Source organism: Roseateles sp. GW821-FHT02E12, from assembly GCF_059421665.1.
The window spans coordinates 509,275-732,492 of sequence record NZ_JBWKVK010000003.1 but is presented as its reverse complement, the minus strand read 5'-3'; the positions used below and the strand labels follow the sequence as shown (position 1 = coordinate 732,492).

The window sequence follows — 223,218 nt, the reverse complement described above, 5'->3', positions numbered from 1 at the left end:
TATCGGCGCGGCAAGTTGTGCGACCGGATACCCCAGCTCGCGAGCCTTCAAGAGTTCAATCAACGCCTCAGCCGGGCGCCCCATCTCAAGCAGACTCTTGCCGAGCAGGAAGCGCGCTTCTACGTTGTCCGAGTCCTGCTGCAACACATTCTTCAACTCGAGCGAAGCGGCGTTGTAGTCCTTCTTCTGCATCGAGACTTTGCCGGACTCCAGCAACTGAGCCGGAGTCTTGCTCCAGCATCCTGCCAACACAAAGGATGCCGCGAAGGCGCAGGCTAACAGGCCCTGCTTGGAAAGGTTGCTCATGATTTGATCTGCAAGCGACTCATCAAGTCGTAAAGAGTTGGCCGGCTGACGCCGAGCAATTCCGCCGCGCGAACGATATTGCCATCGGTACGAGCCAGGGCAGTAATGACGGCGCGGCGCTCAGCAGCCTCGCGCACCGTGCGCAAGTCGAGGGCGACGTCGTCACCTGGGCTATCGCCATGCAAGCCCAGGTCGGCCGCCATGATGCGGTCGTCCTCCGCCATGATCACGGCGCGCTTGAGCATGTTCTGCAGTTCCCGTACGTTGCCGGGCCAGCGGTGGGCCTCCAGCGCTCTGACGGCATCCTCCGCCAGCGTCGGCACTGCTCGGCGCATGTCGGTTGCGAAGCGCCGCACGAAGGAGTGCGCCAGCAGTACCGGGTCACCCAGGCGGTCACGCAACGGCGGGATCTCGACAACGATCTCGGCGAGGCGGTAGTAAAGATCCTCACGGAAGCGCCCATCGACGATGCGCGCCTTGAGATCCTGGTGGGTGGCACCGACCACTCGCACGTCGATCGGTATCTCCTGGCGTCCACCCACGCGCTCGATGACTCGCTCTTGCAGAAAGCGCAGCAGCTTGGCCTGCAACGGCATGGGCAAGTCGCCGATCTCATCGAGCATCAGCGTGCCACCGTTGGCCGTCTCGATCTTGCCGAGGGTGGACTTGGTGGCGCCGGTGAAGGCACCCTTCTCGTAACCGAAGAGTTCGCTTTCCAGCAACGTTTCTGGAATGGCCGCGCAGTTGATGGCCACGAAGCGGCCCTTGCGCTTGGATGCATCGTGCAGGCCCTGGGCCAGCACTTCCTTGCCGGTACCGCTCTCGCCCAGCAGCAACACGGTGGCATCGCTGGGGGCTACCTTCTCGATCATGCGGCAGACGCGCTGCATGCCGGGGTCGCGCGTAATGAGCCCGGAGAAGATGTCGCTGCTCTGCTGCATCTGCAGGCGACGATTCTCCTGTTGAAGCTCATAGAGCCGGTAAGCCCGCTCGACGGTCAGGCTGAGTACATCAGGATCGACCGGCTTGGCGAGGAAGTCGTAGGCGCCCATGCGGATGGCCCGCAGGGCGTTGTCCTGGTCGTTCTGGCCCGTCAGCACGATGACCTTGACGGTCGGGTCGAGTTCCAGCAGCTTCTCAAGGCATTTGAAGCCCTCAGAGACGGAGTCCCGGTCCGGCGGCAGGCCAAGATCCATCGTGACAACGGCGGGGCTGCTGCGACGGAACTGCAGTACAGCGCTTGCAACATCGTCGGCCGTCACGGATTCGAAGCGGTCAAGCGACCACTTCAGCTGCTTCTGCAAAGCGAGGTCGTCTTCGACGATCAAGAGCGGCGCGTGGCGTGGCGTGGCGTGCTCATTGGAGATCGAGCGCAACGCGCGGCAGGTCAGCCTGCGCATGGAACAGGGGGAGCAGCAGGGTGACGGTGGTCCCCCGGTTTAGTTCACTCTGCACGCTGATCTTGCCTCCCAGTTCCTGCACGTATTGATAGCTCTCGTGGGCACCTATGCCCATGCCGCTGGCCTTGGTAGTCTGGAACGGCTTGAAGAGGCGATTCTGTATGAAATCCTCACTCATGCCGCAGCCGCTATCCTCAACGCGAACGCGGGCCTGACTGCCTTGGGCATCCAGCGTCAGGCAGACCCGACCGCTGGCCGGCGTCGCATCGAAGGCGTTCTGCACGACGTGGCCCAGCACGCGCTCCACACGCTCGGCATGCCCCCGCGTGCTGACACCTGGCTGCAGCTCCAACTCCAGCACCCTGCCCTTGCTGGAGGCTGCAGCGGCAAGGCGCTTCGCGATCTGCTCCAGGTCAACGCCGCTGGTCACGCCATGGGGCTTGTCACCCTCGCGCAACTGCAACATCAGTTGGCGCATCTTCTCGAGCGAGTTCTCGACCGTGTCCAGCATGTCCTGCTGGAACTCGGGGTTATCGCGCAGGCGCTTGGCGTTCTTCATCATCAGCGAGAGCTGGGTGACGATGTTCTTCAGGTCATGCACGACGAAGGCTGACATGCGGTTGAATGCATCGAACTTGCGCGCCTCCAGCAGGGCTTCGGTGGCCTGGGCTTGGTCCAGATACCCCGAGGCTTGGCTGGCCGCCGTGCGCAGCAGGTCCCGCACCTCCCAGTTCAGCTCGACGACGGCGCGTGGGCGGCCGAGCACCACGAAGCCGATGAGCGCCTCGCGCACCAGCAGCGGCACCACCAGCCAGCATCGCGGCTCGTCGGTCAGCCAAGTTGGCAGTTCGAGCCCGGGGTAGGCATCGCGCCGCTCACGCCATTCATCTACGTCGATGATCCAGGCGCGCTCCTGCCAGAACTTGGCCATCGCGCCGTCACGCGCTTCGCTGCCGGCTTGCATAGGCAGGTTCCAGCGCGCAATCTGCAGAAAATCACTTCCCACAGCGCGCTGCATCCACAGCATGCCGCTCGGGCTTTCAACCAGATTGGCCAAGGCGCGCACGACCGTCTCGGCGGTGTGCTGGGGTTCGGCACTGCTCGACAGCAGCTGCGTGAAGCGCAGCCATTCCTCGCGGTAGTCGTATCGGTAGCTGAAGAAGTTCTTGCTGATGTAGACGCGCAGCCGGGAGCGCATTGAGCCGGACGCCATCAGCAGCGCCAGCGCCACGAGTGCCACGAAGACCAACGCCACGGACAGGGCTCGCCCCCACTGTCCGCCCGTGTAGCGCACGTAGTAACCAACGCCGGCCACCATCAGCAGATAGACGCCAACGAGAAGCAGCGTTGCCGAATGGAAAACCGCCGCGCGCGAGACGTGCAGCTTGCCCAGCCAATCCGCATGCCGTCGAGATGCCACGTAGAGCAGAGGAACCGCCGCCGCATGCACGAGGGACCGCACGCTGATGGCGTCGCCATCAAAGCGCTGAAACAACGCGGCCTGAGAGCCAATGAACAAATCGAAGACAAAGATGGCGCCAAGGCCCAGACAGACCGGCTTGGCGTTCCATCGCGCATCGCCCGTCGCGTTGCGCAGCATCTGCTCGACGAGGACCAACCCCAGCACCGCAATGCCCAACGCTGCAAAGGCCTGGGGCCGAGCCAGGGACTCAGTCGGCAGGCTCTCGGCGGACAGGATCAGCCACAACTGGGCCAGTACCGCGAAGGCAGCCAGGGGGCGCATCCAGCCCAAACCACCGCCGCGCCGCGGCGGTGGCAGCAGCATCAGCATGAAGGCAAACCAGAAGCCGAATCGCAACAAGTCCAGGGAGGGCGCGATCCAGGTCGGCAGGCGGTCGGACCAGTGCCTCAGTCCATCCAACAACGCAACGCCGGCCCAGATCGAGCTGCTGGCCAGGGCGGCCAGAAAAACGAGAGCCAGTACGGTGACAGGCAGCCCCCCACGCAACAGTCGCCAAGCGAAGTACAGCGCGAACAGCCCATAGGCCAGCGCGCAAATCAGATCGCCGAGACTGCTCAAGGAGAGAAAGGGGGCGAGCACTTCAATCATGGTGCTCGGGGCGGAGTTCAACTCATCGGCGAGAGCCATGCGTTATTCAAGCATGCCTCAGCGACCATGAGCATCGGCGCTTACGCCGACGCATCCAGTGCTCAGCGCGCACCCTTGCCGGTCAGCACAACGGCCACAGTCTCCAGCATGATCAGCAGATCAAGGAAGAGCGAGTGGTTCTTCACGTAGTAGAGGTCGTACTGCAGCTTCTCGACCGAATCCTCGATCGTCGAACCGTATTCGTAGCGCACCTGGGCCCAACCGGTCACGCCCGGCTTCACGCTGTGGCGCACGGCGTAATACGGAATCTTGCTGATCAGCTCGTCGACGAAGAACTGGCGCTCCGGGCGGGGGCCAACCATGCTCATCTCGCCCCACAGCACGTTGAAAAGCTGCGGCAGCTCGTCGATACGGACCTTGCGGATGAAGCGCCCAATGCGGGTCACACGGTCATCGTTCTTGGTCGCCCAACGCGGCTTGCCGTCTTTCTCGGCATCCGTGCGCATGCTGCGGAACTTGATGACGTTGAAGGGCACGCCGTTCAGGCCAACACGCTCCTGGCGGTAAAGCACCGGACCGCGCGATTCGAAGCGGATGGCCAGAGCCGTGACCAGCATGATGGGCCAGCTCACCGCCAGGATCAGCGATGCGAACACGATGTCGCAGACGCGCTTGATCGCGGCGCGAAGCATGCCCTGACTGAATCCATCGCCGAACACAAGCCAACCGGCGTTGACGTGCTTGATGTTGATCTGGGCCAGCGTCTTCTCGAAGTGGGTGGCGATGTCCACCACGCGCACACCGGACAACTTGCAATCCAGCAACTGGCGCAGCGGCATGCTGCCGCCCCGGCGCTCGCTCAAAGCGACGACGATCTCGTCGACGTTGTGCTTAAGCGCAGCCTCGGTCAGGTTGGCACCGTCGTTGATGATCTCCGCTCCTGGCACCTCAGGCTGATCTTCATTGGGGCCAGCGTAGAACCCGACGATTTGCGCATGCGGATCGGAAGCACGCAACGTGTTACCGACGGTGCGCGCAGCGACGCCAGTGCCGAAGATCAGGATGCGGCTGCGCAAGCGCGCCTGGGTGCCCGAGTGAGCCGCATAGACACGATGCACCATCACCGCAGCGACGGCGACCATGGCCACCAGCGTCAGCAGGTCACGATGGCTCGTGTTGGAGGGCACCAGGCTGAAAATGGCGTAAGCCAACGGCAGGCCGAACAGCAGACCGAACAGCGCACGCGCGCAGGACTCGGTAACGGAGCGGTTGTGCACGTGCTGGTAGAAGCCCGTGGCCGAATTGATCACGAACATGCAACCAGCCAGGGACAGGCCGTGCGAGGCGGCGAAGGGCAGCACCGTCTGCGCAGACTCGCCTTGGCTGAGAACAACGGCAATGACCGCGAACACGATCAAGCCGAGATCGAAGAAGACCTGAAGCAAGGTCTGCTTATGCAGGTAATGGTTGAATATTCGAATCATTTGCATCCCCGATCACTACTGCCTGGCGTTTTCCGCATTTGCAATCCGATTAACGAAATTCGAATCAATATCGATATTCCATTCACCCTCGCACGGAGGTCACCTGCCAGAACACCACCTCGCGGCGGACCCGACAGTCACGGACACCTCGGAGACCGCCTGGCTGGCCTGTGGAAGTCCCGGGCTTGACGCCGCAACAGGCACATCCGACCAACCCTTGATCGCGCCGGCATCATGCCTCCGGCTCCCAGGCTTGAAAGCCCCCCGTTTAGAGGGTGCGTGACCCTTGAATCCGCGTCGTGCTGCAGTGCCTCCTGACCCGCCGGGAGCATCCTTTTCCTCAACGGGCGGCAGTAGAACCGAAAGCAAGCGACAGCACCATGACAGCCCTGCGCCGAGCAGCGCAAAGCGTGCGGAACGCACAGCCGTCCCTTTGAATTTCCACAAAACAGGGTTTATGGGGCATTAGCGCCATGCCGCGAACGAAGCTCTCCTATGTAGTAAATATCGAGTCGCCCCGATTTATTGGGGAGTATTCACGATTCATTCATCCGCGCTGTCGCAACTCACATTAATTTGTCGTCACGCGACGGCAACCTTCACCGGCGCAAAAGACAAGGCCCGCACGCAGCGGGCTTCAGCAAGAAAAACGCCCGCCAAGGCGGGCGTTTTGGACAGTCAAGCCAGCGTCAGCGGACGACGGCGAGTTGCTCGCGGGCACCGCCCTTGTACGTGTACAGCGTCAGGGCGCCATTCTTGATGTCGCCCTTCTCGTCGAAGGCGATGGTGCCAGTCACGCCCTTGTAGCCGGCCGTCTTGGCCAGCACAGGCAGGTACTTGGCGGGATCAGCGGAGCCGGCCTTGGCCATAGCGGCGGCCATCACGTTGACGGCGTCATACACGTAAGGTGCATAGATCTGCACGTCGACGTTGAACTTGGCCTTGAACTTGGTCTTGAAGTCGTCCATCGACTTCTTGGCTTCGCCTTCGACGCCACCGGCTTCGGCGCAAACGACCTGGCCGTCACCCATGGTGCCAGCGGCCAGCTTGGGGAGTTCGCCCGTGCAGATGCCGTCGCCGCCCATGAACTTGGCTTCGATGCCGAGTTGCTTCATCTGGCGCAGCATCGGGCCGGCAACGGCGTCCATGCCACCGAAGAAGACGACGTCGGGCTTCTTGCCCTTCAAGGAGGTCAGGATGGCGGTGAAGTCCGTGGCCTTGTCGTTGGTGAACTCGCGACCGACGACCTTGCCGCCCGCGCCCTTGACGCCCTTTTCGAACTCGTCGGCAACGCCCTGGCCATAGGCCGTACGGTCATCGATGACGGCGATGGACTTGCCCTTCAGGTCCTTGGCGGCATAGCGGCCCAGCGTGCCACCCAGGTGCACGTCGTCAGCCACCACGCGGAACGTGGTCTTGTAGCCGTTGCGGGTGAACTTGGGGTTGGTGGCCGACGGCGAGATCTGCGGAATGCCAGCATCGCTGTAGACCTTGGAGGCCGGAATCGAGGTGCCCGAATTCAAGTGACCCACCACGCCGTTGACCTTGGAGTCAACCAGCTTCTGCGCAGCAGCGGTGCCTTGCTTCGGATCGCCGGCATCGTCTTCTGCCAGCAGTTCGAACTTGGCCTTCTTGCCGCCGATCATGACGCCCTTGGCGTTCAGTTCCTCGATAGCCAGGCGAGCGCCCAGTTCGTTGTCCTTGCCCAGGTGGGCGATGGCGCCGCTGGTCGGGGCGACGTGGCCGATCTTGACGACCAGGTCCTGCGACATGGCGGCACCGCTGAGCAGTGCTGCAACGGCACCCACCACCACATTCAATTTGACTTGCATGGATCAACTCCAGTTTGAAAGAGAGAGGAACAAACAGAGAACTGTTGATTTTTCAACCAATTGAACATACCCCAAATCCGGGGGGCTCTCATTCGGGAAAGCATGGACGCAACGTTGTCAACCTGCCGCTGAAAAGTGGTCCAGCTTGGCACCGGCTTGCTGATAGACGCGATAGCGCGCACGCCCAGCTTGAACGCGCTCGGGCCCGTTTCCGATGACCTCCAGGACACGCTCGAAATCGAGCGCATCGCCTGGCATGTCATCGCCCAGATTCAGCAGCAGCCCGCGATGCGGCAAACGAGCCGCGTCGTCCACCAGCAGCACCTCGCCCGGCGCGGGCGGCGTAGCGCCGTCCCAACGCCGATGAGCAATGAACTCGGTCGCATCAAAGCTCCACAGCAACTCGTCCAGGCGAGCCGCCAGCGCGGGCGGCGCGCAGACGCCGACCGGCTTGCCCGACGCGAGAGCGCGGCGGATCAACCGGCAGGCGTACTGCAGCGGGTCCGCCGCGTCGCTGTAGAAGCTGACCTGGACGGCCACTTCTTACTTCGCGTGGCTCAGCACGAAGTGCGTCAGCAGGCCCACGGGCCGGCCGGTCGAGCCCTTGGCAGCGCCGCCCTTCCAGGCCGTGCCGGCGATGTCGAGGTGGCCCCAACGGTATTTGCTGGTGAAGCGCTGCAGGAACTTGGCTGCCGTGATGGAACCGCCCGCACGGCCGGCGATGTTGGGCACGTCGGCGAAGTTGCTCTTCAGGCCTTCGGCGTACTCATCGTCCAGCGGCATGCGCCAGCAGGGGTCGAGCACCGCGTCGCCAGCCGCCGTCAGCGAGGCGGCGAGTTCATCGTCGCTCGCATACATGCCGCTGCGCACGCCGCCCAGCGCGATGACGCAAGCGCCGGTCAGCGTCGCCACGTCGACAACCACTGCCGGCTTGAAGCGCTCGGCATAGGTCAGCGCGTCGCACAGAATGAGGCGGCCTTCAGCGTCGGTGTTCAGGATCTCGATGGTCTGACCCGACATCGACGTGACCACGTCGCCCGGCTTGACCGCACGGCCGCTGGGCATGTTCTCGCAGGCGGCGACGATCATGACGAGGTTCAGCTTGGGCTTGAGCTCGGCCACTGCGCGCAGCGTGCCGATGACGCTGGCCGCGCCGCCCATGTCGAACTTCATCTCGTCCATCTCGGCACCCGGCTTCAGCGAGATGCCACCGGTGTCGAAGGTGATGCCCTTGCCCACCAGCACCACCGGCGCCACCGTCTTGGCCGCGCCTTCGTAGCGGGCGACGATGAAGCGCAGCGGCTCGTCCGAGCCCTGGGCGACCGACAGGAAGCTGCCCATGCCGAGCTTCTCGACGGCCTTCTTGTCCAGCACCTCGACCTTGAAGCCATGGGTTTTGCCCAGGCCCTGCACGACTTCGCCGAGATAGGTCGGCGTCGCGTAGTTGGCAGGGCGATTGGCGCATTCGCGTGCCAGCTCGACGCCGGCGGCAATCGCCTCGCCGCGCGCAAGGCCGACCTTGGCGGCCTTCGCGTCGGCCTTGCCCACCAGCAAGGCCAGCTTGGCCAGCTTGGACGCGGCAGGCGCGCTGGGCTTGGTGTGGCGGTAGATATAGACCGCATCGGTGGCCGCGAGCGCAGTCTGCTCGGCCAGCGATTCGACGAGGCCGGCGTCAAAGCCCGCGAACGCCACGGCTGCGCTGACCGCGCCACGTGACTTGATCTGGGCCAGGCCGGCTGCCAGCGCAGCACGCGCCGCGGCCAGCGTCGTCTTGCTACTGGCGACCAGCACCAGGCGAGGCGACTTGATGCCCTCCGCTTGCGTCAGCGTCAACGCCTGGCCGGCCTTGAGCGCGAAATCGCCGAGCTTGATCGCCGCCTGCGCATGCTTGGCGACGATGGCATCCAGACCTTTGGGCAAAGCCTCGCCGCCGAGCACGACGATCAGGGCATCCGTACCCACACCCGCGAGCCCATCGAGCTCAATGGTTTGAATCTTGAAGTCCATAATGACTAAAAACTAATAAAGACCTGATGCTATTCGATTCATCGACGCGGTCCGAGCTGGCCAAAAGCTTCGGCGTCACGCTCGTGGTCATCCTGACCATCATGCTCACGTCGACGCTGATCCGTACGCTGGGCCAGGCCGCCGGCGGCAATGTCGCGCCCCAGGACGTCGTGCTGCTGATGGGCTACGCGACCATCGCCCACCTTGCGACGATGCTCATCCTCTCCCTCTTCATCGCCGTCGTCATCACGCTGGGCCGCATCTATCGCGAGTCCGAGATGACGATCTGGTTCGCCAGCGGCATTCCGCTGTCGCGCTTCGTGCAGCCGGTGCTGCGCATGGCCTGGCCGGTCCTGCTGGCCGTCATCGTGCTGGAGCTGATCGTCTGGCCCTGGGGCAACCAGAACAGCGCCGAGCTGCGCGAGCGTTATCAAAAGCGCAGCGACCTGTCGCGCGTGGCGCCAGGCCAGTTCCAGAGCTCGCGCGACGGCAGCCGCGTCTTCTTCATCGAACGCGATGGCGACAACGCGGCAACCGGCCGCAATGTCTTCATCCTCTCCAACCAGCACGAGCGCGAATCGGTGACGACCTCGGCACGCGGCCGGCTGGAGATGGAGGGCGACGATCGCCTGCTGGTGCTGGACCACGGCCAACGCAACGAAACCCAGCTCAAGACCGGCGAGAAGAGCCTGGCCCGCTTCGAGCAGTACAAGGTGATGACCGACACGCAGGTGCTGGCGAACGCCAACCAGCTGCCGCCTAAGGCCATGGCGACGCTGGACCTGCTGCGCGCGCCGACACCGAAGAACCAGGGTGAACTGGCCTGGCGCCTGGGCATGATCCTCGGCGGCATCAACATGGCCCTGCTCGGCGTCGGCCTGGCGGCGTCCAACCCGCGCCGCGCCAGCAACTGGAACCTGCTGTTCGCGCTGCTGGCCTTCATCGTCTACTTCAACCTCATCAACCTGTCGCAGTCCTGGGTCGGCAACGGCCGCGTGGCACTGCCGCGCGCTCTCGTCACCGTGCATGGCAGCGCCCTCTTCCTGGCGCTGATCGTCATCTGGCTGCGCGACAACGCCAACCGCTTCTGCCTGCGCCGCCGCCTGAAGGGAGCGGCCACATGAGAACCGTCCGCGCCCTGCTCTACAAGGACATCGCCGGCTCGGTCGTGCTCGTCGCGCTGGCCTTCCTGTCGCTCTTCTTCTTCATCGACTTCGTTGACGAGCTCGACCGCATGGCCCGCATCGGCGTTGGCGGCGGCAAGGCCGCGCTGCTGGCCGCGATGGAGCTGCCCGGCCGCTTCTACGAAATCTTCCCCATCGCCGTGCTGATCGGCGCCATCGTCGCGCTCGCCCGGCTCGCGCAGAGCAGCGAGTTCACCATCCTGCGCACCGGCGGCCTCGGCCCGGCACGGGCGCTGAGCCTGCTGGCCGGCCTGGCGGCTGCGTTCGCGGTGCTCACTTTCGTCATCGGCGACTACGTTGCACCACAGTTCGAACGCCAGGGCGACGACCTGCGTGCCGGCTTCAGCCGCGACGCCAGCCCGGCCAAACGCGGCGCCTGGCTGAAGGATCACCAGAAGATCGACGGCCAGGAGCGCAGCTACTCGGTCAAGGTCGGCCGCGTGGGCACCAATGGCGAGCTGGAAGACGTGCGCATCTTCGAATTCGACGCCGAAGGCCGGCTGATGTCGCGCACCGAGGCAGAGAAGGTCGACGTCGATGGTCAAGGCCTCTGGCATCTTCAGGACGTCAAGCGCACGGTCTGGAACCCGGGCGCCCCCGCCGGAGCCAGCCCCGTTGGCGACGTCGTCGTCAGCGAGCAGAAGATGGACAAGCTCGACTGGCAGAGCTCCCTGCACGCGGGCGTCATTGCAGCAGCGGTCCTGCCGGCCATGTCCATGTCGACGCTGGAGCTCTACCGCTACACCGCGCATCTGTCGGCCCAGGAGCAGTCGGCCCAGGCCCACAACATCCAGTTCTGGCGCAAGGCCCTCTATCCCTTCGCCTGCTTCGTCATGGTAGCGCTGGCCCTGCCCTTCGCCTATCTGCACGGCCGCTCGGGCGGCATCAGCATCAAGGTGTTCGGCGGCATCATGCTGGGCATCAGCTTCGTGCTGCTGAACAACGTGGCCGGGCACCTGGGCCTGTTGAAGAACTGGACGCCATGGGTGGTCGCGGCTACGCCAAGCCTGCTCTACCTCGGGCTGTCGATGGCGGCCTTCACGTGGCTGGTGCGATACCGCTGATGGACGGGTTGCTGCTCTTCGCCCACGGCGCGCGCGATCCGGCCTGGGCCAAACCCTTCGAGACCGTCGCCGAACGCCTGCGCACGGCACGGCCGGGCACACCGCTGGCCATGGCCTATCTCGAATTCATGTCGCCCGGCATCGAAGAGGCGGCCGAGCAGCTCGTCGCCGCGGGCAGCACGCGCGTGCACGTGCTGCCTCTCTTCCTTGGCACCGGCGGCCATGTGCGCCGTGACATCCCGCCTCTGCTCGAGCGCCTGCGCGAACGCCACGGCGACGCCATCCAATGGGTGCTTCACGCGCCGCTGGGTGAGCAGGAAGCCGTGCTCAACGCCATCGGCCTGGCCTGCCTGGCCGTCCTGGAATGAACAACCCCCACGCTCGCCCTGCTCACTGCCCCCCGAGGGGGTGCGTCAGTGGCTCCGGAGCGGCCGAGCGCCACTGACATGAACCTCCACCAATTCCGCTTCGTCCAGGAAGCCGCCCGCCGCAACCTCAACCTGACCGAGACGGCCAAGGCGCTGTTCACGTCGCAGCCGGGCGTCTCCAAGGCCATCCTCGAGCTGGAGGAAGAGCTGGGCGTCGACATCTTCTCGCGCCACGGCAAGCGGCTGCGGCGCATCACCGAGCCGGGGCAGCAGGTGCTGGCCTGCATCGAGATCATCCTGCGCGAGGTCGGCAACCTGAAGCGTATCGGCGAGGAGTATTCGCGCCAGGACAGCGGCACCTTCTCCATCGCCACGACCCACACCCAGGCCCGTTACGTGCTGCCCACGCCCGTGGCCCAGTTGCGCAAGAACCTGCCGCAGCTGCGCATCAGCCTGCACCAGGGCAGCCCGGACCAGGTCGCCAAGATGCTGCTCGACGAGACCGCGGATCTCGGCCTAGCCACCGAGTCGCTAGCCCAGTACCCCGAGCTCGTCACCCTGCCCTGCTACGAGTGGCAGCACGTCATGGTCGTGCCGCGAGACCACCCCCTCGCAAGCGTCGAACGCATCAACCTGGAACAGATCGCCGGCGAACCGCTGGTGTCCTACCACCCCAGCTTTACCGGCCGCACCCGCATCGACAAGGCCTTCGCGGCTCGCCACCTCACGCCCAACATCGTGCTGGAAGCCATCGACTCCGATGTCCTGAAGACCTATGTGCGCTTAGGGATGGGCGTGGGCATCGTCGCCGAGATGGCCATGCGTGAGGAGCCCGCCAACAGCGACCTCGTCGCGCGGCCGCTGGGCGCCCTGCTGGGCAGCAACGTCACGCGCATCGCCTTCAAGCGAGGCGCCTATTTGCGCAACTACGTCTACGCCTTTGCGGAGCTGCTGTCGGAGCGGCTGAGCCGCAAGCTGATCGAGAAGGCCATGAACGGCGACTCGACCGACTTCGGGATCTAGGACGCTCTCAGCTGCCGAAGCTGGAATCCATCGGCAGCATCAGGTCCACACCCTCGCCACGCAGCCCGGCCTCGAAGAGATCGCGCGCAACGCTGTAGAGCGTCAGCAGGTCGCGGTAGGCCGGCAGGTCGAAGTGGGGCACGCCCGGGCCACCGCCCTGGGCCAGCAGCTCCTGCAGCATCTTCATCGCGGCGTCGGGGTCGGCCCAGACCACCTGCAGGTGCGCGATGACGCTCGGGCAGCCGTCCAGGCTGCGGCCGCGCGACAGGCTTTGCGACCACTGCGGCGCCAGCGTGCCGAAGCGCTGCTCGAACTGCTTCACCAGCTCGGCAAACACCTCGGGCTCCCCGCGTTGCTGGCAGAGCTCCATCAGCAGCAGATAAGGCATGGCGCCCGCGTGGCCGCGCGTCAGCCGCGTGGCCAGCAGGTCGGCCGCGGCCTCGTGCTGGCCGAGCAGCTGCAGGAAGTCGACCTGCTGCTGCAGGTCCAGCAGCTCGTCGGCAACCGGCAACTGGTTGAGCTGCGCCGGGGCCGTCACGGCCTGGATCGGCATCGGCTGGGTGGCCTGCATGGAGGGCACGAATGCCGGCGGCTGCGCTGGCGCGGCCGGCTGTGCGGGCGGCGTCGGCGGCCAGGGCATGGGCCGGGGCTGGGGCCGTGTGACCTGGTGCTGGCCCTCATCCGGCAGCGCGGCGGCATTGCCAAGAACGGGCGGCGCCATGCCGGGCGCGGGCGCTGCCACCGGCGGCAGGCCAGCGCCCTCGGCCGCGTGCAGGGCGCGCCAGTAGGCCAGCTCACGCCGCGCGCGCTGGTCGCGCCAGCGGCTGAAGTAGAAGGCGGCCGAACCGGCGAGCAGGCTCAGGGCCAGCGTCATCACCCAGGTCATGGGGTCTCGGTAGGGCGACGCACGGGCACTTCGCGCAACGGCGGGCGCAGGAGCCGGCGCGGGCTCCACCGCGGACGCAACCGGCGGTGGCACGGCAGCGACGGCAGAAGCGGCCTCGGCCTGCTGGCGGGCCAGCAGTTCGGCGCGCAACTGGGCCACCGTCGCTTCGAGCTGGCTGATCTGAGCCTCGAGCTCCGGCGTCAGCTCCATCTCCGCCGCGCTGGCCGCCGGCTGCACGGGCCGCGGCGCCTCGGCAACGAGCACTTCCGGTCGCTCCAGCGTCAGCCGGGGGCCTGCCGCACGGGGCTTGGGCTTGGGGCGCTGCCGGGCCACGGGGGCAGGTGCAGGGGCGGCTTCAGCCTGCTGTCGCTGTGCTGCCTCCAAAACGGGCGGCACGAACACGGACGCAGGCGGCGGGGGTGGCGGTGCGACGGCCGTGCTGGCCGGCGGGTCGACGAAGGCGTTGAACTCGCGCGTCAGCCGCAGCGGGCAACCCAGGGCCAGCGTGATGCGCAGCGCCGGCTCCTCGATGCGCGCCTGGCTCTGCAGGCGGATGCGCTGCTGACCGGGCTCACCCTCGATGCGCAGCTGCAACAGCCCGGCCGGCACACGCGCATCGCCGGCCGTCACTTCGGCGCGCAGGCAGGAATCGCTCAGCGATTCGCCATCGGCCAACGTCAACGGGAAGCTGACGTCCAGTGGCCTGCCGAGGGTCGAAAGGACCTGCGGCCGACCCAGCCCCAGCGCCTCGACGCCCTGGGGAACCAGGCCGAGCAGCAGTGCCAAGGCGGGTGTGAGGGCACCCAGCAACGTCGGGCGCAGGGCCGTGATGGGCATTGACTGCGGGCGGCTACGGTAGGTTGAAAAGGGGGTGTGGAGACAGCTAAGTTCACTCTAGCATGGGGGCAACTGCCAACGCCCCAATTCCGGGGTGGTCACCGGGCGGCACAATGCCTCCCAACCCATGAACGCACTCAGCCTCACCCCCGCCGAACGCCAGCAGATCGACCAGGGCGCCTGGTTCTCCAAGCTCCCCGAGAGCCTGCGCAGCGACATCCTGCAGCGCGCCTTCGTGCGCCGCCTGCCCGACGAGACCATGCTGTCCCACCGCGGCGAGCCCGCCGAGGAGTGGTCAGCCGTTGCCAAGGGCGCCGTGCGCGTCAGTTCGGTGTCGCTGGCTGGCAAGCAGATCTCGCTGACCTATGTCGAACCCGGCACCTGGTTCGGCGACATCGCCCTCTTCGACGGCCTGCCCCGCACCCACGACGCCTACGCCCATGGCGAAACGACGCTGCTGTGCGTGCGCAAGTCCGACTTCCGCGCGCTGCTGCAGGCCCATTCCGAGCTCTACGACGCGCTGCTGCGGTTGAACTGCCGCCGGCTGCGGCTGATGTTCGACATGATCGAGGACCTCAACACCCGGCCGCTGGCTGCCCGCTTGGCCAAGCAGGTGCTGCTGCTGGCGCGCTCCTACGGCGTGCAGGAGGGCGACGAGATCCGCATCGGCCTGCAATTGGCCCAGGAAGACCTGGCCCAGCTGCTCGGCGCCTCGCGCCAGCGCGTCAACCAGGAATTGAAGGCCTTCGAGCGCGAGGGCGCCGTGCGCGTGGAGCCCACCCGCCTCGTCGTGCTGAGCCGCGAGAAGCTGCTGGCGGCGGCCTCACGTTGACATAGAGGCTGACGCTGGCGCGACACGGCAGCCGGGCCTCGAATCGCAGAATGGAAAGTTCGCACGCTACAAAACGACATCCATGGAAGCATTCACCGGCACCCGTCCCCTCGCCCAGGCCCTGGACACCGCGGCTCTGGAAGCCTGGCTGTCCGCCCATGTCGACGGCTTTGCCGGGCCGCTCGCCATCGAGCAGTTCAAGGGCGGCCAGTCCAACCCGACCTATCTGCTGAAGACACCGGGCGCGCAGTACGTGATGCGCAGCAAGCCGGCACCGGTGGCCAAGCTGCTGCCGTCGGCCCATGCCATCGAGCGCGAGTTTCAGGTCATGGGGGCGCTGGCCGGCACCGACGTACCCGTGCCGGCGATGTACGCGCTGTGCGAGGACGAGGCCGTCATCGGCCGCGCGTTCTACGTGATGAGCTTCATGCCCGGCCGCGTGCTGTGGGACCAGAGCCTGCCCGGCATGAGCCAGGCTGAGCGCGCCGCCCACTACGACGAGATGAACCGCGTCATCGCGGCCCTGCACCAGGTCGATTTCAAGGCCGTGGGCCTCTCGGCCTACGGCAAGCCCGGCAACTACTTCGAGCGCCAGATCGGCCGCTGGAGCAAGCAGTACCTGGCCTCCATCACCGAGCCCAATCCCGCGATGGATTCGCTGCTCGAATGGCTGCCGACGCACATCCCGGCATCGGCGCGCGACGAGAGCGAAGTCGGTATCGTGCATGGCGACTACCGCATGGACAACGTCGTCTTCCACCCCACCGAGCCGCGCATCATCGCCGTGCTGGACTGGGAGCTGTCCACGCTGGGCCACCCGCTGGCGGACTTCAGCTACCACTGCATGAGCTGGCACATCCAGACCTCGGGCGCCGCGCGCGGCCTGGGCGGCAAGAACCTCGTCGAGCTGGGCATTCCGAGTGAGCGCGAGTACGTGCAGCGCTACTGCGAGCGCACCGGCCGCGCAGATGTCGAGGCGGTCATGGCCGACTGGAACTTCTACATGGCCTACAACATGTTCCGCATCGCGGCCATCGTGCAGGGCATTGCCAAGCGCGTGGTGGACGGCACGGCCTCCAGCGCCCAGGCCAAGGAGACGGCCAAGAGCGCCAAACCGTTGGCGGAACTGGCCTGGAGCTTCGCGCAAAAGGCCTGAGAACTCAGGCCCGCCTCAGGTCACATCGCCGGGGCGGGTCGAAGGCGTGAAGGCGACGGACGTCGTCGTCGGCCAGGCGCCTGTGTCTGACAGCCGGGCGTTCACGCGCAGCGCCTCGCGCGCAGCGCATTCCAGCAGGCGCACCAGGGCCTGCAGCCTGGGCAGGTCCGCCTCGGCCATCTCGGTGCGCAGGTAGAGGTTGCCGCGCATGCTCATCAGCACGATGGGATGCCCCTCGGGCAGCAGGTCTTGGCTGGCCTGCACCAGGGCCTCGCCCAGCTCGCCTTCGATCCAGGCGCTGGTCAGGTCCTTGGTCACGCCGACGACGCCGTAGCGCTGGCGCAGGATCTGCGAGGACGCGTTGTTGAACTTCGGGAACATCACCAGCCAGCGCATTTCCTCGGGCGTGTCGGTGTCGACCCGGGTCTTGAGCGTGTCGGTGTAGGCCTCGAAGACGGCGCGCTCCAGGTTCTCCATCAGCGCGCGGCACAGCACCATCAGCTGAAGGTCCGGGTGCAGGCGCATTTCGCAACGCATGCGCAATTCGAAGCCCGGCAGATAGCTGCGTTGGGACACACCCCATTCGATGCGCATCGGCCCGGGCTGGGCTTTAGGCTGCTCGATGAGGAAGCCCTGGCCATCGCGGGTCTGCGTGAACTGCGCGCCGCGCGTCTCGGCCCAATCCTCGATCGGACGCCACCTTGCTGCGTTGGCCCGGGTCACGAGCCAATGCTTGACTTGCTTTACCACCATGAGTCGTGAGGAAGTCTGAGAATGGGGGGCCGATTGAGCGCACCGCACGGAGGCGACGATGATTGAAGTGTATTCATGGCCCACACCCAACGGCCACAAGGTGCACATCATGCTGGAGGAGTGCCACCTCGCGTACCGGGTCCATCCCGTGGACATCGGTGCCGGTGAGCAATTCACCCCACACTTCCTCGCCATCAGCCCCAACAACAAGATCCCCGCGATCACCGACCCCGACGGCCCCGACGGCAAACCGATGTCGTTGTTCGAGAGCGGCGCCATCCTCCTCTACCTCGCCGGCAAGACGGGCAAGCTGCTGCCCACCGACGTGCGCGGCAAGTACGAGGTGCTGCAGTGGCTGATGTTCCAGATGGGTGGCGTGGGGCCGATGCTGGGCCAGGCCCACCACTTCCGCATCTACGCGCCCGAGAAGCTGCCCTACGCCATCGACCGCTACACCAACGAGGCCAAGCGGCTCTACAGCGTCGTCAACAAGCGGCTGGCGCACACCACCTACCTCGGCGGGCCCGAGTACTCCATCGCCGACATCGCCGTCTTCCCCTGGCTGCGCTCCTGGAAGAACCAGGGCGTGGAGATGAGCGACTACCCGCACCTCAAGGGCTGGTTCGACGAGATCGCCAAGCGCCCCGCCGTGCAGCGCGGGCTGGAGGTGCTGGCCGGCGCACGCAGGCCGCTCACCGACGACAAGGCGCGCGAGGCGCTGTTCGGCAATCGCCAGCTCACGCAGCGCTGACGACGCGCTGCAGCATCAGGGCCCGCCCAGATGCTGACCCCAGCTGGCATGGGCCTGGCTGGTCAGCTCGGCCTTCCAGCTCTTGTCGGGGTCGTCTTTCAGCGCGTTGCTGACGCCGGCCAGGCCCGTGGCCAGCAGGCCGTTCCACTGCGCCTTGAACAGGCCCATGGCCTTGGCGTTCAAGGCCTCGCACTTGGGCTTGGTCTTGGTCTTGGCCTCCGCGGCGATCTTGCGGCTGGCCGCGGCGCGCTGGTTCTTCGTCGCCTTGCTGGAACCGAAAGACTGCCCAGCCAGCTCGTCGCCCACCGCCGCGAACAGGCTGCTGCGCCGCACATGGGCATTGGCCTCGGTGACCGTCTTGCCCGAGTCCGGCGTGCGGCCGACGATGGAGAAGTTCGACGCCAGCGGTGCGGCTGACGCCGGCAGGTTGAGCCCGCCCGCGGCCATCGCCACGCTGCCGCCGACCTCGGCGCCCCCTGCCGTCGTATCCAGCGACTCACCGCTGTCAGCGAGTTGCTGCGCCTCCTTCAGCACGGCGGCCAGTGATGCCGGCTGGTGTGCCGCGTCATGCACTGCGGACTTCAACCAGATGGCCGCCAGCCCCGGCCCGTCGGCCTTCAATGCCGCGAGCCGAGCCTTGCCGAAGGCCGTCATGCGCCCGCCCAGTTCGGGGTGCACCTTCTTGATCGGCGTGGCCGCCGCCACGAAGAACTCGCCCATCGACCCCAGCAGGATCTTCTGCGGCGCATGGTGGGACTCGCCCGCCGCCTTCTTCACCGCCTTGGGCTTGGGCACCTTGTGCGTGCCCACCGCCCATTGCGCCGACTCCTTGCTGACCTTGCCCTTGACCTTGGGGCTGGCCGTGTAGAACCAGAAGTACTCCTTGCCCTGCTTCTCGGCGCCCACCGACGTGAACACCGGGTGCGCGCGCTTCACGGCCGCCAGTTCTTCGTTGAGCGCCGACGGCTCGGCCACGCCATCGGCGTACTTGGCCACCACCGCGTCGATGGCCACCTTGCCGGCGTCGATCTTCTTCTGCTTCTCTGGGTCGGTGCCGTCCTTGGCGCCCTTGCCGAACAGCTTCTTGACGACGCCGACGATCTTGGCGATGACCTTGTCGATGGCGCTATCGACCTTGCTCTGCACCTTCTTGATGAAGCCCTGGATCTTCTCGCTGATGCCCGACAGCCCCAGCAGCCGCGCCAGGAAGCCGATGACCACGGGGATCGCCGCCGCCAGCGATTTCTCGATCCATGAGATCGCCCCGCCGATCGCACCCGTCGCAATCGCGTGGACGGAATTGATGACCGCCTCCACCAGCGCCATGATCTGCTGCGCCTTCTCGATGACGAACATGACCACGTTGTAGATGGCGATGATGGCCTGGATGATGGCGCCGGCCGGGTTGAACATCGACACCACCTTGGTCACGGCCTGCTTCACCACGGTCTCGATCAGCCAGTCCTGGATGGCGCCGATGACCATGTCCTTCAGGCTTGAGAGATCCGCCTTCACCTGCTCCCACAGCTTGGCCACGCCGCCGGTGAACAGCGCCTGCACGTACTCCGCCACTTTCTCGATGACGGTGACGGCCTTCTCGCCGATGAGCTTGACGGCCTTCGCGCGCAGCTTGGCGTAGGTGATGCCCAGCACGTCCAGCACGAGCTTGAATACCGACATCAGGCTCAGGTCCGCCGGCAGCGCGACGCCCGCCGCGGCCAGCGGCCCCAGCAGCCATTTGAAGAAGCCCGCTTTCAGGTGGGCCCAGATGTTGCCCACGAAGGCATTGAAGCCGCCCTTCACCGCCGCGATCAGATTGCCGAGGAAGGCGATGGGGTCGTCCAGGATCAGCTGGATGGTCTCCATGCCCTTCTTCAGCAGGCCCAGCAACTTGGCCTTGAACTCCATCAGCGCCTTGACGATCTCGCCCAGCTTCTCGATGAAACCGGCCACCAGGCCCTTGTTTTCGTCCTGCATCTGCTTCAAAGCCTCGTCGGCCTTGTCGAAGGCCTCCTTGTACTTCTGCGCCAGGCCCGCGGCGATCTCGTTCTTCTTGTTCTCGATGCCCTCTTCCAACTCCTTGAAGCGATCGTTCACCGCCGTCTCGGCCGCCTTGCCCGCGGCCTGCAGATTCGCCGGCAGGCCGCCCACATAGGCCTTGATCTCGGCCTGGCCCGCGGCCACCTCGGCCTTGGCTTCGGCCAGGCGCTTCTCCACCAGCGCCGCGACACGGTCGATCAGCGCGTCCATGGACTTGGTGAACAGCGCCCTGCCCTGCGTGTAGAACACGTTGACTTCGTCGGGCAGGCCCAGCGCCGCATCCTTCAGCCAGCGCGCTAGGCCCACCAGCGGGATGGTCAGGTAGCGGCGCAGCTTGTAGTCAAAGATCTTGTCGTCGACGAAGGCCTTCATCTGCGCGATGGCGGCGTCCACGCCGGGGTCGAAGATGGCCGACACCTCGCCGTCCAACCCGCCCAGCTTGGCCTCGACCTTGGCCTTGGTCTTCGCGTAGATGCCTTCCACGGTGGCCGCCACCTTGGCGCGCTCGGCCTCTTCCTTGGCCGCCTGCTGCTGCTGCCGGCTCAGCACCTTGGCATTGCCCGCGCCCTTGCGACCGGCCATCAACAACGAGCCCGTGCGCGCCGTGCCTGCGGCCTGCGCGCCGGCCTTGGCCAGCACGGCGGACTCCTTCGCGCGGAAGGCGCCCGGCGCCCTGTCGGCCTGCGCCGCGACCTTGCCCTTGGCGTCGGCCACCGCAGAGAAGCGCGCGTCGTTGGCCTTGGGCAGGCTCTCAGGCTTGACCTTCTCGTCCTTGAGCGCCTGGTCGGTGTCCTTCTTGGTTTCCTGCAGCGACGCCTCCTGCGGCGTGGCCGCCGGTGGCATCGCCTGGCCGCCCGCGATGGGGGGCGCGCCCGCGGTCGGCTCGGCAGGCAGCGGCGTGCTGGGCTGCTCGGGCACGGCACCGGCATCGGGTGGCTTCTTGACGGCCTTGTCGGCCGGGCCGGTAGCCGCGTCCTTCTGCTGCGCCACACCACCGCTGCCCGCGGCCTTCATCTGACCTTGCGCGCCGCCTTCCATGAACTTCTCGGTGTCGCCGAGTGTCTTGGGCATGGCCTTGTCGATTTCGGCGCGCAGCAGGGCCTTGAAGGAGGTGGGCTGCGGCTTGGGCGCGGGCGCTTCCTTGACGGCGTCGACGACCTTGGCTTTGGCGCCGGCGAGGCGTTCGTTAGCGGGGGGTTTGGCGGATTTGCTGGCTTCGCTTGCCTTCTTCGCCGCCGTCGGGTGCTGCTTCAGTTTTGCGGCGCCAGCTTTGGCTTGTTCGGTGACGGCGATGAAGCGCGGATCGCTCTTGGGTTTGGCGACGCGGGGGGCGAAGGAGCGGGGGGCGAGCATGTCAGTGGCCTGCGGGCGTTGATGGCTCGACTAGCGGAGCTCTGCTTGGGCTGCTTCTGCGGAGAGCGTGCCTGCTCGGTGCATTGCCGGGAGTCCCGCCCGGCGGCGGGGTAACTTTCTTCTGCGGCGCCAGAAGAAAGTCACCAAAGAAGAAGCGCTGAACCGCACGCGGTCGCGACGACGCCAGGAGCGTCGCGCGAAAACAGCCAGCGGCATTGCGCGCAGACGCGAACCGCTTCGCTCTCGCTGCTGTCCTTATGACGAGCACCATCCATTGCCCCTTCACGCCGATTAACGCCGGCTGCACGCCGGGTTCATCAGGGAATACCGCGTCGCTGAGGCGACGGCACGGGATGTGCGCAGTGGCCGCGTCGCCCGAGCGACGCCGCATTTGCATTTCTCGTGAGCCCGGCGTGCAGCCGCGCGTTAGGCGGGCTGAAGGGGCGATGAGTGATGCAGGTGACAAGGACAGCAGCGAGAGCGCAGCGGGTCGCGTCTTCCCACTCACCAACTGACTGTCGCAATGCGCAGCGAGCGCGATTGGTGCTGGTGTGCGGTTCAGGGCCTCTTCTTTGGTGACTTTCTTCTGGCGCCGCAGAAGAAAGTTACCCCGCCGCCGGGCGGGACTCCCGGCAATGCATCGAGCAGGCACGCTCTCTGCAAAAGCATCCAAGCCAAACACGGAGGCCACGTCACAGCCCCTTCAGGGGACACAACCCCCCACTGCGCCGGTACTCCCGCTGCAACGCATCGAACAGCACCTCGGCATCGACAGCCCGCCCTCGCGCCAGCGCCGCCGAGACCGCATCCAGCACCACGTTCCTCACCTGCCCACCCGCCAACGTACACGCCTCCGCCACCGCCCCCAACTGCCCATCGCTCAACGCATGGTCCACCGGCAAGTGCGCCGCCCACAACCGCAACCGCTCCGCCACCTCCGGCGGCCGGAACGGAATGACGAAATCAAACCGCCGCATGAACGCCGAATCGATGCGCGCCTGCGCATTCGTCGTCACCAGCACCAAGCCCTGGTGGCTCTCCAGCCGCTGCAGCAGGAAGTTGGTTTCCAGGTTGGCGTACCGGTCGTTGCTGGAGCCCACCTCGGTGCGCGGCGCCAGCAGCGCGTCGCCTTCGTCCAGCAGCAGCATCACGTCCAGCGCCTGCGCGGCGGACAGCAGTTTGTGCAGGTTGCGCTCGGTCTCGCCGATGTATTTGCTGACGACGGCCGACAAGTCCAGCCGGTACAGCGGCAGGCCCAACTCGCGCGCCAGCACCTGGGCGGCCAGCGTCTTGCCCGTGCCCGACGGCCCGGCCAGCAACGCACGCACGCCAGCATTGAGCCGCACTGCGAAGGCCGCCGGCAACGCGCTATGCAGCCGATCACGCTGCTGGCAACGCGCGGCCAGCGCGGCGAGGTCGCGCCGCAGCGTGTCGTCCAGCACCAGCGCGTCGGGCGGTGCGTGGGCGGGGTCCAGCCGCTGCGCCAGTCGCGCCAGGCCTGCAGCCCCGCCGGCCAGGGCCGCGTCACGCAGCGTGGCCTCGTCGCTCGAATCGGTATGAGTCAGCGCGCGGTGCAGGTGACCACAAGCCAGATGCAGCCGCGCGGCCAAGCCCGCCGCGTCAGCCAGGCTGGGGCGAGCCTGCTCGATCAGCGCGAGACGCTGCGCGTAGGCCGGCAACGGCAGCGAGACGACGAGCACGTCGGCGGCCAAGCCTTCAAGACCGTCCTCATCGCCCGCCACGACGGCGTAACAGCCTCTCAGCGCCGGCAGGCGCAATGCCTCGCCGGGCACCGCATCCACGCGCAGCAGCGGCATCGCGCCGCACAGAGCCGCCAACGCCGCGAACATGGCCGGCGGCGGGCTGCTGCCGTCGAGCCGGCACTCCAGCACCGGCCGGCCCTGCGCGCGCGCCAAGGCCGCGACCAGGCTGCCACGCCCGTTGTGCTCGGGGCCGCGCACCAGCAACGGCTGGCCGGGCTGCCAGCGCGCCAGGCGCTCGCGGGTTGCCTCGGTCAGCACCAGGTCCTGCAACGCAGGTGCAGCCTCGGCTGCGCGCAGGCGCAGGCCTGGCGTCGGGTCGGCAAACGGCTCGCCACGCAGCGCCGCCCAGCAAGCCTCGTCCACCTCGAAGCGCTGCGCCGCGCGCGACTGGCCGGCGCTCTCGGGCTTGAGCACGCCGGCCTGCAGCAGTGCCCGCAGTGCCGGCCTCAGGCCCTGGCCCGGCAGATTGCCGAAAGCCTGTTGCAGCCAGGCCGGGCCGGGCTGGCCGCCGTCGTCGCCCAGCGCGTGGTTCATGGCCTCGAACAGCGGGCCGAAGCGCCGGTCCTCCTCGGCCAGGCCGTGCACCAGCCACAACTCTCCCGCCTGCTCGGGCCATTCGCGTGTCAACGCGCCGAGGCCAGGATGCACGTGCGCCTCGTCCGGCAGCGCCTCGAAGGCCGCTGCGTACTCCAACGCAAAGCCGAAGCGGCCGGCCACCTCGTCCTCGCCCAGCAGTTCCAGTGCGCTCTGCACGACTCGCCAGGCCGCGGCAAGCAGCAGCGCGCGCAAGGCCGTCGCGGCCTCGGGCCAGAGTTCAGATGGCGTCTCGGATCTCATCGGAACTCGAATCGCAGGCTGCAGCCTGTGGAAGGCAGCCAGCCGGGGTCGCGGTCCAGGCCGGCCAGGCGCCAGGCGACGTCATGGCCGGCGAGGTCGAACTCGGCGACCCATTCGGACTCGCTGAGCCAGAGCCGCGCGGGGTGGGTCAACATCAGCGCGCGCGGCCATTGCGCGGCGCGCAGGCCGAGACGGCGGCACAGGCGGCCGCGCAGCGACCTGGCATAGGCGAGCAACCAAGCTGGCCAAGGGCCAGCCGGCGCGCCGGGTGCCTCGGGTATCCACTCAGATGCGACCCAGTCGCCGGCATGCTCGGCAAGTGCCGCGTGCAGCGGGTCGTCCGGCAACCGCCAGGCCCTGGCCAGCGCAGCCAGCAAGGCCCACATGGGCACCGAAAGGCCGGGGTCGCGTGGGCGCGTGAAATCGGGATAGAGCCCGTCTTCGAGCAGCGCGTTGACGATGAAGAGCAAGGGGCCCTGGTGCGACAGCAACGCGTGAGGCCAGGGCCACGCGGTGTCCGACTCGATGCCTTCGGATTCCGCGCGTGGCACCGGAGCCGGTGAGCTGGGAGGTCTCTCGTGGGGTGCCTCGCGGCTGATGGCGCTGGCGGCGATTTCGCCGGCCGACGTCTCCAAGGATGGCGGGCGCTCGAGCGTGTGCAATGCTTCGGCGGGCGCCAAGACCGGCTGCTGCGTGATCTCCTGCAAAGCCTTGGTCGCGACGAGCCGCTGCTCGGCGTTGGGTGTGACGAGAGGGGCGCCCCTCAGCGTGGCTTGCGGCGCTGGACCAGCCTCAGTCGACCGCAACTGGTAATCGACCTGGACGGCGCCCCGTGCGGCCTGCGGTGTCTGATTCGTCACCGCAGGCTTGCTCGTCGCAGGCAGGGGCTGAACGGCAGCAGGCGGCCGCGCTGGCGCAACCGCTTCGCCACTCGTCATCTGCCGCGACCGCGTTGACTCGACGGGCACCGATGGCGCGACCTGCAACGTGGTCGGCGCGCTCACCGCTGCCGGCTTCATCACAACGACATCGTCGCCAGCCACTGCCACGAAGGTCGTCCGGGTCAGTGCTCGCCCATCAACGACAACACGCGGCAACGCTGGCAGCAGTCCCTCTGCCGCCGTCTCATCCACCGCGCCGGAAGCTCGCTCGGGTAGCAGCGGTACCGTCGGCAATGCCACCGCCACGGCATCCGGCCCAACGGCGCCATGTGCAGGCTCGGCGTCAAACGCCATCACCCTGCCCTGCCCTGCACGCTGCAACAGCCGCTGCGCCGCTGCCTGCGCTTGCGGACGCGCCACCCAGGCCACCTGCCAGTGCGGCCAGCTGCGACCCAGCAGGCCGCGCCACCACCAGCGGTCGAGCTGCCCGGCGCGCGCGGCCAGGGCCAGGCAGGCCAGCATCTCGGCGGCATCGGCAAACAGCACGGCTTCGGCGTCCTCGGGCACCGGGCCGAGGGCCGGGCGGGCCGCCTGGGCCAGCGCGGCATCCAGGCGCTCGCGCCCGGCTGCGATCCAGTCCTGCCGCCAGGCCATCGGCGCGGGGCGCAACAGCGCAGCCTCCGGCGCCTGCAGCCGCATCCGGCGCAGCCACAGCAAGGCCTGCGGCGGCAGGCCACGCGGCAATGCGTCTTCCAGATCCGCGCCCAGCGCCTGCAAAGCCAGCCGCGCAGCCACCGGCTGGGCGCGCGCCGGGGTGCGGGCGCTCAAGCGGTGGATGGCAAGGCTGGCGACCATGGCTAGCGCCGCTTGCGGTCCGGGGCCTGGGTCAGTGCGGACGCTGCAACCGCTAGCTCCTCCTTGCTGGGCCCGCCCTCGCGCCGCCGGCCGGCGGCGAGGATGCGCGCAGCCTGGGAGGCCACCTTGGCCGACGTGCGCTCGCCGCCGCCCGATGTGACCGGGCCGCTGCCGTTGCCGATGTCGCCGGTGGCGCGCAGCAGCAGGCGCTCGGGGTGGCCTTCGAGCTGGGCCAGATGCAGCTGTGCGCCGGCGCGGCGAATGGGGATGTCCTGCCAGCCATCCAGCAGCGCGCGGGCGAACAGCGCGCGGTGCAGCACCTCAGGCGAGGCGGGCACGCCCCCGGGCAGCAGCTTGCGGAACTGCGCGAGCTGCGCCGCCGTCAGCGGCAGCGTGGGCGGCAGCCACACGAAGGCGGCAGCCGTGGCCTTGGCCTCCATCAGCTCGGTGAGGAACTGGGCAGCGAAGGCCTGCATCTCGATGGCCCAGGACTGCGGCCACATGGCGTCACCGGCTTCACCGGGTGGGGCGCTGAGGCGACGGCGCGCGCTGTCGCTGTCCACCCACAGCGGCACCGCCTTGGCGTCGATCTGCAGCAGCGCCAACGGCAGCTCGTCGGCCGTCAGCCCCGGTGCCGCGGCGCCGCCGCCGATGCGCTGGCGCATCCACCAACCAACTCGACCCGTCTCAGGCACCGCCGTCAGGCCCTGGCCTGGCGACAGCAGTGCAAAGGCTAGCTCGTTGCGCAGCGAGGCCGAGTTGATGCCCGGCGAGGTCTGCACCTCGACGAGACGCGCACGCACGGCCGGCTGCTCGGTGCGGCGGTTGCAGGCGCCGACCTCGCCCAGCAGCGTCGCCGCGCGGCCCTGGGGGCTCCAGGCGGGCGTCAACGTCAGCAGGTACAAGCCCGCCAGCGGCTGCCCCTCGGCCAGGCCCGCCGCGCAGTTGCCGAAGCCGCTGAACGAGCTGCCGCGGCCGGCGCTGCTGAGGTCGAGGTCGAGGTTGCCGATGTCGATGACAGCACCCGACGGGGCGACCCCCAGCCCGGCCGCGATATGCAGCACGCTGCCGGCGCCGGCCGCAACCGTCAGCCCTTCGGCCACGCCGCAGCCAATGAGCCGCGCCAGCCGGCGCTCGGCGCCATCGCGGGCCTGCTGCTCGCGGCTCAGGTCTTCGGCGCTGAGCAGGCGGCCGTTGAAGAAGAAGCTGCGCGGCTCGCCGTCGACCGGGATGACCTGGTTGAGCCGGGCGTTCAGGACGGTGTCCATGATCAGGACCTCGCGATGACGAGCCACTGGGGCGAGTCGAGCTTGGTGGCCGCGATGACGGTCAGCGAGTTGGGCGGCTTCAGGCTCAGGCTGCCATCGCCTTCGATGCCGCCCACGGTGAACTCCGTGGCGCCCATCGTCAGCTTGAGGACGATGACCCGGCCCTCGCTGATGGTGCTGAGGCGCTGCTTCAGGTCGGGCAGGGTCAGCTTGCCATTGGTCGTCAGCACGATGACGTGATCCTTGTCGGTGACGACCATGTCGCTGGGCTTGACTGCGTAGCGGATGCCCCATTGCCCGACGTCGGTCGCGCCGCCGCCGGTCGGCGCGGCCGTCTGCACCAGCTCGCCGCTGCTGGCATCCCAGCCCACCAGCGTCGATGTGTTGCGCTGCGGCAGCTTGTCCAGGCTCAGTGCCAGGAAGCGCGGCGCAGCGCCCTGGTGCAGGGGCTGCACGGTGTTGATGGTCACGACGTTGGCGTTGGCCACCGCCGTCAGGCTGGGCGGGCTGGCGGCGTTGCCGGCCGCGACAACCTGAGTCGCCGTGCCGCCACCGCTGGCATCGATGCTGAGCTCCAGCCCACCAGCCACCGTGCGCAGGTTGACCGTGGTGTTCTTGCCGTCCACCAGCGTGGCCAGCACATAGCTGCCACCCGCCGCCTTGCTGCCCAGCAGCAGCTGCATCGCCTGCGGCCGTGTGGCCAGGCCGGTGCCGCCGTCGATGATGCGCACCGGCGCCTTCTGGTTGGGCGCGTAGACGTAGGGCGGCGGCTTGCCCGCGGCCAGGCCGGCCTCGTCACCATCCCAACCCCTGGCTGAGACGACGACGCCCTTGTTGTCCGTCGCGAGCACGCTGTTCAGCGGCGCGCCCAGCACCAGCTCGCCGTCGACGGACACGCTGCCTGTCACATGGGCGTTGCCCCCCACGGCCAGGTCGCCCGTCAAATCCAGCCCGGCGAAATCGGGGCTGGCGCCGGGGCCGATGTCCTGCACGGTGTCCAGCCGGATGCTGGGCGCGGCGCCCGTCGCATCGACCAGGATGTTGGGCGACGCGCCCGAAGGCTTGGGCAACGTGGCGCCCACCAGAGAACCCAGCTCGAAGCGCGCAGCCTGCCCGCCCGAGGCGGCGCGGCCGACGAGGATGGCTCCCGTCGCCGGTGCCGCCGCCTGGCCCGTGCCGCCGTCGGCCACGGGGATGGGCTGGCTCATGTTGGGCCCGTAGTAATCGGGCTTGCCCAAAGCGCCGCCACCGGGCCACTTGATGGCCGGGACGATCTTGGCCTTGGTGTCGCCCGGGGCGGCGCCATCGGTCGTGTCGGGCACGATGTCGATGCGCGTCACCGCGTGGTCGTGCGTCTTGAAGTCGGCCAGCAGGTCCTGCGCGTGGTCCAGCTCGTCGTCGCCCTTGCCGAGCACGTAGTGCGCTTCGCGCGGCGCGTCCTGGCTGCCGTCGCGCAGCAGCCATTCCTGCAGCAGGCGCAGGTGCAGCAGCTGCGGCCGGCCCAGCATGCGCACGGCGCGCGTGCCGCCGGCGCCGGCCTTGGCGTCCACGGCGGCCAGCAGCAGCGCGCGCTCGGCCACCGGCTCGGCGACAGGCGCCGGGCCGTGGTGGGCCATGAAGCCGCTGCGCAGCAGCCGCGTCCACACCTCGAAGGCGGCGGCGTAGTAGGCCGCCACGTCGGCGCGCGGGATCTGCAGCTCCTTGGGCGGCGCGGGCAGGCTGACCTTGCTGGGCTCGGGCAGCGGTGGCGTCGCGCCGGCGGGCATGGCTGGCGTGGGGGCGTGCACGTCGCCCCAGGCGGCGGTGATGGCTTCCTTCAGCCCGGCCTCGACCTGGGTCTGGAAGGTCAGCAGCGTCTGCCCCGCAGGCGCCGTGGTGCGCACCTTGATGCCGCGTATCCACGCGACGACGGCGCGCAGCGCGAGGTCCTCGCTAGCGTCGGGTGGCGTCCAGGAGAAGTCCAACGCAAAGCTGTCGGCGATGCGTGCATCGGCGCTCAACTCGCTCTCGTCGCGGCAGGGCTCGCCGGGAATGGGCACGGGAGAGCCGCTGGCCTCGGCGAAGCGCAGCAGAACGTAGACGGTGGTCTTCGCAGCAGTCGTCGGGTCGCGTGCCAGTTCAGCGTCCAGCCAGGTCTGCAGGTTGGCGCACTGCTCAGCCGCCACGCCAACGAGGCGCCCGTCGGGCATCAACGCCAGGCCCGGCGCCACGCGCACCTGCTGGCCTTCGCTGGCGGAGGCCGGCTTGGGCGCCGACACGCCCAGGCCCGTGATGACGCCGTAGCCGATGGTCTCGCGCAGCGCGCGCTCGTCGCGGGCGGCCAGGTAGGCGTGCTCCTGGCGGAAGTCGTCCACGCCCAGCACCATGCCGAAGGTGTAGTTCACGCGCTGCAGCGGGTCGAGCGCGGCGTCGGGCGCGGGGGTGAAGGTGGAGCCTGTGCAGCAGCCCATGGTCGTCTCCAAAAGGTTCTATCGGTCTAGCCCCACCCGGTCGGGCGGCGGCAAGGGTCTCGGATGCGTCAACTGCCCGCCGCCCAGGTCGCGCTCACCGAGCACGAGGGGGGGCCAGATGGATTCGGATGTCAGCGCCGCCAATTCGGGGCGGCGCAGCAGGCCGTGTTCAAGCCGCGTGTCGTGGCCCAGGCGCGCCTCGCCCACGCGGAACAGCTCGAAGCCAAAGCGGATCTCGGCCACGGTGTGGGCCGGCTTGTCGCGCTCCACGGCGCGCTCCACAGCCGCGCGGCGGCGCGCGAGTTCGTCGAAGTCGAGCTGGGCAGCATCGGGCAGCGGCAGCACGACACGGAAGCGATGCGCGGGGCCGAGGGCGCGCACGATCTGCGCCTCGAAGCGCCACCAGTCGGCCAGCGCCACGGAACCGGCGGGCAGCGACAGCGGGCTGGGGATACGGTCGAAGCCGCGCCAGGCCGTGCCCCAGGCGGCGTTCAGCAGCGAGATGCGGCGCCAGCGGCGGGCGAGATAGTCCTGCCAGCGCTGGCGCAGCGGGGCGCAGGGCTGGGTCGCGGCGAGATAGGTGTCGAAGGCTTCGTCGCGTGGTCGTGGGTCGTCTTCGGGCAGGTCCGCAAGGCGCCAGGACGCCATCAGCGCAGCCTCTTCCTGCGCCGCCCGCGGCACAAAGCCCAGGGCCTGTTGCAGCTTGATCAGGTCCCCCAGCAGCGACTCGTCACCCGCCAACCGCGCGAGCAACGCCGCCCTGCCCTGCGCTGGCCGCCAGGCAACTGATGCCAGCGGCGGCGCGAGGCCGAACAGCTCCTGCAGCCGCACGCCGTGTACGCGCTCGGGCAGGCTCTCCGGCGCGGCCAGCCAGGGTTCGGCGTCGACGGTGTCGGGCTCCCAGGCCAGCGTGGCCACGAGCAGCATGCCGGGCACGGTGCCGCGACGCGCGTGCACACCCGCGGCATGGCGCAGCAACGCGCGGCGGCGCACGGGGCCGGTGGAGCCGTCGAACGTGATGGCCAGCCAGTTGGCCAGCCAGTCCAGCGTGGCGCGGGGCGCGGTGCGGGCGTCGAGCAGCAGCTGGGCCGCGGCGATGCGGTCTTCCCAGCGTGTCAGCTCGCCTTCGAACAGCGCCAGGAAGCGGCCGGTGAACTCGGCGCTGGTCGGGTCCGCGCGGTAGACGGCCGGCAGGTAGTGCTGCAGATAGCTGAAGCGCGGATACCAGGCGCGCAGGCTCGCGAGGCCTGGGCTTTGCTGGCCATCGCCGCTGGCCTGGATGCGCAGTTGCAGGTAGCGGCCGGTGGCGGCCTGCAGCAGGCAGGTCAGCGTCTGGAACTCCTTGCAGGCGCCCAGGGGCGGCTCGCGCCAGGGCAGCTCGGGGCCGGCCGGGTGGGGCAGCAGGCCGGGTTCGTCGCGCCAGGGCTGCAGGCTCAGCGCCTGGGGCGTGTCGGCAGCGCGGCTTTGCAGCTTGAGGGTGCTACCAGGCGGGCGGCGGGCGTCCAGCGCCACGCGGTGCCAGATGCAGGCGGGCGTGGCGCTGTCCCACACAGGGCCGAGCAGCACGCCCTCGCGTTCGCAACGCGGGCGAGGCAGCGTCAGCAGCGGCAGCCAGCGGTCGGCTCCGGCGTAGAAGGCCCGCGCCGACGGGAAGCGGTGCAGCACCTGGCCCGCGCCGAGGCTGGCCAGGCCGCCGGCCTGGTAGTGGCGCAGCGGGATGAAGTCACGCTGCAGTTCGAAGGACCAGACACCGGCGTCGTCCTCGGTCGCCGCAAAGCGGAAGGCCTGGTCGCCGCTGGCGGCCAGCAGCAGCACGTTGAAACGCTGGTCGGCCAGCCATTCGACGGCCAGCGTGCGGGTGGACAGCAGCGTGGGTTGGCCGTCCGCCGTGGCCTGCTCGATCTGTTCTTCGAGCGGGCCTACCGAGCCGCTCTCGTCGCCCTGCCAGTCGACGACGGACAGGTAGAGGCCGTCCATCTGCAGCTTCAACATGAGGAAGCGGCCAGCGGGCAATGCCGCAACGGCCGTCGCATCGGCGCCCAGCGCGAGTTGGCAAGGCGGCTGGGCTGGCGCGGGCTCGGGCGCCGACTCTGCAGAGAACGCCGAGGGGCTGGACACCCGCGGCACGCAGGGGCGCAGGTCGGGGCCCAGCCGGTGCAGCATGCCGGCTGCAAACAGCGCCACGCCGCCATCGTCCAGCGCCAGCAGCGCCTCGGGTGCGGGCATGGCCGGCCAAGGCTGCGGCAGCGGCGGGCCGCCACCGTGCAGGTCGAAGATCAGCAGGCCGCCGGCCGCCGTGCTGGCCACGACGAGGTAGTGACCCGTCGTCACCGTCAGCGCGTCCATCACCAAGGGCGCCGCCGATGTGACCGGCTTGCAGGGGCCGAAGGCACCGGGCTCAGGGTCAGCGGCCGCAGCTTCGGGCAGCGGCCAGAAGTCGGTGATGTTGCCGCTGCCGCTGGACCAGACGCGGATGGCCGTGCCGGCGGCGTTCAGCGCGTACAGATTGCCGTAGGCATCGAAGACGCCACCGGCCCGCGAGCCGGGTTCAGGCAGGGCCGCGGCGCTGCTGGCCTTGAACTCGAACAGCAGCGGCTTGAGCACCAGTTGGCCAAGCGCGGCCTCGTGTGCGGCGTCGTCGGGCAGCCAGGCCCAGTGCGCGTCCGGCTGGGCGCGCTGGGTCCAATCGCTCTTGGTGACAAGGGCGTGGAAGCGGCTGCCGTTGGCATCCATCAGCAGTTCTCCGGCACACGTGGCACGGGCAGGCGGACAACGGGCGTGCGGCCGCCATCGTCTGTGCCACCCGTGCCTTGGCCGATGAGGTCGGACAGCGGCACCGGGTCGCCCAGCGACACCGACAGCCCCGCGATCAGCGGCAGCTGCAGCCCGGCCAGCGGCACGCTGTCGCGCTGGGCGCCGCTGGAGTCGCCCAGCAACAGGCCCGTCACGCCCAGCACGCCGTCGACGCGCGCGGCAACGGTGGCCAGCTCCAGCGCAGCGACGGACTTGAAGAGTGGCCAGCCGGTGGCGCTTGCGGCGTTGGGCAGCGGTGCGAGGAAAGCCTTCAGCGCCGCCTTCACGCGCTCACGCACCTCGGCCACGCCCTGGCCTGCATGCAGCTCGATGCCGACGCTGATCCACAGCCCCGTGTAGGCCGGGCCGCGCAGCAGCACCTCGCAGGTGACGAGGCGGCGCGGCGCGAGGTGGTCGCAAACGGCGTTGATGAAGTCGGCGTTGGGCAGCGGGTAGTCGGGCCGGCGCGGGTCCTGGCGCGGGATCAGCATGCAGGTGACGACGCCCGGCTGATCGCCCGGCAGCCCCGGCGACAGCTCGGGGTGCCAGGCCGGCAGCACCTCGACGCGGCCGACGTCGGCCTGCGGTGTCTCGCGAATGATGGCGTCGAAGTCTTCGGCACTGACGGCGCGCTCGCGGTGGCGCAGCACGAGCGAGATGCGCTTCTCGCCGTCGGCGGCGCTCTCGGCGTCCAGCCCGCCATCGGCCGGGCGCGGGTTGCTGACCTTCACGCCGGGCGGCAGCGTCGGCCCGAGCTTGATCGCGCCGGCGGCGACGTTGCCGGCCGAGCCCGAGGCCCAGTCGAAGCGCACGGCGATTTCGTTGCCAGCGGGCGGGCGGGCGCCGCGCGCGCCGTCGCCGAAGCGGATCTCGCCGCTCTCGGCATCCAGCGCAAAGACGTTCGCGCCGGGCTGGCCCTCGGCGGGCGCGGCCTCCAGTTCGTCGGTCAGCGCCCAAGGCTGGTTGGCGACGAGCAACTGCATGGACTCGGCCAGCACCTGGCCGTGGCTCAGCCGCCGGCGCTGCTCGGGCGAGCCGTCGCCCGGCGGCAGCAGCTCGCGGCTGACGCGGCTGCGCTGGCGCACGGCCGCGCAGTGCGTGCCGGCCCAGGCGAGCTGCACGCCTGCGTTGCTGAGACCGTCGATGCGCAGCCAGGTGATGAGGCGGGCAGCCAGCGCTTCGTCGGTGAGCTGGGGTGGCAGTTCACCCACCCCGGCTTCGAGCGGCTCCGTCTCGGCCCAGGTACCGATGTCGTTGGCTTGGGCTGGCAGCGTGACCTGCAGGATGCCGGCCTGCTCCGGGAAGCCGCTGGGCGCGACGGCGTCCAGGCGCCGGTACTCGCCCGGTGTACCCGTGCCGTCAGCGCGTGCCTTGGGCGCCCAGGCGCTGAGCGCCGGTGGCGGCAGCGCGGGGCGGCCGGGCTGGATGCGTGCGCTCGTCTCGGGCGGCTGCGGCACGAGGCCGATGGACAGCGTGCGGCCGGCGAGTTCGGCCCGGGCGTTGGTCAGGTCGGCCGCGCTGGGCTTGGGGGCAGCCAGCAGTGCAATCCACAGCGCGCCGTCCACGGTCTCGGCGCCGACGTCGATGGCATCGGGCAGGTCGGCGAGCTGCACGCTGTCGTACAGCACGGGCTCCACGCTCGCATCGCCACTGGACGAGAAGTCGCGGCCGGTGGCCTCGTAGAGCTGGCGGTAGTAGTCCAGCAGCGCGGGGTCGGGCGTGCCGACGACGCGCTTGAAGACGACGAGGCCGGTCACGGGCGGCAGATCCAGGCCCGTGTCGCTCAGGAAAGGCACGGCGCCGGCCAGCAACGGCAGGCCCGACGGCAGCGTGATCGTCTTGCGCTCGCCGGCTTCGTTGCTGAACTGCACGAGGGCGCGTGCCGGCTGCGCGGCGCGCAGGCCGATGCCGAGCAGCTGCAGGAACTTGAGGCGGTTTCGCTCGGGGATGAGGTTGGCGCGGTAGAGCAGGCTCTCGGCCATGAAGGCGAAGAGCTCGACAAGGGTGACACCGGGGTCGCTGGGGCCGGTGTGCGTCCACTCGGGCGCATGCACGGCGGCCAGCGCCAGCGTGTCGCGCACCAGTGCGGCGTGGTTGCGGTCGTCGATGGCGGGGAGTTGGATGGGCATTTGCGTTTACCTTCCCTGGACCGGGATGGAGAGGCTCATGCGGCCTGCTTGTGCGGTGGCGACGAGGGTGAAGCTGAGCTCAGCAATCGCCGCTTCGAGGTCGTTCGGGTCGGCGGCGACCTTGATGGTTTCGACCTGCACGCGCGGCTCCCACTTGGCGAGTTGGCGGCGGATGACTTCCTCGATGGCGCGCCAGGTGGTCGGCACGTTGGGTTCGAACAGGAAGCGCTCCAGGCCGGCGCCGTAGTCGGGGCGGCGCAGGCGCTCGCCTTGGGCGGTGAGCAGCAGGATGCGGATGGACTCGCGGACGTTGGCTTCGCCTTCGCTCCAGGCGAGGCGGCCTTCGGGGGTGAGGCGAAGGGGGAAGGCGACGCCTCTTCCGTACAGGGCGGCTTCGTCCGTCATTGAAGGTGCTCCTGGGTGTTTTTGCGAGGAGCCTCTCGACTCGGTGCCGTGTTGCCGGGAGTCCGCCCCGGCGGGCGGGTAACTTTCTTCTGCGGCGCCAGAAGAAAGTCACCAAAGAAGAGGCGCTGAACCGCACACGACCGCGACGCCGCCATCGGCGGCGCGCGAAAACAGCCAGCGGCATTGCGCGCAGACGCGAACCGCTTCGCTCTCGCTGCTGTCCCTGTGACGAGCTCCATCCATTGCCCCTTCACGCCGCTTAACGCCGGCTGCACGCCGGGCTCATCAGGGAATACCGCGTCGCTCGAGCGACGCTGCATTTGGTCTTCTCGTGAGCACGGCGTGCAGCCGCGCGTTAAGCGGGCAGGTGGTGCGATGAGTGGCGCTGGTGACAAGGACAGCAGCGAGAGCGCAGCGGGTCGCTCCGTCCCCGACAACGATCGGTTGTTGTCATGCGTGGCAAGTGCCCGTGGTGTTGGTGTGCGGTTCAGGGCCTCTTCTTTGGTGACTTTCTTCTGGCCCCGCAGAAGAAAGTTACCCCGCTGCCGGGCGGGACTCCCGGCAATGCACCGAGCAGACACAACCCCAGCAAAAGCGACCCGCGACCTCACGACTTCTTCCCCTTCAACCCCGGAATCGGGAAGCACACCATCAAGAACGGCAGCCACCTAAAGATCAGATCCAGCAACGTCGCAATGACGATCAACAAAATGAACGCCACGATCGTGATGATCGGAATCGACAACGAGCAGATCGTCCCGAAGGTCTGCCCCCCAGCTCCTTGAGCACAAGGCGCCATCTCCCCCACGTCCAGGTCCTTGTGGAAAGGCCACGGCAGCACCGACAGCACCATGTCGCCGAACCCCAGCCGCCGCACACGCTTCATCTGCCCGCACAGCAGGTCACTCATGATGAAAGCGCTGTTCTTGCCAAACTTGCGCAGCCCGCCCGGCGAGGTATCAAACGGCAGCGCGATGCGTATGGGCCGTAGCGGCGCATCGGGGTCGAAGAAGCCGGCAAGCTCGAACACCTCGCTGGGCGCGCTCATCACCGCCGGATGCAGCGGCCCGCAGTCGCAGCGCTGGTGCACGAAGCGCAACACGTAGCGCGGCGGGCCGGTGTCGGCCGCGAGCGTGGCCTGCAGCTCGGCAGCCATGCGGGCGGCGTCCGGGGCCTGGGGCGTGGCGGTGCCGAGCGTGGCCGCCGCCAGCGCCTCGTCGATGGCGGCGGCCACGTCGTTGTAGAGCGACTCCAGCCGGCGGTTGGCCACGTCCTGAACGTCGGCGTTGTCACCCGCGCCGACCGTCGGCCAGGGGTTGAACGGGCCGGCGATGGCGCCCGGGCCAGGCGTTGCCACCGCCAACGGGAAGCTGAACGGCGCCCAACCGGCGCCTTTCGGGAAGGGCTGTTCGGTGGCGTCCAGCGCCGTGCCAACACCGGGCTTGCCGATCTCGGCCAGGGCCAGGCGAAGGTTGGGTGCGGGCGTGGTGGCGATGACCTTCACATCGGTCGACAGCACGGCCGCGACGATGGCGCGCTCGGTCGGCCCCCAGGCCGCGGCAGTAAGGCGGTCCAGCAAGGCTTGCGCCTTGAGCGTGCCCGCGGTGCCGCTGGCCAGGCCCGCGTGCACCAGGGGCAGCGTGGCGGCCAGCCATTCCTGCATCTCCTGCAATTGGCGCCAGCTCGATTCCTGCAACTGGTCGTTCAGCTGCGGCAGCGACTTGGCACTGGCCGCGTTGCGGGCCGAGGGCTTGTCGTCCCAGGGCTTGTCGGTCTGCACATCGCCCGTCGAGTCGCGCGATGCACGGGCGCGCTCGATCAGCCCTTGCCAGGGCGCGATGAGCTTCATGCGCGCGCCGGCCTTCAGCTCGTTGGCCCGGTTTGCGGCGGGCGCCGGCGCCGTGCCGACGGACGCGAAGCGGTAATCGTCATGCCGGGCGGCGGGGATCAGCCCGGCCAGCAACTTGCGCGAGCCGCTGGCCGGCGGCTGGTAGCTGAGCGGGAAGACCGCCAGCCACTCCTCGCCCGGCAACGGCTGCGAGGCATCGGCCAGCGGCACCCAGCGCGAGGGCTGGCCGGGCGTCTTGAAGAAGGCGCATTCGCGACCATCGGCCAATAGGCGGCGCAGCAGCATGCCGCTCTTGTCGCCCGAGGCGGTCGTGCGCGTGGGCAGGCCGGGCAGCTCGCAGACGAGATGCGCCGCGGCCAGGTAGAAGCGCTGGTGCACGGGCTGGAAGAGCTTCAGCGGCTTGGGCGCCGGCGGCGTGGCGGCCACCTCGTGGCGCTTGAAACCGATGAGGGCGCGGCTGCGGGCCAGCGCGCGGGCCGGGGCGGACCTGGGTGCTTCCAGCGCTGGCGCGGGGGTGGGCTCGGCGAGCACCTGCCAGGACTCGGGCTTGGCGACGAAGCTGGGCAGCGCCTGCGGCGTGTCGGCCAGCATGGCCAGCAGGCGGTCCATGAAGTCGTCGCTGTCGAAGCGCAGGATGGCGGGCGAGTTGCCAACCGGTGAGGCGACGAAGCTCTCCGCGCCAACCCAACGCAAGACGTGCGAGGCACTCATAGGATGTTCCCCGCGCCTGGCGTGTAGGTCGCCGCGATGATGGTGTTGGTGATGACGGTGTCCGCCTGCACGACCCCCGAGAAGCGCGACATGCCGGCGTCCACGGTGACCATGCCGGCCGACACAGCCACCTGGCTGGCGTTGACCGTCACCTTGGCCGACGCCGTGACGGTGATGCCCGCGGTTTCCAGCTTCACGCTGTTGCCGTTGCTGTCCTCGATGGTCACGCTGCCGGGGCCGTCCTTCAGCGTGAGCTTGCAGCCACCCGGGGTTTCGAGCTGCAGGCGCTCCTGGCCGTCTTGATCGTCGAGCGTGATGACGACGCCGTTGCGGCTCTTGATGACCTTGTGGTTGTTCTGCGAGCTGGCGCTCTCGGGCGGCGAGTCCTGGCCGTTCCACAGGCCGCCGACGATGAAGGGCCAGCGCGGGTCGCCGCCCTGGAAGACGATCAGAACCTCGTCGTCGACCTCGGGCATGAACCAGCTGCCACGGTCCTTGCCGGCGAACAGCGTGGCCATGCGCGCCCAGGCCTCGTAGCGCGCGCCGCCGCCATCGGGGCTCCAGGGCAAGGTGATCTTCACGCGGCCGGTGTTGTCGGGGTCCATCAAGTCCACGACCTGGGCGACGTGGCAGCCGTACCAGCGACCACCCCAGCCTTGCGGGTGGCGGTCTGCATAGAGCGCCTCGGCGGGTGTCATGTCGAACAGACTCATGGCGCCCGTCCGATCCAGGGCCGTTCGGCAACGAACTCCGTGCGCAGGCCCTCGGCCATGTCGAAGCGGTGCGTCACCTCGGCCAGGCTGTACTTGCCGCTGAACAGCGGGCCCAGCCCCGTCAGGTCGACCGTTGCGCCGCAGCGCAGCCGCGCGTCCGGCTGGGCGGTGCCGTGGCCCACGACGAAGCGGCGGTTGATCTGGCGCAGCCAGGCCTCGGCAAGCTGGCGAGCCTCATCGGCCGAGCCAGGGTGCAGGTGGGAAACCATGTCGGGCCGCGCGCCGATCTTCTGCTGCAGCAATGCCGCGCCGGCCTCGCCGTCACCCGTCTCGCTGCCCAGCACGCTGTCGGCGTTGGCCGTCTCCTTGACGGCCTGCTTGTCGGCCACGCTCCAGCCGGCCACGCTCAACTCGGTGCGCTGCAGCGCGAGGTCGGCGCGCACGTCGAAGGCCAGCAGCTTGCCGCCCAGGTCCAGCGGCAGCGCGGTACCGCCGCGGCGCTTGCGGGCAGCCAGGTGCAGGGTGGTGCCGTCCAGCCAGACCTCGGCCTCGCAGCGCCGCGCCTGCTCGCGCAGGAAAGCCAGGTCGCTCTGGTTGACCTGGGCGAGCAACGGCAGCGTGGGCGAGTCCATATCGGCGGCCGCGGTCAGGCCGTGGTCGCTGGCGATGCGTTGGGCGGCGTCGGAAAGGCTGGCCTGGTCGAAGCTGCGCGTGCGGCGCTTCATGCGCAGGTCCTGCAGCTTGTCTTCGAGCTGCACGACGAGCTGGGCCTCACCCATGCCGGCCTTGGGGAAGCGGCCCTGCAGCGCCATCACGCGGCCGGCGAAGAGCACGTCGTTGCCGAGCTTGATGGTGATCTGCTTGCCGAACTCCAGCCGGTCGCGGTCGAACAGCGTGTAGCCGGGGCTGCCGTCGCACGTACCCCAGTTGCCGAAGGCGAGCTGGGCCTGGGCGAGGCCGTCGATGCGCTCACGGATCTCCAGCGCCGCAAGCGCTGCGGCCAGGTCGGACGCGACCTGGCCTTCGACCTCCACCGTGGGCCGGCCGCTACCGAGAGGGATCGAAACGTCGGGCATGTTCAGTGGCTGAAGACGCGAAGTTGCAGCTCGCGCGCGGCGGCGGCGATGCGGCGGGCCTGGGCCAGCGCCTGCAGATCGGGCTCTGCCGGTGCGGGTGCGCCTGCCGCAGCGGGCGCTCCGGGCGCGGCAGGCGGCGCCGGCGCCGGGCTGACTTCGAACTCGTGGATTTCGACGGGCATGGCGGCTTCCTCGGATCAACCGCTGACGATGCGGGGCTTGGTGGCGGAGAGATCGATGAGCTGGCCCGCCGGCATCGCGCGCGGGTTCTCGATGCCGTTGGCCAGGGCCACGGCCTGCCAGCTGGCGCCGCCCTGGAAGGCCGCGCCGGTGCTCAGGCCCAGGCCAGCGCCGACGCTGACCGATGCACCGACCGAAACGCCAGCGGACAGCCCCGCAGAGAAGCCCGCGCCGGCACCGCTGCCGGGAGAAGCCGCCGAACTGCCGCCCCCGGGCGTGGCCCCCGCCGCCTTGGCCGCGTCCTGCAAGGCCTGCAGCGACTGCCCACCAGCGGCGGGCCACAGCGGCCGCGCGCCCGGCACGGTGCCGTCGCCAGTGAAGGCCGGCACGAGGATCTCCTGCTGGATCATGTTCAGCGTCAGGCTGGCGCGCAGCGCCTCGCCCTTGGGCGAGAAGAACTCGACGCTCTCCTCGACGCTTTCGACAATGCCGTCGAACAGGAAATTGCCCCACGAAAACCGCAGCCCTGGCGGTGTGCGCTGCGAGGTGTCGCGTGCGCCCGCCGCGGCCGGCTTGGGCTTGATGAAGTACAGCACCTGGGCCGTGATGCGGCGCACGTCGTCGACGATGAAGGGCGCGCTCGTTGCCGCGGCCACGTCGAACCACAGCTGCACGGCGAGCTTGGTGGTGCCGGTGCCAACGAACTGGCGTGCAGCGCTGCCCTGGCTCTGGTTGCCGCCGCCCCCTCCCCCGCCACCGCTCGCGTTGGGCTGCTCCTTGATCTGGTTGGCGTAGGAGAGCTTCAGCGACTCGGGGTTGAACTGCACGGTCAGCGACTTGCCACCGGGCATCACGTCGCTGAGGTCGTCCTTCAACTCGATGAGCTTGGCGTGCTGGATTTCAAGTTCAGGCATCTGACTTGTCCTCCCACTTGAAGGCCTCGTAGGCGACCTGGATCTCCTCCACCGCCACGTTGCCGTCCTTGGCATTCAGCACCGGCGCCTTCAACTTGATGGGCAGGCAGCGCGACAACACGAAGCGGCCCCACTCGCTCTTGTCATGGCGCAGCACGCTGATCGTGATGCCGGCGCGCAGCGCGGGGTTGGCCAGCGATCGGTCGAACCATTTCCACAGGTCGGTGCCACGTGTGACGCCGCGCTTGAGCGTCAGTTGGCCAAAGCTGACCGGGCCGGCCAGGCGATGCACCCGGTTCGGGTTGCCGCCTTCACGCAGCGTCTTGACCTCCTGGCTGACCTCCAGGCCGTCACAGTCCGAGAAGGCCGCACCGGCCAGCGGCTTGCTGTCGCCGTCCGGCAGGATCTCGACGACGAAGTTCAGCGTCGAGAAGGGCTGCCATTGCTCGCGGGCTGCATCAGCCATCACCGTTCCTCGATCAGGAGTTGCTCACCTGAACGCCGCAAATGCAGCGTCAGGAATCGCAGCGGCCGGCTCGGTGCCACCTGGATCAGCAGGCTGCATTCGCCACGCTCGATCTCGCGATCCGCGGCGGCGCCCGAGGCCGTCTTCAACAGGTAGGACGAGGCGGCATCCACGCCGCGGAAGGCGCCGCGTTGCATCAGCCGGTGCAGCAGTGCGTCGAAGGAGCGCTCCAGGCCGCGGCGCAGCGTCAGGTCGTTGGGCTCGAAGACAAAGCGCTGGCCTTCGCGGCGGCACAGGCGGCGCAGCAGGATGAACAGGCGGCGCACGCCGATGGCGTTCCAGTCGGCATCCGTCGACAAGGTCTGGCTGCGCACAGCGGCAATGCCATCGGCGCGCAAGGCCAGCGGGTTCAGGCCCAGGGCCTCCAGCGCGTCGGCGCCCTGCACTTCACCGGTCAACGCGAGTGCCGCGGGCAGCGGGTCGGCGCCCGGCGCGCCCCAGGCGCCGTGCAAGCGACTGCGGCGGGCGAGCAGGCCCATCAGCGCACCGGTGGGTGGGTGGCTGCGCAGGCGGTCGTCGGCGTCGCGTTGCAGCAGCCAGGGGTGGTGGATGGCGGCAAAGCTGGCGGCGCTCGCGGCCTCGGAGGTGTCGACGAGCTGGGCTTCGGCCCGCAGCGAGGCGACATGGCTGGCGATGGCGGGCACATCCCAGCCCTGCGGCAGGGCGAGCAGCGCAAAGTGCTCGCGGGACCCCGCGCCCAAAGCCAGCAACGCGCGGTTGATGGCGCCGATGACGCCGGCATCCGTTGCCGGCTTGGCCCGCCAACCCGTCGCACGCACATCGAGTTCGGCGACCTCGCTCCACGCGCCGGTCAGGCCGGCGCGGCGGGCACGGGCACGCAGCCACCAGGCGCCGGCGGTGAGCTTGAGGGGCAAGTCGGCAGCCGGCGCGGCGTCGGCAATGACCCGTGCGTCGGAGAAATCGGGCTGGCCGGCGAGCTGCACTTCGAGGCGCTGCGCCACGCCGGTGTCTGCCGGGTCGGCTCGCAGGCGCAGCGTGAACTCGCGATCGGCCGGCAGCACGGCGGGTGGCGCAGGCACGGCAGCGAGGAAGGCGATGCGTGGCGGCTGCGGCGGCACGGGCGGCGGCGGCGCGCAGTCGTCGAAGGTCGCAGGCGGGCAGGCGCAGACCGGGTCGGGCGTCGTCGTCACCACCACGTCGCGGCGCGGCAGCGGGTCGGTGAGCAACCAGCCGGGGTGGACGGCATCGGGCACCAGCACCCAACTGGCCTCGGCCGCGCAGGCATCGTCGCGCCCCAGCGCACCGTGCAGGCCCTTGAGCCGGCGCGGCTTGTCGCCGAAGAAACGCACTTCGTCGGCCCAGCTGAGCAGCAGGCGGCCGCGCAGACCGGGGTTCCAGTCGGGATCCAGGAACAAGCCGGCCTGAAAGTCCGCCAGGCCGTTGCGCTCCAGCGCCCCTCCCTCGGCGGGCTTGGGTGCGGACCAGGCCTCGAAGTCTGAGCCCAGCCCGACCGGCAGCAGCATCCACTCGCCGGCCGGCATGGGCGCGCCGCCGCACAGCGGCCAGTCAGCCGGCGCCAGGCCGAGGTCGTAGGCGGTGTCGGCGTCTGGCGCGAACCAGGGCAGCGCGGTGGCACCGGGCGCCAGGCCGCAGGCATCCAGGTGCTGAAGCGCTGCCTGGGGTGAGCGCAGGGCCAGGTCGACCTGCACGCGTTCGATCAGCCAGTCGACCGGATCGAAGTGCGCGACGCTGCCGTCCGAGCGGCGCCAGTCCAGCGGCAAAGCGTCAACGGCGCCGAAGACATCGGCGCGCTCGACGCGGGCCCAGGCCGGGCTGACCCCGACCTTGGCGCCGGGCCGGCGCGCGCGCAGCAGCTCGCCGCGCGAGATGCCGGCACCGGCCTGCAACGCCTGGCTGCGCACCCGCGCGGCCAGCTCCAGCCGGTCGGCCCACGCGCCGGGGCTGCTGGCCATCAGCTCCAAGTCGGTGGTGGCAACTTTCCAGCCGTCGTCGCCACGCGTGGCCAGCCTCAGGCCGGGCACCACGAAGCGTGCCGACCTGGCCCCCTCGCCCGCCACGCGGATCACATGGCAGCGGCGCCCGCCACCGGCGAAGAAGGCGGCCACCGCCGGCGGGAGATGGGCCTGGAGCCGCTCCGACGGATCACCGCCCGCCTGCACGAGATCGAGCGCACCGCCGAAGACGGCTTCATAGGCCGAGGCGCTGTCCAGCGCGACCGGCCGATGCAGCGGCCCCTTGGCCGCGAAGCCGATGAAAACCGGCACGTCCATGACGGGCATGCCGTCGCCGCTGGGCGTCGGGTCGTCAACGATGCGAACTCCGACTGCCACGTTTGACCTCATTCCATTTCGAGGCGTTCGTAGCTCAGCGTCAGCTCTTCCATCGCCACGTCCGTACCCTTCGCGTTGAAGGGCCCCGACGTGTGTTTCATGATCCGCGCGTTGATGAGGCGCCAGGTCTGCACGGTCTGCGTGCGGTCCTCGCTCTTGAGCTCGACGGTGACGGTGCGCAGGCCGTTGCTGGCGCCGTTGCGCACGTCGTCCAGCCATTTGTAGAGGTCCAGCGAGCCGATGACGCCACGCTTCATCGTCACGTCGGTGGCCTTGTTCAGGCCGGCCGTCTTGATGACGTTGTTGAAGGCGTAGTTGCCGGGGCGGTACTCGGTGATGGAGACTTCCATGCCGATGCCGCTGACCTCCTGGAAGCCGGCCTGGGGCGTGTTGGTCACCCCGTCGCCGAGGTTGACGTGGAAGTTGAACTGGACATAGGGTCGATCACGAACGACGGCCATGGTGGGCTCCTATCTCAGGACTTTTGGTCGGCCGTCCACTGGCCAATCCGGAAGATGACGAATTCCGCCGGGCGCAGCGGCGCGACGCCGATCAGGCAGACGAGGCGGCCGTTGTCGAGGTCGTTCTGCGTCATCGTCGAGCGGTCGCAGCGCACGAAGAAGGCCTTGTCGGGCTTGTCGCCCAGCAGCGCGCCGTTGGCCCACTCGTTCATCAGGAAGTCCCGCACGGTGGCGCGCACGTTGGCCCACAGCGCCTCGCCGTTGGGCTCGAACACGGCCCACTGCGTGCCCTTGTCGATGGACCGCTCCAGGTAGGCGAAGTAGCGCCGCAGGTTGACGTATTTCCACTCGGGGTCCGAACTGATCGTGCGTGCGCCCCAGAGGCGGTTGCCGCGGCCCTCGAAGAAGCGGAAGCAGTTGATGCCCTCGGGGTTGAGCACCTCCTGCTGGGCCGTGTTGATGAGCGTCTCGAAGCCGATGGCGCCTCGCACCACCTCGTTGGCCGGCGCCTTGTACACGGCGCGCTCGGTGTCGTTGCGGGCGTAGATGCCGGCGACGAAGCCCGAGGGCGGCAGGTTGAGCGGCTTGCGGGTGATGCCGTCGAAGACGGTGACCCAGGGGTAGTAGAGGGCCGCGTACTTGCTGTCCAGCTTGGCCTTGAACTTGCGCACGTCGGCGATCTTCATGCCCTCGTGCGAGTCGATGACGGCGATGCGGTAGCGCATCTTCTCGGCATGGGCGATGAGCAGGTTGGTGATGGCGGCCACGTCGTCGGGGCGGCTGGCGGCCTTCCAGGTGGAGCCGGGCGCGGCGACGATGGAGATGTCCTCGATGGCCTCGAACTGCTTGAGGCCGGTGGCGTAGTCCTGCGTGGGGTCGGCGCGGCCTTCGTACTCGGTGCGGCCGGGCAGCAGGCCGTCGTTGCCGCCTGCCAGCCAGGCGGTGGCCTGCAGGCCGCGCTCGAACTTCTTGCGCAGCGACACGAGCTCGTTCTGGCCGGCGTCGTCCCACTCGATCTGCGTGATCTTCAGGTCCAGGCCGGTGCTCAGCGCATCCAGTGCCTTCAGCAGGTCGCTGCCGTTGTCGATGAGGTTGGAGGTCGCGTCGCTGCCGTTGAGCAGCACGATGGGCAGGCCGGCGCTGCTCGGGCCGGCGAGGCTGAACAGGTCGAAGATGCCATCCGGCACGCCGGCCGTCTTGTGCGCGGGCTCCAGCGGCAGGCCGCTCCAGGCGCCCTGCGAGCGGCCGTCGGCGGTCAGTACCTCGAGGCTCAGCGACACGGGGCGAATGGCGTCGCCGCTGCCGGGGGTGAGCGTCAGCGCGAAGTCGGCCAGCGAGAAGCTCGTCGCCCCGCCCGGCGCGCCAGCAGGTGCCACGCCGGCCGTGAAGCTCCAGACGCCGGCCACGCTGCGGCGGGCAACGTACAGCGGCAGGTCGGCCATCGTGCGCAGCGCGGCAGGCGGGTTGGCACCCGTGGCCGGCGTGACCAGCGCGGCGCTGGCCGTGGAGATCCAGACGACATCGCCGTCAGCCAGGTTGGCCAGCGTCGGGATGAGGCCGCCACCGCCGCCCGGGTCGGGCAGTGCGCCCAGCACGTTGGGGCCGAGCTTGACGCCGGTGCGCACCTGCAAATTGCCCATCGCGCCGGGGTACCGCGCGACGATACGGAACTGGTCAGGCGCGCTGCCGACGAGCAGGCGGCCATGGCCGTCGGCGTAGGGCGCGGCGGCGAAGCTGTCGCCGAGCGCTGTCGGGTAGTTGCCGCTGCGCGGGCGGAAGACGCGGCTCACGTAGACGCGCTTGCCGCCCTCCTCGAAGAAGCTGCGCACGGCCTGCCAGAGGTAGTTGGCGCCGGTGGTGCTGCCGTCGGCGCCAAAACCGAGCTGGTTGCCGTCGCCATAGCTGCGCTCGAACTCGGTCAGGCTGGTGAGGATGTCGGGCGCCTCGGTGACGGGGCCATAGCGGCTGGGGCCGATGAAGCCGGTCGTCGTCGTGCTGACGCCTTCGATGGACTTCGATCGGAAGGAGACCTCCTCGACGAATACACCGGGCGCAAGATATTCGGGCATGACGGTCTCCTTCGTGGAACGTGAATCACATCGGCGACAGGCGCAGTTCGCGCTGCGCCGGCGGCAGGCCGAGGGTGGCGAGGATCAAAGGCTCGCCGGGGATGAAAGCGGGGACGGGGTAGTGGTTGTTGCCGTTGAGGTGGTCCATCGCCTGCACCTCGGGCTGGGTGGCGAAGGCCAGCACGTCCGGCGCGCCCAGGCCCAAGGACGCGGCGGCCAGCGCAGGATCGGCAAAGACTCTGAGCTGCGATGCCGGGCCGGGCGGCGAGCCGGGGCGGTTGGGGCGCGGCTGGGGCAGGTGCAGGCTGAGGCGGCCTTCGGCGTCGCTCGCGCCCTCATGCACGCGGCCATCGCCGTCGGTGAGGCTGACGCGGGCCCAGGCCGCCGCCGCCGCACCGTCATTCCAGACGAGCAGGCCGTAGATGCTGGCCATGCCCGGCGGCACGCGCCGCGCCGGCGCGGACAGCAGGCTCACACGCAGCAGCCGCGAGCTGCCAAAGACGGTGCCGCCAATGATTTGACCCACGGGCGTGGTGGGCAGCGGCCAGGGCAGGCTGAGCGGCAGGAAGCGCTCCTGCTCGTCGCGCACGACGACATCGGCGAACACTGGCGCAGCGGGGTCGGGGTCGCGCCAGCGTTCGGCCAGATCGGGCCAGTGGTGCACGCCCGAGGGCGAGGCCACGCCGCGGCCCAGCAGCTTGCCGCCGCGCCGGAGCACGAGGCTGCAGCGCAGGCCCGACTGCACGGGCATGCCGGTGGCGCCGTCGACAAAGGCGAGCGCATCGCCGGCCGGCAGCAGCAGTTCATCCAGCGGTGGCCTGAGCAGCGTGGCGACCATCAGGCGATACCTCCAGGCGAGCCCAGGCCGAAGCGGCGCTCGGTGACCGGCGCGCCGGTGGGCTGGGGCTGGTCGATGTCCAGCAGCACCATGCGAGCGACATAGGTCATGCCGGCCTGGAAGCCGCTCTTCACGCGGTCCCACAGCGCCAGGTAGTCGACGGTGTTCAGCGGGTCGGCAATCAGCTCGACCGTCTCCTCGGGCTGGAAGACGGTCGGGTTGCCCTTGGTGTAGCGGTTGATGACCTCGCCGCTGAGCGCGGGCATCTGGTGCAGGAAGGCCAGCGCCCAGCCGAGCATCTGCGTCTGCTTGTCCGCCGTGGCGGCGATGGGCAGCATCAGGAAGTACAGGTCTACCGGCATCGAGGGCTTGAACAGTTTCCCGTCGCGCGCCCGCCGCGGCGGCAGGTTGCGCGGCGAGCTGCCGATGCCGACGCGCCACAGGATGAGATAGAAGCCCTCGGCAGGCACGGTCTGGCCTTCGGTGAGGCTGCCGAGAGACGCCAGTTCGAACTTGGCCGATGCGCCGAGCTGCAGGTCGGCCACGGGGCAGGCTTCGCGCATCAGTTCGAGCACGCTCTCACCCACCGCGCGGATGGCCGCGTATTGCGCCATCAGCGTGCCCGCCTCTGCTGATTCACCCTTGTCTCCCATCCCGCTCTGAACGGGGTGCGCCGATCCTAGGAAGGGGGTTCCGGGGCGGTCATCCTGTTTGTTAGGGACAGCTCGCGGGACGTCATCAACCGAGAGAAGCCGAAGCAGGTGACAGGTCTGAAGTCCGGTTGTCCTTGAATTGCGCGAATCACGGCCTCACGCCGGGCGCCTGCGTTGCCATGCCGGCCGAGCGGCGGGCGAGATAGGTCTCCAACGCCAGCAGCTCGGCGCTGTCCCAGGCCCACACGTCGGCGCGCACGCCGCTCAGGCAGCCGCGCAGGCGGCGCTGCAGGCTGCCCAGAGACTGCCACTCAAGGCGGTAGACGGGGTAGTCGTCCACGTGGGCCTGGGGGATGAGGCTGCCGCCCAGGCGCAGGCCCGCGCGCTCGTCGTGGCATTGGGCGCAGGACAGGTTGAGCGCGCCGATGCGCGTTGTGTAAAGACGCTGGCCCTGCTTGGCTGCTGCGTCCAGCTCGGGGCCGCGCGGGGGCTGCAGCGGCAGGCCACGCGACTGCTGGGCGACGAGGGCCGTCAGCGCCAGCAGCGGCTCGGCCTCGGGCGCCCAGGCGGGCTGCTGCTGGTGGCGCACGCGGCAGCGTTGAACGCGGCCAGGCAGGTCGATGAGCCCCTGATCCCAGGCCGGGTAGCGGGTGGCGACGCCGCGCAGCTTGTCGGGCTCGCCGTGGCAGCTGGCGCAGGACTTGGTGCCCTGGCTCCACAGCTCCCGGCCGAACGCCAACGCCAACTGCGCAGGATGCTGGGCGTCGTCGGTCTGGAGTGTGCGCAGGGCCGGGCTCATGGTGTCGCGGCCGGAGCGGCGCTCGTCCGCCTGCACGGCAAGCGCGATGAAGATCAGCAGCCAGGCTCTCATGCGAGGGTCAGCGGGCGTGTCTCGCGGTGCTCGAAACCGTTGTCGCCACGCCAGAAAAAGCTCAGCTCCCCGGGCTTGCTGGCGCGCAGCCAGAAGGCCAGGTAGGGGTTGGCCGAGATGGCCGCGTACAGGTCGGCCGCGAAGACGAGTTCGCCGTCGAGCCGGCACTCGAAGCGCCTCACGAGGTCGCGCGGCAGGCGGGCGCCTTCGTCGCTGCTGCGGTAGCCGGTCTCCATCGCGTGGGCCACGGCGGCGCGCACTTCGAAGGCAACGCCCGCCATGACGGCCGCAGGCAAGGTGATAACGGCGCGGGATGCCATCAGGGCTCCACGCAAGCGGCCAGGGTCACGATGACATCCACGCTCGCCTGCCAGCAACGGCCATCCGCCGCCTTCGCGACGGCGAAGATGCGCTGGCTGCGCGCGAGGCGCATGCGGGTGCTGAACTCGGGCTTGGCGCTGACCGCGCTGAAGGCGACATGCACGACCTCGGGCTCGGGGTTGAGCGGCGTGAACAAGGCGAGGCCCGCAACCGGTTCACTCGCCACGACGCGCACCGGCACCGCGTTGCCGTTTTCCACCAACTCGGCGATCTCGACCTTCAACGCGCCCGCGTCGGGCTCGCGGCCAGCCCAGGCGCGGATGGCAGCGCGCATCGCCTCGTCGCTCGCCTGTGCCTCAGGCAGCGCCGCGAATGCCACGCCGGCAACGATGAACTCCCGGCGCTTCATTTCGCCAGCGTGCCGAGATAGGCCACGAGGTCGTCGAGCTGCTGCTCGGTCAGCGCCGGCCTGCCTGCCCAAGCCGGCGCCACATCGCGCAGGCCCTCGGTGGAGCGGAACGGCGGCATGACGGTGGCCGGGTTGAAGCGGCGCATGTCGGCGATGCGGTCGCGCAGGCCCTTGGGCGACAGCCGCGTCGCCACCGCGTCCAGCGGCGGCGCGAGGTTGCCCTGGTTCGCATCGCCGGCGGCCGTCAGCGCATGGCACAGCAGGCACAGGCTCTGCGTGCGGTCGGCCACGAGCGCCCGGCCGCGCTCGACGTCGCCGGCGTGCGCGCTGCTGGCCATCACGGCGAGAGCCAGCAAGGCGCGCATCACACCAGCTTGTGCTTGGCTAGCGGCAGGTCGCGGATGCGCTTGCCCGTCGCCGCAAATATCGCGTTCAGCACGGCGGGCGCGGCGACAGCAATCGTCGGCTCGCCCACACCGCCCCAGAAGCCGCCCGAGGGCATGCAGATCGTCTCGACGGCTGGCATGTGCTCCATCTTGACAACGGGGTAGGTGTCGAAGTTCTGTTGCTCGACGCGGCCGTCCTTGATCGTGATCTCGCCGAACAGCGCCGCCGACAGGCCGTAGACAAAACTGCCCTCCACCTGAGCCGCGATCTGCTGCGGGTTGACGGCGTGGCCGGGGTCGGTGGCGGCAACGATGCGGTGGATCTTGAGCTCGCCCTTCTTGCTCACCGACACCTCGGCGCAGGCGGCCACATAGCTGCCGAAGCCCATGATCTGCGCCAGGCCCAGATGCCGCCCCTTGGCGCGCGGCTTGCCCCAGCCGGCCTTTGCCGCCACGGCGTTCAGCACGGCCAGATGCTTGGGCGAGTTGGCCAGCAGTTCGCGGCGCAGCTCCAGCGGGTCGCGTTTGGCGGCATGGGCCACTTCGTCGATGAAGCACTCCATGTAGATGGCGTTCTGGTTCAGGTTCACGCCGCGCCAGAAGCCCGGCGGCACCGGCGGGTTGCGCATCGCGTGGTCGATGAGCAGGTGGGGCACCGCGTAGCCGAGCGCACCTTCCGCGCCACCGGCGCTCAGGCCCTGGAAGACGACCGGGTCTTTCCCGTCCTTGATGTTCTGCGGAAAGATGCCCGCGATGATGCTCTGGCCCGAGATGCGCATGTGCAGGGCCGTGAGCTTGCCGGCCGCGTCCAGGCCGGCGGTCAGCTTGCACTGCGTGACCGGGTGGTAGCGGCCGTGCGTCATGTCCTCCTCGCGGCTCCAGATCAGCTTGACTGGTGTGCCGGGCAGCTCCTTGGCGATGGCCACCGCCTGGCGCACCCAGTCGTGCACCGCACCGCGCCGGCCGAAGCCGCCGCCCAGGTGCAGCTTGTAGACCTCACAGGCCGAGGGCGGCAGGCCGGATGACTCGGCCGCGGCGGCCAGCGCGGCTTCGCCGTTCTGCGTGGGCGTCCAGACCTCGCAGCGCTCCGGCGTCCACTTGGCCGTCGCGTTCATCACTTCCATCGTTGCGTGGTTCTGGTGCGGCGCGCTGTAGATGGCCTCGACCTTCTTCGCCGCACCGGCGAGCGCCGCGGCCACGTCACCCTGCGTGCTGCCGACGGCGGCTTCCGGCGCATCCAGGCCGGCCTTCAGCGTGGCGGCCACGTCGGCGCTGCTGAGCTTGGCGTGGGGGCCCTCGTCCCAGACGATGGGCAGCGCGTCCAGCGCCGTCTTGGCGCGCCACCAGGTGTCGGCCACCACGGCGACGGCCGTGTCGCCGACCTTCACGACCTTCTTCACGCCGGGCCGCTTCTCGATCTCGGTCGCGTCGAAGCTCTTGAGCTTGCCGCCGAAGACCGGGCAGTCCTTGATGGCGGCGTTCAGCATGCCGGGCAGTTGCAGGTCCATGCCGTAGACCAGCGAGCCATCGAGCTTCGGCTTCGTGTCCAGCCGCTTCATGGGCCGGCCGGCGAGCTTCCAGTCCTTGGCGGGCTTGAGCTGGATGTCGGCCGGCGCGGCGAGCTTGGCGGCCTCGGCAGCGAGCTGGCCGTAGCTCAAGCGCTTGCCGGCGTGCTGCACCCAGCCCGACACGGTCGCGCACTCCACCACCGGCACCTTCCATTGGTTGGCCGCCGCCTGGATCAGCAGCGCCCGCGCCAGCGCCCCGCCCTTGCGCACGTACTCGTGCGACTCGCGCACGCCGCGGCTGCCGCCGGTGCTCATGCTGCCCCAGGCGCGGTTGCGCGCGAGGTTCTGGCCGGGCGTGGGGTACTCGGTCTTCACCTTGGCCCAGTCGCACTCCAGTTCCTCGGCCACGAGCTGGGCCAGGCCGGTCAGCGTGCCCTGCCCCATCTCCGAGCGCGCGATGCGGATAACGGTGGTTTCGTCAGGCAGCACCTGCACCCAGGCGTTGAGCTCGGGCGTGGAGGCACCCTGCGCGAGAGCGGGCACATGGAAGCCCACCATCAAGCCGCCCGCGGCGGCGCTGGTGGTGTGCAGGAAGTTTCGACGCGAAAGAACGGCGCTCATGCCTGGCCCCCTTCGATGACGATGGGGATCTGCTTGCGCTGCACCTGGCCGGCCGCCAGGTGGATGGCGGCGCGCACGCGGTTGTAGGTGCCGCAGCGGCAGATATTGGTCATGGCCGCGTCGATGTCGGCATCGGTCGGCTTGGGCTTGGCTTTCAGCAGCGCCGCGGCGGCCATCAGCATGCCGCTCTGGCAGAAGCCGCACTGCGGCACGTCCAGCGCGTCCCAGGCCTTCTGCAGCGGATGCGAGGCGTTGGGGGCCAGGCCCTCGATGGTGGTGATCTTCTGCGCCGTCGTGAGTGCCGAGGCCGGCATCACGCAGCTGCGTACCGGCGCGCCGTCGATGTGCACCGTGCAAGCGCCGCACTGGGCGACGCCGCAGCCGTACTTGGTGCCCGTGAGGCTGAGCTGCTCGCGCAGCACCCAGAGCAGCGGCGTCTCGGCTTCCGCCTCGAACTGCATCCGCTTGCCGTTGACCGTCAATTCCGCCATGCCTGCCGCTCCCGCTCCGCCACCCTTGGCGGGCGCGGGCAGCCTAGCAGGATCGGCGCCAGCCTGCATAAGCAGTGACGCGCAGGCCTGCATGCCTAAGATGGCCGCAATGGCCCGCATCCTGATCCCGCTGCCCGCCGAGGACTACGACCCCACCGAGGCGGCCATCCCTTGGCGGCTGCTCAGCGCCCGCGGTCACGCGATCAGCTTCGCCACACCGGAGGGGCGGCCTGCCCGGGCTGACTCACGCATGCTGGACGGCCACGGCCTGGGCATGTGGGCGCCGCTGCTGCGTGCCAACGCTGCGGCGCGTGAAGCGCACGCAGCCATGGTGCAGAGCGAGGCGTTCCGGCTGCCCATCCCCTACGTCAACATCGAAGAGAACGCCGTCGATGCCCTGCTCCTCCCCGGCGGCCATGCGCCGGGCATGAAGGTCTATCTCGAATCACCCCGGCTGCAGGCGCTGATCGCCGCGCAATTCGCGGCCGACAAGCCGGTCGCTGCCATCTGCCACGGCGTGCTGCTGGCGGCTCGTTCGAAGCGCGCTGACGGCCTGTCGGTGCTGCACGGCCGGCGCACCACCGGGCTGACGAAGCAGCAGGAGATGACGGCCTGGCTGATGACCGCCGCATGGCTGGGCAGCTATTACCGCACCTACCCCACGCCGTTGCAGACCGAAGTGCAGTCCCTGCTGGCTCGCCCACAGGACTTTGACGTGGGTCCGCCGGCGCTGCTGCGCGATGACCCCGACCACCTCGGGCGCGGCTTCGCCCTGCGCGACGGCCGCTACCTCAGCGCACGATGGCCAGGCGACGTGCATGGCTTCGCGCTGAAGTTTGCCGAGATGCTCGGTTAGAACAGCCCGCTTCTCGCAACACTCTGTTGAACACCTCAGGCGCCTCCAGCGATGGAAGGTGGGGCAGAGCTTGATTCCCAATCAGGAAACAAAAAGGCGCCGGGCCGAAGCCGGGCGCCTTGCGGGGCGAAAGCCTGAGGCGGCGTCAGAGGCGCCGGCGGCGAACGGCGCCCAGGGCCACCAAGGCCAAGCCGGCCAACGCCAGGCTGGCGGGCTCGGGCAGGCGGGCGGCGGTGCGCAGGTTGAACGTATAGAACGCCGCGTTCGTGCCGTTGTAGACGTTGGTCGTGTCGAAGCGGAAGCTGGCCGTGCTGTTCGTGAAGCTGTAGTTGCCCAGGATGCCGGCCGCCAGGTTCTTTGACGAGCCCAGCGTGAGCGACAGGATGTCCTCATCGAAGCCCGACAGATCCAGGAAGAAGGAACCCGCGGCGGAGTTCGTGGAACCCGCGAAGCTGATGGTGATCGCCGCATCCGACACGTCGATGCCCACGAACAGGCCGGACGACGAGCAGTTGTTGCCCGAGGGGCCCACGCAGGCGAAAAACTCGTTGCCCGCACCGACCGTGGCGGAGGGCGGCCCGAAGACCTTCATCTGCGTCGTGCCGGTGGCCGATGCGGCGTAGTCCAACGTGGTGCCCACCAGGCCGGCCTGAGCCGAGGAGGCGGCAAGCGCCGCAAGGGCCACAGCGGCCAGCGTTTTCTTCAGAAGCATGAGTGAATTCTCCGGGGGTAGAACTTGTCAAGCCGCCGATAGCGAGTCTGTGATTGCCAGGCGGCGGCGGCCCAGCAAACGTAAAGCTTTGTAAGCAAAAAACGAGCCAGCGCCATAACTCATTGATTTGGCTGAGTTCATTTGCAAAAGGCTCGAGCGCTGTCAAATCCACCGACAGCTTTCCCCGTGCGCCGGGTCAGGTTTTGCGGCGTTCGTGCACGCCGCGCCCAATCCTCGAATAATCCTCCGGCCCCGAGGCTCGGAGCAGGTCCAAACCAACACGGAGACTTCGATGACGACATTGCAGATCAATGGCACTTCGATGACGGTGGAGGCCGGCGAGGACACCCCGCTGCTGTGGGTGCTGCGTGACCACCTCGGCATGACGGGTACCAAGTTCGGTTGCGGCCTCGCCTTGTGCGGCGCCTGCACGGTGCACCTCGATGGCCAGCCCGTGCGCGCCTGCCAGACGCCGCTGTCCGCCGCGACGGGCAAGCGCATCGTGACCATCGAAGGCGTTGGCGCGACGAAGACCGGCCAGGCCGTGCAGCACGCCTGGGTCAAGCTCGGCGTGCCGCAGTGCGGCTACTGCCAGGCGGGTCAGATCATGAGCGCGACGGCCCTGCTGCAGCAAAAGCCCAAGCCCACCGATGCCGACATCGACGCGGCCATGAGCGGCAACCTGTGCCGCTGTGGCACCTACACGCGCATTCGCAGTGCCATCAAGACGGCCGCCGGCCTGGAAGGCGGTGCCGCATGAATGCCTTCATCCCCCAGCAACTGCTGCGTGAAACAGGCTTGACCCGCCGCTCGCTGTTGAGCGCACTGCCGCTGACCGGCCTGGTCCTCGCCGTCGGCCTGCCTGGCATCGCGGGCGCCGACGAGCCCAAGAAGTACGGCGGCGACGCCATGCCCCATGGCATCCAGGACAGCCCGCGCACTTTCGTGGCCATTGCGCCCGACGGCACGGTCAGCATCGTGGTCAACCGCTCCGAGATGGGCCAGGGCGTGCGCACCAGCCTGCCCAAGGTGCTGGCCGACGAGCTGGAGGCCGACTGGGCCAAGGTCAAGGTTGTGCAGGCGCCTGGCGACGAAGAAAAGTACGGCAATCAGGACACCGACGGCTCACGCAGCATGCGCCACTGGTTCATGCCCATGCGCCGCTGCGGCGCCGCGGCCCGCCAGATGCTGGAGCAGGCCGCCGCGCTGCAATGGGGCGTGCCGGTGGCCGAGGTGCGGGCCAGCAACCACGCGGTGACGCACACGGCCAGTGGCCGTTCCCTGGGCTATGGCGCGCTGGCCGAAGCCGCCGCCAAGCTGGACGTGCCCAAGCGCGAGGCGCTGAAGCTGAAGGACGCCAAGGACTTCCGCTACATCGGCAAGCAGGACAGCCATCTCGTCGACGCCGAAGTCATCGTCACGGGCCGCTCGCAATACGGCATCGACACGCGGCTGCCCGGCATGCTGTATGCGGTCATCGCGCGGCCTCCCGTGTTCGGCGGCAAGCTCAAGTCCGTCGACAGCAGTGCGGCGCTGAAGGTCCCGGGCGTCGTCAAGGTCTTCGAGCTGGCGGGCACGCCGGCGCCGGCGGAATTCCAGCCGCTGGGCGGGGTTGTCGTCGTCGCCAAGGACACCTGGGCCGCAATGAAGGGCCGCGAGGCGCTGAAGATCGTCTGGGACGACGGCGTTCACGCCAGCTACGACTCTGCGGCCTTCCGCCGCGAACTGGAGGCCGCCGTCGCCAAGCCGGGCGGCAAGGTCGTGCGCGACGACGGCGACGCACCCGCCGCGCTGGGCAAGGCCGCCAAGCGCGTGGCGGCCGACTACTACGCGCCCCATCTGGCCCACGCCACGATGGAGCCACCGGCCGCGACGGCGCGCATCGTCGACGGGCGCTGCGAGGTCTGGGCCTGCGTGCAGTCGCCCCAGGCCGCGCGCGAGCGCGTCGCCGCGCGACTCGGGCTGGGCGTGGACAAGGTGACGGTCAACGTGACCCTGCTAGGCGGCGGCTTCGGCCGCAAGTCCAAGCCCGACTTCGTCGTCGAGGCGGCGCTGGCCTCGCAGCAGATGCAGGGCGTGCCGGTCAAGCTGACCTGGACGCGCGAGGACGACCTGCACCACGACTATCTGCACACGGTCACCGCCCAACATCTGGAGGCCGGGCTGGACGCCAAGGGCCGCGTCACCGCCTGGCTGCAGCGTGCGGCCGAGCCGACCATCCTGTCGATCTTCATGCCCGACCCCAAGCAGCTCGCCCCCTTCGAGCTGGGCCTGGGCCTGATCAACCTGCCCTACGCGATCCCGAACATCCGCATCGAGAACCCGGCCGCAACGGCCCATGCCCGCATCGGCTGGCTGCGCTCCGTCAACAACATCCAGCACCAGTTCGCGGCCCAGTCCTTCGTGGCCGAGCTGGCCCACGCGGCCAAGCGCGACCACCGCGACTTCCTGTTCGATCTGCTCGGCCCGGCAGCCCAGATCCCGCCGCCGCAGATGGGCGACGACTGGAACCACGGCGAGTCACCCCAGCTCTACCCGGTCGACACGGGCCGGCTGCGCGGCGTCATCGAACGCGCGACCAAGGAGGCGCGCTGGGGCCGGAAGCTGCCGCGCGGCCAGGGGCTGGGGCTGGCGGCCAACTACAGCTTCGTGACCTACATGGCCGTGGTCGTCGAGGTGCGGGTCAGCGCCAAGGGCGAGCTCAGCATCCCGCGCATTGATGTGGCCGTGGACTGCGGCCCGGCCATCAACCCGGACCGCATCCGCTCCCAGATCGAGGGCGCCTGCATCATGGGCCTGAGCCATGCGCTGTACAGCGAGATCACGTTCAAGGACGGTCGCGTCGAGCAGAGCAACTTCCACGACTACGAAATCGCGCGGCTCAACGTCGCGCCCAAGACGATCGCCGTCCACATCATGCCGGCCAAGGGCTACGACCAGCCGCTGGGCGGCGTTGGCGAGCCGGCCATGGGGCCGATCGCGCCGGCACTGATGAACGCCATCTTCGCTGCCACGGGCAAGCGCATCCGGCAGTTGCCGTTGAAGGATCAGCTGACGGCGAAGAAGGCCTGAGGCGGCGCTTCAGGGGTGGCTTCGGGGGCGTCCTCAGGCCGCTGCCGCAAACAGCAGCGTGACGCGCAGCCCCTGGCCGTCGGCACCCGCCGACAGGCGCACCGCGACACCGTGCCGGTCGGCCACCGCCTTGACGATGGCCAGGCCCAGGCCGCTGCCCGCCTGGGCCTGATCAGGCACGCGGAAGAAGCGGTCGAAGACCCGCTCGTGCAGGGCCTCAGGGATGCCAGGGCCGGCATCCTCGATCCACAGCCGCACGCCCGCGGCCTCCTCGATCAGGCCGAGCTCGACGGTGGAGCCGGCGGGCGAGTACTTGATCGCGTTCTCGATCAGGTTGTCGAGCATCGACGTCAGGCCTTCCCGCTCGCCGTCCACCATGCCTTCGCCGTGGGCACGAAGGTCCAGCTCGATGCGGCGAGCCCGGGCCAGGCCGCTGAGGGCTGCCAGCCGCTCCTGTGCCAGCTCCGCGAGGCCGAGCGGTGCGCGGGCACTCTGCGGCCGGGCGGCGTCGCTGCGCATCAGCTCCAGCAGCTGCGCCACCAGGCGGCTGGTGCGCACATTGCTGCGCACCAGGCCATCCAGCAGCTCCAGGTCGCGCGGGTCGTCGCGGTGGCCCCGCAGCGCCTCGACGTTGATGCGCATGGCCGCGAGCGGCGTGCGCAGTTCATGCGCCGCGTCGGCAATGAAGCTGCGCTCGCGCTCCATGCTCGCGGCCACGCGCGCCAGCAGCTGGTTCACCGCGCCGGAAAGCGGGCGCAGCTCGCGGTAGCCGCTGCCGAACTGCAGGGGCGCGAGATCGTCCGGGCCGCGTGCCGCGATCTCCGCCGAGAAGCGCTGCCACGGCCGCAGCGCGAGGCGCACCGACAGCCAGGCCGGCAAGACGAGGAAAGGCAGGCTGATCAGCAGCGGCAGGATCAGGATGCCGCGCGAGCCCAGCGCGAAGATGATCTTCATCGTGTGCCCGGAGCGGATCAGCGTCACGCGCGCGTCCGACACCGCGGAAGCCTGGCTGTAGGTGCGCCACGGCGTGCCATCGACCTCCAGTCGCTCCAGCTGGCGGTCTTTCAGCGTGCGCAGCGCACCGGGCTCTCCGGGCGAGGCGTAGATGAGCCTGTCGCCTTTCCAGACAACCATGGTCTGGCGCAGCGCGGGGTCGTCTTCCTCGTTGTTCTCGCGGCGCTGGAAGACATCGATGCGCAGCAGCGCAGCGGCGAGCTTGTCGGGCTGGTCGGCCAGCGCATCGACGACAGCGAGGATCATGTCCGCGCGCGGGCTGGCCAGCGCGGGCTCGAGGATCTCGTCGTAGCGCGCCGTGTCGTGGATCAAATAGGCGCAGGCAGCGCCCCACAGCAGCAGCACCAGCGCCATCTGCGCCAGCACCAGCCGGCCGACGAGAGACGAGAACAGCAGCGCGCGCAGGCGGGCCAGCATCAGCCCGGCTCCCCGGCGGCGTCGATGCGGTCGATGACATAGCCCACGCCGCGCACCGTGCGGATGTAGCCGGGCCCGATCTTGCGGCGCAGGTTGGAGATGTGCACGTCCAGCACATTGCTTTCGTTGTTCAGGCCGCCAGGCAGCACCTGCTCTTCGAGCATGCGGCGCGTCAGCACACGGTCGACGCGCTTGATCAAGAGACTCAACAGCTCGAACTCCGCGCGCGACAGCTCGACGGCCTTGCCATCGACGGTGACCCGCATCGTCGCGGTGTGCAGCACCAGCTTGCGCACCTCCAGCGTTTCGCCCGCCATGCCGTAGCTGCGGCGCGCCAGGGCCCGCACCCGCGACACCAGCTCGGCCAGTGCGAAGGGCTTGACGAGGTAGTCGTCCGCCCCGCGGTCCAGGCCCGCGAGCCGGTCGGCCAGTGCGTCGCGGGCGGTCAGGATCAGCACCGGCGTCGTTTCCGCATCGCGGCGCAGGCGCGCCAGCAGCGTCAGGCCATCGCCATCGGGCAGGCCCAGGTCCAGCAGCACCAGGTCAAAAGGCCGGCTGTCGAGCGCCTGCACGGCGTCGCCCAGGCGCCGCACCCACAGCACCGCCAGGCCCTGGTCTTCGAGCGCGATGCGCACGCCGTTGCCGAGCTCGAGATCGTCTTCAACCAACAGGATGTTCATGCCAGGGATTGGAGCGGCGCTACATGAAGGAAGCCTGAAGCGGCGGGCGAATGGTGCCCGTTCATCAAGCCTTCAGAAAGGCTTTGGCTTCGCTTCATCTGCGATTTCGACACTGCATCAGCGCCGAAACACAGCTCGGCCGCCGGCACCGAGATGCGAAGCACGGAACGCCCGGCCCACCTCTTTCATCCGCTTCGACAACTCCAAGGAAACACCATGAACCGCCTCCAATTCGCCGCACCCCTGCTCAGCATGCTTGCCATGTCCTCTGCCATGCCCTCCGCCTGGGCCGCCGACGCGGACACCACGCAGGCCACCGGCCCTTATGTGGGCGCCGCCATCGGCCGCACCTCGTTCTCCACCAAGAACCTGGGCCTGCCCAAGACCGGCAGCGATGAATCTGCCCAGGCCAGCAAGGTCTACGGCGGCTACCGGTTCAGCGACAGGGTGGGCGTCGAAGCGGGCTATGTCCGCCTCGGCTCGGCCGTCGAGACGCTGACCGTGGGCAACAGTGCGGTGTCACAGGGCGTGACGGCCCGCAGCCTCTACGTGGCCGCCACCAGCCGCCTGCCGCTGTCGACCGACTTCGCGCTGACAGGCAAGGCCGGCGTCTCCTTCGGCAAGGCCAGCGGCGCCAACCTGCTGCCGGCCTCAAGCGACATGACGGGCTCCAAGCGCTCCTTCATGTGGGGCATCGGCGCCGAGTACCAGTTGACGAATGCGATCGCGCTGACGGCGGACTTCGACCACTTCGGCCAGGTGTCGAGCAAGGTGCGCGCCAACCTCTTCAGCGCCGGCGTCCGCTATCGCTTCTGAGCGTTCAGGGCTCCAGCGACGGCAGGTGAGCCAGGATGGCATTCATGTCCAGCAACAGCGTCCGGGCGGCCGTCAGTCACACCGGCATGCAAGAACACCAACGGCGGCCGCCCATCATCGCGATGGGCGGTAGTCGACGGCCAACTCGGCGCTGTCGACGGGGATCCAGTGGGTGATCTGCGTCGCGATCAGCCCTGTTGACGCCAACCGCGAGCAGCCATGCAACGTTTCTGGGCGTTGGCGGCTTCGGCGATGGTCTGGATGCGCTGGTTCTCGGCCAGGCTCAGGCACATCGGGCCGTCGATGCAATTGCGGCTCGCTACCTGACTACCCAACTGATTGAGCCGGCCCACCCGCTCGGCATCCTTGTCGCACGCAGCGGTGTCGCCCTCCAGGTCCGCCCCGGGGTTTTGCGAATTCAACCAACGCGGTGAGGCACAGGCACTCAGCGCAATGCAGACAAGCAACAGGACTCTCATGGGCAGGCGAACAGGTCGTGGGCGGGCAGCGCATGCTAGCGCCACGCCTACGCAGCCTTCTCGACGACGCTCGAATCCAGCCAGAACCGAGGCAAAAAAAAAGAAACCCCAGCCATCGGCTGGGGTTGAAACCGTCGTCCGCTGTCACGGAGACGCCTGCTCAGGGAGGAACAGCAGGGGGCCTAAGCCCGAAGCCAATGTAGCGCGCCGAAAAGCGGTGGCTTGTAGGACGGCATGCCGAGCTGCAAGGCCGATGAATACTGGGTTCTCGGGCATACGAAGCCTTACAACTCAGCACACAAGGCGCAGCGCCGCGTGCGAAACCGCATGGACCTCCTGTGTCGGATGTATCGGTCTGTGAGACTCGATCAAAGCACCGTCCTGCCTCCCTAGACTGCGGCCCGCGCACTGGGCGCTGGCAAGGATGCAGTCCATGGTCCCCAATATCGAAGCGCGGCGTAGCTCGCTCCCCAACACCTTTGCAAATGTCCCGCTGGCCCTGGACAGCGGCTTCGGCGGCCTCGAGGGTGAGGCCCTTGGCCTGGTCGAGCGCCGCTATGGCGATCGTGGCCTGAACATCGGCCGCGAGCGCTACAGCAGCCGTAACCAGGACGGCGACATCGTCTGCGTGGCGCGCGATGAGAACCGAATCGTCGGCACGCTGTCCGTGCGCTTTGACGGCACGGACGGGCTGCATGCCGACCTGCTTTTCGCAGCGGAGCTGAATGACTGGCGGGCCCAGGGCATCAAGCTCTGCGAATTCGGCGGCCTGGCCGTGGACAAGCATTCCCACGAGCCCAAGCGGGTGCTGGCGCAGATCTTTCACCTCGGCTATCTGCACGCCCACCGACGCGCCGGCTGCCAGCGCCTCGTCATCGAGGTCAACCCGCGCCACGTCGGCTTCTACCGCCGCTGCCTGGGGTTGGCGCCCTTCACCGCTGCCCGCCACAACCCACGCGTCGACGCGCCGGCCGTGTTGATGAGCATCGACCTGGCTGAAGTGCGTGAGCAGATCTCGCTGTGGGGCGGCCGCCCGGAGTCATTGGCCTCGGCGCGCAGCCTCTACCCGCTGGCCTGGGGTGAAGCGGCCGAAGCCACGATGCTGGGCAGGTTGTCCTAAGCCGCCCGGGTCACCTCACCCGATCAAAACGGGAAGGCAGGCGGCGGCCGGGTGCCGGCGCTACGCCATTCGGTTGGCCGCTGAACCACAACGTTCGAGTCGAACGCCGCCGCCAGCCGCACACCGAAGAACGGATCGGTCGCGATGGCCATGAGGACCCGCCCCTCGCCATCGCAGCCGCTGATCTGCCCCGGGACTGAGTCGAACACCCAGTGGCTGATGCGTGGCGCCTGCTCCCACGCGCGGCGGTCGGCTTCAAACATGGAACTGGCGAACATCGAAGTTCGTCTCTTCCCAATCGGACCAGCTCACGTCGCTGGCCTCGACACCGGCCAGGAATTCGTCTTCGAGAAGCTCCTCGGCGGTGCCCGCATGCAGGGAAGTCACGCGCCGGATGGCGTCGCGCAACTGCAGCACGGAGGCTTGGGCTAGGGTGGCAAGTTGAAGGGTCATGGTGGCTCCGATGTCGATGAACTCAGTCTCGGCGTCGGGCCACGGCGGGGGTATCGCCCTTTGGGGGTGTCGAAGGGGGAGAAGGTGGATGGCATCCCCCCTCGTATCCCCCCAAAGGGGGATAGCGTTTTTGCAGGCACGCCATGAAAAAGCGCCCAGGTCCTTGGGGAACCTGGGCGCCTGAGTGGCAGTGAGATGCCTTGATCTGTTGATTTGGCCTGCCCACCAAGAATCGAACTTGGAACCCCCAGCTTAGAAGGCTGGTGCTCTATCCAGTTGAGCTATGGGCAGTGAAACCGAATTAGATCAGCACGTTGATGATGGCGTTGCCGATGCCCATCAGTGCGGCACCGGAGATCAGGCCGGCGCAGATGGGCTCCATGCCTTCCACCCAGACGCGGTGGCCCTGGGTGCCGGCCGTCTTGTGCTTCTTGGCCATGAGCCAGAAGACCAGCGCACCGATGAACATGGCCAGCACGGACTCGGGCGGCAGCACGACGCCGAGGCCCGTGGCGACGGCCGAGATCGGGAAGCGGCCCTTGGTCTTGATGCGCGCGATTTCCATCGCGACGGCGGCCACCGCAGCAAAGCCCATGGAGATGAGCGCCGACGTCGGCAGGCCCTTCAGGCCCTTGGCGATGATGTCGGCCACGCCCTTCCACTGCAGCGCAGCGGGCATGGCGAACTGGTCGGTCACGATGGTGGCGACGCTGCGCACGCCGTTCGCGTCCGGCTGCAGGAAGAGCAGGAAGAACAGCGGCACGCAGGTCAGCACGCCGGCCAGGTTGCCGATGATGTGACCGACGGCCTGGTGGCGCGGCTTGCCACCCAGCATGTAGCCGGGCTTGATGTCGGACAGCAGGTTGGCGGCGTTGGACGCGATCTCGCTGGTCATGGCCGCCGGCAGCAGGTTGGAGCCGGGGTTGGTGCGGTCGATGGCGCCCATCGTGAATTGCGTGATCTTGGACAGCGAGCCGGTGGGCGTCCACGACGTCAGCGCCATCGAGTTGGTGCAGATGATGGTCAGCACGAAGATCAGCGGCAGCGAGATCAGCGCCAGCCACATCGGCACGCCGAAGAACAGGTGGGTGATGTAGCTCCCCAGCACGCTGAACACCGGCACGCCGATGTAGCTGATCCACAGCGGCACTTCGATGTCCTTGAGCAGGTCCTTGCCGGCGGCAGCGGTCGGCGCGGCCTTGCGCTTGAAGGCGCTGGTGAAGATCTCGGGCTTGGCCAGCAGGCCCACCATGGCGCCCACCACCATCATCGTGACGCCCCACCAGAGCGACCACTGGTTGACGATTTCTGCGCGGTTCAGCGGGATCAGCACGCCATTGGCGCCTATGCGCGGCGCGATGTCACCGGCCTGGATCATCAGCGGCGCCAGCACGACGAAGTTGATGAAGGCGCCCAGGAAGCAGCTCGTGGCCACCGCGATGCCCATCAGGCCGCCGACGCCCAGCATGGCCGCGTCCAGCGTGACACGCAGGCCCAGCTGGCGGATGTCGGTGCCCAGGATGCTCGGGATGAAGGCCTGCGCCTTGGTGGCCCAGGTGTAGTAGTAGCTGTCCAGGCGCTCGTGCAGATACCAGGGCTCCGTCATGCCGGCCCACTTGTCCAACATGAGGATCTTGAACTGCACCAGCTTCATCCAGCCATCGCTGACGATGGCCTGGTAGAGCGCCGTGAAGCCGCCGACCACGCCCAGCAGCTTGGCCTTGAAGACGCCTTCGTCACCGGCGCCGTGATACAGCGAATCCAGCACCACGCCGCAGGCGCGGCCTTCGGGGAACGGGGCTTGGTCTTCGTTGATGAAGCGGCGCTTCAGCGGGAAGGCCAGCAGCACGCCGATCAAGGCGACCACGAAGATCCAGATGACGAGCTGCCACCACGGCGGAATGATGCCCGTGACCAGCATGTAAGCCGCCAGGCTGGAGAACAGCGGCGTGGCCACGTAGCCTGCCGCCGTCGCGATGGACTGCGTGCAGTTGTTTTCAAGGATGGTGTAGTCCTGCGCGAAACCGGCGGCATGCAGCGCGCGGAACAGCGCGAAGGCCAGGATCACCGAGGTCAGGCCCACGCCGATGGCGATGCCGGTCTTGGCGCCGATGTACAGACCCGTGGCCGACAGGATGCCGCCGAGCAGGAAGCCGGTGAAGCCCGAGCGCAGCGTCAGCTGGGCCATGTCGCCGCGGAAGATGTTCTTGAACCACCACTCGTCCTTTTGGGCGCGGGTCCAGGTGGCGATCTGCTCGTCGGTCAGGTGTTGGAGTGCCATGGGTCTCTCGGGCGCGGCTTGTGGCCCCGCCAGGGTTGCAGCAAAAGCGCGGATTGTCCCGGCCGACCGCGCGGTCGGACTTTGGGGGATGCCCTCGGGTGGAGGCCCTGGATGCGGGGGCTTCACAAAAGAAAACCCGCCGTGGCCGGGGCCAGGGCGGGTTGTCGAAAAGGTTTGGTCGGGGCGGCGGGATTCGAACTCGCGACCCTCTGCTCCCAAAGCAGATGCGCTACCAGGCTGCGCTACGCCCCGATCAAGCCGATCATTCTAGCTGACAACGATGAGGCGCCCGATTCCGCTGATCAAAGCGGCTTTGACAGGCTCGCCGGGCTGCAGCATTTGAACGGCGGCGACATAGCTTCGCATCTGCGCCAGGTAGGCCGGTTCGTGCTCGGGCGTGGCGCCCAGCTTGTAGTCCAGCACCCACCAGCAGCCGTCATTCAGCAGCACCAGGCGGTCGATGCGCTGATCCTCGCCGGCCTGCCCCACCGCCACCTCGTTGCCGGCCCAGCGCAACCGCGCCGGGTCGAAGAAGGGCTGGCAGTCTGCGCTGGCGAGGATGGCCTGGGCCGCTTGCGCAAGCTGATCGCGGGCCTTGGCGTCCAGGCCGAAGGCTTGGCCAGCCGACGCCATCAGCACCGCCAGCGGCTGGGTCTGGCCCGTTGCCGAAGCCCATTCCAACACGCGGTGCAAGGCCTCGCCGACTCGTGCCAGCCGCTCGTCACGGGCCGTACCGTCGCGCTGAACCATGGCAGGTGGCGGCTGCCAGCGTGGCAGCGGCGCGAGGCGGGGCGGCGCGGTGTCCGCACGGCCGCCCGGCGCCATGCCCAAGCCCCAAGCCCGTGCCAGCGGCTGCAGCCGGTCCCACCAGCTGGTCGCCTGGCTGCGGCTGGGTGTGTGGCTGAGCACCAGTGCGCGCCGCGCCCGCGTCAGCGCGACGTACAGGCCGTTCAGCTCCTCGCGTTCGCGCTCGCCGCGCTCCTCGTCCACCAGCGCTTGCAGCGACGGCGGCGGCTTGGCCTCGGAGGCCAGGAAGGCCGCGCGGCGCGGTGCCGGCTGGCCCACCGGCCAGTCCAGCAGCAGGCCTAGCGTCTCGGCCTTGGGGGGCGCGGCATCGGTGTCGAGCAGGAAGACAACCTCGGCCTCCAGGCCCTTGGCGCCGTGGATGGTCAGCAGTTGCACGGCGTCCGGCGCGGCGGCCGGCACGAACTTGATGGGCCGGCTCTTCAGCGCCCGCACAAAGCCGTAGAGCTGGGCGTAGCGGCCACCGTCCAGGTCCAGCGCGGCGCGCAGCAGGGCCTGCACGCTTTGCAAGCGCACGGCTGCGTCCGCCGCGGGCACGGCCGCCGCGATGCGCGCGAGCAGATCGCCCTCATGGACGATGCGGTCCAGCAGCTCGTGCGGCGTGCGCTGGCGCGCCTGCTCGGCCCAGACGCGCAGCAGCGCCTGCGCGCGCGCCAGCGCCGGGCCGGGTTCCGCCAGACTGTGCAGCGCGGCCCACCAGGGGCGGCGCTCGGCGGGCGTTTGGCCCAGCCACTGGGCCGTGCCGGCAGCTTCGGCCAGCGTCAGCAGGTCGGTCTCATCGACGCCGAACAGCGGGCTGCGCAGGGCCTGGGCCAACGACAGGTCGTGGCCCGGCGAGGCCAGCACATCCAGCAACGCCAGCAGGTCGGCCACGTCGGGCAGTTCGGCCAGTGGCTGCTCCTCCGGCGCCGCGTGCGGCACGCCGGCAGCCGTCAATGCCTCGCTGAGCTGGCGCAGCGGGTCGCGCTTGCGGGCCAGCACGAAGAGGTCGCCAGGACTGAGCTCGGGCCGTGCCTGCAGCAGGCCAACGATGGCTGCGCAGACGCGTTCGCACTCGGGCGCGCGCCGGCTGATCTCGGCCTCGTGGCGGGCCTCGGTCAGGCTGGGGCGCCAGCGCAGCGGATCGACATCCGCCTGGGCCGGTGGCACGGTGACTTCAGCGTCCAGCGCCCACAAGCCCGCCAGTTCGTCCACCTCGTCCACCTCGGTCGTGTGCACGCGAAAGCCCTGGTAGGCGCCGGCGCGCTGCGCGCTGTCGAAGGTGGCGTTCACGGCCGCCAGCACCTCGGGCGCGTTGCGCCGCGTGTGGTCGCAGGCCAGGCGCACGCCGGCAAGGCCTTCGCAGACGAAGTCCTGCGCCGCCGCGAACACGCGCGGGTCGGCGCGACGGAAGCGGTAGATGCTCTGCTTGGGGTCGCCCACGATGAAGACCGACAGCGCCGAGCCTGCGCCCGCGCCGGCATAGGCCGACAGCCAGCCATGCAGCGCCTGCCATTGCAGCGGGCTGGTGTCCTGGAACTCGTCGATGAGCAGGTGGCGCACCTGGGCGTCCAAGCGTTGCTGCACCCAGCCGGCCGTCTGGGCGTCGGCCAACAGCGCCAGCGCACCGCGTTCCAGGTCGTTCATGTCGACGAGGCCGCGTTCGCGCTTCAGCGCCTCGAAGGCGTCCACCAGCACCAGGGCCAGGCGGCGCATCGCAGCGTGTTCATCGGCGGCGCGTTGCTGGGCTATCGCCGCGCGCAAACGCAGCAACTCCTCGCCCAGCTCGTCCAGGTCCGGGTGGTCGACACCCAGCTTGCGCGGTTCGGCCTTCAGCGTGAACAGCGCGGCGAAGGCGGCGTCGAAGTCCTCGGCCTGCGCAAGCAGCACGGCCGCGTCCTGGGCCTTCTTTCCTTTGGCTGCACCGAGCAGCCGGGCCAGTGCCTGCAGCGGCTCGCGCAGATGCTCGAAGAACTGCTCCGGCGTTGTGCCCAGCACATCCACCGCGCCGGGCAGGCTGGACTCGAGCACGCCCGCGGCCTCGGCCAGCCGCAGCTCCACGCGTTTGGCAAAGGCACCCAGCAGCCACTCGCGCAGGTTGAAGCGGCCGCGCGACTGCGTCAGCGCCTGGAAGTCCGCCCGCAGCGCGTCGTCGGCCAGCACGGCGACGTGGAAACGCCGCCACAGCGTGGGCATCAGCTCCTCTTCGTCCTCGATGAGCTGCAGTTCGGGCGCAATGCCCTGGGCCTGCAGGAAGGCCAGTGGCGCCGCGCGCAGCAGTTGCGAGAACCAGCCGTGGAAGGTGCGCACCTCGACAGCCCGGCCGCCACGCAGCAGTTCAGTCTGCAGGGCCGCGAGCCGGGGCCGCAGCGCCACCGCGTCGGCCTCCGTCACGCCACGGTGGCGCAGTGCAGCCAGTTGCTCGGCCTCGGGCGCCTGCGCAAACTCGGCCAGCCATTCGGCCAGGCGCTGGCGCATCTCGCCAGCGGCCTTGCGGGTGAAGGTAATGGCGACGATCTGCTGCGGCTCGGCGCCAGCCAGCAGCGCACGCAGGATGCGCGACACCAGCATCCAGGTCTTGCCTGCACCGGCGCAGGCCTCCACGACGATGCTGCGCGCCGGATCGCAGGCCAGCGCGTAGAACTGCTCGCGCGGGATGCGCAGGCCGTCGGCCCAGTAGGCGAGTTCACTCACAGGGAAGTCCAATCGTCTCGACGGCAGAGGCCGCGCGCTTCGCAGTAGTCGCAGACCTTGCCTTCGCCCAAGGCGGGCAGCGGCGCACCGTCTCGCACGGCAGCGAGGTCGGCCTGAAGGCCATCACGCAGCGCCAACGCGGTGTCGCTGACGTCGGCATGCGGCAGCAGCGCGATGCCCTTGCCGTCGTCGAGCACAAGGTAGGCCGCCTGCAGGCCTGGCTCGGCGCCCATCAGCAGTGCGTAGGTGGCGAGCTGCGTGTCCTCCAGCGGCGCGGCCAGCTTGTCCTTCAGCCCCTTGGCATCGCCGGTCTTGTAGTCCAGCAGCCAAGTCTGGCTACCCGCCTTGTCGATGCGGTCGATGCGGCCGCGCAGCGTCAGCGCGTCCAGCGGCGCGTCGAACGGTTGGCAATCGCTGTCCACCTCGCCCGCCATGAAGCGCTGGCCGCCGGCCTCGATCTCGGCCAGCCAGGCGAGGTAGAGCGGGCGCAAGCGTTCAAAAGCCGCCGAGAACGGCAGGAAGTCCGCCGCGTCCAGCCAGGCCAGCTCGGCCTCGGCCGCCGCGCGGAGGGCTGCGTCGTCATCGCCCCCTTCGCGCGATTCGTGGAAGCGCTTCAACACCGCGTGCAGCCAGGTGCCGTAGTCGCGCTTGTCGGGCTCCAGCTCCAGTTCGTCGGCTTCGCGCAGGCCCAGCAGCACGCGGCTGAAGAACTGGTAGGGGCAGTTGCGCAGCGCGTCGATGGCGCTGGCGCTCAGCGCGGCCGGCAACCGGCCGCCAGCCTCGGCGGCGGCGCGGTGCTGGGGCAGGCTCGCTGGCGCCAGCAACTCGCGGCCGTCGATCCAGTGATCGAGGGCCTGGCCGCCGCGCCCTGCCGCGCCGGCCAACCGCTCCAGCAGCGGGCTGGCCGGCAGCGGCTCGGCGCCCGCAAAGGCGCAGCGCAGCAGCGTCAGCACCGGCGCGCGCAGCAGTTGCGCAAAGCCCAGCGCTTCGGCCTCGCGGCGCTCGGCCAGGCTGGGCAGGCCCAGCGCCGCCGCATCGGCGTCGGCCAGCAGGCCGGCCTGGGGGTTCACCGGCCCCAGCGTCGCGGCATCGGCGCCGGGCAACACGACGGCGCCGAAGGGCCGCAGCATGGCCCGCGCCAGCGGCGTGATGACGACCTCGGGCGCACCCGCTTCCTCGGCCGGCTCGAACTGCGCGGCCTCCAGCGTGTCGTTCACCCAGGCCAGGAATTCGTCGGGCCGCAGCCGCGTCTGCGCCAGCGCCGCCTCGTGTGCGCTGCCGGCCCAGGGGTTGCGCGAGATCCAGAGCGTCTCCAGCAGCGCCTCACCGCCCTCCACATCGGCCAGCGGCGCCAGTCCGTTCAGCGCCTGGCCCAGCGCGACCAGCCAGCCGCCCAGCGTGCGAGCGCCGCCGGCCAGCGGCTCCAGCTGGCGCCGTGCCCGCAGCCAGACCGCGCCGACGGCCGGCGGCAGCGTGGCCGCATCGAGCTGGGCCGCCTGGCGCCAGCCAAAGCGGCGGCAACGGGCTTCCAGACCGCTCAGGCCTTCGGCGTCCCAGCCCAGGGCGAGCGCAGATTTCAGCCAGGCCAGCCAGTCGTCCACCGCGCCACCGGCCAGCGCCGCGCGCAGCAAGGCCATCAGCGCGGCAGCGGCGGGCGTGGTGGCCAGCGTCCAGCCGGTTTCGTCGTGCACGGGCACGCCCTGGCGACCGAGCAGCGCCCGCACGCGGCGGATGACGACGCGGTCCTGCGCGAGCAAGGCCACCGGCCGCCGGCCGGCGTTGAGGTGCTGGACGATGGCCGTGGTGGTCTGCTGGGCCAGTGTCTCGAAGTCCGGCGCGACGGCCTCCTCCACCCGCGCAGCGGGCGTGAAGCCGCTCCAGGCCTGGTCGAGGTCCAGGTCGGCAGCCAGGCACAGCGCCGGCACGTCGCCCGCCAGCAGCACCTCGGCCAGCGGGTCGGGCCCGCCGGCGCGCAGCCAGATCCAGGCGCTGGGGCGCAACGTGAACAGCGTGTCGGTGGCGGGCCGGCGCTCGTCGGACGCGACCCAGGCCAGCGCGACCTGGGCCAGCGCCCGCTCCAGCAGACCCGGGCCGGCTTCGAGGGCTGCGAGCCGCTGCCGGGCGGTGTCGAGAAAAGCGGGGCGCTCGGCCGGCGGCACTTGGGCAGCGGCGCGTGCCAGCGCCTGGGCGGTGTCGACGAGCCGGGTCAGCGCCACGCGGTAGTCGCGCGGGCTGCTGCGCTTGAGCGGCTGCACCCAGCTCTGGTCGGCCAGCAGCCGGTCGGCGGTGAAGGCGTCGATGGCGGCGTCGCCCGATAGTTGGTCTGGCGCGGCCAACGCCGTGGGCCCCAGGGCCGAAGCCAGGCTGCGGCTGGTCGTGATGCGCGGCTGCCAGCCGCCCTGGGCCAGCCAGGCGCGGCGTGCAGGCGCGATCTGCTGGGCAAACGGCAGCAGCAGCACGGCGTCGCGCACGGCTACGCCGCGGGCCTCCAGCCAGTCGGCGCTGACGGCCGCAACGCGGCGCCAGAAGGCTTCGATGTCTTCCCCAGGCACCAGGCCCAGATTCATGGCTTGCAATCCAGGCCTCCCGCCCTCACGTCTGCCATTGCTTCGGTCACCCTCGTGACCGTCCGGGCAAAGTGGCTATGTCACAATCATTTTGCCTATTCGGACGGCGCCTGCGCGGCGACCGCCAACCCTTTGAGGCCAAGGAATCCTCCCATGAGCAGCGAACTGATCAAACACGTTTCCGACGCGTCCTTCGACGCCGACGTCATCCAGGCGGGCAAGCCCGTGCTGGTGGACTACTGGGCCGAATGGTGCGGCCCCTGCAAGATGATCGCGCCCATCCTGGACGAGGTGGCCACCGGTTACGGTGACAAGCTTCAGATCGCCAAGATGAACGTCGACGAGAACCGCGAGGTGCCCGCCAAGTTCGGCATCCGCGGCATCCCGACGCTGATGCTGTTCAAGGACGGCCAGCTCGCCGCCACCAAGGTTGGCGCCCTCTCCAAGGCCCAGTTGACCGCCTTCCTCGACGCGAACCTATAATCGCGCCCAACTGCTGCGGCGATCCCAGCGCCTCCCGGCGCCTCGCTGCAGCAGCCAAAGCCAACACGCCCCGGGTTCCAAGGAACCCAGCCAGCGTGGACTCGGCTCCCCCTCCCCAATTTCTCTCTGTCTGAATCTGCGCCGTTCGCTGTTGGAACGGTAGCCATTCGGTCCTTTCCCGGGGCGGCCGTGGAATCGCTGTAGCGCCTTGGCTGGCGCTGCGGCCCCTGACGGGTATTCACCCATGCATCTTTCCGAACTCAAAGCGCTCCACGTCTCCGCTCTCATCCAGATGGGCGAGGAGCTGGAGATCGACAACGTCACCCGCCTGCGCAAGCAGGAGCTGATGTTCGCCATCATGAAGAAGCGCGCCAAGGCTGGCGAGCAGGTCTTCGGTGATGGCGTGCTCGAAGTGCTCCCCGACGGCTTCGGCTTCCTGCGCTCGATCGAAGCCAGCTACATGGCGTCGACCGACGACATCTACCTGAGCCCGAGCCAGATCCGCCGCTTCAACCTGCACACCGGTGACCTGGTGGAAGGCGAAGTGCGCGTGCCCAAGGATGGCGAGCGCTACTTCGCCCTGGTCAAGGTTGACCGCGTCAACAACCAGACGCCGGAGGAGAGCAAGAACAAGATCATGTTCGAGAACCTGACGCCCTTGTTCCCCAAGGAGCAGTTCAAGCTCGAACGCGAAGGCTACAAGGGCGAAGAGAACATCACCGGTCGCATCATCGACTTGGTGGCGCCCATCGGCAAAGGTCAGCGCGCGCTGATCGTGTCGCAGCCCAAGACGGGCAAGACCGAGATGATGAAGAGCCTGGCGCATGCGCTGGTGGCCAACCATCCGGACTGCCACCTCATCGTGCTGCTCGTCGACGAGCGCCCCGAGGAAGTGACGGAAATGATTCGCACCGTGCGCGGTGAGGTCATCAGCTCCACCTTCGACGAGCCCGCCGCCCGCCATGTGCAGGTCGCGGAAATGGTCATCGAGCGCGCCAAGCGCCTGGTGGAGCTGAAGAAGGACGTGATCATCCTGCTGGACTCGATCACCCGCCTGGCCCGTGCCTACAACAACGTGCTGCCCAGCTCCGGCAAGGTGCTGACCGGTGGTGTGGACGCCAACGCGCTGCAGCGCCCCAAGCGCTTCTTCGGCGCCGCGCGCAACATCGAGGAAGGCGGCTCGCTGACCATCATCGGTACCGCGCTGATCGACACCGGCTCCAAGATGGACGAGGTGATATACGAAGAGTTCAAGGGCACCGGCAACTGCGAAATCCACCTGGATCGCCGCATGGCCGAGAAGCGCGTCTACCCGTCGCTGCTGATCAACAAGTCCGGCACGCGCCGTGAAGAGCTGCTGCTCAAGCCCGAGATCCTGCAAAAGAGCTGGATCCTGCGGAAGCTGCTCTACAACATGGACGAGATCGAGGCGATGGAGTTCATCCTCGAGAAGATGAAGGCGTCGAAGAACAACCATGACTTCTTCGACATGATGCGGCGCGGCGGGTAAGCCTTACACCCAAATTAGCCAAACTGCAGGAAAGCTCGCTACAATCGCGGGTTTTCCGCCCCAGACACCTTCGGAAAGTGCACCAGCCGTTCGCTGATGTGGCTCCCGACCCAAGCCAAGAGGTTCCCATGAAAGACGGCATTCACCCCAACTACCGCGACGTCGCGTTCATCGACCAGTCCAATGGTTTCCAGTTTGTGACGCGTTCGACCGTCCAAAGCAAGGAATCCATCGAGATCGACGGCAAGAAAATGCCGCTGGTGAAGCTGGAAACGACGAGCGAGTCGCACCCCTTCTACACGGGTACGCAAAAGAGCATCGACAACCTCGGCGGTCGCGTCGAGAAGTTCCGCAACAAGTTTGCTCACCTCAAGAAGTAATCGGCTTGCGGCCTTTCGCCGCGCCAACCCACAAGGGCAGCTCAGGCTGCCCTTTTGTTTTTCTTGTGGCAAGAAAGACGCCAGGCATTCGCCGCGCTGTTTTTCAGGCCGTCTTTTGACGGCATCATGCCGACCGGCTCCACCGAACTTTCGCGCGTGAATCTCCCCACCCCCGCCATCGTCGCCGAGCGCGGCGTCGAGCGCCTGCCGCGCCTGGCGCTGATCCTGCTGTGCGCGGCCTATGTGCTGCCCGGCATCTTCGGCCGCGATCCCTGGCGCAACGCCGACCTGAGCTCCTTCGGCTTCATGGTCAGCATCGCCGAGGGCCGCGCGCCGTGGTGGCAGCCGGCCATCGCCGGCATCCCTGCCGACGGCGGCCCCCTGCCCTACTGGCTGGGCGCGCTGGCCATCAAGGCCCTGCCCTTCCTGGACGCCCCCGTCGCCGCCCGCCTGCCCTATGCGCTGGTGCTGGTCGGCGTGCTTGTGGCCGTCTGGTACACCTGCTTCCACCTGGCCCGCACCGAGGCCGCACAGCCGGTGGCCTTTGCCTTCGGAGGCGAGGCCCAAGCCATCGACTACGCGCGTGCGCTGGCCGATGGCGCCCTGCTGGCGTTGATGGCGTCGCTTGGCCTGCTGCAGCTGGGCCACGAGACGACGCCGGAGCTGATGCAGTTGCTGGCCGTGTCCGTCTACCTCTACGGGCTGGCGGCTGCGCCGTACAGGCAAGGCCGTTCGCGAGCCGCGGTCCTCATCGCCCTGCCGGTGCTGGCCGCCAGCGGCGCGCCGGCCGTGGCATGCGCCCTTGGCCTGCTGGGAGTGCTCCTTAACCATCGCTCCAGCTATGACGAGGCCAAGGCCCAACGCGTCTGGCTGCTGGGCGCGCTGACGCTGACCGTGCTGGCCGCCTGGGCCTTCGACGGCTGGGCCTGGCGTGTGCGGCCGGGTGTTCACTTCGGCTCGCTGCTGAGCCTGCTGGCCTGGTTCTGCTGGCCTTCGGGGCCACTGGCGCTATGGACGCTGTGGCGCTGGCGCCGCCACGGCCTGCGCCGCCACATCACCGTGCCGGCCATCGCGCTGCTGGTACCGCTGGCCGCCTGCATCGGCATGGACGGCTCCGAGCGCGCGCTGCTGCTGGCGCTACCGTCGCTGGCCATCCTGGCCGCCTTTGCGCTGCCAACGCTGAGCCGCGGCTTCTCGGCCGCTGTGGACTGGTTCTCGGTGTTCTTCTTCAGTGCCGCGGCGCTGTTTTTCTGGCTCTACTACCTCTCGATGCACGCCGGCTGGCCACCGCGGCCGCTGGCCAATCTGCGCCGCCTGGCCGAAGGCTTCGAGCCACGCTTCAGCCTCTTGGCCCTGGTGTTCGCCATCGCGGCGACGCTGTCCTGGCTGGCGCTGGTGCGCTGGCGCACGGCCCGCCACCGCCATGCGCTGTGGAAGAGCCTGGCCCTGCCCGCCGGCGGCGTGGCCCTGGGCTGGCTGCTGATCACGAGCCTGCTGCTGCCGCCGCTGGACTACGCACGCAGCCTGTCGCCGCTGGTGGCGCGGCTCAAGGCGCGCATGCCGAGCACCGCGAGCTGCCTGGCCGCACCGGGCCAGAACCTGGCCACCCTGGCGGCGCTGGAATGGCATGGCGGCTGGCAGGTTCTTGGGCGCGGGGCGTTGAATGCCTCGGCCTGCAGCTACGCCGTCATCAGCGCCGGCCAGCCGACGCCCCAGGGCTGGCGCGTCATCGCCCAGGTCAAGCGGCCGACGGACCGCAGCGGCAGTGCCAGCTTGGTCCTGCTGCAGCGTCAGTGATCGGTTAATGCGGCGCCGCTGAAGGCGGCTTCGTCACCAAGCGCCGAATCGCTGGCCTGGCGCACGCGTGCGGCCGGGAAGACAAGGCGAAAGCGCGAGCCTTTGCCAACCTCGCTTTGCACCATCAGCTCGCCGCCGTGGCGCTGCATGACGTGCTTGACGATCGACAGGCCCAGGCCCGTGCCACCGGTCTCCCGCGAACGGCTGCCGTCGACGCGGTAGAAGCGTTCGGTCAGCCGCGGGATGTGCTCGCGCGCAATGCCCAGGCCGGTGTCGACGACGGTGAGCTCGCCGCTGCCACCGTCCAGCATGCGCCAGGTCACTTCGATCTCGCGGCCGTCGGGCGTGTAGCGCACGGCGTTCGTGACGAGGTTGGCGATGGCACTGAGCAGCTCGCTTTCGATGCCGGCCAGTTCAACGTTGGTCTCGGGCTTGAGACGCAGTTGGTGGCGGCCGGCCGACAGCGCATCGGCGTCGACCGCGATCCGCGCCAGCAGGCCATCCAGGCCCACCCAGCGGTCGGGTGCCGGGCGCGGGCTGCCTTCAAGCTGGGCCAGCGTCAGCAGGTCGGCCACCAGCGTTTGCATGCGCTGGGCCTGCTGGTTCATCAGAACGAGGACACGATCGCGCTCCACTGCCGTCAGCGGCAGCGAGTGCAGGGTCTCGATGAAGCCCGACAGCACCGTCAGCGGCGTGCGGATCTCGTGCGAGACATTGGCGACGAAATCGCGCCGCATGGCCTCGGAGCGCAGCCGCTCGGTGATGTCCAGCGACAGCACGAGGCGCTGGCCCTCGCCGTACTCGCGCACGATGATGGACAGCGTGCCGGGGCCGCGGCCATTGCCCAGCACCAGCGGCTCGGCAAACGTGCCGGCCTGCAGATAGGCGACGAAGGCCGGCGCGCGCACGAGGTTGGTGATGCGCTGGCGCAGGTCGCGCTGCGGGTCGAGCGCGAAATGGTCGGCCGCGACGCGGTTGCACCAGACGATCTGCTCATGCGAGTCCAGCATCAGCACGCCGTTGGGCGAAGCCTCGATGGCTGACAGGAACTGATCCAGCTCCAGCCGGCCGCGGGCCACGGCGCGGTCGCGGTCGCGCATGGCGCGCTCGACACGGTAGCCCAGCTCGCCCCACAGGCCGGTGTCGCGCGGCGCGTTGTCGAGCTGGTTGCCGCGCAGCCAGCTCAACAGCCGGTTGCCACGCACCGCATCAACGAGCAGCATCAGCAGTACGCCGGTGACCACACCGATACCCAGCCCGAGGCCTTCGACACCCGTGGCCGCGCGAACCGCCGCCCCAATAACAAACCCGAACAGTGCGGCCCCGAGGGCCATCAGCAGTCGAGGCAACAACCAGGTCATGTAGTCGGGCGGATCTCAGGCGGAGAGCGCGCTGCTCTGTTGGGTCAGGCGGTAGCCGGCACCGCGGACGGTCTCGATCATGCGCGCGCACTGCACGCGCTCCAGCGCCTCGCGCAGCCGCTTGACGTGGACGTCGATGGTGCGTTCCTCGATGAAGACATGGTCGCCCCAGACGCGGTCCAGCAGCTGCGAGCGGCTGTGCACGCGCTCCGGGTGGGTCATCAAGAAGTGCAGCAGGCGGAACTCCGTGGGGCCGAGCTTGACCTCAGCGCCGTCGCGGCTGACGCGGCGCGTGCCCGGGTCCAGCAGCAGCGGGCCGACCTCGACCGCGCTGTCCAGCGCCTCGGGCGCCTTGCGGCGCAGCACGGCGCGGATGCGGGCCAGCAGCTCATTGGTCGAGAAGGGCTTGGTGATGTAGTCGTCGGCACCCGCGTCCAGGCCGGCGATCTTGTCGCCTTCCTCGGCACGTGCCGTCAACATGATGACGGGCAGCTCTTTCGTGCGGGCTGCGCTGCGCCATTGGCGGGCCAGGGCCACACCGCTCTGGCCGGGCAGCATCCAGTCCAGCACGACGAGGTCGGGCAGCACGCGGTCCACCTCGTACTGGGCGGCCGTTGCGCTGCCGGCCAGCGTGACCTCGAAGCCGGCGTGGCGCAGATTGATGGAGATCAGTTCGGCAATCGCCGATTCGTCTTCAACGACAAGGACGCGGCTCATGATCAGCGCACCATCGTTTCGACGGCCTCGGGCGAGTTGTGTCGCACGTCCTGGCCCTTCACCACGTAGATGACCACTTCGGCCAGGTTCTTGGCGTGGTCGCCGACGCGCTCGATGGCCTTGGCGACAAAAACCAGGTCAATGGACGAGGAGATCGTGCGCGGGTCTTCCATCATGTAGGTGATGAGCTTGCGCAGCAGGCCGTCGAATTCCTTGTCGATCTCGTCGTCGTGCTTCAGCACGTCCAGCGCACGTTCGACGTCCAGGCGCGCAAAGGCATCCAGCGCCTTGCGCAACTGGCTGGTGGCGAGCTCGGCCTCGTAGGCGAGGTCGGACATCGGCAGGCGCATGCGGCTGGAAACACCGCTGGCCACCAGGCGCTGCACGGTGCGAGCGATGCGCGCGGCCTCGTCGCCAACGCGCTCGAGGTTGGCGATGCTCTTGGAAATCGCGATCAGCAGGCGCAGATCGCGGGCCGTCGGTTGGCGGCGCGCGATGATGGTCGAGAGATCACGGTCGATCTCGATCTCCATCGTGTTGACGCGGCCTTCCTTGGCCAGCACTTCATCGGCCGATTCGGGGCTGAAGTCCACCAGCGACTGCACGGCCTGGGCCACTTGGGCTTCCACGAGACCGCCCATTTCGAGCACGCGGGTCGAGATGCCGCTGAGCTCGGCATCGAACTGGGTCGAGAGATGTTTGTCCACCATACCGTCCTCCTTGATCAGCCGAAGCGGCCGGTGATGTAGTCTTCCGTGTCCTTGCGCTTGGGCTTCATGAACAGCTCGGCCGTGGGGCCGAATTCGATGAGGTCGCCAAGGTACATGTACGCCGTGTAGTCAGAGCAGCGAGCTGCCTGCTGCATGTTGTGGGTCACGATGGCCACCGTGTAGTCGGCCTTCAGTTCGTGGATCAGCTCTTCGATCTTGCCAGTGGAGATCGGGTCCAGCGCCGAGCAGGGCTCGTCGAGCAGCAGCACCTCGGGCTTGATGGCAATGCCGCGTGCGATGCACAGGCGTTGCTGCTGGCCGCCGGAGAGGCCGGAGCCGCTCTGGTTGAGCTTGTCCTTCACCTCACCCCAGAGGGCCGCCTTCTTCAGCGCCCACTCCACGCGTTCGTCCATCTCGACGCGCGGCAGCGTCTCGAACAGCTTCACGCCGAAGGCGATGTTGTCGTAGATGGACATCGGGAACGGTGTGGGCTTCTGGAAGACCATGCCGATCTTGGCGCGGATCAGCGAGACGTCGTCCTTGCTGGACAGCACGTCCTCGCCGTCGAGCAGGATCTGCCCTTCCGCGCGCTGCTCGGGGTAGAGCTCGTACATGCGGTTCAGCGTGCGCAGCAGCGTGCTCTTGCCGCAGCCCGACGGGCCGATGAAGGCGGTGACCTTCTTCTCGGGGATGTCGAGGTTGATGTTCTTCAGCGCGTGGAAGCTGCCGTAGAAGAAGTTCAGGTTGCGCACCGAGAGTTTGGCGCGCTCGCCCACGGGCGTTTCGATCTTGGCGTCCATGGTGATTCCTTAGTGTTTGTTCTTGAAGAGCACGCGGGCCAGGATGTTCAGCAGCAGCACACCCACGGTGATCAGGAAGACGCCGGCCCAGGCCAGCTTCTGCCAGTTCTCGTAGGGGCTCATCGCGAACTTGAAGATGGTGACCGGCAGGCTGGCCATCGGCGCACTGATGTCGCTGGTCCAGAACTGGTTGGACAGCGCCGTGAACAGCAGCGGCGCGGTCTCGCCGGACACGCGGGCCAGCGCCAGCAAGATGCCGGTGAGGACGCCGGCGCGAGCCGCCTTCAGCGTGATGGTCAGGATGACCTTCCACTTCGGCGTGCCGAGCGCGTAGGCCGCCTCACGCAGCGCGTTGGGCACGAGGCTGAGCATGTTCTCCGTCGTGCGGATGACGACGGGGATGACCAGCAGCGCCAGGGCCAGCGCCCCGGCCATGCCGGAGAAGCTCTTCAGCTTGGCCACGACCATCGCGTAGACGAACAGGCCGACGACGATGGACGGCGCCGACAGCAGGATGTCGTTGATGAAACGCACCGCGCTGCCCAGCCAGGTCTTCTGGCCGTACTCGGCCAGATAGACACCCGCCAGGATGCCAACCGGCGTGCCGATGACGGTAGCCAGGCCCACCATGACGAAGCTGCCGAAGATGGCGTTGGCCAAGCCACCGCCCTCGCCTTGCGGCGGCGGCGTCATCTGCGTGAAGGTCGCCAGGTTGAGGCCGCCGATGCCGAGGTAGATGGTCTCGAACAGGATCCAGATCAGCCAGAACACGCCGAAGCCCATGGCGCCCAGGGACAGCGCCAGCGCGACGGCATTGGTGCGCTTGCGCTTGTGGTGCATCGCCAGGCGGCGAGCGTCAATGGTTGAGCTCATGAACGGGCTCCTTCGCTCTTCTTCAGGCGCAGCAGCAACAGCTTGGAGATGGTCAGCACGACGAAGGTGATGAGGAAGAGGACGAGGCCGAGATACATCAGCGAGGCCTGGTGCAGGCCCTCGCCGGCCTCCGCGAACTCGTTGGCCAGCGTGGACGTGATGCTGTTGGCCGCCTCGAAGACGGACAACGAGTTCAGCTGGTTCATGTTGCCGATGACGAAGGTGACCGCCATCGTCTCGCCCAAAGCGCGGCCCAGGCCCAGCATGATGCCGCCGACCACACCGGTCTTGGTGTACGGCAGCACGACGCGGGAGACGACCTCCCAGGTCGTGGCACCCAAGCCGTAGGCGCTTTCCTTCAGCATCGGCGGCGTGACTTCGAAGACGTCACGCATCACCGAAGCGATGAACGGGATGATCATGATCGCCAGGATGATGCCGGCCGACAGGATGCCGATGCCCACCGGCGGGCCGGTGAACAGCGAGCCGATGAAAGGCACGCCCGTGAACATCGCCTGCAGCGGCTGCTGCACGAAGGTGGCCAGGATGGGGCCGAACACCAACAAGCCCCACATGCCGTAGACGATGGAGGGCACGGCGGCCAGCAGCTCGATGGCGATGCCCAGGGGCCGCTTGAGCCAGCTGGGCGACAGCTCGGTCAGGAAGATGGCGATGCCGAAGCTGACCGGCACGGCGATGGCCAGCGCGATGAAGGAGCTGGCCAGCGTGCCGTAGATCATCACCAGGCCGCCGAACTTCTCCTGCACCGGGTCCCATTCCGCGCTGGTCAGAAAGCCCAGGCCGAAGGTCTTGAGCGCAGGCGTCGCGCCGACGATGAGGGAGCCGATGATGCCAACCATCAACAGCAGCGTCAGCCAGGCTGCGCCCTGCGACAGTGCTGCGAACAGCGCATCCGCCCAGGGGGCGACGCGGCGGCGCGGAGGTGGCGGTTTCATCGAGTGCGGCTGAGGTTCGCTGCGATCAGCACTGGCGCTGTCGGCGGGAAGGATGGCTGCCAAGGAACCTCCGGAGGGTCTGGTCAGAAGATGGGCACCGAGAGCATGGCGAAGCCCGGCGGTTGCCGGGCCTCACCTCGCGTCTTCAGCGCCGCGAATTCACTTGAACGCGACGGGCTTGCCGGCCGTGTCCTTGATCTGGTCGGTCCACTGCTTGCGCACCAGGTCCTTCACGGCGGCGGGCAGGGGCACGTAGTCGAGGTCGTCGGCCATCTTGTCGCCGTTGCCGTACGCCCATTCGAAGAACTTCAGCGCGGCGCTGGCGTTGGCGGCCTTGTCCTGCGACTTGAACATCAGGATGTAAGTCGGGTTGGTCAGCGGCCACGAGGCCTTGCCGGGCTGGTCGGTCGTGATTTGATAGAAGGTCTTGTTCCAGTCGGCACCGGCGGCGGCGGCCTTGAAGGCGTCGTCGCTGGGGTTGACCCACTGGCCGTCCTTGTTCTTCAGCTGAACGTAGGTCATCTTGTTCTGCTTCACATAGGCGTACTCGACGTAGCCGATGGAGTTGGGCAGGCGCTGCACGAAGGCGGCGACGCCCTCGTTGCCCTTGCCAGCCGTGCCGGCCAGCCACTTGACCGTCGTGCCTTCGCCGACCTTGCTCTTCCACTCTTCGCTGACCTTGGACAGGTAGTTCGTGAAGATGAAGGTCGTGCCAGAACCGTCGGCGCGTGCGACCGGGGCGATGGCTGCGTCAGGCAGCGGGACGCCCGGGTTCAGCGCGGTCAGGGCTGCGTCGTTCCACTTGGTGATCTTGCCGAGGTAGATGTCGGCCAGCACGGCGCCGGTCAGCTTGATCTGGCCCGGGGCGACGCCCTTGATGTTGACCACGGGCACGACGCCACCGATGACGGTCGGGAACTGCACGAGGCCGTCCTTGGCCAGCTCGTCGTCCTTCAGCGGCATGTCGGACGCGCCGAAATCGACCGTCTTGGCCTTGATTTGGCGGATGCCGGCGCCGGAGCCGACAGATTGGTAGTTGATGCGGGCGCCGCTGGCCTTGTTGTAGGCATCGGCCCACTTGGCGTAGATGGGAGCCGGGAAGGTGGCGCCAGCGCCGGTCACGTCCTGGGCAAGGGCCGCCTGGATACCGAACAGACCCGCGACGACTGCGAACGACTTGCTGACCTGAACAAAGTTCATCTGAGACACCTTCCGCTGAGCGGGTTTGACGATGACCGGCATCCTAGGGATCGAATGTGACGATTCAGTGAACATCGATTCATCCAGCAGGGCATTGGAGCGTTTCGACGGGCCGCTGGGAAGCCGTCCGAGCAGCTTTGTGACATTGTCATTTTCAATTCACGTGACCGTCACATTGCACTTCTAGAGTCGCGGCCAATCGCTTTCCATCCAACCGGAGCCCCGAATGATCCGTCGCACGTCCCTGATCGCCCTGGCCGCCAGTGCCCTGCTGACCGCCTGCGCCACCACCCCTGCCCCGGCGCCGCTGACCGACACGCTGGCACGCGACCCCCAGCTCAGCACCTTCAACCGCCTGGTCGCCCAGGCCGGCCTGGGCGATGAATTGCGCGCCAGCGGGCCGCTGACCGTCTTTGCGCCGAGCGACGAGGCCTTCAAGGCCGTGCCGGCCAAGACGATGGAAGCGCTGGCCGCCGATCCAGCCCAGCTCAAGGCAGTGTTGAGCTATCACGTCATCGACGGCCGGGTTGCCGCTGCCGACGTGAAGCCGGGCACGGCCAAGACCCGTCAGGGTGCCACCTTGGCCCTGGCCAAGGCCGGCAGCTTCGTCACCGTCGATGACGCGGTTGTGCAGCAGGCCGACATCGTCGCGACGAATGGCGTGGCCCACGTCGTCGACCGCGTGCTGATGCCGCCGAAGAAGTAAACACCGGGCGCCAACAAAAAGGCCGCCCGAGGGCGGCCTTTTCTTGTTCGCGAAGGATCAGGGTGCCACGGCCTCGGCCAGCCGCTGGGCGCAGCGCTGGGCCAGGCCGGCGTCCGACGCTTCGACCATGACGCGCAGCAGCGGTTCTGTGCCCGAGGCACGGATCAGCACGCGGCCCCGGTCGCCGAGTTCGGCCGTCACGGCGGTCTGCTCGTCGGCCAGGCGGGTGTTGGTCTTCCAGTCCTGGCCCGCTTGCAGCCGCACATTGATCAGCGTCTGCGGGAACAGATCCACGCCCTGCAACTGCTCGGAGAGGCTGCGGCCACTGCGGCAAACCGACTGCAGCACCAGCAGCGCACTGACGATGCCGTCGCCCGTGGTGTGCTTGTCCAGCGCCAGCAGATGGCCGGAGCCCTCGCCACCGAGTTGCCAGCCGCGCGCGGCCAGCTCTTCCAGCACGTAGCGGTCGCCGACCTTGGCGCGCACGAACTCGACGTCGCGCGAACGCAGCGCCAGCTCGACGGCCATGTTCGTCATCAGCGTGCCAACGGCGCCAGCCACGCGCAGGCCCTGGCTGAGGCGGTCGGCCACCATCACGTAGAGCAGCTCGTCGCCGTTGTAGAGGCGCCCGTTGGCATCGACCAGTTGCAGGCGGTCGGCGTCGCCGTCCAGCGCAACGCCGTAATCCGCGCCGTTGGCCTTGACGGCCTCGACCAGCGCGCCGGGCGAGGTTGCGCCGAAGCCGGCGTTGATGTTGAAGCCATCGGGCTTACAGCCGATGGAGATGACCTCGGCGCCGAGTTCGTGGAAGACGTCGGGCGCCACGTGATAGGCCGCGCCGTGGGCCGCGTCGACGACGATCTTCAGGCCCTTGAGCGTGAGGTCGGAGCCGAAGCTGTTCTTGCAGAACTCGATGTAGCGGCCGCGGGCGTCTTCCAGGCGCTTGGCGCGGCCGAGGCTGGCCGAGTCCACCCATTGCGGCGCTTCTTCCAACGCGGCTTCGACAGCCAGCTCCCAGGCGTCGGGCAGCTTCTCGCCCTTGGCGGAGAAGAACTTGATGCCGTTGTCCTGGAAGGCGTTGTGCGACGCACTGATGACGACACCCAGGTCCAGCCGCAGCGCACGGGTCAGGTAGGCGACGCCCGGTGTCGGCAGCGGGCCGGTCAGCAGCACGTTGACACCGGCGGAGGCGAAACCGGCCTCCAGCGCCGACTCGATCATGTAGCCGGAGATGCGGGTGTCCTTGCCGATCAGCACCGTCGGGCGTTTGCTGGACTTGCGCAGCACCCGGCCAACGGCGTGGCCCAGGCGCAGCATGAAGTCAGGCGTGATCGGATCCTGGCCGACCGTGCCCCGAATGCCGTCGGTTCCGAAATACTTGCGGCTCATCGAGCTCTTCCTTTATGCAGTGGTCGGAATTGTCGCCGCATCGACGGCGGCCCAGACCTTGAGGGCGTCCACCGTGGCGGGGACATCGTGCACACGAAGCACGTTTGCGCCCGCGCTGACGGCGCGCAACGCCGCGGCGAGGCTGGCGGGCAGGCGCTGATCCACCGGGCGACCCGTGATGTCCCCGAGCGTACGCTTGCGCGACCAGCCCACCAGCAGCGGGTAGCCCAGCTCGGTCAGGCGCTGCTGGCCAGCCAACAGGCGCAGGTTGTGCTCGGCGCTCTTCGCAAAGCCATAGCCGGGGTCAAGGGCGATGCAGTCGGCCGGGATACCCGAATCCCGTGCGGCCCGGGCGCGTTGCGCCAGGAAGGCGGCAACTTCCTCGACGACATCGCCGTAGACAGCCAGATCCATCATTGACGCCGGCTCGCCGCGCATGTGCATCAGGCAGACGCCCGCACCGCTACCGGCCACTGCCGCCAGCGCACCGGGCATTTGCAGGGCCTGCACGTCGTTGATGATGTCCACGCCGGCGTCGAGCGCACGGCGCATGACCTCAGGCTTGTAGGTGTCCACCGAGACCGGCACGCCCAGCGTCACGGCCGCCGCCAAGACGTCGGCGATGCGCGCCCATTCACTGTCGGTGTCGACACGCGGCGCGCCGGGTCGCGTGGACTCGCCGCCGATGTCGAGGATGTCGGCGCCGTCAGCGACGAGGCGCTCGCAATGCGCGATGGCCGAGCGGGTGTCGTCGTGCCGCCCGCCGTCCGAGAAGGAGTCGGGCGTCACGTTGACGATGCCCATCACCTGCGGCCGGCTCAGGTCCAGCAAGAAGCGGCGGGTCTGCCAGTGCATGGTCTTGAATGGAAAACGGGCCCGACTGAGTAGCCGGGCCCGTTTTGGTTGGGTGTGTCGATCAGGCCGCGGCGGGGGCACCGTCGGTGCTGACCGGGGGCGTACCGCCAGTCGGGCCGCTGGGCGTCGTCGGCTTGTCGTCAGGCGCACGCGGCGGGCGGCCGGCCATGATGTCCAGGATCTGGTCCCGGTCGATGGTTTCCCACTTCATCAGCGACTCGGTCATCGTCTCAACCTTGTCGCGGTTGTCCTCGAGGATCTTCTGCGCCACGGCGTACTGCTGGTCGAGGATGCGGCGGATCTCGCTGTCGACCTTCTGCTGCGTGCTCTCGCTGATGTTGGCCGTCTTGGTCATGCTGCGGCCCAGGAAGACTTCGCCTTCGTTCTCGGCGTACACCATCGGGCCGAGGGCTTCGCTCATGCCGTAGCGCGTGACCATGTCGCGGGCCATGCGGGTGGCGCGCTCGTAGTCGTTGGACGCGCCGGTCGAAATGTCGTGGACGAACAGGTCCTCGGCAATGCGGCCACCGAACATGATGCTGATGCTGTTGAGCATCTGCTTGAAGTACAGGCTGTGCTGGTCACGCTCGGGCAGCTGCCAGGTCACGCCCAGGGCGCGGCCACGCGGCATGATGGTGACCTTGTGGACCGGGTCGGTACCAGGCAGCAACTCGGCGACGACGGCATGGCCGGACTCGTGATACGCGGTCGCGCGCTTCTCGTCCTCGGTCATGACCATGCTCTTGCGCTCGGGACCCATGTAGAGCTTGTCCTTGGCGCGCTCGAAGTCGTTCATCTCGACCAGCCGGCCACCACGGCGCGCGGCGAACAGCGCGGCTTCGTTGACGAGGTTGGCCAGGTCAGCGCCGCTCATGCCGGGCGTGCCACGGGCCAGGATGGACGCGTTGACGTCCTGGCCAATCGGCACCTTGCGCATATGCACGTTCAGGATCTGCTCGCGGCCACGGATATCGGGCAGCGTGACATAGACCTGGCGGTCGAAGCGGCCCGGGCGCAGCAGGGCCGGGTCCAGGATGTCGGGACGGTTGGTGGCCGCGATGACGATGACGCCGAGATTGGTCTCGAAGCCGTCCATCTCGACCAGCATCTGGTTCAGCGTCTGCTCGCGCTCGTCGTTGCCGCCGCCCAGGCCAGCGCCACGATGGCGGCCGACGGCGTCGATTTCGTCGATGAAGATGATGCAGGGCGCGCTCTTCTTGGCCTGCTCGAACATGTCGCGCACACGGGCCGCGCCGACACCGACGAACATTTCAACGAAGTCGGAACCCGAGATCGTGAAGAACGGCACCTTGGCTTCGCCGGCGATGGACTTGGCCAGCAGCGTCTTGCCGGTGCCCGGAGGGCCGACCATCAGCACGCCACGCGGAATGCGGCCGCCCAGCTTCTGGAACTTTTGCGGGTCCTTCAGGAAGTCGACCAGCTCCTTGACCTCTTCCTTGGCCTCGTCGCAACCGGCGACGTCGGCGAAGGTGATGGTGTTGCTGGCTTCATCCAGCATGCGGGCTTTGGACTTGCCGAAGCTGAACGCCCCGCCCTTGCCGCCGCCCTGCATCTGGCGCATGAAGTACACCCAGACGCCGATCAGCAGCAGCATCGGCGTCCAGTTGATCAGCATGCTGACCAGGAAGCTCTGCTCTTCGCGGGGCTTGATGTCGAACTTGACGCCGTTGCTGCGCAGATCACCCACCAGACCACGGTCTTGGTACGTGGCCAGCGTGCGCAGCTTGGTGCCGTCGGTGTCCTCGGCGTAGATATCGCCGGTGATGCCGTCAGGCAAGGTGGCGGACTTGATCCGGCGCGCCTGGACCAGGTCCAGGAACTCGGAATACGTCACCTGCTTGCCCGGCGCGGTGGTGCCGCCGAACTGTTTGACGACCGTGAACAGCACAAGGGCGATCACGATCCAGACAGCGAACTTCGAAAACCATTGATTGTTCACTCAGACTCCTTGGCCCTGATGGCCCAGCGCGGGTTTCAGGACAGTGGGGGCGATTTTAGGGGCGGCAAGGGGGCTTGCCCTGTAATCAGCGGTTTTTCAGCCCCACGCCCACCAAGAAAGTCTCGGAAGACCGGATGCGCGAGGCCTTGGGCTTCACTACCTTGAAGACCTTGAAATGTGTTTTGAAGAGGTTCACCAGCTCGTCGTAGCCGCTGCCATGGAAGACCTTGGCCACCAGCGCGCCCTCGGGCTTGAGGTGGCTGCTGGCGAAATCCACGGCCAACTCGACAAGGCCGGAGATGCGGGCGGCGTCGGTGGACGCAATACCCGACATATTGGGCGCCATGTCCGATACGACGACGTCCACCGGCCGGCCGGCCAGGGCGGCTTCGAGTTCGGCCAGGACGGAATCCTCCTGGAAATCGCCCTGGATGAACTGCACGCCCTCGATGGGCTCGAACTCCAGCACGTCCAGCGCGATGATGGTGCCGTTCAGCTGGCCCACCGCCGCCCCACCCCGCCCCGCCTCTGTGGGCGCAAAACGCCGGCGCAGATACTGGCTCCAGGCGCCGGGCGTGGCGCCCAGGTCGACGACGATCTGGCCCGGGCGGATCAGCTTGAGCTCCTCGTCGATCTCCTTGAGCTTGTAGGCCGCGCGCGAGCGATAACCGTCCTTCTGTGCCTGCTGCACATAGGGGTCCGACACGTGGTTGTTCAGCCACGCCTTGTTGAGTTTTTTGCTTTTGGTTTGAGTTTTCATGCCTACGGGATAATACGGGGATGTCTCAAATCATCCTGACCCCTGCCCAGCGCAAGGACAAACGCTCCGACGCCCACCATCTCGACCCCGTCGTGATGATTGGCGGAGACGGCCTCACCCCTGCCGTCGTCAAGGAAGTAGACCTGGCGCTGAATGCTCATGGCCTGATCAAGGTGCGGGTGCTGGGTGACGACCGCACCGCGCGCGAGGCGATGTTCGCCCAGCTCTGCGACGAGCTGAGCGCTGCGCCCATCCAGCACATCGGCAAGCTGCTGGTGCTGTGGCGGCCGATTCCGGAGAAGGCAGCCGCCGAGCGCGCGGACGCCAGGCCCGGTCCGCGCGTGGTCAAGATCGTCAAGTTCTCCAAGAGCGGCAATGGTCGGCCCCAGGTGACCAAGCTCAAGGTGCTGGGCAACCAGCGCGTCGCCCAGGGCGGTGAGCTCAAGCGCGCCAAGCGGCGCATGACGAGCGTCAAGAAGAACGTGGCCGACTGACACGCCAGGCCAAGCCCAGCACGGCGAGGCCCTTGACTGCGAAGAAGCCCAGCGAGGCGCCATGCAGCGCCCCGAAAGACGCGATACCGGCACCGGCCTTCGCGTCCGCCATCAGTGGCTGCAGGCCGTAGTAGCCGGCGATAGTGCAGAACAGCGCGATGGCGGGCAGCAGCAGTTCCATCGAGAAGATGTTGCTTGCCGCACCCGCTTCCACGGCATCACGCGCAACGCGACGCTCCAGCAGCATCAGGATCAGCGCCGCCCCCAGGCTGACCTGGGCCTCGATGCTGAACACCCGCCCGACCAGCAAGCCGGCTTGAGCCCGCTCCAACACCGCGAAGGCGCTGGGCGCCGCAGCGAAGGCCACACAAAGCAAAAAGCCGCCCCAGAGGGCGGCCAGCAAGGCTTGGAGCCGGGCAAACATCACTCGTAGCGGACTTCGACGATCTCGTAGCGCTTCACGCCACCGGGCGCCTGCACTTCGGCAACGTCGCCGGCTTCCTTGCCGATGAGGGCGCGTGCGATCGGCGAGCCCACCGAGATGCGGCCCTGCTTGATGTCGGCCTCGTCGTCACCCGTGATCTGGTACGTCACTTCCGTGCCGCTGGCCTCTTCCTCGAGGTCGACGGTCGCACCGAACACCACGCGGCCACCGGCGTCCAGCGTCGACGGATCAATGATCTGGGCGGCGGCCAGCTTGCCTTCGATCTCGAGGATGCGGCCTTCGATGAAGCCCTGCTTGTCCTTGGCCGCGTCGTACTCGGCGTTCTCGCTCAGGTCGCCCTGCGCGCGCGCCTCGGAGATCGCCTGAACGACGGCGTGACGCTCGACGGTCTTGAGTCGGTGCAGCTCGGCTTTGAGCGACTCGGCGCCGCGCTTGGTCAGGGGAATGGTCGTCATGTCAAAACTCAAAAGGCAAAAGAGTTCCGCCGCTGCGGCCCGGTCGGGCTGCTGCGGCGGAATCGATAGGCTGTAGTTTAAATCAGCTCGGCGTGCAGTTCCTGCAGGGATTGCACGGTCAGACCGTCACGGTGTTTCATGCCCTCGACCGCGGCCTCGCAACCCGCCATCGTCGTGTAGTACGTCACACGGCTGGCCAGCGCGGCCTGGCGGATGTAGCGGCTGTCGGCAATCGCGGTGCGTGTCTCGTCCACCGTCGTGAAGACGAGCTGGATGTCGCCACCCTTGAGCGCATCGACGATGTGCGGGCGGCCATCCTTGATCTTGTTGATCAGCTTGACCGGCACGCCGGCTTCCGTGATGGCAGCCGCCGTGCCGCGGGTCGCGACGACGCTGAAGCCCAGCGCGTGCAGTTCCTTGGCCACCGCAATGGCGCGGGCCTTGTCGCTGTTCTTCACGGTGATCAGCACATTGCCCTGGCGCGGCAGGCGTGAGCCGGCGCCGATCTGGCTCTTCAGCATGGCCTCGCCGAAGGTCTTGGCCGAGCCCATGACCTCACCGGTCGAACGCATCTCGGGGCTGAGGATGGGATCCACGCCCGGGAACTTGTTGAACGGGAAGACGGCTTCCTTGACGCTGAAGTAAGGCGGAATCACCTCAGCAGGCACGCGGCCCTTGCGGTCACGCTGGTCGACGAGCTTCTGGCCGGCCATGCAGCGTGCGGCGATCTTGGCGAGCTGCTGGCCGGTGGCCTTGCTCACATAAGGCACCGTGCGCGAGGCGCGCGGGTTCACTTCCAGCACGTAGACCGTGCAGGCAGCCAGGCCAGCAGTCACATCGCCCTGGATGGCGAACTGCACGTTCATCAGGCCGATGACCTTCAGCGCCTTGGCCATCGCGGCGGTCTGGCGGCGCAACTCGTCCTGCAGGTCGGCCGCCAGCGTGTACGGCGGCAGCGAGCAGGCCGAATCGCCGCTGTGGATGCCGGCCGCCTCGATGTGTTCCATGATGCCGCCGATCATCACGTCGCCAACAGAGTCGGCGATGCAATCCACGTCGACCTCGACGGCGTCTTCCAGGAACCGGTCCAGCAGCACCGGCGACTTCTCGGACACGCGCACGGCCTCGCGCATGTAGCGCTCCAGGTCCTTGTCGCCGTGCACGATTTCCATCGCGCGGCCGCCCAGCACGTAGCTCGGGCGCACGACCAGCGGGTAGCCGATCTCGTTGGCCAGCGCGACGGCCTGTTCTTCGGTGCGCGCGGTGCGGTTGGGCGGCTGGCGCAGGCCCAGCTCGTGCAGCAGCTTCTGGAAGCGCTCACGGTCCTCGGCAATGTCGATGGAATCGGGCGTGGTGCCGATGATGGGCACGCCGGCGCGCTCCAGGTCGAGCGCCAGCTTCAGCGGCGTCTGGCCGCCGTATTGCACGATGACGCCGACCGGCTTTTCCTTGTCGACGATCTCGAGCACGTCTTCCAGAGTGACCGACTCGAAATAGAGACGGTCCGAGGTGTCGTAGTCGGTCGACACGGTCTCGGGGTTGCAGTTGACCATGATGGTCTCGTAGCCGTCCTCGCGCATCGCCAGCGCCGCGTGCACGCAGCAGTAGTCGAACTCGATGCCCTGGCCGATGCGGTTCGGGCCACCGCCCAGCACCATGATCTTCTTCTTGTCCGTCGGGTTGGCCTCGCACTCCGCGTCGGCGCCCTCGTACGTCGAATACATGTAGGCCGTCTGCGTGGCGAACTCGGCCGCGCAGGTGTCCACGCGCTTGTAGACGGGGCGCACGTTCAGCGCATGGCGGCGTTCGCGCACGGCGTGCTGGTGCGTGCCCAGCAGCTTGGCCAGGCGCTTGTCGGAGAAGCCCTTGCTCTTCAGCAGGCGCAGCTCCGCCTCGGTGATGGACTCGATGCCTCGGCCCTTGATCGCTTGCTCGATCTGCACGAGCTGCTCGATCTGCGCGAGGAACCACGGGTCCACCGCGGTCTCTTCGTAGATCTCGTCCAGCGTCATGCCGATGCGGAAGGCGTCGGCCAGGTAGAGGATGCGCTCGGGGCCGGCTTCACCGATCTCCTGCACGATGTCTTCGCGGTCGGTCGAGCGTTCGGTCAGGCCGTCGATGCCCGTCTCCAGGCCGCGCAGCGCCTTCTGGAACGATTCCTGGAAGGTGCGGCCCATGGCCATCACCTCACCGACCGACTTCATCTGCGTCGTCAGGCGCGAGTCGGCCATCGGGAACTTCTCGAAGGCGAAGCGCGGGATCTTGGTGACGACGTAGTCGATGCTGGGCTCGAAGGACGCCGGCGTGATGCCACCGGTGATGTCGTTCTTCAGCTCATCCAGCGTGTAGCCCACGGCCAGCTTGGCGGCGATCTTGGCGATGGGGAAGCCGGTCGCCTTGGAAGCCAGCGCCGAGGAGCGCGACACGCGCGGGTTCATCTCGATGACGACCATGCGGCCGTCCTTCGGGTTGATAGAGAACTGCACGTTGGAGCCACCGGTGTCCACGCCGATCTCGCGCAGGATGGCGATGCTGGCGTTGCGCAGCAGTTGGTATTCCTTGTCCGACAGCGTCTGGCTCGGCGCCACGGTGATGGAGTCACCGGTGTGGATGCCCATCGGGTCCAGGTTCTCGATGGAGCAGACGATGATGCAGTTGTCCGCCTTGTCGCGGACGACTTCCATCTCGTATTCCTTCCAACCGATCAGGCTCTCTTCGATGAGCAGCTCGTTGGTCGGCGACAGGTCCAGGCCGCGCTTGCAGATGGTCTCGAACTCTTCCGGGTTGTAGGCGATGCCGCCGCCCGAACCGCCAAGCGTGAAGCTGGGACGGATGACCATGGGGAAGCCCGCGCCGCCGATCTCGGCGTGAATGCGCTTCTGCACTCCCCAGGCCTCTTCCAGCGAGTGGGCGATGCCCGACCGGGCCGAGCCCAGGCCGATCTTGGTCATCGCGTCCTTGAACTTGAGGCGGTCCTCGGCCTTCTCGATGGCGTGCTCGTTGGCGCCGATCATCTCGACGTTGTACTTGGCCAGCACGCCGTGCTTGTGCAGGTCCAGCGCGCAGTTCAGCGCGGTCTGGCCACCCATGGTCGGCAGCACGGCATCGGGCCGCTCCTTGGCGATGATCTTCTCGACCACCTGCCAGGTGATGGGCTCGATGTAGGTGACGTCCGCCGTGTCCGGGTCCGTCATGATGGTCGCCGGGTTGCTGTTGACGAGGACGACCTTGTAGCCCTCCTCGCGCAGCGCCTTGCAAGCCTGGGCGCCCGAGTAGTCGAACTCGCAGGCCTGGCCAATGATGATCGGGCCGGCGCCGATGATGAGGATGGTCTTGAGGTCTGTACGTTTTGGCATGGCTTGCGAGTCTGCTTAGAGCGTGGCCGTGGCCAGCTTGGCCCCGAACCCAACGAAAAGTGCGCCGACGCTGGCGTTGGCAGTGCTGGAAAGGCGCCGGCGGGCGCGGAAGGCCGCGGCCAGGCGGGAGCCGGCAAAGATCAGCGTCGAGAGATAGATGAAGCTGAGCACCTGAATGATGGAACCCAGGATCAAGAAGGTCAGCGCCGGATGTGGGTAGGCCGCGTCGACGAACTGGATGAAGAAGGACAGCAGGAAGGCGATGGCCTTGGGGTTCAGCAGGCTGACCACCAGCGCCTTCTTGAAAGGCTGGCTCGCGTCGACAACGCGCGGTGCCTCCGCCGCCTTGGCGTCACCACGCCAGGTGCCGATCGCACCGCGCAGCAGTTGGATGCCGATCCAGCCCAGGTAGACCGCGCCCACCATCTTCACGATGAAGAAGATCTGCGGGCTGGCCATCAGCAGCGATGCGCCGCCAGCGGCAGCGGCAGTCATCAACACCGTGTCGCCGACAAACACGCCGCAGGCGGCGGTGTAACCGGCGCGAACGCCGCGCTGTGCCGCGACGGACAGCACGTAGATCGAATTGGGACCGGGCAGCAGGATGATGAAGATCGCTGCCGCGAGGAAGGTGCCGAGGTCGGTGATGCCGAACATGAAAAGGCCTCCTTCAGGACTTGTTCATCAAGGACAAGAAACGGTCGAACAGGTAGGCGATGTCGTGCGGGCCGGGGCTGGCTTCCGGGTGGCCCTGGAAGCTGAAGGCCGGCTTGTCGGTGCGGGCGATACCTTGCAGCGTGCCGTCGAACAGGCTGATGTGGGTGGCGCGCAGGTTGGCTGGCAGCGTCTCGGGGTCGACCGCGAAGCCGTGGTTCTGGCTGGTGATGCCGACGCGGCCGCTGTCCAGATCCTTCACCGGGTGGTTGGCACCGTGGTGGCCGAACTTCATCTTGAAGGTCTTGGCGCCCGAGGCCAGCGCCAGGATCTGGTGACCCAGGCAGATGCCGAAGACCGGGATGCCGGATTCGATCAGCTGGGCCGTGGCCTTGATGGCGTAGTCGCAGGGTTCCGGGTCACCAGGGCCGTTGGACAGGAAGACGCCGTCCGGCTCCAGGTCGAACACGGCGCTGGCAGGTGTCTCGGCCGGCACGACGGTGACCTTGCAGCCGCGCTCGGCCAGCATGCGCAGGATGTTGAGCTTGACGCCGAAGTCGTAGGCGACGACGTGGAACTTCGGCGCGGTCTGCGTGCCGTAGCCGCTGCCGAGCTTCCACTCGGTCTGCGTCCAGACTTCGCTGTCGGTGCGGCTGACGACCTTGGCGAGGTCCAGGCCGGCCATGGACGGCGCGGCCTTGGCGGCGGCAACGGCGGCGTCGATGTGGGCCTGCGTCACGGCCTCGCCGGCAGCCAGCGCCAGGATGCAACCGTTCTGTGCACCCTTGGTACGCAGAACGCGGGTCAGCCGGCGGGTGTCGAGGCCGGCGATGGCGACCGTGCCTTCGTCGCGCAGGTATTGGTCAAGCGTGCGGCCGGAGCGGAAGTTGGACGCTCGCAGCGGCAGGTCCTTGATGACGAGGCCGGCCGCAAAGACCTTGGACGCCTCGACGTCTTCGTCGCTGACGCCATAGCTGCCGATGTGCGGATACGTCAGCGTGACGATCTGCTTGCAGTAGCTGGGGTCGGTCAGGATTTCCTGGTAGCCGGACAGCGCGGTGTTGAACACCACCTCACCAACGGTTTGGCCCGTCGCGCCAATGGACTGCCCTCGGAACACCGTCCCATCCGCCAGAGCCAGGATTGCTTGAGGGGGATGGAGCAGGTCAGTCAGCACGAGGGTCTCCGCAAGTGGGGCGCGTGCCCAGCATCAACCCGCCTTGGGACGGGTCAACTTGAAGAAACCGAGGGGGTTTGGCGCCGGGCAGCGTGGGGTTCAGGTAAACCCATCGAGTATAGCCGACTGGGGTTAGTACGGAGGCTTCGTGACCGCCCCGCGACGGCTTCGTGACGCCTCAAAGCGCCACTTCAGAGCGCCGAGATACCGGCCTTGGCGATCTCCGCGTCCTCGCTGGACTTGACACCGCTGACACCCACGGCGCCGACGCACTGGCCGTCGACGAGGATGGGCACGCCGCCCTCCAGCAGGCCGTGCATGCCGGGCACGCTGAGGAAAGACTGGCGACCGCCGTTGATCATGTCTTCGTAGACCTTGGATTCACGCCGGCCCAGCGCCGAGGTGTGCGCCTTGGCCGGCGCAAACATGGCGGAACTGGGCGAGGCGCCGTCCAGGCGCTGCAGCCACAGCAGGTGGCCGCCGCCGTCGACGATGGCGATGGAAACCGCCCAGCCTTTGCTGATCGCATGGGCTTCGGCCGCGGCAGCGATGCGTTTGACGTCTGCGAGTTCGAGTTGAGATTGCTGTTTCATGGTCTTGCTTTCCGAGGGACAGTCCCCAATGTAGCCGTCCAGTCCCGACCCATGCCGGCGACCTAGAATCAACGCAGTTTCCATTCGTCCTTCGGAGGATCGTCATGAACGAAAGCCTGCAAACCCAATACGGCTATGCCGGCGTCGGCCTTGCCGCCGACCGCCAGCGCGTGCTGCGCAACACCTACTGGCTGCTGGCCTTGTCCCTCGTGCCGACGGTGCTGGGCGCCTGGATCGGCGTCGCGACCGGCGTTTTCGCCACGATGGGCGCGGGCACGAGCGCCATCGTCTTCTTCGTCGGCGCGTTCGGCCTGATGTTCGTCATCGAGAAGACCAAGGACAGCGCCGCCGGCGTCGCCGCCCTGCTCGCCTTCACCTTCTTCATGGGCCTGATGCTGTCGCGTCTGGTGGGCCATGTGCTGGGCTTCAAGAACGGCACGTCGCTGGTCATGACGGCCTTCGGCGGGACGGCTGCGGTCTTCTTCACGATGGCCACGCTCGCCACCGTCATCAAGCGTGACCTGTCTTCGATGGGCAAGTTCCTGACCGTCGGCGCCGTCGTGCTGATGGTGGCCTGCATCGCCAACATCTTCCTGCAATCGTCGGCCCTGATGCTGACCATCCTGGTGCTGATGCTGGGCGTGTTCTCGGCCTTCATGCTGTACGACATCAAGCGCGTCATCGACGGCGGCGAAACCAACTACATCAGCGCCACGCTGAACATCTACCTGGACATCTACAACGTGTTCCAGAGCCTGCTGTCGCTGCTGGGCATCTTCGGCGGCGACCGCGACTGAGTCTCGCGGCTCATCGACAAAGGCGGCTTCGGCCGCCTTTTTTATTGCGCCGCCGGCTTGTAGTTCTTCAGCACGAAGGGCGCGCTCAGCAAGATGGGCTGGCCGATCTGGCCCAGTTGCATGGCAAGGTTGACCGCACCGGCCGCAAAGCTCTCCGCCGCCACGCCGCCAATGGCAATGGCCTCCAGCTTGCTGGTCAGCGTCACCGAGCCCGAGATCACGGCCGTGTAGGGCGGTGCGCCGAGCTGCAGCAGCATGGGCACGACAACCTTGGCCTTGGCATCCTCGGTGTCCAGCCGGGCCCAGGCGATGACCTGCAGCTTGTCGCCCTTGGCGATGCTGCCTTGCAAGGGCACGACGGCGCCGATGTCCCAGGGGTTGGGCCTGGACGACTGCAAGGCCACGCGCAGGCAGACCTTGCCGGTCGCCGCGCAGGGCACCTGCTCGGTGGACTGGCCGTCGCCGTAAACCGACCAGGCCGTGACGCGCGGCGTGTTGATCAGGTAGTCCAACGCGGGGTCGGTGGCCCTCGCCGCGGGCGCGGCGGCCGTCGCCTTCTCGGGCACCAACGCGCCGTGGATGGGCTTGACCCAGCTGTCGGCCTTCATGTCCCAGAGCACGAAGTCGGAGTCGAACTGCCAGTACGACCACGCAAAGCCGCGTGCCTCGGCGGCGCGGGCCACGGCGGACGTCCAGGCCACGCGCTGGGCCATGCCGGCACTCTCCAGCGCACCGAACTCGCCCATCAGGATGGGCCGGCCGGTCTTGTCCGCCCAGGTCTTGACGAAGTCCAGGTCCTTGCCCAACTTCTCGCGCTCACCCGCGGTGCCCCAGGTCACGCCGGACAGCTTCTGGAACTGCGGCGTCCAGCTCGCGCCCTGGTGGGTGAACTCCATCGGCGTGTAGTAGTGGAAGGTAACGATGAGGCGCCGGTCGGCCTCGGGCAGGCGCAGGCTGTCCAGGTGCTCCATCGAGTTCCAGCCCTTGGGCCCGACGATGACGCGCCGGGTCGGGTTCGTCTCGCGGATGATGGCCAGGTTCTCGGCCAGCATGTCGTTCCAGACGGCGTCGGCCGCGCCGTTGGGCTCGTTCAGGATCTCGAAGATCACTGCGTCCGGCGAGCCCTTGTAGCGCGTGGCGACCTGGCGCCAGAAGGCCTTGAGCCGGGCGCGGCACGGGTCGATGTCGGCCGCCTTGGCGCACTCGTTGAAGTTGTGCTCGTCCAGGATGACTTGCAGGCCCGCCTTCAGCCCTGCGTCCACCAGCTCGTCCAGCTGCTTGAACCACGCCGCAGACAAGCGGTTCTCCGCGTCCATGTGGGCGAAGGCGTGCAGGTTGAAGCGCACGTGGTCGAAACCGCCGTCGCGGATGGCCTGCATGTGGCGCGGCTGGAAGCGCGCCTTGGCCGGCTCGGTCCAGATCGGGTCGTAGCCGACGATGTTGATGCCACGCTTCAGCGTGGTGGACGCCGCGGCGTCGGCCTGGGCCAGCGCGGTGCCGGACAGGCCCAGCGTCAGGCAGGCCAGGCCCAGCACGCGTGCGAATTGGAATCGAATGCCCATGGTTGTCCTCTGTCTCCGGTGAGGGTGGGTTCAGCTCTCTTTTGAACTAAACATCGTTGTTTATCCATTTTGTCTACAGCCTGCGGACTGGGACACCGGACTTACACGGACAGGGCAACGCCGCACCCGCCGGCTTCCCGGCAGGCGCAACGTGGTTGGGCTTGAAAAGACCGCCTTAGCGGCCAAAAACGGCGATGGCTGAGTTACGGCATCACATCGCTGACGCGATATGAGCCTCCTCTGAAGCATTGCGCTCAAAGACCGCAATGCTTTCCACGTGCGCCGTGTGCGGGAACATGTTCACCGCGCTCGCGGCCGTGCAGCGGTAGCCGGCCACGTTGACCAGCAGGCCGGCGTCGCGCGCCAGCGTTGCCGGGTTGCAGCTGACGTAGACGATGCGCTTCGGGGCCGTCCAACCGGGCGCCAGAGAGGGGTCCTGCGCAATGTCGGCCACCGCCTTGGCGAGCGCGAAGGCGCCCTCACGCGGGGGGTCGATCAGCCAGCGGTCGGCCGTGCCGTCCAGCGCCAGCAGCTCGGGCGTCATCTCGAACAAGTTGCGCGCCACGAAGCTGGTCTTGTGCGCCAGGCCATTGGCCGCCGCGTTCTCGCGCGATCGCTGCACCAGCGTCTCGCTGCCCTCGATGCCCAGCACCTCGCGTGCCTTGGTGGCCAGCGGCAAGGTGAAGTTGCCCAGGCCGCAGAACCAGTCGATGACGCGGTCGTCGGGCTCGACAGCCAGCAGTCGCAGCGCACGACCAACCAGCGTCGCGTTGATGTGCGGGTTCACCTGCGTGAAGTCGGTCGGCTTGAACGGCATCGTCACGCCGAACTCCGGCAGGCTGTAAGCCAGCTGCGGGCCGCCTTCGTCGAGCAGCTTGACGGTGTCCGGTCCCTTGGCCTGCAGCCACCACTGCACGCCGTGCTTCGCACCGAACTCGCGCAGCAACGCGATGTCACCGTCCGGCAGCGGATTCAGGTGGCGCAGCACCAGCGCGATCACCTCGTCGCCCATCGCCAGCTCGATCTGCGGCAGGCGGTCGCGCTCGGCCATCGCCATGATGAGTTCGCGCATCGGCATCAGCAGGTCGCTGACCACCTTGGGCACGACCTTGCAGACCTGCATGTCGGCCACGTAGCGGCTCTTGCGCTCGTGGAAACCGATCAGCACGACGCCCTTCTTCTGCACATAGCGCACCGAGAAACGCGCGCGGTAGCGATAGCCCCAGGTCGGGCCTTCGATAGGCCGCAGCAGCACCTCGGGCTTGACCTTGCCGAGATGCCAGAGCTGGTCTTCCACCACGCGCTGCTTGACCGCCACCTGGGCGCCAGCATGCAGATGCTGCATCTTGCAGCCACCGCAGGCGCCGGCATGCAGGCCGAAATGCGGGCAGCCCGGCGTCACGCGCAGCGGGCTTTCCTTCTTGATCTCGGTGAGCTGGCCTTGCTCCCAGTTGTTCTTGCGGCGTGAGATCTGCGCCTTCACGATCTCGCCCGGCAAGGCGCCGTCGATGAAGACCACCTTGCCCTCGGCGTTGTGCGCCACGCCTTGCGCCTCAAGTTCGATGCTTTCGACCTTGAGCCATTCCGTCGTCTGATTCATGGGCCGGGATTATCCCGGGTGGGCACTGGGGCCTCTAGAAGATGCTGTCCCGATCGACGCCATGACGCATCATGTTGCGCTTCAGCTTGGCCAGCGCCTCGATCTGGATCTGGCGGATTCGCTCACGCGTGAGCTTCAGGCGGATGGCCAGCACGTCCAGCGTCTCAGGCTCGCGGTCCGACAGGCCGTAGCGGCCCGACAGCACCTCGCGCTCGCGGTCGTTCAGGCTGGCGAGGCCATGCTGCAGCAGCTCCTCCACCTCGTGCGACAGGCGCAAGCCCATCGGGTCGATGGCCTGGTCATCGGCCACGAGATCCAGCATGGATTCGCCGCCCTCGCCGTTGCGATCCACCGGCGAATCGAGCGAGCTCGGCAGCTCCGCATAGGCCAGCAGCTCGGCCACTTCGTCAACGGGCCGGCCCAGCGCCTGGGCAACGTCTTCAGCGCGCACACGGCCTTCTGAACCGTTGGCGCTTTGCAGCGCCTCCAGCGCGCGGCGCGCCTTCAACACCTGGTTGAGTTCGCGCACGATGTGCACCGGCAACCGCACCAGGCGAGCCTGGTGCATCAGCGCGCGTTCGATGCTCTGGCGTATCCACCAGCTCGAGTAAGTCGAAAAGCGGAAGCCCCGCTCCGGCTCGAATTTGCCGATGGCGTGCATCAGGCCAAGGTTGCCCTCCTCGATGAGGTCGCTCATCGGCAGGCCGCGGCCGAGGTAGTTCTTGGCGATGCTGACGACCAGGCGCAGGTTGTGCTCGATCATGGCCTGGCGGGCATCGAAATCACCCCCGCGGGCAGCCTGGGCAGTGTCGAACTCCTGCTGGGGCGTCAGCAGCGGTGTGCGGCGGATATCGCGCAGATAGGCCTGCAGCGCGTTGCCGAGTTCGACATCGTCGCCCGCGCTGCGCAGCACCTGGCTGTCGTCATCGGGGGACGCCTCGGGGCCGGATTCGGAATCGCCACGGTTGCCGTTCAAGGCCGACAACAGCACACCGGGCTCGCGGGTGGAGCCGTCGTGGCCGTTGAGCTTGGGCACAGCGCGTTTCATGGCGTGGTCGCTGGCCGGGTTGTGTGATTGGCTCGCCGAGCTTCAGCGCGGCGGCAGCAGCTTGGAAGGGTCGACAGGCTTGCCGAGCTTGCGCACTTCGAAGTGCAGCTTGACGGTGTCACTCTCGGTGGAACCCATCTCGGCAATCCTCTGACCTTTGCGTACGACTTGGTCCTGCTCGACCAGCATCGCCCGGTTATGGGCATACGCTGTCAGGTAGGTGCTGTTGTGCTTGATGATGACCAAGTTGCCGTAGCCGCGCAAGCCCGAACCGGCGTAAACAACGCGTCCATCGGCGACAGCAAGAACCGGGTCACCCGGCTTGCCAGCGAAGTCCAGCCCCTTGTTGCGCTGCTCGTCGAAACCGGCGCTGATGGACTGCGTGACCGGCCAGCCCCAGGCCAGGCCATCCTCTTCCGAGGTCGCAGCAGCGGCGCTGCCGGTGGCCGACGAGGATGCAGTGGCCGGTGCGCTCGCGGCGCCGACCGGCGGCTTCGCGTCCAGTGGGCGGGACTCGACCTTGGTGGCGCTCGCGATCGGCTTGGACGTCACGGAGCCCGGGTCCACGCCCGGCGGCACGACGCGCAGCACCTGGCCAACCTCGATGCGGTTGGGGTTCTCGAGGTTGTTCCACTTGGCCACATCGCGCCAGCCCTGGCCGTTGTCCAGCGCGATGCGGATCAGCGCGTCGCCCGGCTTGACGGTGTAATAGCCGGGCTTGCCGGCGTTCTCGGCACCCGGCAGCGGCGGCTTGACGTCGGGCGCCGAAGCCGCCGAGGCCGCGGGCGCCGGCACGGCCGCGGCTACCGCAGGCTGCGGATTGCGGTCCTCGACCGGTGCCGGGCGGTGCAGCGACGTGCCGCAGGCGCTGAGCAGCAGCGAGGTGGTGACAACGAATAGGAATCGCAAGCTAGAGGGCATCGTGTGGCTAAAGCACGTTGGAGGGCCGACCCGATTGTGTGGCGCGGTGCGCCGGCGGCCCCGTCAGACGACGCCGGATTTTAGGGGGACGAAAAGCACGGCTTCATGCTCGCTGCGCAGCCAGCGGCTGACGCCGCCTTCAACAACATGGTCCAGCACGACGAGCACCTGGCCGCGACCGGCCGAAGCCGTCGGCGCGATGAGCCGGCCACCGGGCGCGAGTTGCTCGGTCCAGGCGGGCGGAATGTCCTCGCCGCCGGCGGCCGCGATGATGCTGTCAAAGGGGCCGCTGGCCGAATGGCCGGCGCGGCCATCGCCCCAGACCAGGCGCGGCGCGCGCGGCAGAGCAACGCGCTGCAGATTGAGCTTGGCCTTGTCGTGCAGGCCCTGCAGCCGCTCGATGGACGTGACCTGGCGCGCCAGCATTGCAATGACGGCGGCCTGGTAGCCGCAGCCGGTGCCGATCTCCAGCACGCGGCCCAGCGTGCCACGCTGGCGGGCGCCGCTACCGGCCATCAGCAGGCCCAGCATGTGGGCAACGACCGAGGGCTTTGAAATCGTCTGGCCATGGCCGATGGGCAGGGCCGTGTCCTCGTAGGCCTGGGCCGCAAGGGCGCTGTCGACGAACTCGTGCCGCGGCACGCTGGCCATGGCGGCGAGCACGTGCTCGTCGAACTTTCCTTCGGCACGCAGCCGGCCCACCATGCGTTCACGCACAGCGCCGCTATCCAGGCCGGTGCCGCTGGGGCGAGCCAGCCGGGCCGCGTCCCTCGTCGCCTGGTGCAGATGGCGCTGCGGCATCAGCAGCTCGCGCTGCGGCGCGGCGGCCGATTTCAGCGATGCGGGGAAGCGCTTGGGAGACGACATCAGATTCCGAGGCGCTGCGCCCAGGCGCCAAGCGAGGAATGCTCGGTCAGGTCCACCTGCAACGGCGTGATGGACACCTGGCCGTTGGCGGTGGCGTGGAAGTCCGTGCCCTCGCCGGCGTCGCGGGCGTCACCCGCCGGGCCGATCCAGTAGATGGTTTCGCCGCGCGGATTGATCTGCTCGATGATGCCCTCGCTGGCATGGCGCCGGCCCAGGCGCGTGATCTTGCGCGGCAGCTTGTCCGCGTCGGCCCGGTTGGGAATGTTGACGTTCAGCAGGAAGCCCTTGTCCAGCCCCCCGGCGATGACCTGCTCGACGACGCTGCGCGCCGTGCGGGCCGCCGCTTCCAGTTCGACCCAGCCCTTTTCCGCCTGCGAGAAGGCGATGGACGGGATGCCGAACAGATAACCCTCGGTGGCCGCGGCAACCGTGCCCGAGTAGAGCGTGTCGTCACCCATGTTGGCGCCGTTGTTGATACCCGACAGCACCAGGTCGGGCCGGTAGCCCAGCAGGCCGGTCAGCGCGAGGTGGACGCCGTCCGACGGCGTGCCGCTGACGTAGCGGAAACCATTGGCGGCGCGGTGGACGTTGAGCGGGCGGTTCAGCGTCAGCGAATTGGACGTGCCGCTGGCGTTTTGCTCGGGCGCGATGACCTCGATGTCACCGAGACCCTCACAGGCTTTCACAAGAGCCGCAAGGCCGGGAGCGAGGTAACCGTCGTCGTTGGAAATCAGAATGCGCATGGTTGCCAATTGTAGGGAGAGCGTCACCTGCGAGACCGGGTGTAAGCCCTTCTGATTCCTATCATGGCCCCTTCCATAACGAGGAGATGACGATGAAGGCATGGCTGTGCGAGAACCCGGTGGGCGTCGAGGCACTGCAATGGCGCGAACTGCCGCCGCCGCCGCTGGGCCCGGGCCAGATCCGCGTGGCTATCCGCGCCGCCAGCCTGAACTTTCCTGACCTGCTCATCGTGCAGAACAAGTACCAGATGAAGCCGCCCCTGCCCTTCGTGCCCGGCACCGAGTTCTCGGGTGTCGTCACCGAGGTGGGCGAAGGCGTCAAGGGCTTCGCGGTGGGCCAGCGCGTTGCGGCCTTCGGCGGCCTGGGCGGCTTCGCCACAGAGGTCTGCATCCCGGCCGTGCTGGCCATGCCGCTGCCGGATGGCTTCAGCTTCGAGGACGCCGCGGCCTTCATCTGCACCTATGCCACCAGCCACCACGCGTTGATGGACCGGGCGGCGCTGCAAGCCGGTGAGACCGTGCTCATCCTCGGCGCGGCGGGCGGCGTTGGCACCGCGGCTATCCAGATCGCCAAGGCGGCCGGTGCGCGCGTCATCGCCGCCGCCAGCAGCGACGCCAAATGCGAGGCCTGCAAAGCGCTTGGCGCCGACGCAGCCATCAACTACACAACGCAGAACCTGCGCGACGAGTTGAAGGCGCTGACCGAAGGCAAGGGGCCGGACGTCATCTACGACCCCGTCGGCGGCGACCTGGCCGAAGCCGCCTTCCGTTCCATTGCCTGGCGCGGCCGCTATCTCGTCATCGGCTTTGCGCAGGGGGCCATCCCCGCACTGCCGCTGAATCTGGCGCTGCTGAAGGGCGCGTCGCTGGTGGGCGTGTTCTGGGGCGAGTTCGCCAAGCGCGAGCCGGGCCGCAACGCCAGGATGCTGGGCGAACTGGCCGCCTGGTACGCCGCCGGCAAGATCAAGCCGGTGCTGGACCGCGTGCTGCCGATGGAAGAACTGCCCGCCGCCTTCGCGCGGATGGCGGCCCGCGAGGTGGTCGGCAAGTTGGTTCTTACCAATTCGTGAAGCCTGAAACGGGGGCTTGGGCTATAGCGAGTCGCCTGAGTTTCTAGGGGGCGGTGCGCTACATTCGACGGTCGAAACGACAGCTGCTGCCCGCCACGTGCCATGACCGTCAAAGTCCTCATCATCGAAGACAACCCTGTTGCCCGCAGCTTCCTGTGCCGGGTGGTGCGAGAGAGCTTCAGCGACGCCATGGAGATCACCGAGGTCGGTGATCTCGAGAACGCACGCCGGCAGGTTGCCAAGCTGTCCGGTGGCAACCCGGAAATCAGCTTCAAGCTCATCCTCGTCGACCTGGAACTGCCCGACGGCAACGGCATGGAGTTCCTGACCGAACTCGCCGGCTCGCCGGCGATCAAGATCGTCACGACGCTGTACTCCGACGACGACCACCTCTTCCCCGCCCTGCAATGCGGCGCCGACGGCTACCTGCTCAAGGAAGACCGCTTCGAGGTGCTGGTGGAAGAACTGCAGCGCATCGTGCGCGGCCAGCCGCCGCTGTCTCCAGCGATCGCACGCCGCCTGCTGTCCCACTTCCGCCCCAGCACCAGCGACAGCGGCACGATGCCGCTGAACTCCGGCTTCGGCACGCTGTCGACGTCGCACGCGCCCTTCGCCAACAGCCGCGGCGTGGCGCTGGACCCGCCACCCGAGTGGGAACGCCTGACGCCCCGCGAGAGCGAGGTGCTGACCTACCTGAGCAAGGGCTTCACGATCAAGGAGATCGCGAACCTGATGGGCATCAAGTGGTTCACCGTCAACGACCACATCAAGAGCATCTACAAGAAGCTCAACGTGTCCAGCCGCGCTGAAGCGGCGGTGCTGGCGTCAAAGCAGGGCCTGGTCTAGCCAGCGCTGCATCAACCGGCTCAAGGCCTCGGCAAGTCCGGGGCCTTGTTGTTTGGCGGCATCGCGCAGCGCCTGCGGCGGGATGCCGGCGGCAACGAGTTCATCGCCATGGCCGATCAACCATTGCTCGATACGGGCCGGGTCGACCTCAGGGTGGAACTGCAGCGCCAGCGCCCGAGCGTGCGGCGCGAACGCCTGATTCGGGCAGACAGCCGTCGCCGCGAGCGATTCCAGCCCTGCCGGCAGCACGAACTGGTCGCCATGCCAATGCAACACCGGCTGACTGCCCAACTCAGCGAGCACCGTGCCCTGCCCCGCGGTGGTCAGCGTCAGCGGCACAAAGCCGATCTCCTTGACGCCCATGGGCTTTACGCGTGCTCCCAGGGCGCGCGCCATCAACTGCGCGCCAAGGCAGATGCCAAGCAGCGGCCGGCCTGAATCCAGCCGCTGCCGCACCAGGGCTACCTCGTCCACCAGCCAGGGGTAGTTGGCTTCGTCCTCGACGCTGATCGGCCCGCCGAGCACCACCAGCAGATCGACAGCGCCCAGGTCGACAGCGTCGAAATCATCAACACCGGCCTCGTGATAGCGAACCTCAAAGCCGCGCTCGCGCAGCAAGGGCTCGATGAGACCCAGGTCTTCGAAGGCCAGATGGCGCAGCGCGAGTGCAGTCTTTTTCATGGTCAACATCATCGCTGCGCCACCCTCAGCCTCAAGCCGCCGAACGCAGCTTCACGCCGGGGAAATCCACCGGCACTGCGAAAGCGACGTTCACGTAGTTGGTGAACAGATTCAGCGCGACATGGGCCAGGATCTCGACGATCTGGCCATCGCCAAAGCCGGCGGCACGCAAGGCCGCCACATCGGCATCGCCGACCTGGCCGCGCTGCTCGACGAGCTTGAGCGCAAAGCGCAGGGCTGCGGCCGTCGCCGGGTCATCCGACTCGCCGGCTTGGGCGGCACTCATCTCGGCGCCAGAAGCGCCCGCTTTGCGGCCCAGCGCCGTGTGCGCGGCCAGGCAGTACTCGCAGGCGTTGCGGTCGGCCACCGCAACGGCGATCTGCTCGCCCAGCTTGGCCGGAATGCTGCCCCCACCGAGGGCGCCAAAGAAGCCCCACATGGCCTGCAACGCGGCTGGCGAGTTGGCGACGGCGCGGAACATGTTGGGCGTCGCGCCAAAGGCGCCGTGTACGGCGTCCAGCAACGCGCGGCTGCCGGCGGGGGTGTCGTTGGCGGAGACGAGGGGAAGGCGGGAGGTCATGGTTTCACCTTTCGGGTGCAGTGGAGGAAGGCCTTCACTGTCGCGCCGTCGACGGAACGATAGGTATCATCCAATTCAGCAATTCAACCTATTCGTCCCGTGACCGATGCCCCACCGCTGGATCGACTGAGCCCGCTGTTCGAACGTTTTCGCGTGCGCGCCAGCTTGTTTCACGCGGGGCCGCTGTGCGGCGTGACCCACTTCGACGCGCGCCCCGGCCGCGGCTTCCTGCACGTGATGCGCAACGGCGAAATGGAGGTCAGGCACGCCGCCGCGGCCGGTCTCGTCGAACGCCTGTGGGTGCGCGAACCCAGCCTCGTTTTCTACCCACGGCCGCTGGCGCACGACTTCCACAACGCGCCCACCGAAGGCTCGGACTTCGTCTGCGCCACGCTGGACTTCGAGGCCGGCCACCCGCTGGTGCAGGCCCTGCCGCCGCTGGTCGTGCTGCCGCTGGCCAGCGTGGACGGCATTGCCGCAACGCTGACGCTGTTGTTCGGCGAGGCCGAGCGCGTGCGCTGCGGCCAGCGCCTGCTGGCGGACCGGCTGTTCGAGGTGCTGCTGCTGCAACTGCTGCGCTGGATGCTGGACCAGCGCGACGCCCCGCTGCCGCTGGGCCTGATGCGCGGGTTGAGCCACCCCAACCTGGCCCGCGCGCTGACGGCCCTGCATGCGCGACCCGGCGAAACCTGGAGCCTGGCTGCCATGGCCGCCGAAGCCGGCATGTCGCGTACCCGCTTTGCCGAGGCGTTTCGCGATGCTGTGGGGCAGCCGCCCGCGGATTACCTGGCCGGCTGGCGTCTGGCCATCGCCCGCAGCGAGCTGCGCGCCGGCAAGCCGCTGAAGGCGCTGGCCGCGGAGCTGGGCTATGCCAACGCCTCAGCGCTGAGCCGGTTGTTCGCGCAGCGGCACGGCGGCTTGTCGCCACGGGCCTGGCTGAATGCCGAGCCTTGAGCCGCTGGGTACCGTCAGCGCACGCCCGACTGCCCGCAGACGACGCGCAGGTCTTGCGGTTCGTTGGACGCCCAGGTGCACCCGGGATCGGGCGCCAGGCGCCCTTGCCCGTCGAAGTGGGTATTCGGGGGCGCTTCCGGCAATGCAGGAGCCGTGGCCGCAGCGGCAGCGGCATCAGCCGCGGCGGCCGCCGCTGCCGAGGGGGAAGCATCCTGAGCGGCAGCAGGTGGGGCGTCAGCCGGCGCGTCGGTCTGGATCGGGCCGGCGGCAGGCGCATCGGCGCTGGACGACAACAGTGGCGTCTGAAGCGCGGAGGCCTCCAGCAGATCTGAACCCACGCCGGGAGACTTCAGGATGAAACCGACGAGAGCCGCCAGGGAGGCGAAAGTGGCGGTTGCCACGGCCCAGCCGTGCGGGCGCCCCACGCCGCCTTTGCCGTTCTTGGCGGGCAAGGGCTGCCGCGTGCCGCCCAGTTCGCCCAGGTCCACGGGCAGGCCGGGGTTCTCTGCGTCGAAACGCGCGAACTGCTCAGGGAAATGCGCCTTCGCGAACACCATCACGTCGACATAGCGCGAGGTCATGTGCGGGAACGGCGTGGCCATGCGTGAGACGAAGCCGAAGAAGGTGCCACGGATCAGGCGCTGCTGCTCGATGATGCCTTCCGGGTTGATGGAATAACCCAGCTCCCGCCCCACGAAGAGTTTCTGCATGGCCGAGACGGCGCACGAGACATTGCCCTTGATGGCCGTCGTGGCCAGCCTGTCGCCGGTATAGACCATCGCGCGCTCATAAGGCAGCAGGAAGAAATTGAAAACAACCAGGTAACTCGCCGCGCGAATCAGCATGCCCAGCACACCGTCTTGCCGGCGCGCACGCAGATAGCCGATGAACCGGCCGATCAACCAGCCAATCTCTTCATCGCTCATGCCCTGCTGCAGCATCTCCGAATTCAAGAAGATTGCGCGGCGGAAAAACATGAACGAGAGAAAGGCGTTGAAGCTCGAACTCTCATTGACGAAGACGTACACGCGCTTGTCGTATCCGATGGCCTGCTTGAGCTGCTCGGTCATCTCGGCCACGCGCGGGTAGTTCACGCTGGAAACCAGCACGGAATTCCCGACCAGATAAGCGAAGAAACTGCGTGCGCCCAGCCAGATGAGCAGCGCGATGAAGGGCACGATGAGGAAGACGGTGCCCGCCACCATCGCAACCGCGATCAGCGGGAATAGCAGCACCGAGAACACCAGCGCGAGATAGAAGCGCCGTTTCTGGTGGGGATACGCGACGGCGAAGAACAACTCGTCATCAATATGCTGAGTGTTGAGAGCCATGACTCGCCTCCTCTGTGGCGAAGGGGAGTATGTTCCGCTGCCCAATCCATGCGAGGGGAATTTTGGCCATGGCCGACGTTTTCATCAGCTACAAGAAGGAAGACTTTCGCGACGCGCAGCGCGTGGCCGAGGCCTTGCAGCGCGATGGCCTGACTGTCTGGTGGGACGACCACCTCACGCCGCGCGATGCCTGGGACGCCGAGTTGGAGCGGGAGATCACCGCTGCAGGCGCAGTGGTGGTGCTGTGGACGGATCTCTCGGTGAAATCCGACTGGGTGCGCACCGAAGCGCATTTCGCCGTCGAGCGCGGCAAGCTGGTACCGGTGCTGCTGCGCAGCTGCGCCATCCCGCTCGCCTTCTCGCTGCGCCAGACGGTGAACCTGACGGCCTGGCAAGGCGACGTGCAGGCGCGCGACTGGCGCAAGTTCCTCAGCTGGATCTCGGATCTGTCCAGCGCTCCGCCGGGCGATGGCCGGCTGACCCGCGCATCGCCCGTCACGAAGAGCAACCCCTATCGGGAGGTCGTCGCCGAGTTGCCGTCCGGTGAGCCTGTCGTGGACGGCGCGTTCGTGAATGCGTCGACGCCCACGGGCACGGCGTTTCGCGATGCCGAAGGCCTGCCCGTGCTGCGGGTCATCGCGCCGGGCGCGTTTTTGCGAGGCGCGCCTTTCGGGGACCCGGACGCGTCGTCGTTCGAGCGGCCGCAGCAGCGGGTGGAGATTCCGCGGCCTTTGGGCATCGGCGTCTTTCCTGTGCTCGCCAGCGAATATGCGCGCGTCGTCGGCGCGCCCCCGGCGGGCATGGACCGCCAGGCCCATCCGCGCAAGCCGGCCACCCATGTGTCGTTCAAAGATGCCGAGGACTTCCTGCAGCGGCTGTCGAAGCTGACGGGAGAGGCCTACCGCCTGCCGTCCGAATCCGAGTGGGAATACGCCTGCCGCGCCGGCTCCAGCGCGCGCTACGACCTGGGCGACGAGATCACGCGCGAGCAGGCCTGCTTCGGCGCCGATGCCGGGCCCGTCGAGGCGGGCCAGTTTCCAGCCAACCCCTTCGGGCTGTTCGACATGCGCGGCAATGTGCGCGAATGGACAGCCGACCTCTGGCACGACAACCACGACTTCTCGCCGCTGGACGGGTCACCGGCGCTGGAGGGCCACGGCTCGCTGCGTGTGGTGCGCGGTGGCGGCTGGAGCGACGGCGCCTTGCTGCTGCGCTCCAGCGCCCGCATGCGCGCGACCGAGACCGCCCGCGCCGCAATGATCGGCTTGCGCGTTGTCCGCGTCATTGCCGCCTGACCTTCTGCACTGCTCAGCCTGGCTGAAGCAGCCCGGGCAACGTGCCGGCCATGCATCGCTTCGTCCTGTGCCTGCTGCTCGTGCTGCTGCCGCTGCGCAGCCTGCTTGCGGCCGGCCAACTGGGCAGCGAGGTAGCTGGAACGCGGCTGGCCTGTCGACCTGGCCCGCTTGCTGCTGCTGCGCCAGGCAGAGCAGCGCCAGGCCGCTGGCGATGTGCTGGCCTTGACCGCGGACACGCGCCGCGCCTGGATGCGCGCCGTGGCGACCACCGAAGCCCTGGCCTACCGCCGTCAGGTCGTCGAGGCCGCGGATGCCGGTGCCGAGCTAGCGCGGCGCACGCAGGCTGCCGGCACCCACGTCAATGAAACCGCGCTGGGCGTGGTGAGCGCTGATGCCTTCGACATGGCTGTGATGGCCGACGAGTCGGGCAAGCCGACGCGCTACTTGTTCAGCACCCCGCCACTCGGCGTGCCCTATGTGCGTCGCGATCGCTGGCGGCGCCTGGTCGTGCACGTAGCCGACGTGGGCGCGCCGGGCACGGCCGAGCGCCTACTGGACACGCTCAGTGTGGTTCTGCTGGACGTACCGTTCTGAATGCAGCTGATTTGACGCGTCCTCTTGTTGAGGGATATGAGCCTGTGTTGCCGCACCACTCAATGGCAAATTCCGCCGAAAGTGCTGCAACTTGCCAGGAGGAAGCGCACGCCCCATGAATCCAAAACACGAGAGCCTGTTGAAACAGCACCTCACCAAACTGCGTGATGGAACGTTCGATGAACACGACGTGCGGGTACTGCTACTGGGCATCCGCGAAAAGCTGAGCGAAGAGGCCAAGCGACCGCCCCGCCCGAGCACGCCTGTTCAACGGGAATATCAGACCGGCGTCGTCAACCTGCTCGACATCGCGCACTCGATAGCGCACCCTGAAATGAAGGAGCGGGGAGCAATCCGAAGCTACGTGCGGCGCTATGACGCCGAGTATGTCAAGTCTCTCGAAGCCATGAAGCGGGGGCAGAAGATCATCAAGGTCGACCCCTCGACCAAAACCGTGCATCTAGACTCGCCACCCGCGCTCAAGACGATGTCGGCACAGGCCCTTACTCACGCATTCGTCAGCAACCTGCCCGAGCAGAAGGGCGAGGCTGACCCGTGGAAGCTGACCGAACACGGGCCAGACATTGAACTCTGTCTGCTGTCCCTTCTTCACCTGGTGCAATTGCCTGCATTGGATGAGATAGACAAGCCGAAACCAGGCATTCGCCGGCGAGGATACCTAGCGATCAATTCCTTCGGCGGCTTTCATAGCCTGTACGCCGGCGTCTATCACTCGCGCACGGAAGGGTTCCTGTCAAGCGAGACCTATGAACGCTCACCAGCAGATAGCACCGCACCGCACGTCCAACCGTTCCCTGTTTTTATGGGGACGAAGATCGCCAAATCAAGCCTGATGCTGGATGCTCGCCAGCCCGTGGTGGTCTTCGCTGAAAGGCTTTCCAGCGGTGAACTCAACCTCGTGCAGCGCGATTGATGATCACAAAAGACCCAGCAGCGGTGCAGCTTGCGAACCGCATTCGGAACACCTCCTATACGTTCTTCCTCGCCTACCAACGGTGCTGGACGCCGCCAATACCCGGGCAGCCCAATCAGCCGATCCTGGCGGGGCCGATGATCGTCAACCTAGCCTTTGCGGTCGAGACAGGGATAAAGGCGTTGTTGACTCTGCACTCAGCGCAACCCAAGAAGCGAATGCACGAGCTTCACCTGCTCTATGCCGAGCTGCCAGCCGACGTACAGCAACGCGTCCGCCCAGTCATGTTTCCGGGAGATGAGTTTTCGCGGCGTCTCGAAGCTGCGACCCTGACTTTTGTTGAGTGGCGCTACTGGTACGAACCGCCGAAGGACGGCAGGCAACTGCTTGGCGATGGGACGTTCTTAGCTGAACTGGCACGTGCGCTGCTGACTGAACTAGACACAGTCCTAACGCCCGAAGGGCAGCTTCGGCAGCCTTGAGACGGCCGAAGTCTGGTTTCCAGTCAGTGGGCGAGAACATTGGCGTGATTAACACAACCGGCACGAAGGGGTAGGCAGCCTTGCCACCAAGGGAGGCACCGGAGCCTCCCTCACGGGAGGGCTAGACCAAGCCAGCCAAAAACCCTGCGCGACATCAAGAAGCCCACCCCCTGAACAGAGGGGTTAGCACACAAAGAACCAGTGCCACCATCGCACCCCAACAAACTAGGGGGATCGATGAAAGTTCATATCTTGGCCGCGCTGCTGGCCATCGTCGGCGCTGCATCGAGCGGCGCAACAGCTGCACCAACAATGATTGGCTTCGACGAGATTCCGCAGCTAGGCACACCCGGCACTTACTTCACGGACAACTTTTCAATCGGCGGCTTTCGGTTCTCTCCGAGCTGCCATGTGGATCACATCAACGGCACTTCGCCCAGCATTCCGTTAGACGATGGTGCCGGCATTGGTTGGGATCGATCCGGGTGCGGCACGAGCTTCAACAGCAACTACCTCGGACAGCTTGCAACTCCGAACCGACCAGGGCTCCTCTATATCGACTCGGCCGGAGCGCTCTTCGACCTTTTGAACCTGGTCGCGCTAACCAACGGCGATCAGATCACTTTTGGGTTCAGTGTTTACTCGTCCAAGGGTGGCGTCGCCACCTTCCCTACCTATGTTCCGCGAGGCGACTACGACTTCACCAGCGATGAGTGGAAGGGCATCGAATGGCTGGTGCTTACGAACGGCGGAGGATCTCCGGCCGTGTGGATGGACAGCATCACCTTGTCCACGGTGCCCGAGCCCGGCGCGCTCGCCTTGGTGGCAGTGGCAGGCGTGGCTGCGATTCGACGACGCAAGACTGCGCGCTAACGCGCTACACCAGCGCCGCATGTCGCGTGAAGGAAAACGAGCTCCCGCGGGAAGCGCCTTGGAGCACACAGCCAGAGCCTTTGCGGCAGTTCCTGCCCTGAGCTTCTGACCCTGCGCGCGAACGGCGCGGCAAGGCTGCCACCAGCTCGACACGCGACTCAAACCGGGTTCCGAACAACAGAGGAGGAGCGATGAACAAGCTTGACAAGATTTGGGATGCACTAACGCAGCGCTTCAGCAACCCGACGTTGATTGCCTTTGGACTTTCTTGGCTGGTGATCAACTACAAGCTGCTGCTCGTGCTGACAAGCAGCGATCCGTACACCAAAAAGTTCGAGTTCATCGAGAACGTGCTGTACGCCCCCGCTACAAACCCGAACGCTAGGCTGTATTGGTTTCCCGCGCTTTGTGCAATCGCCTACATCGTCATCGTTCCCGGGCTGACGTGGTGCTCGACGGCAGTTTCGGCGTGGTGGGACAACTGCACCCACTGGCTCGATCTCTGGATCAGAAGAAAGGCGATTCTTAGTGCAGAACAAGCCACAGCTCTGAAACAAGAAACGGCTGCTCTTGTCGCAGCGGGAAGCACGGAGCTTGCGTCAATACAAAAGCTTGGAGACGCGTCCGCGGCGAATTTCAAATGGGCCTTCGCTGGAGCGCTCTTAGCCATTCGCACCTCGCTGCTGGATAGCATGGAGAAAGAGCTTGCGCACTCGGACGGCTGGGGCGCGCCCGTTATCAGATCGAGGCACCCAGCCCAGCCGGGCCCAATCGAATGGGCCGACGTCATCGAGGGGCGGCGTCTAACGCTGCTGATCAAGTACGGCGTACCCGAAGAATGGATGGAGCCTTGCAAGACGCTCGCTTACCACTTGCCATTTACGGTTCGCGACTGGGCGGGCAAGGGCGTGGAAGACCTTGAACCGGCTTGGTTGACTCTCCTCCGCCTTCATACGCTCAACCTGGTGGACATCGAGTGGGCGGGAAGTGTCCTGCTCTTCAAATCGCGCCCGATGGACGGCAACGAGATCTGGCAACAAGTTACCGAGAGGGCACGGAAAGAAGTCACCGCGTAGGTCTTTCGTCGACCAAATGGTTTTCGCAGCTGTCAGCGCCCGTGACGCCCACCCCGACTAAGGCTTGCTAGGCGGCACGGGACTACCGGTCTTGAGCGCGTGCACGAGTGCATAGAGCGCGAGCAGTCCGCCGGCGATACCACCGACCCATCGAGCGGCCGCGCCGATCCAGCCCAGCACACGCAAGCCACCCTTGCCGATATCGAGCAGCTCGCGCACCTCCACCGTGGTGTCGGTGTTGACCTTCAGCTCGGTGCGCAGCGCGCTCACGTCGTCGGACAGGTCGCTCATCTTTTGGGCCCCTCGGTCCAAGCGCTCATTGATCGGGACGAGGGCGGCCTGGAGCATGTCGTCTACGGCGCGGCGCTGATCCGGCGTCAGGGAGTCGGTCATGGGTAGTCCTTGTTTGTCCAGACGGCTGGACGGTCAGAGAGACGGCCGCGAGCTTTGAGGGCTAGGGCCAGGCGATGGCGGCGATGGCCTCGGCGTCGGCTGCGGCGTCGATGTCAGCGCGCAGCTGCACGCTGATAGCCCACAGGGCGGAGACGTAGGCCTTGCAGGCGCGGGCCACGGCGATCTGCTGGGCAGCGTCCAGCACGATCACGCTGTTGTCGGCCAGCACCCAGGGCTGGCTGTAGGCCTCGCCGGCCTGCAAGGCCATGAAGGCGTCCAGCGCGGCGCCGGGCAGGTTCTGCAGATCAACCTCGAAGCTGTGGCCCAGCGCATCGAACGAGCCGCCCAGCAGTTGCGCGCGCACGGCCTTGACCTGCTCCCACTTGGCGGCGCGCAGCTCGGCGAGGGTGCGCGGGTCGATCCAGCAGAGCGCGCCGTCCACCAGGTGCAGCTGGTGCTCATCGCTCGGCCGCGGCGGCCACTGCGAGCGGTCGGGAATCTCGGCGTTGGGCTCAGGGATGGCCCACGAGATCGTCTGCGGCCACCGCCGCGTCCGCGCCGCGCGCCTGGCCGGCCTGGAGATGATTCCCGCCATCGTCCGCACCATGACCGACGACGAGGCAGCGACCGCGCAGATTCACGAGAACCTCGCCCGCCGCGACGTGACGCCGCTGGAGGAGGCCGAGGCCGGCTCAGCCTGCTCATGGTGCTGTTGGCAATCGACTGCGGCCCAACCGGCAGGGACCTGTACAGCGGCCGCGTGGCCATGGCCGAGAGCTACGGCGTGGACCCGCTCAACTTGCAGGCCAGCGAACCCCGGCCCAAGGCCGCTGAGCAAGCCACGGAGCCGGCCGCCGTGGTCGAGGAGCAGTTACAGCTCGCCGGCCTGCCGCCCGCTGCCGATGACGCCGAACCAACCGCGGCGCAAGCACCCAAGGGCGGCAAGAAGCCCACCGCCCGCTACCGTAACGCCACCACCGGCGAAACCTGGAGCGGACGCGGCCTGCAGCCCAAGTGGCTCAAGGCCGCCATCGCACGCGGCGGCAAGCTCACTGACTACGCATTAAGAGGGACCTCGGTATGACGAGGAGGGTCCTACCGCTCAAGATGCGTTGCCGCAAGGCCAAAGATCTTGTCACCGAACTCATCAAGATCATCTGCCCACTTGCAAAGATGAGCGTGCAAATCGTTCGTCATGCTGATGTCCTGAGGGTTAGGGAGGTTGCCCTGGACGGCGCGCGCATTGAACTTCGCCTGTTGAATCAACAGCATTTCATCGGCAAGGATGGCCTCATCAAGACGCCATCCTTGGATGCAGTCATGGCACTCTTGAAGTTGACTCAAGAGCAGTTCGTTGGGACCCTGTCGAACACGGGTGTCGCCATCGGTCGGTGGATAGCAATCGCAAAATTCCTTCAACCGAGTTGCCATCAGTCGGACCGTTTGAGCGCGCAATCCGATTGCGTCAGCCGCAGCCTCAATGCGCTCTCTGCGCATAGCTCTGACTTGGAGGTAGGCGGCCACCACAGCACCTCCGATCGCAATGAAGGTGAAGAGTGCAGAGGCCCAGGCAGCCCATTCCGCCTTCGTCATGCACGTCGCCCACCATTGAATCTTTGCGAAGCAGAACTCGGGCGTTGGGTCTACGGCGCTGGTCGCAAGGATGTCATACATGCAGCGGATTCTGCCGGCAGTGAGGCCGCCTGATGCGCTGCGTTAGCGTCCGCCAGCCCTGGGCTTGGCTCATCGTCAACGGCTACATCAGCCTGGCCAACTTGGACTGGTCCACCAACTACAGGGGCGAGTTCCTGATTCGCTCAGGCCTGAAGCTGCTCCAGCGCGACTATCGCGAGCTGGCCACGCAGATCCTCGATCAGCTGCACATCGAGGTGCCGCCCTTCAGCGCGGAGGACCGCGTGCCCCGTGGCGGCATCGTCGGCATGGCCGTGCTCACCGGCGTGGTCACCGACCACCCGTCGCCCCTCTTCCGCGGCCCTTTCGCTTGGACGCTGGCAGGCGCCCAGCCCCTGCCCTTCGCACCATTCACGCCGCCCCACAGCGGCCCCGCCCCTCGCTGGTTCGACGTGCCACGCGCGGCCGCCGGCCTGCCTACCCCAAGCCTTAAAGGGAGCCTCGCATGAAAGTCGGCGCGTCAGTTTTCATGACATTGAAGGTCGAGGTCTACGTCGGCGACTGGGAAGCGGCGCAGTCCTTCGAGCAGTTGCACAAGCGGGCCGAGCGCGAGGCGCGCCAGGCGCTGGAGAAGGCGCTGAACGACCCCACACCCAGCGGCGTGCGCATGCTCGGCGACGCCGCGGTCATGCACGTCATCACGAAGCAGCGGGAATGACCACCCTACTCGCGCTCCCTCACGTCGACGAGCTGCAGCTCACCGACACCGAGCTGGAGGGCCTCACCGACGCCAAGCTGCACAAGCTGCAGATTGACTGGCTGAAGCTCAACGGATGGGCCTACACGCTCACCCGCGGCGGCCGGCCCGTCGTCGGGAGGCTCTATGCCAACCTCAAGCTTTCAGGCGTCGACGTGGCTACCATCGTCAACCCGCAAGGCTTCCAGCTGAATTTCGGCGCCATCCAGTGAACCGCCCGCGCACCACCGGAAAAGACCTGCCCCCGCGCATGCTGGAACGCCGCCGCATGCTCAAGAGCGGCAAGGTGTGGGTCGGCTACTACTACGACGGCCGCGACGAACACGGCAAGCGCCGCGAAATCCCGCTCGGCACCGACCTGGCCAACGCAAAAGCCAAGTGGGCCGAGCTGGAGCGCAAGCCCACGCCGGCCGGTGGCAGCACCCGCATGGCGCAGGCCTGGGCGAAGTACAAGCGCGACATCATGCCAACGAAGGCGGTCAAGACCCGCAGCGAGCAGACCAAGGAAATCGAACGCCTGCAAGCCGCCTTCCGCGGGGCCGAGTTCGAGCAGATCACCTCGGCCCACATCGCCATGTACCGCGACGGCCGGCGCACCAAGGCCCGCAAGCTGGCCAGCGGCGACATCGTCCCGAGCAGGCCCGCGCCCGTCGCTGCAAACCGCGAGCTGGCGTTGCTGAGCCACTACTGGAACAAGGCGCGGGAATGGGGCTACACCAACGCGCCCAACCCCGTGCAGGGCGTCTCAAAGAACAAGGAGACACCGCGCGACTTCTATGCCGATGACGTGGTCTGGCACGCCGTGCGCGACCTCGGTGTGGACGAGCTCCAGATCGCCATGGACCTCGCCTACCTGACGGGCCAGCGCCCGAGCGACATGCTCAAGTTCGGGCCGCGCGACATCGTCGACGACGCCCTGCAGGTCCAGCAGGGCAAGACGAAGAAGCGGCTGCGCATCATGCTGACCGACGCGGCCACCGGCACGCGCTCCGAGCTGGGCCAGCTCATCGACCGCCTGCTCAAGCGCAAGGTCGTCGCCACCCGCTTCGTCGTCAACGAGCACCACAAGGCCATCCGCATCGGCGCGCTGCGCGACCGATTCAATGACGCCCGCTCAGCTGCAGCTATGGCGGCGCGCGCTCATGGCGACCCCGACCTGGCCGGCCGAATCGAGGCCTTCCAGTTCCGCGACGCGCGCGCCAAAGCGGCCAGTGAAATCGAGAGCATTGGCGATGCATCCAAGCTGCTGGCACATAGCAGCGAGGCTCTTACCAAGCGCGTCTACCGCCGCCGCGGCGAGCGTGTTTCCCCAACGAGATGACTCTTAGGGCCGCTTGTCGATGGCGTCGTGCTCGTCCACTTTGCGGAGGTACGCCATACCGTCCTCCAGCGTAAAACTGGCTTTGTAGGCGTCATTCGAAGTGACGTGACAAGTCCACGGAGCCACTTGATGGCCTTCGCGCAATACCGACGGAACCGTCTTGGACTTCAGCTGATGAAGATGCAACTTGGCAGGAGGCGAGTCCAAGCTGCACATTAGCAGCGACCGAATACTGCTTTTGACCTCTTCAAGCAACCTAGGATCCTTGATCCGCCCTAGCGTCTTGGCAAATGTGTGCGAATCACAGCACACACCGCGAATCACGCGCCCCTCGAGCATTACCGCTTGCAGGCGGCATCAAGCTGATCAGACAACTCAGCGTCGGAGGCGGCCAAAATGCATTGCGCCCCAGACCGCGCGCGCCGAATGGCTTCAACGTTTGCGTCGTGCGAATCCAAGGCTGCGCGCAGATCGACCGCTGCGGCAGCAGCAGCAAACGCGCTTTGGTGAACGCGTTCGACCGACTTCCGGACCTTCCAACGCCGACCTTGCAGACTCGCGCCGTCGACATTGATACCTTCGGGCCGGATCTTCTCAGCCAAATCGCGCAGGCGCCCAATCGTCGCTGTCAGTTGGTCGCCTAGCTCACCGTCCTCGTCGATAAGTTCGGCAGTCGGCTCCGCGTCAAGCTTCTCAACCATCCTCTCCATCGACAGCGTCCGGTCGGACAGCATCAATGCAAAATCGTTGAACGACTTCTCAAAGTGCCGAACCGCAAGGTCAGCTAGAAAATTGGGAATGGCCTGATACGCGAAAAACACCCGCGCAAAGCGCTGCAACGGCTTCGCTTCGGCCTGGTTCTTCACCAAGTCAAAGATACGGAAGGGGAGCGCAGCTGCGGTCATGTGTTGGTTTCGGCTGGTGGCCGTACGGCTACTCAGTGCGAGTTAGTGTGCCACAGCAATCACACGTGTGATTGTCAGACTTAACCCAATGCGGAAATGAACTTGCGGAAATTGCGGAAACGATCTCGCACAGACGCAAAAAAGCCCGCACTGGGCGGGCTTCTAAGACCTTGATTTACAAGGATTTTTCTTGGAGGAGAGGGGGGGATTCGAACCCCCGAGACGTTACCGTCCGCCTGATTTCGAGTCAGGTACATTCAACCACTCTGCCACCTCTCCGAATCTGGTGCGAGCTGAGCCCAGCATTATAGCCAGGATTTTTGGGCTTAGCCGCGCAGTGTGTCGACACCACCCAGATAGGGCCTCAGCGCCTCCGGCACCGTGATGCTGCCGTCGGCGTTCTGGTAGTTCTCGAGCACCGCAACCAAGGTCCGGCCAACGGCCAGGCCCGAGCCGTTCAGCGTGTGCACGAACTCGTTCTTGCCCTGCGCGTTCTTGAAACGGGCCTGCATGCGACGGGCCTGGAAAGCGCCCATGTTCGAGCAGGAGCTGATCTCGCGGAAGGTGTTCTGCGCCGGCAGCCACACCTCGAGGTCGTAGGTCTTGGTCGAGCCGAAACCCATGTCGCCGCTGCACAGCAGCACGGTGCGGTAAGGCAGGCCGAGCTTTTGCAGCACGGCTTCGGCGTGGCCGGTCATCTCTTCCAGCGCGGCCATGCTGTTCTCGGGCAGCTCGATGCGCACCATCTCGACCTTGTCGAACTGGTGCTGGCGGATCAGGCCGCGCGTGTCGCGGCCCGCAGAACCGGCTTCCGAGCGGAAGCAGGGGCTGTGGGCCGTCAGCTTGACGGGCAGGTCCTCGGGCTTCATCACGCTCTCGCGCACGGTGTTGGTCAGCGAGATTTCCGAGGTGGAGATCAGGTACTGCTCGACCTGCTCCTCGTCGCCGCCGCGCAGCACCCAGAACATATCTTCCTTGAACTTGGGCAGTTGGCCGGTGCCTTCAAGAATCTCGCGGTTGACGATGTAGGGCGTGTAGCACTCGGTGTAGCCGTGCTCGGTCGTCTGCACGTCGAGCATGAACTGGGCGAGCGCGCGGTGCAGGCGGGCGGCCGGGCCTTTCAGGAAGGCGAAGCGCGAGCCCGAGAGCTTGGCGCCCATCTCGAAGTCCAGGCCCAGCGGGGCGCCGAGGTCGACATGGTCCTTGACCGGGAAGTCGAAGGACTTCGGCGTGCCCCAGCGGCGCACTTCGACGTTGGCGGTTTCATCCGCGCCTGCAGGCACGCTGGCGTCCGGCAGGTTGGGCACGCTCATCAGCAGCGTGTTCAGCTCGACCTGGATGGCGTCCAGGCGCTCGGCGCCGGCCTTCAGTTCGTCGGCAATGCCGCCGACCTCGGCCATCAGCGCCGAGGCGTCTTCGCCCTTGCCCTTGGCCATGCCGATCTGCTTGGACAGCGCGTTGCGGCGGGCCTGCAGCTCTTCGGTGCGAACCTGCACCGAGCGGCGCTCGCCTTCGAACGCCTTGAAGCGCTCCACGTCGAGGAAGGTTTGCGGGGTCTTGCGCGCGTTCAGGCGTTCGATGACGGCATCGAGGTCCTTGCGCAGCTGGGTGATGTCGAGCATGGGTATCAACCTTCAGAAATCGGATACGAAAACGGCGCCGATGTCAGCGCCGCCGGATGTACAGGACACCGGCATCAAGATCGTGAGGAACTCACCTCGGCCATGGACTTGTCGCCCAGGCCCATGGGCAGCGGGAAGCGCACGTGCTCCTCGACCCCGGGCAGGCTGCGCACCGTCGTGGCACCCAGCGCGCGCAACCGGTCGATGACGGCCTGCACCAGCACGTCGGGGGCCGAAGCGCCGGCCGTCAGGCCCACGCGGGTGCGGCCTTCCAGCCACTCGGCCTTCAGGTCTTCGGCCGCGTCGACCATGTAGCCCGGCGTGCCCAGGCGTTCGGCCAGCTCGCGCAGGCGGTTGCTGTTGGAGCTGGTGGGGCTGCCGACGACGATGACCACGTCGACCTGCGGCGCCAGCAGCTTGACTGCGTCCTGGCGGTTCTGCGTGGCGTAGCAGATGTCCTGCTGCTTGGGCTCGCGCACCTGCGGGAAGACGCGCTTCACCTCGGCCAGGATCTCGGCCGCGTCGTCCACGCTCAGCGTCGTCTGCGTGACGACGGCGAGCTTGCTCTGATTGCTCACCCGGACCTTGGCGACGTCCTCGACATCCTCGACGAGGAAGATGCCCTCGGACAGCTGGCCCATCGTGCCCTCGACCTCGGGGTGGCCCTTGTGGCCGATCATGATGAACTCATAGCCCTCGCGGTGCAGCTTGGCCACCTCGACGTGCACCTTGGTCACCAGCGGGCAGGTCGCGTCGAAGACGTTGAAGCCACGCGCTGCGGCCTCGCGGCGCACCTCCTGGCTGACACCGTGCGCGCTGAACACCAGCGTCGCGCCGGGCGGCACGTCGGCCAGGTCCTCGATGAAGATCGCACCGCGAGCCTTCAGGTCGTTGACCACGTAGGTGTTGTGCACGATCTCGTGGCGCACATAGATGGGAGCGCCGAACTTGACCAACGCGCGCTCGACGATCTCGATGGCGCGGTCCACGCCGGCGCAGAAGCCTCGCGGCTCGGCCAGCACCACTTCCTGGGGATGCACGACAGCATTCATCACAGCACCCCGATCACTTGGACTTCAAAACTCACCGGCTGGCCGGCCAGCGGGTGGTTGAAATCGAACAACAACGCCTCGCCGCCCAGCTCGCGCACAACGCCGGCATAGCCGCCCTGTCCGTCCGGGCCGGGGAACTGAACGACGTCGCCGACGTTGTAGACCTCGTCCGGATCGCCCAGCTGGCGCAGCAGCGTGAGCTTCACGCGCTGCAGCAGCTCGGGGTTGCGCTCGCCGAAGGCCTCCCCGGGTGCGAGCTGGAAACGCTCATGGGCGCCCTCGGGCAGGCCGATCAGGCGGGCCTCGATGGCGGGTGACAACTGGCCCGCGCCCAGCGACAGGGTTGCGGGCTTGTCGTCGAAGGTGTTGACGATGTCGGCGCCGTCCGGGCCCGAGAGCCGGTAATGCAGCGTGAGGAAAGAGCCGGCCTGGATGGGGTTCATTCGAGAGAAGTGGGGAAGCGCTTGGCTAGACTGCCGATTTTATGCCGCTGACCCATCTCCCCCCAGACGCCCGCCCGCGCGAGAAGCTGCTTGCCCGCGGCCCGCAGGCGCTGGCGGACGCGGAGTTGCTGGCGCTGCTGCTGCGCACGGGCATCCAAGGCGCGCCGGTGCTGCAGCTGGCGCAGAGCCTGCTCGACCGCTTCGGCGGCTGGGCGGGGCTGCTGGCAGCCAGCGTGCAGGACCTCGGCAAGGTCAAGGGGCTGGGCCCGGCCAAGCGCGCCGAGATTGCCGCCGTGCTGGAGATTGCGCGCCGCTCGTTGAGCCAGCAACTCACCGAGAAGTCGACGATGAACGACGCCGACACGGTCAAAACCTATCTGCGCCTGCACCTGGGCGGCCTGGGCCACGAGGTGTTCGCCGTGCTGTTCCTCGACGCGCAGCTCAGGCTGATCGCCATGGAGACGCTGTTCCAGGGCTCGCTGACGTCCACGACCGTGCACCCCCGGGAAGTCGTGAAGCGCGCGCTGGCCCTGGGCGCCGGCGCGGCCATCCTGGCGCACAACCACCCGAGCGGCGTGGCGGAGCCGTCGCGCGCCGACGAACTGCTGACCAAGCACCTCAGCCAAGCGCTGGCGCTGGTGGACGTGCGCGTGGTCGACCATTTCATCGTCGGTGCGGGTGAGGTTGTCTCGTTTGCCGAGCGGGGGCTGCTGTGAGCGCCGCGCCGGGCCGCCCCAAGCAAGCTCGCTCCCGCTTGGCGGGACAGGCCGAAGGCCGAAGGGTGCACCCATGAGCAAGCTGATTCGCAGCTTCGCCGACCTCAAGCCTCTGGCACGCGAGCTGGCCATCGCGCGGCTCGCGGCTGAGCAGGAGCGCGAGCGGCTCGCGGCAGCGCTGCGACTGGCGGAGCAGGAGCGGCGCGTCTTCGAGCTCACAGTAGGCCCGATCACCCCGCTGCGCCACGTCGAGCGCGTGCTGCACGACATCGAACCGCCGCCTCCCGAGCCGCGCCAGCGTGAGGCCGACGAGCGCGCCGTGCTGCTGCAGGCGCTGTCCGACGACATCGACGTCGACACGCTGCTCGACACGGATGAGAGCTTGAGCTTCCGCCGTGAGGGCATCTCCGTCGAGGTCGTGCGCAAGCTGCGCCGCGGCCACTGGTCACTGCAGGCCCAGCTCGACCTGCACGGCCTGCGCCGCGACGGCGCGCGCGAGGCGCTGGGCCAGTTCATCCACGACAGCGCCCGGCGCGGCCTGCGCTGCGTGCGCGTGGTGCACGGCAAGGGCCACGGCTCGCCGGGCCGCGAGCCAGTACTCAAGGGCCGCGTGCGGCGCTGGCTAGTGCAGAAGAACGAGGTGCTGGCCTTTGTGCAGGCGCGCGCCAGCGATGGCGGCGCCGGTGCGCTGATGGTGCTGCTGACGGGAACGGCCTGACGGGCCGCTGACGGGGACTGACGCGCGGCTGGCACGTCGCGCGGCAGCGACGGGGCATAACGCCATTGACCGGTGGCGTTGGCCCGGAGTAGTCTGGACTCAAGCCGCCATCAGCGCGACATCCGGTTTCCGCAGCCCAACGAGGAGAGCCCATGTCCCATACCTTTTCCGATCGTGCGCCCCAGCCCAAGAGCTATGTAGGCATCGGTCTGGTCGTTGCCATCCACCTGGCCGCGATCTACGCGCTGAGCACTGGGCTGATGAAGACGCCCCCAAGGCAGCACGAAGCTACCATCCTGCTGCCGCCCATCAAGGAAAAGCCGCCGGAGCAGCAACCCGTGGAGACCAAGAAGGCGGAACAGCCCACGCTGATCAGCGTCAAGCCGGAGGTGCCGCCGCTGCCCACCTGGAAGGAAGAGACCCCGACGCTGGTCGTCACCGAGCAGCGACCCGGCGAAACCGTGGTTTCTGCTGGCAGCTCGACAGGCACGGGCACGACCGTGCAGCCGCCCACACTGGCCAAGTCCGAGCCGGCGATCAAGGCACCCGGCGCTGTCTGTTCCGTGATGCCCAAGCCGGACGTTCCCGCCGTCAACTGGGCTGGCGAAGCGGTGCTGCAAGTGATTGCCACGGTGCGCGGCGGCCGCGTTGTCGGCACCGACTTCCGCGTGGCCCAGGGCGCCCTGGACGGCAAGACCAAGCGTTCGCTGCAACGCTCGGTGGAATCCGCTCTCGCCGGCTACCAGTGCCAGGGCGATGCGGTTTTCCAGCAGGACTTCGCGTTCCGACTCGACTGAGGGCCGACAGGCCCTAGACGTTTCTCATCCAGTCGGCCGTTCCTGCAAAGGACTCGGCCAACCGGGCCTGCAGGGCCGGGTCCACCCCGGTCTCCTGCATGGCCTGGCCCATGCAGGCCAGCCACTCGTCGCGCTCGGCGATGCCGATGCGAAACGGCATGTGCCGCGCCTTCAAGCGCGGGTGGCCGAAGCGGTCGATGTAGAAGTCCGGCCCACCGAGCCAGCCGCACAGGAACCAGAACAGCTTGTCGCGTGCCGAATCGAGCGAGTCGCCATGGGCGGCGCGCAGCCGGGCATAGCCGGGCTCCAGGTCCATCAGGTCGTAGAAGCGGTCGACGAGTTCGCGCACGCGCGCCTCGCCGCCTATCCACTCGAACGCAGTCTCGGGGGTCGGGTCAGGCAAGGAGCTTGGAGGCGAGTGCCTTGATGGCCTGGGCGGCGTCGCAGCCCGGGTAGTGCTCAAGCATCAGCTGGCGCTTGAGCACCGCCTGACGCACGGCCTGGTCGGCCTTGATCTCGCCATAGAGCTCGAGCCTGAAGGGCTGCCCCGGCGTCGGGCCGACGAAGCGCTGCAGCACCTGCTGCAACTGGCCGCAGATCAACTTACCCTCGCCGACGCGATTGGCTTGGTTGACGAGCAGGCCCACCTGGCGGCGGTCCTGCTGCGTGGCCAGCACCTTGATGGTGGCGTAGGCATCGGTCAGCGAGGTGGGTTCGGGCGTGGCGACGACGAGAACGTCCTGCGCGAGCGAGATGGCAAACAGCACGACGTCGGAGATGCCGGCACCGGTGTCCAGCAGCACCCAATCGAAGCGCGGCTTGACGAGGTCGACGATGTGCAGCAGCTTGTCGCGCACCTCGGGTGTGAGGCGCGAGTACTCCACCATGCCCGAGCCGGCCAGCAGCACGGAGAAGCCGCCCGGCGCGGGCAGGATGGCCTGCTCCAGCGTGGCCTTCTCGGTGAAGACGTCGTGCAGCGTCAGCTTGGGGTGCAGGTTGAGCACCACGTCGAGGTTGGCGAGGCCGAGATCGGCGTCCAGCACCAACACCTTCTGGCCGCGTGCAGCCAGGGCCGCAGCGAGGTTGGCGGTAACGAAGGTCTTGCCGACGCCACCCTTGCCGCTGGTGACAGCGAGGGTGCGGGCGCCGGAGCGCGTCGGACGCGGAGCAGCAGGATCGATGGTCGTGCTCATGGGCTGTCCTGTTGCGTTTCGAGATTCAGGGTGGCAAACAACATGCCCTTTTCTTCGGCGCTGACCAGGGATTCGATCTGGGGTTCAAGGCAGGCGCGGTTGCGGCCTTCGGCCTTGGCGCGGTAGAGCTGGCGGTCGGATCGCTCCGTCCACAGCAGCGGCGACGATCGCACCCACTGCGGCGCGAAGGCGCCGCCGAGGCTGACCGTGACGTTGAGCATCTGGCCGGGTCCGACCTCGATGTTGAGTTCGGACACGCGCTCACGCACGCGCTCGGCAACGGCCAGACCGACATGCGAGGCGCAGTTAGGCAGGATGATGGCGAACTCCTCGCCACCCACGCGGGCCACGAGATCCATCGGCCGCACCGTCTGCTCGACGGCGCGGGCCACTGCGCGGATCACTTGGTCGCCAGCGCCGTGGCCGTGGGTGTCGTTGACCGCCTTGAAGTGGTCGATGTCCAGCATCAGCAGCAGGGCCGCCTCACCGGAGCGGGCGACGCGGTCGACCTCGCGGGCCAGGGCCATCTCGAAGCTGCGGCGGTTGACGAGGCCGGTCAAGGCGTCCTTGCTGGAAAGATCGCACAGTGCATCCAGCACGGCCTGCAGCCAAGGGGCGCTGAAGGGCGCCTCGTCCGGGAGCAAAGCCCCGGCCTGCTGCAGCAATTGCAGGGCCTGATCCAGATCGAGCGTTGCGGCATCAATCAGATTGGGGTCGGGCAAGCGATGTTCCAAAGGTTGAGGCAGGCGCTGCGGGTGACTGGGATTGTGGTTTCGGGGCAGTCTAGCAGCGGCGCCTGCGTGTCCAGGTCGTGAAACAGGCACGTTCCTGAGGCCTGTTTGCACTATGCTGGACCGCACCCAGGCCGTACAAACCGCCTGCGGTGCAGAATCGGCGCGCCAACGCCAGAACTGCTGCGAGCACCAACAAATCTGATTTTCGACATGCCCGCACCCGACCTCGCCTCCGGCACGGAATCCCTCGATCACGAATTCAGCTTCAGCAAGGCCGACTTCGATCGTGTGCGAGAGCTGATCTACAAGCATGCGGGCATCAGCCTGCATGACGGCAAGCATGCGATGGTCTACAGCCGGCTCTCACGCCGCCTGCGTGAAACGGGCCACAAGAGCTTCGGGAGTTATCTGCAGTGGCTGGAGGCCTCGACTGGTCCGTCGGGCGCCGCCGAGTGGCAGGAATTCGTCAACTGCCTGACGACCAACCTGACCTCCTTCTTTCGCGAGGACCACCACTTCCACGCGCTCAAGGACGACCTCAAGCCCTTCGTCGGCAAGGGCGTGCGCATCTGGTGCTGCGCCGCCTCCACGGGCGAGGAGCCCTACTCCATCCTGATGACCTGCAGCGAAGCGCTGGGGGCGAGCGCCTCGGTGCAGCTGGTGTCCAGCGACATCGACACCAACGTGCTGGCCACGGCCAAGCGCGGCGTCTACAACGCCGACGCGCGCGGCCTGGATGCGACGCGGCTGAAGAACTTCTTCATGCGCGGCACGGGCGCCAACTCCGGCAAGATCCGCGTCAAGCCCGAGCTGCAGCGCTGGGTGGAGTTCCGCGCGCTGAACCTGATGGATCAGCAGTGGCAACTCGGCGACCCGTTCAACATGGTGTTCTGCCGCAACGTGATGATCTACTTCGATGCACCCACCCAACGCAAGGTGCTGGAGCGCATCCACCGCCACATGCGGCCGGGCGGCCTGCTCTTCGTGGGCCATTCCGAAAACTTCACCGAATCGCGCGACCTGTTCAAGCTGCGCGGCAAGACGATTTACGAACGGGTCTGAGCATGAGCACTCCTCTCACCTCCTCGCCCGTCATCGGTCTCGGCAACCCGGTCGCCGTGGCGAAGGTGGCCCATCTCAAGGCCCAGCCCCGCAAGCAGGGCGAAGCCTCCTTCTTCTTCTACGACGCCCACTTCAAGAACGCGGCCGTCAAGATCCTGCCGGGCGAGTACTTCGTCGACCAGGAAGACCTGCTCGTCATGACGACGCTGGGCTCCTGCATCGCCGCCTGCCTGTGGGACCGCGTCGCCAAGGTGGGCGGCATGAACCACTTCATGCTGCCCGAGGGCAACGGCGACTCGGGCCGCTACGGCTCCTTCGCGATGGAATTGCTCATCAACGAGATGATGAAGCGCGGTGCCAGCAAGGCGCGCATGGAGGCCAAGATCTTCGGCGGCGGCGCCGTCATCTCCGGCATGAACTCCATCAACGTCGGCGAGCGCAACACCAACTTCGTCATCGATTTCCTGAAGCTGGAGCGCATCCCCATCGTGTCCAAGGACGTGATGGACGTGTATCCCCGCAAGGTGTGCTTCCTGCCAGCGAGCGGCAAAGCCATGGTCAAGCGCCTGGCGCCGACGAATACTGACGCCCTGGTCCAACAGGACAGGGCGGCGATCCAGAAGGTGCAGCCGGTCGCCAGCAGCGGCGGCTCCATCGATCTGTTCTAAGGAGATATCCATGGCCAAGACCAAGGTCGTGGTGGTGGACGATTCGGCGCTCGTGCGCTCCATCCTCACCGAGATCATCAACCGCCAGGCCGACATGGAGTGCATCGGCGCGGCCGCCGATCCGCTGGTGGCCCGCGAGATGATCCGCAACCTGAACCCCGACGTCATCACGCTGGATGTCGAGATGCCCCGCATGGACGGGCTGGACTTCCTGTCCCGCCTGATGCGGCTGCGGCCCATGCCCGTCGTGATGGTGTCCACGCTGACCGAGCGCGGTGCCGAGGTCACGCTGAAGGCGCTGGAGCTGGGCGCCATCGACTTCGTCGCCAAGCCCAAGATTGGCGTCGCCGACGGCATCCGCCAGCTGGCACAGGACATCACGGACAAGATCCGCATCGCGTCCAAGGCCCACATCCGCCGCGCGCCGCCGCCGCCCGCTCCAGGCAGCGCGGCCCCGGCGCCGGTCAAGGCCGTCACGATGGCCAGCCTGGGCAGGGCGTCGACCGAAAAGATCATCTTCATCGGCGCCTCCACCGGCGGCACCGAGGCGACCAAGGACGTGCTCGTCAACCTGCCGGCCGACAGCCCGGCCGTCGTCATCACCCAGCACATGCCGCCCGGCTTCACCAAGAGCTATGCGACGCGGCTGGACGGCCTGTGCAAGATCCGCGTGAAGGAAGCGCAGGACGGCGAGCGCATCCTGCCCGGCCACGGCTACATCGCGCCGGGTGGCATGCACCTGAGCATCGAACGCAGCGGCGCGAACTACATCGCCCGCGTGCAGGACGGTGAGCCGATCAACCGGCACAAGCCGTCGGTCGAGGCGCTGTTCCTGTCGGCAGCCAAGGTGGTCGGCCCGAACGCCATCGGCATCATGCTGACTGGCATGGGCGCCGACGGGGCCAAGGCCATGAAGGTCATGAAGGATGCCGGCGCCTACAACTACTGCCAGGACGAAGCGAGCTGCGTCGTCTTCGGCATGCCGCGCGAGGCCATCGCGGCCGGCGCGGCGGACGAGGTGCTGCCGCTGAACCAGATCGCCACCAAGGTGCTGGAGCGCCTGCGCGCAACATCGGGCATCTCGCTGAACCGCGTCTAGCGGCGTCGGTTCAACGTCGGGTCAAACTCGGGTCAGCGCTTCCCGGCGCCGGCCGGCACCTCGGCCTTGGCCAGCAACGGCGCGCGGTTGCGCGCGGCCGCCACGCGGTCCTCGGGGAAGACGGGCTTGAAGCCTTCCAGCGACTTGGCCGACTGCGGCACCCAGGCCGTCTGTACCGGCCTTTCTGCCTTGCCGACGATGACGACACGGGCCGAGCGATCAGCAGCCGCCTCCTTCAGCTCGGCGTTCGAATCCGTGAACGCGCGGGCGGCCGTGGTGGCCAGCACGAGCACGGCGGCGAACGATGCAAAGGCAATCCAGCGAGGCAGGGTGTTCATGGTGTTCTCCTTCAAGTGCTGGTTATGCTATGCATCCAGCGCCTTGCCGAAAAGCGCTTATTTCTGCACTGATTGGTTTGATTGGCTAACCAGATGGCATCGCTCGACCGCTTTCCCCTGCACTACCTGGCCGCCTTCCGTGCCGCAGCTCAAACCGAGAACCTGCGCGCCGCGGCCGAGAGCCTGCACCTGACGCACAGCGCCGTCAGCCAGCAGATCCGCGCACTGGAGGCTCAGCTCGGCTTCGAGCTGTTCACACGCCAGGGCCGGCGGCTGACGCTGAACCCGGCGGGCCAGGCGTTCCAGCGCGGGGTGACACAGGTATTCGCCGCATTGCAGGCGGGGCTGCTGGCCGCAGCGCAGGCACATGGCAGCGCCGCGCAGACGCTGCGCGTGACTGCCCTGCCCTCGTTCGCCCAGCGCTGGCTGCTGCCCCGCCTGCCGCGCTGGCAGGCCCTGCAGCCCTGCATCACGCTGGACCTGCATTCGTCCCAACAGGTGGTGGACCTGGAGCGCGAGGGCTTCCATATCGGCCTGCGCATCGGGCGCGGCGGCTGGCCGGGGCTGGTCTGCGAGCCGCTCTTCCACTCGCCGCACATCGTCGTCGCTGCACCGCTGCTGGCGCAACGCTTGATGGCCGCGACGCCGGAGCTGCTGACGCAGCAGCCGCTGATGGGCGACGCAGACCTGTGGCGGCAGTGGTTTGACGAGGTTGGCCACACGGGCACTGTGCCGACACCGGTGGCGGTGTTCAACGACGCCGCGATGCTGGGCCAGGCCGCCGAGCAAGGCATGGGCGTCGCCCTGACTCGCGAACTGTTTGCCGCCGACGCGCTGCTGGAAGGGCGACTCGTCCGGTTGTCCGCCCACGCCACCGACGATGACGCCACCCGCGACTACCAGGTCGTCTATCCCGAAGCATTGCGTGACGACCCGGCTGTGCGCACCTTCTGCGACTGGCTGCACGCCGAGGTCGCGGCCCTTCAGCAACGACTCACAGAAACAGCTGCTGCAGATCGCTGAGGAAGTCGAACCCGCGCTCGGTCGGCTCGATACGCGCCGGGTCGCTGGTCAGCAGGCCGCGGCCGCGCGCTGTCTCCAGGCCCTTGGCGATGCTGGACAAGGGCAAACCGGTGCGCTCCAGGAACTGCGTCAGCGTGACGCCCTCCTTGAGCCGCAGCGCGTTCAGCATGAACTCGAACGGCAGCTCCTTGCGCGCCACCTCATGCTCGTTGCTGACCTTGTTTTCCTGCGCCATGAAGGCGGCCGGCTCGCGCCAACGCACCTGGCGCAGCACGCGGTTGGGGAAGGAGAGCTTGCTGTGCGCGCCGGCACCGATGCCGAGGTAGTCGCCAAACTGCCAGTAGTTCAGGTTGTGCGTGCAACGGTGGCCGTCACGAGCGTAGGCCGACACTTCATAACGTTCCAAGCCACTGGCGCCAGTGCGCGCAGTGATCAGGTCCAGCATGTCGCTCGCGAGATCTGCGTCGGGCAGGCCGGCAGGCGTGCGCGTCGCGAACACGGTGTTGGGCTCGATGGTCAGGTGGTAGATGGACAGGTGCGGCGGCTTGAAGCTCAGCGCCGTGTCCAGCTCGCGCGACAGGTCGTCCAGCGTCTGGCCGGGCAGCGCGTACATGAGGTCGAGGTTGAAGGTCTCGAAGGCGCTCGCTGCCTCCGTCAACGCCTCGCGCGCCTGCGTGGCGCTGTGCACGCGACCAAGCGACTTCAGCTGCGCATCGTCGAAGCTCTGCACACCCACCGACAGCCGCGTGACGCCCGCCTGGCGAAAGCCCTTGAAGCGCTCGCGCTCGAAGGTGCCAGGGTTCGCCTCCAGCGTGATCTCGCAGCCCGGCTCCAGCGGCAGGCGCGCACGGATGTCTGAGATGAGCTGCTCGATCTGCTCCGGGTTGAACAGGCTGGGCGTGCCACCGCCGATGAAGATGCTGACGACCGGCCGGCCCCAGATCAGCGGTAGCGCGGCTTCGAGGTCGGCCCGCAATGCGGCGAGATAGGCCTGCGCCGTGTCGACCGCCAGTGCGCCGTCCTTGACCTCATGCGAGTTGAAGTCGCAGTAAGGGCATTTGCGCAGGCACCAGGGCAGGTGCACATAGAGGGCGAGCGGGGGCAGCGCGGGCAGTTGTAGCGTGCCCGGGCGCATCAGGTGAATGACGTCAGCCATGACTTCAGCCGAGGCGCCAGACCTCGCGGAATTGCGCGATCAGATGCGCGGCGGCGAGGGCGCGGTGGCTGAGGGCGTTCTTCTCAGTGGCGGTCAACTGCGCCACCGCGCGGCCGAGCGAGGGAATGTGCAGCAGCGGGTCGTAGCCAAAGCCGCCCTCACCGCTCGGCGCGGCCAGGATCTCGCCGCTCCAGCGGCCCATCGCGATCAGCGGCTCGGGGTCGTCGGCACTGCGAACGGCCACCAGCGCGCAGACAAAGCGCCCACGGCGATCGGCCATACCGGTCATCTCGCGCAGCAGCCGCTCGTTGTTGGCTGCATCGCTCTTCTCGCCACCAGCATCCAGCGCATAGCGCGCCGAGCGCACGCCAGGCGCGCCGCCCAGGGCTTCGACGCTCAGGCCGGAGTCGTCGGCCAGCGCGGGCAGGCCACTCAACTTCGCAGCATGGCGCGCCTTGGTCAGCGCGTTCTCGACAAAGCTGTCGAACGGCTCCTCGGCCTCCGGGATGCCAAGGCTGCCCTGGTTGACGAGCTCGATGCCCAGCGGCGTGAACAGCGCCTGCAGCTCGGCCAGCTTCTTGTCGTTGTTGGAGGCGAGGACGAGCTTCACGACTTCAGAACGGCTTGCTGGGCTTCGATCAGCTCGCGGATGCCCTTGTCGGCCAGGTCCAGCAATGCGTTCATCTCGTCGCGCGTGAAGACGACACCCTCGGCCGTGCCCTGCAGTTCGACGAAGCCGCCGCTGCCGGTCATGACGACGTTCATGTCGGTGTCGCAGGCCGAATCCTCGGTGTATTCGAGGTCCAGCAACGGCACGCCGTCGACGATGCCGACCGAGATGGCGGCGATCGAGTCCTTGATGGGCGAGCGCGCCAGCTTGCCGTCGACGATCAGCTTGTTGACGGCGTCCTGGGCCGCGACGAAGGCGCCCGTGATGGCCGCTGTGCGGGTGCCGCCGTCGGCCTGCAGCACGTCGCAGTCCAGCGTGATGGTGCGTTCGCCCAGGGCAGCGAGGTCGAACACGGCGCGCAGCGAGCGGCCGATGAGACGCTGGATCTCCTGCGTGCGGCCGCTCTGCTTGCCACGGGCGGCCTCGCGGTCGCCACGGGTGTGGGTGGCGCGCGGCAGCATGCCGTACTCGGCCGTCACCCAGCCCTCACCAGAGCCGCGTTTGTGCGGCGGCACGCGCTCCTCGACGGACGCTGTGCACAGCACGCGGGTGTCACCGAACTCGATCAGCACGGAGCCCTCGGCATGCACGGTGAACCCGCGGGTGATGCGCACCGGGCGCAATTGATTGGCGGCGCGGCCTGCGCTGCGCGTGAAGGTCTTGGTCATAAGGAAAGGAGGGTTAGCGGCAATCAGCGGCGATTGACGCCGCGGCCGGACTGGCGGATGACTTCGTTGATCTCGCGTATCGACCGCTCGATCTCCTCGTCGTCCATACCGGCGACGAGGTCGGCATCAAGCGCGCCCTGGATGGTGGACGCGAAGCCGGAGTTGCCCAGGTTCTGGGTCGTTTCGCCAGCGGGGTCGCCCTCGCCTTCCCATTCGACGGCAAGGACGGTGACGTTGTCGCTGCGCGCACCGCCGCGGCGCAAGGCCTGCTCGACGAGTTCGGGCACGGCCTCGGCAATGGCTTGATCGGCCACATGCTGGACGATCTCGCCATCCTCGACGCTGCCCCACAGGCCGTCGGAGCACAGCAGGATGCGGTCGGACGGCTCCATGATGAGCGGCCCCTGGCAGTCCACCATCGGCTTGCCGGGGCTGCCCAGGCAAGTGAAGAGGACGTTGCGGTTGAAGGGCTCGCCACCGCGCGAGACGCGGCCCAGGGCTTCCTGCAACTCGGAGTAGGAATGGTCGCGCGTGCGGGCGATCAGCTTGCCGCCACGCACGAGGTACAGGCGCGAATCGCCGCAGTGCGCCCACCAAGCCTGGTTGCCCTGCAGGATGCAGGCGACCACCGTCGTGCGCGGCGTGTCAGACAACCCTTTGCTGGCCGCATAGCGCAGCAGTTGCTGGTGCGCGATGACGATGGTTTCCTGCAGAAAGCGCTGCGGGTCTTCGATGACGGGCCGGGCGTCCTGCTGGAACAGGGCGGCCAGGGTCTGCAGCGCGATCTGGGCCGCAACCTCGCCCTCCGGATGGCCTCCCATGCCATCCGCCAGCGCAAACAGGCCCGCCTCCCGCGTGAAGCAATAGCCCATGCGGTCTTCGTTGGTCTCGCGGCCGCCACGGCGGCTGACCTGGAAGACACTGAATCTCAAGCCTTTGCTCCAGATTTGAGGTTTTCGAGTTGAAGTTTGAGACGTTCGCTGAAGCTGAGCTTGGTGTAGCGCCTTTCAGTCTCGCGAGCGAGTTCCTTCTGCAGCGCGAACACGCTCTGGGGGCGCGACAACGCGTCCAGCGACATGCACCACTCGGTCACCTCGAGCAGGTTGTCGGAGTAGACATTGCGCAGGCGAGACAGGCTCAGCGAGAGGCGATCCTTTTCCAGGCGCTGCGGCGCATCGTTGGGCGGGTAGCCCTGCATGCAGGCATAGATACAGGCGCCGATGGCGTAGATGTCGGTCCAGGGGCCGAGCGAACCATCGCGGCGGTACATCTCCGGCGCGGCAAAGCCCGGCGTGTACATCGGGCGGATGAAGTTGCCTTCCTTGCTCAGCACTTCGCGCGCGGCGCCGAAGTCCAGCAGCACGGCCTTGTTGTCGTTGGTGATGAAGATGTTGGCTGGCTTGATGTCCAGGTGCAGCATCTTGTGCTGGTGCACGATGCGCAAGCCGCGCAGGATCTCGTCGAAGAGGCTGCGGATGGTGGACTCGCGGAAGACCTTGTCGCGCTTCATGTCGCGCGCGGTCACGATGAAATCCTGCAAGGTGTCGCCCTGCAGGTAGTTCATGACCATGTAGACGGTTTCGTTCTCGCGCAGGAAGTTCAGCACCGAAACGACGCTGGGGTGCGAAATCTGCGCCAGCGAGCGGCCTTCCTCGAAGAAGCTCTTCAGGCCCAACCGGTACAGCGGCTGCTTCTCAGGCTTGACGCGAGGCGTCAGTTCGCCGGGCGAACGTTCGGCCAGCGATGAGGGCAGATATTCCTTCAGAGCGACCAGGTGGTGATCCGGGTCTTCTGCAAGATAGACGACACCAAAACCGCCCGCCGCGAGCCGCTTGATGATCTGGTAACCCCCAACCACCGTGCCTGCGGGCAAGGGCGCCGGCTTCGGCTTGGACATAATCGCGTTTTAGTCTGTTTTGCGAGTGCGAAATGCCAGTCTACAGCATGACCGGGTACGCCAATTCCCTGGCGCAACCCCCTAAAGCCGAGGACGGCAGCACGATATCTACGGCTTCCGTCAGCGTTGAGATTCGTTCCGTCAACGGCCGGTTCCTCGACCTGTCCATGCGCATGCCCGAGGAGATGCGCGGGCTTGAACCGCAATTGCGCGATCTGGTGGCCGCGCGAGTCAAGCGCGGCAAGGTAGAAGTCCGCATCAATGCCCAGCGCGAGGGCGATGGCGGCTGGCCGCAACCCCAGCCGGAGCAGCTCAACCGCCTGGCCAACCTCGAATCCAAGGTGCGCTCCTGGCTGCCCCAGGCCACGCCGCTGTCGGTCCACGAAGCGCTGAACTGGTGCAAGAGCGGCGGCCAGGCGCCGGCGCAGTTGGACGCCGCCACGCTGGAGGCAGCCCAGGCCTGCGTGCACGGCCTGATGGAGGCCCGCGAGCGCGAGGGCGAGAAGCTGGTCGCCATCCTGAACGAACGCATCCAGCGCCTGCGCGAGCTGGCCGCCGAGGCCGAGCCCCTGCTGCCGGCGGTCGTCGCGCGCCAGCAGCAGCGCTTTCTGGAACGCTGGCAGGAGGCGCTGGCCACCACGGGGGCCGCCTCCAGCGTGCCCAGGGAGGCGCTGCAGGAGCGTGCGCTGAACGAGGCAGCGGCGTTCGCGATCCGCATCGACGTCGCCGAGGAACTGGGCCGGCTGCGCGCCCACCTCGAAGAACTGACGCGCCTGCTCAAAAAGGGCGGCGAACTGGGCAAACGGCTGGATTTCCTGATCCAGGAGTTACATCGTGAAGCCAATACCCTGGGCTCCAAGTCCGCAGCCCTGGAGCTGACGAATATCTCCGTGGAAATGAAGGTCGCCATCGAGCAGATGCGCGAACAGGTCCAGAACATCGAATAAGCCAACATCGCAATGGAATACCCGGGCAATCTCTTCGTCGTCGCCGCGCCCAGTGGCGCCGGCAAATCCAGCCTCGTCAAGGCACTGCTGGAGCTGGACGCCAAACTGGCCGTCTCCATCTCCCACACCTCACGCGCGCCGCGTGGCCAGGAGCAGCATGGCCGTGAATACTGGTTCGTCTCGCCGGATGAATTCCGCGAAATGGCGCAGCGCGGCGATTTCTTCGAGTGGGCCGAGGTGCATGGCAATCTCTACGGCACCTCACGCGCCGCCATCGAGGCACGCATGCAGCACGGCGAGGACGTCGTACTGGAGATCGACTTCCAGGGCGCGCTGCAGATCAAGCAGCTTTTCCCCTACGCGGTGCTGATCTTCATCCTGCCACCGAGCTGGGAGGAACTTCGCCAGCGCCTGAACCGCCGTGGCGACACGGCGCCCGAGGTCATCGCCCAGCGCATGGCCAACGCGCGCGTCGAGGTGGCGCAGGCCCAGAACTTCGATTTCGTCGTCGTGAACGCGGTGTTTGACACAGCCGTTTTCGACCTGAAGAGCATCGTCCACGCGCAGCGGCTAAAATACGCGGCTCAGCGCCGGAACCGCTCGGCGGTCTTTCAAGCGCTCGATCTGCCCTGATCGCCGCAAACACAAGGAACACCATGGCCCGCATCACCGTTGAAGACTGCCTGACCAAGATCCCGAACCGCTTCCAGCTGGTGCTGGCCGCCACCTACCGTGCGCGCATGCTGAGCCAGGGCCACAGCCCCCGCATCGAGAGCAAGAACAAGCCCGGCGTGACCGCGCTGCGCGAAATCGCCGCTGGCGAAGTCGGCATCGAGATGCTGCGCAAGGTGCCGGTCTAAGCACCGTCAGCCTCCGCTGAACATGAAACGGGCGTCCTAGGACGCCCGTTTGCATTTCGGGCCGAGCGCCGGGCCGCTCCCAAGCCGGCCCCTTGGGCGATGTGCTTGCGGCTCAATGCCGCATGCATCGCCGTCCCCTAGGGGGACCGGCCAAGGTACTCCTTGGACGAGGGGCCTCTCGCCTTCGGCTAAATTCGGGACCATATGGCCCAACGATCCCTCACCGCCTGGTTCACGCTGCCTGGATTGCGCCAGCCAGCGCCTCCCACGCCGGCCGAGGCGGCCTCCTTCGACGCACTGTTGCCGAAGCTCGGCTACCTCAGCAAGGCGGAGGTCAAGCGCGTGCGCGAGGCCTACAAGTTCGCCGACGAGGCCCATCTAGGCCAGAAGCGCGCCACCGGCGAGCCCTACATCACCCACCCCATCGCCGTCGCCGGCATCTGTGCCGAGTGGCGGCTCGATGCTCAGGCGCTGATGGCGGCGCTGATGCACGACGTCGTCGAAGACTGCGGTGTCTCCAAGACCGAACTGATCGAAAAGTTCGACGCGACGACGGCCGATCTTGTGGACGGCCTCACCAAGCTGGACAAGCTGCAGTTCTCCACCAAGGAGGAATCGCAGGCCGAATCCTTCCGCAAGATGCTGCTGGCGATGGCCCGCGACCTGCGCGTCATCCTCATCAAGCTGGCAGACCGCCTGCACAACATGCGCACGATGGGCGCGATGGCGCCGCACAAGTCGCGCCGCATCGCGCGCGAGACCTTCGACATCTACGCGCCCATCGCCCACCGCCTGGGCCTGAACCAGACCTTCCGCGAGCTGCAGGACCTGTCCTTCCAGTATTTCCACCCCTGGCGCTACGCAGCGCTCAGCAAAGCCGTGGGCAAGGCGCGCGGCAACCGGCGCGACCTGGTGTCGCGCATCGAGGGTGAGATCCGCGCGGCCTTCGCCAAGGCCAGCCTGCGCGTCGAGGTGCAGGGCCGCGAGAAGACCGTCCACTCCATCTACAAGAAGATGCGCGAGAAGGGTGGCCTCTCCTTCGCCCAGGTCAGCGACATCTTCGGCTTTCGCATCCTGACCGAGGAGCCGCTGCAGTGCTACACGGCCCTGGGCGTGCTGCACCAGCTCTACAAGCCTCAGGCTGGGCGCTTCAAGGACTACATCGCCACGCCCAAGGACAACGGCTATCAGTCCCTGCACACGACGCTGATGGGGCCGCTGGCCACGCCGCTGGAGTTCCAGCTGCGCACGGAGGGCATGCACCAGATCGCCGAGCAGGGCGTAGCGGCGCACTGGATCTACAAGAGCCGCGGCAAGCAGGCCTCGGCGCTGGTGGCACAGCAGGCCAATGCCCGCTGGCTGCAAAGTCTCATCGACATCCAGGACGAGACACGCGACGCCAACGAGTTCCTCGAGCACGTCAAGATCGACCTCTTCCCGGACGCGATCTACGTCTTCACGCCCAAGTCCCGCATCATGGCCCTGCCCAAGGGCGCGACGCCAGTGGACTTCGCCTACGCCATCCACTCCGATGTCGGCGACCACTGCGTCGCTGCCCAGGTGAACGGCGAGGCCGTGCCGCTGCGGGCCGAGCTGCGCAGCGGCGACATCGTCGAGGTCATCACCGCACCCGGCGCCAGCCCGAATCCGGCGTGGCTGAGCTTCGTGCGCACCGGCCGCGCGCGCTCCAAGATCCGCCACTACCTGAAGGACCTGGAGCAGGAAGAGTCGCGCGAGTTGGGCGAAAAGATGCTAGCCCAGGCCATGCGCGTCGAGGGCCTGGGCTTGCCAAGCCTGGAGACGGACGACACGCAGGCCGCCAAGATCTGGCACGACCTGGCCGGTTGGGCCGGCAGCGCGGGTACCGAGCAGCTCCTCATCGACATCGGCGCCGGCCGCAAGATCGCCACCATCATTGCCAAGAAGCTGGCGCGGCTGATGGCCGAACAGGGCCAGAAGCCCGACGCCCTTTCACTGACGCTGGGCCGCTTCGCCGAGGCGCCGGGTGGCCAGGGCAGTGTCACCATCGACGGCAGCGAGGGTGCCTCGGTGCAGCTCGCCAGCTGCTGCCGCCCCATTCCCGGCGACGAGGTGCGCGGCTACCTCGGCCGCGGCGAGGGGCTCGTCGTGCACACCTGCGAGTGCGCCGTCGGCCGCCGCCTGTTCCAGCGCGACAGCGAGCATTGGATCCAGGTCGAATGGGCCGAGGAGCTGACGCGCAGCTTCGAGGCCGGCATCGCGCTGCTGATGATCAACGGCAAGGGCGTGCTCGCCCAGGTTGCCCAGGCCGTGGCCCAGGCCGAGGCCGACATCACGCACATCTCGATGAGCGACGAGGCGCAGCTGCGCGAGACGGCCGAGATGACGCTGCTCATCGCCGTGCGCGACCGCCTGCACCTCGCCGATGTGCTGCGTGTGCTGCGCCGCACCGCGCCCGTGCAGCGCGTCTGGCGCGTCAAGCCTTAGGGCTCCCGTCGACGCGGCGCCGCGTGCGCCACCCAGGCCGAGCGCCTCTGCGCATTGACAGCGTTGACACCGAATTGCGGCCGATCACGGCCGTGACTGTTTCTGTTCGCTTCCCCGGGTTAACCAGTGTTTCTGGCCCTGGTATTTCTTTTCGGGATAGCAAACGAGACAAAACGAATTTCTCCGGGTTACGGCGGCTGCTTAAGGTCGCGCCACGGCCAGCAAAAGACAAATAGTCATACTTTTGCAGGCCTTGCCGACCGACCCACAACAAGCCCGGGACCCTGATCCGGAGCGCGGAGAGACACGTGAACAAGTTCAGCAAGCCTGCGGTAGCAACCGCCGTTTCCATGGCCCTGGCCCTGTGGGCCCAGCAGGCCGTGGCCCAGGACAGCGGCAGCGCCGCAGCTGCCGAGGCCGCCAAAGCCGATGACGCCAAGCCGGCTGCGCGCAAGCCCACGCCGACCCAGGAACTTGAGACCGTGCTCGTCGTCGGCACGCGCCAGTCGCAGCAGTCCAGCATCAACCGCAAGAAGCACGCGGCCACGGCGCAGGACTCCATCGTGGCCGAGGACGTGGGCGCCTTCCCCGACCGCAACATCGGCGAGGCCATCTCGCGCATCGCCGGCGTGGCCCTGGACCGCGGCGACTTCGGCGAAGGCGTGAACGTCTCCATCCGCGGCAATGGCGCCGAGCTGACCCGTGTGGAGCTGGACGGCATGGGAGTGCGCTCCGGCGCCGGCACCGACCTGCTGGGCGGCGGCGACGGCCGCGGCACCGAGTTCCGCGAGCTGTCGTCCGACCTCATCAAGAGCGTCGACATCATCAAGGGCTCGACGGCCGCGATGACCGAGGGCTCGCTCGGCGGCGGCATCATCATCACGACCCGCACCGGCCTGGACTTCGACAAGCCCTACTACTCGCTGCGCGCCGCGGCCACGCAGAGCGATCTGAACAAGAAGACCACGCCCAACTACAACCTGGTGCTGGCCGACAAGTTCCTGGACAAGCGCCTGGGCATCATCGTCAACCTGAACCACTCGCGTTACCAGAACGAGCAGCACGGCGTGACCCAGGGCGGCAGCAACAACCAACAGGGCCTGGTGCGCCTGGGCGATTTCGACAACTCGCCCGAGAAGACCTTCACCTTCAACCCGAACACGCTGTCCAAGACCGACCCGGCCGCCACCGCCACGCTGCTGGCCTCGCCGCTGACGGCCGGCGGCTTCTTCAACGCCTCCACGCCGCTGGAACTGCTGACCAAGTCGGCCGCGGCGCAAAGCAAGGCCGACTGCTTCACCACCTTCCCCAACCTGACCACGGCGCAGAGCAACGCCATCGTCAGCGCCAACCGCACTGCCGCCTACACGCAGCGCCAGAACGAGCAGCTCACCTGCCTGAACCAGTGGAACGACTACACGCCGTCGCAGACGGCGGGCTTTCGCTTCAACTTCAAGAGCCAGGATGACAGGCGCACGGGCGGTGACATCCGGCTGGACTTCAAGGTCAACGACCAGCTGACCGTCTACACCAAGCTCAGCGCCAACACCCGCCACGTCGACGACATCGTCGGCTTCCTGGGCGTGGGCAGCAGCCCGGTGTTCAACGGCGCCTTCACCGACAACATCACGGCCAACACGCGCGGCGTGCTGGCGGGCAGCACGCTGTCGGCCTCGGTACTGCCCACCACCTATTCCTTCCGCGCCAACAACGCGCCCTTGATCCAGGGCGCCACGACCAACATCCTGCCCGGCTACACGGTGGACTCGACCCACCACGTGACGAGCTATTCCACCGGCAACGGCTCCTATGGCACCGACACCATCTTCAGCAGTATCGACACCGACTCGAAGACGCTGGTGGGCGGCGGCGAATACCGCGACGGCCGCCTGAGCGCGCAATTCCTGGGCGGCACGACCAAGTCCACGGCCATGCGCTATGACCGCCGCGCGGCTTTCAGCTATGCCTACGGCGTGGGCAACTACGCGCTGCAGCCCAACGGCCTGTGGGCCTTCACGCTGCCCGCCGGCAGCACCAACGACCAGCTCAACTTCCCCGCCTACGCGCAGCTGAACCCGGCCGTGGCGGCCGCCGCCTTCCCGGCGTCGGCCGTCAACCCGGTTTCGGTGCCGGCCTACACGGCGGCCCAGCGCGCCCAGTACACCAACAACACGCTGCTGCAGGTCATCCGCTCCTTCGACACCGACAGCGCCGAGAAGACCGGCAAGCTCGACCTGGCCTACAACGTGGTCGACAAGATCCCGTTCCTGACCTCGCTGAAGGGCGGCCTGAACTACCGCAACACCAGCGGCAACTTCTGGGCCGGCGCGGGCGGCACGATCAAGGAGCCGGTGGGCACCTACGGCACCGCGGGCTTCGTGCCGGGCGTCTACATGCCGCAGGTGAACACGCGCTGGAACGTCATCGGCTGCGAGAACACGCCCGGGTCGCTGGCCGCCGGCGGCCAGCCCTGCGCCGCCAACGGCTACGCGCCCAACAATCAGCTCAACACCGGCATCGGCGCCGTGGCCGCGGGCACCACGACGATCACGCGTGCCCAGTACGAAGACCTGATCCGCCAGACCATGACGCTGGCGCCTGCCGGCCAGTTCTACGCCGGCTCCAAGGACAGGCCGTCGACGCTGATCGACGGCTGGAACCAGATCGACATCGACAAGCTGTTCGCGCTGGCCGGCGTGCCCGTGCGCCTGGACTGCTTCCGCAGCTGCACGGCAAGCGACGGCAAGGTGTACGACATGCCGGTGACCAAGTTCAGCGAGAAGTCCAAGGCCGCCTACCTGATGACGGACTTCGAGATCGACCGCATCCCCTTCACCGACAGCCCGCTGCCCTTCGGCATGGAGCTGGCCGGCAACTTTGGCGTGCGCGTCGTGCAGACCGAGGTGGCAGGCACCGGCTACATGACCTTCCGGTCCATCCGCAAGACGGCCAATTTCGACCCACTCAACCCGGCTGCTCCCGCCGGCTTCGTCTCCACCGCCTTCAGCCAGAACACGGCGATCTCGGGCAAGTCCACCGACGTGATGCCCTCGCTGAACCTGGCGCTGTGGCCCGTGGTGGACAAGGTCGCGCTGCGCTACAGCATCGGCAAGACCATCGCCCGCCCGCCGGTGTCCAAGCTGCTGCCGTCCGGCACCACCTGCACCTACAGCGAGATCGTCGAGGACAACCCGGATGACCCGGACGGCAGCGCCGCCGACCAGGGTTGCTCGGGCACCATGGGCAACCCCGAGCTCAAGCCGCAGACCAACGTCAACCAGAACCTGTCGGTCGAGTGGTACGCCAACCGCGACACGATGTTCACGGCCGGCATCTTCCGCCAACGCGGCCTGATCGGCGCGCCCACCATCGGCACGGTGCGCTCCAACACCAAGGTGTTCGCCAACAGCAACGCCATCGACCCCGTTTCCGGCATCCCGCTGAAGGACATCGAGTTCGGCTTCACGCAGTGGGACAACGCCCAGCCGTCGACCCGCCGCGGCATCGAGTTCGGCATGAAGACGGCCTTCACCTTCCTGCCGTCCTTCCTGCGCTACACCGGCATGGACGCCAACTACAGCTATGTGCGTTCCACCCAGGGCGCCCCGGTGCTGGACCTGATCAGCGGCGACGTGCTGCCGGTGGCCAACGAGCCCAAGTACTCGTACAACGCCTCGCTCTGGTACGACGACGGCGGCTTCCAGGCACGCGTCGCGCTGCAGGTGGTGGCACCGCGCTACTTCACCTTCTCGCCGAACACGTCGACGAATGTGGGCGTCAATAACTACACGTCCGTGGGCACCACCGGCTGGCGCCTGCCCTACAACCCGGGCGCGCCCATCTTCGGCAACCGCACGGCTTTCGTCGACGCCAAGGTGTCGTACCGCTTCAAGAACGGCCTGGAGCTGTTTGCCGACGTGCGCAACCTGACCGGCGAGCGCACGCAGAGCACGACGGGCGGCTACCAGGACTATGCGGACGGCATCCCCAGCGTCTATGGCGACGGCTACAACGGCCGCCGCTACATGGTGGGCATGACCATCCGCAGCCCGCGTTGAAGGCGATGCGAGCCCGATCCCTTGCCCTGCTGCTGGCGCTGGCTGCGCCGGCCGCCTGGCCGCAGGACGCGCCCAAGACGCTGGACGGCGTCAAGGTCACCGGCCAGCGTAACGGCGGTGTCGATCCCTCGGTCGTCACCGCCGCCAAGAGCAAGGTGCTGTCGCGCCAGTTCGCGTCGTCCTGCGCCTTCATGAGCGGCTACTCGGCCGCCGAAGATGAAGTCACGCTGGCCTACATGCGTGACTTCAACCTGCTGGACAGCCCGTCCAACGAGGCCGAGCGCTTCAGCGATCTCAGCCCCGACGGCAACGCCAAGACGGCCTCAGTCGGCAGCGCGCTGGAGGGCAGCGGCGGCGACACCGGCAGCACGGCCGACGCGATGGCGTCTTCAACGACTTGCTCAAAATCCGACAAGCGCTTCGCCGCCGGCAAGAACTGGATCGCCCGCAAGGACAAGTCGCTGACCCAGGCTTTCGACGCCTACGAGGCCGGGAATTTCACCGAAGCTCGCGTCAAATTCGAAGAGGGCTGGAACAAGCTCGGCTACGAAGAGGCGGCCATGATGCTGGGCCGCATCCACCTGCTGGGGCTGGGCACGCCGGCCAGCACACCCAAGGCCATCGAATGGCTGCGCAAGGTCATCGACGCGCGCTACGACCCCGTCAACGACCGCCTGCGCTTCGACCCGCAGAAGCCCGACAACATCAACACCCGCGTCGAGGCCTCGCTGCTGCTGGCCCGCATCCACCTGACCGGCCAGGGCACGGCACGCAACCCGGCCGAGGCCTACAAATGGTGGGCACAGGCGCTGGACTACGGCTTCGAGCCCGCCGGCACGCTGCTGGGCCAGGCCAACCTGACCGGCATTGGCACGGCGCCCGATGCCAAGCGCGCGCTGTCCTATCTGCAGGCCGCCAGCGAGGCCGGCCATGTGCCCGCGCTCTACATGCTCGGCCAGCTCTATCACCACCAACTGCCGAAGCAGCCGGACGGCGTGCCGCTGGACCTGAAGCGCGCCGGCGCCTACTACGGCGCTGCGGTCAAGGCGGGGCACCTGGAGGCCACCTATGCCGCCGCGCGCATGCTCGATCTCGGTGAAGGCGTGCCGGCTGCACCCGAGCGCGCCGTGGTGCTCTACAAGGACGCGGCGCTCAAGGGCCATGCCGAGGCGCAGAACGCGCTCGCCACCTTCTTCTATCGCGGCGAAGTTGTCGAGCAGAACCTCGCAACGGCGCGCCAGCTCTTCCAGGCCGCGGCCCAGCGCCGCCAGCCCGACGCGATGTTCAATCTCGCCGTCATGCTGGCTCAGGGCCAGGGCGGGCCCAAGGACCTGCCGTCGTCTTATGCCTGGCTCAGCCTGTGCAAGGCCGTCGGCTATCCACAGGCCGAGGCGGCACTGGCGAGCGTCGCCTCCAAGCTGACGCCCGAGGAGCGCACCCGCGTCGACGAGCTGCTCAAGCCGAAGGCGCGGGGTAGCTGACCTCGACGACCTCGATGCGCTCCACGCCTGCCGGCGTGACGAGGTTCAACTCGTCGCCGACGCGCGCCTTCAGCAGCGTGCGCGCAATCGGAGAGATCCAGCTGACCTCGCCGGCCAGGCTGTCCGACTCATCGATGCCCTTGATCGTGATCGTCTTCTCCTCGCCCTTGGCGTTCGCGTAGGTCACCGTCGCGCCGAAGAAGATCTGCTCGCTGCCGTGGTGGACGCTCGGGTCGGCGACCTCGGCGATGTCCAGGCGCTTGGTCAGGAAACGCAGCCGGCGGTCGATCTCGCGCAGCCGCTTCTTGCCGTAAAGGTAGTCGCCGTTCTCCGAGCGGTCGCCGTTCTTGGCCGCCCAGGAGACGATCTCGACGATCTTGGGCCGTTCGCCATCCAGCAACTCCATGAACTCCGCACGCAGGCGTGCATAGCCGGCCGGCGTCAGGTAGTTGCGCGTGCCGGCGGGGAGCGCCGGTAACGAGGGGCCGTCCTCGTCATCGTCGGCCGCGTCGGATTCCTTGGTGAACGCTTTGTTCATGCGAGCATTGTCCGATGCAAGCGCCCTCCCCCACCGGCCCGCTGGCCGGCCTCACCGTCGTCGAAATGGCCGGCATCGGCCCCTGCCCGCTGGCCGGCATGATGCTGGCCGACCATGGCGCCGAGGTCATCGTCATCGATAGGCCCGGCGGCCAGGTGCTGGACACGGGCACGGCGCTGGACCGCGGCAAACGGCGTGTCTGCCTGGACCTGAAGACGGCCGAAGGCCTGGCCGAAGCGCGGGCGCTGATCGAGGGCGCCGACGCCCTCATCGAAGGCTTCCGCCCCGGCGTCATGGAACGCCTGGGCCTGGGGCCCGAGGTGTTCGAAGCCAGTCACCCGCGCCTCGTCTACGGCCGCGTCACCGGCTGGGGCCAGACCGGCCCGCTGGCCCAGGCCGCGGGGCACGACATCAACTACGTGGCACTGACTGGCGTACTTTCAGTGGCGAGCCGCGAGGGCGTCGCGCCCAGCATCCCGGCCACGCTGATCGGCGACATGAGTGGCGGCGCGATGTTCCTGGCCTTCGGGCTGATGTGCGCACTTTGGGAGGCTCAGCGAAGCGGCCGCGGCCACGTCGTCGACGCGGCAATGGTGGATGGTGTGGGTGTGCTGTCCAGCCTGCTGCACTCGCTGCGCGCCGCGAACCGCTGGAGCGACAAGCCCGAACAGAATTTCTTCCTGCACAGCTCGCCCTTCTACGACTGCTTCGAATGCGCCGACGGCCGCTTCGTGTCACTGGGCGCGCTGGAGCCGCAGTTCTACGCAGAGCTGCTGCTGCGCCTCGATCTGAACGACGTCGACCCTGCCGCGCAGCACGACCGCAGCCGCTGGCCGGCGCTGCGCGAGCGCGTGGCCGCATGCATCCGCGAAAAGTCGCGCGACGAATGGTCTGCCTTGCTGGAAGGCACAAACGTCTGCTTCGCGCCGGTGCTGACCCTGGCCGAGGCACCAATGCACCCGCATGCGCAGGCGCGCGGCAGCTTTGTTCAGACAGCCGACAGCCAATGGCAACCGGCCGCCGCGCCACGCTTTTCGCGGCAAGTCTGACTAGCGGCGCTCTCCCGCTGCGAGCGCCTGCTGCAGCGCTTCGCGCTCGCTTTGCAAGACGTCGGGTCGCGTCGTCAGTGCGACGGCCCTTCCCCAGATCATGTCGTCCACGACAAGCGCCGCTGTCGCGCCCACCACGGCGGCAGCGCTCAGCACCGCATCAGGCAATCTGCATTCCGCGAGTCCGAGCATCAGCGGCGCAAGGCCCAGGCGCACCCAGGCCGCAGCCCGCAAATCACGCTCAATGAGCGGCAGGACGTCGTCATTGAAGGGGTCGTTGCGGGCGCCACGCAGCATGTTCAGCGTTCCCACGCCGCCGAAGAACGCGACCACGGCAGACACACGCATCCAGACCTGCGGGCCGGCATCCAGCAGGCTCACCATCACATAGACCGCAGCCCCGGCGCCGAACGAAAGCAGCGCGTCCGACATGCGTGACGGGAAGCGCACCAGGGCCAGCATCCGGAAGAGCCCGCTCCAGCACGCAATGAGGGTCAGCAGGCTGGCCAGCACGAGCAGCCAGGGCCGTTGGGCCTCGGGCATCTCCAGCACACGGCGCAACAGGAACGCCACCAAGCCACCGGTGAAGATGGTGTTGAGCGTGTTGAAGGTCGTGAAATGCGCATCCCTCAGCCGCACCCGCAACTCGCGCGCCGTCTCGACCGGCAATTGATCCATAGCCAGTTCCTCCCCGGAGGCGGATGCTAGCGACCAACTTCATCGGCACAAAGAAAAACGCCTCAGAGGCGCAAACCTCTGAGGCGTTTCCATTTTTTCTTATTCTTGGTGCGGCTGGCAGGATTCGAACCCACGACCCCTTGGTTCGTAGCCAAGTACTCTATCCAACTGAGCTACAGCCGCTGAAGCCTCACAGTATAGCCAGATTTTCGGGGCTCCGGCAAGAGTTGACCGGATTTTTTGAAAATACTTGGCCAGGCCCGCGAGCCCGCCCTCAAGGCAGGCGCGCCGCCGCCTCGAAACACCGGCCCCGGCGAAGTTCGTCGCCCTCTTGTTCGGCCAGCGCAGCGAGCGCCAGCCAGCTTCGGCGGCGCGACGCGCTGGGCATGCCGGCGTCGTCGGCCACGGTCTCGAGCATCAGCCGCGCCTTGCCCCAGAGCTGGCGCTCGGCCAGCGCATGGCCCAGCGCATAGGCCAGCGCACGTTCGCGCGGGAAGCGGGTTTGAGCGGATTCCAGGCGCTGCAGCCAGTCCGGCCCGCACCCAGCCAGCACCGGAACCAGCGCGCTGGCGAGCGCCGCGCGATCGTCGGACTGCAGTTCGGCGAGGTCGTCGAAGAAAGGCCGCAGCCAGCCGCGACCATCGTCGGGTGCGCCGAGCTGCCCGGCACATTGCGCGGCACGGGCAGCCACCAGCGGGTCGCGGCGGTCGGCGGGGTCGAGCTGCTGCCAGACCGAGCGTAGCTGATCAACGTCGCGGGCGCCGTCCAGGGCCTCAAAGGCCAGGGACCGCAGCAAGCCTTGGGCCGCCACCTTGGAGAAGGCCTGGTGCTTGGCCAGCAGGCGCGCCGTGCGCAGCGCGTCCAGCGGCTGCTGCGCGAGGCGCGAGGCTTGCAGCCGCAGCCGCAGCGCCTGGGTGCGGCGAGCAACGCCGGGAGCCAGCTCACTGAGCACGCTGAGCGCGCGCGTGGCGTCGCGGTCGTCCAGCGCCCATTCGGCGGCCAGCAGGCGGGCACCATCTTCCTGGGCACGCGCGCCACCAGCGCGGCGGGCCAGGTCGAGCGCGCGGCTGAGCTGTTCGTCGCGATGCCGGCGGTCCTGCAGACGATGGGCGCTGGCCGCAGCGAGCAGATGGGCCAGGGCCATGAAGGACTGGTCGGCCGCCAGCTCGGGCGTCGCCGCCTGGATGCTGAGCGCCTTCTGCGCCGCCTTCTGCGCACGGCTGAATCGGGCACCGAAGAGTTCGACCAGGGCTTCGCGCAGAGCCAGCTGGGCGCTGCGTTCACGCTGGGCCAGCCGCCATTCGCGTGCGCGCTTGGGCAGCGTCGTCAGCGCCTCGATGGCCTGGATGGCGGTGACGAGGGCGAAGCAGCTCGCGACGAGCAGCAGCAGGAAGAGGTTGAGCGAGATGTCGACGCGCCAGCCGCCCAAGTAGAAGCTGGCGAGGCCATCGTTGGAGCCCAAGTACAGCGCCGCGACGACGGCCGCGACGAAGAGCAGGACCAGCCAGATCACCAGACGCATGATCAGCGGCCCGCTGCGGCGGCAGTCAAAGCAGCCAAGGTGTCATCCGGCCTCGGCACGCTGACCTGCCGCGCCTGGCCAGCCACCTGACGCAGCAGCTCGGTCACGCTGGCCACCTTGCGCGATCGCGTGTCGAAGTACCGGTTCAGCATCTCCTGGCTGTCGCGCAGGTCGGACTGGGCCGTGTCGAACTGGCGGCTCAGCAACGCCAGGCGGGCGTTGAGCAGGCGCAGCTTGAGGTTCTCGCGCAGGAAGAAGCTCTGGTCGGGCGAGATCAGCGCGGCTTCGGGGTGGTCGATGCGGGTCACGCGCAGCAGCGTGCGGGCCTCGCCCCAGACCAGGCCGGTCCAGGTGGAGAGCTGCTGCGTGGCCTGCCACCACCACAGCGAGAGCTTGCCGTCAGCCGCCGCGGCAGCCTGCTCGCGCTGCAGCTTGAGCGCCCGCTCGCGATCCTTGGTGGCATCGCCGTTGCGCTCGTCGCGCGGCTTGGGTGCGACCTCGCCGCCCGACACCAGCGGCAGCTCGTCGGCCATGCGCACGACCTCGTCGAGCTTGATGGTCAGCGTGGAGACATCGACGACGGCGATGGCCTTGACGCGGTCCAGGTCGCGCGCAACAGCGCGGCGTATGCCTTCCATGCGCGGCTGCTTGTAGCGCAGCAGGCGTTCATCGGCCTGCTTGAGCGTGGCCACCAGCGGCTCGGCGCTGCCGGTGATCTGGGTTTGCTGAAGCGCCACGCGGATGGCGGCCTCGATGTCGCCGACGACGTTCTCGTCCCGCGAGCGCGACATGGACTGGATCAGCTCCTCCAGCTGGCCGCGTTGCAGGGCGACCTCGGCCAGGCGTGCATCCAGCAGCGACACCTTGGCGGCCGTATCGCGCACCAGGTCGCCCGACTGCTTGGCCGCCAGGCGGGCCTCGGTGGCCTGAGCCTGGCTGGCCTCCTGGCGGCGCACCAGCTCCTGCTCCAGCGACTGCTGGCGCGACAGGCTCTGCCAGGCCAACACGATGCACAACAGCACGGCGGCGCCCAGCAGGGCCAGCAACCAAGGCAGCCAGGCCGGCAGTACGGGGGCGGAAGGGGGCGGCGGCAGAGCGGCAGGCTCGGCCGCGGCGACAGCGGGGGGATTCAGCGAAGGCTCACTCACAGTGCGCCAGATTCTGTCAGAGGCCTTTCAGGGCCTGAGTCACCGCTTCAGGGGCCGGTCGCGCCAAAACCACAGGCTCGAAATGCGCAGCGCGTGCGGCATCGGCAATGCGGGAATGGGTTGCGATGGCGCGCTGGCCGGTGAGTTGCACGCCCTGCAGATGCCCGACGGCCTCGGCGCTGCTGAACAGCCACACAAAACGAAGGGGATCAGCCTGGGCCGCGGCCAGCAGGGCTTGCTCGGCAGCCGTGAAGCGCGGGCCGGCGCGGTGATAGACGGTGACGGCCTGGATGCTCGCACCCGCCTCGGCCAGGCGTTCGGCCAACCACTCGCGGCCGCCGTCGCCGCGCAGCAGCAGCACGCGTGCCCCGGCCCAGGCGCGCAGCGGTGACAGTTGTTCCCAGAGGTGTTCGGAGTCCAGGCTGGCGGCATCGGCGGCGGGCTGGACGATCTGCGAGACAGGCACGCCATGCTCGGCCAGGGCCTGGGCGCTGCCCGGGCCGACGCAGGCGGCGAGCGTGTGCGCGGGCCAGGCGGCACCCCCGGCATGGGCGAAGAACTGCTCGACCGCGTTGGGGCTGACGAAAACGGCCAGGTCAACCGCCGCCAGCGACGCCCAGGCCGAGACAACCGGGCTCACATCGCGCGCCGGCAGGATCTCGATAAGGGGCAGGGCCACGGCCTCGACGCCCAGCTCCGCCAGCCGTTCCAGCCAGGCCGCGCACTGCGGCCGCGGGCGGGTGACGATCAGCGTTGGCGCCGTCATCCCGGCAGGTAGGAGCCCGCACCCAGCTCGCGCAGCCGCGCGGCGGCTTGCTGACCCAGGGCACGCGCGGCGGCCACGTCGCCCACCGCGGCGGCGACGCTGGAGCGCAGCAGCGGCGAGGTGTGGGCCTCGACGTGGCCGATGGCGGCGTCCAGGCACAGCGTGTCGCCCTGCCAGTGCGCGTGGGCGGCCAGCGGCAGGCTGCAGCTGCCGCCGAGGGCGCGGGACACGGCGCGCTCGGCCTCGCAGGCCAGCAGCGTCTGCTTGTGCGTCAGCTTGGCGAGGGCCTCGGCCAACGCGGTGTCGTCGGCGCGGATCTCGATGCCAAGTGCGCCCTGCCCTGCACAAGGCAGCATCTGGTCAATCTCGAACAGGCTGCGCACGCGGCTGGCCAGGCCCAGGCGCTTGAGGCCGGCCGCGGCCAGCACGATGGCTTGGTAGCCGCCTTCGTCGAGCTTGCGCAGCCGCGTGTCGAGGTTGCCGCGCAGCGGTTCGACACGCAGGTCGGGCCGCAGACTCAGCAACTGGGTCACGCGGCGCAGGCTGGAGCTGCCAACCACCGCGCCCTCGGGCAGTTCGGCCAGGCTTGCAAAGTCGTTGGAGACGAAGGCGTCACGCGGGTCCTCGCGCTCCAGCACCGCCGCGAGCACGAAGCCCTCGGGCAGCTCCATCGGCACGTCTTTCAGCGAATGCACGGCGAGCTGGGCGCGGCCCTCGGCCAGGGCTGTTTCCAGCTCCTTCACGAACAAGCCCTTGCCGCCGATCTTGGACAGCGTGCGGTCGAGAATCTGGTCGCCCCGCGTCGTCATGCCCAGCAGCGTGGCGGTGATGCCGAGTTCTTCGGCGAGGCGGGCCTGCACATGCTCGGCCTGCCACAGCGCCAGGCGGCTCTCGCGCGTGGCGATGGTGATGGAAGTGGTCATCCAGCGATTATCGAGGCCCACAATCAAGGCACCGATTCCAGGAGAACTCGATGATCGTCACGGTGTTCCGCTCCCGGCTCAAGGACGGCGCCCAGGCCGACTATTTCGACCTCGCGCCGCAGATGGGCGCGCTGGCTCGGACGATGCCCGGCTACATCTCGCACAAGGCCTTCATGGCCGAGGACGGCGAGCGGCTCATCCTGGTCGAGTTCGAGGACGAGGCAGGCCAGCGCGAATGGTCGTTGAACGCCCTGCACGTGAACGCCAAGAAGCAGGGCCGCGCGAACTTCTACGCCGAGTACAACCTGAAGGTCTGCGAACTGCTGCGCGAGTCACGCTTCAAGGCCGACGGCTCTTGAAGAAAGCGTTGATCGTCAGCCGGCCCGGGCCTTCGCGGTAGGCGGCCGGCGAGGCCCAGGGGATGTCGCCGGAATGGAAGATGGCGCCGTCGTAGAAAACGGCGCGGTTCCATTTGGCGGGCACGCGGCCGATGACTTCGAAGTAGCGGTTGCTCTCGGTCATGTAGCCCGGCGGGATGCCGTATTTGTCGCCGAAGGCACTGGTCTGCAGCGTGTTGGCGTCGCGCATGAACTGGCGGGTCTCGGCGTCGGACATCAGCGAGCGGAAGAAGACCGTGCCGCCGAGCTTCTCGTCCTGGAACAAGTAATGAACGGCAGCCGAAACCATCTCGCCGGCACCGATGGCGGAGTCGTCGCGGTGGCAGATGCGCTGGCGGGCATCCAGCGTGGCGGCATCCTGCGTGACGCGTGAGAAGCGCGCATACATGCCGAGGGCCGGACCGGTGTGCAGACGCGTGCCCACATGGCGCCGGAAGAAAGCGTCCAGCTCGGCCGCCATGGCATCGGGCAGAGCCAGCTGCGGCCCCGGGTAGGGGTGGCCGGGGGGCGCCTGAAACTGGCCGGCCATGGCCTGGACCTGGGAAACAAGGGCTTCGGGCTGTTGCACGAAATCGTCGACGACATAGACTTCGGAACCATTGGCCAGCTGCAGGATCTGCACGCTGGCGTTTGGGTTGATGCCCAAGGCAGGCGCCGCCTTGCTCATCTCAGCGCCACCGACCGGCAGCTTGGGCGCCGGGCAGAACTGGTTGATGAACTGCTGGTGCTTGGGCAGCTTCATCAGCTTGCGGGCCACGTCCTTGCGGATGTCGCCAAGGAAATCGGCAAGCGCGGCGCTCTCCATCTGCCGCGCGATGGGGTGGTGGCTGGCCGGCTGGATGCCCTGCCCCATCATGACCTGCACCCAGGAGTTCTCGGCGAACAGGTCGCCCACCTGAGGCGCGAAACGCGCGCTGTCGCGGAAGAGCTGGATGCGGTGCTTGAGCGAAGCCGGGATGTCCATCTCGCGGCACTGGCGCCAGAACGCGGAGTCCGTCCGGTTGGTGACGTGGTAGTGCAGGATGATGAAGTCGCGGATGTGCTCGATGGAGTCGCGCGCCTGGTTGTTGTATTCGTCGATGTCGGTCTGGCTGATGCCATCAGCCGGGAAGAGTTCGACGAGGCGAGTCAGGCCTTTTTGGATCAGGTGGATGCTGGTGGACTCCAGCGGCTCCAGGAAGCCGCTGGCCAGGCCGATGGCGACGCAGTTCTTCTTCCAGACCACCTCGCGCTGGCCCGGCGTGAACTTGATGACACGCGGCTGGCGCAGCACCTCGCCCTGCACATTGGCCAGCAGCGCGGCCTTGGCTTCGTCGTCGCTGATGTGCTTGCTGCTGAACACGACGCCGTTGCCGACGCGGTGCTGCAATGGGATGCGCCACTGCCAACCCCAGGGGTGGGCGATGGAACGGGTGTAGGGCACGGGCTCGCCGACGATGGTGGTCTGAACGGCCAGGGCACTGTCGCAGGGCAGCCATTGCGACCAGCTCTCGTACTTCACGCCCAGGGTCTCGCCGATCAGCAGCGCGCGCATGCCGGTGCAGTCGATGAAGAACTCGCCTTCGACCAGAGCACCGTTGTCCAGCGCGATGCCGGTGATATCGCCGCTGCCCTCTTCGGTGTGGACCTTGACGATCTTGCCTTCGATGCGCTGCACGCCCAGCGCCTCCGAGAAGCGACGCAGGTACTGGCCGTAGAGCGTGGCGTCGAAGTGGTAGGCGTAGTTGATGGGGTTGTCGGGCTGCAGCGCGAAGCGGTTGTCCAGGCCCGCGCGCAGCTCCAGGCAGTAGTCGGCGTAATCACTGGCCAGGCCGCGCTTGCGGCCTTCCAGCCAGAAGTGATGGAAGCCCGCCGTCCAGTGGCCGCTGCCGGTCTTGCCGAAGGAATGGAAGTAGTGCTCGCCGACGTTGCGCCAGTTGTCGAACTGGATGCCGAGCTTGAAGGTGGCCTGGGTGGCCTGGATGAATTCCTTCTCCTCCAGGTCCAGGATCTCGTGCATGAAATGCAGCGTCGGGATGGTGGCCTCGCCGACGCCGACGGTGCCGATCTCCTCGGACTCGACCAGGCGGATGTCGTACTGCTTGCCCAGGCATTTGGACAGGCCCGCGGCCACCATCCAGCCAGCGGTGCCGCCGCCGGCGATGACGATGCGTCGAATGGGTTTGGCGTTCATGGCGTTATCGGTTGAGTCGGTTCAGCAGGTGCGCACGCAGCTGGCGCGCGGCGTTCTCGTCCAGCGGCGCCAGCACGCCGCGCGCAGCGGGCGGGATGTGGGCGGCGGTGTCGGCGTCGGCCTTGAAGATGTAGTGGTCGAACAAGGCCGCCCAGGCATCGCGCTGGGCCGGTGGCAGGTCGCGCAGGCTGAGCAGAGCCATCATCAGCGTGTTCAGCGGCGTGTCCATGTAAGCGGGCGACTGCCGCCACCAGAAATTGACCAGGGCATTGATGGGCGCCAGCCCTTCAACGCCGTGCCACCACTGGCTGGGGATGAAGATCGCGTCGCCGGCCTCCAGCTCCACGACCTGGGCATGCTTGAGCGCCTCGGCATAACCCGGAAAGCGATCGAAGTCGGGTGCGGCCTGGTCGACGAGGCTGATGGGTTGGCCGGCCGGCGTCAGGTCGAGCCGGCCGATGTAGAGGTTGGCCACCTGCTCGGGCGGGAACAACGTGAAGCGCCGCCGGCCCGAGACGACGCAGGCGATGTTGTCCGGCACGTCGAAGTGCATGGCCACGCGGGTGCGGTTGCCCAGCCACAGGCTGACCAGCGGGTCGCGCACGCCCAGGTCCAGCGGGTTGTGCTGGTGCAGGCCGGGGAAGCTGCCGTCGAGCTCGGTGGAGCCGAGGTAGAGGGCGTCGGGCGAGCCCGCCAACAGCTCATCCAGCAGCGTGTCGAAGCTACCGATCTCGCGCTGGAAGTTGAAGCCGGTGAGGTCGGCGTTGTAGAAGAAGCGCCCGCCGATGTCTGGTGCGCCGCGCCACAGGCCGACGCGGGTGCGGCCGCCGAAGCGGCGCAGGTAGTCGCAGAAGTCCTGGTCCGAGCGTTGCGCCGCCTGCACCAGCGGCCAGTGCCGCACCAGGCCGCGCAGCACCACCGGCTGGCTGGACTGCAGCAGCTCGGCGGGAACCGCCTCGGCACTGACGTCGCGGCGTTCGAGCATGGTGCTCAGGCTTCGCGGGACAGGTGGCGGCGGATCAGCGCTGGGAAGTTGGACAGCGATGCGATCGCCATGTAGATGGGCTGCAGATAGTCGGCCTGGTGCAGCAGGCCGATGGTGGCGGCATCCAGGGCCGCAAGGCGTTCCTCGTGGATCATGAAGAAGCCGACCAGCTGGCCGTGCGTGCCGTCGGGCCGCTCCACGTCCAGCACGACGGATTCGAGCAGCTCGTGGGCCACCAGGGCCTGCACGAACTCGGGCGTTGCCTCCAGGCCTTCGTGCAGCGTGCGCAGCACCGAGTTGGCCTTCTCGATGAACTCGCTGGTGCCGCCCTGCGGCAGGAAGACGGCCTCGCCCGCGGCGCCCTGGCTGATACGCGGGCTGGCCATGTCGACCATCATGCGCAACTCGTCATCGGCAATGCCGATGGAGAAAGGCAGGCGCTGCATGGACAGCGGGAGGTAGTCGGCATCCCAGCCGTCAGCGGTGAGGAAGAGGTTCTGGCCCTGCTCCAGGCCGAAAAGAGCCACCGGGTGGTAGCTGCCCTCGCCGTCGGGCTGGAAGAGGATGGGGTAGTGCGCCTGCACGCTGCGGAACTCGTCCGGCGTCACGAGTGCGGACATCACGTCGTCGCCCCATTGAGCACCGCGCTGGGTGATGACGCGCAGATCCTTGTGGGTGATGTTGTTGAGCAGTTGCAGCATGTGATTGACGGTGAAGGCGCGCGCCGCTGGCGGGTCGCGCACGAACGTGCGGGGTGGTCGCGATGGCGGGCGGATTGCCCGGCAGCCGCACATTGATTGTGGCGGCGAAAACAAGCATGGCCGGCCGGGCGTTGCGCGCCCGAACCGGCCAAATGGAGCCGCTCTGCAGACCGCCCCGCGAGGGGCGGCCATCAGGCGGCTGGGCCTATCGCTCAGAAACGATAGCGGGCACCGATCAGGTAGCGACGGCCGGTCTGGGTGGCCGAGATCAGTTGTTCCTTGGCACGACCATGCTGGCGGATGTAGCCATCGTTCAGGTTGATCAGGTCGGCCTGCAGCGTCAGGTCCTTGCCGATCTTGTAGCCGATGGACATGTCGACCTGGCCGTAGGCCTCGGTGTAGATCGGGTTGTTGCCCGCACCGTCGACCTTGGACGCCAGGAACTCACCACGCCAGTTGTAGGCGGCCCGCACCGACCAGGTGTTGTCTTCATAGAAGCCCACCAGGTTGGCCGAGTCGCTGACACCCAACAGCGCGGCCTGGGGGGTCGTGATGTTGGTGTTGTCGTACTTCAGGCCGGCACGTGCAAAGGTGTAGTTCGCCGCGAGACCGAAGCCCGTGTTGCCGAACGCGTGCTGGAGGTTCAGCTCCAGGCCCTTGATGTTGTCGCCCTTCTCGTTGGAAGGCGTCGTCACCTGGAAGGGCAACAGCGGATCTCCCGGCTGGCCGGCAATCGTGCCCAGGATTTCGCCGGACGCATTGACGCCGGTCTGCGTCACGCCAGGCTGGCCCTTGAAGTTGTTGAAGATGTAGTTGCGGATGCAAAGCGGCTGGGCGTTCGCACCGCAAGCCGCAACGCCGGCCCGGTAGTAGGCGCCGCCGATGGGCGTGGTGACGCCAGGGATCGTCTGGTTGACGTTGGACGTGCCGACGAAGTTGCTGACCTTCTTGTAGAAGGCGCCGATGGCGGCGTAGCTGCTCTTGGCGTAGTAGTACTCCGCCGAGAAGTCCAGGTTCTTCGACAGCAGCGGCTTCAGCGCCGGGTCGCCCTGCGAGCCCGTGCCGCCGCCGGCGTTGGCGCCCGCACCGAAGTTCGTGCCGCCGACGAGATCGTTCCAGCCCGGGCGGCCGATGTTGTGGCCGTAGCTCGCGCGGATCTTGACGTCCGGCGCCAGGTCGGCATCCCAGTCGATGCTGGGCAGCACATAGGAGTACTTGCCGCTCTTGGAGTCGAACACCGTGGCGCCGGAGGACAGCGTCACTTCGTTCTGCGAGATCCAGGACGCTGCGGTGCGCGAGACGACCTGCGACGACGAGTTGACCTTGGTGCTTTCATAGCGCAGGCCGGCCGACACGTTCATCGGGATGGCGGTGTCGAACGAGTGGTCCCACTGCGCGAAGGCGCTGCTGGACTTCTCGGTCGTGCGCCAGTCATTGCCCAGCGAGTAGTCCGGAGCCGCAGAGAAGTAGGCCTCGGCCTGCGCACGCGTCACACCCCTCAAGCCCATCAGCACTTCAATCGAGCGCGAACGCAGGCTGTTGAAGTCGAACATGTAGAAGTTCGGGAACTGGCGCGAATCACCCGAGCCAGGGATCTGGCTGAAGAAGCCCGGCAGGTTCTCGTTGACGGTCGCGACGTTGGCGTATTGGCCTTGCGCGCCGACACCACCCCAGTCGTTGTTCTGGTTGTTGTAGCTGGCAGCGCGGTTCTTGACCCGCGTGAAGCCCAGGCCCAGGCTCAGCTTGTTGTCGACGTCGATGCGGTAGCCGGCTTGCGTCTGGAACTGGTCGACGGTCTGCTCGCTGAGGTTGGCGACGAACTGGCTGCCGGTCAGCAGCAGCTTGTTGGCATCGAACTTCGTCGTCGGCAGGCTGACGATCGGGAACTTCTGGTCGTAGTACGCCGTGGCATTGCCCTGGTTGAACAGGCCAAAGTCCATCGTCGAGTAGCTGCCGTACTTGCTGTTCGGCCGGGTGCTGGACGTGGAGTGGTGAGCGTCGAAGTCCACCTTCAGCTCGTTGCTGACCTTCCACTCGGTGTTGAAGCCCGTCGAGCGGACTTGCGTCTTGTCACCGTAGATGCCGCCGTTGATGGCGAGGTCATGGTCGACATTGGGGAACAGCGCCGTCTGGATGATGGGCGTGGCCACCGGGCCGCTGGTGAAAGTGGTCGGCGGAGTCGACGGACCGAACGAGAAGTTGAACCAGCTGGAGAGCTCAGCGTTCTTCTTGTTGATGGTGTTGTTCGCCATCGTGTAGTCGAGCGTGAACTTCAAGTCCTTGCTCGGGGCGAACTGCAGCACGGCCTGACCGTTGAGGCGCTCGCGCTCCAGCGCCGTCAGCGAGTAACGCATGTCGGTCGACGTGGAGTACAGGCCGGTCGGGCGGTTGACGATCGGATCGGTACCGGTTGCGGGCTTGGCCGGGATGCTGCCCCAGTCACCCGAGTTCGCGGTGAAGGTGCGCCAGCCGTTTTGCGTGTAGGCCTTGTTGGAGCCGGAGTCGCGCTTGGAGTAGCTGCCGCTGATGGCCAGGCCGAGCGTGCCGTCGGCAAAGACTTCGCTGTAGATGCCCGAGATTTCAGGCGTGACCTTGCTGCCCTTGAAGGCTTCAGGCAGACGATTGTTGGAATCGTCGAAGTTGGCCTTGATGCCCACGCTGGCGATGCGGACCTTGCTGTCCAGCGGGCGCGCCGTCTTGATGTTGATGGTGGCGCCGATGCCGCCCGTCGGCGACGAGGAGCGGGCCGTCTTGAACACCTCCAGCGCCGAGATCGAATCCGACGACAGGTTGGCGAAGTCGAAGGCGCGCGAGCCGTTGGCACCGCCGTTTTCGTTGCTGATCACGCCGGTCGGCATCTGGCGGCCGTTGAGCAGCACCAGATTGAAGTCGGGACCGACGCCGCGAACCGTGACCTTGGAGCCCTCGCCGCTGGGCGCGCGGTCGATGGACACGCCGGCGATGCGCTGCATCGATTCGGCGAGGTTGCTGTCCGGGAACTTGCCGATGTCTTCGGCCACGATGCCGTCGACCAAGCCGCGGTTTTCGCGTTTCAGGGTGACAGCGCTGTCAAGGGACTTGCGAATGCCCGTGATGACGACCGTCTCCAGGGCTGTTGCACCCGGGGTGGCGGCAGCGCCGGTTTGCTGGGCGTGCACTGCGGCAGCGCCCGTCAGCAGCGCAATCGAGGATGCCCACGCGACCGGCTTGAGCCGCTGGGCCCGCTGGGGCTCACGCCGCGTCTTGGAAATCTGAGGGTGTTTCATTTGTCTCCTTGCTTGCTCTGGCGGCTCAAGATCGAGCCGATTGACGAACTTTTTTATGGCTTGCGGATGCCTGATTTTGGTAGCGATACCAGTACGCCCCAAAAAAAGAGAAGCCCACCAAGCGCCGGGCCTACTGTATTTTTTTGACTCCCCCTGTTCTGCTAGGGTTTACACGCGTCAGCGGCGCCTATTTGCGCAATCCACAACACCCACTTTGCCCCCTTTGTCGGGGACTCTTCAGCTCTTCAAGATGCAGCAGTGCATCGAGCTTTGCCGAAATTGGTAGCGATCTCACACGCGCCTAACCGGCGATCGAAACGACCGCAGAAATCAGAAATAGACAACGTTGTCTACGATAGACGATTCCGGGTTTTGATTCAATGGGGAGAGCGTTTGTGGTTTTCCCGCAGCCCTTCACCAAGCGGCCGCCCAACGGCTCTCACGGCGGCCCACGCCGTGCCCACCGGCCCGGCTCAGTGGCTAGGCCAGATCGAGCCGGTAGCCCACGCCGTACACGGAGGCGATGCACTCCTGCGGCGGGTCCAGCGCCGCGAGCTTGCGGCGGATGTTCTTGATATGGCTGTCGACGACGCGGTCCGACACGTCGCGGAAGTCCTCGTGGATCAGGTCCAGCAGCTGGGCGCGCTCGAACACCCGGCCCGGGTGCTGCAGCAGCTGGCGCAGCAGCCGGAACTCCACCGGCGTCAGCGCCAGCGCCTGCTCCTGCCAGACGACGCGCTGGCCGGCCTCGTCCACCGAGAAGCCGCCACCCGCCGGCACCAGCGTGGCCGGCGCCAGCCGCCCCTGGGCCCGGCGCAGCAGGGCCTTCACCCGCGCCACCAGCTCGCGCGGGCTGAAGGGCTTGCAGACATAGTCGTCCGCGCCCAGCTCCAGGCCGAGCAGGCGGTCCAGCTCCTCGACACGGGCGCTGTTGATGAGGATGGGCACGTCGCTGAAGGCACGCACCGCGCGGCAGACCTCCAGGCCGTCCAGGCCCGGCAGCATCACGTCCAGCAGCACGGCCGCCGGCATCGGCCCGGTCTTCAACCGCTCCAGCGCCTGGCGGCCGTCGGCCAGCCACTCGCTGCGGTAGCCGGCCGCCTGCAGGTAGTCGCGCACCAGCGCCGCGAGCTTGGGCTCGTCTTCCACGACAAGGATCAGGTCGCTCATCAGGGGCTCCCGGGCAGCTTCAGGGGCAGCGTCAGCACCATGGCCAGGCCGCCCAGCGACGAAGCCTCGGCACGCAGCCGCCCGCCGTGGGCATGGGCGATGGCGCGGGCGATGGCCAGCCCCAGGCCCGAGCCACCGAAGGCGCGGCTGCGCGAGGGGTCGGCGCGGTAGAGCGGGTCGAACAGCCGCTCCAGGTCACCCTCGGGCACGCCGGGTGGTGTGTCGTCCAGCCGGATCTCTATCGCCGCGCCCAGCGAGCGGGCCGTCACCTGCACCATGCCCGGCGCCTCGGTGTAGCGCAGGCTGTTCTCCAGCAGATTGGCCAGCAGCTGCGAGATGCGCACGGCGTCCCAGCGCGCGGCCGGCAGCACCTGGGGCAGCGGCGCCTCGATGACCAGCCCCAGCGTCTTCGCACGCGGCGCGATGCGCTCCACCGCCGCCTGCAGCAGCGCCGCGGGCGCCACCGCCTCGAACTCGCAGGGCAGCGCGCGCAGCTCGGAGGTGGCCAGCAGATGGAAGTCCTCCACCAGCCTGGAGAGCCGCCGGATCTCCTCCTGCAACGAAGCCAGCGCCGCGCGGTCCAGCGGGCGGATGCCGTCCACCAGCGCCTCCACCTCGCCGCGCAGCACCGCCAGCGGCGTGCGCAGCTCGTGCGACAGCTCGGCAATCCAGCGCTGGCGGCTGGACTCCAGCCGGGACAGCGCCTCAGCCATCGCATTGATGTCGCCATGCAGGCCGGTGATCTCGCTGGCGCCGCCACCGTCGCGCGGCGCAGGCAGGCGCACATCGAACTCACCGGCCGCGATGCGCCGCGCCGCCACCTGCGCCTCGGCTAGCGGGCGTGCCCAGCGCACGGCCAGCAGGCGCGCCAGCACCAGCGCGATCAGCAGCACGCCAGCGGCCACGACGGCCAGGCCCAGGTATTGGCGGCGCAGAAAGCTCGCATCAACCCCCTCGGCCGGGCCGGCACGCTCGGCCAGCCGCAGCACCACGGCCGCCTGGCCCTGGAACTTGACGGCGCGTGTCTGGCCGGGCCGGTTCAGGTTCTCGCGGCGGCCCGCCAGGGGCGTCAGCCCATCGGCAGTCAGCACGATCACACGGGGGCCGAAATTGGAAGGGTCGCGGCGCGGTGGCGGCGGTTCGCGGCGCGGGTCGGGCGGCGGCGGGCGGCCGTCGAAGCCTGGGCCGCGTTCAGGGGGTGGTGGCGGTTCTTCCGGCCCCCCCGGCGGCCCCTCGCCCGGTGCGCCGCGCCCGGCGGACACGCGCGCCGCGTCCAGCCAGTCACGCAGCACCGGCCGCCAGTCCTGCGGCAGGCTGCCGCGCCGGGCCAGGTCGCGCTCGGCGGCCTCCATCAGCCGCGTCAGGTGCTCGCCGTCCTGAGCCTGCAAATAGTCAGAGAAGCCGGCACGCAGATTCCAGCCGACGAGGCCGGCCACGGCCGCGACGGCCACCAGCGCGGTGGCGATGAGGAGCAGGGACAACTGGTGGACGAGACGCATACCCGCCATCTTGCCGGCCAACTGTGGATGCGGCCTCCACAGTTTCTCCATGCTCGGCCCACGCTCGGCCCGGATGCTGGCGGCCTTCCACAACAAGGAGACCGCCATGCCCACCCGCCCCCGCCACGCGCCGCTGCTGGCCGCCGCCCTGTTGATCTGCCTGCTCGCCGGCTGCGGCGGCGGGGGTGGCGCGGAAACGACCGCCACGGCCGCGGCCGACGACACCAGCGCCGATGCCGCGGCCCTGCGACCGCCGCGCGTGCCCTTGCCGGCGCCTGTCCCGGTGCCGACGCTGGCCCAGGTCGGTGACCGGCTGTTCGACGAGGTGCGCCTCTCCGCCAGCGGCAAGCAGGCTTGCGCGAGCTGCCACGTCGAGGCACGCGGCCATGCCGACGCGGCGGGCAGCTTTTTGCCGCTGGGCGGCGCCGACGGCACGCACCAAGGCCTGCGCAGCTCACCCAGCGTGCGCTACCTCGACCAGGCCGGCGCGTTCGGTTTCGACGCCCAGGGCCGTGCCCGCGGCGGGCTGTTCTGGGACGGCCGCGCCAGCAGCCGCGTCGAACAGGCGCGCGGCCCGCTGTTCAATGCCGACGAGATGGCCAACACCGACGTCGCGGCCCTGTCCACACGGCTGCGCGCCCTGCCCTACGTGGCCGACCTGCGCGCCGCGGCCAGCCTGCCCGCGGCCGCCACCGACGACCAGCTCGTCGACGCCGCCGTCACGGCGCTGGCCCGCTACCAGGCCGACGACGCCAAGTTCCACGCCTTCACGAGCAAGTTCGACGCCGTGCAGGACGGCCGTGCCAGCTTCACCGCCCAGGAGCAGCGCGGCCTCAACCTGTTCAACGACCCGCAACGCGGCAACTGCGCGAGCTGCCACGACAGCCGCCCCACGCCAGGTCTGGCACGCGCCCTCTTCACCAACTTCAGCTATCACGCCCTCGGCGTGCCGCGCAACCAGAGCCAGGCCACCGCCAACCCGGCCTTCTTCGACCTCGGCCTGTGCGGCCCGCAGCGCAGCGACCTTGCCGGCCGGCGCGAGCTGTGTGGCCAGTTCCGCACGCCCAGCCTGCGCAACGTCGCGCTGACCGCGCCGTACTTTCACAACGCCAGCTTCGCCACGCTCGAAGACGCCGTGGCCTTCTACGCCACGCGTGACCTCGATCCGGCACGCTGGTACCCGGTCGTGGGCGGCCAGGTCCAGGTCTACAACGACCTGCCCGCCGTCTACCGCGCCAATGTCCAGCAGGGCGCGCCCTTCCGCCGCCCCGGCCAGCCGCCGGCCTTGACGCCGCAAGACGTGGCCGACGTCGTGGCCTTCCTGCGCACCTTGAGCGACGGCTTCACGGCGGCACCTGCAGCCCAATGACGAGCCGATAGACCGGGATAGAAGGGGCTCCGTTCCGGGGAAGAAACTGCTAGAGTCATATTTAGGTAACTCCGTTACCTTTTTGACGCACTCTTTCCCGGACGACCCGCCATGCCCTCACGAGCCGCCCCTGCACGCCGCCCCGAAATCGACAAGAACGAACCGCTGGTGGCCGACATCCGGCTGCTCGGTCGCATCCTCGGCGACGTCATCCGCGAGCAGGAGGGCCGTGAGGCCTACGAGCTGGTCGAACGCATCCGCCAGCTGTCGGTGGCCTACCGCCACAAGCACGACAAGGAAGCCGGCAAGCGCTTCGACAAGCTGCTGAAGAGCCTGTCCGGCGAGCAGGCTGTCAGCGTCATCCGCGCCTTCAGCTACTTCAGCCACCTGGCCAACATCGCCGAGGACCGCCACCACATCCGCCGCCGTGACGTGCACGAGCGCGCCGGCAGCCTGCAGCCGGGGTCGCTCGCCTACTGCCTGGAGCATCTGCACGAGGCCGGCATCCGCCCGACCGAGATTGCCGAGGTGCTGCACCGCGGCTTCATCTCGCCGGTGCTGACCGCTCACCCGACCGAAGTGCAGCGCAAGAGCATCCTGGACGCCGAGCGCGCCGTGGCCGGCCTGCTGGAAGCGCGAGACCGCGCTGGCACCGAACGCGAGCTGCGCGACACCGAGGCGTTGCTGCGTGCCCGCATCACCCAGCTCTGGCAGACGCGCATGCTGCGCTACTCCAAGCTGACGGTGGCGGACGAGATCGAGAACGCGCTGTCGTACTACCAGTCGACCTTCCTGCGCCAGATCCCCAAGCTCTACGCCGAGCTGGAGGAGCACCTGCCCGGCGAGACACTGCCGAGCTTCCTGCGCATGGGCCACTGGATCGGCGGCGACCGCGACGGCAACCCCAACGTCGGTGCTGCCACGCTGCGCCAGGCCATGAAGCGCCAGGCCGAGGTGGCGCTGCGCCACTACCTGACCGAGCTGCACGAGCTGGGCGCCGAGCTGTCCATCTCGCTGCGCCTGACCGGTGTGTCGCCCGCCATGCAGGCCCTGGCCGAGCGCAGCCCCGACCAGAACGCCCACCGCATGGACGAGCCCTATCGCCGTGCGCTGACTGGCATGTACGCGCGCCTGGCCGCCACGCTGCACACGCTGACCGGCACCGAGGCGCTGCGCCACGCCGTCGCACCGCAAGACCCCTACCGCTCGCCCGACGATCTGCTGACCGACCTGCGCACCATCGAGGCCTCGCTGAAGAGCAACCACGCCGAAGCTCTGATCGCGCCGCGCCTGAGCCCGCTGATCCGCGCCGTGCAGGTGTTCGGCTTTCACCTGGCCACGCTGGACCTGCGCCAGAGCAGCGACCAGCATGAGCTGGTGCTGGCCGAGCTGCTGGCCACCGCCCGCATCGAGAGCGACTACTCGGCGCTGGATGAAGCCGCCAAGCGCGAGCTGCTGCTGAAGCTGCTGAACGACGCCCGCCCCCTGCGCGTCATCGGCGCGAGCTACACCGACAAGACGCTGTTCGAGCTCGCCACCTTCGAAGCCGCCCGCGAAGCCCTGGCCCGCTTCGGCCGCGAGGCGCTGCGCCACTACATCATCAGCCACACCGAGTCGGTAAGCGACCTGCTGGAAGTGGCCCTGCTGCTGAAGGAGACGGGCCTGCTGCGCGGCGTGCTGTCCGAGTACGCGATCAGCGACCTCATCATCGTGCCGCTGTTCGAGACCATCGGCGACCTGCGCGTCGCGCCTGAAATCATGGGCGAGTTCTACGCGCTGCCCGGCGTGCGCGGCCTCATCGACCGCTCGGGCGGCGAGCAGGACATCATGCTGGGCTACTCGGACAGCAACAAGGACGGCGGCATGTTCACGTCGTCCTGGGAGCTGTACCGCGCCGAGATCGCGCTGGTGGAGCTGTTCGACCAGCTCAAGCGCGTCGGCCCCATCACGCTGCGCCTCTTCCACGGCCGCGGCGGCACTGTCGGCCGTGGCGGCGGCCCGAGCTACCAGGCCATCCTGGCCCAGCCCCCCGGCACCGTGAACGGCCAGATCCGCCTGACCGAGCAGGGCGAAGTCATCGCCTCCAAGTACGCCCACCCGGAAATCGGCCGGCGCAACCTGGAGACGCTTGTGGCCGCCACGCTGGAGGCCACGCTGCTGCACCCGACGCAGAGCGCGCCCAAGGGCTTCCTGCAAGCCGCGCAAGCGCTGTCGGACGCGAGCTTCGACGCCTACCGCGGCCTCGTCTACGGCACGCCCGGCTTTGCCGACTACTTCTTCGCCAGCACGCCCATCCGCGAGATCGCCGAGTTGAACATCGGTTCACGCCCCGCGTCGCGCAAGGCCACGCGCGCCATCGAAGACCTGCGCGCCATTCCCTGGGGCTTCTCCTGGGGCCAGGCCCGTGTGGCCCTGCCGGGCTGGTGCGGTTTCGGCTCCGGTGTGGAGGCCTTCCTGGGCGAGGAACCCACCCAACGCGCCAAGAACCTGACCCTGCTCAAGCGCATGCTCAAGGGCTGGCCCTTCTTCCGCGCGCTGCTGTCCAACCTCGACATGGTGCTGGCCAAGACCGACCTGGCCCTGGCCGAGCGCTACGTCGAGCTGGTGGAGGACAAGAAGCTGGGCAAGCGCATCTTCACGGCCATCCGCGCTGAGTTCGATCTCACGCAGGCCGCGCTCAGCCTCATCACCGGCGACGACAAGCGCCTGGCGGCCAACCCGTCGCTGGCACGCTCCATCGAGCACCGCTTCCCCTACATCGACCCGCTCAACCACCTGCAGGTCGAGCTGATGCGCCGCTACCGCCGTATCTCGGCGGATGACCCGGCGATGGAGCGCGTGCAGCGCGGCATCCACCTGTCCATCAACGGCATCGCCGCGGGCCTGCGCAACACGGGTTGAACGCAGGCCACGGGTTGTTGGCCGCTACCTAGCGCTGCAACTCCAAGGTCTCGCCGTTCACGCGCACGCGGTCGCCCGCGCGGAAGTTGGGCGGGTCGGCGTAGATGACGGTGCGCTGCTGGCCGTCGGCCATGCGCACCACCACTTCGTACTGCGTGCGTTCGTTGTGGCGCTTCTGGATCTCGCGGCCTAGCAACGCGCCGCCCACGGCACCGGCCACGCCGGCGGCCGTGCGGCCGTCACCCTTGCCGAACTGGCTGCCCACCACCGCACCCAGCACGCCACCGGCTACGGTGCCCAGCACCCGGCCATCGCCGTCCACGGTGACGGGGTTCACCGCCTGCACGGTCGCGCAGTCGTTGCAGGTGTCAGCGCGACGCGACGTGAAGTTCACGCCGGCATAGGCATTCGGCACGCTGCTGCGCACGTTGCGGTCGCCGATTCGCAACTGCGCGACCAGCGGCTGCTGCGTGTCCACCCACGCGCCTTGCGGCAGCACATAGGTTTCCGCATATTCGCCCGCGCGCACCTCGTTCAGCACGATGTTGCGCGGCTGGTTGCCCTGCAACTGCACCGACGCCTGGCCGCCCGGCGTACCGCGCAACGTGTAGCGCAGGGCGTCGCTGCGGCCGCGCCCCGGCTCGCGCACAACGGCAACCGACTGGATCTCGGGCATCAGCACTGCCTGGCCCGGCACCGCCCAACCCACCTGCAGCGCCTCGCCCAGCAAAGAGGTCGCCACGCGGTTGTCGCGCCGCAGATTGGCGTGCACGCGTGACTCCGGCCCGATGCGGTCCGAACGGCCCACGATGTAGCTGCCCTGGTAGCGGCCCGGGCTGGTCTCGTCCAGGCGCACCGTGCGCCGGCTGCCGTCGATCTGCAGCAGCACTGCGGCGCCGGCGGTACCCCAGACCGTGAAGTTCAGCTCGGCGCCGGGCTCCAGGCGGTCCACCTGCTCCACGTCGAAGCCGGTCACGCGCAACGGTGCGGCGGCCGTGCGGCTGCTGCGTTGCGCCTCGGCCGTATCGGCCCAGAACGGTGAACCAACCACCAGCGCGCAGGCCAGGGCCGTTGCGGAAAATCGCATCGAGTGCGTCATGTGGTGCTCCTGAATTTTTAGAAGCTCTAGCCTAGGCGCGCCGGGTGGCAGCCAGGTGTCGGCTCCCGGCCCGGCCATCGGTAGGCCGTGGACTACAGGCGCCGCCTGTTCGATCGATCCCGTGCATCTTCCCGGCGGCTTCCGCGCCACAATGTTTCGACCCGCAGAGGCACGGCGCAGCCTGCAACGAATGAAACAAAGACGAGGCGCGCCGCAGTCCACCTGAAACGCAGGCCTCGGAGGATGGCCGGCACCCACCGGAGACCTCCATGCCCGACACCCGCGCCGCCCCCGTCGTCTGCCTGCACTCCAGCGCCGCCAGCGCACGCCAATGGCGCCGCCTCATGGCCGACAGCACCGATGCCGGCCATGCCTGGCAATGGCACGCGCCCGACTTCTTCGGTCACGCCGGCCGGCCGGACTGGCCCGAGCTGATGCCCAGCCAGCTGTCGGTCGAGGCCAACGCCGTGCTGGCGGGCCTGCCTACAGTGGGTTCAGCAGGTTCGGCGGGTTTCGCGCCCGAGCAGGGCTTCCACCTCGTCGGCCACAGCTATGGCGGCGCCGTGGCCCTGCAGATCGCGCTGCAGCAGCCCGGCCGCGTGTTGTCGCTGACGCTGTACGAGCCCGTCGCCTTCGGCCTGCTGCCGGCCCTGGGCCCGGCCGAGCCGGAGTGGCAGGAGATCAGCGACGTTGCCGCCGCGCTGGCCGCCGCCCTGGACGCCGGCGACGACTTCGGCGCTGCGCGGGGTTTCTGCGCGTACTGGCAGAGCCGCGACGTCTGGCCCGAGATGGACTTTGCCCAGCAGATGCGCGTTGCCGAAGCCATGCCGGCGGTACGCCGCCACTTCGAGGCCCTGTTCGACGCGCGATGGAGCGACGAACAGCTGAGCCAGCTGAGCATGCCCGTGCAGCTGATCTGCGGCAGCGCCACACGGGCCAGCGCCCGGCGCGTGAGCCAGAGCCTGGCCTTGCGGTTGCCACGGGTAAAGCTGCAGATGCTGGAAGGTGCGGGCCACATGGCGCCGATCACGGACGCGGTGCGGGTCAATCCGCTGATGCTGGAAAGCCTGGTCAGCATGCAGCGGGTGCCGGTGGCCTGAGTCAGCGCCGCGCTGGCGCGGGGTCAAGCGAACTGCGGCCTTGCTCAAGGCGCCATTGAGCTGACAGCGCGGTGTCGTCGGCCCCTGCCGCGCGCATCTCCGCGCGCCAGTGACCCCATTCGCCAAGGTCGTTCATACCCTGGACTATCTTGCGCATTTCCACCTGTGCGTCGCAAGGCGATTCACCTATCGGTGGACTCTGAGTAACTCGCTCCAGCGCCACATTGCGCCAAGACACCACGGCCTCGTACTCACGCGCCCGCGGCTCCCAGCGCGTCCTTTGCTCGGGGCGTGCTGGCAGCACCAGTCTGCGCGCCAAGCCCAGAGCCATGGCGCGGTCCAGTTGGTTGTCGCCTTCCCAGAGGCGATCGAGCACGGCCTCACAGCGCTGCAGGACGCCCGGCGTGCCGGCCAGACAGGCATCCGTCAATGGCTTGAAGCCTGCGATTGCCCAGGCCGCTGCCGTTCCAGTGATGAGCTGCATCTCAGCCTCACTCGCAAGCCCGCGCGTCTGCAACTGCGGCAGACTCAGCAGGGCGGCCTTGAACTCGCGTTCGTAAGTACGGGAATAGCGCCCTTCGGCGGCCATGCGCTCCAACGCGTAGCCCGACTGGCCCTGGCGTGCGTCGCCCTTCGCATCGCGAAGCAACGTCAGCCAAGCCTGCAGGTTGGCTGGCTCCAACCGCGACCATTGAGAGGCCTCGATGCTGCGGCAGCTGCCGGCCTCGCAAGGCCGTTGCAGGGCGAGGGCCGTGACCATGGGATCGCTCGTCGTGCGTGCAAGGGCCTGCAACCGCGCACGGGCCTGGGCAGGTTCCTCGTCCAGACCACCGAGGAAATCGGCCACGGCCAGCGAGCGCGGGTCGCCACGCTGCTGCAGCGCCTTCACCCAGCGCCGACGCACCTGCTCAATGGCCTCGTCAACCACCTCCTGACCCGCGGTTCGCTTCAGCTGGTCGATCGCCTCCAGGCCGACCATGCCGTTACCGCTGGCACTCGCCTGCTCGACGACGGCATCGGATTGCCGGCCGTACTCGGCCGCCCCAAATCCGCACCAGTCGGCCTTCATGCGCCGCATCAGCTGAGCACGCGCCTCGGCTTGCGCTGAAAAAGCAGAAAAGGCCGCCGGCCCCGGAGGTGCGGCAGGATGCACTTCGGCCGCGCTCGCAGTGATCGCGGCAGGCGCGACGCTGGGCGTCGCACTCGTCGCCGCCAGATCAGCGTTTGCTGGATTCATCCGCCGCTCAACGTGCCAGCCGAGCAACGCGACCGCGACAACCACCAAAGCCAATCCCGATGCGGCCCAACGCCAGCCTTTCCTCAATTCGTGGCCCTCATCGCATCGGCTCGCGTACGCGGGCGCACCTCCCACATCGACAGGCCCGAGGCCTGCAGCACCACGCGGGCGCGTTCCCATTCGCTCATGGCCGCACGCTCGCCCGAGCGGGGCAAAGCGATCGCTTCGCAGGCCAACTCTCGCGGCGACATCGATCCGCGCGTCGGCGTACCGCGACTGCGGGTTGCGGCGTCCAGCTCGCGCAGGCGCGGCTCCCAGATGGCGCGGCGCTGCGGCAGCAAGGTCTGGGCGTGCTGCGCCAGGATGGCCGCGATGAACCTCTCGGTGGCGCCACCATCGGCCCACAGCAGCGCCGCCACCGCCTCGCAGCGCTCGGCCGTCGTGAGGTCGTTCGGGCTGCGGCAGTAGCTGGCCAATGCGCGAAGGTTGAGCAGCCCCCAGGGCTGGCGCAACTCCAAACCGGTGGGCGGCAGGTCGCCCAACAGCGCGTCGGCCTCCTGGCGGTAGCTGCGCGCGTAGCGCACCTGGGTGGCGATCTGGTCCAGCAGATAGCTGCCGTCGGCGGAAGCCCGTGTCGGCAGGGTCAGCCAGGCCAGCAGGTTGGCCGGCTCCAGCCGCGACCACTGCGAGGCCTCGATATTGCGGCAGCCCGGCTGCACGCAAGGCATGTGCAGGGCCAGCACCGTGAGCATCGGGTCGGTGGACGAACGGGCGCGGTCTTGCAGGCGGGCACGGGCGGCGTGGCCGTCCGCGGTGCCGGCGGCTGCCAGCAGATAGTCGGCCAGGGCCAGTGAACGCAGGTCACGGCGGCCCTGAAGCTGGGCCACGGCTTCCGGCGGTGCCGCGGCGGCTTGCGTCTGGGGCTGTGCCTGGGCGGCCCGCCGTGCGCAGTGCTCGGTCATCTGCGCGCTGCTGCTCGCCACCGCCAGCGCTGCGAAAACCGGCCACCAACGCGCAAGCCGCAGTGCGGTGCACCTCAAGTTTTCAGCCCCGCCAACGCCTCCCGCACCGCGGCCACCTGGCGGCGCGACACGGCCAGCCATTCGTCGACGTGGACGATGCGCACCGCCCAGCTGTCCGTCGTGTCGGCATTGGGGTCGCCGCCGTCCAGCTCGCCAAAGCTGGTCGGCGCATGGCGCTCCAGCTCGCGGACGGCCCAACGCGCCACCAGCGCGTTGCGGTGAACGCGCAGGAAGCGCTCGCCCAGGCGCTGCTCCAGGTCCGACAGCGCACCGTCCATCACATGGCTCTCGCTGGCAGTACGCAGCGTCAGGTACTTGAGCTCGGCCTTGAAGTACAGCACCTCGGCGACGGGCACGCGCTGAAGGCGGCCGCGGTCGGTCAGCGTGATGAAGTCGGCGTGGTCGGGCGCGGCCGGCCTGTCGCCATCCGGGGGCGGCAAGCCAGCCTGCACGGCGGCGCGCTCGGACAGGCGCAGGGCAGCGCGGGCCAGTGCTGCCTGCAGGCGCTCGCGGCGAACGGGCTTGGTGAGGTAGTCCAGCGCGTCCAGCTCGAAGGCGCGCAGCGCGTGCATCGCGTGGGCCGTGACGAAGATGATGAGCGGCGCCGGCACGCCCGGTTGCCCCGCCTGGCGCTGGGCCAGGCCATCGGCAAACTGCAGGCCGTCCGCGCCGGGCATCTGCACGTCCAGCAGCACGATGTCGCAGCCGTGATCGCGCAGCCAGCTCGCCGCCTGCGAGCCGGTAGCTGCCTCGGCGACGACCTCGCAGCGCGGCTCCTGGATGGCGTCAACCAGGCTGCGCAGCCGCAGCCGGGCCAGGGGTTCGTCGTCGACGAGGAGAACGCGCAATGCTGTGCTCATAACGGCACAAGTATCCGCAATGCGAAGCGCTTCTCGCTGGAATCGATCTCGAAGCGCGCGGCGACGTCGTGCATCAGCCTCAGGCGCTGGCGCACATTGCGCAGGGCCAGGCCGTGGCCGACGGTGCGGGCCGGCGCGCCCACGGTGTTGACGATGCGGATCTCGACCTCGGCGCCACGGCGCATCGTCGTGACCTCCAGCTCGCCCCCCTCGTCGTTGGGCTCCACGCCGTGGCGCACCGCGTTCTCCACCAGCGGCTGCAGCAGCAGCGGCGGCACGCGGGCGGCGTCGGCCTCGGGGTCCAGATGCCAGACGATGCGCAGCCGCTTGCCGAAGCGGATCTGCTCGATGGCGAGGTAGCGGCGCGCCAGCTCCACCTCCTCGGTCAGCGTGACGGAGGCGCTGGCATCGGCGAGCGCGACGCGGAAGAGTTCGGCCAGGTCCTCCAGCACGCTCTCGGCGCGCGCCGGGTCGATCTGTACGAGGGCGATGGCACTGTTCAGCGTGTTGAACAGGAAGTGCGGGCGGATGCGCGACTGCAGCTCGACGAGCTGGGCCAGCGCGTCGGCCGGGCGCTGGGTGTGCTCGCGCAGCTTGAGCCAGGCCAGCAGCAGGGCCGCACCACTGGCGCCACAGGCGGCGATGCTGGCGATGCGCCAGGCACTGAGCGGGTCTTCGCTCGTCAGGCTCAAGAGGCCAAAACCCAGCAGCGCGCTGCCTGCGCCCAAAAACATCAGCCCCAGCCACTGCACCGGCTCGGGCAGGCGCGGCCACAGCCGCTTGGCCGCGCAAACGGCGAGCAGCCAGGACAGCACGGCGAACATCGTCACGACGGTGCCGTTGGCCATCAGCGTCAGCCACTGCGAGGCGTCGCGTGCGACCAACGCCGTACCCAGGCCCAGCAGCAGCTGCACACCGAGCACGGCACGCAGCACCAGGCCGACATGGCAGACGTCGAAGGCCCGGGTCGGGTCCAGCAGCGGCGCCGTGTTCAGTTCGGGCAGTTCGGGCAGCTCGTTGGGCGCAAAACCCAGCCATTGGCTGAGCTGCATGGACTCATGCCAGACGCTGTGACGCGGTTCGGCGCGGCGCTTGAAGAAGGGCATGTGGCTGGATACGAGAGGCGGGTGGATTCTTGGCGTTCGATAATCCCGGGCTGCGGCGCATTTTGCGCGCTGATTTCCTCGCTGCCCCATGTCAGACAACCAACTCGCCAACAAATCCCAAGCCTGGTCCGCCCTGTTTTCCGAGCCGATGAGCGACTTGGTCAAACGCTACACGGCCAGCGTCGGCTTCGACAAGCGCCTGTGGCGGGCCGACATCGCCGGCAGCCTCGCCCACGCCGAGATGCTGAGCAGCCAAGGCATCCTCAGCGCGGAGGACCAGGCCGCCATCCAGCGCGGCCTGACCGACATCGCCGCCGAGATCGAGGCCGGCCAGTTCGAGTGGAAGCTGGACCTGGAAGACGTGCACCTCAACATCGAGGCGCGGCTGACCGAGCGCGTGGGCATCGCCGGCAAGCGCCTGCACACCGGCCGCAGCCGCAATGACCAGGTCGCCACCGACGTGCGGCTGTGGCTGCGCGGCGAGATCGACGAGATCACCGGCCTGCTGAACGGCCTGCAGCGCGTGATGGTCGAGCAGGCCGACAAGCATGCCGACGTCATCCTGCCGGGCTTTACGCATCTGCAGGTGGCCCAGCCGGTCAGCTTCGGCCACCACCTGCTGGCCTACGTGGAGATGTTCGCCCGCGACGCCGAGCGCATGCTCGACACCCGCAAGCGCGTGAATCGCCTGCCGCTGGGCGCCGCGGCGCTGGCCGGCACCAGCTACCCGCTGGACCGTGAGCGCGTGGCCAAGACGCTGGGCATGGAGGGCGTTTGCCAGAACAGCCTGGACGCTGTGAGCGACCGTGACTTCGCCATCGAGTTCAGCTCGGCCGCCACGCTGGTGATGCTGCACATCTCGCGCCTGTCCGAAGAACTGATCCTGTGGATGAGCCAGAACTTCGGCTTCATCGCGCTGCCCGATGCCTTCTGCACCGGCTCATCGATCATGCCGCAGAAGAAAAACCCCGACGTGCCCGAGCTGGCGCGCGGCAAGACGGGCCGCGTCGTCGGCCATCTCGTGGGCCTCGTCACGCTGATGAAGGGCCAGCCGCTGGCCTACAACAAGGACAACCAGGAGGACAAGGAACCCTTGTTCGACACGGTCGACACCTTGAAGGACACGCTGCGCATCTTTGCCGACATGCTGGCCGGCTTGACCGTCAAGCCCGAAGCCATGCGCGCCGCGGCGCTGAAGGGCCACGCGACGGCCACCGACCTGGCCGACTACCTCGTCAAGAAGGGCGTGGCCTTCCGCGACGCGCACGAGGTGGTTGCGCATGCCGTGAAGACCGCGACGACCAAGGGCGTGGACCTGGCGGCACTGTCGCTGGACGAGCTGCGCGCGTTTGATGCCCGCATCGACGCCGATGTGTTCGATGTGCTGTCCCTGGAAGGCTCGCTGAACGCCCGCAACGTGCTCGGCGGCACCGCGCCCGCCCAGGTGCGCGCCCAGGTGGCGCGCCACCGCGCACGCCTGGTTTGAGCTGGCTCAACGCCGCCGCGAGACCCGCCGCCTAGCATCCATCCAATGAGCACTCTTGCCTGGACCGAATCCCTCGTCCTGAACAGCCCCCAGCTGGACACCACCCACCAGGAGTTCGTCGAACTGCTGAACGGTTTCGGTGCCGCGCTGGATGGCGGCGGCGACGCCCTGCCCGCCTACAACGCGCTGCTGGCCCACACCGAGGCTCACTTCGCGATGGAGGAGGACTGGATGGCGCGCTGCGGCTTCGAGCCGCAGAACTGCCACAGCAGCCAGCACGCGATGGTGCTGAACGTGATGCGCGAGGCGCTGCGCTACGCCACCGAGCTGAACGACCGCGAGCCGCTGAACATCCTGCGCACCGAGCTGGCGGGCTGGTTCCCGCAGCACGCCGAGATGATGGATGCGGCCCTGGTCTGGACGATGGAGCAGCGCGGCTTCGACCCGGCGACGGGCGAGTGCCGTGAGCCGACCACTGAAGCCGCCGCGAGCCACAGTTGTGGCTCGGGCAGCTGCGGCTGACTACTTCTTCAGGTAGTCAAAGAACGCCTGCGAGTTGCTCTCGCGGCCCAGGAAGTCCTTGACCAGCTCCGGCGCCGGCTTCTGTGCGCCCTGCCCCAGCACCTGGTCGCGGTAGCGCTTGCCGACATCGGTACCGAGCTTGTCGGCGGCGAAGGCCGTGCGCAGGTCCATGGCAACGACGAGGCTCCACAGATAGCCGTAGTAGCCCGCGCCATAGCTGCCCGCGATGTGGGCGAAGCCGGCCGGGAACAGCGTGCCCGGCACGTAGCCCAGCGGCGTGGCGCCTTCCATCTTGGCCCAAAGCGGCAGCGGCTCGGGCTTGGCACTCTGGTGCAGCGCGATGTCGTAGCTGGCGTACAGGTGCTGGCGGCCGAACAGGCCACCCTTGCCGTAGTGCTTGGCCGCCACGGCCTGCTCCACCATCGCATCCGGCACCGGCTTGCAGCTCGGGCAGACATCCTGCATCAGCTTGAGCACCTTCTTGTCGTAGACCCAGTCCTCCAGCATCTGCGACGGCGCCTCGACGAAGTCGTGCATGACGCTGGTGCCCGAGGTCGCCGCGTAGCGGGTGTTGGACAGGTTCACGTGCACCGCGTGGCCCAACTCGTGCAGCAAGGTCTCGACCTCGTCCAGCGTCAGGCCGTTGCGGTCGAAGTTGACGACGAGCGCCGCAGCCGGCGTGCGGCCGACGCGCGCAGCGCTGCCACGCAGCGGCCAGACCGCCGCGTGGTTGTACTTGCCGTCGCGCGGATAGAGGTCGACGTAGAGCTGGGCGATGGGCTTGCCCGAGGCGGCGTCGCTGACGACATAGGTCTGGACTTCGTCATGCCAGAGCTTGTTCGTGATGCGCTCGTACTTCACGCCCATCATCTTCTCGATGACGTGCAGCGAGAACTCCAGGCTGGCCTGCGGCGGGAAGTAGGGGCGGAAGGCGTTCTGGTCGACGCTGAACTTCTGCAGCTTGACGCGCTCGCTGTAGAACGTCGCGTCCCAGCGCTCGACCTTGGTCTGGTCGACCGGCGTGCCGACATGCTGGGCCTTGGCGGCGCGCAGCTCCTGCAGCTCGGTGTTCTCGCGGGCGTTGACGGCACCGGTCACCGAGTCGAGGAAGCGGGTCGCCGTCGCACCGTCCTTGGCCATCTGGCGGCGCAGGTTGAAGTCGACGTAGTTGTCGAAGCCGAACAGCTTGGCGTACTCGCCCCGCAGCGTGACGATCTGGGCCAGCAGGTCGAGGTTGCCCTGGCCGCCCTCGTTGGTCTTGGCCAGCCACATGCGCTGGCGCGCCTCGCCGCTCTCGGCGCTACGCATGACGGGCACGTAACTCGGATAGTCCACGCCGAGCAGGATGCGGCCCTGGTCGTCGCGCTTGGCCTTTTCCCACACGCTGGCCTGCACACCCTTGAGCTCAGCCTCGGTGAAGGCCACGCGGGTGCCGGCGTCGCGGATCGTCTTGTTGAACTGCTGGTCCAGCTCGGTCAGCTTGTCCAGGATCTGCTTGGCGCGCTCGCGCTTGGCGGCGGGCAGGGCCACGCCGCTGTCCTCGAACTGGGCCGAGGCCAGGCGAACCAGTTCGGCATCGATGCCGTCCTTCTTGGGCGCCTTCTGCAGCGCGCGGTAGACCTTCTCGTTCTGGCCCAGGCTGGAGTTGAAGTCGGCCCAGCGCAGCGAACAGGCCTGGGCGGCGTCGCGGACGGCCTTGTCGGGGTGGACGTTGAGGACAAAGTCGTTGGGGTACTGCGCGTCTTCGAAGTAGACCGTCAGGTCGTCGAACGCGGCCAGCCAGCCCTTGTCGACGGCGCGGCGCTCCAGCGCCTGGACGCGCAGCTTGGCGCCCTTAAGGCCGGCGTCGCATTTGGCCTTGACGTCGGCGGCAGACGAGAAGCGCGGGAAGTTGGGGCCGGGCAGCGTGGGTGCTGCCTGGGCGGCCAGCGTGGCGGTCAGGGCCAGGGTGGCCCAGCCGATCAGGGCGAATTTCATCGGGACTCCTTGTGGGAAGGCCGCGATTGTCTCGACCGGCTCCACACCAGCCGTTTGGCACACCCCTATTTCTGCAGCAGGGTTTTCACCTGTGCCAATGCGCTCGGGTCATCCAGCGTCGTCAGGTCGCCCGGGTCGCGGCCCTCGGCCACGGCCTGCAGGGCACGGCGCAGCAGCTTGCCGGAGCGGGTCTTGGGCAGCAGGCCGACGAAATGCACCCGCGCCGGGCGGGCCACGGCGCCCAGTTGCCCGTCGACGTGCTTCATGATTTCGCCCTCCAAGGCCAGCGAGGCCTGGCCGGGGTCGCGCAGCACGACAAAGGCGATGGCGACCTGGCCCTTGAGCTGGTCGGCCACGCCCACCACGGCCACCTCGGCGATGGCCCCATGGCTGGAGATGCTCTCCTCGATCTCGCGCGTGCCCAGGCGGTGGCCGGCCACGTTGATGACGTCGTCGGTGCGGCCGAGGATGAAGGTGTAGCCGTCGGCGTCGCGAGAGGCCCAGTCGAAAGTGGAATACACCTGCTTGCCCGGCACGCTGTTCCAGTAGGTGCGCACGAAACGGTCGTCGTCGCCCCAGACGGTCTGCAGGCAGCCCGGCGGCAGCGGGTGCTCGATGACGAGCACGCCCTTCTGGTTGGGTGCGGTCAGCGCCTCGCCGGTCTGCTCGTCGAGCAGCTTCACGTCGTAGCCGTACATGGGCACGCCAGGCGAGCCGAAGCGCGTGGGCACGGGGGCAACGCCGGGCACGTGGTGGGCCACCGTCAGCAGCGGCCAGCCGGTTTCGGTCTGCCAGTAGTTGTCGATGATGGGCACGCCCAAGGCGTCGGAGATCCAGCGGCCGGTGGGTTCGTCCAGCGGCTCGCCGGCCAGAAAGAGCGCGCGCAGCGAAGAGATGTCGTGGCGCTTGAGCAGCGCCGGGTCGTGCTTCTTCAGCACCCGCACCGCGGTGGGCGCGCTGAACATGACGGTGACCCGGTACTTCTCGACCAGGCTCCACCAGACGGCCGCGTCCGGGTTGACCGGCAGGCCCTCGTACATCAGCGTGGCCATGCCCGCGATCAAGGGGCCGTAGACGATGTAGCTGTGGCCGACGACCCAGCCGATGTCGCTGGTGGAGAAATAGGTCTCGCCAGGCTTGCCGCCGAAGATGTAGTCCATGCTCGCGGCCAGGGCCACGGCATAGCCGCCCACGTCGCGCTGCACGCCTTTGGGCTTGCCCGTGGTGCCGCTGGTGTAGAGCGTGTAGCTGATGCTGTTGGACTCCAGCCAGGTCACGGGCACGCGCTGGCCGAGATGCTGGCTGCGCAGTACCGCGTAGTCCAGGTCGCGGCCGGCCACGGGCGTGAAGGCAGCCAGGCCCCGGTCCACCATCAGCACCTTCTCGGGCTTGTGGGCGGCCAGTTGGATGGCTTCGTCCAGCAGCGGCTTGTAAGCCACCACCTTGCCGCCGCGGCTGCCGGCATCGGCGCTGACGATGAGCTTCGGGCTCGCGTCATCGATACGGCTGGCCAGGCTGACCGAGGCAAAGCCGCCGAAGACGACCGAGTGGATGGCGCCGATGCGTGCGCAGGCCAGCATCGCGAACGCAGCCTCCGGGATCATCGGCATGTAGATCAGCACCCGGTCGCCCTGCCCCACGCCCTGGGCCAGCAGCATGGCCGCGCAGGCCTCCACCTCGGTTTGCAGTTCGGCAAAGCTGTAGACCTTTTCCTGCCCGACCTCGGTGGACACCCACACCAGCGCCCGGTCGCCCGGCCGCGTCGCCGCGTGGCGGTCCACCGCGTTGTGGCAGAGGTTGGTGGTGCCGCCGACGAACCAGCGCGCGAACGGCGGCTTGCTGACGTCACAAATCTGCTCGGGCGGGGTCTGCCAGTCGATGCGGCGGGCCTGTTCGGCCCAGAAGGCATCACGGTCAGTGAGCGAGCGCTGGTGAAAGTCGGCGTAGGTCTTCATGCCGGTCAGTGTGTTGCGCAGGCACTGACGAGAGTCTGACCCATGTCAGTTTGTGTGATCGTTTCCGGGTTTTCCCGGGATTCGCGGCCGACCAACCCCGGGTTTGCCCTCAAAATAGCGCCCTTTACGTCTGCCTTTGTTGACGGTGCCGGGTGCCCCCCATACCCTGCGCGCCGCTGTCCCACTCCGCTATCGCGGCCGTTCGCGGCCCGCCTCGGTTCCCGTTTCGAATGCCCCTGGTTTCTGTCGCTACCCTGCTGAATCGGATTGCTGCTGCCGGCCTCTTGGTCGTCGGCTGCGCCGCGCATGCGCAGGGCGTGGCCCAGGCGGCCACGACAACACCCCCGCTGGGCACGATGACGGGCGCCTATGGCCAGAGCCTGCAGCAACAGCAGGCGGCGGCTGACAAGGCCGCGACCGCGCCCAAGCCGGCACAGGCCACCACGGCCAGCGACGCGGTCAGCCGCTTCCTCAGCGAGCGCGGCCTGCTCAACGGCGCCGAGCAAGGCGGGTCATCTCGCCTGCTGGCCAGCGTGCGCGACACGGCCTCGGACCTCGTGCTGTCGGCCATGAACTTCCTGGGCGTGCGCTACACGCGCGGCGGCAATTCGGTCGAGAACGGCTTCGACTGCAGCGGCTTCACACGTCACATCTTCGAGATGAGCGTGGGCATGGTGCTGCCACGCCGCGCCGATGAACAGGCCAAGGACAGCAGCCTGCTGTCCATCCGCCGCGACGAACTCAAGCCCGGCGACCTCGTGTTCTTCAACACGATGAAGCGCACCTTCAGCCACGTGGGCATCTATGTCGGCGAGGGCAAGTTCATCCACGCGCCGCGCACCGGCAGCGCCGTGCGGGTGGAGGACATGCGCGATTCCTACTGGGCCAAGCGCTTCACGGGCGCGCGCCGCGCTGACCTGAAGGCAGCGGCTGGCGAAGGCACGCTGGCTCGCTAAGCTCCGCCGAGGTCTTTCCAGGCCTCGGTCAACAAGTTCTTCGCCCAGGCCGGTTTGGCCCTCGCAAGCAGCAGCTTCACGCCGCAGCGCTTCGCTCCCCAGTACAGCGGCTCAACGGCGCCTTCATGGCGAGCGATCCACGCATCGCGCGAATCCTCGTCCTTGATGAAGACGCGCAGTTCGGCGCCGTCGGGCGTCATGGTCGCGAAGATCTTGCCCTTGGTGCCTGGCAGGCGGAAGGATGTCAGCTCGTGATGCGGCAGTTCGACCGCACCGGGCAGGCCCAAGGCGAGTGCTCGGGCCTGCTCTGCGTTCATCCGGCGACGCGCTTGGCGACCAGCGTCAGGATCTCGTAGCTCGCACAGAGCTCGTCGCGCTGGTTGGTCACGGCCACGTCCCAGCCGATGACGCCCTGCGCGGGCTGATCGTCACGCGGCGGGCGGTCGATCTTGCGCTTGGCGGTGAGGCGCGCCTGGATGGTGTCGCCAATCGCCACAGGGGTGACGAAGCGCAGGTTCTCCAGGCCGTAGTTGGCCAGCACCGGGCCGGGTGCGGGGCTGACGAACAACCCTGCCGCGGCTGACAGCACAAAGTAGCCGTGAGCGATGCGCTTGCCGAAGGGCGATTCCTTGGCTGCGACCTCATCGAAGTGCATGTAGAAGTAGTCACCCGACAGGCCGCCAAAGGCGACGATGTCGGCTTCGCCCACGGTGCGGCGATGGGTCAGCAGGCTCATGCCGACCTCGACGTCCTCGAAGTAGCGGCGGAACGGATGGATGTCGCTCTCGGTGACGGTGCCACCACGCTGATATTCGCCGGTGACGGCGCTCATCATGGTTGGCGAGCCCTGCACCGCGCAGCGCTGCAGGTAATGCTTCACCGCCCGCAGGCCGCCCAGTTCCTCGCCGCCGCCCGCGCGGCCAGGGCCACCGTGCTTGAGCTTGGGCAGCGGCGAACCGTGGCCGGTGTTCTCCAGTGCGGCCTCGCGGTCCAGCACCAGCATGCGGCCATGCCAGGCGGCGAAGGTCGGCACGGCTTGCGCAGCCAAGGCCGGCGTCTTCGTGCAGATGGTGCCGACAAGGCTGCCACGGCCCAGCGTCGCCAGGTGCAGCGCCTCTTCGAAATCGCCGTACGGCAGCAGCGTCGTCACCGGACCGAAGGCTTCGAGGTGATGGGCATCGCTAGCGGCCGAATCGCGCGCCAGCAGCAGCGTCGGCGCGAAGAAGGAACCCTCACCCACACCCTCGCCCTTGGGCGCAAATCCATCGCGCTCCGACAGCAGCAGCTCGCAGTTCTTGGCCAGTTGCGCCACGCGCTCGGCCACGTCGGCCTGCTGCGCCTTGCTGGCCAGCGCACCCATGCGCACGCCTTCGACGGCAGGGTCGCCCACCACCATCTTGGACAGCCGCGCCTTCAGGGCTGCGGCGACCGCATCGATGCGGTTGGCGGGCACGATGGTGCGGCGGATGGCCGTGCACTTCTGGCCGGCCTTGGCCGTCATCTCGCGTGCCACTTCCTTGACGAAGAGGTCGAACTCCGGGTCATCCGGCGTCACGTCGGGCGCCAGGATGGCGCAGTTCAGGCTGTCGGCCTCGGCGTTGAAGGGGATGCTCTTCTTCAGCAGATTCGGGTGAGCCTTCAGCATCAGCGCGGTGTCCGCACTGCCGGTGAAGGTCACGACATCGGACTCGTCCAGACGCTCGAACAGGTCGCCCGTGCCGCCGATGATGAGTTGCAGCGCACCGACGGGCACCAGACCGGAGTCGACGATGACGCGCACGCAGGCCTCGGCCACATAACTCGTTGCCGTGGCGGGCTTGATCAGGCAAGGCATGCCGGCCAGGAAGCTCGGCGCGAACTTCTCCAACATGCCCCACATCGGGAAGTTGAAGGCGTTGATGTGCAGGGCCACGCCCCGCTTGGGCACCATCACGTGGCTGCCGATGAAGTGGTTGTTGGCGCCCAGCCGCATCGGCGGGCCTTCGTGCAGCACATTGCTGCTCGGCAGGTCCTTGCCGCCGATAGAGGCGTACGCGAACAGCGTGCCGATGCCGCCTTCGATGTCGATCCAGGAGTCGCTACGCGTCGCGCCCGTGTGGGCGCTGATCGCGTAGAGCTCTTCCTTGCGCTCCATCAGATAGGCGGCCAGCGCCTTCAGCACGCGCGCACGGTCCTGGAAGTGGGTGCGCAGCAAGCCGGGCAGCGCCGTGCCGCGCGCAAAGGCCATGGCCTCGGCGAAGTCCAGGCCTTCCTCGTGCGTGTGAGCGACAACGCGACCATTGATGGCGCTCGCCAGCGGCTTGGCCGCCCGCTCGCCGACCCAGCGGCCGGCGATGTAGCTCTGCAGCGTGCTCACTTGATCAGCACCCACGCGCCGTCCTTGATCTGCACCATCACGCGAGCGCGTTGGTCCAGGCCCAGGTGGTCACCCGAGGACATGTTGTAGACGCCATGTGCGCCGGCCAGGTTCTTGACGTTCTCCAACGCATCGCGCAGCGCGGCTCGGAAGGCCGGCGTGCCGGGCTGGGCCTTCTTCAGCGCCTCGGGCACGGCGGCGGCCAGCAGCAGGCCGGCGTCCCAGGCGTGGCCGCCGAAGGTCGACACCGAGCCCTTGCCGTTGGCGCCCTCGTACTTGGCGATGTAGTCCTGCGCGCTCTTCTTCACCGGGTGATCGGCCGGCAGCTGGGCGGCGACCAGCACTGGGCCGGCCGGCAGCAGCGTGCCTTCCACGTCCTTGCCACCGACGCGCAGGAAGTCGTTGTTGGCGATGCCGTGGGTCTGGTAGATCTTGCCGGCGTAGCCGCGCTCTTTCAATGCCTTCTGCGGCAGCGCGGCGGGCGTGCCCGAGCCGGCGATGAGGATGGCGTCGGGCTTGGCGGCCACGAGCTTGAGCACCTGGCCGGTGACGGAGGTGTCCGTGCGGTTGTAGCGTTCGCTCGCGACAACGTTGAGCTTCTTGGCAGCGGCAATCTTGTTGAACTCGCCCCACCAGCCTTCACCGTAGGCGTCCGCGAAGCCGATGAAGCCGGCGGTCTTGATGCCGTTGTCCACCATGTGCGTCACGATGGCCAGGGCCATCATGATGTCGTTCTGCGGCGTCTTGAAGACCCAGCGCTTCTTGGCGTCCAGGGGCTCGACGATGCGGGCCGAGGCGGCCATCGAGATCATGGGCGTCTGCGCCTCGGACACGGCGTCGATCATTGCCAGCGAGTTGGGCGTGACGGTGGAACCGATGACGATGTCGACCTTGCTCTCGGTGATGAACTTGCGCGTGTTGGCCACGGCCGTCGTCGTGTCGGAGGCGTCGTCCAGCACGATGTAGTTGACCTTCTGGCCGCCGATGGTCGTGGGCATCAGCGCGACGGTGTTCTTCTCCGGGATGCCGAGCGAAGCGGCCGGGCCGGTGGCCGACACCGTGACGCCGACGTTGATGTCGGCCTGGGCCGCCAGGCTCAGCGTGGCAGCAAGGGCCAGGGCGAGTTGCTTGAATTGCTTCATGGGGTCGTCTCCTCGGGGGTTTATCGGATTTAGGGGACAAGAGCGGGCTGGCGCAGTTGCACTGCACCCAGGCCGCCAAAGAACAGATCGCTGACCAGGGAAGCGAGCGCCTCGTGCGAGAGCTCGCCATCCGGCCGCAGCCAGGTGAAGGTCCAGTTGATCATGCCAAAGAGCAGCATGGTCAGCGGCTTGTGCAGGTTGGCCTCGCGCAGCTCAGGGCGCACGCGGCTGACGGCGGCCGCGAATTCACCGACGACGCGGCGCTCCACGTCCAGCAGGCGCTCGCGCTCGGCTTCGGCCAGGAACTTGATCTCGCTGGTCAGTACGCGGTGTTGGGCCTGGGCGTCGGCATAGGAGCGCGTGAAGCGCTCGATGAGGGTGCGCAGCTGCGCGTCAGGCGTCAGCTGCTGGGCCTTGACCTCTTCGACCAGGGCCAGCAGTGCATGCACATGGCTGTCGCAGATCTGCGCGAGCAAGTCCTGCTTGTCCTGGAAGTAGTGATACAGCGTCGGCTTGGCCACGCCGCAGGCCTCGGCGACCTGGTTCATCGACGTGGCGCTGAAACCCTGATCGGCGAACAGGCGGGCGGCGGCGGCGAGGATGTCCTCGCGTTGGGCTTCGAAGCCGGGAGCTCTTTTTCTGGCCATCAGCGTTCGTCGAAGGAGATGACGACGCGCTCCGTCAAGGGATGCGCCTGGCAGCCCAGGATGAAGCCGGCGGCGACCTCGGCCTTGTCCAGCGCGAAGTTCTTGTCCATGCGCACCTCGCCCTCGATGAGCTTGCAGCGGCAGGTGGAGCAGACACCGCTCTTGCAGGAGAACGGCACGTCCATGCCTTCGCGCGCGGCGGCGTCGAGCAGGCTGGGGTCGCTCGAATGGAACTCGATCTCACGCGACAGGCCGTCGCGGATGACGGTCACGCGGGCCTCGGGCGCGTCGCCCGGCTTGACCTCGTGCGGCACGGGCTTGCCCGACAAGGTCTCGGGCGTGCCGAAGCGCTCGATGTGGATGCGCTCGGCCGCAATGCCCGCGCCGAGCAGCGCGGCTTCGGCCTGGTCGTTCATCTCGAAGGGGCCACAGACGAACACCTCGTCCACGCTGCCCGCAGGCACCGGGCCGGCCAGGAAGGCGCTGAGCTTGCCGGCGTCCAAGCGCCCGCCGTACAGCGGCGCGTCGACCACCTCGCGGCTGAAGATCAGGTGCAGCGACAGCCGCGTCATGAAGCGGTTCTTCAGGTCTTCGAGTTCTTCCTTGAACATCGTCGACGCGGTGCGGCGGTTGGAATAGATCAGCGTCGCGCGGGCGTTCGGCTCGCGCTCCAGCAGCGCGGTCAGGATGGAGAGGATGGGCGTGATGCCCGAGCCGCCGGCGATGAAGAGCACATGGCGGCCTTCGCCAGACGCCGGCAGCACGAAGCGGCCCTGCGGCGGATACGACTCGATGACGTCGCCGGCCTTGAGCTGTTCATGCACCCAGCTCGAGAACGCCCCGCCATCGACGCGGCGGATTCCGACTCGCAAGCGGCGGTCGGAGCAGATCGAGTAGCTGCGGCGCAGCTCCTGGCCGCCGACGCTGGCGCGCAGCGTCAGGTACTGGCCGGGCTCGAAGCCGAAGCCCTCGGGCGGCGCTTCGAAACCGACAACCATCGCGTCGTCGGTGTCGCGCTCGACGGAGGTCACGCGCAGGGGGTGGAAGTGGAGTGCCATCTCAGATCGGCTTGAAGTATTCGAAAGGTTCGAGGCACTCGATGCAGCGCCACGTGGACTTACACGCGGTGGAGCCGAAGCGGGAGAGTTGCTGGGTACTGCTGCTGTCACAGCGAGGGCAACGCAGTCGGGGCACGACGCGAATGGCCTGCTCGGCGCTGCATTGCGGCGGCACGATGCCGTATTGCTGCAGCTTCTCGCGGCCCTCGGGCGTGATCCAGTCGGTGCTCCAGGCCGGCGCGCGCTGCATGGTGACGGTCACGTCGCCGAACTCGCTCAGCGCCGCACGCACATCGTCGGCGATCAGCTCGGTCGCGGGGCAGCCGCTGTAGGTCGGCGTCAGCACCACCTCGACACCCGACGCCGTCTCGCGCAGGTCACGCACGATACCCAGCTCCACCAGGCTGACCGCCGGGATCTCGGGGTCGGGCACGGCGTTGAGCTTGGCGCGCGCGGCGGTAAGGTTCATCACCAGACTCCGCCCGGGTAGGTGCGCTGAAGGTGCTGCATCGTGCCCAGCATGTGGCCCATGTGCTCGCTGTGGACGCCGTCGATGCCTCGCGGCTGCATGGCGCTTTCGCGCGGCAGCGTCAGCGTGGCTTCCGCCATCAACGCCGCCCAGCGGGCGCGCCATTCGGGCTCCAGCTCCTTCCACGCGGGGCCGACGCCATCGACGCCATCAGCAGCGAACAGTTCGTTGAAGTAAGGCCACAGCACGTTCAGCGCGGCCTGCATGCGGGACTGCGACTCCGCCGTGCCGTCACCCAGGCGCACGACCCAGTCGCCGGAATGCTGGCGGTGGTAGCGCACTTCCTTGATCGACTTGGCGGCGATGCCGGCCAGTTCGGTGTCCAGGCTCGTTTGCAGGCGCCCGTACAGCAGCTCCAGCCAGATCGCCACGGCCGCGTTGCGCAGCACGGTCAACGCAAAGTCGCGCCCACCGCCGCCGTCGCTCGGGCTGGCCGCTGCGTTCGGCAGTTCGACGAGCACGATATTGCGGTAGTCGCGCTCCTCGCGCAGGAAGGCGAGCTGGTCTTCATCGCGGCCGGCGGCTTCGAGGTGTGCGGCATGCGTCAGCAGCGCGCGGGCCTGGCCGAGCAGGTCCAGCGCGATGTTGGGCAGCGCGAGGTCTTCCTCCAGCACCGGCGCGTGGCCGGCCCATTCGGACAGCCGCTGGCTGTGGATGAGGCAGGTGTCCGCGAGGCGCAGGACGTAGGTGGTCTTGGCGTCCATCACCATCACATGTGGTTCAGTTCGTCCGGCAGTTCATAGAACGTCGGATGGCGGTAGACCTTGTCGTCGGCCGGGTCGAACAGGCTGCCCTTCTCGGTCGGGTCGCTGGCAACGATCTGCTCGGAGCGCACCACCCAGATGCTGGTGCCTTCCTGGCGGCGCGTGTAGACGTCGCGCGCCATCTGGATGGCCATGGCCGAGTCGGGCGCGTGCAGGCTGCCGCAATGCTTGTGGTCCAGGCCCGCCTTGTTGCGGACAAAGACTTCCCACAGCGGCCATTCGTTCTTCGGATTGCTCATCTTGTTGTTCCTCAGGCGGCTTGCGCCTTGGTGGCTTGCTTGCGGGCGTGGGCCAGGGCGGCGTCGCGCACCCAGGCGCCGTCGTCCCAGGCCTTGTTGCGGGCGGCCAGGCGCTCGCGGTTGCAGGGGCCTTCGCCGCCCACCACGGCCCAGAACTCGCGCCAGTCGATCTCGCCGAAGTCGTAGCTGTCGCGCTCGGCATTCCATTTCAGCGCCGGGTCGGGCACCGTCACGCCGAGGATGTCGGCTTGAGGAATCGTCGCGTCGACGAACTTCTGGCGCAGCTGGTCGTTGGTGATGCGCTTGATGCCCCAACGCATGCTCTGCTCGGAGTTGGGCGAATCCTTGTCCGCGGGGCCGAACATCATCAACGAAGGCCACCACCAGCGGTTCACGGCGTCCTGCACCATGGCCTTCTGCTGAGCAGTGCCATGGGTCATCATCGTCAGCAGGCTCTCGTAGCCCTGGCGCTGATGGAAGCTTTCCTCACGGCAGACGCGGATCATGGCCCGCGCATACGGCGCATACGAACACCTGCACAGCGGCACCTGGTTCATGATGGCCGCGCCATCCACCAGCCAGCCGATGACGCCGATGTCCGCCCAGGTCAGCGTCGGGTAGTTGAAGATGGAGCTGTACTTGGCCTTGCCCGACAGCAGGGCCTCCGTCATCTCGTCGCGGCTGGTGCCCAGCGTCTCGGCGGCGGCGTAGAGGTAAAGGCCGTGGCCGCCCTCGTCCTGCACCTTGGCGAGCAGGATGGCCTTGCGCTTGAGCGTGGGCGCACGCGTGATCCAGTTGCCCTCGGGCAGCATGCCGACGATCTCGCTGTGCGCATGCTGGCTGATCTGGCGCACCAGCGTCTTGCGGTAGTGCTCGGGCATCCAGTCCTTGGCTTCGATGAAGTCGCCGGCGTCGATGCGGGCCTCGAAGGCTTCCTCGCGCTGCAGGTCTTCGGCGCTCTTCACGACCTTGGGCTTGGCTTCACGAGCCATCAGGTCCATCGCTTGCGTGTACATCGCTCGCTCCTTACTTCTTGCGTTGGTCCACGACGCGGCGGGCCTTGCCCACCAGTGTGCGTTCGATGGAGTTGTTCGGCTCGACGTTGATGGTCGCGGTCACGCCGATCAGGTTCTTGATGCGCTCGGACAAGCGCTTGCCAATGCCGTCGTCGGTGGCGCCCAGCGCCAGTTCGCAGCGGATCAGCAGCTCGTCCAGCGGCCCGTTGCGGCTGACGACGAGTTGATATTGCCCGCCCAGGCCCTTTTCCTGCAACACCAGCTCCTCGACCTGGGTCGGAAACAGGTTGACGCCGCGGATGATGAGCATGTCGTCGCTGCGGCCGACGATCTTGCCCATGCGGCGCATGCTGCGCGAGGTGGGCGGCAGCAGCCGCGTCAGGTCTCGCGTGCGGTAACGAATGACGGGCATCGCTTCCTTGGACAGCGACGTGAACACCAGTTCGCCTTCGGACCCGTCGGGCAGCACCTCGCCGGTGTCGGGGTCGATGATCTCGGGATAGAAGTGGTCTTCCCAGATGACCGGGCCGTCCTTGCTCTCGATGCATTCGCTGGCAACACCCGGGCCCATCACTTCGGACAGGCCGTAGATGTCCACCGCGTCGATGCCGGCGCTGGCCTCGATGTCCTTGCGCATCGCCTCGGTCCAGGGCTCGGCGCCGAAGATGCCGACCTTCAGCGACGACTCGCGCGCATCCAGCCCCTGGCGGCTGAACTCCTCCACCAGCACCTGCATGTAGCTGGGCGTCACCATGATGATGTCGGGCTTGAAGTCGGTGATCAGCTGCACCTGCTTCTCGGTCTGGCCGCCGCTCATCGGGATGACCGTGCAGCCCAGCCGCTCGGCGCCGTAGTGCGCGCCCAGGCCACCGGTGAACAAGCCATAGCCGTAGGCCACGTGCACCAGATCGCCCGCGCGGCCGCCCGCGGCGCGGATGGAGCGGGCGACGAGGTTGGCCCAGTTGTCGATGTCCTTCAGCGTGTAGCCGACGACCGTCGGCTTGCCGGTGGTGCCGGACGACGCGTGGATGCGGGCCAGCTGTTGGCGCGGCATGGCGAACATGCCGAACGGGTAGTTCGCGCGCAGGTCGTGCTTGGTCGTGAACGGGAACTTGGCCAGGTCGGCCAGCGTCTTCAGGTCCGACGGGTGCACGCCGGCCTCGGTGAACTTGGCCTTGTAGTGCGGCACGTTGTCGTAGGCATGCTGCAGGCTCCAGCGCAGGCGCTCCAGCTGCAGCGCAGCCAGTTCGTCGCGGCTGGCGGTCTCGATGGGCTCCAGCTCGCCCAGGCGGGGTGACTTGACGGTCATGCTTCGAATACCTTGCGTTCGCCGAGGCGATAAGAACGACCGCGGAACATCGCGATCAGGTCGCCGTTCTGGTTTTTCACCGTGATGTCGTAGAGCCCGGTACGGCCCGCCAGCGAGGTTTCCTCGGCAGTCGCCGTGAGCAGATCACCCAGCTTGGCCGACTTCAGGATGTCGATGCCGAAGCCCGACGCCACCGTCAGCGCATTGCGGGCATTGCACGCGAAGGCGAAGGCCGAATCCGCCAACGTCGCGATGAGCCCGCCGTGGCAGATCGCAAAGCCGTTCAGCATGTCAGCCCGCACCGTCATCGTGGCGACGGCGCGGCCGGCGGCGACCTCGGTGATCTGCATGCCCAGCATCTTGCTCGCGGCATCGTCCGCCAGCATGACGTCACGCACCCTCTCGGCAACAGCTTGTTCGTTCATCTCAGTTGCGCTCCATGGCGTTTGCGGGCCGAGCGACGGGCCGCTCCCTAGCCGGCCCGCGCTGGCGATGTGCTTGCGGCTCAATGCCGCAAGCATCGCCGTCCCCGCGGGGGACCGGCCAAGGTACTCCTTGGACAAGGGGCTTCATTTTTTCAGCGGTCCTTGAACTCGGGCTTGCGCTTGTCCATGAAGGCCGCCACGCCTTCCTGGTAGTCGTAGGCAAAGCCCAACTGGCTCTGCAGCGCGGCCTCGCGCTTCAGCGCCGGCTCGAAGTCGAGTTTCAGCGCCTCGTCCAGCGCGCGGCGTATCTCCACCAACGCGCGGGTCGGCATGTCGCCCAGCTTCTGCGCCAAGGCCATCGCGGTGTCCTGCAACTCGGCATCGGGCACCACGCGCGAGATCAGCCCCAGCCGCTCGGCGTCCACGGCCTTCAGCCTGTCGCCCAGCAAGGCCAGCTCGAGCGCCTTGGCACGCCCCACCAGGCGCGGCAGCAGCCAGGTGCCGCCGCAGTCCGGCAGCAGGCCAATCTTGGAAAACGCCTGGATGAAGCTGGCGCTCTCGCCGACGAGCACCAGGTCGCAGCCGAAGGCCATGTTGGCGCCCGCGCCGGCCGCCACGCCGTTGACGGCTGCCACCACCGGCACCGGCATGCTGCGAAGCCGCAGCGCCAGCGGGATGTAGTAGTGGTCCAGCATGTGGCCGATGTCCTTCGGCGCCGCACCGGGCTCGCGGCTGGGCGCCACATGCGGGTCGGCCAGGTCCTGGCCGGCGCTGAAGGCGCGGCCGGCGCCGGTGATCAGCACGCAGCGCGTCTCGCCGTCCCCGGCCGCCGCCTCCAGCGCCTGGCGGAGCTGGCTCAGCATGGTCGCCGTGAACGCATTGAGCGCCTCGGGGCGGTTCAGGCGCAGCAGGCGCACGGCGCCGTGCTGTTCGATCTGGATCAGTTGTTCGGACATGGGATTTCTCTACCGACCGGTCGGTTAATCGTAGGAGCCTGTTTGATCTGGATCAAGTAGGGCAAGGGAAAACCCTAAATTCAGTGGCTGCGCGGGGCTGCTCACCAATCACCGCACGCGCGTGCCGAACCCGGCAGAGGCCTACTCTTTGACAACTTCGACCTCATCCACCAGGGCTGCAACCAGGTCCGGCCGGGGCGGCGCAAAGCCCGCCGCGGTGCAGGCCGCCGCCCCCGCCGCCAGCGCCCAGCGCACGTGATGCTCGGCCGGCGCGCCAGCGTTGCGCATCAGGCTGTCCAGCAGGCCGGCCAGGGCCGAGTCGCCGGCGCCCACGGTGTCCAGCACCTCCACGCGGGGCGGCCGTGCGGTGCATTCCTCGACACCGTGATACAGCGTCGCCCCCGCCTCGCCACGCGTCAGCAGCAGCCAGGCGCCGGGGTTCCAGGCGGCAATCTGCGCCAGGCCTGAACGGTGATCGGGCACGCGAAACAGGCCGCGCAGGTCTTCGTCAGACACCTTGATGACGTCCGCCAGCCGGCACATCTGCTCCAGCGTGTCGTCGTAGCGCGAATCCATGGGTGGCGCGCGGAAGTTGGGGTCATAGCTGATCAGCCGCCCCTCGCTCTTGAGCGCCTGGGCCAACGCGAGCAGCCGGCCGGCCAGCGGCTCGCGCACCAGGCCCAGGCTGCCGAAGTGGGCCCAGCGCACCGCGCGCGTCCAGCCCATCGGCAGGCCTTCGGGGCGGAAATGCAGGTCGGCGCTGTCCTGGCCGATGAAGAAATAGCGCGGCGGGTCCACCTCGTGCACCACGGCCAGCAGCGGCGGCCGTGGTAACTGCTGGATGAAGCGCATATCGAGGTTGGCGTCCTGGCTGCTCTGCCAGATCTCGGCGCCGAAAGGGTCCTGGCTGATCGCGCCGGCAAAGGCGCTCAACTGGCCCAGCGTCGACATCGCGACGGCCACATTCCAGGGTGAGCCTCCGCAGACGCTGCGCCAGCGGTCGGGCCCGATGCGGATCAGGTCGGTCAAGGCCTCGCCAAAGGCAATGAACTGCGGCAGGTCGGCATGAAGTACAGCACTCATGCGTTGATTCAACCGGGCCGGGCGCACACTGGCAAGCCCCAGGGTCGCACCCTCTCCCGCATGCTTACGATGGATTCGTACAACGAGGAGGTTCCATGAAGCTTCGCACCCGGATGATGATGCTGTGCGCCGTCACTTTGTTGGGCATGGCGGTGCTGGCCGCGGTGGCCTTGTCCACGCTGCGCACGTCGATGATGGCCGACCGCATCGCCCAGCTTTCCACGCTCGTCACCCTGGCCCACGCGGCAGCCGAGAAAGGCCACGCGCTGGAGAAGGACGGCAAGCTGACCCGCGAGGAGGCGCAGGCCGAAGTCAAGCGCGCGATCGCCAGCTTCCACCGGGACGACCTCTACTTCTTCGTCCGCGGCTACAGCGACGACGTGAACCTCGTTCACCCCAACCCCAAGCGGGTCGGCATCGTCGACGCCAAAGGAGGCAAGGAGGCCGGCGAACGCTACCGCGCGGCACTGCAGGGCAAGACCATCGGCACCGTCATCGCCAAGGGCACGCGCCCCGGCAGCAAGGACGAAGTCGAGAAGCTCTACGCCGTCATCAAGTTCGTGCCCTGGGACTGGACCATCGGCTTCGGCGACTACATCGACGACATCGAGCAGTCCTTCTGGCGCAACACCGCCATCCTGCTCGGCATAGGCGCCGTGCTGATGCTCATCGTGACCGGCCTGGTCTGGGCCGCCGTGCGCCAGCTGTTCCGCCAACTCGGCGGCGAGCCGCAATACGCGGCCGAGGTGGTGGGCCAGATCGCCGACGGCAACCTCGGCACCGAGGTGCGCCTGCAGCCCGGCGACCACGGCAGCGTGCTGCACGCCATCAGCGCCATGCGCGACAACCTGGCCCGCCTGGTGGGCCAGGTGCGCGAAGCCAGCGACTCCATCTCTACCGCGTCGGCCCAGATCGCGGCCGGCAACGGTGACCTGTCCGCCCGCACGGAAGCCCAGGCCGCCTCGTTGGAGGAAACCGCCGCCTCCATGGACGAGCTGACCTCCACCGTGCAACAAAACGCGCAGAACGCACGCCAGGCCGACGAGCTGGCGCGCGATGCCTCGGAAGTGGCACGCAAGGGTGGCGCGGTGGTTGACCAGGTGGTGGGCACGATGGGCTCCATCGAGGCCTCGTCGCGCAAGATCGTCGACATCATCGGCGTGATCGACGGCATCGCATTCCAAACCAACATCCTGGCGCTGAACGCGGCGGTGGAGGCGGCGCGGGCGGGTGAACAAGGCCGCGGCTTCGCAGTCGTGGCCGGCGAGGTGCGCTCGCTGGCCCAGCGCAGCGCCGCGGCGGCACGCGAGATCAAGGGCTTGATCGACGACTCGGTCGCCAAGGTCAGCACCGGCTCGGCCCAGGTCGAGCAGGCCGGCACCACCATCCGCGAGGTCGTCGGCAGCGTGCAGCGCGTCAGCACCATGATCGGCGAGATCAGCACCGCCAGCAGCGAACAGGGCGCCGGCATCGCCCAGGTCAACCTGACCATCACCGACATGGACCGCAGCACCCAGCAAAACTCGGCCCTGGTGGAACAGGCGCTGGCCGCCGCCGAATCACTTCGCCAGCAGGCCGAGGGGCTGGCGCAGACGGTCAGCCGCTTCCGGCTCTGAAGCCCGCTTCGCCCGAGGGTTGCCGGCAAGGGGCGAAAATCGTTTCATGACCTTGCGCGAAGTCCCTCTCGTCTTCAGCCCGCCGGTGAGCCGCCAGCCAGTGCGCGCCGTGCCGGCTGGGCTGCTGGCGGACACGCTCGGCCGGCCGCTGCGCGACCTGCGCATCTCGGTGACCGACCGCTGCAACTTCCGCTGCGGCTACTGCATGCCCAAGCAGGTGTTCGACAAGCACCACCAGTTCCTGCCGCATGCCGACCTGCTCAGCTTCGAGGAGATCACCCGGCTGGCCCGCGTCTTCGTGGGCTTGGGGGTTGAAAAACTGCGCATCACCGGCGGCGAACCCACGCTGCGCCGCGGGCTGGAAACGCTGATCGAGATGCTGGCTGCGCTGCGCACGCCCGACGGCCGCGAGCTGGACCTGACGCTGACGACCAACGGCTCGACGCTGGTGAAGAAGGCCGCCGGCTTGCGCGCTGCGGGGCTGAAGCGCCTGACGGTCAGCCTGGACGGTCTCGACGATGCCGTCTTCCAGCGCATGAACGATGTTGGTTTCCCGGTGGCCGACGTGCTGGACGGCATCCGCGCCGCGCAGGCCGCGGGCCTGGGGCCGATCAAAGTCAACATGGTGGTGCAGCGCGGCGTGAACGACGACCAGATCCTGCCGATGGCCCGCCATTTCAGAGACAACTACGGCGGCGCCGTGGTGCTGCGCTTCATCGAATACATGGACGTCGGTGCCACCAACGGCTGGCGCATGGACCAGGTGCTGCCCTCCAGCGAGGTGCAGCGCCGCATCGCCGCGGAGTTCCCGATCACGCCGCTGTCCCACAGCGCGCCGGGCGAAACGGCGGAACGCTGGGCCTATGCCGACGGCGGCGGCGAGGTGGGCTTCATCTCCTCGGTCACCCAGGCCTTCTGCGGGGACTGCAACCGCGCGCGGCTGTCCACCGAAGGGCGGCTCTACACCTGCCTGTTCGCCCACCGCGGCCACGACCTGCGCGGCCTGCTGCGTGGCGACGAGGCCATGGACGACGGCCCGCTGGCCAGCACCATCGCCAGCGTCTGGGCGAACCGTGGCGACCGCTACTCGCAACTGCGCGGCCAGGGCCAGGCAACGCCTGCCGGCGAACGCCGCGTCGAAATGCACTACATCGGTGGCTGAGCTTCACGCCCTCGTCCTCGCCGGCGGCCGCGGTAGCCGCATGGGCGGTGTGGACAAGGGCTTGCAGATGCTCGACGGCAGCCCCCTCGTCACGCAAGTGATCCGGCGCCTGGCGCCCCAGGCGAGCAGCGTGCTGATCAGCGCCAACCGCAACCTCGACGCCTACGCCGCCCTCGGCCACACCGTGCTGCCCGACCCGCCCGGCCTGGAATTCGCGGGGCCGCTGGCCGGCGTGCTGGCAGGCCTGAACATCATCCCCGACGACGCCTGGCTGCTGACCGCGCCCTGCGACTGCCCTCACCTGCCGCTGGACCTGGCCGAACGCCTGCTCGAAGCGGCACAGCCTCACGGCCTCGCATTTGCACAGGCCGCGCGCGAGCACCCGACGCACGCCCTGCTGCACGCCCGCCTGCGCGCGCCGCTGGCCGCTCACCTGCAAGCCGGCGGCCGCGCCGTGCTGCGCTGGATGCGCGAGCAGCCGCACGGCGTTGCCCACTTCGACGACGAAGCCGCCTTCGCCAACCTCAACCACCTGGCGGACCTTGCCTGATGGACATCACCCTCCGCCCCATGCTGGAGCCCGACCTGCTGGCCTACAAGGCGCTGCGGGACGCCATGCTGGCTGGCCACCCCGAGGCCTTCACGTCGGACGCCGAGACCGAACGCCAGCGTGACCTGTCCAGCTACCGCAACCGCCTGGCCGGTGGCAGCAATGGCAGCACGCTGTTCACGCTGGTGGCGCTGGACGACGCCCGCCTCGTCGGCGCGCTGACCTGCGAGCGCGAACCGCGCCTGAAGGTGCAGCACCTCGCCCACCTGATCGGCATGATGGTGTCTGACACCCATCGCAGCCGCGGCATCGGTCGGGCACTGCTCGTCGCGGCCATCGCCAGGCTCAAGGCCACACCCGGCCTGGCCCAGGTCACCCTCAGCGTGACGGCCACCAACCGCGCCGCCATCGGCCTCTACGAGAGCCAGGGCTTTGTGCGCTACGGCTGCCTGCCGGACGCGATCCGTCTCGACGATGGCCGCAGCCTCGCCAAGGACCTGATGCGGCTACGGCTCGACTAAGTCGAACTGCACGACCAGCGCGTCCTGCACCGCCAGCAGCCCGCCCAGCACGGTGAAGGGCTGGACGCCGAAGTCGCTTTGCCGGATGACCACCTCGCCGCGCGCTCGCTTGCCCGCGACCTCGACAACAAACCACTGCCAGCGCGTGACGCCATGCAGCGTGATCTCGGCCTCCACGGCACGCCGCCCGCCCTCGCCCAGCTGCTGCAGCGTGCGCACGACGACCTCGGGATGAGCCGCCGCATCCAACGCCTTCAGCAGGTTGGCACGCGTGCCGGCCCGGGCCTCGTCGTCCACGGCGCTCCCAAAGGCTGGCCCGAGGCGCGCGCGCAGGGCCGGCGGGTCGATGTCCAGCGCGTCCAGCCGGAAGCTGAAGCCCGGCCCGGCGGCGGGCCAGTCGACACGCAGCCCCGCTGCGCGCAGCACATGGTTGTGCCCCAGCCGAGCCGCCGTGCCGCCACGAAACACCAGGATGCGCAGATCGTTGCCCTCGGCAACAGCCGGCGCCAGCGCGGGCGGCGCGGTGGCGCAGCCCACCAGGCAGGCCAGTGTCGCCACCAGCATCAGCCGGCGTCTCGGTGTGGTTTGCACGCTCAAGTAAGGGGTTTTCCGCGAGGGTTTTGTGAGCCGGCGCACAACGCTGCCGCGCCGGGCTGGACTAGCATAGCCACCATCTCCTCAAAGGAGCCCAGCCATGGCCAGCCTGTTCCGCCCCGCACTTGACCTGATGGCGCAATACGCCGCCTACCACCGCGACCGCCGCAACATCGCGACGCACTTCGTCGGTATCCCTCTCATCGTCTTCGCCATCAGCGCACTGCTCGCGCGCGCCGAGTTCACGCTGGGCAGCACGCCAATGAACGCCGCCATCGTGCTGTGGGCGGTCAGCGCGCTCTGGTACCTCACGCGCGGCAATCTCGTGCTCGGCGCGGCCACGGCCCTCGTCAACGGCGTGCTCACGGCGCTGGCCATGACGGCCACCCAGGGTGCGACGACGGCCGGCTGGCTGGTCATCGGCGTCGGCAGCTTCATCGTCGGCTGGGTGTTCCAGTTCGTCGGCCATTACTACGAGGGCAAGAAGCCCGCGTTCGTGGACGACCTGGTCGGCCTGCTGGTCGGCCCGATGTTCGTCGTCGGCGAGGGCATGTTCATGCTCGGCTGGGGCCGCCCGCTGCTGGCCGAGATCGAACGCCGCGTCGGCCCGACGCATCTGCGCGATCTGGCCCACCCCGTCTGATCCGCTGACACGATGACCGGCGTTCTTGTGATGGGCGCCGGCTCCGTCGGCTGCTTTGTCGGCGGCCTGACCCAGCTTGCCGGCGTGCCCGTCCACTTCGTCGGCCGCCCGCGCGTGCTGGCCGCCCTGCGCAAGCACGGCCTGCACCTCACCGACCAGGACGGCCTGGACCGCCGCATCCCGGCGCTCGACCTGCGCCTGCACGACGAGCCGCCCGCCGGGCTGAAGCCCGACCTGGTGCTGCTGTGCGTGAAGTCCGGCGCCACTGTGGAGGCGGCCACGGCCCTGGGCCTGACGCTGCCGCTGGGCACGCCCGTCGTCAGCCTGCAAAACGGCATCGGCAACGCCGAGGCCGCGCGCGGGGCCGCGCCGCAGCTGCACTGGCACGCGGGCATGGTGCCCTACAACATCGCCGAGATTTCGCCCGGCCACTACCACCGCGGCACCGGCGGCGCGCTGGCCGCGGAGGGCTCGCCCGAGGACCTGGCGCTGGCCGCCTGGCAGACCGCACTGGCCCGCATCGGCATGGGGCTGCGCCTGCACGCCGACCTCGCCCCCGTGCAGTGGGGCAAGCTGCTGCTCAACCTGAACAACCCGGTCAACGCGCTGTCCGGCATGCCGCTGCGGGATGAGCTGCTGCAGCGCGGCTACCGGCGCGTGCTGGCGGCCCTGCAGGAAGAGGCGCTGAACCTGCTGGACGCGGCCCAACGCCCCGTCGCCCAGCTCACGCCGCTGCCGCCACGCCGGCTGCTCATGCTGCTGCGCATGCCGACACCCATCTTCCGCCTGGCTGCCGCGCGCATGCTGCGCATCGACGCCCAGGCCCGCTCCAGCATGGCCGACGACCTGAGCGCGGGCCGCACGACCGAGATCGACGCGCTGTGCGGCGAAGTCGTCCGGCTGGCCCGCACCATGGGTCGCGGCGCGCCGCTGAACCTGCGCATGCAAGGCCTGGTGCGCGACTGGGCCAAGCGCCGCCAGCCCTATTCGCCGGCCGAGCTGCTGCGAGCCTTGGGTTTGTCCTGAATTGATCCATCTCCGTCCACCAGCGCGTGGCGGCAGATGCACAGCGGCGGAACACTGAAGGCCTCAACAACGCCAAAGAGGCCCGCCATGACCACCGCCCTCATCGTCATCGACGTTCAACACTCCTTCACCCAGCGCCCCACGTTCGAGACCGACGGCCTGCCGGCCTACCTGGCCGCGCAGAACCGCCTCATCGAGGGCTTCGAGGCTGCCGGCCTGCCCATCGTGCGCGTCTTCCACGTGCAACCTGACGCAACCGGCGCCGACCCCTTCAGCTTGGAAAGCGGCCATGTGCGCCCGCTGGAAGGCCTGCGCGACTTCAAGGCCGACCTGACCGTGCACAAGACCCGCCACAGCGCACTCGTCGGCAGCGGCCTGGACGTGTGGCTGACGCAGCACGGCATCCGCCAGCTCGTCATCAGCGGCATCCGCACCGAGCAATGCTGCGAGACGACGACCCGCCACGCGTCGGACCTGGGCTGGGAGGTCATCTACGTGCCCGAGGCGACACTCACGTTCACGATGCAACACCCCGACGGCTCGCCCCTGACGCCCGCCCAGCTCCGCGCCCGCACGGCCGCCGTGCTGGACGGCCGCTTCGCCCGCATCATGGATGCCGAAGCCGCGCTGCAGGCCGTCACCGAGAAGGAAGCCGCCCTTGCCTGACCCCAAGCAGGTTGTCTTCGTCCTGCAGGACGACAGCCTCGTCCTCGACTGGGCCGGCCCGGCCGAGGCGCTGCGCCTGGCCAGCCTCGAAATCGCCGCGCTGAAGCTGGCCGCCCCGCCGTTCGAACTGCGTTTCGTCGGCGTGCGCAGCGAATCGACCGGGTCGGTGGGCATCCAGTTGCAGGCGCTCGAACCCCTGCCGAACGACCTGCCTGAGGGCAGCTGGATCGTCCTGGTCGGCCGCACCTCCGCCGCCGAGGCGCGGCAGCCGATGCAACAGCGTGAACTCGTTGCCTGGCTCTCCCGCCTGGCGCCCGGCCGACCGGGCCTACGCCTCGTCACCGTCTGCTCCGGCGCGCTGCTGGCCGCCCAGGCCGGCCTGCTGGACGGCCGACGCGCCACCACCCATCACCAGCACCTGGACGACCTCGCCCGCCTCGCACCGCGCTGCACGGTGCTGCAGGACCGCGTCTTCGTGCAGGACGGCGAGGTTTTCACCAGCGCCGGCGTGACGGCCGGCATCGACCTGGCGCTGCACCTCATCACGGCGCATGCCGGCGAGCTGGTCGCGGCACGGGTTGCGGAACAGATGGCCGTGGCCCTGCGCCGCGGCCCGGCCGACCCCGAGCTGTCGCCGCTGCTGGCCCACCGCCAGCACCTGAACGCCCGCCTGCACCGCGTGCAGGACGCCCTCAGCGTGGCCCCGGCCGAAGACTGGCCACTGGAGCGCATGGCCGACCTCGCCGCCACGACGCCGCGCACGCTGAGCCGCCTCTTCGCCCAGCATGCCGACACCAGCCCCCAGGCCTATCTGCGCGGCGTTCGCCTGGCCGTGGCCAAGCGTTCCCTGGAAGCCGGCGCCAGCGTCAGCGCGGCCAGCGAGGCGGCGGGCTTCAACTCCGAACTGCAACTGCGCCGCGCCTGGGCCGCGGTCGGCTGGCCGGGCACGCCCTCCAGCGCCAGGCGCTGACGCGTTCGTCCCGCGGAATTGCAGTTCATCCGCCCGCGCCGGCGATCCATCGCCTGGGGCTCGCGGCGCGCCGGGTCAGTGACGAAACTGCAATCACTGACCCAGCCAACCCACCGGAGCCCACCATGAACACCGCAGCCAAGACCTTCATCGTCGCCATCGCTTCCGTCGCCGCCGCAGCCGCTGCCGGTGTGGGCCTGGCCAACCGCACGGCCGCCCCGGCTACCGAGGTGGTGAAGCTGGAACGCGTGGTCATCGTTGGCAAGCGTGCAGACGCGACGGTCGTGGCCCAGCTGCCGCGCGTCGTCATCGAAGGCCGCCGCGACACGACGACGCTGGCCGCTGCACAGACGCAGGTCTGGATCGTCTGAACCCCGCGCTGCCGTCAGTCACCCAACCCGCCGCTGGCGGGTTTTCTTTTTTCTGCTGTCAGCCGCAACAGGCGTACAGCGCCTGCACCAGCACGGCCGCATTCGGCCCGCCGACAACGCCCGGCGCCATGCGGTTCATCATGTAGGCGAGGCAAAGCCGCCTCTCCACATCCACCAGCACCAGCGAGCCGCCCCAGCCGCCCCAGAAGCAGATGCGCTGCTCGGGGATGAAGGGCAGCGTGGCCGGCTCGGGCAGGCCGTAGCCCATGCCCATGCACAGCGGCACGCCCAGCACGAGGTCGATGCCGCGGGCCTGCACGTCGAAGATGCGGTCCACCGTCTTGGGCTTGAGCCAGCGCCGGCCGCCCAGCGTGCCCTCGCAGGCGACGATGGATTGCAGCTGAGCGACCGAGCGCGCATTGCCATGGCCGTTGGCGGCGCCGATGTCGGCCCGGCACCAGTCCTCGCGGTGGCTGTAGGCCGCGTCGGGTGCCGGGTTGCCGAGGGTGCGCAGCATCGGGCTGCCGGGCGGGATGGCGGAGAAATCGACCGGGGCTGGAGGTGGCGGCACCACGCGGGCAACGCGCGCATCGTGTTCGGGCGGCAGGCCGATGTGGAAGTCCGCGCCCAGCGGCCCGGCCAGCTCGCTCGCCAGGAAGGCTCCCGTCTTCTGCCCCGTGATGCGGCGGATCAGCTCGCCCACCAGGTGGCCGTAGTTCAGCGCGTGATAGCCCGAGGCGCTGCCCGGGGTCCACCACGGCGACTGCGCCGCCAGCAGGGCCGTGCTGCGCTCCCAGTCGCACAGGTCGCCCATGCCCATGGGCTGCTCCCAGCCGCTGACGCCCGAGGTATGGCCCAGCACGTCGCGCACGAGGATGCCGCTCTTGCCGTTGGTGGCGAACTCGGGCCAGTAGGCGGCCACGGGGGCGTCCAGGTCCAGCTCGCCGCGGTCGGCCAGCAGCAGGGCGCAGAGGGACGTCATGGTCTTGGTGGTGGACCAGACATGGGTCAGCGTGTTGCGGTCCCAGGGCTTGTGGCGCGCCTCGTCGCACCAGCCGCCCCAGTGGTCGAGCACGAGCTCGCCCTCGACGGTCAGCGCCAGCGAGGCGCCCAGATCGTCGCCACGCTCGAACAGCGCGTCAAAGGCATGGGCGAGCGGTTCCCAGCGGGCCTGGTGGTGGCCCAGCAGATGCTTCATGGTGGTCTCCTCAGAAGTCGTAGCTCGCGCCGATGGCGAACTGGCGCGGCGGCGTGTAGGTGACCTGGCGGGCGGCACCCAGCAGCGGCGAGGCGATGCTCATGCTGGTGAAGGCCGCGGTGTCGCCCACGTTGCGGACGTTGGCCCAGAGCTTCCAGCGGCCCGCTGCAGGGCGCAGCGTGGCGGTCAGATTGAGCAGGCCGTAAGCGCCCTGCATCGCATCCGACGTGTTGAACTCGGTGAAGTAGAAGCGGCCGCGCCAGCTGTAGTCGGCACGCAGCGTCGTGCGCAGCTCGCCCAGGCTGCCGGCCCATTCGGCACCGAGAGTGACTTGCTGCTTGGAGGCCTGCGCCAGCTGGCGGCCACGCACATTGACCGGCGTCGTCGGCGCGTTGCGCAGGTCGACGTTGGTGAAGTCCGTGTACTTCGGGTCCATCAGGCCCAGGCCGGCGGACAGCGTCAGCTCAGGCAGCGGGCGCAGCGCGGCCTCGATCTCGACGCCATCGATGCGCGCCGCCGAGGCGTTGGCCAGCAGCGTCGTCGCCTGGCCGACCTGCGACACCTGCATGTCCTTGTAGCGGCTGCTGAAGACGGCCGCGCTGAGCACGCCGCGGCGCTGCAGGAACTCGGTCTTGAAGCCCAGCTCGATGCTGCTGACCTTCTCCGGCTTGACGAGCGTTGGCTGCAGCGCGCCGAGGTTGACCGCGCCCGACTTGAAGCCATGCGCCCAGCGCGCATAGGCCAGCGTGCCGGTGGCGGGTTTGTATTCGACGCCGATGCTGCCTGGCGTGCTCGTCCAGCCATCGCTCGGGTGGCCGGTGCCGGCCAAGCCGAAGGCGGCAATGTTCTGGTACTCGTCGGCACGCTTGCTGTCATGGTTGACGCGCAGGCCGGCCAGCAGCGACCACTGCGGGTTCAGCGTGTAGCGCAGGTCGGCATAGGCGGCGCTGGAGCGTGTGTGCACGGTGCCGCCGAGCAGGAAGCCGACACCGCCCGGGAAGGGCACGGTCATGGGTGCACCCGGCACGATGAAACCCAGCGGCACCTGGGTGCTGATGGTGATGTCCTGGCTCTGGTCGAACTGCAGCGCCGTAACGCCCACCAGCCATTGCAGCGGGCTGCCTTCGTCGGAAGCCAGGTGCACGTCCAGGCTCTTGTCTGTGCTGCCAGTCAGGAAGCCGGAGGTCGTGACCGCGGCCTCGGTGGTGTCGCTGTCCCAGAGCCGGTCGACCTTGCTGCGCCGCAAGCTGAGAGACGCGCTCAGCGTGTTGGGGCCCAGCGGCAGCTCCAGCAGCGCCTGCGCCGTGTTGACCTCGACGCGGTTGCTGGACCCCTGGCTCTTGACGACGCGCGGGTCGCTGCTCTGCGTGACGCCGTACAGCAGCACCGGGATGGAGACGGGATCAGCCAGCACCGGCACGCTCATGCCGGCGTCGCGCTCGCGGTAGTGGCCGGCCACGACCCTCAGCGTGCCGAGGCCCGACAGCCCCGATTGCAACTGCGCTCGCAGCGCGCGGCTGGACTGGTCATCCAGGCGCCGCGGCCCCTCGGTGAGCGGATTGCGGGTGTAGCCGTCGGCCTCCTTGACCTGGTAGGCCAGCCGGCCATCCAGCCCGTCGGCCAGCGGCCCGGAGACAAAGCCTTCGCTCTCGCGCCGGCCGTCGCCACCGAACAGCAGGCCGACGCGCCCCTGCAGCGTCGAGGTCGGCAAGGCCGAGATGATGTTGACCGCACCGCCGGTGGCATTGCGACCATAGAGCGCGCCCTGCGGCCCGCGCAGGATCTCGACGCGCTGGATGTCGAACAGGGCGGTGTTGGAACTGGTCTGATCCGACACATAAGCGCCGTCGCTGTAGAGCGCCACGCCGGGGTCGCCGCCGGCCAGGATGAAGACATTGCCGATGCCGCGCACAAAGAGCTGGGTGGCGCCCTGCCCGTTCGTGAACGAGGTGTTGGGGCTGAGCATGACGAGGTCGGCCAGCCCCGTGTCGCCGCGCTCAGCCAGGCGGGCGCCGTTCAGCGCGGTGATGGCGGCGGGCGTGGTGTCCAGCACCGTCACGCGGCGCTCGGCCGTGATGACGACGCGCTCGATCTGCACGTTGTCGGGGGCGGCCTGGGCCGCGGCCAAGGTGGATGCTGCGGCCAGCGCGATAGGGCTGAGTCTCATGCTCTGTCTCCGGTCGCCGCGTCTGTGTGGCGGCGTGCAGGCATGGTCGCGAGCGGCTCTTCGGCCGGCTATGGCGAATCGGCAGCGCGATGTGCCAAATCGGAACTTCGGCGGAACTTCGGCGGAACTTCAGTGGCTGTTCAGCGTCTGGCTGGGCGATTCGCCAAAGCGCTCGCGGTAGCGTGCGGCAAAGCTGCCGAGCTGCCAGAAGCCCCATTGCGCGGCCACCGACGTCACGGTGACGCCAGGTGCGGCAGACCGCAGCTCCTCGCGCACGCGGTCCAGCCGGTACTGCTGCAGATAGCGCTGCGGCGACACGCCGAAGTGGCGCTCGAAGCCCCGCGCCAGCGCGCGCACGCCGACACCTGCGGCCTCGGCGATATCGCCTACCGAGGGCACGTCGGCCGCATGGGCGTGGATGTAGTCGCGCGCCCGCCGTGTAGACAGCGGCATGGCGGCCGGTGCGTCCAGCCCGCGCGTGTAGCTGTTGGGCCAGGCCAGCAGCAGCTCGAAAAGCGCCGCGTCGCGCAAGCTGGCCTCCAGCCGCTGGGCCGCCGCATGCGGATAGGCCGGCGTGGCCGCCAGGTGCCCGAGCACGCGCAGCAGGGCCGCCACCGGCGCGCCACCGGCTCCGCAGTGGTCGGCAAAACGCAGCGGGTGAGCCAGGTCGGAACCGAGCAGGCTGCGGCAGGCACTGCCCATGTCGGCGTCGTCGACGCGCAGGTTCAACAGCTCCATGTCGCCCGACATCTCCAGCCCGTGCACCTCGTCCGGCGCGATGACGCCGGCGTCGCCCGCACCGTAGAGCTCGCGGTCGCCGCTGCGCCAGACCTCGCCCTGTCGCAGGTACGAAAACACCCAGTGCCCGTGGGCCCGCGGCATGGCCATGCGGGTGGAGGTGCCGTAGCGCACCTCACCCAGGTGCAGGCGGGCAAACTCGGCGCCGCGCAGCTTCAGCGCCAGGCCGTTCTCGTCGCCGATGCGCAGTGCATGCGGGCCGTAGACGCCGCTGAGCACCGCCTGGGCTTCGTCCGGATTGCTCGTCTCGCACAGCGCGACGAGGCGGGAGTTGCTCAGCGCGGCATCGACCTCCGCCCCCTGCAGAGGCTGGTCGGCACTGACGGCAGCGGCGATGGGCAGCATGGCCGGGTTGTAGGCCAATTCCTGGCCGGCCGCCATCGGTGCAATGCGCGGGCGCCACAGTCGCCCCCGAGACAGGCGTGACGAAGCTCATCCCCTAGTTCGAGCCGTCCCCAAGCTGTCGACGCAACCCGTCGCGACCGTGCCGAACTCGGTGACCGAATTGCCGCGTCGGTCGCATCGAAGTCGTCGCGAAGTGCCCCGCTCCACACACTGCCGCCGCCCGTTGCATGACGCCAGCGGACATCAACACAAGGAGCAAGCATGAACTTCAAAGCCACCCTGTGCGCCGCTGCTGCGGCCTTTTCCCTGTCCCTGCCGGCCCTGGCCCAGGAATCCAGCTACACGCCAGGCTCGGTCTGGTTCTTCTCCAACATCAAGATCGAGCCAGGCCAGTTCGAGAAGTACATGGACTACCTCGGCACCAACTGGAAGAAGGTGCAGGAGCTGGGCAAGAAGGAAGGCATCATCGTCTCGTACCACGTGCTGGCCGTGAACGCGCAACGCCACGATGAGCCCGACCTGGTGCTGGCCGTCGAGCTCAAGGACTACCAGAGCAACGCCAAGCAGCTGGCCTTCCAGAAGAAGATCGAGGCCATGCTGGCGGCCGACACGCGCAAGCAGGACGTCGCCGCCGGCGAGCGCGGCGTCATGCGCAAGCTGGTGGGCAATATGCAGCTGCAGGAGCTGGTATTGAAGTGACACCCAAAGCAAAACCGAAGCTTCGTTCAGGCTGAGGCTGTCCGTGGTCGGCGGGGTGCTGGCGACAATCCCTGGCTCACCACGGACCGCCCACCATGCTCGAACTGCTCGCCGACCCGCAGACCTGGATCGCCCTCCTCACGCTGACCGCGCTGGAGCTGGTGCTGGGCATCGACAACATCATCTTCATCAGCATCCTGGTGGACAAACTGCCCAAGGCGATGCAAGAGCGCGCACGGCGCCTGGGCCTCTTCATGGCCATGTTCATGCGTATCGGGCTGCTGATGATGCTGGCCTGGATCGTCGGCATGGTGGAGCCGCTGTTCACGCTGCCCCTGTTCGACAAAGCCATCTCGGGCAGAGACCTCATCCTCATCGGCGGTGGCCTCTTCCTGATCTGGAAGAGCACGGGCGAGATCCACGGGTCGCTGGAAGGCGAGGACGAGGCCCACGGCGTGGGTGGCAAGGCCAAGGCCGCGTTCGCGGCCGTCATCCTGCAGATCATGGTCATCGACCTGGTCTTCTCGCTGGACTCCATCATCACCGCCGTCGGCATGGTGGACGACGTGCGCATCATGATCGCCGCCGTCGTCTGCTCCGTCGGCCTGATGATGCTGTTCGCCGCCCCCATCGGCCGCTTCGTGTCCGACCACCCGACGATCAAGATGCTGGCGCTGTCCTTCCTCGTCGTCGTCGGCGTCGTGCTGGTGGCCGAGGGCTTCGGCCACCACGTGCCCAAGGGCTACATCTACTTCGCGATGGCCTTCTCGCTGGGCGTGGAGATGATGAACATCAAGATGCGCAAGAAGTCGACGACCAAGATCAAGCTGCGCCAGCAGATCCCGGGCGGCGACGACGAGTGAGCCTGCAGGCACACTCGGGGCGTGCACCTGACGCCCTTCATCGCCGTCGACGCCATCTCCTTCGGCATCTCGCCTGAGCAGCTCACCGCCCGGCTGGGCCCGCCAGGCAAGGTCGAGCGCAACAACATCGCGCTGACGGCCTACGACTACGGCGACAGCGTCTACCGCTTCGAGGACATCGGCCGGCTCGAAGAGATCACGCAGCATGCGCCGGTGCTGCACCTGGGCGCCGTCGCCATTCCGTTCATCGCGCTGGAAGGCTTCGTGCGCGCCCAGGACGCCGACGCCTTCGAGCGCGCCGGCTTTCTCGTCAGCCCCGCTTTCGGGCTGGCCTTCGTTCCGCAAGAGCCGGACTGGGTCACGGCGCTGGCGCGTCACTGCATCCCGACATGGCGGGCGCTGTGAGGCGCTGCCTGGCTGCCCTGCTGCTCGCGGCCTGTTGGCCGGCAGGCGCGCAGCCGCTGGCCCGCCTCGATCACATCCCAACCGCCGTGCGCGACCTGGATCAGGCGGCGGCTGATTTCCGCGCGCTCGGCTTCGCGATCAAGCCCGGGCGGCCGCATGCCAACGGCTTGCGCAACGCGCACATCAAGTTTGCCAACGGCGCCGGGCTGGAGCTGATCACGGCCAGCACGGCGGCGGACGGCCTCAGCAGCCGCTACAAGGCATTTCTGGACGAGGGCGAAGGCCCGGCCTTCCTGACGCTGCATGCCGCCGACGAGACCCGTGCCGCTGCCGCGCTGCGGGCGGCGGGCATCCCGCACCGGCATGACGCCGACGGGCTCACGCTGACCGACCCGCGGCTGAGCTGGATCTTCTTCGCCGGCGACAACCGCTCGCCGACGGACCGCCCCGAACACTTCGCGCATGCCAACGGCACGTTTGCAACGCGTGAAGTCTGGGTGGCGATGGACAACGCGACGCCACTCGTGCAACTGCTGTCGGTCCTGGGCGCCAGCTCGCACGAGGAGACGCGCCGCGAGCCTCTGGCCGCCCAGGCCCGCGTCTTCGAGCTCGCCGAGGGCGGCCGCATCGTCATCGTGCCGGCGCGGCATCAGATCGTGCTCGGCCATTCCATTATTGGCGTGACGATGGCGGCGCGAAGCGGCGAATCCACGTCACTCGTTCGAGTCCACGGCCTGTGGCTGACGCTGCAATCCGAGCGCTGACTCAAGTTATCGCTGTGCGCAGATCACGGCCCGGCAAACCGGATCGGCGAGCCCGACGGCGGCACCAACAGTTGTCCTGATGCCCCTTTGAGCTACTTTTGGCTGCCGCCCGACAACAAGCCGATGCTGGTGGTAGCGCCGACCTTCGAGCTCAGTCCCCCAAAGACCTCAAGTCGCCCAGATTCTGGGATCACTCGTCCTCAAGGCCCATAGCTGCTCCCGCCACAGCGCCCTCACCCGCCGCAGCGCCAGCGTCACCGTCTCGACCTCATCGCCAACGACGCGCGCCAGCAGCACTGCGCCACGCGGGCCGGCTAGATGGGTGATGCCCGAACGGGGCACGCCATCCAGCAAGGCGCGGCTGTGGGTCAGCAGCGCGTCCACATCAGCCAGCACGCCGGTCTGCGCATAGACCAGCGTGCCCAGCACCCGATGGCCGTCGAGGCCACACGGGCCGTCGAGCAGGGCCTTGTCCGCCGCATCGAGCCAGCCGCGGTCCAGCCATTGGCCGGCAATCTCCAGATGCTGCAGCAGCCGGCCGGTCTCAAAGGGCTGGCTCGCAGCGGGCAGGCCCAAGCCCAGCACCTCGGTCGCGAACAGGCTGGCGCCCGGCGCGAGGCTCAGCCTCACCTCGTTGCGTGCGATGCAGCCGGGATAGGCCAACGTCTCCTGCGGCAGCCACTCCAGGCGCCCGCCCTCGCCCACGGCGGCCTGCACGACCTGCGCCGCTTCGCCCGCGTTGGAGCGGTAGAAACGCGTGGCGGCTGGCGTGGTGACGAGCAGATGGGCGCTGGCCTGCACATCCAGGTGGATGTCCAGGCGGTCCCCACCCACCAAGCCACCGGGTGGATGCACCAGCACGGCATGCGCAATGGCGGGGCCCTCAGGGTAGAGCGTCTTCAGCAGGCGCAGCGGGCCGTCGTGGCGGGCATGCACGCGAGTGGCGTTGCCGCCATCGCGAGCGGCGCTCAGCGTCAATCGCGCCGGCCAGCGGATGGCATCAGTCGACAAGCAGCCCCTTCTTCTCGATGAAGGCGACGACGTCGGCCAGGCCATCGCGGGTCTTGAGGTTGGTCATGACCCAGGGCTTCACCGGCCGCATGCGAGCGGTGTCGCTGCGCATGACGTTCAGGTCGGCGCCCACGTGGGGCGCGAGGTCGGTCTTGTTGATGACGAAGAGGTCGCTCTTCGTGATGCCGGGGCCGCCCTTGCGCGGGATCTTCTCGCCGGCGGCCACGTCGATGACGTAGATGGTCAGGTCGGAAAGCTCCGGGCTGAAGGTCGCGGCCAGGTTGTCGCCACCGCTCTCCACGAACACGATGTCGGCGTCGGGGAACTTCTCCAGCATGCGGTCGACCGCTTCGAGGTTGATGGAGCAGTCCTCGCGGATAGCGGTGTGAGGGCAGCCGCCGGTCTCCACACCCATGATGCGTTCGGGCGCCAAGGCGCCGGCCACCGTCAGCAGGCGCTGGTCTTCCTTGGTGTAGATGTCGTTGGTGACGACGATGAGATCCCAACGGTCGCGCATCGTCTTGCACAACATCTCGACGAGCGTGGTCTTGCCGGAGCCCACGGGGCCGCCGACGCCAACGCGCAGCGGGGGCAGTTTCTTGGTGCGATTCGGGATGGCGTGCAGCGGGGCTGTGGTCATGAGCGGAACAGTCTCGAATATTGGGTTTCGTGGCGGGCGCCGTGAATGCCGAGCAACGGCGCGAAGGCCATGGGCTCGGGCGCGGCCAGCGCCGTCGCCACGGCTTGCGGAATGGCTTGCACGAGGCGTGCCAGCAGGCGCTGGCCGGAGGTCTGGCCAAGGGGCACGGAGCGCACGGCGGCCTGCATCAGGTTCTCGGCCCAGCCGAAGGCGATGGCCTGCAGCGCGGGTTCCAGCGCAGCGCCGCGCGATGCAGCCGCAGCGCCCATCACGACGGGCCAGCTTGGCGCCGGCTTGAGCGACTTCAGCAGCGGCAGCACCGGCGCATCGGGCATCAGGCCCTGCATCCAGACGAGCAGGCTGCGACCCATCTGCTGGGCCTGCTGCAGGCTCTCGCTGGTCTCGCGGGTCTGCAGCACCCAGGCATTCAACTCGGTCAGCCGCGCGCCGTCGAGCGCCAGCGCGGCGGCGTGCGCAGCAGCGGCGACCGGCAACTCGGCACGGGCCTGCACGAGTTCGAGCTGGTTCAGCAACCAGTCGCCGGCGCTGGTCTCGTCGTGCACGACCCCGGCATCCACGGCGGCCTCCAGGCCCTCTGAATAGCTGAAGCCACCGACCGGCAGCGCGGGAGAGGCGAGCCAGAGAAGATGCAGCAGCGAGTCAGGATGTGGCATGAGTCAACGGCAAGCAAGGGAGCGCGGGGCCTGAAGTGTGCGGGGCGCGCCAGCCCGTCAGGCGGCTTCAGCGGCGCCACGGCGCGCAGATATTTAAACTGGCGAGCTTTGCATTGCGCCCTCAGTGGACCACATGAAAGCCTCTCGAACCTTCACCTTGTCACTCCTGCTGGCGCTGGGCGCCAGCCTGGCACATGGGTGGGAAGCGCCCGCCAACCCGAACCCGGAAGTCATCCTGAATGAAGCGCTGGCCGATGCGGCCTACGGCCGGTTCGACGACGCGGCGCAGAAGCACCTTTGGTATCACGAGAACGTCCTGCGGCTGCTGCCGGAGCACGTGGGCGTCAGGCTGTCGTTTGCGCTGCAGGACTGGCTGGAGCTGGCCAAGCGCTATCCGCCGGCCATGCGCGACCTGCAGACCGTGCGTGATCGTGCCGTCGAGCGCACCCACACCATCGACCGCAACCTGCATGGCGCCGTCCTGGAAGTGGTTCGCATCAATGAGCTGCTGGGTGATGCCAAGTCCACCCGTGACATGTTTGCCCAACTGGCCGAACGCGACGCGCCCAGCGCTGCCCGGTATTGGCTGATGGCCGTGCCTGCCCTGGTGCAGATGCAGGACCATCAGCTGGCCAACGCCTACATGCCGCTGCAAGGTGTGCTGAACAGCATCGAGTCGCAATACTCGGCGCGAGCCTCCGGGCAGGACATGCCCCCGGCCCAGCGGGCCAGCATGCAGGCACAGATGGCCGGCTACGTCGACCTGACGTTCGCGCGGGTGATCTGGGTGTTGACCAAGTCCCAGCGCGCCGGCGAGGCACAAGAGGTGGCGCGACGCGGCAAGGCCTTGCTGGGGGCCGGTATCGCAACGCCGCTGATCGACGCGGCCTTGCTGGGCGGCAGCCCGTCCGCCAGCGTCAACTGAAACGAAACGGCCGCTGCCGCGGCTCAGTGCTTGTGGTCGTGGCCGTGGTCATGACCGCAGCCGGGGCCATGCACGTGGCCTTCGTCGTGCGCCTTTACTGGAATCGCCAGCGGCTTGCGCACCGGCGCGGGCTCGGCGGCGTGCGCATGGTGCTCATGCCCATGTTCATGCGCGTGGTCATGCCCGTGGTGGTGGTGACCGTGCCCGGCGCCTTCGCCGTAAGCCCCGCCTTCGGGTTCGAAGGCCGCCTGCGCCTCGGTGACGATCAGGTGCTGGCGGCGCAGCATGTCGGCCAGCACGGGGTCGGGCTCGAACTGCAGCAGTTCGGCCTGCAACTCCAGCGGTACATGGCGGTTGCCGAGGTGGTAGGCGGCGCGCAGCAGGTCGAACGGTGAGCCGTGCTCGGTGCAGTGGCGCACCTGCAGCACGGGCTGGGCAGAGGCGATAACGCGGAGCAGCGAGCCGTCTTCAGCCACGAGCACGTCGCCGCCCCGCAGCACCGTGCCGCGCGGCAGCACGACGCCGATCTCGCGGCCGGTGGAATCGGTGGCCGAGAAGCGACTCTTGCTGCGAGCGTCCCAGTCGAGTTCAAGCGTAGGCGCGCGCTTGACGAGCACGGCGGCGAGGCCGGCACCGCCGGCAATGCGTTTGGAGGCGTGGATCATGGGCCAAGTATCGGCGCTGGCTCGATGGCGACAGCGGCCGTGGGGGTTTGCCGGGCATCATGTCGCCTCCAATGCCAGCGGCAAGCACCATGCAACTCGAAACCCTCACCCTCTCCCTCCAGGACCACATCGCCACCGTCCGCCTGAACCGGCCGGACAAGGCCAACGCGATGAACGCGGTGATGTGGCAGGACATCCGCCGCGCGTTTGACTGGATCGACAGCCAGCCCGAGGCCCGCGTGGCGGTGCTGGAAGGCGAAGGCAAGCACTTCACCGCCGGCATCGACCTGCAGATGATGATGGGCATCGCCCCGCAGATCCAGGACCCCTGCGACGGCCGCACGCGCGAGAGCCTGCGCCGCGTCATCCTGGACATGCAGGACACGCTCACCAGCCTGGAGCGCTGTCGCAAGCCGGTGCTCGCGGCCATCCACGGCGCCTGCGTGGGCGGTGGCATCGACCTGATCTGCGCCGCCGACATGCGCTACTGCAGCGCCGACGCCTACTTCTCCATCAAGGAGATCGATATCGGCATGGTGGCCGACGTGGGCACGCTGCAGCGCCTGCCCAAGCTGGTCGGCTCGCAGGGCCTGGTGCGCGAGCTGGCCTTCACGGGCCGGCGCGTGGAGGCCGCCGAGGCCCGCGAGATCGGCCTCGTCAACCGCGTGTTCGACAGCCGCGAGGCGCTGCAAGCCGGCGTGCGCGAGATTGCCGCACTCATCGCCAGCAAATCGCCGCTGTCCATCCGCGGCACCAAGGAGCAGCTCAACTACGCGCGTGACCACTCGGTGGCCGATGGCCTCAACTACATCGCCACCTGGAACGCCGGCATGCTGATGAGCGAAGACCTCACCAAGGCCATGATGGCCGGCAAGAGCACGCCGAGCTTCCGCGACTAGCCGCGCGTTGCATGCGCCCGGTTGCTGGCACGGCTGAACGGCGCATCGCCCCCCATAAACTGCGGCCATGCTGGACGTGAGGGCCTATCTGGAGGCGACATCTTTGGGGCGCCTGCTGGCGCCGACGGAGCTCCGGGACCTGCAGGCCCTGGCCGTCGAGCGCCACTTTGCGCGCGGCGAGCATCTCGCAACGGCGGGAGCCGCGGCCTTCCATTGGTTCGGTGTCATCGAAGGCTTGGTGTCCTTGTCGGTCAGCCATGCCGACGGCGAGCAGACCATGCTGTCGGCCGTTGGCGATGGCGGCTGGTTCGGCGAGGGCACCTTGCTGAAGGGGCAGGCATGGCAGTTCGACGCCGTGGCCCTGCGTAACACGCGCGCCGTGCTGATCCCCGCGGCGCAGTTCCAGCGCCTTCGCAACAGCAGCCTGGGTTTCAACCACTTCGTGCAGGAGCTGCTGAACGCGCGCCTGGGCGCCCTCATCGGGGCGGCGATCTGCGCCAGGCATGCGCCCATCGAATCCCGCGTCGCGCGGGCGGTGGTGGACCTGATCCAGCACCCGCAGTCCGGTGAAACCGTCCTTCGCGTCTCGCAGGCTGAGATCGCGATGCTGGCGGGCACCTCAAGGCAGCGAGCCAACATGGCGCTGAAGCGACTCAGCGAATGGGGGCTCGTCGACGTCGCCCGTGACGGCTTGCTGGTGCACGACATTCAGCGCCTGAGGGCCGTGAGCGCCGACGATGGCGCAACAGCGCAGCCATCGGCCGGCTGAATCAACGCGCCCTGCCCGCTTAGCATTCGCCCATGCTGACCGCACCGCAAACCCTCGCCTTCCTCGCCACCGCCCTGGTCCTGACCGTCACCCCAGGCCCGGACAACCTGATGGTGCTGAGCATGGGCATGTCCCGCGGGCGGCGAGTGGGCATGGCTTTCGGCCTGGGTTGTGCGCTGGGCTGCCTGAGCCACACGCTGCTGGCCGTCATCGGCGTCAGCGCGCTGGTGGCCGCGTCGCCGGTGGCGTTCACGCTGCTGAAGATGGCAGGCGGCGTCTATCTCGTGTGGATGGGCGTGCAGGCCTGGCGGCATGCGGGCAACGTGCAGTTGAGCCGAGATGCTGGCGACGCCTCATCGCTGCGCCGCGTCTTCGTGAAGGGCCTGATCGCCAATGCGATCAACCCCAAGGTGGTGTTGTTCTTCCTGTCTTTCCTGCCGCAATTCGTCGTCGCGTCGCAGGGCGAGGTGGAGTGGCAGTTGGGGCTGCTGGGCCTGGTGTTCACGGCGCAAGCCGTCGTGATGTTCGGGTTGCTGGGCTACTTCTCGGGCAGCGTCGGCGCCTGGCTGAACCGCCGGCCGAGCGTGGGCCTGTGGCTGGACCGCCTCGCGGGCACGTTGTTCATCGGCCTGGGCGTGCGGATGATGGCGTCGCGCTAGTCAGCCCGGTCGACCGCCCAGCCGAACGACGTGCTCGTGTAGCCTATTCCCATGCCTCGCCGCCTCGCCCTTGTCGCCGTCGCGCTCGTCGCCGCCATGGCGCTCGCCACGTGCGCCGTCGTCAGCAGCCTCTACACCGGCCACCTCGACATCGAGCAGGCAGAGCTGCAGGCACGCATCGCGCCGCGCTTCCCCACACACCACTGCAAGCTGCTCATCGCCTGCCTGGACCTGTCCAACCCCGTCGTGGTGCTGACCGAGGGGGAAGACCGCATCGGCATCACGGCCGACGCGAAGGTGACGCTGGGCACGCGCGAGCGCATCGGCCGTGTGGGCCTGTCGGGCCGACCGCGCTACGTGCCGGCCGAGGGCCAACTGTTCCTGGACGAGCTGCAAGTCACGACGCTGGAGCTCAGCGGCCTGCCCGCGGAGCACGCCGAGGTGGTGAAGCTGTACGCCCCACAGCTCGCCAAGGACGCGCTGCAGCGCCGCCCCATCTACACCATCGACACCAGCACCGCCAAGGGCACGCTGGCCAAGCTGACGGTGCGGGACGTGAAGGTGGTGGGCGGCAAGCTGCGAATCAGCTTCTCCGAGGCATCAAGCCGATGAGCAGCCTGTCACCTTTCGAGATTGGCGGCTTGACGTTCATCGTCGTGGCCGCCGTGTGGCTCGCGCTCGGCAGCCCGGGCAGCATGTCGGTGTTCAAGGCCATCTTGTCGCCGCTGGATTTCGTGTGGCGGGTCTCCAGGACAGCCGACGGGATCTCCAAGGACATGACCAGCTCGCTGGTGGCCCGCATGCTGGCCACGCTGGTGGCGAAGGCGGGCGCGGGAGTTTTCATCGCCCTCGGCCTGGCCCTGGCGGCTTTTCTCGTCCTGGGCGTCCTGGGTCGGTTCTTTCCCCGCTTCCGGCTGCTCTAGTCGATCAGGTCGATCGCCCAATCGAACGACGGGTCGCCAACGTTGTCGTGCGCGATGTTGAAGTCCTTGCGCTGGATCTGCAGGTCCATGTAGTTGCGGCCCTTGTAGCGGGCCTCGTAGGCGATCACGTCGTTCACGTTGCCGGGCGCGTTCGCGCTCGTCAGGATCAGGTGTACCGGCAAGCGGCTGCTCGCCGCGAAGCGGGCTTGTTCGTCCTGGATGTTCTTGGCCGTCAGCGCCCAGAAGGAGCCGTCGAACAGCAGGTAGTTCCTGAAGAACGGCGTGCCCACGGCTTCGGTGCTCAGCATCAGGGAACCCAGCAGCCCGCCGTACGACGTGCCCGTGTAGGTGCGCACCGCCGTCGTGCGGTACTTGGCCTCGATCAGCGGCGCCAGCTCCTCCTTCAGGAAGCGCGCATAGGCCGGCGCGCCGTTCACCGTGTAGTCGATGGCCCGCCGGTCACCGGGGCCTTGCTCGATGCTCACCAGGATCATCGGCTTGCGGCGCTTGTCCAGCATCTGCGAGAACGACGGGAAGCTCCACTGCCCATCGGTCGCGTACAGCACCGGGTAGCTCTTGCCCGAGCCCGCGTAGTTCTCCGGCAGGTAGACGTGATACGGATAGGTGATGCCCGTGTTCGTGGAGGTGATGGACTTGTTGCGCTCCAGCGTGCCCACGTAGACATAGTCGGGCGCGATCACCACCACCGGCGCCGTCGGCGCCGGTTCGCTCGACCCGCCGCCACCGCCGCAGGCAGGCAGCAGGCACGCGAGACTCAGAAGCAGCAGCGACAGGCGTGTGGACACGGAACTCCCTCGGGTTTTGTCCGCTGCCCAGTTCTGGATCAAGACTGCTGGCTGGCCAGGTGACGCGGTGATGGCTAGCCAAGCATACGCACCGCGCCGGCACCCAGGAAGCTTGAGTTCGTTCAGCCTGGCTCGCCAGGCACGCCTTAACGGCGCAGCAGCGTCAACCCGATCAGGCGCGACACCACGGCCGCCAGGTAGCCCACGCCGACGAACATCTCCAGGCTGGTCACCGCGCGGGCCAGCGGGCGCACCGGGATGACATCGCCAATGCCCGTGCTGGACAGCAGCGCGAAGCTCAGGAACATCAGCTCCGACCACGTGCGCGGCTGCTCGGCCTGCACGGCCGCCGAGAAGCTGCCCGGCTGCAAGGCCTGCAGCACCACAAAGCTGTAGGCAAAGCCCCAGGCCAGCAGCGTGAAGGTGGCGCCGGCGGCAAACAGCTCGTCGGTCGTCGCGTGCATGTCGCCCATCATGTAGGCCACGAGGCTGCCGGCGGCGTAGAAGTAAAACAGCGCCTCCAGCGCGGCGGACCAGGGCAGCAGCCAGTGCATGTTCCACACCGCCTGCAGCACCAGCATGACGATGGCCGGCAGCGCGAGGCCGACGCTCAGCCACGTCAGGCCGGGCGTGCGGCGAACCATGCGCGTGGTGAACACCAGCACGACGATGCCGAAGGCGCTCAGCGCCAGTGGGCCGGCGTGCGTCGATTCGAGGATGGGGTACAGCAGCAGGCCGACCAGCTGAACGATCAGCAGGACGGCCGACGGGTGGCGGCGCGTGATGACGAGAAGTCTTCGGTGGCGGACATGCATGGCTGGATTCTGTGCGCTGCCGGGTTCGTTACCTGCTGGTGACCCAAGTTGCTGACCACTCAGCCGCACGCCAGATCAAAGCGCCACGCGGCTCACTCGATCAGGTCAAGCGCCCAGGCGAACGACGGATTGCCGACATGGAAGTGGTCGACATCGAAGCTCTTGCGGTGAATCTGCAGGCCGACATAAGGCCGGCTCTGATAACGCGCCGCCAGCGCGGCCGTCACCTTGTCGTTGCCACTTTGGGTCGCACCCGTGAGGATCAGCCGTACCGGCAACTGGCGGCTGGCCGCCAGACGGGCCTCCTCGTTCTTGACGTCCTTGTCGCCCAGCATGAAGTACGAGCCGTCGAACAGCAGGTAGTTCCTGAAGAAGGGCGTCGTCGCGTCCTCGGTGCTCAGCATCAGCGCGCCCAGCAGGCCGCCCAGCGACGTGCCGGTGTACGTGCGCACGCCCGTCGTGCGATAGCTGGCCTCCACCAGCGGCACCAGCTCCTCCTTCAGGAAACGGCCGTAAGCCGCTGCGCCGCTCGAGACGAAATCGGTCGACCGCCGGTCCTCCCCGCCCTGCTCGACGTTGATCAGGATCATCTGCTTGCGCCGCTCGTCCAGCATCCGCGAGAACGGCGGGAAGCTCCACTGGCCGTCCGTCCCGTAGATCACCGGGTAGCTCTTGCCGGAGGTTGCGTAGTCCGCCGGCAGGTAGACGTGATACGGGTAGGTGACGCCGGTGATCCTGGACGTGATCGTCTTGCCGCGCTCAACCGCGCCTGCGAAGGTGTAGGGCGGTTCAGGCGGCTTGGTGTCGGTGGCCTGCCCTCGCGGGCCGCAGGCGGCGAGCAGGCAGGCAAGGCTCAGAAGCAGGGGCAGGCGTCGCTGCATGGGATTCCCTCGGTGATGACGAGGCCGAGGATGGCAGCGCAGCGGGCCAAGTACGACGGAAAAAGTGCCGAGGCGTTGAATGGGAGGGGTGAGCTGCATTGCCTGCCCTGCGAGCGCATCGGCGATTACCGGTGGTGTGGGATACAGGCATCGGCAAGATGCCGGCCTCGATGCACCCAGGAACTATCGCGGCGGGGAATCAATCCTTGTTCTTCGCCAGGCGAGCTGCGAGCTTCATGAGCGTGGGCACGCGCTTCCTGCCGTGCATGGCACGCAGTCGCGCCTTGGCCGCGCCGATGTCGATGCCCGCGGACGTCACGATCAGCGGCGGCGTTTCCTCCTCTCGCATGACCTCGCACTGCGCCGACAGGCCCGGCAGGCTCCTCTTCGAAACACCGACGATGGGCACCTTGCCGCCCAGCGCCTGATACAGGTGCTGGCCCAGGCCCGGCGCTTCGTCGGCATCAAGATGGACAAAGCCGTCAACCAGGATGAGCTCGGGCTCCAGGCTGTGCTCCCGCAACAGTTGCATCACGCAGGGCAGTTCGCGCAGGTCGAGTTCTCCTCGTACGGCCTTCTCGACATGGGCGATGCGCGAGACGTAAGTCTTCGTCGCTTCCGCGGCATCCCAGGCGTCGAAAGCCACAGCGGCAGCATTCGCCTGCGCGCCATCGAAAAGAACAGCTACTACGAGTTTCATGCCGGAGTATGAGCCGCTGCAGTTCACGCACTTGACCATCAGCGGCGGCAGCCGACAAAGTCCGCCGCGCCGCCTTGCGTGGCTGCCTATAGCTGTCGCAAGCACCCATCGGGCACGCCACGCCATCCCAGGAAAGTACGGGGCTCTGCGAGGCGCCCCGGCTCCAAGAATCTCGCCGCGCGCAGATGCGCAACGGAGATTCTCATGACGACGACGCGAATTCCTTCCGCTGCTGCTCTGCGGGCCGCCCTGGCCCTCGCGCTGGCGCTTCAACTGCTGAGCGGCTGCGGCGGCGGTGGCGACGACTCGCCCGAAATGGCCGACCGGCTGGAGGCCGCGCACGGCGGCGCCGACGGGCTGCGGCAGTTCTTCGACACGCACAGCGAGCCCGAGATCACCACCGAGCTGGCGCGCTTCGGCATCGGCTACGAGGTGCACGGGCCCGAGTTGGCCAAGATCCAGCAAGCCCACCCGCAGGCCATCACCGACTGCGCCAAGTTCTTCCCCACCGCCGACCGCACCAAGTGGCACAACTTCAACGGCGAGTACTACTACATCGACAGCTCCGGCCGCCCCAACAAGGCCTACGCCGACCTGCCGCCCATCAAGGCCGAGGCCCGCCAGGACTCCTGCCAGACCAGCATCGGCCAGTGGGGCGACGCCGAGAACCCCAGCAACGACTACGACGGCGGCCATCTGATCGGCTCGCAGCTCGGCGGCTGGGGCGGCCGCGCCAACATCGTGCCGCAGGACGCCAACTTCAACCGCGGCAACTGGGCCCAGCTCGAGAACAAGATGGCCAAGTGCGGTGTGTTGGCCACCGGTGCCATGCGCTACAGCATCGACGTCGGCTACCCCAGCAGCTCCACGCTCATCCCATCGTCCTTCACCATGACGATCACCCGTCAGAGCAACGGCGCCAAGGTCACGCTGCACTTCACCAACGTGGACGGCGGCGGCAGCAGCGGCACCAGCGAACGCGTGCGCGGCACGGACTTCTTGACGGCAAACGGCTGCAACTGAGGAAGAGCACCGGCGGTCGCCAAGCGCATGCGGGGGCGAGAACGACGATCCCGAGCAGGGTCGTCAATCCGACAAGCACCCGCTGCCGACCCTGAACCGACATTCGCGCCCCAAATTTGGCCACCCCGAAGCGGCCGGACGGGAAACGCTGTGCCTGGACCTACCGGGAACAGCGTCTGCACCCTTCAACCCGAGGTGAGCACACCGTCATTCGACAGCCGCAGGCTCGTCCTCCGTGCGCCGGTCAGGCTCCGTGGTGCGGAGGATTTCGTTCAGAACGGACGTGGCGTAATTCCCGGCGGGCAAAGAGAACGTGAGCACCAGTTGATCGGCTTGCGGCCATTCCCATGACATGTCCGCCGGGCTCGCCACCAGGGCGCGGCGCTCCTGATCCAGACCGGCGTATTCCATGCCGTTGCACAAGGTGGCGTGACGTTCAGCCACGCCGTTTTCCAGGGCCTGCGCTTGATCGGTGGAGATCACGCGGCCCCGTCCCCAGAGCGGTCCGGTGGGCCGGCCCGCCTCGTCCATCACATCACCGGGCAGGGTCTTGCCCCAGAGCCCCTGCTGCATTCGCAGCGCCAGCACTTCATTGAAGACGAAGGAGCGCACCGCCGACAGGTAGATGCCCTTCTTCTTCGGGTTGCGCACGCGGATTTCGCGCGCCAGCATGGCCCGGCCCTGCTCGACGTTGCCGCCCTCAAAGCCGAAACGCTGAGCGCCAAAATAGTTGGGCACGCCCTGTGACGCCACGGCCTTGAGATTGGCCTCCATGGCGTCGCGGTCGCCGGTCACGTCACGCAGCAGGATGCGGAATCGGTTGCCCTGCAGATCACCGGGGCGCAGCTTCTTCACGTGGCGGCTTTGGCTCAGCACCTTGAATTCCGGGTGCTGAAGCAGGGTCAGGTCAGGCGTCTCGCCCTTGGGTAAATAGATGCTGAACCACTGGCGGGTGATGGCGTAGCGGTCCTTGAGGCCGGCATAGCCCACGTCCCATTCCTGCACGCCGGCGGCAGCGGCCAGTTGCTGGGCGACGAAGGCGGTGTTGGCACCGTTCTTTTCGATGTCCAGCCAGATGTGTTCGCCCGCACCGGAGGGCAGCTGCAGCGGCAGTTCGGTCACGATGAAATCCTCGTTGAGGAGTTTCAGCGTGGCGCTGGCGCCGCTGGCCGGATAAGCGTTGGGCCACTGCGGCAAGGTCGTGTATTGAGAGTCGGTCATGAGCGGTTTGATGGCACCAGCTGTAGAGAGGGAAAGGCTGCCTAGCCGACCAGGGGCAGTCCAAACGTTGATTCTCTCCCTGCCCGTATGCCTTAACGAGCGTCAACAGATGCGACTTCAACGGGAACCGTTGCGCGCTACGACCGGCGGCTGACCGTCATGTAGGCTGAACGCCCATCGCCCCCGGGGGCACTTCTTGCCTCATCAATGACCCACACCGAGCGCATTGCACGATTCGCAAAGATCTCAACTGCGTTGGCGCTGCAAAGCGATCAGCAGTTGACCCGACTTGTGGATGCGGCCGAGCAATTGGCATCGGGCATCGGTGGCACCACGTTGGCCATCGAGCTTGACGGTTGCAAGGTGTTCGCCAAGCGTGTGCGGTTGACGGATCTGGAGCGGCGCTCCGAGAACCGACTGTCAACGGAGAACCTCTTCCAGCTCCCGACCTTTTGCCAGCGCAACGTCGGCTCGGTCGGCTTTGGCGTGTGGCGTGAGCTGGCCGCCAATTCCATGACGACCGGTTGGGTGCTGTCGCAACAATTGGAGACTTTCCCGTTGATGTACCACTGGCGCGTACTAGAGGGCGCCGCATCGGCAGGGGCTGCGCCTCTACCCCATGAGTTGGCCGACGTCGAGGGCATGGCCAGCTATTGGGATGGCTCTGAGTCCATGGGCCGGCGCATCAAGGCGCTTGCCGATGCCACGGCCAGCGTCATGATTTTCTTGGAGTACCTGCCCTGGAATCTGTCCGCGTGGCTGGAGCAGCAGTTGGCAGCAGGCCCCGCGGCGCTCGAATCGGCTTGCGCCATGGTCGAGCGCGGCTTGACGGTCGACATTCCCCGGATGAACTCGCTCGGGCTGGTGCACGGAGATGCTCACTTTGGCAACATCCTTACCGACGGGCACAGGCTCTACTTTGCCGATCTCGGGCTGGCCACGTCCGAGCGCTTCGCGCTCACGCCGGATGAGTTGAACTACTTGCACCACAACGCCAGCCTGGACCGCGCCTACGTCCTGGCCAAGTGGGTCAACTGGCTGATCAAGGCTTTTGCTCCAACGGCAAGCAGCCTGCAGGAACGAATGGCATGGGTTCGCGCCGTCGCGCAGGGGCAAGCCGTGCGCCAGTTGATCCCTGAGCTACCTGCCGAAGTCGCCGCGATCATCCATCGCCATGCGGCAATCGCCTCGCTCGTCAACGACTTCTACGTCGAGCTGCATGGCGAACACAGAAGCGCACCTTACCCGCGCGACGACATCGAAGCCGTGTTTGCCGCGGCACCAAACGCCCCCAACATCGGTCGGTAGTGCATCGGCTGCGCCCCCCGAACCGGGAGCTGAGTCTCGAGCAAGCGAGGTCAGCGGCGCCTACGCAGCGCCAGCGCGAGCAGGCCACCACTCAACAGCAGTGCTGCCGAGGGCTCTGGCACCGGCGCATAGGCTTGGTTCCAGTCGATGCCGCTCTGGCTGCTGAGCGTGTAGGCGATCGCGTTGCCGGCCACGCTGACGCCGCTGACGCCTTGCCAGGTCAGCGTGCTGGCGAAGTCGCTGGTGGCCTCGCTGAACCAGTTCGGCCCGGCGCCGGCCGTGCCTGCGGAAGCCCGCGAGAAGATGCCCAGCTCGAAAGGCGTGCCCAGCTTGACCGTGACGCTGAAGTTGACGTTCTGGTCGATCACCTGGTGGAAGGGAAAGCCACCCTGGCCTTGACCCTGGACGCGAAAACTCTGCCCCCCAACCGCCGCGTTGTTGAGCCAGACCTGGCTGCCGATCCGGGTGTAGCTGTTGCCGGTGGGCAGGCCGTCGAGCACGCCGTCGAGATGGATGCTGAAGCTCAGCACGGCGTTCTGGCCGATCTGGGCCGAATTGGCCGGCATCAGTGTCCAGGTGTCGGTCCAGCCGGCCGTGCTCTCGGCCGCCGCGAAGCCGGCGCTGGCATTGGCGCGGAAATGCGCGTACATCCCGACCGAGCCGTACATGGCGTTACCGTGCGAGTCAGTCTGGACGGAAGGCGTCGCCTGGTTGTAGGAGCCGCTGGTCGCCAACTGCTGCCCCACAGTGGTGGTCGAGGCGGCGTTGCAGTTGGACAGGCCTGCCTGCCAGTCGAACAGATTGCCTTCGGTCGGGAACGCGCCAGTGGCCATGCCGCCACAGCTCGACACCAGGGCGCCAGTAGAGCCGAGGTTCTGTTGGCCCATTTCGGCCGCGAAGGCGGGCAGGCAAGCCAGGGCGAGAGGCAGCAGGGCGAGGCGGTGGTGCATGTCGGGCTCCTTGTGCAGTGACCCAACGCTACGCGCCCACCCAGCGGCCGTCAGCCCCTAAAACCGGCTGATCCACGGCGGGCTTGAAATACGTCTGTTCACCGCAGGTGCCGACTTTGGTTTTGATTTGAGCCCTGCCCCCGATTCGCGCGCGGCGAACGGCTCTCTGCCCCGGCCTTCGGTCTTTCCGCGGGCGCTTTGGTCGACCTTCAGCCTTGCTCCTTACAGGAACACCCCCATCCGAGTGGCCCCAATGAAGCTAGGGAGTAATGGCTGCGGCCCGGCGGCGACTGCAGCACGCAGGGTGTTGCCCTGCGTGCCCACCAACCGGAGATCGCTCAAATGAACACCATCCATCACGCCCCCCGTGCCCCCCATCGGGCAGCCATCGCTACCCATCGGCTGGCCGCCCTCGGGGTGGCGCTTGCGGCCGCCCTCTCGCTGCCCCAACTGGCCGCTGCACAAGCGCCGGCCTACGACATCACTTTCAAGAACCTCACGAGCAATGCGGCGACGACGGGGGCGGCGACGGCACAGACCGGGCAGCGGCTTTCGCCACCGGTGTTCATCACGCACAGCGCGGCCTACACGGCTTACACCGTCGGCCAAGCCGCACCGGAGACGATCTGGCGCATTGCAGAAGGCGGCAATCGCAGCTTCCTGCTCGACGAAGTCAATGCGCTGGCCGGCACGAGCGTGCTCAGCGTCGCGGCGCCGCTGTCTGCGCCCCTGCCTCAACAGGACTCCGTGACGGTACGCGTGCAGGCCGATGCTTCGCACCACCTGCTGTCGTTTGCCAGCATGCTGGGCTGGACGAATGACGGCTTCGTCGGCGTCAGCGGCCTGGACCTGTCGACCATCACCGGCACCGTCACGATCAACCTGTACGGCTACGACGCAGGCTCGGAGAAGAACAGCGAGGCCAATGGCTTTCTCGGCGCACTCGGGCTGGGCAACGCGCGCGATCCCGAAGGCGGTTTGATCACCACCCACCTGGGCATCCGGGGCGACGCGAACGCGCCAGCGGCCTGGAACTGGCTGCCTGGCCCCGCTGCCAGCCTGACCATCAGCGCTGTGCCCGAGCCCACCACCTGGGCCCTGCTAGTGGGCGGGCTGCCGCTGATCCACCTGCTGCGCAAGCGTGCAGGCGCCGGTACTGCGAACAAGGCCTGAGCGAGCCTGCACAAGGCGGCCAAACCGTAGGTTGGGGTGAGCACAGCGAACCCCAACGCTTCACTCTCCGGCGTCGATGTCCCGCAACGCGTCGATGTAGTCGATCAGCAGCCGGCCGCCGCGATCGGCCGCATTCAACGTGAAGAAGTAGGCGGCGCCCGGGGTGTTGGCGCGGCGGTAGCGCATGGCGTTCGCGGTAGGTTGGGGTGAACGGAGTGAACCCCAACGAATTGGGCAGGCCTAGACGTTGGGGTTCGCGGGCTCACACCAACCTACCGAGCTGGGACTTAAGGTGCGCTCATCTGTATCGCTGGCTCGTTTGCGATTGGGCAGAATGTTTGAGGCGATCACGCACGACAACTTCAGGGAGCGCATGTTGAATATCCGACGCCTTGTTTTGCTGCAACTGTTTGTTCTGATCGGACTAGTGGGATGTGCAGGAGCAGCCCGCCGGACCGTCGATACCGACGCGGCCATCAAGTCCGTTGCCGTTGTGTCGCTGCTGCAAGAGGATGTGCAAGTTCAGAAGCTTGGGCTCACCGTCTTCAACAACGATGCGCGCACCGTACCGATGGGTGGTGAATTGAACAAAATCGCCACAGCCGCGATCGAATCGCGACTCCAAAGCGCACGCCCCGCATGGGCTGTAAAGCCATCCGGTGCCAACGGCGCGAGCCTTTCTCAAAAGTTCAGCAGCGCTGGCGTTTCATGGTCTTCGCACACCGGCACCATCAAGTTCGACCTCGCCGCCTTGGCGAACGCAGCAGGTGTGGATGCACTGTTTGTTGTGATCGACACCTCACTGGAAAATGAGCGCGGCAAAGGGGTCGGTGTGATCCTGCGTGCGCTGCCTGGCCTGGAGCCCAGCGCTCTCGTCCATGCCAACGTACTGGTCGTGCTGGTCGATCGAGGTGGCAACGAAATCACCAACCGGATTGGCAGTGGCAGCACCTCCATGAAGGCATCGGACCTCGGGCTGACCAGCGATCTCGGGTCAGTTCAGCCCGAAGTCCAGACGGCCCTCAAGGCTCAGTGGCGCACCAAGCTCAGCACCAACGTCACGATGGCCATGGCGCGAATGGGCTACTGAGCCTTGCACTTCAAGCGCGGTAGTTGGGGTGAGTGGGGTTAGCACCGCGAACCCCAACGCTTCACTCTCCCGCGTCGATGTCCACATCACCCACGCTTGCCCATGCAGCGTCGATCACGCCTTGGAGTGAACGAAGTGAACCCCAACGAATCCCAGCGGCCTAAATGTTGGGGTTCGCAGGCTCACCCAAACCTACCGAGCTCAGCGATCAACCGGAGTAGTGACCACGACGAGTTGATGTACCGTCGTTCACCGCGATGCCTAAAGAGCATCGACCGGCTGACGGATCAATCAAAGGAGGATGGCGATGGCGGACGAAAAGAAGAAGGGCTATCCGAAGATCCCGAAGAGCAACTGGTTTCTGTTGCGAGACAAGTTCAAGCAACGGACCCCAGAAAAGGTCTCTCCAAGCTACATCGCGACGGCCCTAGGTATGGGTGAGGCGTCCGCTAGCGCAAACATCATCCCGCCATTGCGCGCCTTCGGTTTGATAGACGATTCTGGCAAGCCGAGCGACTTGGCCTACGACTGGCGCGACGACAAGAAGTATCCAGAGGTCTGTAAACAGATTCTAGAAGCCACGTATCCACAGGAACTGCGAGATCTCTTTCACGATACCAACGCCCAAACCAAGGACGTCGAGAACTGGTTTGCTAGGAGTGCAAGGGTCGGCCAATCTGCCGCTAGAGCTTACGCAGCCACCTATCTAATGCTGCTCGAAGCTGACTTGGCGAAGGCGAAGGAGCAGAACGGAACAAAAGCTAAGGCAGCGCCGCCCGCCAGCAAGTCGGCAAAGCCTCCAACGAAAACAACCACGGCTGCCAAGGTAGTGAAGGAAGCAGTATCTAAACCGCTCACGAATGTCTCTCGATCAGCTCACGAACATCGGGATTCGAGTGAAGACGAAGGCGCACGACGTGGGTTTAGTCCGAAGTTGCACGTCGACATACAGATCCACATTTCGCCGGACAGTAGCCCTGAGCAGATTGACAAGATCTTTGAGAGCATGGCAAAGCACCTTCCATTCAAGAGCTGAATCGAATGGACATTGAGAGCGCTCTGCACGGAGTTCGACAGCTCAGGGATAGCATTCGCGCTAGGAATCCACCGCCGGAAGAGGGTGCGCCAAGCCAGGATGAGCCAGTCGTCTACTTCTCGCTAGTCCGCAACACGCGCGGCTATCTTGAGCGATTGGTCCACCAGATAAATGGTTCCTACGCGAACGGCTGGTACGACGCCTCCGCCGTCATGATTCGCCGACTGATAGAGACACTCATCATTGAGGTGTTTGAGAAGCACGGGATCGCGTCAAAGATCCAAAACTCTGCCGGCGACTTTTTCTACCTAAGAGATCTCATTGGACTGCTCGTCGCGGAGCAGACGTGGAATCTCAGCAGGAACGCGAAATCAGCTCTACCCAGACTTAAGGACGTTGGCGACATGTCAGCTCACAGTCGGCGCTTCATCGCCCAGCGGCAGGACATAGACAAGCTCATCAGTGACCTGCGAGTAATCGTCCAGGAACTAGTCACTTTGGCTCATCTCAAGTGAGGCGGTCGACTAACTGATGGCGCCGTCGACTCCGATCGGTTGTGAGCCAGCTTGCAAGAGCCACTAGAACAGGAAATACCTCTGCGCCATCGGCAATTCCTTCGCCGGCTCGCAGGTCAGCAGCACGCCGTCCGCCCTCACCTCGTAGGTCTGCGCGTCGATCTCCATCGTGGGCAGGTAGTTGTTGAGCAGCATGTCGGCCTTCCTGACTGAGCGGCAGCCCTTCACCGGCACCAGCGTCTTGGCCAGGCCCAGCTTCTCGACATTGGCCTGCCCCGCCTGGCTGACGAAGGTCAGCGAGCCCTGCTGCAACGCGGCGCCGAAGGAGCCGAACATCGGCCGGTAGTGCACCGGCTGCGGCGTGGGGATGGACGCATTCGCGTCGCCCATCGCGGCGGCGGCGATGAAGCCGCCTTTCAGGATCAATGACGGCTTCACGCCGAAGAAGGCGGGCTTCCACAAGACCAGATCGGCCCACTTGCCGACCTCGATCGAACCCACCTCATGGCTGATGCCGTGGGCCAGCGCGGGGTTGATGGCGAGCTTGGCGAGGTAGCGCTTCACGCGGGCGTTGTCGTTGCCCGCACCGTCGCCGGGCAAGGCGCCGCGCTGCACCTTCATCTTGTGCGCGGTCTGCCAGCAACGCAGGCTCACCTCGCCCACGCGGCCCATGGCCTGCGAGTCGGACGAGAACATGCTGATGGCGCCGAGGTCGTGCAGGATGTCTTCGGCGGCGATGGTCTCGCGGCGGATGCGGCTCTCGGCAAAGGCCAGGTCTTCGGCGATGCCCGCGTCCAGGTGATGGCAGACCATCAGCATGTCGAGGTGCTCGTCCAGCGTGTTGACGGTGAACGGCCGCGTCGGGTTGGTGGAGCTGGGCAGCACGTTGGCTTCGCCCACCACCTTCATGATGTCCGGCGCGTGGCCGCCGCCCGCGCCTTCGGTGTGGAAGCTGTGGATGGTGCGGCCCTTGAAGGCGGCAATCGTGTCTTCGACGAAGCCGCTCTCGTTGAGCGTGTCGGTGTGGATGGCGACCTGGGTGTCGGTCAGCTCGGCCACGTTCAGGCAGTTGTCGATGGCCGCGGGCGTGGTGCCCCAGTCCTCG

212 protein-coding genes, 4 tRNA genes and 1 pseudogene (2 of these 217 cut by a window edge) are annotated in these 223,218 nt (G+C 67.7%); 80 read left to right on the top strand and 137 right to left on the bottom strand.

Annotation, left to right across the window (positions count from 1 at the left end):
• The 7 genes from prsT to AC07V5_RS21285 all read right to left on the bottom strand — a co-directional run.
• Positions 1-306: the beginning of an XrtA/PEP-CTERM system TPR-repeat protein PrsT gene (prsT, locus tag AC07V5_RS21315; RefSeq protein ID WP_495117709.1), read on the bottom strand. It extends 2,472 nt beyond the left edge of the window; only the first 306 of its 2,778 coding nucleotides appear in the window; it begins with the start codon at positions 304-306; the stop codon falls past the left edge of the window.
• Positions 303-1,706, bottom strand: a complete 1,404-nt coding sequence (gene prsR, locus AC07V5_RS21310; RefSeq protein WP_495117708.1) for a PEP-CTERM-box response regulator transcription factor — start codon at positions 1,704-1,706, stop codon at positions 303-305. The genes prsT and prsR overlap by 4 nt, the downstream gene beginning before the upstream one ends.
• A complete protein-coding gene (gene prsK, locus AC07V5_RS21305; RefSeq protein WP_495117707.1) occupies positions 1,663-3,816 on the bottom strand; it encodes an XrtA/PEP-CTERM system histidine kinase PrsK in 2,154 nt (717 codons plus the stop codon). The genes prsR and prsK overlap by 44 nt, the downstream gene beginning before the upstream one ends.
• A gap of 62 nt (positions 3,817-3,878) precedes the next feature.
• Positions 3,879-5,261 carry a TIGR03013 family XrtA/PEP-CTERM system glycosyltransferase gene (locus AC07V5_RS21300; RefSeq protein WP_495117706.1) on the bottom strand — a complete coding sequence of 461 codons (1,383 nt, stop codon included), beginning with the start codon at positions 5,259-5,261 and terminating at the stop codon, positions 3,879-3,881.
• Between the two features lie 689 nt (positions 5,262-5,950).
• Positions 5,951-7,093: a branched-chain amino acid ABC transporter substrate-binding protein gene (locus AC07V5_RS21295; RefSeq protein WP_495117705.1), complete on the bottom strand. Its 1,143-nt coding sequence runs from the start codon at positions 7,091-7,093 to the stop codon at positions 5,951-5,953.
• 117 nt (positions 7,094-7,210) lie between these two features.
• Entirely contained in the window at positions 7,211-7,633 is a 423-nt protein-coding gene (locus AC07V5_RS21290) for a DNA polymerase III subunit chi (protein ID WP_495117704.1), read from the bottom strand.
• A 3-nt stretch (positions 7,634-7,636) separates the two neighbouring features.
• Entirely contained in the window at positions 7,637-9,100 is a 1,464-nt protein-coding gene (locus AC07V5_RS21285) for a leucyl aminopeptidase (protein WP_495117703.1), read from the bottom strand.
• Between the two features lie 26 nt (positions 9,101-9,126).
• On the opposite strand from AC07V5_RS21285, the gene lptF reads away from it, so the two are divergent.
• From lptF to AC07V5_RS21265, 4 genes are all read left to right on the top strand, one after another.
• The gene (gene lptF, locus AC07V5_RS21280; protein WP_495117702.1) at positions 9,127-10,224 is read left to right on the top strand and encodes an LPS export ABC transporter permease LptF; all 1,098 of its coding nucleotides are present in this window, start codon (positions 9,127-9,129) and stop codon (positions 10,222-10,224) included.
• The gene (gene lptG / locus AC07V5_RS21275; protein WP_495117701.1) at positions 10,221-11,348 is read left to right on the top strand and encodes an LPS export ABC transporter permease LptG; all 1,128 of its coding nucleotides are present in this window, start codon (positions 10,221-10,223) and stop codon (positions 11,346-11,348) included. Before lptF ends, lptG begins: the two co-directional genes overlap by 4 nt.
• A complete protein-coding gene (locus AC07V5_RS21270; RefSeq protein WP_495117700.1) occupies positions 11,348-11,716 on the top strand; it encodes a sirohydrochlorin chelatase in 369 nt (122 codons plus the stop codon). The genes lptG and AC07V5_RS21270 overlap by 1 nt, the downstream gene beginning before the upstream one ends.
• A gap of 78 nt (positions 11,717-11,794) precedes the next feature.
• Positions 11,795-12,739 (top strand): CysB family HTH-type transcriptional regulator, encoded by a 945-nt coding sequence (locus tag AC07V5_RS21265; protein ID WP_495117699.1) that lies wholly within the window; start codon positions 11,795-11,797, stop codon positions 12,737-12,739.
• A 7-nt stretch (positions 12,740-12,746) separates the two neighbouring features.
• Here AC07V5_RS21265 and AC07V5_RS21260 read toward each other — a convergent pair whose 3' ends face one another.
• On the bottom strand, positions 12,747-14,462 hold the full coding sequence (locus AC07V5_RS21260) for a type IV pilus assembly protein FimV (RefSeq protein ID WP_495117698.1): 1,716 nt from the start codon (positions 14,460-14,462) through the stop codon (positions 12,747-12,749).
• A 127-nt stretch (positions 14,463-14,589) separates the two neighbouring features.
• Between AC07V5_RS21260 and AC07V5_RS21255 the strand changes: the two genes are divergently transcribed.
• Positions 14,590-15,294 (top strand): Crp/Fnr family transcriptional regulator, encoded by a 705-nt coding sequence (locus AC07V5_RS21255; protein WP_495117697.1) that lies wholly within the window; start codon positions 14,590-14,592, stop codon positions 15,292-15,294.
• Between the two features lie 82 nt (positions 15,295-15,376).
• Entirely contained in the window at positions 15,377-16,450 is a 1,074-nt protein-coding gene (locus AC07V5_RS21250) for a phosphotransferase (protein ID WP_495117696.1), read from the top strand.
• Positions 16,451-16,465: 15 nt separating this feature from the next.
• Here AC07V5_RS21250 and AC07V5_RS21245 read toward each other — a convergent pair whose 3' ends face one another.
• Positions 16,466-17,173, bottom strand: coding sequence for a hypothetical protein (locus AC07V5_RS21245; protein ID WP_495117695.1), 708 nt, complete (start codon positions 17,171-17,173; stop codon positions 16,466-16,468).
• Positions 17,174-17,261: 88 nt separating this feature from the next.
• Between AC07V5_RS21245 and AC07V5_RS21240 the strand changes: the two genes are divergently transcribed.
• A complete protein-coding gene (locus AC07V5_RS21240; RefSeq protein ID WP_495117694.1) occupies positions 17,262-17,954 on the top strand; it encodes a glutathione binding-like protein in 693 nt (230 codons plus the stop codon).
• A gap of 15 nt (positions 17,955-17,969) precedes the next feature.
• On the opposite strand, the gene AC07V5_RS21235 is transcribed toward AC07V5_RS21240, so the two are convergent.
• The 25 genes from AC07V5_RS21235 to AC07V5_RS21115 all read right to left on the bottom strand — a co-directional run bounded on the left by AC07V5_RS21235 (position 17,970) and on the right by AC07V5_RS21115 (position 51,637).
• Positions 17,970-21,347, bottom strand: a complete 3,378-nt coding sequence (locus AC07V5_RS21235) for a phage tail protein (protein ID WP_495117693.1) — start codon at positions 21,345-21,347, stop codon at positions 17,970-17,972.
• Between the two features lie 692 nt (positions 21,348-22,039).
• A complete protein-coding gene (locus AC07V5_RS21230) occupies positions 22,040-23,947 on the bottom strand; it encodes an AAA family ATPase (RefSeq protein ID WP_495117692.1) in 1,908 nt (635 codons plus the stop codon).
• Positions 23,944-25,683, bottom strand: coding sequence for a hypothetical protein (locus AC07V5_RS21225; protein ID WP_495117691.1), 1,740 nt, complete (start codon positions 25,681-25,683; stop codon positions 23,944-23,946). The genes AC07V5_RS21230 and AC07V5_RS21225 overlap by 4 nt, the downstream gene beginning before the upstream one ends.
• 2 nt (positions 25,684-25,685) lie before the next feature.
• Positions 25,686-26,951 (bottom strand): hypothetical protein, encoded by a 1,266-nt coding sequence (locus tag AC07V5_RS21220; RefSeq protein WP_495117690.1) that lies wholly within the window; start codon positions 26,949-26,951, stop codon positions 25,686-25,688.
• 2 nt (positions 26,952-26,953) lie between these two features.
• Positions 26,954-29,401 carry a hypothetical protein gene (locus tag AC07V5_RS21215; RefSeq protein WP_495117689.1) on the bottom strand — a complete coding sequence of 816 codons (2,448 nt, stop codon included), beginning with the start codon at positions 29,399-29,401 and terminating at the stop codon, positions 26,954-26,956.
• An 18-nt stretch (positions 29,402-29,419) separates the two neighbouring features.
• A complete protein-coding gene (locus AC07V5_RS21210) occupies positions 29,420-32,134 on the bottom strand; it encodes a phage tail protein (RefSeq protein ID WP_495117688.1) in 2,715 nt (904 codons plus the stop codon).
• Positions 32,134-34,323: a baseplate J/gp47 family protein gene (locus AC07V5_RS21205; RefSeq protein ID WP_495117687.1), complete on the bottom strand. Its 2,190-nt coding sequence runs from the start codon at positions 34,321-34,323 to the stop codon at positions 32,134-32,136. The genes AC07V5_RS21210 and AC07V5_RS21205 overlap by 1 nt, the downstream gene beginning before the upstream one ends.
• Positions 34,324-34,329: 6 nt before the next feature.
• Positions 34,330-34,728 carry a GPW/gp25 family protein gene (locus tag AC07V5_RS21200; protein ID WP_495117686.1) on the bottom strand — a complete coding sequence of 133 codons (399 nt, stop codon included), beginning with the start codon at positions 34,726-34,728 and terminating at the stop codon, positions 34,330-34,332.
• A gap of 607 nt (positions 34,729-35,335) precedes the next feature.
• Positions 35,336-37,288 (bottom strand): hypothetical protein, encoded by a 1,953-nt coding sequence (locus AC07V5_RS21195; RefSeq protein ID WP_495117685.1) that lies wholly within the window; start codon positions 37,286-37,288, stop codon positions 35,336-35,338.
• A complete protein-coding gene (locus AC07V5_RS21190; protein WP_495117684.1) occupies positions 37,285-38,001 on the bottom strand; it encodes a phage baseplate assembly protein V in 717 nt (238 codons plus the stop codon). The genes AC07V5_RS21195 and AC07V5_RS21190 overlap by 4 nt, the downstream gene beginning before the upstream one ends.
• Positions 37,998-39,077 (bottom strand): phage late control D family protein, encoded by a 1,080-nt coding sequence (locus tag AC07V5_RS21185; RefSeq protein WP_495117683.1) that lies wholly within the window; start codon positions 39,075-39,077, stop codon positions 37,998-38,000. Before AC07V5_RS21185 ends, AC07V5_RS21190 begins: the two co-directional genes overlap by 4 nt.
• Before the next feature lie 2 nt (positions 39,078-39,079).
• Positions 39,080-39,259, bottom strand: a complete 180-nt coding sequence (locus AC07V5_RS21180; RefSeq protein ID WP_495117682.1) for a hypothetical protein — start codon at positions 39,257-39,259, stop codon at positions 39,080-39,082.
• A 15-nt stretch (positions 39,260-39,274) separates the two neighbouring features.
• Positions 39,275-40,171 (bottom strand): CIS tube protein, encoded by an 897-nt coding sequence (locus AC07V5_RS21175; protein ID WP_495117681.1) that lies wholly within the window; start codon positions 40,169-40,171, stop codon positions 39,275-39,277.
• Entirely contained in the window at positions 40,164-40,637 is a 474-nt protein-coding gene (locus tag AC07V5_RS21170) for a phage tail protein (protein WP_495117680.1), read from the bottom strand. The genes AC07V5_RS21175 and AC07V5_RS21170 overlap by 8 nt, the downstream gene beginning before the upstream one ends.
• Positions 40,637-43,009: a hypothetical protein gene (locus AC07V5_RS21165; protein WP_495117679.1), complete on the bottom strand. Its 2,373-nt coding sequence runs from the start codon at positions 43,007-43,009 to the stop codon at positions 40,637-40,639. The genes AC07V5_RS21170 and AC07V5_RS21165 overlap by 1 nt, the downstream gene beginning before the upstream one ends.
• A gap of 8 nt (positions 43,010-43,017) precedes the next feature.
• Positions 43,018-43,470, bottom strand: a complete 453-nt coding sequence (locus AC07V5_RS21160; RefSeq protein WP_495117678.1) for a phage tail protein — start codon at positions 43,468-43,470, stop codon at positions 43,018-43,020.
• Positions 43,471-43,484: 14 nt separating this feature from the next.
• Positions 43,485-45,539, bottom strand: coding sequence for a phage tail sheath subtilisin-like domain-containing protein (locus tag AC07V5_RS21155; RefSeq protein ID WP_495117677.1), 2,055 nt, complete (start codon positions 45,537-45,539; stop codon positions 43,485-43,487).
• 25 nt (positions 45,540-45,564) lie between these two features.
• Entirely contained in the window at positions 45,565-46,377 is an 813-nt protein-coding gene (locus tag AC07V5_RS21150) for a hypothetical protein (protein ID WP_495117676.1), read from the bottom strand.
• A complete protein-coding gene (locus tag AC07V5_RS21145) occupies positions 46,377-47,030 on the bottom strand; it encodes a Pvc16 family protein (RefSeq protein ID WP_495117675.1) in 654 nt (217 codons plus the stop codon). Before AC07V5_RS21145 ends, AC07V5_RS21150 begins: the two co-directional genes overlap by 1 nt.
• 148 nt (positions 47,031-47,178) lie before the next feature.
• Positions 47,179-47,901, bottom strand: a complete 723-nt coding sequence (gene soxA, locus AC07V5_RS21140) for a sulfur oxidation c-type cytochrome SoxA (protein ID WP_495117674.1) — start codon at positions 47,899-47,901, stop codon at positions 47,179-47,181.
• On the bottom strand, positions 47,898-48,221 hold the full coding sequence (locus AC07V5_RS21135; protein ID WP_495117673.1) for a thiosulfate oxidation carrier complex protein SoxZ: 324 nt from the start codon (positions 48,219-48,221) through the stop codon (positions 47,898-47,900). Before AC07V5_RS21135 ends, soxA begins: the two co-directional genes overlap by 4 nt.
• Positions 48,221-48,631, bottom strand: a complete 411-nt coding sequence (locus AC07V5_RS21130; RefSeq protein WP_495117672.1) for a thiosulfate oxidation carrier protein SoxY — start codon at positions 48,629-48,631, stop codon at positions 48,221-48,223. Before AC07V5_RS21130 ends, AC07V5_RS21135 begins: the two co-directional genes overlap by 1 nt.
• On the bottom strand, positions 48,628-48,996 hold the full coding sequence (soxX, locus tag AC07V5_RS21125; protein WP_495117671.1) for a sulfur oxidation c-type cytochrome SoxX: 369 nt from the start codon (positions 48,994-48,996) through the stop codon (positions 48,628-48,630). The genes AC07V5_RS21130 and soxX overlap by 4 nt, the downstream gene beginning before the upstream one ends.
• Positions 48,996-51,146, bottom strand: a complete 2,151-nt coding sequence (locus AC07V5_RS21120; protein ID WP_495117670.1) for a xanthine dehydrogenase family protein molybdopterin-binding subunit — start codon at positions 51,144-51,146, stop codon at positions 48,996-48,998. Before AC07V5_RS21120 ends, soxX begins: the two co-directional genes overlap by 1 nt.
• Positions 51,143-51,637: a (2Fe-2S)-binding protein gene (locus AC07V5_RS21115; RefSeq protein WP_495117669.1), complete on the bottom strand. Its 495-nt coding sequence runs from the start codon at positions 51,635-51,637 to the stop codon at positions 51,143-51,145. The genes AC07V5_RS21120 and AC07V5_RS21115 overlap by 4 nt, the downstream gene beginning before the upstream one ends.
• 109 nt (positions 51,638-51,746) lie before the next feature.
• On the opposite strand from AC07V5_RS21115, the gene AC07V5_RS21110 reads away from it, so the two are divergent.
• Positions 51,747-52,493, top strand: a complete 747-nt coding sequence (locus AC07V5_RS21110; RefSeq protein ID WP_495117668.1) for a type 1 glutamine amidotransferase domain-containing protein — start codon at positions 51,747-51,749, stop codon at positions 52,491-52,493.
• Positions 52,494-52,638: 145 nt separating this feature from the next.
• Here the strand turns inward: AC07V5_RS21110 and AC07V5_RS21105 are convergent, their stop codons facing one another.
• On the bottom strand, positions 52,639-53,205 hold the full coding sequence (locus AC07V5_RS21105; RefSeq protein WP_495117667.1) for a PEP-CTERM sorting domain-containing protein: 567 nt from the start codon (positions 53,203-53,205) through the stop codon (positions 52,639-52,641).
• A gap of 292 nt (positions 53,206-53,497) precedes the next feature.
• Between AC07V5_RS21105 and AC07V5_RS21100 the strand changes: the two genes are divergently transcribed.
• The gene (locus tag AC07V5_RS21100) at positions 53,498-53,965 is read left to right on the top strand and encodes a (2Fe-2S)-binding protein (RefSeq protein ID WP_495117666.1); all 468 of its coding nucleotides are present in this window, start codon (positions 53,498-53,500) and stop codon (positions 53,963-53,965) included.
• Positions 53,962-56,277 carry a xanthine dehydrogenase family protein molybdopterin-binding subunit gene (locus AC07V5_RS21095; protein ID WP_495117665.1) on the top strand — a complete coding sequence of 772 codons (2,316 nt, stop codon included), beginning with the start codon at positions 53,962-53,964 and terminating at the stop codon, positions 56,275-56,277. Before AC07V5_RS21100 ends, AC07V5_RS21095 begins: the two co-directional genes overlap by 4 nt.
• Positions 56,278-56,310: 33 nt before the next feature.
• Here AC07V5_RS21095 and AC07V5_RS21090 read toward each other — a convergent pair whose 3' ends face one another.
• Complete coding sequence (locus AC07V5_RS21090; protein ID WP_495117664.1) at positions 56,311-57,708, bottom strand: ATP-binding protein; 1,398 nt, start codon at positions 57,706-57,708, stop codon at positions 56,311-56,313.
• The gene (locus AC07V5_RS21085; protein WP_495117663.1) at positions 57,708-58,388 is read right to left on the bottom strand and encodes a response regulator; all 681 of its coding nucleotides are present in this window, start codon (positions 58,386-58,388) and stop codon (positions 57,708-57,710) included. Before AC07V5_RS21085 ends, AC07V5_RS21090 begins: the two co-directional genes overlap by 1 nt.
• 216 nt (positions 58,389-58,604) lie before the next feature.
• Here AC07V5_RS21085 and AC07V5_RS21080 point away from each other — a divergent pair, with 216 nt between their 5' ends.
• Positions 58,605-59,204, top strand: a complete 600-nt coding sequence (locus tag AC07V5_RS21080) for an outer membrane beta-barrel protein (protein ID WP_495117662.1) — start codon at positions 58,605-58,607, stop codon at positions 59,202-59,204.
• A gap of 188 nt (positions 59,205-59,392) precedes the next feature.
• Here AC07V5_RS21080 and AC07V5_RS21075 read toward each other — a convergent pair whose 3' ends face one another.
• Positions 59,393-59,683, bottom strand: a complete 291-nt coding sequence (locus tag AC07V5_RS21075) for a hypothetical protein (RefSeq protein WP_495117661.1) — start codon at positions 59,681-59,683, stop codon at positions 59,393-59,395.
• Positions 59,684-60,116: 433 nt separating this feature from the next.
• Between AC07V5_RS21075 and AC07V5_RS21070 the strand changes: the two genes are divergently transcribed.
• Positions 60,117-60,803, top strand: a complete 687-nt coding sequence (locus tag AC07V5_RS21070; RefSeq protein ID WP_495117660.1) for an N-acyl amino acid synthase FeeM domain-containing protein — start codon at positions 60,117-60,119, stop codon at positions 60,801-60,803.
• A 23-nt stretch (positions 60,804-60,826) separates the two neighbouring features.
• On the opposite strand, the gene AC07V5_RS21065 is transcribed toward AC07V5_RS21070, so the two are convergent.
• The 7 genes from AC07V5_RS21065 to AC07V5_RS21035 all read right to left on the bottom strand — a co-directional run bounded on the left by AC07V5_RS21065 (position 60,827) and on the right by AC07V5_RS21035 (position 69,581).
• Positions 60,827-61,081 (bottom strand): hypothetical protein, encoded by a 255-nt coding sequence (locus tag AC07V5_RS21065; RefSeq protein ID WP_495117659.1) that lies wholly within the window; start codon positions 61,079-61,081, stop codon positions 60,827-60,829.
• Positions 61,059-61,256: a hypothetical protein gene (locus tag AC07V5_RS21060; protein ID WP_495117658.1), complete on the bottom strand. Its 198-nt coding sequence runs from the start codon at positions 61,254-61,256 to the stop codon at positions 61,059-61,061. The genes AC07V5_RS21065 and AC07V5_RS21060 overlap by 23 nt, the downstream gene beginning before the upstream one ends.
• A gap of 214 nt (positions 61,257-61,470) precedes the next feature.
• A tRNA-Arg gene (locus AC07V5_RS21055) sits at positions 61,471-61,547 on the bottom strand.
• A 10-nt stretch (positions 61,548-61,557) separates the two neighbouring features.
• Positions 61,558-63,537 carry an OPT family oligopeptide transporter gene (locus AC07V5_RS21050; protein ID WP_495117657.1) on the bottom strand — a complete coding sequence of 660 codons (1,980 nt, stop codon included), beginning with the start codon at positions 63,535-63,537 and terminating at the stop codon, positions 61,558-61,560.
• A 175-nt stretch (positions 63,538-63,712) separates the two neighbouring features.
• Positions 63,713-63,789 (bottom strand) — tRNA-Pro (locus AC07V5_RS21045).
• 15 nt (positions 63,790-63,804) lie between these two features.
• Complete coding sequence (locus AC07V5_RS21040; protein WP_495117656.1) at positions 63,805-67,014, bottom strand: UvrD-helicase domain-containing protein; 3,210 nt, start codon at positions 67,012-67,014, stop codon at positions 63,805-63,807.
• Positions 67,011-69,581, bottom strand: a complete 2,571-nt coding sequence (locus AC07V5_RS21035) for a PD-(D/E)XK nuclease family protein (protein WP_495117655.1) — start codon at positions 69,579-69,581, stop codon at positions 67,011-67,013. Before AC07V5_RS21035 ends, AC07V5_RS21040 begins: the two co-directional genes overlap by 4 nt.
• Positions 69,582-69,734: 153 nt before the next feature.
• Between AC07V5_RS21035 and trxA the strand changes: the two genes are divergently transcribed.
• The 4 genes from trxA (at position 69,735) to AC07V5_RS21015 (ending at position 73,751) form a co-directional block, all read left to right on the top strand.
• Complete coding sequence (trxA, locus tag AC07V5_RS21030; protein WP_495117654.1) at positions 69,735-70,064, top strand: thioredoxin TrxA; 330 nt, start codon at positions 69,735-69,737, stop codon at positions 70,062-70,064.
• Between the two features lie 244 nt (positions 70,065-70,308).
• Positions 70,309-71,574, top strand: a complete 1,266-nt coding sequence (gene rho, locus AC07V5_RS21025) for a transcription termination factor Rho (RefSeq protein WP_495117653.1) — start codon at positions 70,309-70,311, stop codon at positions 71,572-71,574.
• Positions 71,575-71,702: 128 nt separating this feature from the next.
• Entirely contained in the window at positions 71,703-71,954 is a 252-nt protein-coding gene (locus AC07V5_RS21020; RefSeq protein ID WP_457426114.1) for a type B 50S ribosomal protein L31, read from the top strand.
• A 156-nt stretch (positions 71,955-72,110) separates the two neighbouring features.
• Positions 72,111-73,751 (top strand): hypothetical protein, encoded by a 1,641-nt coding sequence (locus AC07V5_RS21015; protein WP_495117652.1) that lies wholly within the window; start codon positions 72,111-72,113, stop codon positions 73,749-73,751.
• On the opposite strand, the gene phoR is transcribed toward AC07V5_RS21015, so the two are convergent.
• From phoR to pstS, 7 genes are all read right to left on the bottom strand, one after another.
• Positions 73,745-75,112, bottom strand: a complete 1,368-nt coding sequence (gene phoR / locus AC07V5_RS21010) for a phosphate regulon sensor histidine kinase PhoR (protein ID WP_495117651.1) — start codon at positions 75,110-75,112, stop codon at positions 73,745-73,747. The two genes, AC07V5_RS21015 and phoR, sit on opposite strands and share 7 nt — an antisense overlap.
• A gap of 15 nt (positions 75,113-75,127) precedes the next feature.
• Entirely contained in the window at positions 75,128-75,829 is a 702-nt protein-coding gene (phoB, locus tag AC07V5_RS21005) for a phosphate regulon transcriptional regulator PhoB (protein ID WP_495117650.1), read from the bottom strand.
• 2 nt (positions 75,830-75,831) lie between these two features.
• Positions 75,832-76,539, bottom strand: a complete 708-nt coding sequence (phoU, locus tag AC07V5_RS21000; RefSeq protein ID WP_495117649.1) for a phosphate signaling complex protein PhoU — start codon at positions 76,537-76,539, stop codon at positions 75,832-75,834.
• Between the two features lie 14 nt (positions 76,540-76,553).
• Positions 76,554-77,339, bottom strand: a complete 786-nt coding sequence (gene pstB / locus AC07V5_RS20995) for a phosphate ABC transporter ATP-binding protein PstB (protein WP_495117648.1) — start codon at positions 77,337-77,339, stop codon at positions 76,554-76,556.
• A gap of 9 nt (positions 77,340-77,348) precedes the next feature.
• Positions 77,349-78,212, bottom strand: coding sequence for a phosphate ABC transporter permease PstA (gene pstA / locus AC07V5_RS20990; protein WP_495117647.1), 864 nt, complete (start codon positions 78,210-78,212; stop codon positions 77,349-77,351).
• Positions 78,209-79,168: a phosphate ABC transporter permease subunit PstC gene (pstC, locus tag AC07V5_RS20985; RefSeq protein ID WP_495117646.1), complete on the bottom strand. Its 960-nt coding sequence runs from the start codon at positions 79,166-79,168 to the stop codon at positions 78,209-78,211. The genes pstA and pstC overlap by 4 nt, the downstream gene beginning before the upstream one ends.
• A gap of 159 nt (positions 79,169-79,327) precedes the next feature.
• A complete protein-coding gene (pstS, locus tag AC07V5_RS20980) occupies positions 79,328-80,368 on the bottom strand; it encodes a phosphate ABC transporter substrate-binding protein PstS (protein ID WP_495117645.1) in 1,041 nt (346 codons plus the stop codon).
• A gap of 226 nt (positions 80,369-80,594) precedes the next feature.
• Here pstS and AC07V5_RS20975 point away from each other — a divergent pair, with 226 nt between their 5' ends.
• Positions 80,595-81,074 (top strand): fasciclin domain-containing protein, encoded by a 480-nt coding sequence (locus tag AC07V5_RS20975; RefSeq protein ID WP_495117644.1) that lies wholly within the window; start codon positions 80,595-80,597, stop codon positions 81,072-81,074.
• 57 nt (positions 81,075-81,131) lie between these two features.
• Here AC07V5_RS20975 and glmM read toward each other — a convergent pair whose 3' ends face one another.
• From glmM to AC07V5_RS20955, 4 genes are all read right to left on the bottom strand, one after another.
• Entirely contained in the window at positions 81,132-82,463 is a 1,332-nt protein-coding gene (gene glmM / locus AC07V5_RS20970) for a phosphoglucosamine mutase (protein ID WP_495117643.1), read from the bottom strand.
• Positions 82,464-82,475: 12 nt separating this feature from the next.
• Positions 82,476-83,318 (bottom strand): dihydropteroate synthase, encoded by an 843-nt coding sequence (gene folP / locus AC07V5_RS20965; protein WP_495117642.1) that lies wholly within the window; start codon positions 83,316-83,318, stop codon positions 82,476-82,478.
• A gap of 61 nt (positions 83,319-83,379) precedes the next feature.
• Positions 83,380-85,278, bottom strand: a complete 1,899-nt coding sequence (gene ftsH / locus AC07V5_RS20960; RefSeq protein WP_495117641.1) for an ATP-dependent zinc metalloprotease FtsH — start codon at positions 85,276-85,278, stop codon at positions 83,380-83,382.
• An 85-nt stretch (positions 85,279-85,363) separates the two neighbouring features.
• Complete coding sequence (locus tag AC07V5_RS20955; RefSeq protein WP_495117640.1) at positions 85,364-86,038, bottom strand: RlmE family RNA methyltransferase; 675 nt, start codon at positions 86,036-86,038, stop codon at positions 85,364-85,366.
• Positions 86,039-86,058: 20 nt separating this feature from the next.
• On the opposite strand from AC07V5_RS20955, the gene AC07V5_RS20950 reads away from it, so the two are divergent.
• Complete coding sequence (locus tag AC07V5_RS20950) at positions 86,059-86,532, top strand: YhbY family RNA-binding protein (protein ID WP_495117639.1); 474 nt, start codon at positions 86,059-86,061, stop codon at positions 86,530-86,532.
• Here AC07V5_RS20950 and AC07V5_RS20945 read toward each other — a convergent pair.
• The 6 genes from AC07V5_RS20945 to AC07V5_RS20920 form a co-directional block, all read right to left on the bottom strand.
• Complete coding sequence (locus AC07V5_RS20945) at positions 86,510-86,956, bottom strand: DUF4149 domain-containing protein (RefSeq protein WP_495117638.1); 447 nt, start codon at positions 86,954-86,956, stop codon at positions 86,510-86,512. The genes AC07V5_RS20950 and AC07V5_RS20945 overlap by 23 nt on opposite strands.
• Positions 86,956-87,432: a transcription elongation factor GreA gene (gene greA, locus AC07V5_RS20940; protein ID WP_495117637.1), complete on the bottom strand. Its 477-nt coding sequence runs from the start codon at positions 87,430-87,432 to the stop codon at positions 86,956-86,958. Before greA ends, AC07V5_RS20945 begins: the two co-directional genes overlap by 1 nt.
• 77 nt (positions 87,433-87,509) lie before the next feature.
• Complete coding sequence (gene carB / locus AC07V5_RS20935) at positions 87,510-90,788, bottom strand: carbamoyl-phosphate synthase large subunit (protein WP_495117636.1); 3,279 nt, start codon at positions 90,786-90,788, stop codon at positions 87,510-87,512.
• 15 nt (positions 90,789-90,803) lie between these two features.
• Positions 90,804-91,445 (bottom strand): leucine efflux protein LeuE, encoded by a 642-nt coding sequence (gene leuE, locus AC07V5_RS20930; protein WP_495117635.1) that lies wholly within the window; start codon positions 91,443-91,445, stop codon positions 90,804-90,806.
• A gap of 13 nt (positions 91,446-91,458) precedes the next feature.
• Complete coding sequence (carA, locus tag AC07V5_RS20925; RefSeq protein ID WP_495117634.1) at positions 91,459-92,619, bottom strand: glutamine-hydrolyzing carbamoyl-phosphate synthase small subunit; 1,161 nt, start codon at positions 92,617-92,619, stop codon at positions 91,459-91,461.
• 191 nt (positions 92,620-92,810) lie between these two features.
• Positions 92,811-93,212, bottom strand: coding sequence for a GlcG/HbpS family heme-binding protein (locus AC07V5_RS20920; RefSeq protein ID WP_495117633.1), 402 nt, complete (start codon positions 93,210-93,212; stop codon positions 92,811-92,813).
• 104 nt (positions 93,213-93,316) lie between these two features.
• Here AC07V5_RS20920 and AC07V5_RS20915 point away from each other — a divergent pair, with 104 nt between their 5' ends.
• Positions 93,317-94,009 carry a Bax inhibitor-1/YccA family protein gene (locus AC07V5_RS20915; RefSeq protein WP_495117632.1) on the top strand — a complete coding sequence of 231 codons (693 nt, stop codon included), beginning with the start codon at positions 93,317-93,319 and terminating at the stop codon, positions 94,007-94,009.
• A gap of 41 nt (positions 94,010-94,050) precedes the next feature.
• On the opposite strand, the gene AC07V5_RS20910 is transcribed toward AC07V5_RS20915, so the two are convergent.
• The 6 genes from AC07V5_RS20910 to surE all read right to left on the bottom strand — a co-directional run bounded on the left by AC07V5_RS20910 (position 94,051) and on the right by surE (position 100,750).
• A complete protein-coding gene (locus AC07V5_RS20910) occupies positions 94,051-95,571 on the bottom strand; it encodes a glycoside hydrolase family 5 protein (protein ID WP_495117631.1) in 1,521 nt (506 codons plus the stop codon).
• 211 nt (positions 95,572-95,782) lie between these two features.
• The gene (gene rlmD / locus AC07V5_RS20905) at positions 95,783-97,171 is read right to left on the bottom strand and encodes a 23S rRNA (uracil(1939)-C(5))-methyltransferase RlmD (RefSeq protein ID WP_495117630.1); all 1,389 of its coding nucleotides are present in this window, start codon (positions 97,169-97,171) and stop codon (positions 95,783-95,785) included.
• A gap of 34 nt (positions 97,172-97,205) precedes the next feature.
• Positions 97,206-98,219 carry an RNA polymerase sigma factor RpoS gene (gene rpoS, locus AC07V5_RS20900; RefSeq protein WP_495117629.1) on the bottom strand — a complete coding sequence of 338 codons (1,014 nt, stop codon included), beginning with the start codon at positions 98,217-98,219 and terminating at the stop codon, positions 97,206-97,208.
• 42 nt (positions 98,220-98,261) lie between these two features.
• Entirely contained in the window at positions 98,262-99,140 is an 879-nt protein-coding gene (locus AC07V5_RS20895; RefSeq protein ID WP_495117628.1) for a peptidoglycan DD-metalloendopeptidase family protein, read from the bottom strand.
• 63 nt (positions 99,141-99,203) lie between these two features.
• Positions 99,204-100,007, bottom strand: coding sequence for a protein-L-isoaspartate(D-aspartate) O-methyltransferase (locus AC07V5_RS20890; RefSeq protein ID WP_495117627.1), 804 nt, complete (start codon positions 100,005-100,007; stop codon positions 99,204-99,206).
• Complete coding sequence (gene surE / locus AC07V5_RS20885) at positions 100,007-100,750, bottom strand: 5'/3'-nucleotidase SurE (RefSeq protein ID WP_495117626.1); 744 nt, start codon at positions 100,748-100,750, stop codon at positions 100,007-100,009. Before surE ends, AC07V5_RS20890 begins: the two co-directional genes overlap by 1 nt.
• 92 nt (positions 100,751-100,842) lie before the next feature.
• On the opposite strand from surE, the gene AC07V5_RS20880 reads away from it, so the two are divergent.
• On the top strand, positions 100,843-101,820 hold the full coding sequence (locus tag AC07V5_RS20880) for an NADPH:quinone oxidoreductase family protein (protein ID WP_495117625.1): 978 nt from the start codon (positions 100,843-100,845) through the stop codon (positions 101,818-101,820).
• 102 nt (positions 101,821-101,922) lie between these two features.
• Positions 101,923-102,666 (top strand): LuxR C-terminal-related transcriptional regulator, encoded by a 744-nt coding sequence (locus AC07V5_RS20875; RefSeq protein ID WP_495117624.1) that lies wholly within the window; start codon positions 101,923-101,925, stop codon positions 102,664-102,666.
• On the opposite strand, the gene AC07V5_RS20870 is transcribed toward AC07V5_RS20875, so the two are convergent.
• Together AC07V5_RS20870 and AC07V5_RS20865 are read right to left on the bottom strand one after the other, a co-directional pair.
• A complete protein-coding gene (locus AC07V5_RS20870) occupies positions 102,646-103,347 on the bottom strand; it encodes a glutamine amidotransferase (protein ID WP_495117623.1) in 702 nt (233 codons plus the stop codon). The two genes, AC07V5_RS20875 and AC07V5_RS20870, sit on opposite strands and share 21 nt — an antisense overlap.
• Positions 103,348-103,378: 31 nt before the next feature.
• Positions 103,379-103,927 (bottom strand): carboxymuconolactone decarboxylase family protein, encoded by a 549-nt coding sequence (locus AC07V5_RS20865; RefSeq protein WP_495117622.1) that lies wholly within the window; start codon positions 103,925-103,927, stop codon positions 103,379-103,381.
• Between the two features lie 99 nt (positions 103,928-104,026).
• On the opposite strand from AC07V5_RS20865, the gene AC07V5_RS20860 reads away from it, so the two are divergent.
• On the top strand, positions 104,027-104,881 hold the full coding sequence (locus AC07V5_RS20860; RefSeq protein WP_495117621.1) for a cupin domain-containing protein: 855 nt from the start codon (positions 104,027-104,029) through the stop codon (positions 104,879-104,881).
• A gap of 14 nt (positions 104,882-104,895) precedes the next feature.
• Here AC07V5_RS20860 and AC07V5_RS20855 read toward each other — a convergent pair whose 3' ends face one another.
• Positions 104,896-106,212 carry a M48 family metalloprotease gene (locus tag AC07V5_RS20855; RefSeq protein ID WP_495117620.1) on the bottom strand — a complete coding sequence of 439 codons (1,317 nt, stop codon included), beginning with the start codon at positions 106,210-106,212 and terminating at the stop codon, positions 104,896-104,898.
• A gap of 68 nt (positions 106,213-106,280) precedes the next feature.
• On the opposite strand from AC07V5_RS20855, the gene AC07V5_RS20850 reads away from it, so the two are divergent.
• The 6 genes from AC07V5_RS20850 to AC07V5_RS20825 all read left to right on the top strand — a co-directional run bounded on the left by AC07V5_RS20850 (position 106,281) and on the right by AC07V5_RS20825 (position 111,466).
• Positions 106,281-107,507: an SUMF1/EgtB/PvdO family nonheme iron enzyme gene (locus AC07V5_RS20850; RefSeq protein WP_495117619.1), complete on the top strand. Its 1,227-nt coding sequence runs from the start codon at positions 106,281-106,283 to the stop codon at positions 107,505-107,507.
• A 168-nt stretch (positions 107,508-107,675) separates the two neighbouring features.
• Positions 107,676-108,101: a hypothetical protein gene (locus AC07V5_RS20845; RefSeq protein WP_495117618.1), complete on the top strand. Its 426-nt coding sequence runs from the start codon at positions 107,676-107,678 to the stop codon at positions 108,099-108,101.
• A gap of 115 nt (positions 108,102-108,216) precedes the next feature.
• On the top strand, positions 108,217-109,035 hold the full coding sequence (locus AC07V5_RS20840; RefSeq protein ID WP_495117617.1) for a hypothetical protein: 819 nt from the start codon (positions 108,217-108,219) through the stop codon (positions 109,033-109,035).
• Complete coding sequence (locus tag AC07V5_RS20835) at positions 109,035-109,517, top strand: hypothetical protein (protein ID WP_495117616.1); 483 nt, start codon at positions 109,035-109,037, stop codon at positions 109,515-109,517. Before AC07V5_RS20840 ends, AC07V5_RS20835 begins: the two co-directional genes overlap by 1 nt.
• A 237-nt stretch (positions 109,518-109,754) precedes the next feature.
• Positions 109,755-110,390 (top strand): PEP-CTERM sorting domain-containing protein, encoded by a 636-nt coding sequence (locus AC07V5_RS20830; protein WP_495117615.1) that lies wholly within the window; start codon positions 109,755-109,757, stop codon positions 110,388-110,390.
• Positions 110,391-110,581: 191 nt separating this feature from the next.
• Positions 110,582-111,466: a hypothetical protein gene (locus tag AC07V5_RS20825; RefSeq protein WP_495117614.1), complete on the top strand. Its 885-nt coding sequence runs from the start codon at positions 110,582-110,584 to the stop codon at positions 111,464-111,466.
• A gap of 57 nt (positions 111,467-111,523) precedes the next feature.
• Here AC07V5_RS20825 and AC07V5_RS20820 read toward each other — a convergent pair whose 3' ends face one another.
• Both AC07V5_RS20820 and AC07V5_RS20815 read right to left on the bottom strand, forming a co-directional pair.
• Positions 111,524-111,859 carry a hypothetical protein gene (locus AC07V5_RS20820; RefSeq protein WP_495117613.1) on the bottom strand — a complete coding sequence of 112 codons (336 nt, stop codon included), beginning with the start codon at positions 111,857-111,859 and terminating at the stop codon, positions 111,524-111,526.
• 61 nt (positions 111,860-111,920) lie between these two features.
• Positions 111,921-112,301, bottom strand: a complete 381-nt coding sequence (locus AC07V5_RS20815; protein ID WP_495118019.1) for a DUF4376 domain-containing protein — start codon at positions 112,299-112,301, stop codon at positions 111,921-111,923.
• 76 nt (positions 112,302-112,377) lie between these two features.
• Here AC07V5_RS20815 and AC07V5_RS20810 point away from each other — a divergent pair.
• Positions 112,378-112,449, top strand: a pseudogene (locus tag AC07V5_RS20810) (hypothetical protein); the annotation flags it as partial.
• A gap of 113 nt (positions 112,450-112,562) precedes the next feature.
• Complete coding sequence (locus AC07V5_RS20805; protein ID WP_495117612.1) at positions 112,563-112,943, top strand: H-NS histone family protein; 381 nt, start codon at positions 112,563-112,565, stop codon at positions 112,941-112,943.
• Between the two features lie 11 nt (positions 112,944-112,954).
• Here the strand turns inward: AC07V5_RS20805 and AC07V5_RS20800 are convergent, their stop codons facing one another.
• Positions 112,955-113,533: a hypothetical protein gene (locus AC07V5_RS20800; protein WP_495117611.1), complete on the bottom strand. Its 579-nt coding sequence runs from the start codon at positions 113,531-113,533 to the stop codon at positions 112,955-112,957.
• A 32-nt stretch (positions 113,534-113,565) separates the two neighbouring features.
• Between AC07V5_RS20800 and AC07V5_RS20795 the strand changes: the two genes are divergently transcribed.
• Genes AC07V5_RS20795 through AC07V5_RS20780 form a run of 4 tightly spaced genes read left to right on the top strand, consistent with a single transcriptional unit; the run spans position 113,566 to position 115,569 of the window.
• Positions 113,566-114,000, top strand: a complete 435-nt coding sequence (locus AC07V5_RS20795) for an ASCH domain-containing protein (RefSeq protein ID WP_495117610.1) — start codon at positions 113,566-113,568, stop codon at positions 113,998-114,000.
• Between the two features lie 20 nt (positions 114,001-114,020).
• On the top strand, positions 114,021-114,209 hold the full coding sequence (locus AC07V5_RS20790; protein WP_495117609.1) for a hypothetical protein: 189 nt from the start codon (positions 114,021-114,023) through the stop codon (positions 114,207-114,209).
• On the top strand, positions 114,206-114,460 hold the full coding sequence (locus tag AC07V5_RS20785; RefSeq protein ID WP_495117608.1) for a DUF4224 domain-containing protein: 255 nt from the start codon (positions 114,206-114,208) through the stop codon (positions 114,458-114,460). The genes AC07V5_RS20790 and AC07V5_RS20785 overlap by 4 nt, the downstream gene beginning before the upstream one ends.
• A 38-nt stretch (positions 114,461-114,498) precedes the next feature.
• Positions 114,499-115,569, top strand: coding sequence for a tyrosine-type recombinase/integrase (locus AC07V5_RS20780; RefSeq protein WP_495117607.1), 1,071 nt, complete (start codon positions 114,499-114,501; stop codon positions 115,567-115,569).
• A 338-nt stretch (positions 115,570-115,907) separates the two neighbouring features.
• On the opposite strand, the gene AC07V5_RS20775 is transcribed toward AC07V5_RS20780, so the two are convergent.
• From AC07V5_RS20775 to AC07V5_RS20755, 5 genes are all read right to left on the bottom strand, one after another.
• Positions 115,908-116,474: a hypothetical protein gene (locus AC07V5_RS20775; RefSeq protein ID WP_495117606.1), complete on the bottom strand. Its 567-nt coding sequence runs from the start codon at positions 116,472-116,474 to the stop codon at positions 115,908-115,910.
• Positions 116,475-116,665: 191 nt separating this feature from the next.
• Positions 116,666-116,753 (bottom strand) — tRNA-Ser (locus AC07V5_RS20770).
• Positions 116,754-116,800: 47 nt separating this feature from the next.
• Positions 116,801-118,096, bottom strand: coding sequence for a serine--tRNA ligase (gene serS / locus AC07V5_RS20765; RefSeq protein ID WP_495117605.1), 1,296 nt, complete (start codon positions 118,094-118,096; stop codon positions 116,801-116,803).
• 74 nt (positions 118,097-118,170) lie between these two features.
• Positions 118,171-119,148 (bottom strand): 4-hydroxy-3-methylbut-2-enyl diphosphate reductase, encoded by a 978-nt coding sequence (gene ispH / locus AC07V5_RS20760; RefSeq protein ID WP_495117604.1) that lies wholly within the window; start codon positions 119,146-119,148, stop codon positions 118,171-118,173.
• Positions 119,148-119,591, bottom strand: a complete 444-nt coding sequence (locus AC07V5_RS20755) for an FKBP-type peptidyl-prolyl cis-trans isomerase (RefSeq protein WP_495117603.1) — start codon at positions 119,589-119,591, stop codon at positions 119,148-119,150. Before AC07V5_RS20755 ends, ispH begins: the two co-directional genes overlap by 1 nt.
• A gap of 41 nt (positions 119,592-119,632) precedes the next feature.
• Here AC07V5_RS20755 and radC point away from each other — a divergent pair, with 41 nt between their 5' ends.
• The 3 genes from radC to AC07V5_RS20740 all read left to right on the top strand — a co-directional run bounded on the left by radC (position 119,633) and on the right by AC07V5_RS20740 (position 121,822).
• Entirely contained in the window at positions 119,633-120,307 is a 675-nt protein-coding gene (radC, locus tag AC07V5_RS20750) for a RadC family protein (protein WP_495117602.1), read from the top strand.
• A gap of 73 nt (positions 120,308-120,380) precedes the next feature.
• Positions 120,381-121,025 (top strand): Smr/MutS family protein, encoded by a 645-nt coding sequence (locus tag AC07V5_RS20745; RefSeq protein WP_495117601.1) that lies wholly within the window; start codon positions 120,381-120,383, stop codon positions 121,023-121,025.
• A gap of 152 nt (positions 121,026-121,177) precedes the next feature.
• Positions 121,178-121,822, top strand: a complete 645-nt coding sequence (locus AC07V5_RS20740) for a hypothetical protein (protein ID WP_495117600.1) — start codon at positions 121,178-121,180, stop codon at positions 121,820-121,822.
• A 13-nt stretch (positions 121,823-121,835) separates the two neighbouring features.
• Here the strand turns inward: AC07V5_RS20740 and AC07V5_RS20735 are convergent, their stop codons facing one another.
• Genes AC07V5_RS20735 through AC07V5_RS20725 form a run of 3 tightly spaced genes read right to left on the bottom strand, consistent with a single transcriptional unit; the run spans position 121,836 to position 123,737 of the window.
• Positions 121,836-122,225, bottom strand: a complete 390-nt coding sequence (locus AC07V5_RS20735; protein ID WP_495117599.1) for a group II truncated hemoglobin — start codon at positions 122,223-122,225, stop codon at positions 121,836-121,838.
• A complete protein-coding gene (locus AC07V5_RS20730) occupies positions 122,218-123,015 on the bottom strand; it encodes a MinD/ParA family protein (protein ID WP_495117598.1) in 798 nt (265 codons plus the stop codon). The genes AC07V5_RS20735 and AC07V5_RS20730 overlap by 8 nt, the downstream gene beginning before the upstream one ends.
• Positions 123,012-123,737, bottom strand: a complete 726-nt coding sequence (locus AC07V5_RS20725; protein ID WP_495117597.1) for a GGDEF domain-containing protein — start codon at positions 123,735-123,737, stop codon at positions 123,012-123,014. Before AC07V5_RS20725 ends, AC07V5_RS20730 begins: the two co-directional genes overlap by 4 nt.
• Before the next feature lie 222 nt (positions 123,738-123,959).
• Between AC07V5_RS20725 and AC07V5_RS20720 the strand changes: the two genes are divergently transcribed.
• The 3 genes from AC07V5_RS20720 to AC07V5_RS20710 are packed head-to-tail and all read left to right on the top strand — an operon-like array spanning position 123,960 to position 126,578.
• Positions 123,960-124,811 (top strand): CheR family methyltransferase, encoded by an 852-nt coding sequence (locus AC07V5_RS20720; RefSeq protein WP_495117596.1) that lies wholly within the window; start codon positions 123,960-123,962, stop codon positions 124,809-124,811.
• Between the two features lie 2 nt (positions 124,812-124,813).
• A complete protein-coding gene (gene cheD, locus AC07V5_RS20715) occupies positions 124,814-125,479 on the top strand; it encodes a chemoreceptor glutamine deamidase CheD (protein WP_495117595.1) in 666 nt (221 codons plus the stop codon).
• Between the two features lie 10 nt (positions 125,480-125,489).
• Complete coding sequence (locus AC07V5_RS20710; RefSeq protein ID WP_495117594.1) at positions 125,490-126,578, top strand: protein-glutamate methylesterase/protein-glutamine glutaminase; 1,089 nt, start codon at positions 125,490-125,492, stop codon at positions 126,576-126,578.
• A gap of 32 nt (positions 126,579-126,610) precedes the next feature.
• On the opposite strand, the gene AC07V5_RS20705 is transcribed toward AC07V5_RS20710, so the two are convergent.
• Positions 126,611-126,916 carry a hypothetical protein gene (locus tag AC07V5_RS20705; RefSeq protein ID WP_495117593.1) on the bottom strand — a complete coding sequence of 102 codons (306 nt, stop codon included), beginning with the start codon at positions 126,914-126,916 and terminating at the stop codon, positions 126,611-126,613.
• 93 nt (positions 126,917-127,009) lie between these two features.
• Between AC07V5_RS20705 and AC07V5_RS20700 the strand changes: the two genes are divergently transcribed.
• Positions 127,010-127,939 (top strand): LysR substrate-binding domain-containing protein, encoded by a 930-nt coding sequence (locus AC07V5_RS20700; protein ID WP_495117592.1) that lies wholly within the window; start codon positions 127,010-127,012, stop codon positions 127,937-127,939.
• On the opposite strand, the gene hemW is transcribed toward AC07V5_RS20700, so the two are convergent.
• From hemW to AC07V5_RS20675, 5 genes are read right to left on the bottom strand one after another with little or no spacing between them, the layout of a single operon-like run.
• A complete protein-coding gene (hemW, locus tag AC07V5_RS20695; RefSeq protein ID WP_495117591.1) occupies positions 127,911-129,095 on the bottom strand; it encodes a radical SAM family heme chaperone HemW in 1,185 nt (394 codons plus the stop codon). The two genes, AC07V5_RS20700 and hemW, sit on opposite strands and share 29 nt — an antisense overlap.
• A 4-nt stretch (positions 129,096-129,099) precedes the next feature.
• Positions 129,100-129,705 carry an RdgB/HAM1 family non-canonical purine NTP pyrophosphatase gene (gene rdgB / locus AC07V5_RS20690; RefSeq protein WP_495117590.1) on the bottom strand — a complete coding sequence of 202 codons (606 nt, stop codon included), beginning with the start codon at positions 129,703-129,705 and terminating at the stop codon, positions 129,100-129,102.
• Positions 129,702-130,433 carry a ribonuclease PH gene (gene rph / locus AC07V5_RS20685; protein ID WP_495117589.1) on the bottom strand — a complete coding sequence of 244 codons (732 nt, stop codon included), beginning with the start codon at positions 130,431-130,433 and terminating at the stop codon, positions 129,702-129,704. The genes rdgB and rph overlap by 4 nt, the downstream gene beginning before the upstream one ends.
• A gap of 23 nt (positions 130,434-130,456) precedes the next feature.
• Positions 130,457-131,365: a PP2C family protein-serine/threonine phosphatase gene (locus AC07V5_RS20680; protein WP_495117588.1), complete on the bottom strand. Its 909-nt coding sequence runs from the start codon at positions 131,363-131,365 to the stop codon at positions 130,457-130,459.
• Entirely contained in the window at positions 131,362-132,330 is a 969-nt protein-coding gene (locus AC07V5_RS20675) for a serine/threonine protein kinase (RefSeq protein WP_056195338.1), read from the bottom strand. Before AC07V5_RS20675 ends, AC07V5_RS20680 begins: the two co-directional genes overlap by 4 nt.
• Before the next feature lie 32 nt (positions 132,331-132,362).
• Between AC07V5_RS20675 and AC07V5_RS20670 the strand changes: the two genes are divergently transcribed.
• The 6 genes from AC07V5_RS20670 (at position 132,363) to AC07V5_RS20645 (ending at position 142,142) form a co-directional block, all read left to right on the top strand.
• Positions 132,363-133,277, top strand: a complete 915-nt coding sequence (locus AC07V5_RS20670; RefSeq protein WP_495117587.1) for a YicC/YloC family endoribonuclease — start codon at positions 132,363-132,365, stop codon at positions 133,275-133,277.
• A 12-nt stretch (positions 133,278-133,289) separates the two neighbouring features.
• A complete protein-coding gene (gmk, locus tag AC07V5_RS20665; protein WP_495117586.1) occupies positions 133,290-133,910 on the top strand; it encodes a guanylate kinase in 621 nt (206 codons plus the stop codon).
• Between the two features lie 23 nt (positions 133,911-133,933).
• A complete protein-coding gene (gene rpoZ / locus AC07V5_RS20660; RefSeq protein ID WP_025563690.1) occupies positions 133,934-134,137 on the top strand; it encodes a DNA-directed RNA polymerase subunit omega in 204 nt (67 codons plus the stop codon).
• Between the two features lie 204 nt (positions 134,138-134,341).
• A complete protein-coding gene (locus AC07V5_RS20655; protein WP_495117585.1) occupies positions 134,342-136,603 on the top strand; it encodes a RelA/SpoT family protein in 2,262 nt (753 codons plus the stop codon).
• Between the two features lie 308 nt (positions 136,604-136,911).
• Positions 136,912-140,661, top strand: a complete 3,750-nt coding sequence (locus tag AC07V5_RS20650; RefSeq protein WP_495117584.1) for a TonB-dependent receptor — start codon at positions 136,912-136,914, stop codon at positions 140,659-140,661.
• Between the two features lie 5 nt (positions 140,662-140,666).
• On the top strand, positions 140,667-142,142 hold the full coding sequence (locus AC07V5_RS20645; protein ID WP_495117583.1) for an SEL1-like repeat protein: 1,476 nt from the start codon (positions 140,667-140,669) through the stop codon (positions 142,140-142,142).
• Here AC07V5_RS20645 and greB read toward each other — a convergent pair.
• Positions 142,117-142,680: a transcription elongation factor GreB gene (gene greB, locus AC07V5_RS20640; RefSeq protein ID WP_495117582.1), complete on the bottom strand. Its 564-nt coding sequence runs from the start codon at positions 142,678-142,680 to the stop codon at positions 142,117-142,119. The genes AC07V5_RS20645 and greB overlap by 26 nt on opposite strands.
• Positions 142,681-142,694: 14 nt before the next feature.
• Between greB and AC07V5_RS20635 the strand changes: the two genes are divergently transcribed.
• Positions 142,695-143,729: a CaiB/BaiF CoA transferase family protein gene (locus AC07V5_RS20635; RefSeq protein ID WP_495117581.1), complete on the top strand. Its 1,035-nt coding sequence runs from the start codon at positions 142,695-142,697 to the stop codon at positions 143,727-143,729.
• On the opposite strand, the gene AC07V5_RS20630 is transcribed toward AC07V5_RS20635, so the two are convergent.
• The 6 genes from AC07V5_RS20630 to hemC form a co-directional block, all read right to left on the bottom strand.
• Positions 143,730-144,407 carry a hypothetical protein gene (locus AC07V5_RS20630; protein ID WP_495117580.1) on the bottom strand — a complete coding sequence of 226 codons (678 nt, stop codon included), beginning with the start codon at positions 144,405-144,407 and terminating at the stop codon, positions 143,730-143,732.
• A 106-nt stretch (positions 144,408-144,513) separates the two neighbouring features.
• Positions 144,514-144,590, bottom strand: a tRNA-Arg gene (locus AC07V5_RS20625).
• 91 nt (positions 144,591-144,681) lie between these two features.
• On the bottom strand, positions 144,682-145,929 hold the full coding sequence (locus AC07V5_RS20620; protein WP_495117579.1) for a heme biosynthesis HemY N-terminal domain-containing protein: 1,248 nt from the start codon (positions 145,927-145,929) through the stop codon (positions 144,682-144,684).
• A gap of 2 nt (positions 145,930-145,931) precedes the next feature.
• Complete coding sequence (locus AC07V5_RS20615) at positions 145,932-147,077, bottom strand: uroporphyrinogen-III C-methyltransferase (protein WP_495117578.1); 1,146 nt, start codon at positions 147,075-147,077, stop codon at positions 145,932-145,934.
• Positions 147,078-147,093: 16 nt separating this feature from the next.
• Positions 147,094-147,843 carry a uroporphyrinogen-III synthase gene (locus tag AC07V5_RS20610; RefSeq protein ID WP_495117577.1) on the bottom strand — a complete coding sequence of 250 codons (750 nt, stop codon included), beginning with the start codon at positions 147,841-147,843 and terminating at the stop codon, positions 147,094-147,096.
• Positions 147,840-148,766, bottom strand: coding sequence for a hydroxymethylbilane synthase (hemC, locus tag AC07V5_RS20605; RefSeq protein WP_495117576.1), 927 nt, complete (start codon positions 148,764-148,766; stop codon positions 147,840-147,842). The genes AC07V5_RS20610 and hemC overlap by 4 nt, the downstream gene beginning before the upstream one ends.
• Positions 148,767-148,816: 50 nt before the next feature.
• Here hemC and AC07V5_RS20600 point away from each other — a divergent pair, with 50 nt between their 5' ends.
• Entirely contained in the window at positions 148,817-149,125 is a 309-nt protein-coding gene (locus AC07V5_RS20600; protein ID WP_495117575.1) for an antibiotic biosynthesis monooxygenase family protein, read from the top strand.
• Here AC07V5_RS20600 and AC07V5_RS20595 read toward each other — a convergent pair.
• From AC07V5_RS20595 to AC07V5_RS20570, 6 genes are all read right to left on the bottom strand, one after another.
• On the bottom strand, positions 149,106-151,337 hold the full coding sequence (locus AC07V5_RS20595) for a DUF6445 family protein (protein WP_495117574.1): 2,232 nt from the start codon (positions 151,335-151,337) through the stop codon (positions 149,106-149,108). The two genes, AC07V5_RS20600 and AC07V5_RS20595, sit on opposite strands and share 20 nt — an antisense overlap.
• Positions 151,338-151,341: 4 nt before the next feature.
• Entirely contained in the window at positions 151,342-152,322 is a 981-nt protein-coding gene (locus AC07V5_RS20590; RefSeq protein ID WP_495117573.1) for a cupin-like domain-containing protein, read from the bottom strand.
• 5 nt (positions 152,323-152,327) lie between these two features.
• Positions 152,328-153,065 carry a SapC family protein gene (locus AC07V5_RS20585; RefSeq protein WP_495117572.1) on the bottom strand — a complete coding sequence of 246 codons (738 nt, stop codon included), beginning with the start codon at positions 153,063-153,065 and terminating at the stop codon, positions 152,328-152,330.
• Positions 153,066-153,235: 170 nt separating this feature from the next.
• The gene (locus tag AC07V5_RS20580) at positions 153,236-156,289 is read right to left on the bottom strand and encodes a TonB-dependent receptor (RefSeq protein WP_495117571.1); all 3,054 of its coding nucleotides are present in this window, start codon (positions 156,287-156,289) and stop codon (positions 153,236-153,238) included.
• Between the two features lie 480 nt (positions 156,290-156,769).
• Positions 156,770-157,450 (bottom strand): response regulator, encoded by a 681-nt coding sequence (locus tag AC07V5_RS20575; RefSeq protein WP_495118018.1) that lies wholly within the window; start codon positions 157,448-157,450, stop codon positions 156,770-156,772.
• A gap of 8 nt (positions 157,451-157,458) precedes the next feature.
• Positions 157,459-158,958: an ATP-binding protein gene (locus AC07V5_RS20570; protein ID WP_495117570.1), complete on the bottom strand. Its 1,500-nt coding sequence runs from the start codon at positions 158,956-158,958 to the stop codon at positions 157,459-157,461.
• A 106-nt stretch (positions 158,959-159,064) separates the two neighbouring features.
• Here AC07V5_RS20570 and AC07V5_RS20565 point away from each other — a divergent pair, with 106 nt between their 5' ends.
• Positions 159,065-160,327: a cytochrome-c peroxidase gene (locus AC07V5_RS20565; RefSeq protein WP_495117569.1), complete on the top strand. Its 1,263-nt coding sequence runs from the start codon at positions 159,065-159,067 to the stop codon at positions 160,325-160,327.
• Between the two features lie 111 nt (positions 160,328-160,438).
• Positions 160,439-163,228 carry a phosphoenolpyruvate carboxylase gene (gene ppc / locus AC07V5_RS20560; protein ID WP_495117568.1) on the top strand — a complete coding sequence of 930 codons (2,790 nt, stop codon included), beginning with the start codon at positions 160,439-160,441 and terminating at the stop codon, positions 163,226-163,228.
• 28 nt (positions 163,229-163,256) lie between these two features.
• Here the strand turns inward: ppc and AC07V5_RS20555 are convergent, their stop codons facing one another.
• Positions 163,257-164,315 carry an outer membrane lipoprotein gene (locus tag AC07V5_RS20555; protein WP_495117567.1) on the bottom strand — a complete coding sequence of 353 codons (1,059 nt, stop codon included), beginning with the start codon at positions 164,313-164,315 and terminating at the stop codon, positions 163,257-163,259.
• 281 nt (positions 164,316-164,596) lie between these two features.
• Between AC07V5_RS20555 and AC07V5_RS20550 the strand changes: the two genes are divergently transcribed.
• A complete protein-coding gene (locus tag AC07V5_RS20550; protein ID WP_495117566.1) occupies positions 164,597-165,427 on the top strand; it encodes an alpha/beta fold hydrolase in 831 nt (276 codons plus the stop codon).
• A gap of 1 nt (position 165,428) precedes the next feature.
• Here AC07V5_RS20550 and AC07V5_RS20545 read toward each other — a convergent pair whose 3' ends face one another.
• From AC07V5_RS20545 to AC07V5_RS20530, 4 genes are all read right to left on the bottom strand, one after another.
• Complete coding sequence (locus AC07V5_RS20545) at positions 165,429-166,751, bottom strand: hypothetical protein (protein ID WP_495117565.1); 1,323 nt, start codon at positions 166,749-166,751, stop codon at positions 165,429-165,431.
• On the bottom strand, positions 166,748-167,626 hold the full coding sequence (locus AC07V5_RS20540; RefSeq protein WP_495117564.1) for a hypothetical protein: 879 nt from the start codon (positions 167,624-167,626) through the stop codon (positions 166,748-166,750). The genes AC07V5_RS20545 and AC07V5_RS20540 overlap by 4 nt, the downstream gene beginning before the upstream one ends.
• Positions 167,627-167,700: 74 nt before the next feature.
• The gene (locus AC07V5_RS20535) at positions 167,701-168,546 is read right to left on the bottom strand and encodes a LytR/AlgR family response regulator transcription factor (protein ID WP_495117563.1); all 846 of its coding nucleotides are present in this window, start codon (positions 168,544-168,546) and stop codon (positions 167,701-167,703) included.
• Positions 168,543-169,652: a sensor histidine kinase gene (locus tag AC07V5_RS20530; RefSeq protein ID WP_495117562.1), complete on the bottom strand. Its 1,110-nt coding sequence runs from the start codon at positions 169,650-169,652 to the stop codon at positions 168,543-168,545. The genes AC07V5_RS20535 and AC07V5_RS20530 overlap by 4 nt, the downstream gene beginning before the upstream one ends.
• 88 nt (positions 169,653-169,740) lie before the next feature.
• Here AC07V5_RS20530 and argH point away from each other — a divergent pair, with 88 nt between their 5' ends.
• Entirely contained in the window at positions 169,741-171,138 is a 1,398-nt protein-coding gene (gene argH / locus AC07V5_RS20525) for an argininosuccinate lyase (protein ID WP_495117561.1), read from the top strand.
• Positions 171,139-171,183: 45 nt separating this feature from the next.
• Positions 171,184-171,660, top strand: a complete 477-nt coding sequence (locus tag AC07V5_RS20520) for a hemerythrin domain-containing protein (RefSeq protein WP_495117560.1) — start codon at positions 171,184-171,186, stop codon at positions 171,658-171,660.
• Here AC07V5_RS20520 and AC07V5_RS20515 read toward each other — a convergent pair whose 3' ends face one another.
• Both AC07V5_RS20515 and AC07V5_RS20510 read right to left on the bottom strand, forming a co-directional pair.
• Positions 171,661-173,637: a M3 family metallopeptidase gene (locus tag AC07V5_RS20515; protein ID WP_495117559.1), complete on the bottom strand. Its 1,977-nt coding sequence runs from the start codon at positions 173,635-173,637 to the stop codon at positions 171,661-171,663. It lies immediately after the preceding gene.
• Between the two features lie 65 nt (positions 173,638-173,702).
• Positions 173,703-175,613, bottom strand: a complete 1,911-nt coding sequence (locus AC07V5_RS20510; protein ID WP_495118017.1) for a propionate--CoA ligase — start codon at positions 175,611-175,613, stop codon at positions 173,703-173,705.
• Positions 175,614-175,822: 209 nt separating this feature from the next.
• Between AC07V5_RS20510 and AC07V5_RS20505 the strand changes: the two genes are divergently transcribed.
• Complete coding sequence (locus AC07V5_RS20505) at positions 175,823-176,548, top strand: C40 family peptidase (RefSeq protein ID WP_495117558.1); 726 nt, start codon at positions 175,823-175,825, stop codon at positions 176,546-176,548.
• Here AC07V5_RS20505 and AC07V5_RS20500 read toward each other — a convergent pair.
• The 13 genes from AC07V5_RS20500 to AC07V5_RS20440 form a co-directional block, all read right to left on the bottom strand.
• Complete coding sequence (locus AC07V5_RS20500; RefSeq protein ID WP_495117557.1) at positions 176,545-176,865, bottom strand: MmcQ/YjbR family DNA-binding protein; 321 nt, start codon at positions 176,863-176,865, stop codon at positions 176,545-176,547. The two genes, AC07V5_RS20505 and AC07V5_RS20500, sit on opposite strands and share 4 nt — an antisense overlap.
• On the bottom strand, positions 176,862-178,904 hold the full coding sequence (gene paaZ / locus AC07V5_RS20495; RefSeq protein WP_495118016.1) for a phenylacetic acid degradation bifunctional protein PaaZ: 2,043 nt from the start codon (positions 178,902-178,904) through the stop codon (positions 176,862-176,864). Before paaZ ends, AC07V5_RS20500 begins: the two co-directional genes overlap by 4 nt.
• The gene (locus tag AC07V5_RS20490; RefSeq protein ID WP_495117556.1) at positions 178,901-180,046 is read right to left on the bottom strand and encodes an ABC transporter substrate-binding protein; all 1,146 of its coding nucleotides are present in this window, start codon (positions 180,044-180,046) and stop codon (positions 178,901-178,903) included. The genes paaZ and AC07V5_RS20490 overlap by 4 nt, the downstream gene beginning before the upstream one ends.
• A 29-nt stretch (positions 180,047-180,075) precedes the next feature.
• Positions 180,076-180,693: a TetR/AcrR family transcriptional regulator gene (locus tag AC07V5_RS20485; RefSeq protein ID WP_495117555.1), complete on the bottom strand. Its 618-nt coding sequence runs from the start codon at positions 180,691-180,693 to the stop codon at positions 180,076-180,078.
• On the bottom strand, positions 180,693-181,751 hold the full coding sequence (paaE, locus tag AC07V5_RS20480) for a 1,2-phenylacetyl-CoA epoxidase subunit PaaE (protein WP_495117554.1): 1,059 nt from the start codon (positions 181,749-181,751) through the stop codon (positions 180,693-180,695). Before paaE ends, AC07V5_RS20485 begins: the two co-directional genes overlap by 1 nt.
• A 1-nt stretch (position 181,752) precedes the next feature.
• Entirely contained in the window at positions 181,753-182,220 is a 468-nt protein-coding gene (gene paaD / locus AC07V5_RS20475) for a 1,2-phenylacetyl-CoA epoxidase subunit PaaD (RefSeq protein ID WP_495117553.1), read from the bottom strand.
• Positions 182,220-182,984, bottom strand: a complete 765-nt coding sequence (gene paaC / locus AC07V5_RS20470; protein WP_495117552.1) for a 1,2-phenylacetyl-CoA epoxidase subunit PaaC — start codon at positions 182,982-182,984, stop codon at positions 182,220-182,222. The genes paaD and paaC overlap by 1 nt, the downstream gene beginning before the upstream one ends.
• A gap of 5 nt (positions 182,985-182,989) precedes the next feature.
• Positions 182,990-183,283: a 1,2-phenylacetyl-CoA epoxidase subunit PaaB gene (gene paaB / locus AC07V5_RS20465; RefSeq protein WP_119042409.1), complete on the bottom strand. Its 294-nt coding sequence runs from the start codon at positions 183,281-183,283 to the stop codon at positions 182,990-182,992.
• Between the two features lie 11 nt (positions 183,284-183,294).
• On the bottom strand, positions 183,295-184,299 hold the full coding sequence (gene paaA, locus AC07V5_RS20460; RefSeq protein WP_495117551.1) for a 1,2-phenylacetyl-CoA epoxidase subunit PaaA: 1,005 nt from the start codon (positions 184,297-184,299) through the stop codon (positions 183,295-183,297).
• 10 nt (positions 184,300-184,309) lie between these two features.
• On the bottom strand, positions 184,310-185,608 hold the full coding sequence (paaK, locus tag AC07V5_RS20455) for a phenylacetate--CoA ligase PaaK (RefSeq protein WP_495117550.1): 1,299 nt from the start codon (positions 185,606-185,608) through the stop codon (positions 184,310-184,312).
• Positions 185,605-186,033: a hydroxyphenylacetyl-CoA thioesterase PaaI gene (paaI, locus tag AC07V5_RS20450; protein WP_495118015.1), complete on the bottom strand. Its 429-nt coding sequence runs from the start codon at positions 186,031-186,033 to the stop codon at positions 185,605-185,607. Before paaI ends, paaK begins: the two co-directional genes overlap by 4 nt.
• 152 nt (positions 186,034-186,185) lie before the next feature.
• Positions 186,186-186,989, bottom strand: a complete 804-nt coding sequence (locus AC07V5_RS20445; RefSeq protein ID WP_495117549.1) for an enoyl-CoA hydratase-related protein — start codon at positions 186,987-186,989, stop codon at positions 186,186-186,188.
• 141 nt (positions 186,990-187,130) lie between these two features.
• Complete coding sequence (locus tag AC07V5_RS20440; protein ID WP_495117548.1) at positions 187,131-188,072, bottom strand: carbohydrate kinase family protein; 942 nt, start codon at positions 188,070-188,072, stop codon at positions 187,131-187,133.
• Between the two features lie 95 nt (positions 188,073-188,167).
• Between AC07V5_RS20440 and AC07V5_RS20435 the strand changes: the two genes are divergently transcribed.
• Genes AC07V5_RS20435 through AC07V5_RS20420 form a run of 4 tightly spaced genes read left to right on the top strand, consistent with a single transcriptional unit; the run spans position 188,168 to position 191,921 of the window.
• Entirely contained in the window at positions 188,168-189,688 is a 1,521-nt protein-coding gene (locus AC07V5_RS20435) for a methyl-accepting chemotaxis protein (RefSeq protein WP_495117547.1), read from the top strand.
• A 46-nt stretch (positions 189,689-189,734) separates the two neighbouring features.
• A complete protein-coding gene (gene moaA / locus AC07V5_RS20430) occupies positions 189,735-190,850 on the top strand; it encodes a GTP 3',8-cyclase MoaA (protein ID WP_495117546.1) in 1,116 nt (371 codons plus the stop codon).
• Positions 190,843-191,400, top strand: a complete 558-nt coding sequence (gene mobA, locus AC07V5_RS20425; RefSeq protein ID WP_495117545.1) for a molybdenum cofactor guanylyltransferase MobA — start codon at positions 190,843-190,845, stop codon at positions 191,398-191,400. The genes moaA and mobA overlap by 8 nt, the downstream gene beginning before the upstream one ends.
• A complete protein-coding gene (locus tag AC07V5_RS20420; RefSeq protein ID WP_495117544.1) occupies positions 191,400-191,921 on the top strand; it encodes a GNAT family N-acetyltransferase in 522 nt (173 codons plus the stop codon). Before mobA ends, AC07V5_RS20420 begins: the two co-directional genes overlap by 1 nt.
• Here the strand turns inward: AC07V5_RS20420 and AC07V5_RS20415 are convergent.
• Complete coding sequence (locus AC07V5_RS20415; protein ID WP_495117543.1) at positions 191,907-192,485, bottom strand: YceI family protein; 579 nt, start codon at positions 192,483-192,485, stop codon at positions 191,907-191,909. The genes AC07V5_RS20420 and AC07V5_RS20415 overlap by 15 nt on opposite strands.
• A 130-nt stretch (positions 192,486-192,615) precedes the next feature.
• On the opposite strand from AC07V5_RS20415, the gene AC07V5_RS20410 reads away from it, so the two are divergent.
• The 5 genes from AC07V5_RS20410 (at position 192,616) to AC07V5_RS20390 (ending at position 196,191) form a co-directional block, all read left to right on the top strand.
• Positions 192,616-193,158: an Mpo1 family 2-hydroxy fatty acid dioxygenase gene (locus tag AC07V5_RS20410; RefSeq protein ID WP_495117542.1), complete on the top strand. Its 543-nt coding sequence runs from the start codon at positions 192,616-192,618 to the stop codon at positions 193,156-193,158.
• Positions 193,159-193,170: 12 nt separating this feature from the next.
• The gene (locus AC07V5_RS20405) at positions 193,171-194,184 is read left to right on the top strand and encodes a 2-dehydropantoate 2-reductase (RefSeq protein WP_495117541.1); all 1,014 of its coding nucleotides are present in this window, start codon (positions 193,171-193,173) and stop codon (positions 194,182-194,184) included.
• A gap of 87 nt (positions 194,185-194,271) precedes the next feature.
• Positions 194,272-194,850 carry a cysteine hydrolase family protein gene (locus AC07V5_RS20400; RefSeq protein ID WP_495117540.1) on the top strand — a complete coding sequence of 193 codons (579 nt, stop codon included), beginning with the start codon at positions 194,272-194,274 and terminating at the stop codon, positions 194,848-194,850.
• Complete coding sequence (locus tag AC07V5_RS20395; RefSeq protein ID WP_495117539.1) at positions 194,843-195,820, top strand: GlxA family transcriptional regulator; 978 nt, start codon at positions 194,843-194,845, stop codon at positions 195,818-195,820. The genes AC07V5_RS20400 and AC07V5_RS20395 overlap by 8 nt, the downstream gene beginning before the upstream one ends.
• Positions 195,821-195,945: 125 nt before the next feature.
• The gene (locus AC07V5_RS20390; protein ID WP_495117538.1) at positions 195,946-196,191 is read left to right on the top strand and encodes a hypothetical protein; all 246 of its coding nucleotides are present in this window, start codon (positions 195,946-195,948) and stop codon (positions 196,189-196,191) included.
• A gap of 58 nt (positions 196,192-196,249) precedes the next feature.
• Here AC07V5_RS20390 and AC07V5_RS20385 read toward each other — a convergent pair whose 3' ends face one another.
• The 3 genes from AC07V5_RS20385 to AC07V5_RS20375 all read right to left on the bottom strand — a co-directional run bounded on the left by AC07V5_RS20385 (position 196,250) and on the right by AC07V5_RS20375 (position 200,735).
• Positions 196,250-197,389: a serine hydrolase domain-containing protein gene (locus AC07V5_RS20385; protein ID WP_495117537.1), complete on the bottom strand. Its 1,140-nt coding sequence runs from the start codon at positions 197,387-197,389 to the stop codon at positions 196,250-196,252.
• Between the two features lie 10 nt (positions 197,390-197,399).
• The gene (locus AC07V5_RS20380) at positions 197,400-199,556 is read right to left on the bottom strand and encodes a TonB-dependent receptor (protein WP_495117536.1); all 2,157 of its coding nucleotides are present in this window, start codon (positions 199,554-199,556) and stop codon (positions 197,400-197,402) included.
• Between the two features lie 129 nt (positions 199,557-199,685).
• On the bottom strand, positions 199,686-200,735 hold the full coding sequence (locus tag AC07V5_RS20375) for a helix-turn-helix transcriptional regulator (protein WP_495117535.1): 1,050 nt from the start codon (positions 200,733-200,735) through the stop codon (positions 199,686-199,688).
• 225 nt (positions 200,736-200,960) lie between these two features.
• Between AC07V5_RS20375 and AC07V5_RS20370 the strand changes: the two genes are divergently transcribed.
• The 4 genes from AC07V5_RS20370 to AC07V5_RS20355 all read left to right on the top strand — a co-directional run bounded on the left by AC07V5_RS20370 (position 200,961) and on the right by AC07V5_RS20355 (position 203,430).
• Entirely contained in the window at positions 200,961-201,398 is a 438-nt protein-coding gene (locus tag AC07V5_RS20370) for a hypothetical protein (RefSeq protein ID WP_495117534.1), read from the top strand.
• Positions 201,399-201,493: 95 nt separating this feature from the next.
• Entirely contained in the window at positions 201,494-202,261 is a 768-nt protein-coding gene (locus AC07V5_RS20365) for a TerC family protein (protein ID WP_495117533.1), read from the top strand.
• A gap of 21 nt (positions 202,262-202,282) precedes the next feature.
• On the top strand, positions 202,283-202,666 hold the full coding sequence (locus AC07V5_RS20360; protein WP_495117532.1) for a hypothetical protein: 384 nt from the start codon (positions 202,283-202,285) through the stop codon (positions 202,664-202,666).
• The gene (locus AC07V5_RS20355; RefSeq protein WP_495117531.1) at positions 202,651-203,430 is read left to right on the top strand and encodes a VOC family protein; all 780 of its coding nucleotides are present in this window, start codon (positions 202,651-202,653) and stop codon (positions 203,428-203,430) included. The genes AC07V5_RS20360 and AC07V5_RS20355 overlap by 16 nt, the downstream gene beginning before the upstream one ends.
• A 168-nt stretch (positions 203,431-203,598) precedes the next feature.
• Here the strand turns inward: AC07V5_RS20355 and AC07V5_RS20350 are convergent, their stop codons facing one another.
• The 3 genes from AC07V5_RS20350 to AC07V5_RS20340 are packed head-to-tail and all read right to left on the bottom strand — an operon-like array spanning position 203,599 to position 205,755.
• Entirely contained in the window at positions 203,599-204,441 is an 843-nt protein-coding gene (locus tag AC07V5_RS20350; protein ID WP_495117530.1) for an urease accessory protein UreD, read from the bottom strand.
• Positions 204,431-205,081, bottom strand: coding sequence for an urease accessory protein UreG (gene ureG, locus AC07V5_RS20345; protein WP_495117529.1), 651 nt, complete (start codon positions 205,079-205,081; stop codon positions 204,431-204,433). Before ureG ends, AC07V5_RS20350 begins: the two co-directional genes overlap by 11 nt.
• On the bottom strand, positions 205,078-205,755 hold the full coding sequence (locus AC07V5_RS20340; protein ID WP_495117528.1) for an urease accessory protein UreF: 678 nt from the start codon (positions 205,753-205,755) through the stop codon (positions 205,078-205,080). The genes ureG and AC07V5_RS20340 overlap by 4 nt, the downstream gene beginning before the upstream one ends.
• A gap of 133 nt (positions 205,756-205,888) precedes the next feature.
• On the opposite strand from AC07V5_RS20340, the gene AC07V5_RS20335 reads away from it, so the two are divergent.
• Positions 205,889-206,680, top strand: a complete 792-nt coding sequence (locus AC07V5_RS20335; protein WP_495117527.1) for a hypothetical protein — start codon at positions 205,889-205,891, stop codon at positions 206,678-206,680.
• A gap of 23 nt (positions 206,681-206,703) precedes the next feature.
• On the opposite strand, the gene ureE is transcribed toward AC07V5_RS20335, so the two are convergent.
• Positions 206,704-207,345 carry an urease accessory protein UreE gene (gene ureE, locus AC07V5_RS20330; RefSeq protein WP_495117526.1) on the bottom strand — a complete coding sequence of 214 codons (642 nt, stop codon included), beginning with the start codon at positions 207,343-207,345 and terminating at the stop codon, positions 206,704-206,706.
• 89 nt (positions 207,346-207,434) lie between these two features.
• Between ureE and AC07V5_RS20325 the strand changes: the two genes are divergently transcribed.
• The 5 genes from AC07V5_RS20325 to AC07V5_RS20305 all read left to right on the top strand — a co-directional run bounded on the left by AC07V5_RS20325 (position 207,435) and on the right by AC07V5_RS20305 (position 210,595).
• Positions 207,435-208,244, top strand: coding sequence for a crotonase/enoyl-CoA hydratase family protein (locus AC07V5_RS20325; protein ID WP_495117525.1), 810 nt, complete (start codon positions 207,435-207,437; stop codon positions 208,242-208,244).
• Between the two features lie 67 nt (positions 208,245-208,311).
• The gene (locus AC07V5_RS20320) at positions 208,312-209,013 is read left to right on the top strand and encodes a Crp/Fnr family transcriptional regulator (RefSeq protein WP_495117524.1); all 702 of its coding nucleotides are present in this window, start codon (positions 208,312-208,314) and stop codon (positions 209,011-209,013) included.
• A gap of 32 nt (positions 209,014-209,045) precedes the next feature.
• Positions 209,046-209,672: a LysE family translocator gene (locus tag AC07V5_RS20315; RefSeq protein WP_495117523.1), complete on the top strand. Its 627-nt coding sequence runs from the start codon at positions 209,046-209,048 to the stop codon at positions 209,670-209,672.
• Between the two features lie 51 nt (positions 209,673-209,723).
• On the top strand, positions 209,724-210,284 hold the full coding sequence (locus AC07V5_RS20310) for a DUF1439 domain-containing protein (RefSeq protein WP_495117522.1): 561 nt from the start codon (positions 209,724-209,726) through the stop codon (positions 210,282-210,284).
• Positions 210,281-210,595, top strand: a complete 315-nt coding sequence (locus AC07V5_RS20305) for a hypothetical protein (protein WP_495117521.1) — start codon at positions 210,281-210,283, stop codon at positions 210,593-210,595. Before AC07V5_RS20310 ends, AC07V5_RS20305 begins: the two co-directional genes overlap by 4 nt.
• Here AC07V5_RS20305 and AC07V5_RS20300 read toward each other — a convergent pair.
• From AC07V5_RS20300 to AC07V5_RS20285, 4 genes are all read right to left on the bottom strand, one after another.
• Positions 210,592-211,401, bottom strand: coding sequence for an alpha/beta hydrolase (locus tag AC07V5_RS20300; RefSeq protein WP_495117520.1), 810 nt, complete (start codon positions 211,399-211,401; stop codon positions 210,592-210,594). The genes AC07V5_RS20305 and AC07V5_RS20300 overlap by 4 nt on opposite strands.
• 146 nt (positions 211,402-211,547) lie before the next feature.
• On the bottom strand, positions 211,548-212,216 hold the full coding sequence (locus AC07V5_RS20295; protein WP_495117519.1) for an ion channel: 669 nt from the start codon (positions 212,214-212,216) through the stop codon (positions 211,548-211,550).
• A 92-nt stretch (positions 212,217-212,308) separates the two neighbouring features.
• A complete protein-coding gene (locus AC07V5_RS20290) occupies positions 212,309-213,097 on the bottom strand; it encodes an alpha/beta hydrolase-fold protein (protein WP_495117518.1) in 789 nt (262 codons plus the stop codon).
• Positions 213,098-213,296: 199 nt separating this feature from the next.
• The gene (locus AC07V5_RS20285) at positions 213,297-213,797 is read right to left on the bottom strand and encodes an endonuclease V (protein WP_495117517.1); all 501 of its coding nucleotides are present in this window, start codon (positions 213,795-213,797) and stop codon (positions 213,297-213,299) included.
• Positions 213,798-214,001: 204 nt separating this feature from the next.
• Between AC07V5_RS20285 and AC07V5_RS20280 the strand changes: the two genes are divergently transcribed.
• Positions 214,002-214,820, top strand: a complete 819-nt coding sequence (locus AC07V5_RS20280) for a DNA/RNA non-specific endonuclease (RefSeq protein WP_495117516.1) — start codon at positions 214,002-214,004, stop codon at positions 214,818-214,820.
• Between the two features lie 207 nt (positions 214,821-215,027).
• Here AC07V5_RS20280 and truD read toward each other — a convergent pair whose 3' ends face one another.
• Entirely contained in the window at positions 215,028-216,041 is a 1,014-nt protein-coding gene (gene truD / locus AC07V5_RS20275) for a tRNA pseudouridine(13) synthase TruD (RefSeq protein WP_495117515.1), read from the bottom strand.
• A gap of 207 nt (positions 216,042-216,248) precedes the next feature.
• Here truD and AC07V5_RS20270 point away from each other — a divergent pair, with 207 nt between their 5' ends.
• Positions 216,249-217,349: a hypothetical protein gene (locus AC07V5_RS20270; protein ID WP_495117514.1), complete on the top strand. Its 1,101-nt coding sequence runs from the start codon at positions 216,249-216,251 to the stop codon at positions 217,347-217,349.
• 50 nt (positions 217,350-217,399) lie between these two features.
• Here AC07V5_RS20270 and AC07V5_RS20265 read toward each other — a convergent pair whose 3' ends face one another.
• Positions 217,400-218,299, bottom strand: coding sequence for a PEP-CTERM sorting domain-containing protein (locus tag AC07V5_RS20265; RefSeq protein WP_495117513.1), 900 nt, complete (start codon positions 218,297-218,299; stop codon positions 217,400-217,402).
• A gap of 342 nt (positions 218,300-218,641) precedes the next feature.
• Between AC07V5_RS20265 and AC07V5_RS20260 the strand changes: the two genes are divergently transcribed.
• On the top strand, positions 218,642-219,472 hold the full coding sequence (locus AC07V5_RS20260) for a spondin domain-containing protein (RefSeq protein ID WP_495117512.1): 831 nt from the start codon (positions 218,642-218,644) through the stop codon (positions 219,470-219,472).
• A 60-nt stretch (positions 219,473-219,532) separates the two neighbouring features.
• Here AC07V5_RS20260 and AC07V5_RS20255 read toward each other — a convergent pair whose 3' ends face one another.
• Positions 219,533-219,658 (bottom strand): hypothetical protein, encoded by a 126-nt coding sequence (locus AC07V5_RS20255; RefSeq protein ID WP_495117511.1) that lies wholly within the window; start codon positions 219,656-219,658, stop codon positions 219,533-219,535.
• A gap of 148 nt (positions 219,659-219,806) precedes the next feature.
• Here AC07V5_RS20255 and AC07V5_RS20250 point away from each other — a divergent pair, with 148 nt between their 5' ends.
• The 3 genes from AC07V5_RS20250 to AC07V5_RS20240 all read left to right on the top strand — a co-directional run bounded on the left by AC07V5_RS20250 (position 219,807) and on the right by AC07V5_RS20240 (position 222,113).
• Positions 219,807-220,562 (top strand): hypothetical protein, encoded by a 756-nt coding sequence (locus AC07V5_RS20250; protein ID WP_495117510.1) that lies wholly within the window; start codon positions 219,807-219,809, stop codon positions 220,560-220,562.
• 307 nt (positions 220,563-220,869) lie between these two features.
• Complete coding sequence (locus AC07V5_RS20245) at positions 220,870-221,598, top strand: DUF5343 domain-containing protein (protein ID WP_495117509.1); 729 nt, start codon at positions 220,870-220,872, stop codon at positions 221,596-221,598.
• 5 nt (positions 221,599-221,603) lie between these two features.
• A complete protein-coding gene (locus AC07V5_RS20240; protein ID WP_495117508.1) occupies positions 221,604-222,113 on the top strand; it encodes a hypothetical protein in 510 nt (169 codons plus the stop codon).
• Positions 222,114-222,176: 63 nt separating this feature from the next.
• Here AC07V5_RS20240 and ureC read toward each other — a convergent pair whose 3' ends face one another.
• Positions 222,177-223,218, bottom strand: the 3' portion of a protein-coding gene (gene ureC / locus AC07V5_RS20235; RefSeq protein ID WP_495117507.1) for an urease subunit alpha. 677 nt of this gene lie beyond the right edge of the window; the window shows 1,042 of its 1,719 coding nt (coding positions 678-1,719); its start codon lies off the right edge, out of view; the stop codon is at positions 222,177-222,179.

Bases quoted from the DNA above. Each gene is read 5' to 3' on its own strand.
- AC07V5_RS21145 (WP_495117675.1), bottom strand. From the start codon at position 47,030: ATGGGAGACAAGGGTGAATCAGCAGAGGCGGGCACGCTGATGGCGCAA.
- lptF (WP_495117702.1), top strand. From the start codon at position 9,127: ATGCTATTCGATTCATCGACGCGGTCCGAGCTGGCCAAAAGCTTCGGC.
- AC07V5_RS21215 (WP_495117689.1), bottom strand. From the start codon at position 29,401: ATGGGCTGCTGCACAGGCTCCACCTTCACCCCCGCGCCCGACGCCGCG.
- carB (WP_495117636.1), bottom strand. From the start codon at position 90,788: ATGCCAAAACGTACAGACCTCAAGACCATCCTCATCATCGGCGCCGGC.
- rph (WP_495117589.1), bottom strand. From the start codon at position 130,433: ATGACCAAGACCTTCACGCGCAGCGCAGGCCGCGCCGCCAATCAATTG.
- AC07V5_RS20790 (WP_495117609.1), top strand. From the start codon at position 114,021: ATGACATTGAAGGTCGAGGTCTACGTCGGCGACTGGGAAGCGGCGCAG.
- AC07V5_RS20500 (WP_495117557.1), bottom strand. From the start codon at position 176,865: ATGAACGCAGAGCAGGCCCGAGCACTCGCCTTGGGCCTGCCCGGTGCG.
- AC07V5_RS20305 (WP_495117521.1), top strand. From the start codon at position 210,281: ATGAGCAGCCTGTCACCTTTCGAGATTGGCGGCTTGACGTTCATCGTC.
- AC07V5_RS20870 (WP_495117623.1), bottom strand. From the start codon at position 103,347: ATGAAAAAGACTGCACTCGCGCTGCGCCATCTGGCCTTCGAAGACCTG.
- ureG (WP_495117529.1), bottom strand. From the start codon at position 205,081: ATGACCACAGCCCCGCTGCACGCCATCCCGAATCGCACCAAGAAACTG.
- prsK (WP_495117707.1), bottom strand. From the start codon at position 3,816: ATGGCTCTCGCCGATGAGTTGAACTCCGCCCCGAGCACCATGATTGAA.
- AC07V5_RS20355 (WP_495117531.1), top strand. From the start codon at position 202,651: ATGGCGGGCGCTGTGAGGCGCTGCCTGGCTGCCCTGCTGCTCGCGGCC.
- AC07V5_RS20805 (WP_495117612.1), top strand. From the start codon at position 112,563: ATGGTGCTGTTGGCAATCGACTGCGGCCCAACCGGCAGGGACCTGTAC.
- ppc (WP_495117568.1), top strand. From the start codon at position 160,439: ATGCCCTCACGAGCCGCCCCTGCACGCCGCCCCGAAATCGACAAGAAC.
- AC07V5_RS21265 (WP_495117699.1), top strand. From the start codon at position 11,795: ATGAACCTCCACCAATTCCGCTTCGTCCAGGAAGCCGCCCGCCGCAAC.
- AC07V5_RS20520 (WP_495117560.1), top strand. From the start codon at position 171,184: ATGAGCACTCTTGCCTGGACCGAATCCCTCGTCCTGAACAGCCCCCAG.
- AC07V5_RS20255 (WP_495117511.1), bottom strand. From the start codon at position 219,658: ATGCGCTACCGCCGCGCCAACACCCCGGGCGCCGCCTACTTCTTCACG.
- AC07V5_RS20340 (WP_495117528.1), bottom strand. From the start codon at position 205,755: ATGCCACATCCTGACTCGCTGCTGCATCTTCTCTGGCTCGCCTCTCCC.
- AC07V5_RS20310 (WP_495117522.1), top strand. From the start codon at position 209,724: ATGCCTCGCCGCCTCGCCCTTGTCGCCGTCGCGCTCGTCGCCGCCATG.
- AC07V5_RS20570 (WP_495117570.1), bottom strand. From the start codon at position 158,958: ATGCGTCTCGTCCACCAGTTGTCCCTGCTCCTCATCGCCACCGCGCTG.
- AC07V5_RS20730 (WP_495117598.1), bottom strand. From the start codon at position 123,015: ATGAGCACGACCATCGATCCTGCTGCTCCGCGTCCGACGCGCTCCGGC.
- AC07V5_RS21060 (WP_495117658.1), bottom strand. From the start codon at position 61,256: ATGACCCTTCAACTTGCCACCCTAGCCCAAGCCTCCGTGCTGCAGTTG.
- AC07V5_RS21155 (WP_495117677.1), bottom strand. From the start codon at position 45,539: ATGCCCGAATATCTTGCGCCCGGTGTATTCGTCGAGGAGGTCTCCTTC.
- trxA (WP_495117654.1), top strand. From the start codon at position 69,735: ATGAGCAGCGAACTGATCAAACACGTTTCCGACGCGTCCTTCGACGCC.
- AC07V5_RS21300 (WP_495117706.1), bottom strand. From the start codon at position 5,261: ATGATTCGAATATTCAACCATTACCTGCATAAGCAGACCTTGCTTCAG.
- AC07V5_RS20710 (WP_495117594.1), top strand. From the start codon at position 125,490: ATGGCCAAGACCAAGGTCGTGGTGGTGGACGATTCGGCGCTCGTGCGC.
- AC07V5_RS21160 (WP_495117678.1), bottom strand. From the start codon at position 43,470: ATGGCCGTCGTTCGTGATCGACCCTATGTCCAGTTCAACTTCCACGTC.
- rlmD (WP_495117630.1), bottom strand. From the start codon at position 97,171: ATGAATCAGACGACGGAATGGCTCAAGGTCGAAAGCATCGAACTTGAG.
- AC07V5_RS20325 (WP_495117525.1), top strand. From the start codon at position 207,435: ATGCAACTCGAAACCCTCACCCTCTCCCTCCAGGACCACATCGCCACC.
- AC07V5_RS20745 (WP_495117601.1), top strand. From the start codon at position 120,381: ATGAGCAAGCTGATTCGCAGCTTCGCCGACCTCAAGCCTCTGGCACGC.
- AC07V5_RS20540 (WP_495117564.1), bottom strand. From the start codon at position 167,626: ATGACCGAGCACTGCGCACGGCGGGCCGCCCAGGCACAGCCCCAGACG.
- phoB (WP_495117650.1), bottom strand. From the start codon at position 75,829: ATGAGCCGCGTCCTTGTCGTTGAAGACGAATCGGCGATTGCCGAACTG.
- AC07V5_RS21105 (WP_495117667.1), bottom strand. From the start codon at position 53,205: ATGCTTCTGAAGAAAACGCTGGCCGCTGTGGCCCTTGCGGCGCTTGCC.
- AC07V5_RS20880 (WP_495117625.1), top strand. From the start codon at position 100,843: ATGAAGGCATGGCTGTGCGAGAACCCGGTGGGCGTCGAGGCACTGCAA.
- AC07V5_RS20285 (WP_495117517.1), bottom strand. From the start codon at position 213,797: ATGAAACTCGTAGTAGCTGTTCTTTTCGATGGCGCGCAGGCGAATGCT.
- AC07V5_RS20490 (WP_495117556.1), bottom strand. From the start codon at position 180,046: ATGAAGCAATTCAAGCAACTCGCCCTGGCCCTTGCTGCCACGCTGAGC.
- AC07V5_RS20975 (WP_495117644.1), top strand. From the start codon at position 80,595: ATGATCCGTCGCACGTCCCTGATCGCCCTGGCCGCCAGTGCCCTGCTG.
- AC07V5_RS21230 (WP_495117692.1), bottom strand. From the start codon at position 23,947: ATGAGATCCGAGACGCCATCTGAACTCTGGCCCGAGGCCGCGACGGCC.
- radC (WP_495117602.1), top strand. From the start codon at position 119,633: ATGCCGCTGACCCATCTCCCCCCAGACGCCCGCCCGCGCGAGAAGCTG.
- AC07V5_RS21115 (WP_495117669.1), bottom strand. From the start codon at position 51,637: ATGGCGGAATTGACGGTCAACGGCAAGCGGATGCAGTTCGAGGCGGAA.
- AC07V5_RS20295 (WP_495117519.1), bottom strand. From the start codon at position 212,216: ATGCATGTCCGCCACCGAAGACTTCTCGTCATCACGCGCCGCCACCCG.
- AC07V5_RS21095 (WP_495117665.1), top strand. From the start codon at position 53,962: ATGAATGCCTTCATCCCCCAGCAACTGCTGCGTGAAACAGGCTTGACC.
- AC07V5_RS20485 (WP_495117555.1), bottom strand. From the start codon at position 180,693: ATGGCCAGAAAAAGAGCTCCCGGCTTCGAAGCCCAACGCGAGGACATC.
- soxA (WP_495117674.1), bottom strand. From the start codon at position 47,901: ATGAGAGCCTGGCTGCTGATCTTCATCGCGCTTGCCGTGCAGGCGGAC.
- AC07V5_RS20435 (WP_495117547.1), top strand. From the start codon at position 188,168: ATGAAGCTTCGCACCCGGATGATGATGCTGTGCGCCGTCACTTTGTTG.
- AC07V5_RS20950 (WP_495117639.1), top strand. From the start codon at position 86,059: ATGTCTCAAATCATCCTGACCCCTGCCCAGCGCAAGGACAAACGCTCC.
- AC07V5_RS21195 (WP_495117685.1), bottom strand. From the start codon at position 37,288: ATGAGTGCCTCGCACGTCTTGCGTTGGGTTGGCGCGGAGAGCTTCGTC.
- AC07V5_RS21120 (WP_495117670.1), bottom strand. From the start codon at position 51,146: ATGAGCGCCGTTCTTTCGCGTCGAAACTTCCTGCACACCACCAGCGCC.
- AC07V5_RS21110 (WP_495117668.1), top strand. From the start codon at position 51,747: ATGGCCCGCATCCTGATCCCGCTGCCCGCCGAGGACTACGACCCCACC.
- AC07V5_RS20670 (WP_495117587.1), top strand. From the start codon at position 132,363: ATGCCAGTCTACAGCATGACCGGGTACGCCAATTCCCTGGCGCAACCC.
- ureE (WP_495117526.1), bottom strand. From the start codon at position 207,345: ATGATCCACGCCTCCAAACGCATTGCCGGCGGTGCCGGCCTCGCCGCC.
- AC07V5_RS21085 (WP_495117663.1), bottom strand. From the start codon at position 58,388: ATGAACATCCTGTTGGTTGAAGACGATCTCGAGCTCGGCAACGGCGTG.
- AC07V5_RS20240 (WP_495117508.1), top strand. From the start codon at position 221,604: ATGGACATTGAGAGCGCTCTGCACGGAGTTCGACAGCTCAGGGATAGC.
- AC07V5_RS20405 (WP_495117541.1), top strand. From the start codon at position 193,171: ATGACCGGCGTTCTTGTGATGGGCGCCGGCTCCGTCGGCTGCTTTGTC.
- AC07V5_RS21210 (WP_495117688.1), bottom strand. From the start codon at position 32,134: ATGGATGCCAACGGCAGCCGCTTCCACGCCCTTGTCACCAAGAGCGAT.
- AC07V5_RS20280 (WP_495117516.1), top strand. From the start codon at position 214,002: ATGACGACGACGCGAATTCCTTCCGCTGCTGCTCTGCGGGCCGCCCTG.
- AC07V5_RS20265 (WP_495117513.1), bottom strand. From the start codon at position 218,299: ATGCACCACCGCCTCGCCCTGCTGCCTCTCGCCCTGGCTTGCCTGCCC.
- AC07V5_RS21070 (WP_495117660.1), top strand. From the start codon at position 60,117: ATGGTCCCCAATATCGAAGCGCGGCGTAGCTCGCTCCCCAACACCTTT.
- rho (WP_495117653.1), top strand. From the start codon at position 70,309: ATGCATCTTTCCGAACTCAAAGCGCTCCACGTCTCCGCTCTCATCCAG.
- AC07V5_RS21235 (WP_495117693.1), bottom strand. From the start codon at position 21,347: ATGCTCGCCCCCCGCTCCTTCGCCCCCCGCGTCGCCAAACCCAAGAGC.
- AC07V5_RS20580 (WP_495117571.1), bottom strand. From the start codon at position 156,289: ATGAAACACCCTCAGATTTCCAAGACGCGGCGTGAGCCCCAGCGGGCC.
- AC07V5_RS20385 (WP_495117537.1), bottom strand. From the start codon at position 197,389: ATGAAGCATCTGCTGGGCCACCACCAGGCCCGCTGGGAACCGCTCGCC.
- AC07V5_RS20420 (WP_495117544.1), top strand. From the start codon at position 191,400: ATGGACATCACCCTCCGCCCCATGCTGGAGCCCGACCTGCTGGCCTAC.
- AC07V5_RS21100 (WP_495117666.1), top strand. From the start codon at position 53,498: ATGACGACATTGCAGATCAATGGCACTTCGATGACGGTGGAGGCCGGC.
- AC07V5_RS20410 (WP_495117542.1), top strand. From the start codon at position 192,616: ATGGCCAGCCTGTTCCGCCCCGCACTTGACCTGATGGCGCAATACGCC.
- paaA (WP_495117551.1), bottom strand. From the start codon at position 184,299: ATGTACACGCAAGCGATGGACCTGATGGCTCGTGAAGCCAAGCCCAAG.
- AC07V5_RS20390 (WP_495117538.1), top strand. From the start codon at position 195,946: ATGAACACCGCAGCCAAGACCTTCATCGTCGCCATCGCTTCCGTCGCC.
- pstA (WP_495117647.1), bottom strand. From the start codon at position 78,212: ATGAGCTCAACCATTGACGCTCGCCGCCTGGCGATGCACCACAAGCGC.
- AC07V5_RS20825 (WP_495117614.1), top strand. From the start codon at position 110,582: ATGAACAAGCTTGACAAGATTTGGGATGCACTAACGCAGCGCTTCAGC.
- AC07V5_RS20630 (WP_495117580.1), bottom strand. From the start codon at position 144,407: ATGGATCAATTGCCGGTCGAGACGGCGCGCGAGTTGCGGGTGCGGCTG.
- AC07V5_RS20830 (WP_495117615.1), top strand. From the start codon at position 109,755: ATGAAAGTTCATATCTTGGCCGCGCTGCTGGCCATCGTCGGCGCTGCA.
- AC07V5_RS20645 (WP_495117583.1), top strand. From the start codon at position 140,667: ATGCGAGCCCGATCCCTTGCCCTGCTGCTGGCGCTGGCTGCGCCGGCC.
- AC07V5_RS20910 (WP_495117631.1), bottom strand. From the start codon at position 95,571: ATGGGCATTCGATTCCAATTCGCACGCGTGCTGGGCCTGGCCTGCCTG.
- AC07V5_RS21080 (WP_495117662.1), top strand. From the start codon at position 58,605: ATGAACCGCCTCCAATTCGCCGCACCCCTGCTCAGCATGCTTGCCATG.
- AC07V5_RS20515 (WP_495117559.1), bottom strand. From the start codon at position 173,637: ATGAAATTCGCCCTGATCGGCTGGGCCACCCTGGCCCTGACCGCCACG.
- truD (WP_495117515.1), bottom strand. From the start codon at position 216,041: ATGACCGACTCTCAATACACGACCTTGCCGCAGTGGCCCAACGCTTAT.
- glmM (WP_495117643.1), bottom strand. From the start codon at position 82,463: ATGAGCCGCAAGTATTTCGGAACCGACGGCATTCGGGGCACGGTCGGC.
- AC07V5_RS21130 (WP_495117672.1), bottom strand. From the start codon at position 48,631: ATGAAGCGCCGGGAGTTCATCGTTGCCGGCGTGGCATTCGCGGCGCTG.
- AC07V5_RS20915 (WP_495117632.1), top strand. From the start codon at position 93,317: ATGAACGAAAGCCTGCAAACCCAATACGGCTATGCCGGCGTCGGCCTT.
- AC07V5_RS20440 (WP_495117548.1), bottom strand. From the start codon at position 188,072: ATGAGTGCTGTACTTCATGCCGACCTGCCGCAGTTCATTGCCTTTGGC.
- AC07V5_RS21270 (WP_495117700.1), top strand. From the start codon at position 11,348: ATGGACGGGTTGCTGCTCTTCGCCCACGGCGCGCGCGATCCGGCCTGG.
- AC07V5_RS21205 (WP_495117687.1), bottom strand. From the start codon at position 34,323: ATGCCCATCCAACTCCCCGCCATCGACGACCGCAACCACGCCGCACTG.
- AC07V5_RS20820 (WP_495117613.1), bottom strand. From the start codon at position 111,859: ATGACCGACTCCCTGACGCCGGATCAGCGCCGCGCCGTAGACGACATG.
- AC07V5_RS20895 (WP_495117628.1), bottom strand. From the start codon at position 99,140: ATGCCCTCTAGCTTGCGATTCCTATTCGTTGTCACCACCTCGCTGCTG.
- paaD (WP_495117553.1), bottom strand. From the start codon at position 182,220: ATGAACCTTACCGCCGCGCGCGCCAAGCTCAACGCCGTGCCCGACCCC.
- paaB (WP_119042409.1), bottom strand. From the start codon at position 183,283: ATGAGCAATCCGAAGAACGAATGGCCGCTGTGGGAAGTCTTTGTCCGC.
- AC07V5_RS20835 (WP_495117616.1), top strand. From the start codon at position 109,035: ATGATCACAAAAGACCCAGCAGCGGTGCAGCTTGCGAACCGCATTCGG.
- AC07V5_RS20530 (WP_495117562.1), bottom strand. From the start codon at position 169,652: ATGCCCTTCTTCAAGCGCCGCGCCGAACCGCGTCACAGCGTCTGGCAT.
- AC07V5_RS20415 (WP_495117543.1), bottom strand. From the start codon at position 192,485: ATGCTGGTGGCGACACTGGCCTGCCTGGTGGGCTGCGCCACCGCGCCG.
- AC07V5_RS20250 (WP_495117510.1), top strand. From the start codon at position 219,807: ATGTTTGAGGCGATCACGCACGACAACTTCAGGGAGCGCATGTTGAAT.
- prsR (WP_495117708.1), bottom strand. From the start codon at position 1,706: ATGCGCAGGCTGACCTGCCGCGCGTTGCGCTCGATCTCCAATGAGCAC.
- AC07V5_RS20245 (WP_495117509.1), top strand. From the start codon at position 220,870: ATGGCGGACGAAAAGAAGAAGGGCTATCCGAAGATCCCGAAGAGCAAC.
- AC07V5_RS21050 (WP_495117657.1), bottom strand. From the start codon at position 63,537: ATGGCACTCCAACACCTGACCGACGAGCAGATCGCCACCTGGACCCGC.
- AC07V5_RS21150 (WP_495117676.1), bottom strand. From the start codon at position 46,377: ATGGTCGCCACGCTGCTCAGGCCACCGCTGGATGAACTGCTGCTGCCG.
- cheD (WP_495117595.1), top strand. From the start codon at position 124,814: ATGAGCACTCCTCTCACCTCCTCGCCCGTCATCGGTCTCGGCAACCCG.
- AC07V5_RS21175 (WP_495117681.1), bottom strand. From the start codon at position 40,171: ATGCCTGAACTTGAAATCCAGCACGCCAAGCTCATCGAGTTGAAGGAC.
- AC07V5_RS21260 (WP_495117698.1), bottom strand. From the start codon at position 14,462: ATGCCCATCACGGCCCTGCGCCCGACGTTGCTGGGTGCCCTCACACCC.
- AC07V5_RS20335 (WP_495117527.1), top strand. From the start codon at position 205,889: ATGAAAGCCTCTCGAACCTTCACCTTGTCACTCCTGCTGGCGCTGGGC.
- rpoS (WP_495117629.1), bottom strand. From the start codon at position 98,219: ATGAAACGCGCTGTGCCCAAGCTCAACGGCCACGACGGCTCCACCCGC.
- AC07V5_RS21200 (WP_495117686.1), bottom strand. From the start codon at position 34,728: ATGACGGACGAAGCCGCCCTGTACGGAAGAGGCGTCGCCTTCCCCCTT.
- AC07V5_RS21090 (WP_495117664.1), bottom strand. From the start codon at position 57,708: ATGCTGGCCCGCCTGCGCGCGCTGCTGTTCTCGTCTCTCGTCGGCCGG.
- AC07V5_RS20590 (WP_495117573.1), bottom strand. From the start codon at position 152,322: ATGCTCGAACGCCGCGACGTCAGTGCCGAGGCGGTTCCCGCCGAGCTG.
- argH (WP_495117561.1), top strand. From the start codon at position 169,741: ATGTCAGACAACCAACTCGCCAACAAATCCCAAGCCTGGTCCGCCCTG.
- AC07V5_RS20755 (WP_495117603.1), bottom strand. From the start codon at position 119,591: ATGAACCCCATCCAGGCCGGCTCTTTCCTCACGCTGCATTACCGGCTC.
- AC07V5_RS21020 (WP_457426114.1), top strand. From the start codon at position 71,703: ATGAAAGACGGCATTCACCCCAACTACCGCGACGTCGCGTTCATCGAC.
- AC07V5_RS20535 (WP_495117563.1), bottom strand. From the start codon at position 168,546: ATGAGCACAGCATTGCGCGTTCTCCTCGTCGACGACGAACCCCTGGCC.
- paaE (WP_495117554.1), bottom strand. From the start codon at position 181,751: ATGGCACTCCACTTCCACCCCCTGCGCGTGACCTCCGTCGAGCGCGAC.
- pstB (WP_495117648.1), bottom strand. From the start codon at position 77,339: ATGGACGCCAAGATCGAAACGCCCGTGGGCGAGCGCGCCAAACTCTCG.
- AC07V5_RS20400 (WP_495117540.1), top strand. From the start codon at position 194,272: ATGACCACCGCCCTCATCGTCATCGACGTTCAACACTCCTTCACCCAG.
- surE (WP_495117626.1), bottom strand. From the start codon at position 100,750: ATGCGCATTCTGATTTCCAACGACGACGGTTACCTCGCTCCCGGCCTT.
- AC07V5_RS20850 (WP_495117619.1), top strand. From the start codon at position 106,281: ATGGCCGACGTTTTCATCAGCTACAAGAAGGAAGACTTTCGCGACGCG.
- AC07V5_RS21225 (WP_495117691.1), bottom strand. From the start codon at position 25,683: ATGGTCGCCAGCCTTGCCATCCACCGCTTGAGCGCCCGCACCCCGGCG.
- AC07V5_RS21035 (WP_495117655.1), bottom strand. From the start codon at position 69,581: ATGAATCTGGGCCTGGTGCCTGGGGAAGACATCGAAGCCTTCTGGCGC.
- AC07V5_RS20920 (WP_495117633.1), bottom strand. From the start codon at position 93,212: ATGAAACAGCAATCTCAACTCGAACTCGCAGACGTCAAACGCATCGCT.
- AC07V5_RS21285 (WP_495117703.1), bottom strand. From the start codon at position 9,100: ATGGACTTCAAGATTCAAACCATTGAGCTCGATGGGCTCGCGGGTGTG.
- AC07V5_RS20740 (WP_495117600.1), top strand. From the start codon at position 121,178: ATGTCCCATACCTTTTCCGATCGTGCGCCCCAGCCCAAGAGCTATGTA.
- AC07V5_RS21240 (WP_495117694.1), top strand. From the start codon at position 17,262: ATGATTGAAGTGTATTCATGGCCCACACCCAACGGCCACAAGGTGCAC.
- AC07V5_RS20600 (WP_495117575.1), top strand. From the start codon at position 148,817: ATGATCGTCACGGTGTTCCGCTCCCGGCTCAAGGACGGCGCCCAGGCC.
- paaI (WP_495118015.1), bottom strand. From the start codon at position 186,033: ATGAACGAACAAGCTGTTGCCGAGAGGGTGCGTGACGTCATGCTGGCG.
- AC07V5_RS20320 (WP_495117524.1), top strand. From the start codon at position 208,312: ATGCTGGACGTGAGGGCCTATCTGGAGGCGACATCTTTGGGGCGCCTG.
- phoU (WP_495117649.1), bottom strand. From the start codon at position 76,539: ATGGTGGACAAACATCTCTCGACCCAGTTCGATGCCGAGCTCAGCGGC.
- AC07V5_RS20550 (WP_495117566.1), top strand. From the start codon at position 164,597: ATGCCCGACACCCGCGCCGCCCCCGTCGTCTGCCTGCACTCCAGCGCC.
- paaC (WP_495117552.1), bottom strand. From the start codon at position 182,984: ATGGACGCCAAGACCACCTACGTCCTGCGCCTCGCGGACACCTGCCTC.
- AC07V5_RS20945 (WP_495117638.1), bottom strand. From the start codon at position 86,956: ATGTTTGCCCGGCTCCAAGCCTTGCTGGCCGCCCTCTGGGGCGGCTTT.
- hemC (WP_495117576.1), bottom strand. From the start codon at position 148,766: ATGACCACTTCCATCACCATCGCCACGCGCGAGAGCCGCCTGGCGCTG.
- AC07V5_RS21190 (WP_495117684.1), bottom strand. From the start codon at position 38,001: ATGAGTCTGTTCGACATGACACCCGCCGAGGCGCTCTATGCAGACCGC.
- pstS (WP_495117645.1), bottom strand. From the start codon at position 80,368: ATGAACTTTGTTCAGGTCAGCAAGTCGTTCGCAGTCGTCGCGGGTCTG.
- AC07V5_RS20445 (WP_495117549.1), bottom strand. From the start codon at position 186,989: ATGTCCGAACAACTGATCCAGATCGAACAGCACGGCGCCGTGCGCCTG.
- rpoZ (WP_025563690.1), top strand. From the start codon at position 133,934: ATGGCCCGCATCACCGTTGAAGACTGCCTGACCAAGATCCCGAACCGC.
- AC07V5_RS20855 (WP_495117620.1), bottom strand. From the start codon at position 106,212: ATGGCTCTCAACACTCAGCATATTGATGACGAGTTGTTCTTCGCCGTC.
- AC07V5_RS21295 (WP_495117705.1), bottom strand. From the start codon at position 7,093: ATGCAAGTCAAATTGAATGTGGTGGTGGGTGCCGTTGCAGCACTGCTC.
- AC07V5_RS20370 (WP_495117534.1), top strand. From the start codon at position 200,961: ATGAACTTCAAAGCCACCCTGTGCGCCGCTGCTGCGGCCTTTTCCCTG.
- phoR (WP_495117651.1), bottom strand. From the start codon at position 75,112: ATGACCTGGTTGTTGCCTCGACTGCTGATGGCCCTCGGGGCCGCACTG.
- gmk (WP_495117586.1), top strand. From the start codon at position 133,290: ATGGAATACCCGGGCAATCTCTTCGTCGTCGCCGCGCCCAGTGGCGCC.
- AC07V5_RS20595 (WP_495117574.1), bottom strand. From the start codon at position 151,337: ATGAACGCCAAACCCATTCGACGCATCGTCATCGCCGGCGGCGGCACC.
- AC07V5_RS20655 (WP_495117585.1), top strand. From the start codon at position 134,342: ATGGCCCAACGATCCCTCACCGCCTGGTTCACGCTGCCTGGATTGCGC.
- greA (WP_495117637.1), bottom strand. From the start codon at position 87,432: ATGACGACCATTCCCCTGACCAAGCGCGGCGCCGAGTCGCTCAAAGCC.
- AC07V5_RS20875 (WP_495117624.1), top strand. From the start codon at position 101,923: ATGACCGTCAAAGTCCTCATCATCGAAGACAACCCTGTTGCCCGCAGC.
- AC07V5_RS20785 (WP_495117608.1), top strand. From the start codon at position 114,206: ATGACCACCCTACTCGCGCTCCCTCACGTCGACGAGCTGCAGCTCACC.
- AC07V5_RS21220 (WP_495117690.1), bottom strand. From the start codon at position 26,951: ATGGACACCGTCCTGAACGCCCGGCTCAACCAGGTCATCCCGGTCGAC.
- AC07V5_RS21075 (WP_495117661.1), bottom strand. From the start codon at position 59,683: ATGAGAGTCCTGTTGCTTGTCTGCATTGCGCTGAGTGCCTGTGCCTCA.
- AC07V5_RS20840 (WP_495117617.1), top strand. From the start codon at position 108,217: ATGAATCCAAAACACGAGAGCCTGTTGAAACAGCACCTCACCAAACTG.
- lptG (WP_495117701.1), top strand. From the start codon at position 10,221: ATGAGAACCGTCCGCGCCCTGCTCTACAAGGACATCGCCGGCTCGGTC.
- ispH (WP_495117604.1), bottom strand. From the start codon at position 119,148: ATGAATGCTGTCGTGCATCCCCAGGAAGTGGTGCTGGCCGAGCCGCGA.
- AC07V5_RS20290 (WP_495117518.1), bottom strand. From the start codon at position 213,097: ATGCAGCGACGCCTGCCCCTGCTTCTGAGCCTTGCCTGCCTGCTCGCC.
- hemW (WP_495117591.1), bottom strand. From the start codon at position 129,095: ATGGCTGACGTCATTCACCTGATGCGCCCGGGCACGCTACAACTGCCC.
- pstC (WP_495117646.1), bottom strand. From the start codon at position 79,168: ATGAAACCGCCACCTCCGCGCCGCCGCGTCGCCCCCTGGGCGGATGCG.
- greB (WP_495117582.1), bottom strand. From the start codon at position 142,680: ATGAACAAAGCGTTCACCAAGGAATCCGACGCGGCCGACGATGACGAG.
- moaA (WP_495117546.1), top strand. From the start codon at position 189,735: ATGACCTTGCGCGAAGTCCCTCTCGTCTTCAGCCCGCCGGTGAGCCGC.
- AC07V5_RS20260 (WP_495117512.1), top strand. From the start codon at position 218,642: ATGAACACCATCCATCACGCCCCCCGTGCCCCCCATCGGGCAGCCATC.
- AC07V5_RS20705 (WP_495117593.1), bottom strand. From the start codon at position 126,916: ATGAACACCCTGCCTCGCTGGATTGCCTTTGCATCGTTCGCCGCCGTG.
- AC07V5_RS20635 (WP_495117581.1), top strand. From the start codon at position 142,695: ATGCAAGCGCCCTCCCCCACCGGCCCGCTGGCCGGCCTCACCGTCGTC.
- AC07V5_RS20720 (WP_495117596.1), top strand. From the start codon at position 123,960: ATGCCCGCACCCGACCTCGCCTCCGGCACGGAATCCCTCGATCACGAA.
- AC07V5_RS20380 (WP_495117536.1), bottom strand. From the start codon at position 199,556: ATGAGACTCAGCCCTATCGCGCTGGCCGCAGCATCCACCTTGGCCGCG.
- AC07V5_RS20800 (WP_495117611.1), bottom strand. From the start codon at position 113,533: ATGTATGACATCCTTGCGACCAGCGCCGTAGACCCAACGCCCGAGTTC.
- AC07V5_RS21170 (WP_495117680.1), bottom strand. From the start codon at position 40,637: ATGGCTGATGCAGCCCGCGAGCAATGGCAGCCCTTCTCGACGCTGAAC.
- AC07V5_RS20955 (WP_495117640.1), bottom strand. From the start codon at position 86,038: ATGAAAACTCAAACCAAAAGCAAAAAACTCAACAAGGCGTGGCTGAAC.
- folP (WP_495117642.1), bottom strand. From the start codon at position 83,318: ATGCACTGGCAGACCCGCCGCTTCTTGCTGGACCTGAGCCGGCCGCAG.
- AC07V5_RS20555 (WP_495117567.1), bottom strand. From the start codon at position 164,315: ATGCGATTTTCCGCAACGGCCCTGGCCTGCGCGCTGGTGGTTGGTTCA.
- AC07V5_RS20620 (WP_495117579.1), bottom strand. From the start codon at position 145,929: ATGCGTCTGGTGATCTGGCTGGTCCTGCTCTTCGTCGCGGCCGTCGTC.
- AC07V5_RS20315 (WP_495117523.1), top strand. From the start codon at position 209,046: ATGCTGACCGCACCGCAAACCCTCGCCTTCCTCGCCACCGCCCTGGTC.
- AC07V5_RS20270 (WP_495117514.1), top strand. From the start codon at position 216,249: ATGACCCACACCGAGCGCATTGCACGATTCGCAAAGATCTCAACTGCG.
- AC07V5_RS21180 (WP_495117682.1), bottom strand. From the start codon at position 39,259: ATGCCCGTCGAAATCCACGAGTTCGAAGTCAGCCCGGCGCCGGCGCCG.
- AC07V5_RS20865 (WP_495117622.1), bottom strand. From the start codon at position 103,927: ATGACCTCCCGCCTTCCCCTCGTCTCCGCCAACGACACCCCCGCCGGC.
- AC07V5_RS20565 (WP_495117569.1), top strand. From the start codon at position 159,065: ATGCCCACCCGCCCCCGCCACGCGCCGCTGCTGGCCGCCGCCCTGTTG.
- leuE (WP_495117635.1), bottom strand. From the start codon at position 91,445: ATGTTCGGCATCACCGACCTCGGCACCTTCCTCGCGGCAGCGATCTTC.
- AC07V5_RS20795 (WP_495117610.1), top strand. From the start codon at position 113,566: ATGCGCTGCGTTAGCGTCCGCCAGCCCTGGGCTTGGCTCATCGTCAAC.
- AC07V5_RS20775 (WP_495117606.1), bottom strand. From the start codon at position 116,474: ATGACCGCAGCTGCGCTCCCCTTCCGTATCTTTGACTTGGTGAAGAAC.
- AC07V5_RS20505 (WP_495117558.1), top strand. From the start codon at position 175,823: ATGCCCCTGGTTTCTGTCGCTACCCTGCTGAATCGGATTGCTGCTGCC.
- AC07V5_RS20890 (WP_495117627.1), bottom strand. From the start codon at position 100,007: ATGTCGTCTCCCAAGCGCTTCCCCGCATCGCTGAAATCGGCCGCCGCG.
- soxX (WP_495117671.1), bottom strand. From the start codon at position 48,996: ATGCGCGCCTTGCTGGCTCTCGCCGTGATGGCCAGCAGCGCGCACGCC.
- AC07V5_RS20375 (WP_495117535.1), bottom strand. From the start codon at position 200,735: ATGGCGGCCGGCCAGGAATTGGCCTACAACCCGGCCATGCTGCCCATC.
- paaK (WP_495117550.1), bottom strand. From the start codon at position 185,608: ATGACCGTCAAGTCACCCCGCCTGGGCGAGCTGGAGCCCATCGAGACC.
- AC07V5_RS20675 (WP_056195338.1), bottom strand. From the start codon at position 132,330: ATGTCCAAGCCGAAGCCGGCGCCCTTGCCCGCAGGCACGGTGGTTGGG.
- AC07V5_RS21250 (WP_495117696.1), top strand. From the start codon at position 15,377: ATGGAAGCATTCACCGGCACCCGTCCCCTCGCCCAGGCCCTGGACACC.
- AC07V5_RS20780 (WP_495117607.1), top strand. From the start codon at position 114,499: ATGCTGGAACGCCGCCGCATGCTCAAGAGCGGCAAGGTGTGGGTCGGC.
- AC07V5_RS21135 (WP_495117673.1), bottom strand. From the start codon at position 48,221: ATGGCATCCCGCGCCGTTATCACCTTGCCTGCGGCCGTCATGGCGGGC.
- AC07V5_RS21065 (WP_495117659.1), bottom strand. From the start codon at position 61,081: ATGTTCGCCAGTTCCATGTTTGAAGCCGACCGCCGCGCGTGGGAGCAG.
- AC07V5_RS20610 (WP_495117577.1), bottom strand. From the start codon at position 147,843: ATGACGGCGCCAACGCTGATCGTCACCCGCCCGCGGCCGCAGTGCGCG.
- serS (WP_495117605.1), bottom strand. From the start codon at position 118,096: ATGCTCGACATCACCCAGCTGCGCAAGGACCTCGATGCCGTCATCGAA.
- AC07V5_RS21255 (WP_495117697.1), top strand. From the start codon at position 14,590: ATGAACGCACTCAGCCTCACCCCCGCCGAACGCCAGCAGATCGACCAG.
- AC07V5_RS20365 (WP_495117533.1), top strand. From the start codon at position 201,494: ATGCTCGAACTGCTCGCCGACCCGCAGACCTGGATCGCCCTCCTCACG.
- AC07V5_RS20700 (WP_495117592.1), top strand. From the start codon at position 127,010: ATGGCATCGCTCGACCGCTTTCCCCTGCACTACCTGGCCGCCTTCCGT.
- AC07V5_RS21185 (WP_495117683.1), bottom strand. From the start codon at position 39,077: ATGCCCGACGTTTCGATCCCTCTCGGTAGCGGCCGGCCCACGGTGGAG.